Genomic DNA, 230,686 nt, shown 5'->3' with positions numbered 1-230,686 from the left:
CATTGATCGGTGTTGGAGGTTAGTTTTATATTGAAGTTTGTAAGGTTGCTTTTTTCCATTTGAAAGGCCATGGGGTCTATGGATTGATAGAAATCCCGCATATGGAAGTCATTGACCACACCCACAATGGGAAGCTTTTCGTCTTTCTGGCCAATGAATTTTCCCAAAGCCTCTTGGGTCGAGGCAAAACCAAATGCCTTTACCGCCGTCTCGTTGATCACATATTCTGTTGGGGTATCGGACTCATGGAGATTTCTTCCCGCCAACACTTTCAAGTTGTAAAGATTTACATACGAAGTATCCACCCATTTTTTGAAAACCTGTCTAGAGATGGCCGGCTTTCCCTCTTCACTATATTCGTATGCGCTTGATGCATATCCTTCCGATAGGGGGGCTGCACCTAGGGAGGCATTTTGGATGCCGGATATCGTTTTGAGCTCTTCCAACAAGGGAAATTGTTTGCCATCATATTTATCTTCAAAAACATATTTATAGGGAACTTGTACCAAAACAACGGCGTCTTTGTTAAAACCCATATCCGATTTGATGGAGTATTGCAATTGTTTACCAATGATGAGAGCGGATGTAATGAATACCAAAGCAATCACAAACTGAAATATGATCAGTGCTTTTTGCAGGTTAAATCCTTTACTGCCCTTGGTCTGTAGTGAAGTACTCCTGAAAACACTGATGACATTGACCCTTGTTATCAACCAACCGGGGTACAAACCGGCCAGAATGGCCACCAAAACACTCAATACAAAAAGGAAACCGAGATACTCAAGGATATTTGCGAACGGTGTTATCCCCTCGGGAATGATATCTTTCAAGAACCAAAAAACCAATTTGGTCAATGCAAGGGATAAGATTCCAGCCAAAACAGTGGTCACCAGGGTTTCCAATAAAAATTGGCCTATCAACTGCTTTTTATTGCTGCCCAAGGTCTTGCGAACCCCAATTTCCTTGGTGCGCTGAGGAATGCCCGCAACGCTCATATTAATATAATTGATGCAAGCCAAAAGCAAAAGGAACAGGGCAATGCCCATCAATCCATAAAGAACAGGTTTACTCGCTTTTCTAAGATTGCTCTCCCTAATATGGGTTGCGAAATGCGATTCACCCAAAGGCAGTAATTCTATCCAGCGTTTAAAATTGAAGGTGTTTTCCGATTGATCTCTCCATTCCTTGGTTTTTTGTTGAATAATATCGTCGATTTGTTCAGCAATGATTGCAGGGTTGGAAGCTTTGTCAAGCTGAAGATAAAGTCTGTCCGAACCATTTGTGTTTGTCCATATGTTCAAGTCATATGCGATATAGGGCAGAGGAACAAATTCATGTGAGTTGAACTCCGTGGGTTGGGGCAAATTGGCTACTACGCCGGCCACCGTTCGGGTAATGGTGTCCCTATAACTATAATAGGTTATGGTCCTATCCAGAATTTCATTTGGCACCTGGTCTGGGAAATACTGTTTGGCCCTATCTTCGGTAAGCACAACACTATTGGGATTATCCAAAAAAGAAGATTTGGTTCCCGAGAGCCAGCGATACTCCAAAAAATTAAAGTAAGCAGAATCAATCGCGGCCACTCCTTTTTGGTCATCGAATCTTAATGGACTCCCAAACGAATTGTCTACCTCCACACTCCTAAATGAATTTTCAAATATGGGGACGACATGCTCGAGTCCATCTATTTGCTCACGAATACCCTGATATAAGGGTTTTGAAGCCCCTCCATTATAGTCTTCTTTTTCATCAAAAACAAAGCCCGAGACAACACGATAGATATTTTCCTTTTGAACCAGTTCTTTGTCATAACTATACTCGTATGAAACAATACGATAGATGACCCAACAAATACTGATACCAATGGCGAGGCCAAAAATGTTCAATGTGGTGAACAATCGTTTTCGCTGTAAATGGCGAAAGGTAGTTATCAGATATTTTTTGATCATGGCGGTTGGTGTTATTCGGTTCTTAAACTTTTTACAGGGTTGGCCGATGCGGCCTTCACCGTTCTGGTCCCTACAGTGACAAAGGCAATAAAAGTGGCCAACAATCCTGCACCTATAAAGAACAGGGGACTTAAACTTACATGGGAGGCATAGTTCTGCAGCCACTCATTTAAAAAGTACCAGGCAATAGGTGTAGCAATTACAAAGGCGATGCCGACCAGTTTCAAGAAATCCTTGGTAAGAAGCAGAGCCACTGAAGATACACTGGCCCCTACCACTTTACGCACACCAATTTCCTTGGTGCGCTGTGCAACCACCAACATGGAAATGGCAAATAGCCCGATACAGCTCAACAAAATCCCAAGGATACTTCCGCTGGTTATGATGGTCGCCATGGTTTTTTCCCGCTTAAAGGTACGGTCCACATTCTCATCCAAAAAAGAGCCTAAAAACTCTGCCTGTGGCTCTACTTTTTCCCAAGCATCCTTGATTGCATCAAAGGATTTTGCAATATTTTTAGGGGCTACTTTCACATAGGCATAATAAAGGTCCCAATCTTTGTTCATGAACAGGGTAAGCGGTTGTATCTTCCTACTAATATCTTGAAAATTATAGTCTTTCACCACTCCGATTACAGAATAGGTAACATTGTCGTCCATGGGAATGGTTATGGAAAGTGGGTCTTCTTCCCCAAGTTGTTTGGCCATGGATTCGTTGATGACCAAACTAAGGCTATCGGTGGCAAAATCCCTATTGAACATGCGTCCGGCAACCAATTGAAGGTCCAAAGTCTTCGCATAATCGAAGTCTACGGTCAAAGCATTGGTAACCACTCCTCGGCCCTTATAGTCAAAACCCATCATGCTACTGGAAAGGCTACCGTCGCGCCCCTTTCCCAAATTATTGTCGGCCCCGGAAACGCTGAGGACATCCGGGTTGTTCTTAAGTTCATCGCGAAGTAGTTCAACCACGCTGTAACCGTTCTTTTTTCCATTTAAAGGAATGGAAATTACCTGTTCTTTATTGTACCCCAGGTCCTTGTTCCTCATGAATTCAATCTGGCCATGCAGCACAAGGGTTCCCGTGATCAAAAGTATGGCAATGGCAAATTGGAGCACGATAAGACTGTTTCGTAAACGGTTCTTGCCTACTTCCATTTTTCCCTTTAGGGCCCTAAGAGTGCCCAATTTACTCATCAACAAGGCGGGATACCCTCCGGCAATGAGCGTGACAATGAAGATGGCAAGGCCAAAAAGAATCACTACGCCTGGTTGTATTACATCGGCAAAGGAGGCTTTGGTATTAAAAAGGGTCTTGAACGGATTAAGGAGTAGATTACTTATTACCATCCCCATCAGCAAAGACAAGGCAAAAACGAATAGACTTTCCAACCAGAATTGGAAGAACAGCTGCTTTTTGATGGCCCCCAAAGTCTTGCGCATCCCAATTTCTTTTAATCGTTTTTCGCCAAGGGCGATGTTCATGTTGATAAAATTGGCACTCACAATGAAAATGATCACGAAAGCTATTCCTAAGATCATTAAAGGAAAAACACGGTCTACTTTGGCGGCCCCTGTCGTGTACGAGGCAAAATGTCTATCGGTGATGGGCATCAAATGAAATTGCTTGTATCTCCCATCAGCGTCGGGAACAGCGCCATCACGGATGTCACTTTCTATGCCGCCTTTGTAGTGAAGGGCCGTAAAGGGAATCGTGTTTTTTTCGAACTGTGCCACGGTTACTTCTTTTTCCAGTTGAAGATATATGGGATGGAACTGAGAGTCCCAACGGTCTTTGCTGGATAGATATTCAGGATGGGTCTCGAATGGTACCACAATTTCAAAATCAACACTACTGTTGCTTGGCGCATCCTTTAGTACGGAAGCAATGGTAAAGGGCTGTTCTTCCCGGCCTATCTTTAGGGAAACGGTCTTCCCGATTACGTTATCGGTGGTTCCGAATATTTTTTTTGCGCCTTTCTCCGTAATCCCTACCGAATTATTGTTGGGCAAGGGATTTTTAGAGTTCCCCATAAGGGTCGGATAGGTAAAAATGTCAAAAAAGGAGGGGTCCACATATTCGGCATCCAAACTCAATTCCTTGGAGTTATAGGTAATCAAGACATCTTCGCTTACCGAACGTGCAATGTGCTTAATACCGGCAACCTCTTCCTTAAGGGCAGGGGCCAAGGGAACAGGGTTTGATACACTGATCTCCGGACCTCTTGGCGTTTGGTTGGAAAGGTAAAGCTGATAGGCAGAGTCCTTGTTCTCATGGAATTGATCATAGGAAAGTTCAAAAAGGGCCGTCATGGTCAAAAGGATGGCCACGGCAAAGGCGCATGTAAGTCCCACAATGTTTGCCAAGGTGAAGATTTTGTTCTTCAATAAGTTTCTCCAAGCGATTTTCAAATAGTTCTTTAACATGATTTCCGTTTTTTACTTTATCTATTTTTGAACAATTTACTGTGTTTTCAATGAGTCCGATGGATTGGCCACAGCGGCCCTGATGGACTGAAAGCTGATGGTGGACAACGCTATGAGAATGACCAATATAGAGGCAATGGCGAACACCTGCCAGCCCAACTGGATCCGATAAGGGTAGTTTTCCAGCCATTTATTTGCGATGGTCCATGCGACAGGTATGGATATTAAAAGGGCTACCAACACTAATTTTATAAAATCCTTGGAAAGGATGGCTACCACATTGTTTATGGAAGCACCCAAAACTTTTCGGATCCCGATTTCCCTGGTCCGTTTTTCGGCAGAGAGCACAGATAGACCGAACAGGCCAATGCACGAAATAAAGATGGTGAGAATTGCGCTGAACAGCATAATTTGCTTCCACTTGGCCTCGGCCTCGTAGCTTTGATAGTTCTGGTCTTCTAAAAAATGATAGCTGTACGGATCAAAAGGGAACATTTCCTTGAACACTTTTTCAATGTCCGCTATGGCTGATGTGGCACTCCTAGGGGCTATTTTTATGTACAGCATCCCCAGTTCATTGGTTGGTTTCATGGTAAAGAGCTGTGGCCGTATAGTCTGGCCGAGAGAGTCGTAGTGATAGTCTTTTACCACTCCGATCACAGTGTATTTTTCTCCATTGTACCAGAAATCCACCGTTTGTCCAACGGCATCGCTCCAACCGGCTTCCTTTACAAAGGCCTCGTTCACCAAAACGGATTGGGTGGCATCCGAAGGATGTTCATCGGAAAAGTTCCTGCCTGCCTTCAATTGTATGCCCAAAATGGGGATGTAGGACTGGTTTACGGTTTCATAGGCAAACTGCACTTGCTTGTCACCTTCCACTTTGGCAATGGTACTCCAGCCGCCACCGTTTTTGCCCGCCACGTCCAAGATATTTCCGTAGGAAGCAAGGCGGCCTTTGAAGGTATCAAGTTCGTCTGGGGTCAAACGATTTTTCTGTAACAGTACCAGGTCCGTGTCATCATAACCCAGTTCTTGGGTGGTCAAAAAATTGAACTGTTCATAAATCACAAAAGTGCATATGATTAACAACGAGGCCAAGGTAAACTGAAGCACCACCAAGGATTTTTGAAGATAATTCTTTCCTGAGAGGATAAAACGGCTGTACAAGGTATCCACAGGACTATACCTTGAAAGGATAAGGGCGGGGTAGAACCCGGCCAATAGCCCCGTGATCACGAACAATGTTATATACCCCAACGCCAACTTGGCGTCCAACACAAAGGAGATTGACAATTGCTTGTTGGCCAGACCATTAAAAATGGGCAGAGCGAGTTGTACCAAAAGTATGGCCATAGCAAAGGCAAAAAAACACAACATAAAAGATTCGCCCAAGAACTGGAACACGAGTTGTCTTCTTTTCCCTCCGACCACTTTTCGAATACCGATTTCTTGTGACCGTCTTACGGAACGGGCCACGGTGAGATTCACAAAATTGATGCAGGCAATCAATAGAATGAACAGTGCAATGCCCGATAAAATATAGGAAAAGGTAGGATTGCTGGCATCCGTCAACCCATTTTGGGCAGGGAGCTCCTTGTTGAGGTGCATGTCCGTAAAAGGTTGAAGGAAATATTTTGGTGGGAGCCCATCGTCCCCATATTGCTCTTTGATGATTTTTGCTGCATCGGAAGATTGAGCCAGATAAAGGTCCTGCATCTTGTCATTGACTACGTCCACATTGGCTCCTGGTTTCAGGGAAACAAAGGTGTTCAGGAAAAAGTTGAACCAGTTGAAATTGTTGGCAAGATCTTCCTTTGGAATTTCCAAGGGCAGGAGCATGTCAAATTTTATGGAGGAGTTTTGCGGACTTTTTTGGGATACGGCCGTCACGGTGTAGGGAACAAATTCCCCATTGTTTCGGAACATCATGGTTTTGCCAACTGCATTGGTAGTGCCAAACTGCCTAAGCGCAAGCTCTTCCGATATGACCACGGAAAAGGGCTCGGACAAACAGGTCTTGGGGTTACCTGAGATTACGGGGAAGGTAAACATGGAAAAGAAATTGGGATCAACATAGTGCAGATCCCGGGAAACCACCTCGCCCCCGATTTTTACATCTTCCCTGCCGCTTTGTATCCTCACGTATTCCTTGATTTCAGGAATGTCCTCTGTAAACCTTGGTCCTTGCAGAAAGCCGGTACTGGAGTTTTTGCCTTCGGGGACGCCACTTTCGTTATAGTTTTGGCTTACGATTCGGTAAATATGCTCACCGTCTTCATGGAATCTGTCATAACTCACCTCATCCTTGACATAAAGAATAATCAACATCGCACAGGCCAGCCCTAAACTGAGCCCAGAAATATTAATGAAGGAATAAACCCTGTTCTTGATAAGGTTCCGCCATGCAATCTTAAAATAGTTCTTAATCATGGTGTTTTTTTATGATGAATTTTAATTTATTCCTGCCTCAGGGCATCCACTGGATTTTGGCTGGCTGTACGGGTATAGTTTATGCTCGCAATGAGTGCCACCATTAGTAAGATGAACAAACTGCATATGGCAAAGATTCCCCAGTGCAGAGTCACTTTATAGGCAAAGTTTTGCATCCATTTGTCGACGGTGAACCATGCAGCCGTCAATCCAAGAAGAACAGCCGGAATGGCCACATATTCCAAATCGGAAATGAATGTCTTCAAGATATCGGAAAGGGTAGCCCCATTTATTCTTCTGATGGCCAGCTCTTTTCTACGTCGTTCGGATTCGTTGAACGTATAACCGAGCAATCCGATAATGGTGACCAATAGGATGATTATATTTCCGACGAGCATGGCATTGCGGAATCCTTTTTGGCCCTTATAGGCATTCAATTGTTCGGCCTCAAGACTTTTGATCTCTGCATCATCATGTGGGAAGCCCAAGTTAAAGACTTCGGAAATTTTGTTCATAAGCCCTTCATGAACTCCTTCATGGGCCTTGACCAAGATATTGAACGACATGGATGGATCTTCAATTTTGAGTTGTTCAAATTTTTCTTCCGGCAGATAAAAAAACACCGAAGGCCTTACATCGGGTTCAGATATCGACCGAACCACAAAGTCAGGGAATACCCCACGGATGGTCGTGTTTTCATGTCCGGAAAGAGTAATCTGTTTTCCTACCACCCCATCAGCCCACCCATTGTTCAGTTTCAACAATTCGGCACCTTTTTTACTGATGAGCAAATCATTTGCAACGGCTTCTTTACTGGTAAAATCTTCCCCTTCGTCTACTTTGATGCCCAGTATGGAGAGATAGTTACCATCCACCTCATAAAAATCGGCGACATTGAACAAGTCTCGTTTTTCATCAGGTGAAAGCACATTGTTTCCGGATGCACCACTGATGGGCACATCGTAACCCAAACCAACCGTTTCAATCTCGGGCATGGCCCTTAGTTCATTTAACACCGTTGATATTTTGTTGCCCTCCATGCCTTCGGTAGAGCCATAGTAGACACCTTCGGCAATATAACCATGGTCGGCATTTTTCATACTGTTGTACTGCAATGTTACAATGACCAAAACGGTTAGGATAAATGTGGCCCCTACAAATTGGAAAGACAACAGGACCAGTTTCCATTTGCCCCGCTTTTGTTGGTAGTCCCTGAAAGCTGTGGCCACGGGGATACGTGAAAAAAATCGCCCTGGAAAATAACTGGTAATGAAAACAAGAAACACCAAAAGCAAAGCCAATGGCACAATAACATATGGGTTTAACACTGAGGAAAGGCTGTGTCCCCATTGTGCTTCTGCCATGGGCTTAAGTGCCCATATCATAAGTAGGGCGCCTACAATGGAAACAAGAAAAAGGACAGCGGTTTCGGAAAAAATCATTTGCTGTAAATTCTTTGTCTCGGCCCCACAAGTTTTGTGTATGGCAGAACTCTTGGCCCGTGTAACCAATGTTCCCATGGTCAAAAGGATATAGTTCATTAAAGAAACAAACAATACGGCCAGGGCAATAGTGGAGAGGATAACAATCAAATCCTTCACATTGTCCACGTGTATTTCCTTGATGGGCTTGAAGGAATATTGCAGTACAATGCCCTGTTGCTGTTCTTCCAACCTTTCAATGTCCTGATGCTTTACTTGCATGGAACGAACAGCGTGGGCCAAATCTTTAGGATTTGTTCCAGGACTCAGCTTTACACAGGCATAATATCGATCATTTCCCATCCAATTGTTTGTACCGTCCCACGTGAACTGCTCGGTGGAGACCATAGAAACCAAGATGTCATAGGTATAGTTTGTGTTCTCAGGCAAGGTTTCGAAGACACCACCAATGGTGAGTTTTTTGTCAGGATATTTCTTTATGCGGATAACTTTCCCAACAACGTTGCCTCCCATATTATCGGCGATTTCTTGGGAGACCATACAGGTCATGGGACTTTTAAGTATTTCTTCGGGGTTTCCACTTATCATAGGAAGGGGTAACACATCGAACAAATGTTCATCGGCCAATGAGATGTTCGCATCATAGCTATTCAAGTCATCGGTATAGACAACGTGATCGCCGATGGAATTGAGACGGGTGGCTGCTTCTATGCCCGGCACTTCGGCCTTCAGGCCCGGGGCTATGGCTCCACTCACCCTAGGATAACTTTCCAATTTGTCCGAGGATTTATCTGTCTTAAAATTTTCGTGCACCACATAAATGCGGTCAGCATCCGGGTAAAAACTATCATAACTATAATAGTACAGCACTTCGGAAAGGAGCAATATCCCGAATGCCAGCCCTGCGGTCAAAGATATGATCCTGGTAAAGGCATGTTCCCCTTTTCGGAACAACCTGCGGAATGCCAATTTTAAATAGTTCATCGTTTTTTCATTTCATTTTTACCTAAAAATCATTCTTGCTTTAATGCTTCTACGGGGTTTGCCGATGCCGCGCGCCAACTTTGCCAACTTACCGTGAACAAAGCCACAAGCATGGTCAGTACTCCAGCAAACAGGAATACCCACCAGTTCATATTTGTTTTATAGGCAAAACCTTCGAGCCATTTATGCATGGTGTACCAAGAAAGGGGTACGGCGATCAGGAATGCCAATGCCACCCATTTCACGAAATCTTTGTTCAAAAGCATCATTACACCACCAATGGTGGCACCGTTCACTTTTCTCACGCCAATTTCTTTTTTCCGTTGCTGCATATAGAAAGTGGCCATGGCCAAGATGCCCATGGAGGAGATGATGACCGCCAAAAAAGTAAAGTAGCTGATGATTTTTCCCGTACGTTCTTCCTTTTTGTACCATTGATCTATGGTCTCGTCCACAAATTGGATATCAAATTCCACGTCGCCGACAATCCCTGCATAAGTGGACTTCACTTGGTTGATGATGTTTACAATTCCTTGCCCGTCCACTTTTAAAAAAATATTGTCCGCAAAAAAATCGGGTGTTTGTTGACGTATCATAAGAGGCCCAATATTGTCCCGTAATTGTTTAAAATTGAAGTCTTTTACGACTCCCAAGATGGGTACCTCATGATCTTCCATTTTGAAGGAAACAGGATTGTCCGTGATGCCCAACGTCTTTAGGGCAGCCTCATTCAGGACAACCCCATTGGGAGAATAGGCCACTTCTGTTGGCATAACCTTGATGTCAAACACATCATAAAATGCGGAGTCCACTGCAAATTCTTGAAAACTGATCGGTTTCCCCTCGTAATTGAAAGTCTGGTTACTGCCTCCGCTCAAAGGGCTTTGCCAGGTTATGGAAGCGTCTTTTACACCGGGAATTTTTAGAAGTTCGTCTTTAATGGCCTTTTTTTGGTTGGTACCTCCTAAATATTGCAAATGGACAATATTGTCCTTGTTGAATCCCAAATCTTTGTTTCTGAGGTAATTGGTCTGCTTTACAATAATCCAACTACAGGCCAATAATGAAATGGCCACGGTATATTGGAACGTGATGAAGGCCTTGGCATAAACGCTTTTTGCCTTTGTGCGCAATTCTCCCTTCACTACTTCAATGGGTTTGAAACCTGAAATCTTCAAAGCGGGGACAATACCCGAGATAAAGCCGATCAAGAGCAGCATGCCAAGTGCCACCACAATATTGGTTGGGGTAAAGGCTTGGTTGAGGTTTAAATTGGTTTCCAAGAGGGAATTCAAGGTAGGCTCCAGCAATTTGGCAAACAGAAAGGCGATTACGACGGCAGCAAAACACAGCACAAAGGATTCGGTTACCAATTGCCGGATCAATTGTTTCTTGGATCCACCCAATAATTTCTTCACCGCCACTTCTTTGCCCCTAAAGGTGGCCTGTGCAATGGTTAGGTTGATATAGTTTCCAACGGCCAGCAAAAGGATAATGAAAACGATTGCAGAAAGCACCATGACCATGGTTTTGCTGTTGCTCTTGGTTCCGCTTCCCACTTTATTGCTAAAATACAGTTCCTTCAATGGAGTGAACACCACTGTTTTTGCTATACCATCTTTATATAGCCAGAAGCTCTTTTTGAAATTTTCCAAAATTTGAGGAGCTTTCGCGGGAAGGTCAGTATGGGGTTTGGCCATCAGATAAATACTTATGGAACACCAGCCGTATTCCTCCATAATCCCCTCAAAGCCAAAGATTTTTTTAAAGGCACCTAGATTGACCAGGGCATCTTGCTTGGTAAAATGGGTGTTTTCCGGAAAGTCGTCCATAATACCTGTAACCGTAAACTTATGGTCTGTATTGATGAAAACAGACTTTCCGACGGCATCGGAGGAGCCAAATAACCGCAGTGCCATGGATTTGGAGAGCACAATGCCATCCTCGGTCTGGAGCACATCTTCAGATTCGCCATGAAGTAGGGGGAAAGAAAACATGTTGAAAAAACCAGGATCCACACCCAAATAATCGAATTTTAATTTTTGGCTTCCGGATCGGGATATTCTACCGGAAACATTCAACACACGAGTGAAATTCTCTATTTCTGCATATTCCTGTTTTAGGTCGGTCGCAATTGGGGGTGAAAAATCAACGGATTCGTTTTCAAGACGATATATCCTATCCTTGTTTTTGTGGAAATCATCAACGGACAGCTCGTTTTGGATATATACCCCAAGGAGCAGTATAAAGGTGAGCGACATGGCGAACCCCAAAACGGTCACCGTCGAGTACATTTTGTTCCTGGAAAGATGTCTCAGGTATGAGTTTAATCCTAACATGTCACATTTTCATTTAATTGTTCTTTTGATTGGAGTCATTCATTTCGTAAGCTTTCAACTGGATTGATCATGGCCGCTTTAATACTCTGCCAACTTACGGTAAGGAGCGCAATCATCAAGGCCAATATTCCCGCCAACGCGAAGACCCACCAACTCAAAGGGGTTTTATAGGCAAAAACACTGAGCCATTTGTCCATGGCGTACCACGCAATGGGAACGGCAATGACAAAGGCAAGGCCGATCCACTTCACAAAATCCTTGTTCAAGAGAGAAAGGATCTGGGTAATGGTCGCTCCGTTGACCTTTCTGATCCCAATTTCCTTTGTACGTTGCAGGCAGGTATAGGATGTTAGCCCGAACAATCCCAAGGAAGCGATCAAAATGGCGAGCACGGTAAAAAGCTGGAAAGCCTTGGCAAACTTCTGTTCATCTTTAAAGAGCGCTTCATATTTCTGGTCCAAAAAGGTGTAATTGTAGGTGCTTACCGGAAAGATCTGGTGCCATGTCCTACTGATGTCATCCAAGGCCTTTTTGGTATTTCCCATGGTCATGGCCTTCGGGTCCAATTTCACCAAAACGTTCTGGGCATTTCTTCTATGTCTTATGACCATTGGCACCACAGGCGACTTCATTCCAGAATGGTTGTAATCTTTGATTACCCCGGCCACAGTCCAATCTGCCCCCCAATAGTTAATGGTTTTTCCAACAATACTTTCCACATCAGTGACCTCCATGAAATGCGCCATCTTTTCATTGATCACAACATTGTTGCTCGATTTTTGACTGGTTTGTACGAATGGGCCCCCGGCAACAAATTCCATCCCCATTACATCAAAATATTCTGCCCCGGCACTATAATTGTACCAGATATGCTTCTCATCAAACTTCCCATTAGGGAACGTAATCCCCATATTGGAATTTAAATTGTCAAAAGAATCTCCTGGGTAGGTTCCTGCTCCTGTGACCTCGGCTATATATGGGTTTTTCCTGAGCTCATCCTCAAAGGCATCAAAACTCATATTGAACAATGAGTCGGATGTTTTGTTGAGCACCTGCCCCTTTAAGGCAATCACTGGATCTAGAGTGGCCCCAATGGGACGGTTTTTGAGAAAATGGATCTGCTTATTGGCCACAAAGGTGCCGATCAACAAGGCGATAGTGGCCACAAATTGGCACACGACCAAAGCTTTGATGAAGAATGCTCCCCCAGAAGAGGTCTGTGCTTTTCCCTTAAGGGCCTTTGTGGGTTTAAATCGGGTGAGTACAAATGCGGGATAAAAGGCAGCCAATGAAGCGCCAATCAACATAATGGCCAAATAGGGCAAAAGGGAGATCAATTGTGCTTTGTCCAACCCTAAATCTTGCTCCACCAGTGCATTAAAACTTGGGAGCAGTAAATAAACACATAACACGGCAAGAATAATGGCGATGATATTCAAAAGGGCCGACTCCAAAAGAAACTGAAGGGCTAGTTGAGGTTTTTTGGCCCCAACAACTTTTCTGATACCGACTTCCTTGGCCCTTTCCAACGATTTGCTGCTGGAGAGGTTCATGTAATTCATCCAACAGAGTAGTAAGGTAATAAAGGCGATAATGGCCAAAAACCGAACATTGTTGCCATTGCCATTGGTTTCTGCCTCATAAGGTTTGTTAGAGTACAGGTGTATATCCTCAATGGGTTCAATATGGTGTCTTTCGTTTTTCAGCCCCTCTGGGGCATAGTCCATGATTTTTTGTCCCAACTGGGCAATATCAGCATTTTTGTCAACCTTTATATAGGTGAAATACGCATTTTGGTTCCAAGTATAATCCCAGTCCTGTTTAAATTTTTCCCAGGTGTAAAAGGTTTTGAAGGAAACCAGAAAATCGTTTTTTAAATGGGTATTGTACCCTTTGTTGTTCATTGTCCCCGTTACGGTGAACAACAAGTCGCCCGATCCTGCAATTTTCAAGGTCTTTCCCAAGGGGTTTGCATCACCAAAGATTTTTTTTGCCAAAGTGGTGCTCAATACAATGGAATAGGGCTCATTCAAGGCATTGGTCACATCCCCTTTTTCCAAAGAGCGATCAAAGACATCAAAATATGTAGGGTCCGCTAAAGAAGCGGTATTATGGTCAAAAATCTCGTCATCGTGCAACAGTACCACTTCACCTATTCGCCTCAGCCTTGCAAATTCCTCAATCTCGGGAAACTGTTCTTTGAGCGTTGGGCCACTTACAATGTAGGCATTGGCATCACCGGGGACATATTTTCCACCTTCAAGATAGTCCATGTATACGCGATACACTCGGTCGGAGCCTTCAAATTTGTCATAGCTGTGCTCGTGGTTCACATACAGCATGATGAGCATAAAGGAAGCAATCCCAGCAGTCAACCCAAAGATGTTGATGAAAGAATATAATTTGTTCTTGAAGAGGTATCGACTTGCTATTTTTAGATAGAGTTTATACATGTTTTAAGTTTTGTTTGTTCGTGAAGGGCAGCATAAAATCATTCCATCCTCAAGCTTTCTACAGGGTTTATGTTCGCCGTTCTATAGGTTCTTGTTCCGATGACCACCAAGGCCACAAACACCATTCCAATGCCGCTACACAAAAACACCCACCAACTTAAGGTGGTCTTGTAGGCAAAACCTTGGATCCATTCTTGGATCAGGTACCAAGCAATTGGAACGGAAATAACAAAGGCGATACCTACCAAAATCAGGAATTCCTTGCACAAAAGAAGGTTCAGTTGGGCCAAATTGGCTCCCAAGACTTTGCGTACTCCAATTTCCTTTATCCGTCTTTCCGTGGTATAGACCACAAGACCCAATAGACCCATACAACTAATCAATATGGCCAATCCTGTGGCCCATTTCAACAATTGTACGGTGCTCTTCTCCTTTCGGTAAAACCCTTTTACCAATTCATCCATAAACTTCACCTCCACCTCTTCATCTGGATAAATGGAAGCCCAGGCATTCTCCACTTGTTCGATGGATTCTGACCATTGTTGGGAATTGGTTCCCAAATCAAAGTGAATGGAATTGATCATGGAATAACCATTGTTTCTCCAATTGCCGGTCAGGGCAAGTGGCCGAATGTTCGATTTTAGAGATCGTTGGTTGAAATCCTTCATCAACCCGACTACTGGGATGTTCATGGTGTCCAATTTTAGCATGGTCCCCACTACCTCCGATGGCTCTTGGAACCCCAATGCCTTGGCAAACGCCTCGTTCACCACATATTCCTTGATACTATCGTTCAATCGCTCTCTACCGGAGAGTATGGGAATGTTATAGGTTTTTAAATAGTTGATGTCGCCCCACAGAATTTCGGTTTCTTGGTGCATTTCTGCTCCATCCTTAAAATAAGTTAACATGGTGGACGACATGCTATTAGAAGCTGGTGGATTGTTGGCCCAGCTTACGTTGGAAAGCCCCTTGATCTCTTTGATTCTTTCCAGCAAACGCTCTTTCTTTAGCTCGGTGTTGTTGTTCCACGGTAGGTTCACATAGGCAATGGCTTCTGTTTTAATACCCATGTCCTTGTTCATGACATAGTACAACTGCTTGCCCACTAACATGGTGGCAATTACAAATACTTGGGCCACTACAAATTGGAAAACGGTCAAGGTCTTTCTTAAGCGAACCCCTTTATCACCTTTTGCCAACTGGCCCTTAAGCACAGATACAGGTTTAAACCTGGATAGGACAAAAGCAGGGTAGAATCCAGAAAGAATGCTCACCACAACAATCAGTAGAACAATTCCTAAAATGCCTTGTGGGCTAAAAAGAACCCCAAGACTGATTCCAGAAGGAAGAAAATCTTTGAACTGCCGTAAAAGCACCGGGGCCAATAACGAGGAAACGATTGCGGCCAAGGAGGTCAAGATCAACGTTTCACCCAAAAACTGACGGACCACTTGCTTTTTGGAGCTACCCAAGGTTTTACGTATCCCTATTTCCTTTGCCCTGGTCAACGCTTGGGCAGAATTTAGGTTGATAAAGTTGGCACAGCCCAAGAGCAATAGGAAAAGCGCAACAAAAGCTAGGCTTTTAAGCACCGATATACTGGCAACATGCTCTGAATTGTTAAAGGGAAAATCCCCGTATTTACCCCCAAAATGAATTTCTGATAGCGGTTGTAAAACGAACAAGCGATTATCATCAACGGCCCAAGGCTCCATGTTTTTGTGTTCCAAGGCCAAGGCATCCAAACGCGCTTGAATGTCTTTCAATCTAGCCAGATCTGCTACCTTGATGAACAGTTGGTCCCCTGAACTGGTGCTGTTCCATTGATCACTGGTGGTGATATCCTGTTCATTGAACATTTTTGCCGAAGCCAAAGACATGAATTCGGTAAAGGTCAAATCGCTCTTCTCCTTAAAATCGGCCACAACACCTGTTACCTTAACGGGAATGGAATCATTGTAGACCAACGTTCTTCCCACCACATTGGCCATTTGGGTATGGGGGAAATAGATTTCGGCCTTTTTTTGTGAGAGCACTACTTGACCAGGCCCAGAAAGTGCCGTAGCCTTATCACCGGCCAGCCATTCATATTGGAACAATTCAAAGTATGCATCATCGGCAAGGATGGAGTTTTCAACATCCTTGAAATCAAGATTGGCCTCCTTGTTCTGTACCTTGTAAAAATTGGCGTTCATAAAGGGAGCCGTTACTTCCACTCCCGCAACACCTTCCTGAAAAGTCCGCATTAAAGGAATGGCTACACCTCGGTTGGAGAATTCACCTTCCTTGGATTTAAAAACGGTGACTATACGGTAGATTCGGTCCCCGTCTTTATGGAACTTATCGAACGAAAAATCATAGTATACAATGGCCCCGATAACCATAGCGGCACAAAGCCCAATGGAAAGTCCGATCACATTGATGAAAGAAAAGAGCTTGTTCTTTAAGATGCTCCTCCAGGCTATTTTTAAGTTGTTCAATATCATGGGTAAAGAGTTGGTTAAGTATTATTCTGACCTCAGACTTTTTACGGGATTTACGATAGCGGCCTTAATACTTTGGTAGCTTACGGTTAAGAGTGCAACACCAACGGCCATTAAAGCCGAGAGGGCAAAGATCCACCAAGGGATATTGATGTGGTATGAGAAATCCTGTAGCCAGCGGTCCATGGCATACCAACCCAAGGGAAGGGCAATGACGACGGAAAGCCCAACAAGTTTTAGGAAATCCATGGAAAGACGATATACAATTTGACCGACCCCGGCGCCCAAAACTTTGCGCACCCCTATTTCCTTCACTCGTTTTTGTGCATTGAAGGCTGCCAACCCAAGCAGACCCAAACAGGCAATCATGATGGAAAGCACGGTAAAGATCATGAAGATTTGGCCCAAACGCTGTTCTGCTTCGTAACTAGTGTTGAAGGAATCGTCCATGAAGTAATGTTCAAAGGGCTGTGATGGGGCAAGGTCCCTCCAAATGGTTTCGATTTCCGAGAGGGTTCGGGAAACATCGCCCCCGTGGAGTTTTATGGCCATGTTACTAGAATAGTCCGTACCGTAAAATAACCCAAGAGCGGACACTTCATCCCGAAGGGATTCAAAATGAAAATCCTTTACCACCCCTATAACGGTTATGATGGATCCATCATCAAAATCATTGACGAATTGGGAACCTATCACCTCTTCAGGAGTTTTGCCCAAAATGGAAACGGCCTTTTCGTTCAAGATTATGGCAGAGGAATCACTGGCAAAGTGGTCCGTATCGAAATTTCTTCCTGCCACCATGGAAAGACCTATGGTAGAGAGATAATCTTCATCCACTTGCCATTGTTGCATGTTCAGCGCTTTCTCCATGCTCTGGTCCTCAGCACGCATAAAGGTACCACTGCTTCTGGCGGAAGGCGTTGGGAGATAACTGCTCAACGTTGCCGTATTCACTTGGCTCAAACGTAAAACCCCATCTTTAAATGCGGTCTTTTTACCCTCCAATGCATTGACCCCCTGAATTACCAAAACCTCATCTTTGGCATACCCAAGGTCCTTTCCTTGTATATAGCTTAATTGTTGGAAAACGGTCAGTGTTCCCATGATCAAAAAGACGGATATGGAAAACTGAAGTATGACAAGGGCGTTGCGGACACGTCCTCCACCTATAGCATTGTCACCTTGTCCTTTGAGCACTTTGGCGGCCACAAAACGGGACATAAAAAGTGCGGGATAACTTCCTGAAAGAACCCCAAGGGCCAAAGTGGCCAGAAGAAGGACCAACCAAAAGAATGGACTGGCAAAAGGTATGGATAGGTCCTTGCCGCTAAGGTCGTTATAAAAAGGCATGACTGCCGCCGCAATAATAACGGCAAATACCAAAGAGCCCATGGCTATCAATCCGGATTCCGTTAAAAACTGTCCGATCAAACTGCTTCGCTGGGACCCCAGAGTTTTTCGAATACCTACTTCCTTGGCCCTTTTTAGGGAGTGTGCCGTGGAAAGGTTCATAAAGTTGACGCTGGCCAACACCAACAAGATCAACGCGATGGCCCCAAGGATATACACGTTTTTAATATCACTTACGGCACTGAACTCAGGACTTCTCTTGGAATATAAATGAATGTCGGTCAACGGAATGGTTGAATAGTACATATAGTTCCCCGAATCGATGAACTGTTGTTCCGTAATGCCTGGGAAGAATTTTTGCGCATAGGGAATCAGGTATTTGCCCACCATGTTTTGCAGCCCATCCTGAATATTTTCTACTTTGGTGCCGGGCAATAGCTTGATCAAGGTGTAATAATTATGGTTCCCCCACTCAGCCAATTGGGAATCCTCATAGCCCGACATGGACAGGAACAGCCCCCGATCCTTTAAAAATGAATTTTTGGGAAGATCTTCTATGACACCTGTCACGGTGTACACCTCTTGGTCATTTAAGACCACTGTTTTTCCTATGGCCTGATCAATGGGGAAGTGTTTTTCCGCGGCCGTTTTGGTCATGACCAAGGTGTTGGGTTCCGTTAGGGCAGTTCTGGCATCCCCATAAAGTAAATGAATACCCAGCATCTTGAAAACTGTGGAATCGGCATAGGTGACAGAGGCTTCCCTAACATTGCTTCGGGCATCTTGGGGCCTAATGAAGACACTGCCGATTCCCCGGAACCTTGTAACAAGTTCCACATCCGGGATATCGTTCAATATGGCTTGGGCCATGGGAGCGGAAACTTCGGCGAGCCTTTCTTCCTTGCCCCCAAATTTCATGTCTGCATTGAGCCTGTAGATACGGTCTGCGTCGGCAAACATGGTGTCGTGGCTGAGTTCGTCATAAATGTAAAGTCCCAGCAAAAGCCCACCAGCCATTCCTATAGCTAATCCAAATGTATTCAGGAAGGTGAAGAACGGCTGTTTTTTTAGGCTTCTCCAAGCGATTTTTAGGTTGTTTTTGAACATGATCTTTTTAGTTTGTCGTTTTTTGATGTGTTATTCTATGCGCAAGCTTTTCACGGGGTTGGCAATGGCCGCTTTAATAGCTTGGTAACTGATGGTGAGCAAGGTTATGGCCATGATGATGACCACTGCCAACACAAATATCCACCAGTTTAAGGGCGTTCTATACTCGAAATTTTCGAGCCATTGGTTCATAAAGTACCAGGCAATTGGCGTGGCGATGGCACCTGCGATGAGGATAAGTTTGAGGAAATCCTGCATGACCAATCCCACAAGACTGGAGAGGCCTGCGCCCAACACTTTTCTAATTCCGATTTCCTTTGTTTTTTGCACCACAAAGAAGAGGATGAGTCCATAGATGCCCAGACATCCGATGAAAATGGCCAGTCCTGAAAAAATCCCGATGAGCGAAAGGAACCGTTGTTCTGTTTGATAGAGTTCCGCCACACGGTCGTCCAAAAAATCGTATTCGAAAACGTAATCCGGAAAGGCAGCAGACCATTCATTTTCAATATGTTGTAAAGCATTTTTTGCAGAAGCCATATTGATTTTTATAGCTAACTCTGTATAAAGTCGTGGCTCTGGGGCTATGAAAACGGGATTGATCTTTTCATGGAAATCTCCATCGTGAAAATCTGCTACCACTCCAACAATAGTACCCTTGGCAAGACCATCATTGATGTTAATTTGGCTGCCTAAGATTTCTTGTGGATCAGAAACCCCAACCTTTTGAACAAAGTCTTCATTAACCAAGATTTCATCTACAGAATCCTTGACATAAAAGTTTCGCCCTGCCACAAGGTCTATGTCAAATGCCTTTAAATAATCAATGTCGCCAGCTTTTACCTGCATGCTGAATTCCTCTGATTCAGGTCGGTTGTTGAATTTTACACTGGTTCCCCAGGAATTATTTCCGGCACCTGGTGAAGCAAAACAGGCCGTGAGGTTCTCCACGCCAGAATTTTGTAAAATCCGCTCTTTAAGACCGAGCAACTGTGTAGTTTCAATTTCTTCAGGAATTTCAACCATTACAATACCATCCTTGGCAAACCCTAGGTCTGATTTGATGGCATACTTTAATTGTTTGCCCACCACGATGGAACCGATAATGAGCACAATGGAGATTACAAACTGGGTGACCACAAGTGTCTTGCGGGTTAAATAACCACCTGTATCATTATGGGAAAGTTTTCTTTTCAGCGCAAGTACAGGTGCAATCCTCGCCAATAGTACGCCGGGGTAGCTCCCGGCCAGCAAGGTGACCAACCCCAATAACAGCACTATAAAACCTAAAAACTTCATATTCAACAATTCCTTAAAGGATAGTTCCAACCCAAAAACGGTGTTGAAAGAGGGTAGCGCAAGCAAGCAAAGTGAAACGCCTAAACTCAGGGCCAATACACTGACAATGAGGGTTTCTGCCATAAATTGCCAAAACAGCTCCCGCTTATAGCTACCCAATACTTTGCGTACGCCAACCTCTTTTGATCGGTTAACGGACTGTGCCGTGGAGATGTTGATGAAATTGATGCTGGCCACCACTAAGATGAAAAGGCCTATCAAGGAAAATATCCATAGTGATTTCGCATTGATGCCACCACTGTATCGGTCGTCAAAATGGATGTCTTTTAGGGCCTGAAGTTTGTAGTGGTGCACATTTTTGGAATCGGGCCTGAACTTTTTCACATACCCTTGTAATTGGTCCTCGATTTGGGCAATATTCTGGTTTGGCCGCATGAGAGCGTAACAGTGAAGGGAAGAATTGATGCCCCCCCAGCTTTCGGAGGACATAAACTCATCATAACTCTTTAAGGTATCGAAAGAGAGGAAAACCTGTGCCTGCGTCAGTGTTGTTTTAGGAAGATCCTTTAGCACACCGGTCACCTTTATAGTCTGGTTATTTTCCAGCACAAAGGTCTTGTTGATGGGGTCTTCATCCCCGAACATCTTTTGGGCCATTTGCTCTGTGATCAATGCCGTATTGGGCTCTGATATGGGTGCTGTATTGGAACCATCCACCAAAGGGTAGTTGAAGATTTTGAAAAACCCGGCCTCTGTGAAGGCAACATTGGCTTTCAACTGCTTTTTAGTGGCATTCTTCTCAATGGTAATGAGCCAATTATCACGATCTGCACTTTTGGCCACGATTTCGGCATAGTCATAATCCTGTTTAAAAGCATTGGCAAAACCCGGTGGCACGGCGGCCTCGTAATCGATAAGGTCACGGTGTTCCTCCGTGTTGAACCGATAGATGCGGTCGGCATTTTGATGGAAATCATCGAACTGCAAATGATATTGAACGAAAAGGAATATCAGAATACTGCAACCAAACCCCATGGAAAGGCCTAGAATGTTGATAAATGAGAACCCCTTTCTTTTTACAAGGTTTCGCCAAGCTATTTTTAGGTTGTTCTTAAACATGATGGTTCGTTTTTTTGGTTTCTATTCGGTTCTTAAACTCTTTACTGGATTGGCTGTTGCCGTTTTAATGGATTGAAAACTTATGGTGAACAAAGCAATAAGCAGGGTGCCTATAGCGGCTATGACGAACATCCACCAACTTATGGATATCCGATATGCAAAGTTTTGTAGCCATTGGTTCATGAACCAATATGCCGCGGGGGTAGCAATTATAATAGCGACTATCACAAGCTTCAGAAAATCTATGGATAAAAGTGCGGTCACACTCTTTACGGAAGCCCCCAAAACCTTACGGATTCCGATTTCCTTTCTTCGCTGTATGGCAACAAAAGTGGCTAGGCCGAAAAGGCCCATTACCGCAATCAATATGGCAAGACCCGTGAAGGCACTGAAAATCATTGCCAGACGATCCTCTGCCTTGTACTGTGCGTCAAAAGTCTCATTTAAGAAATGGTATTCAAAAGGTTTTTCGGCATCGTATTTTTCATAAACTGCCTTCATTTGCTGTAAGATAGAGGGGATGTTGGATTTAGGTGCGATTTTGGCATAGACGACCCCACCATACTCTGCCCATGGAGAAGATTCATTATCGCCCTTGCTTACCAATAAGCACAGTGCATTAATTTTATGATGGAGAGAGGTATAGACAAAATCTTTTAAAACCCCATTAATCTCATATTGTCCGTTTATTTTTTGGTTGATCGGATTTCCCTCAAGATTTAATTTTTCAATGGCCATTTTATTAATGATGGCAACAGTTTTTCGGCCATTTAATAAAAGAGAATCGATAGGGGGAGTTTCCCATTTCAGATTCAACATCGAAATAAAATTTTCATCAACAGTGAGTGTTGGCAAAAAGATCATTTCATCATCAGTGTTACTTTTGACTCCCATCATATTATGTCCCTTGTACAATGGAAGAATTGCGATACTGGATTGCAAGACTTCGGGAATAGTTTGTATTTCCTGTTTAAAAGGTTCAACATGCTTTCCAGCAGCAGCGGAAAAAGGCAACATCACAATGTTTTCCCTGTCAACACCAGTGTCTACATGCCTGAAGAAATACATTTGCCGATCGATTACGATGGCACAAATGATCAGTATAATAGAAATGCCAAATTGAAAAACGGTAAAGAACTTCCTAATGCTCGCACCGCTGTTCTGCGCATTTAATTTTCCGTGTAAAACAACCATTGGTCTATAAGCGGACAATAGTATTGCGGGATAGATGGCCGCAAGCAAAATGGTCAAGATGAGCAATACCACAAGGGACACAAGCATCTGTGGGGCATATAAAAACGAATTGTCCATTTGAATGTCCAAAAGGCCAAAAAAGAATGGTTGTGCCGTTAAACAGAGAAAATATCCCAACACAAATGAAATGACCGTATACAATGCCGATTCAAAAAAGAATTGTAGAGCAATGGCCTTTCTGTGGGCACCCAACACTTTTCTGACACCAACCTCTTTGGATCGAGTTGTGGATCGTGCCGTGGAGAGACTCGCGTAATTTACAAGGGCAAGAAGTAAAATTAGGATGGCCACCAACGGAAATATTTTTATATACCTACTATTGGCAAAGTCTCTCCCAAAATGTAAACTTGTAAGTGGTCTGAGAAGATATTTTTTGTTTACATCACTAGGTGCATCTTCTTTTTGACCACTGATATTGAGCAGCGCCCCCTCCACAAGGGCAGGGTCTGCTGATTTGTCCAAAGAGAAATAAGTGGTGAAATCGGAATAATCGTTATTTAAGGATTCTTTGTACTCCTCCATAGATGCCATGCTGGAAATGGATGCCACAAAATCAAAATCAATGCTAGAATTGGAGGGAGCATTTTGTGCAATCCCGGTTACCGTAAAAAGATATTGGTCGTTATATAAAAATGTCTTTCCAATTGGATTTTGCCTGCCAAAGTATCTTTCTGCAATATTTTGTGAAATAACGGCGGAAAAAGGAGCTTTTAATACGTTGCTCTTGTTGCCCTGAACCAATGGAAAAGTAAAAAATTCAAAAAAATTGGGGTCGGCAAACAAGAAATTATCCTCGGAATATTTTAATTCAGGAGATTTAGGATTCTGGATGGTAACATTCTCAAAATTCTTTTTATACCGAAGGTAATCTTCTATAGAAGGAATTTCCTGTTTGCTTTCCGAACCTTTAGAATAGGCCATACGGGACATGTAAATGGGATCCTTACCAAATGTTATTTCAGTTTCGCCCAGATAAATATTATCTGCATTTTCATGAAACTTGTCATAACTATATTCATGACCTATGTATAAAACTATCAGCATGCATGCAGCAAGTCCCAACGATAGACCAACAATGTTTATGGATGAATACACCTTGTTCCTCACCAAATTCCTCCATGCTATTTTCAGATAGTTCTTTATCATGACCAGTATTTATTCGGTTCTTAAACTTTTAGTTGGATTGGACCGTGCGGCCTTGATGGCCTGGAAGCTTACCGTGATAACCGTGACCAACATGGCCCCGAGCATGGCAAGGCCGAAAATCCACCATTTAAGTATCACACGATACGGATATTCCTGTAGCCAACCGTTCATCACGTAATAAGCGATGGGTACAGCTATAAAACAGGAGATGACCACCAATTTCAAGAAATCCTTGGAGAGCATGTTCCAAACATTGAAAACCGATGCCCCCAACACTTTCCTGACCCCAATTTCCTTGGTGCGCTGCTCGGCCACAAAAGAGGTTAGGCCAAAAAGCCCCAAACAACTGATCAAAATGGCCAAGGCCGTAAAGATTCCGGACAATGTGCCGATGCGTACTTCAGAGGCGAATTTTTCGGCATATTCCTCGTCCACAAAATCATATTGGAAAGGAATATTGGGGAAATGTTCCTTGAACACCCGCTCAATAATGGCCAAGTTTTGACTGGCACTTTGCTTGGGGTTCAACCTCAAATTGTAATAAGAGCCATTGCCATATTTATCGAACACATACATGCCCTGTTTTACGGGCTCATAAGGAGATTGGGCAATCATATCCTGTACCACACCGATGATTTTCAGGGGCGGATTGGGGTCTTCCTCGTCATCATCTTTGATGAATTGGCCTATCGGGTTTTTAAGCCCCATATATTTAACAGCGGTCTCGTTGATGAGCACTGCATTGGAATCGGATGGGAATTCCCGTGAAAAGTCCCTTCCCTCCACAATCTTCAAATTGAGGCTCTTGGCATATTCTGGGGAAACCTCGGTCCATGCGAGATCTTCCTGAAAACCTTCTGGCTTGCCCTCCCAATTAAAACCACTTCGATTGGACCAAATATTGGTGGTAGGGGCACTGGAGGTGGACATTTCCATGACGGCGCCCGACTTGATGAACTCATCGCGCATCAATTCGAATTTGCCTGTAAAATCCTGGCTCATGGTCGGTATTTGTACCAATCCTTCCTTGTCATAACCAATGGGCCTGTTCTTGGCATAGTTGATCTGTTGCATTACGATTACGGTGCCAATGATGAAGGCCACGGACACAGTGAACTGAACCACTACCAAGACCTTTCTTGGCAATCCGGAGTGTTTGCCCGCCTTGAAGGTTCCCTTCAAAACATCTACAGGTCTGAAAGAGGACAGATATAGAGCGGGGTAGCTTCCGGCCAAGAGTGCAGTGAACAGAATGAAAGCCAAAGAGGCCCCCCAAAATCCTGCTGAACTCCAAGGGAACGACATTTCTTTCTTGGCAAGCTCATTGAAACCGTTCAGGGAAAGTACAACGATCAACACGGCAATCACAAAAGCAAAAAGGACCACCAAAAAGGATTCTCCCAAGAATTGGTTGATCAATTGGTTGCGCTGAGATCCTATGGATTTTCTAATGCCTACTTCCTTGGCCCTTTTTTCGGACCGGGCGGTGCTCAGGTTCATGAAGTTGATACATGCCAAAAGGAGCACAAAGGCCCCGATAATGGCAAACAGCCAAACATATTTGATTCTTCCGCCTACTTGTTTTCCATTTTCAAAATTGCCACGTAGATGCCAATCCTTCATGGGAAAAAGAAACAATTGAGGGTTGAATTCCTCCGTGTTCTTGTTCAGGGTTTTCTTAACATCCTTGATGGTTGAGGTCACCCTTTCCATGGTGGTATTGTCCGCAATCTGCACAAACATTTGGAAGGAGTTGTTTCCCCATTGGTCTTCTGCGTTTTTTATCCATTCGTTCACGGAAACATATTTGTCCCATGGCATGATGAACTCCGTATCGTTGAAGGAGGCATTAAAGGGAATGTCCTCATACACGGCCGTTACCATCATGTCGTATTGGCTGTTGACCTCAATGGTCTTTCCAATAGGGTCCTCATCACCAAAAAGGGCCTTGGCAGTGGATTCGTTCAACATGATGGAATTGATTTCCCTAACCCCGTCTTTTTCCCCTTTCAGGATTTTAAGATCCAACATTTCGGGAGCCTCGCGCTGCATAAAATTGCCATCACGTGAGATGCTGGTTTCTCCATATTTTAAATATTGGGAGTTGTTCCAAGAGGACATCACCAAGTGCTTGAAGTTATCCATGTAACCATCCCTGAAGGCCTTTTCCAAAGGTCTAGGAATAGCCGGGCCCGTACCTGTCTGGCCATTGAAGGTCTGCGACTGGTAAATCTGGGCAATCTGGTTTTTGTTGGTGAAATAGTCGTTATGGCTCAGTTCATCCTTCACCCATAGTCCAATGATCAGGGTAACGGCCATGCCCAACGCAAGCCCACCTACATTGATGATGGTATAACCCTTATGTTTGGTAAGGTTCCTCCAGGCAATTTTTAAATAATTCTTTAACATGATGGTTCGTTTTTGATTGATGATTTATTCTGACCTCAGGCTTTTGGCCGGATTCACCAGGCCCGCCCGTATGGATTGATAACTGACCGTGAGCAATGCAATGCCCAGGGAAATGGCCCCGGCCAAGGCAAATACCCACCATTGAATGTCTATTCTATATGCAAAGTCTTCCAACCACCTACTCATCAAATACCATCCAATAGGAGTGGCAATGATTATGGCTATGAAGATCAATTTCATGAAATCCATGGTCAGCAGTTGGTAAATGCTTTTGAACGGAGCTCCCAAGACCAACCGGATACTGATTTCCTTTTTTCGCTGTTCCACCAAAAAGGCGGATAGGGCAAAAAGACCTAAACAGGCAACGAGAATGGCAAACAACGCGAAACTGTTGAATATTTTTCCCATGCGCTGCACGTCGTCGTGCATGTGTGCAAATTCTTGGTCCAGAAAGGTGTACTCAAAAGCCTGTTGAGGCACATATTCTTGCCAAATGGATGCTACATCGCTGATGGCCTGAGCGGTTTCTCCCTTGTTCAATTTTACGGACATGATACTTGGGCTATTGCCGATCACAAGGGATAGTGAGACTATATCTTCCTTCAGGTTTTTAAAATGAAAATCTTCCACCACCCCGATAATGGTCCAGTCCTGTCCGTTGTTGATGCGTTTTCCGATTGGATCTTGAAAACCAAGTTCCTTGGCCATGGTAGTATTGATCACAATAGCCGTGGAATCGCTAGCAAAATCTTTCGAAAACGCTCTTCCTTTTTGGATATGAAGGCCAAGCGTGTTCACGTAATCATAATCTACACGCCAAATTTGTGCGGGCACTGAAATTTCTTGGTTGCCTTCATTGATTCTTCCGAAAGTGTTTCCATTTCGTTTGGATCCTTCCACAGGGAGATAATCACTTATGGTCACGGATTTTACATCAGACAACCCCAATAATCTTTCCTTAAAGGATTCCGTGTTGTCTTTTAACAAGTTGGTACCTTTGATCACCAGTACCTGTTCCTTATTGAACCCCAGTTTTTTATCCATGATGTAGTTCATCTGTTTATAGATGATAAGGGTCCCAATGATCAATACCACCGATGTGGTAAATTGAAATACCACCAATCCACTTCTCAACTTACCACTTTTACTGCCTGTACTCAACGAACCCTTTAGCACGTTCACGGGTTTGAATGCGGATAGGTAGAAGGCGGGATATAGGCCTGCCAAAATTCCGACCAGCAAAGCGGCCATGATGATCACGGGTAAGAACCACCAATCTGACCAGGGCATTACAATGTGTTTGGCAGCTATGGAATTAAAGGTGGGGAGTAAAACCCAGGCCAGCAACAGACCGATGACAAAGGATAAAAAGCTATAGATCACCGATTCGGTCAAAAACTGGCTTACCAAATTGCCACGGAAGGCCCCGACGGTTTTTTTGAGTCCCACTTCCTTGGCGCGATTGGCTGATTTGGCGGTGGACAGATTGATGAAGTTGATGACAGCCAACAGCAGCACAAAAATGGCAATGGCGGCAAAGAGCCAAACAAAACGGATATCGCCATGCCTAAGCCCATCGCCCATTTTTATGTCCGATTTCAGGTGTATATCCGTAACAGGCTGCAGCTTGTATTCCAACGTTTTCAAGACCTCCATGAAGTCCGTGCTCCTCATCCTTTCCTTGTATGCCGGGATAACATAGTTATCTAAGATGGATACCATTTTCTTCTCTAAAGCGGGAATGTCGGCATTGTCATCAACAAGCAGATAAGTAAAATAATTGGTATTTGACCAACTCATGTTGGTATCCTCAATGGCCAATAGAAAATTGAAATCGAGATGGGTTTTTTCAGAAGGGTTCTCTTTGATGACACCGGTGACGGTATAGGGCCTGTTGGAATTGTCATCAAGAAAAATGGTCTTGCCCACGGCATTGCCTTCTGGAAAATATTTGGCTGCCTTGGAAGCGGTCAGTACCACACTTTGTGGACTGGTAAGTACTTGCTTGGGATCGCCCTCCGACAATTCAAACTCCAAAATATCAAAAGCTCCTTGATTGGCGAAGATAAAACCGTCCTCAAAGTTGTTTTGCATGGTACCCACAGGGCGAAAAGGTCTTCTACCAGCGCCAAAAAGCTCGCTTGTGTTTATTTTGCCAGCCTCCAAAATTTCAGGGAAGGTAGATTGCAGGGTTTCGGCAAAGGGGAGTTGAAAATGAACGCTCTTCAATTGTTCCCCGTCCATTACTCCTTGCATGACCACACGGTAAATGTGATCCTTGTTCTTGTAATGAACATCATAGCTCAATTCATTTTTGATGAAAAGGGCTATTAAAAGACAAGCAGCTATTCCAACGGCAAAACCACCAATTTTAATGGTGGTAAAGAGCTTGTCCTTTTTGATGTTTCGCCAGGCAATCCGTAAATGGTTTTTAAACATGATGTTTTTCTTTGATTGATGATGACAGTGTTATTTCATTCCGTGCGTAAACTTTTAATAGGGTTGGCACTAGCCGCTTTAATGGCTTGAAAACTTACGGTTGCCAGTGCAATGAGAATGGTCAATATGCCGGCAATCACGAATACGGCCCATCCAATGTTTGTTCTATAGGCAAACTGTTGGAGCCAGCCACTCATAAGATACCATGCAATGGGAGATGCGATCAATATGGCAATTAAGACAAGTTTTAGAAAATCCAGAAAAAGTAATTGCAGTATTGCATAGGTGGAGGAACCCAAAACCTTTCGCACACCAATCTCTTTGATCCGCATTTCATTGTTGAAAGCTGCCAATCCGAACAAGCCAAGGCACGAAATGAAAACGGCAAGAATGGCAAAGTACTTGGAAAGCGATAAGATTCGTTGTTCTGAGGAATATTGAGCATTGAGCATTTGATCCTGAAAGGTGAAGTTAAAATTGTAACCAGGATTGTAATCTGTATACAATCGTTTTAGGTTTTCAATGGTCTTCATTTCCGATCCAGAATGGATCCGCACCATTGCCAAGGCCAGATTGTTAGGGGAATATTTAAAAACCACAGGTGAAATGGGTTGCATGACCGAGGCAGTATGAAAATCCTTCATGACCCCAAGAATGGTCTTGTCCTCTCCCCAAAGGTTTATCTTTTTTCCAACAGGATTCTCCAACCCCATTATCCGTATGGCCTCCTCATTAAACAATACATAAGACTCAGGAGAACCAAGTTTTTCGTTAAAAGATTCCCCCTCCACCATTTCTATGTTAAGGGTCTGTGTCAGGTTTTCATCCACATTACGAACAATAAAATCTACCTCAAGATCCGCTGGCTTACCGGCCCAGTCAATGCCGTAGGTGGAAGACCCGCCGTCTTCCCGGACAATACTTTGGCTAAGTCCACCAACACGTTCCACACCTTCAATTTTTTCAATCTCATCAAAGAAAAATGGGATGTTGTCATAGGCCTTGCCCTCAAGGTCTATTTGGACTATGTTATCTTTTTGGTAGCCAATGGGTTTTGTGAGCGCAAAGTTGAGTTGGTTGTTTATGATCAATACCGATATGATTAGGACGAGGGATGCCATAAACTGAAAGACCACCAGGCCTTTTCGTGTAAAAAGTTCCCCACCATGGCTCTTAAAGGTGCCTTTTAATGTTGCCAAGGGACTGAATCCGGACAAATAAAAGGCAGGATAACTTCCGGAGATCAATCCGGTGAGCAATGTGGCCAAGATCAATACAGGGGCATTTTGGAAAATAAGGTCAAGATCGAGTTCCTTGCCCGAAACATAATTGAACACAGGAATCAACAAAAAGACCAATAACAGGGCCAATATCAAGGAAAGGCATGTTAGGAAAACCGACTCGGTCAAAAATTGGACCACCAATGTTTTTTTGGTACTCCCTACCGTTTTCTTGATGCCGATTTCCTTAAACCTTCTGCTAACGCGGGCCGTGGAAAGGTTCATGAAATTGATACAGGCAATGAGCAGGACCAAAATGGCAATGAAAGAAAAGAGCCTAACGTAGGTAATTCTTCCACCGCTTTGAATACCATCCACATAATTGCCCTTCAGGTAAGCATCTGAATATTTTCTTGTGAAAAGACTGAACATGTTGCCGTCAAGATACTTGTCTACGAACCGGTCTATTTTTTTATTAAAGGCCGCCTGGTCCGTGTTGGGTTTGAGGACAAGGTATGTTTGTGGGCCGGTATTGTACCATTCTTTTCCGTTTGTCCAAATGTCTTCAAGCAATTTCTTTTTGGTCCCTACGAAACTGAACTTCATGGTTGAGTTTGAAGGAACATCTTCAAAAACACCTGTAATCTTTCCGGTCTGTTCTTTGCCAAAGAAGCTATATTTTATTTGGTGGTTTAGGGCTTTGTCAACAGAACCGAACAGTTTTAAGGCAAAGTTTTCGGAGATAACAATGGCATCCTTATCTTGAAGCACCTGATCTATGGAGCCTCGTATCAGGGGAAAGGAAAACACATTGAAAAAGTTTTTACTGGCAAAGAGCCCTTCTGTTTTAAAAGTATTCTCCTCATTGGAGAAAGTGATTGCCATTCCCTCTCTCTCAAGGTTCATAACACTAACCGCGTCTTCAACCTCGGGCAGATCTTTTTCCAAAGCTTCGGAAAGGGGCCCCTGTGTGCCTTCATGAATTTTGATCACTCCATTTTCCTCGCTCCTCATCAGGATCTGATAAAGGTGAGGGTCATTTTCATGAAACGTATCGACCATCATTTCATCAGTAACCCAAAAAAATATGAGAAAAGCACTGGCCAGTCCTGTGGAAAGCCCTAATATGTTTATCAGTGAAAACAAAGGATTTCTCCTAAGGTTTCGCCAGGCTATTTTAAGATGTGTCTTGATCATGATGGTTTGTTTTTATGATGATGTTTTTTATGTCATTCGGCGCGTAAACTTTTAGTGGGATTGGTCAGGGCGGCCCTGATGGATTGGAAACTTACCGTTAATAGTGCAATGCCCAGTGCAACGGTGCCGGCAAGAGCAAAAACCCACCATTGCAAATCAATTCTATAGGCGAATCCCTGTAGCCAGTTTTCCATGGAAAGGTAGGCCACCGGAAAACCGATGAGCAAGGCGATAAGGACCAGCTTGGCAAAATCCATGGAAAGCATTTGGCTGATCTTGCCTACGGAAGCCCCCAATACTTTTCGAATGCCGATTTCCTTTCTGCGCTGTTCCGCTGTATAAGCTGCCAAACCAAAAAGGCCCAAAGCCGCCACAAAAATGGCCAATATGCAGAATACAATGCTGATCTGTCCCGCGCGCTTTTCACGAGCATACATTCGTGCAATATTTTGATCTAAGAAGGAATAGTTGAAATCTAGATTGGGAACAATTCTGGTGAACGTACTTTTAAGGTCGGCGACCGTATTGGCCAAATTCCCGGACTTGAAACGCACCAACATGAACGACTTTCCTTCACTGGTGCTATTATGGAACGCATAGGCTCCAATGGGTTGGTGCAACGATTCGTAGTTGAAATCATCCACCACCCCAACAATGGTATTGGGAACCCCGATATACACTTCCTTGCCGATGGCCTCTTCTGGGGAAAAGCCAAGGTAATCAACGGCCTTTTTGTTCAATACGACTTCCACCAATGTATCCTTTTCACTTTTGAACTTGGGTAAGCTACTGCCCGCCAAAAGATGTAGCTTAAGGGCGTCCACGATACCGGCATCGGTCACATTGGTCTGAATGTTCAGACCTTGTTCTTCCGAGTCTTTTCTCCGAAGCGTCCGTCCACTTACATCCATCCCCGGATACCCTTGTGCCATGGATACGGCGGTTACTTCCGAGAGGTTTTTGAACTCCTGCTCCAAGGCATTACGATTTTCCTCACCACGCAATCCACCTATGGAAATGGCCATTACATTATCCGCAGCAAAACCAAGATTTTTGTTTTGGATGTATTGGGTTTGTTGGTAGATGACCATTACCCCAACAATCAATGCGGTAGAGGCGGCAAATTGCATTACTACTAAACCCTTACGGATGGCCACATTCCCTTTTCCCCTTTTTAAGGAAGGCGATAGGATTTCTTTCGGTAGAAATCCTGACAGGTACATGGAAGGGTACAATCCAGAGAACAAAGTCGTTACAAGCCACACGCCCAACGCGGCCATTACAAAGGTTGGGTTAAGCAACAGGTCCATGGTCAGTTGCTGATCGGTCAAACTGTTAAAGCTGGGCAGCAATAGCATCGTTAATACAACTCCCAAAACAATGGAAATGGCCGTGATCAATCCTGTTTCCACATAAAACCGACCCACCAAAGACTGCGAAGAGGCCCCCAAGGTCTTACTGATGCCCACTTCCTTGGAACGCTTTTGGGAACGTGCCGTGGTAAGGTTCATATAGTTGACACAGGCAATCAAAAGGATCAAAATGGCCAAATAGGTCAGGTTGCGGACTTCATTGATGTCTCCAATCCGTGATGCATAGGAATTTCCGTAAGAAGCGGAATACAGGTGTACCTTGCTCAATGGTTGTAAACCGAAGGAGTACCATTGGTTTTCTTTGGCGAGGTTTGCATCTAGCATTTGGTCTATCTGCGTTTGGGTGGCATCCACAGAAACATTGTCCTTCAACAAACAATAGGTTTCAAAACTGGCATTTGACCAAGAATCACTTTTGTAGAACCAATATCCATTGCTCGAGGCCATGATTTCTGCATCAAGCGTGCTGTTTTCAGGAAAATCCTTGTATACTCCGGTAACCTCAAGTTCACGATTGTTGTCTACCAGGATAGTTTGACCAATTGGATTTTCCTGGTTGAAATAGGTCTGGGCAGCCGTTTCGGAAAGAATGACCGTGCCCGGTCTGTCCAAAGCTGTGGTTGCATCCCCCTTTACCAGTTCAATATCGAAAATGGTCAACAACTCCTTGTCCACCCAATAAAAAAGGTCTTCGGTGAAGTTTTGGTTGTTTATACGTAAGGATGCGGGTCTGCCAAAATTATGTTTTAACAACCTTGCCGCACTTTCCACATTGGTCACTTCTTCCTTCATGGCCAAAGCGGTTACCGGGGGTACCGTGGCCCATGTTTCAAAACCAAAATCACCGTTGGTTTTTAAGAGAACCCGTTGGATTCGGTCTTTTTTGGGAAACATGGAGTCGAAACTCCTCTCATGGGAAATGAACAGAAAAAGGAGCATGACGATGGTCAGTCCCATGGAAAGCCCAATGATGTTGATCCCTGAAAACAATTTGTTCGATTTCAGGTTTCTCCAGGCGACTTTTAGGTTGTTCTTGAACATAATGATTTTTTTGATTGATAAATAAACCCCTACACCATGGCTCCCATGGGCTTGTTCTGGCTTTCGGTCACAATTTGACCATCGAACAAGTTGATGACCCTATGGGCATAGTGAGAATCACGGTCCGAGTGCGTTACCATTACAATGGTGGTGCCTTCTTGATTGAGCTCCGTAAGCAGGTTCATCACCTCGATACCGTTCTTGGAATCCAGGTTACCCGTAGGCTCATCCGCCAAGATTAGTTTGGGGTTGGTCACAACGGCACGGGCTATGGCCACCCTTTGTTGTTGACCTCCGGAAAGCTGTTGCGGAAAGTGTTTTTCCCTGTGGGCGATTTTCATGCGCTCCAACACCTTTTGCACTTTTTCCTTTCTTTCCGCCTTACTCATTTTAAGGTAGATCAAAGGAAGCTCCACATTTTCAAAAACGGTAAGCTCGTCAATAAGGTTAAAGCTCTGGAAAACGAACCCAAGGTTCCCCTTTCTTAACTGTGTACGTTGGCTTTCCTTTAGTCCGCCCACCTCATGTCCGGCAAAATTGTAACTGCCACTGGTAGGGTTGTCCAACATACCAATAATGTTCAACAAGGTTGATTTTCCACATCCGGATGGACCCATGATGGCCACAAACTCACCTTTTGCCACTTTTAGGTTTACGCCGTTAAGTGCTAAGGTTTCCACTTCTTCCGTTCGGAAGCTTTTCTTTAGATTTTGGATTTGTATCATTTCTTTGATGGTTGTTTTTTTGTAGTTTACTTAAAGACTTTGTTCAATTGATGGATGTTACACTTATCGGATTATTTTAAAACAATCCGTTCCGCATCACCAAAACTGTCATAATTACTGGTAATGACCTGATCTCCTGGCTCAAGTCCTTCAAGGACCTCATAATATCTTGAATTCTGTTTGCCCAACCTCACATTGCGTTTTACGGCCTCGTTGCCATTCGGCTCTACAACAAATACCCATTGCCCACCAGTACTTTGGAAGAATCCGCCTTTTGGCAATAGTAGGGCATCATTGGATTCGCCCAGCTGCAGTCTGATATTATAGCTTTGTCCGGCCCTAATGGTTTCCGGTTTTTCACCAGTGAACACAAGGTCCACCTTAAACCTGCCATTTCGTACTTCTGGATAAACCTTGCGTAAACGAAGTCCATACTCGTTACCATTGCGCTCCAAGGTTGCGGATAGGTCACGTTTTACCCTATCTATATAGTGTTCGTCAATGTCCGCTTCAATTTTAAAATCGGTCAATACGTTGATCTGCCCAATGCGTTGTCCTTGGGCAATATTCTGCCCGATTTCCGCATCCAAGAACCCCAACTGACCATCTGCGGGAGCGCGAACATTGAGGTGGTCCAAACGTTCATAAACCATGGAGAGCGTCTTGCGCATGCGCTCAAGATCGGTGTCCAGGCCTTTAAGGGAGGTTTCCCTCAACTGATCGTCCTGCTCGGTCTGTAATTTTACAATTTCGTATTGTTTTTTCGCCAGTTCGTAATCTTCCTTGGCTTTTAGATAGACTTCTTTGGAGATAAGTTCGCCATCGTACAACTCTTGGTTCTGCTCATAGCTTCGCTTTGAGCGTTGTAGGTCATATTGGGCCGTGGCCAAGGATTTTTTGCCTTCCACCTGTCTGGAATCAAAGGTGAGCTTGGTAGAGCGCAGATCGTTTTGCTTTAAGGCCAAGTTACTTTCACTGGCCAAGATTTGCTCGTACAGGTTCATGTTCTCCAGTTTCAGGATGATATCCCCTTTCTTCACCATGGAACCTTCTTCAATAAGCTTTTCGGCAACCCTGCCGCCTTCATACGCATCCATATAAATGGTGGCAATTGGGGCCACATTACCATTAATGGTAATATAATCGTCAAACTTGCCAGCAGTCACCGAAGCTATGGATAGTCGCTCCTTTTCGGTCCTAAAGGTGGACATGGAACTGGCGAATATCAATTTCCAGCCCACAAACAGTAACAATACACCAAGAGCGATGTAGCCATAGTGCTTGGGTTTAAGTCCTTTCTTTTTTTCTAATTGTATATCCATGGTTGTTTTTAGTTGATGTTAAATATGGGTAGTCCGCTATAAAAGCCGATGGTACTTTGGTTGACCTTTAGTTTTAGTCCTACCTGTAGGTTTTCGTTTTGGGCAACGCCGTAAAGGTTCTTGGCCTGAAATAGCTCCAACGCATTGATGAGTCCTTTTTCATATCTCTTTTGGGCAATTTCAAAAGCCAATTGTTGTGCTTTCACTTTTTGGTTGCTCTGTTCGTATTCGGCAATAAAGGATTGATTGTCCTGCACCAGTTGCTGTAATAATTTGAACAATTCCTGTTCTTGTATCTCCAGATTGTTCTTGGCCTGTAAATAGGCGATTTTTTGTTGTTTCACCCTGGAATGGGCAGACCAACCGTTGCTTATGGGAATGTTCAACTGCGCGGCAACATATTTGGAGGCGTTGTCATTGAACTGGGTTTTGAACGGGATGATTTTTCCAGTATCGTCATCAACTTGGGTTTCAAAATATCCAGTGGAATATCCTGCAGACAAGGATAGGGACGGCAATAGGTTTCCTCGGGTGGCCTGCAATTGTTTTTTAGCAGCTTTCACCCTAAATTCTTGGGACTTTACTAACGGCACAAACCCCCTTGCGGTTTCGTAGAGCGAATCCAGAGCAATACTTTCTTCCGTTGCCGAAGAGGCTTCTTCCAAGGTTTCCTGTAAAACAATATCGGTTTGTTCGTTGAGGTTCATTTCCTGGAGTAGGATTAACTTGGCATTCCCCAAAAGGTTTTTGTTCTGGGTAACCAAAAGTTTATCGCCCAATAGATTGGATTCGGCTTCATAAAGATCGGCGCCGGCCATCATGCCAAGCTCCACCTGTTTTTTTACCAAATCGTAATTGGATTGCGAAATTTTCTGTTGCTCCAAAGAATTGACGACCAAACCTTCGTAAAATTTGATGTCATAATAAGCGCTCATCACCCTAAATGCCAAAAGGAATTTTTGTTGGAGCACGTCCTCTTGTGTAGCTTTATAAATGAATTTGGATGCACGGATGCTGTTCAGTTTTTGAAACCCGTTGAAGATATCCAAACTCGCACCCAACGAGTAATTGTTGCTGAAGAATTCCGTGTTTACGTAGTCGTTGGTATTGGGGTCAGCGGTTCTACCATAGTTAATGGTATAAGCAGTAGACCCATTTACCGAAGGTAAAAGGTTCCTAATGGATTGTCGGTACGTTTCTTTACTGGAATCGTTGTTGTAGTTGGTGTTCTTCACCTGCAAGTTGTGTTCTATGGCATAGGCCACACACTCATCCAATGTCCAGGATTCCTGACTGAATCCCAACGCGGCGGTTAGGAAGAATAAACTTGAAATGTATGTTTTAAGGTTCATATGCAATTTGCTGTGCCAACCTATAGTCCAATCTTGTGCCAAAAACATAAACAACTAATAATCAATAATATATATAATATAAGATATAAACACACCGTACAGCTGTAAAAAATATTTACAGCACAATGTCAAATATTTGTACAGAATGAAACGGATAAAAGTTAAAAGCCCAAGTTTTTTCTGGTCTAAACAAAAAAAGATACGCGATAGGAATCAATTCCTTATCTGCGGTTTCCGGAGTCTTATTTTTGCAATGTTGGTTTGGTATTTTTCCAATTGACCCATGGTAAAAATTACCTTTTGTTCTTCCTCTTTTCTTTTTCCTGGACTTTTCTTTTCTGAAAAGAAAGATTCAAGGTTTTCTTCCATCAACTCCTTGGCATTGGCATCATATTTTTGGAAATCTCCCCAAGGCAGGCCTTCGTATCCTCATCCAAATCAAGGGATTCTAAAAGTTTCTTTGCCATTTTGGCAAGACCGGTCGGATTGCCTACATGACCCCCTATCCCCGGTATGGACAAAACCATTAAGGCCTAAAACCAATGTGAAAACCAAAATGAATTTCTCTTGACCCAAATTATTTAACATAGGGGCTACAATCTGATCAGGGGTTATGATTGTGTGATGGACCAAGGCCATCATTCCAAATCCGAGTGCTTTATTTTTGGGTGGGATACCACCTGTATTTTGGGATTTCAAAAAACACTATCTTGGTTTTTTGAATATATGGATTGATTTTTGTTGCCGATTTGGGGCAATTCAAAATGGGTGGAAATGGTCAACGGAAAAATCTTATTGGTCGATGACAACAAAAGTATCTTGAGTGCGCTCGAGATCTTGCTACAGTTCGAATACAAGGAGGTCACCTCCATTTCCAATCCGAACCAAATCTCGTCTTACCCCGACCTGCAAAGTTTTGACATTGTACTGCTGGATATGAACTTCTCTGCCGGAGTGAACACCGGAAACGAAGGATTGTTTTGGCTAAGGGAAATCCTGAAAAAGGCACCTCACACCTCGGTGATCATGATGACGGCCTATGGTGCGGTGGATTTGGCAGTAAGGGCACTTAAGGAAGGAGCCGCGGATTTCATCCTAAAACCTTGGAACAATGAACGATTGATGGCAACCGTCAGAACCGCTTATGAGCTTAGGAAGTCCAAAAAAGAAATACATAACCTTAAGCAAAAGGAGAGCAACCTGAAACAGGTTATAAATGCCGATAAGAATTTGATGGTTGGGCAGTCCAAAGCCCTCACCAATGTTCTGAACCTTGTGGCCAAGGTGGCCAAAACGGACGTAAACGTATTGATTACTGGGGAAAACGGCACAGGTAAAGAACTCATTGCCCGTGAACTGCACAGATTGTCTTCCCGAAAGGATGAGGTATTTATCAATGTGGACATGGGCTCCATCGCCGAAAATCTTTTTGAAAGTGAGCTTTTTGGGCACACCAAAGGATCTTTTACTGATGCCAAGGAAGATCGGGCAGGTAAGTTTGAAGCAGCCCATCAAGGCACCCTTTTCTTGGATGAAATAGGGAACTTGTCCCTACAAATGCAGGCCAAACTCCTGTCCAGTATCCAGAATAAATCAGTGGTACGGGTGGGTTCCAACAAACCGATCAATGTGGATATTCGGTTGATCTGTGCCACCAACTGCAATTTGGAAAAAATGGTGTCCGATGGACTTTTCAGGGAAGATTTACTTTATCGCATCAATACCATCCATATAGAAGTACCGCCTTTACGCGAACGGGATGATGATATTCTCATACTGGCTGATTTTTTTCTGAAGAAGTTTGCACAGAAATATGACAAACCGGGATTAAAGATCAACAATTTGGCCCAGGAAAAATTGATGGAATATCCATGGCCCGGAAACATTCGCGAACTGCAACACACAATGGAGCGCGCGGTGATCCTTTCCGACGGAAATGTATTGAAACCATCTGATTTTCTGTTGAATACCAAATCAAACTTATTGTTGGACCACCAACCATTGACACTGAATGAGATGGAACAACAGATGATTTTTAAGGCGTTGGAGCAGCACGATGGCAATTATAGCGCCGCCGCCGAGCAATTGGGTATTTCCAGGCAGACACTTTATAACAAGTTGAAGAAAAAAGGGGACTGATGGCCAGTAGAAACTTTTATATACAACTGATCATTAGGGTTTTAGTACTGACCTTGACCGCCATCTTATTGGCGTTCTCCTTATCGGAACGCTGGTATTTTTCCTTTGGAATATGTTTGATATTGCTGGTGATTCAAGTTTATTCCCTGATTTCTTTCATTAATAGTACCAACAGGAAGATTGCCTATTTTTTTGATGCCATTCGAAACGAAGACTTTACACTTCGGTTCCCGGAAAGGGTGACCATAAAATCCTTCAAGGAACTCAACCAAAGCCTGAACCGTGTAAATGGGCTTATACAAGAAGTGTATCTGCAGCTTCAAATCAGGGAGCAATATTATCAGGAAATCTTAAAGCAGGCGAGCATAGGTATCATGACCTATAACGAGAAAGGTCATATTATGTTCACCAATCCGACCTTGGAGAAATTGTTGGATTATACCCCTTTGAACCATATCAAACAGTTGATGCAGGTTGACGAGAACCTATACCATATCTTTAAATCCTTTCAACCCTTTGAACGGAAGCTTTTCCAACTGGCGAATGAACGGGAACAGACTCAGTTGGCCCTAAAATCAACGCCCCTTACCTTGGATGGAAAATCCTTGTTATTGGTAGTGGTGCAGGACATCCATAAAGAGTTGGACGAAAAAGAAACCGAATCATGGGTGCGCCTTATCAGGGTATTGACACACGAGATTATGAACACCATAACCCCGATTGCTTCCATTTCGGACTCCATCATCAAATATTATAGACACAATGGTAAGATCACGCCCTTGGAAGAATTGGGGGAAAGCCAGATCAAGAACACGTTAAAAGGTCTGGAAGTGATTAAGGAACAAGGGGGTAACCTCATGGATTTTGTGCAATCGTACCGAAGTCTATTGCACGTTCCCGAACCTAACAGGACCATTGTAAAAGGAAAAGATCTTTTGGAAAAGATAGATGTGCTCATGTCTGCAAGACTCCAAGATGGTGGGAGCGATTTTAAAGTGGCTTGTAATCCCGATGACCTTGAATTTTTTATTGATGAAAAACAAATTGTCCAAGTGCTTATCAATCTTGCCAAGAATGCACTTCAATCCGTTGGAGAAATTGAGAACGGAAAGGTTAAGATGGTTGCTGGAATGGACAGCAATGGCAAAAAGTATATTGATGTACTGGACAATGGCCCGGGAATTCCTCCAGAGGTGATGGATGAAATCTTTGTGCCTTTTTTTACCACCAAAAGTGAGGGAACGGGAATCGGGCTTAGTCTGTCCAAACGTGTGATGCAATTGCACGGAGGAGGCATACAAGTGCGATCTTTTCCTTATAAGGAAACCCATTTCCGACTTACCTTTGCCTAAAATTTATTTTGATGAAGCGAGAGCTTTTGAAATTTTGTTGGGACTACGTGAACGAACGTGCCCGTCGTCTCAAACAAAGTAATGACGACCTACAGGAATCTTTGGATTCCGAAACCAAGAACTCCACCGGCGACAAGCATGAAACCGGAAGGGCTATGGTACAATTGGAACAGGAAAAACTGGCGCAACAAGTGCAGGAACTTGATAACACCCGGGATGCCCTCAAAAAAGTGAATATTGATAGGAGATCGGAAACCATAGCTGCTGGGAGTTGGGTAAAAACAAGTTTTGCCGACTACTTTATAGCTATTTCCGCAGGGGCCTTCAAGCATGAAAAAAGTGTGGTTTATTGTATTTCCATCAATGCGCCCATTGCACAATTGTTGGTGGACAAGAAGAAGGGCGACAGCTTTGTGTTCAATGGGAACACCCATACCATTTTGGAGGTAGTGTGATCGCTTGTTAATTTTAATTAAGAAACAATTCAATTTCTAGCTAAAGGTAACTGCTAGAATTATTTAAGTTAACTCTCTGTTAAGTTAGAGGTGCTAATAAAGGCAAAACTTCTAAAAATTATGTTAAGTTTCAGATAAACAGTGCATTTCATCGAAAAAACAATCGATGAAACGTCCAACAAAAAGATTCGTCCGTAGATTCGCAATCAGTAAATTGCCGTTTAACGTTGAATATTGCAGTTAAACGATTTTTTTTGATAAGACAAATTTAAGTCTAAACCCAATTCTCAAAAAAAATACCCTATGGATTTCTTAACCCTAAAGAGAACAATGCTTGCGATTATTCCTTTTTGCTTTCTTGTTTTTATGTCCTGTAATAAGGATAATGATTTATTTCTAGAAGCTGTAATTGATGAAGAAACAACCGTTGAAAACGGCACAGATACAGACGGAGGAACAACTAATAATCCAAATGTAAACGGTAATAATGGTTTTTACCAGGTTATGTTCACCAGCAATCAGGTTGATTTAATGGTTTCAAGAGTTGCAAGTGGTTTTTCAAGACCCGGAACTAATGGTGAAGACATTACAAGGATGATCAATCAAGCACAAGATTTTCTTTCCAATCCTGATATTGGTCGCTTGGATTGGATGCCTTCAAGTGGTATAAGGGCGTGTGGTTTGGGTTGTGATCCAGTGCCTACCAATGTAACTAATGGCTCGCACTATGTTTCCGACAATATTTTTTATGCAGGTTTATACGCTTTTATTTTGGCTAATCGAAATGAAACCGGTGATTTGGCCTATGCCGAACAATTATCAAAAGCTATTGCAGATCAAATATTAAAAAGAGCAAAAGACCCCAACCTTGATTTTTCCAATAGGAGTGCTTGGTTGGACGGGACAGAAACCAATCCATTTTTTTTGACTGCAGCCTGGTTGGAAAAAACATTAAATAATTGGTCCTTGATAAAGGCGATGGGCCTAGATACTGGCCTAACTAGTCAAGAAGAACAAACAATAGTTGATTGGTTTAAAAAGGGTAGGGATTGGATGTTCGACAAATTAACCAATCATTATATCTATGGTTTTGGTTCTAGTTGGAAAACTTCTGCCAGCGATACGGGATATAACATGAAATATTCCGGCACCAATAATGCCGTAATTGCGGTGAATGGAGCAGAGCAGACAGATTATACGGTAAACCATGCCGCTGTTTTACCACACTGGAACGTTCCTTCCAAATATGCCAGCTATTTACATTATTATGGGTTGATATACCAAGATCAGGCCGCTCTGGAACTTACGGAAACTTGGTATCAAAATGTGTTCAAGTTAAGCGTGTTCCCTGATGGAACAACTACTGAATTAAAGAGGGCAACTTCTAGTAATCCCGATCTGGGATTAGTATACTGGGGCATTACCATGTCAACTTTGTCGAGTATGGCTCATAGCCATGCGGTAGCAGTTTTACAAGGAAATCCGATTGTAAAAGGGTATAGCTATTCCTATTTTTATGATTACACCACAAGTGAAGGATTAAGCGATTATCTTAAGTCGCATGCTGCCAGCGACACTAAAGGAGGCACCAAAGGTTTGGAAAGTTATTTGCTGGCATTCACAAAATATTTGGGACAGTCCACAGGAATAAATGCTTGGGGAGATGTTAGACAAGTTAATATTTCGGGTTATCCCACTCATCAGATGCCAAATAAGTTTCACTATATGGTGCCAATTGCTCAAGCCAATGCCTACTATAATAATGCCTCTTTACAAAACGCATATGGCGGGACAGGAGGATTTCAAAGGCCTTTGACAAAGGCTGAAGGAGGAGGATGGATTGGAGCTTGGCCTGAATCCTATATGGGAGGATTCGGCAAGTTTTTGATTGCATTCCCTTATCTGGAGACAGAAGGCAAAACATATTAAATCTCGAAAACCATAGAAAAAATAAAATCGAATTTGAGATTGTTTCAATTCAATCCAAATTTGGCTTTCTTCGGGAAGCTTTCCGTTCTGCAGACATTTTTTTCAACTTGAGCCTTTTTTCAACAGCTGATTTGGTCGGTTTGGTGGGCATGCGTTTCTTGGGGACTTCCAAGCCTTTTTTCAAAATATCGAAAAAGCGTTTTACCACCAATTCTTTGTTTTTGTGCTGGCTCCGGGCCTCATCACACTGAAGGATCAACACCCCTTCATTGGTCAACCTTGATGATAATTTGGATTGAAGTCGCTCCTTTTCCTTTTCGGTCAACCCTTCAGATTCAAGGAGATTAAAGGACAATTCCACTTTGGACGAAACCTTGTTCACATGCTGGCCACCGGCACCGCTACTCCTAACGGCCTTGAAGGTAAGTTCCCTATGTACTTGCTGTTTGTCCAATGCGAAGACGTTTGTTGATGGTCTTCAAAGATACATTAAGGAAAATGGTCTTGCCAAGAATCTGTTTTTTATCCGAATTGAAGAAGAGCGTGGTTCCGTCTTCGGTTTTTCCTTCGTTCAAATAATGGCTGCCCTTAAAAAAGGATCGTTGAGTCTCAACCCTTAGTCCCGAAGATTTCGAAATTTGGAATTCATGGGGATAGATCAAGATGGACCTATCTATTTCGGCATAGGATTTAAGCAGTTTTATGGGCACTTGGTTCACTTCCCCGAACAAGGAAGCCGTGTAATAATTGGGTGGGGTATTATAAAGTTTTTTGGTCTTTTGGTCTGCAATGATGCGTCCTTTTTCTAAAATCAAAGTCCGTTTGGCAAAGGGCAGCACATCGTTGGGGTCGTGACTGGCCGTGAGAACTGTGATATTCTTTTCCTTGAGATAGAGGAACAGGTTTCTGCGCAGGGAGTTCCGTTTAAAGTTGTCAATATGTCCAAAAGGTTCATCGAGCAAAAGGACTTCCGGTTCCTGCGCCAGAACCCTCGCCAAAGCGACCCGCTGTTGCTGCCCTCCACTGAGGAACTGTACCTTGGTCTTGGCATGGTCCTCCATTTCGATCAATTTCAAAAGCTCATCAATGCGTTGTTGATGGGTCTCGCGTTCAAAAACAGAAAGAAATTGACCAATATTCTCTTCAACGGTGATAAAGGGCATTAGATCAAAATCTTGGGCGAGGTATTTCATGTACGGTTCACCAGGCACCAAGTTGAAGTTGGGCCCCAAAGCTTCTGTTTCACCCCAAAAAATGGAACCGTTTTCCACATGCAGTAGTCCGTAGATAATTTTCAACAAGGTACTTTTTCCGGAACCACTTTCGCCCATCAAGGCCAAATGTTCGCCTTTGGCGACTGTAAATGAAATGTCTTCCAGAATATTCTGGTCCTTATATCCAAAGGAATCAATGTGGACTTTTAGCATTATCTCTATTTCTGTGAGATTTTATCTGTCAGGCTGAGCGCAGTCGAAGCCTAGGCCATCATAAAATTAATCATGAGATTCTCGACTACGCTCAAACTGACAAGAAGTTATATTGACTTCTTAATCTTTAAACTCTTTCAGCACGGCTTGGTTGGGGAGTTCATCATACCCCATATTGTAAAAGGTGAATCCAAACATATCGGCATATTGCTCTATGGTCTTGCTCACAGGGGTTCCTGCACCATGGCCTGCATTGGTCTCGATGCGGATCAAGGTTGGGGCAGGTCCCGCTTGCTTTTCCTGTAATTCTGCCGCAAATTTAAAGCTGTGCGCCGGTACTACACGGTCATCATGGTCACCAGTGGTAACCAAAGTGGCGGGATAGGTAACACCTTCCTTCACGTTATGGACAGGGGAATATCCTTTAATGTACTTGAACATTTCCTCGCTATCCTCCGAAGTTCCATAGTCATAGGCCCAACCGGCACCTGCGGTAAAGGTGTGGTAGCGCAACATGTCCATGACCCCAACAGCGGGCAAGGCAACCTGCATCAAATCTGGCCGCTGGGTCATGGTGGCACCTACAAGCAAACCGCCGTTGGATCCCCCACGAATGGCCAGATATTCTTTTGATGTATAGTTTTCAGCTATCAAATATTCCGCTGCGGCGATAAAGTCATCAAACACATTTTGCTTTTGGAGCTTGGTCCCGGCGTCGTGCCATTTTTTACCATATTCCCCACCACCTCTAAGGTTGGGCACGGCATAAACACCACCTTGCTCCATCCAAACGGCATTCACGATGCTGAAGGAAGGGGTCAAGCTGATGTTGAACCCGCCATAACCATACAGAATGGTCGGATTTTTACCGTTGAGTTCCAATCCTTTTTTATAGGTGATGATCATAGGGACTTTAGTGCCGTCCTTGGAGGTATAGAAAACCTGTTTGGACTCATAATCGTCTGGATTGAAATCGATTTGCGGCTTCCAATACTGCTCGTACTCCCCGGTTTCCACATGGTACTTGTACAAGGATCCAGGAGTGTTGTAATTGGTAAAGGAGAAATAAAAATCTTTGTCCTCTTTTTTGCCACCAAAGCCTCCAGCACTTCCTACACCTGGCAATTTGATCTCTCGCACCAATTTTCCATCGTAATCATACTGCAGCACTTTTGAAATGGCATCCACCATATATTCCGTGAAGAAATAACCTCCTCCAGTGCCAGCGGTCAGTACGTTTTCAGTTTCAGGAATCAAGTCTTCCCAATGGTCCGGAGTTGGGTTGGAAGCATCCACCACGACCACTTTTTTATTGGGGGCATTCCGATCGGTGACCAAATAAAGCTTGGAGCCTTCATTATCGATGACATAGGTATCGGAATCGGTATCATCCAAAATGGTGACTAATTTTGGGTCTGCCTCTGAAAGGTCCATCAGGTATAGCTTGTTGCCCGAAGTGGATATGGAAGCCGATATGAACAAATATTTTTGGTCTTCGGAAACATAGCCACCCACATATCGATGTTTTTCCTCGGGAGTTCCACCAAAAATAATTTTATCGTCTGATTGGGGCGTTCCCAATTTATGATAGTAGAGTTTGTGCTGGTCGGTCTTGGCCGAGAGCTCGCTTCCTTTGGGTTTGTCGTAGCTGGAATAGAAGAAACCATCGTTTCCTTTCCAAGAAATGCCACTGAATTTGATATCTACCAACGTATCCTCTACCACTTCTTTGGTCTCGGCATCGATGACGATTCCTTTTCGCCAGTCACTACCGCCTTCGGAGATCAGATAGGCGGCTTTGGAGCCATCCTTGGTAAAGTTGAGACCCATCAAAGACGTGGTGCCATCCTCGGAAAAGGTATTGGGATCTAGGAAGACTTCCTCTTTGCCATCGCCTTTTTTCCGATAGACCACATATTGGTTTTGAAGCCCATTGTTTTTGTAGTAGTAGGTATAGTCGCCCTCTTTGAACGGGGAACCTACTTTTTCATAGTTCCACAGTTTTTCCAATCGTTTTTTCAGGTCTTCCCGAAATGGAATTTTTTCCAAATACCCAAAAGTGGCTGCATTTTGCTCTTTGACCCAGGCCTCGGTTTCGGCACTGCGGTCATCTTCCAGCCAACGGTAGGGGTCTTGGACCTCGGTTCCGAAATAGGTGTCGACCGTGTCGACCTTTTTAGTAGTGGGATAGTTCACGGTAATAGGTTCTCTTTTAGTGGTTTCTTGACAGGCCGTCAATAAAACGATAACAGCCAATAGACTTGCGTTTTTCATTTTTATCTAGATTGATTCTGATAAAAATACCATAAAACAAACAATTCTATCGGCTGCTTGAAAAGCTTTAACGAATTTTATGAAATGGCTTCCGAAGTATTGGAAACCAGATTGTTTTCTACCAAATACTCCGCAATCTGAACGGCATTGGTAGCGGCCCCTTTTCTCAGGTTGTCGGCCACGATCCACATGTTCAGGGTGTTGGGTTGGGTCTCGTCCCTTCGGATTCGTCCCACGAAAACCTCGTCCTTTCCATTGGCGAACATTGGCATGGGGTAGGTATTGGTTGCCGTGTTATCCTGAACGACCACTCCGGGCATTTCACTCAATATTTTCCGAACTTCGGCAAGGTCAAAATCGTTGTGGAACTCCACGTTCACCGATTCGGAGTGCCCTCCGGCCGTAGGGATACGAACAGCCGTTGCCGTAACGGAAAAGGTGCGGTCGTCCAATATTTTTTGAGGTTCACGGGCCAATTTCATCTCTTCCTTGGTGTAGCCGTTTTCGAGGAACACATCGCAATGTGGCAATGCGTTTCGGTTGATGGGGTACGGATAGGCCATTTCCCCCTCGATGCCAGCAGCCTCGTTTTCCATTTGCTGAACGGCCTTTACACCGGTTCCGGAAACGGATTGATAGGTGGAGACCACCACGCGTTTCATGTGGTATTTTTTGTGCAAGGGATCCAAGACCATCACTAGTTGGATGGTGGAACAGTTTGGATTTGCAATGATCTTGTCCTCGGGAGTCAACGTATCGGCATTGATTTCTGGCACCACCAATTTTTTGGTAGGGTCCATCCTCCAGGCCGATGAATTGTCGATTACCGTAGTACCGACCTCTGCAAATTTTGGTGCCCATTCCAATGAAGTGTCCCCACCTGCGGAAAAAATGGCGATATCAGGTTGCGCGGCAACGGCGTCGGCCAAACCGATCACCGTGTACTCTTCATTTTTATAGGACAGTTTTTTGCCCACCGAACGCTCCGAGGCAACCAATAATAATTCGGTTATGGGGAAGTTGCGTTCTTCCAACACTTTCAACATGACTTCGCCTACCATTCCGGTGGCTCCAACAACAGCTACTTTCATCGTAATCTAATTTCTTGATGCAAAGGTAACCCAGCCAACGGTTTAAACAAGCTTTTTCATTTTGAATAATTAAAAAATAACAAAATGTTATAAATAAAACAACCATCAATATGCTTGCGAAACACATTGATGGTTTTTATGATTATTGTGGTATAGCGGTCGTACCGATTATATCGATACGTACGATTCTTATTTCTTCAACAAATCGCGGATCTCTGCCAACAACTCCTCTTGGGTAGGCCCTTTTGGAGCTTCTGGTGCAGGTTCTTCTTTTTTCTTCATCTTGTTCACACCCTTTACGATCATGAACATAACGAAAGCAACGATCAAGAAGTCGATCACATTGGTTAGGAACTCACCGTACATCACCGCGATTTCCCCCACGGTTTCCCCAGCATCATTCACAGTTCCTTCGGTTATTACGTATTTAAGGTCGTTGAAATCGGATTTGAACAGCAAACCGATCAATGGTGAAACAATGCCACCGGTAAAAGAGGAAACCACTTTATTGAAAGCGGCACCCATAACGAAACCTACGGCGATATCCACCAGGTTTCCTTTCATTGCAAAGTCTTTAAACTCTTTTAGAAATCCCATTTTATAGTCAAGTATTGGTTAACAGGAAACAAATTAAGTAAAAAAGGGATTATTTCTTAAAAAAAGTTTAAAATCAATCATTTAAAACTACTCTTTTCACACGTTGGGAAATGGCGGTCAAAATTTCATAGGAAATGGTTCCTGCTCCCAAAGCAAAGCTTTCTGCCGAATTTTGGGGACCAAATACGGTGACCTCATCCCCTTCTGCACAATCAATTTCGGTAACATCGACCATGATCATGTCCATGCAAACGTTGCCGATCAACGGAGCCATTTTGCCATGGATTTGAACGGCGGCCCTTCCCTTGCCATATTGTCTGTTGATGCCATCGGCGTGTCCAATGGGTAGTGTGGCCGTACGTTTCCTTGACCCGGATTTGAAGGCTCGGTTGTACCCCACGGATTCATTGGGACCTATTTCGTGGATTTGCGAAATGATGGTCTTTAACGTGGCTACAGGTTTTAACTCGGCATCCACGGCAGCTTCGTTGCCATATCCGTACAAACCGATGCCACTACGGACCATTTCAAATTGTGCCTCAGGGTAATTGATGATCCCGGATGTGTTCAGCATATGTCGCATGGGCGTATAGCCCAATTGTTCTATCAAAGCGTCACTTGCTTTTTTAAAGGATTCGATTTGTCCCAAACTAAAAGCGCGCTCGTTTGGATCTTCCGAGGCGGCCAAGTGGGAAAAAAGCGATTTTACTTTTATGGTCTCGTTATTGGTTACCTGTTGTGCTATCCAACTCGTATCATTTTCACCAAAGCCCAGGCGGTTCAACCCGGTGTTGAATTTGATATGGACGGGATAGTCTTGTTGCTTATTGGCAGTCGCCACTTCCAAGAATTGCGTCAGTAAGTTTCTGGAGTACAGGTTGGGTTCCAGACAGCGGTCGATCAAATCATCAAAATTGGAAGCCAGGGGGTGCAATACCAAAATGGGTGTTTTTATGCCTGCATCCCTGAGCAGTACCCCTTCCCCCACATAGGCCACGGCAAAGTAATCCACTCCGAGTTTTTCCAGTTTCTTGGAAATTGCCACCATATCACTGCCATAGGCAAAGGCCTTAACCACGGCCATGAATTTGGTTTCGGGCTCAATTTTGGACCGCAGATAGTGGTAGTTGTGTTCCAGGGCGGCAAGGTCGAGGAACAATGTGGTCTCGCCAACCTTAGCCATTCGAACCTTTCTTTTTGGGAACAACTTCCTCTGAAGCCACATCCATTTGGCTGATTTTTTCTCGCAACATCGCCTTATAAAAAGCAGCACGGCTCAAGGGTTCATATTCTTCGGTTTCTCCAAGGAGCACCAATTTTTCGTTGTGTGATTTCCGAAAACTATAGTTGGCCAAGTTTCCGGTACGGGTGCAGACCGCATGCACCTTGGTCACATATTCGGCTGTTGCCATTAGGGCTGGCATGGGTCCGAAGGGATTTCCTTTAAAGTCCATATCGAGCCCGGCAATCACCACCCGTACCCCACGGTTGGCCAAATCGTTGCAGACTGTCACGATTTCATCATCAAAAAATTGGGCCTCATCAATGCCCACCACATCACAATCATCAGCCAAAAGACGGATGTTGGCCGCGGCCGGCACCGGGGTGGAACGGATTTCATTGGCATCGTGTGACACCACCATTTCCTCATGGTAACGGGTGTCCACAATCGGTTTGAAAATTTCCACTTTCTGTTTGGCGAACTGGGCCCGCTTGAGCCTGCGGATGAGCTCTTCGGTTTTTCCGGAAAACATGGAGCCGCAAATGACCTCAATCCATCCAAACTGTTCTTTATGATTGACCGTGTTTTCGAGAAACATACCTTATTTTTGAAAGAAATTGTGTGTTTTCCCGTTTAATATTGGGACAAGCACAAAGCTACTAAAAAAATGTACCCCTGTATTTGGTTTGAAATTTAACCTTTCATTCATAAGGGGATTGGCAAATAGGTTATATTTTTATAAGAAATACTACGGCTATGATCAGGAAATTGCGGGAAGAATTGATAAAACTATCAACAGAGATCATCACGGCTCGGGAAGATTCCGACCTAACACAACTTTACGATACGGCAAAGGCAATCTATGAGAAATTGGCCGTGCTCAAATTTATAGACGAAAAATTGGCCGATGTACAGGTGGATGTTTCCAAAAATGTGATTGCCACCCGTTTTGAAAAAGTGGCCAATGCGGTCTTGAGTGGAAACCTTTCCGTGCCTGAAAGCAACCCGCACGAAGAGGATATCATGACTCCTGGTATGGATACCATTAAACATATGGTTTCCGAAATGCCCTCCGAAGCAGCTTTGGAACAGGTTTTTGCGGAATTTGTGGCCAAGCCTGATTACATGAAAAATGAAAAGGACATCCTTGCTCCCAAAGAGAACGCCATAAAAACGCAGTCCCTGAACGATAAACTCAACAAAGACCTTCAAGTGGGTCTCAATGATCGGTTGGCCTTTGTGAAGCATTTGTTCAACAACAACATGGAGGACTATACCCGGGTATTGTCCCAGCTCAACACGATTGATACCGAGGAGCGCTCCATTGCCTTCATCAACAACATGGTGAAACCGGAATACAACAACTGGGAAGGTAAGGAGGAATACGAAGCCCGCTTCCTTTCCCTGATTGAGCGCAGATTCGCCTAATTCCTATTTTATAACCATATTTTTCGGGAAGACCGTACCTTTGGATTATGGGAAAACTATACCTGGTACCGACACCCATTGGAAATCTCGAAGATATGACCCTTCGGGCCATTAAGGTATTGAAGGAAGTGGATGTTGTTTTGGCCGAAGATACCCGAACCAGTGGCAAACTCCTGAAACATTTTGAAATTGACACCCCCTTACAGAGTCACCACATGCACAATGAGCATAAGCAAGTGGAGCATTTGGTGGAAAAATTGAAGGGAGGAGCTGTTTACGCGTTGATTTCCGATGCCGGTACCCCCGCCATTTCCGACCCTGGGTTTTTATTGACCCGGGCCTGTGTCGAAAATGGCGTTGAAGTAGAATGCTTGCCCGGCGCCACGGCTTTTGTACCCGCTTTGGTGAACAGCGGTTTGCCCAACGACCGGTTTGTTTTTGAAGGGTTTTTACCCGTGAAAAAGGGACGCCAGACCCGATTGCAACAATTGGCGGAGGAAACCCGCACCATGGTGTTCTATGAATCGCCCCATAAGCTCGTAAAAACACTGACCCATTTTGCTGAATATTTTGGGCCGGACAGACCCGTTTCGGTATCCCGGGAACTTACCAAACTCTATGAGGAAACCGTTCGTGGCACTTTGGAGGAGGTGCTACAACATTTCATTCAAAAACCTCCAAAAGGCGAATTTGTAATCGTGGTGGGTGGGAAGAAATAAAGACTATATTTATTTCAAATACCAACACCATGAAAACCAAGCTCTTTTCTTGTTTCATATTTGCATGCTCGTTGCTTTTTGGACAAAAGACAACCCATCCCATTGTGGAACAATTGGACCTGTCCCAGTATGAAAAAGGCCAGATCCATAACCTTTGGTTGAAACTGGGCGAAGATACTGTTGGGGAACCCATCAAAATACCGGTCATTGTGGCCCGAGGGACTCAAGACGGGGAGGTATTGGGCCTTACCGCGGCCATTCATGGCAACGAATTAAATGGGATAGCCATTATTCAACGGGCAATGTCCGCTCTTGATATGGCGACTATGAAGGGCACCATCATTGCCATTCCAGGGTTAAACCCTTTGGCGATTGCCAATAACCAACGTGAGTTTATCGATCTACAGGATTTGAACCGTTTGTTCCCAGGAAAACTAAATGGCAACCGCTCCCAACAAATGGCGTATCAAATCGCCCAAAAAATCATTCCACTTTTTGATTATCATGTGGACTTGCACACGGCAAGTTTTGGTCGTGTAAATACCCTGTATGGCCGTGGGGATATGCAAAACGACACCTTGTCCACCATGCTGAGGCTTTTGGAACCGGACATCATCGTTTCCAACAAAGGAACGGCCAGTTTTGGCGAAGCCAGCGGGCTAACCATGCGGGCCTATGCCATTTCCAAGGGTGTACAGAGCATTACCTTGGAGTACGGCAACCCACAGGTTTATCAAGAAGAAATGATTGAACGGGGAACTAAGGGCCTTCAAAATTTGATGAAATGGCTGGGTCTTCAACCGGGAGAAGCAACTGTTCCTCCAGCCAGAAATGTGTGTTCCAAATCGTATTGGTTGTTTACCCAAAAAGGAGGGTATTTGGAGCTTTATGTGGAATTGAACGAAAAACTGACCAAAGGTCAGCCCATTGGAACCATGCGAAATGCGTTTGGTGAAATCATCGAGGAGTATGTGGCACCAGAGGCCGGTATCGTTATCGGAAAAAGCACGAATCCCGTGAATATTTCGGGCGGACGCATCATTCATCTGGGCATTTTACAGTAGTAACATGGAGTGGTTGCCATGGAGCATAACGGTATTCACAGTGGTCTGTGTCTATTTTTTGGACCGTTGGGAACATAAATGGGTCAAATCACTGTTCGATTGGGTGCCTGCCATACTCCTTTCCTACGTTATTCCGGCCATCATTTGCCATGTGTTCGGTTTCGATTTATCACAAGCCAATATCCACAACCTGAGCCGGGACTTTTTTATTCCGTTGACCATTGTTGCCGTAATGGCCAGTTTGTCTCTGGGTCAGTTGAAGTCTATAGGTTACAAACCCATCGTGGTGTTTGTGGCGGGCTCTTTATTTATCGCTTTGTTTCCAGTGCTGTTCATTTGGGGTTTTGCCGACTCCGAACTTGTATCCACTACCTTGGCGGCGAAAGGGTTTTGGAAAGGTGTCCCGCCAATAGTGGGGAGTTGGATCGGGGGTAGCACCAGTCAGTTGGTGCTCAAGGAACTGGTGGAATGTCCTGAGAATATTTTTCTTTCCGTATTGGTGATGGACAATATTTTGGTGAATGTCTGGACCATCATTATGTTCCAGACCATCAAAAAGAGTGATGGATTGAACAGGGCGCTCCGCATTTCTGACCAAGAAATCCCCGAGCGTATTGTTGATCACAAAGAACTTCTGCTTTCTCCATGGTGGTGTATGGGCATTTTGCTATTCGTGGTTTTGGTTAGCCATTTAATTCTCGACGTTTTTGTGGCAAAAGTGGTTGTACTTTCCCTCATCGGATTGCTTTTGGGCAATGTTGTGCCCAAATGGAATTTTCGCTTAACGCTTAAAATCGGGGGCATTCTGATACTTTTGGTGATGTCGATCCTAGGCTTGAAACTGCAATTTGCCTTGTTCGGTTTTGATATGTCCTTTTTTGGATTTTTAGTGGTCTGGCTTATTGGGCACTTTGTGTTTATGGTGTTGGTGGCCAAACTGTTGAATATGAACATGGCTTGGGTGCCCATTGCCAGCATGGCCAATGTGGGCGGCATCGCCACGGCCCCAGCGGTTACGGCGGCCTATCGCCCCAATTGGATGCCGCATGCCATCATTCTGGCGATTTTAAGCATGGCCACCGGTACGTTTTGGGGAATGCTCACCATTTATCTATTGCAACTCATTCTTTAGAATGGGATGTACCTTCTGGTGCATCTTGATAGCTAAGACACTCCAAAACGACCAAGTATAAAAACACTTGGGAAGATGGTCCAACTGTTCAATCCAGAACTGAATAAGGTGTATTTCATCAATCAGTACACATTGCTGCACATCCTTTCGGGATCGGGCGGTATTCAGGTCGATTTTAAAAACTACTTTGACTGGGAAGACAAGGTCATCTATCTGGAAAAAGGCCAATACATCAAGTTCTTATCGGATGATTTTAAGGCGCAGAAAATGGAGTTTCCCAGTAAAACGATTTTTGAGAACAGGGAGGTACGTGTCTTGTTCAAGCATCTGATTTCTTTGGGTTACATTGATGCCCTGCAAGGATCGCCTTTGGAAAAATACCTTTCTGGAAAAGCATCCCAACCCGATTCGAGGGAAATTATCGACCATTCTTTGGTACAATGGTTCCAACAAAACCCTTTCAATGCCAGTAAATCGGAATACCAATCCATTTTTGATGTTAAGGAATCCATCGACCAGTTGTTTTCGACACAGGTTGCCCTTTTGGAGCTAAGGGATCTGGCCTGCGGGGAAGGAATGGATGCTTCCCGCCTCATAAAGGAAAAACTTGGGATAACCGTGCGTTCCATGTTGGAGGAGAAGCGATTGGTGGAAAGCAAGAAAAAAGTGGTTTTTACCGATTGTAGCGTTCAGGAAGTCTGCTTTGATGTTGGTTTTAAAGATCCGGCCTATTTTAATCGGGTCTTCAAAAAAAGAACAGGCTATACACCGATTGAATTCAGGGACAATTTTGATTACGAGCGACAAGACCGCTTTGTGGAAAATTTGATGGAGCTTATCCGTCTGCACCATAAAAATGAACACCAAATGGAGTTTTATGCGGATAAAATGAACCTTTCCGTAAAGGCCCTCGCCAAAAAGACCAAGGACAAAATGCACGATACCTTGGGAAGCCTCATCCGAAACGAATTAATTGGCACTTCGAAAAAAATGCTCCGGCAAGAAATGTCCATTAAAGAAATCTCCCTTCAATTGGGTTTCGAGGAGCCCAATCATTTCTCAGCGTTCTTCAAGCATAGTACCGGAGAGACCCCGTCCCAGTACAAAAACAAAAAAGTACAAGGGATTGCTCCTTTTTTGTAGGTCTTACCTGCCCATCCTACAAGACATTTGCCCTGTAATTACAACACAAATTGTTTAATCAGTAAAACATAGCAAATGGATATTAAAAATCTAGCTACAGACATGGATAGCATTGTTGCACAAGGTGCGATCGTTGCTGCTGTCGAGAAGTATTTTGCCGAGGACGCGAATACTTCGGACTACAACCAGGTGACCACGACCGGAAAGGAACAAATGGTGGAAAAAATGACCGGATTTGCAAGTGCCATTGCACAGGTGAACGGTATACAATTGCACCGTACCATTGTGGACGGAAACGTGTCGGCCTCCGAGTTTACCTTCGATTTTTTGATGAAGGACAACAGCAGGGTGTATTGGCACGAAATCATTCGCCGAATCTGGAACGATGAGGGCAAAGTGGTCCACGAGGAATACTTTAATGCTTGATCTTCGCCCATGAACTTAAGGTTTATAACGCCCACGCTGCATGGCGTGGCCGATTACACAGCGGGTTTGGGGCTATTGGTCGCTCCCTTTTTATTGGGTTTGGGTGAATCCTCGGCTATGGCGGTTTGGTTTTCGGTGGCCACAGGGTTGGCCGTATTTGCGGCAAGCCTGCTCACCGATTACAAACTGAGCATTTTTAAGGTGATTCCCTTTGAAGGGCATTTGGCCATCGACCTTTTGGTAGCGGTGACCTTTATGATCGCTCCCTTTGCCTTCGGGTTCGAAGGAATCGACGCCATTTACTACTGGTTCAACGCAACCGTAGTGTTCTTGGTGGTGGCCCTGAGTGCCAGTGACAATTAAAAACAAAAACAATTAAAAATTTTACAAACAATGAAAGCAATTAAAAACATTTCAATTTTAGCGGTAATGGCCCTTAGCATCAATTTGGCTGTTGCCCAGGACAAAAAAGCGTACAACATCGATAACAGCAACATCGCCTTGGAAGGCTATAGCCCGGTTTCCTACTTGGATCTAGGTATTGCACAAAAAGGATTGAAGCAATTCAAGTCGGAGCATGAAAAGGTGGTTTATTATTTCACCGACGCCGAACAAAAGAAGAAATTCGATAAAAACCCAAGCAAGTATTTGCCCCAATATGGTGGTTACTGTGCTTTTGGGGTATATGCAGGCGCAAAGTTTAGACCGGACCCGAACAAGTTTATCGTAAAGGATGGCAAATATTTTCTGTACCTGTACAACATTGAGCTGGATGCCCAACAATTGTGGTTGGCAGAGAACAACCATGCGAAGTTGGTGGGAAAGGCCAACGAAAACTGGAGCAAGTTGAAAGGCACCTATAATTAATCATTTTGGTGATAGGGTGTGAAAGCGTCCCGACTGAAAGGTTGGGGCGTTTTTATAATTTTATACCACAGGAATCACAATAAAATGAACGAGTTACTCCAACAGATTCGAAATTGTACACTTTGCCAAGAACACCTTCCGTTGGGTCCACGGCCCATTGTGGCCGCCAACCCCAAAGCACGGATTCTGATCATCGGCCATGCCCCGGGCACCAAAGTTCATGAAACCGGGATGCCATGGGACGACCCCAGTGGGAAACAACTCCGCAACTGGATGGGTGTTACCGATACGGAATTTTATGATGAAACCAAAATTGCCCAAATGCCCATGGGATTTTGTTATCCCGGGAAGGGAAAATCCGGCGACTTGCCCCCTCGGCCCGAATGTGCCCCACAATGGCACCAAAAAGTATTGAAGGGCATGCCCCATTTAAAATTAACCCTGCTGATCGGCCAATATGCACAGAAACATTACCTCGGTGATCTAATGGAAAAAAACCTCACGGAAACCGTTAGGAACTACAAAGCCTATCTGCCCCAATACTTTGTATTGCCCCATCCATCGCCCCGAAACCGGTTTTGGTTGAGCAAGAATCCTTGGTTTGAAAATGAGGTATTGCCTGTGCTTAGGCAAAAGGTAATGGACCAATTAAAGTCTGCTATCCAGAAGTCTAATATCTAGAACCATCATGCTTTCCCTTTTCCCAACCGTGTTTGCCCAAATACTGTTCGGCACTTTCCACGGCACCGTCTTCAATGGAAGTGCCCATGGAGTCGTTCCAACGGTTGAGGTAGCCAAAAAGGGATATCACCCCCAACATTTCCACAATCTCCCCTTCGTTCCAATGTTGGTACAGTCGGTCTTTGATGTCCTTGGAAACCGCATTGGGTACTTGCGAAGCCGCCAGTGAAAAATCCAAAGCGGCACGCTCTGCTTCCGAAAAAGCGGGATGGGTGCGGTACTCCCAAATATGGTCCAGTTGTTCCTGTTCGGCGCCATACCGTTCAGCTGCCCGTATGGCATGGGCTTGGCAATACCGGCATCCGGTGGCATTGCTGCTTACCCAGGCAATCATGCGTTTTAATGCCGAAGTTACCCGGCCCTCGTTGGCCATTACCGCCTTGTTGAGGTTGATGAAGGCTTTGGAAATAGCCGGTCTGTGCTGCATGGTCAATACCGAATTGGGACAAAAGCCTAGGGTCTCGTTAAAGAATGTTGCCAATTGTTTGGTTTCGGGGTCATGATTGGGGTCTAAGGGTTGAACTAAGGCCATGGATGCGATTTTAAATTGTATTTTTGAACAACAAGAAACGAAAAATTGACTTCATGACAAATCATATAACAACCACCTGGTTGGGTGGAATGGCATTTGAAAGCAATAATCCTTCCGGACATACCCTAAAAATTGATGCAGGGCCCGAAAGTGGCGGCGATGGATCCGGTTTGCGGCCAAAGGCCTTGATGCTATCCTCGTTGGCCGGTTGTTCTGGTTTGGATGTTGCTTCCTTGATCCAGAAAATGAAACTGGAAGTGGATGAATTTAAAATAGATACCATTGCCAACCTTACCGAAGAACATCCCAAATATTACGATTCGGTGGTGATCGAATATCATTTCACAGGCTCAAACCTTAAGGAGGATAAACTGAAAAAGGCGGTCGATCTTTCTGTGGAACGGTATTGTGGGGTCATGGAAATGTTTCGGAAATTTGCCAAATTGGATATTAAGATTCTGTACCATCACAAATAGGAAATTCGTGTAAGGACAGTAACCCCCGGTTCCTTTTATTGTTGAATGTCATAAAATTAAATTGGAATGTGGCGAATTAAAAATTGGGCTTATGGGGCATTGGCACTATCCGTTGTACTTGCCATTTTGGGGGTAACCACCTCCCAATTCATTTTCAAATCCGGAACGGCGGGAATGGGGATTCTGATCGGATTGGGGTTCCTGTACCGTAAAAAAGGAAATAAGGACCTTTGGATGTTGGTGGGCGCATTTGTGTGTTCCATTATTGGCGATTGGTTTTTATCGCGCATGAACGGCGATGTTTCCTTGTTCGTAAAGGGGATTGCCCTATTTTTCTTGGCCCATGTCGGATATTTGGTGTATGCATTGCTCAACGGAAAGATGGATTGGAAAGCAACCGCAATAGTACTGATCGGGTTTCTTGCCTTTTTCTTCTTGGTGCTGTACCCAAAAATTACCGATACGGCCTTAATGGCGGCATCGTTGATCTATTTGCTCATCTCTTGTTTTTCGTTGGGCGCTTCCATGGGCATGACGGTTGGCCCTACGGAAAAATGGAGTTATGTCATCGGAATTGGACTTATCCTATTTTCGGACACCATTATCGCCTTCAAGGAATTTGTAGGCTATCATACTTTTGATTTTTTGATCACACCGACCTATTACCTTGCCCATATTTGCATCACCTATTCGGTGATCAAACGATTTGAAACAGCAGCAATCCATACCCCAAATGTTACCCAATAAGAACCTATTTGAACAGAATTATGCGTTGGACCCTAAAACCCGTACCTACCCAAGAAACCATCGACCAACTCGCCAAGGAGTTAAAGGTCGAGAACATTGTTGCACAACTCCTTATCCAAAGGGGAATCACCAATTATGACGAAGCAAAGGCCTTTTTTCGGCCCGAACTTTCCCATTTGCACGATCCCTATTTAATGAAGGACATGGACAAGGCCGTTGTGCGCATTGAGCAGGCCATGCAGGAGGAGGAAAATATTTTGATTTATGGGGATTATGATGTGGATGGCACTACTTCGGTAGCGTTGGTATCGTCCTTTTTATTGGAATTTTACCCCAATGTGGCCACTTACATTCCCGATCGCTACTCCGAAGGGTATGGCATTTCCTTTCAGGGAATCGATTTTGCCGAGGATAACGACATTTCCCTGATCATAGCCTTGGATTGCGGAGTAAAGGCGGTGGAAAAAGTGCAATATGCCAAGGAAAAGGGAATCGATGTCATCATTTGCGATCACCATAGACCAGGGGATGTTTTGCCCGATGCCGTGGCCATTTTGGATCCCAAACAGGAAGTATGCCCATATCCCTACAAAGAGCTTTGCGGTTGCGGGGTTGGGTTTAAATTGATACAAGCCTTGGGCGCATCCAAGGGAATCACCACCGAACAACTGGTGCCATATCTGGATTTGGTAGCCACGGCAATTGCTGCGGACATTGTTCCCATTACTGGCGAAAACCGCGTGTTGGCGTATTTTGGGTTGCAGGTGATCAATGAGTCGCCAAGAATCGGCTTTAAAGCGATCTTGGACCAAGTGAACAAAAAGGAACTGACCATTACCGATGTGGTTTTTATCATAGCCCCTAGAATCAATGCCGCCGGAAGGATGAAACACGGACAGCATGCCGTAGCCTTGTTGAAAGAGACCAATCTGGCCACCGCCCAAAAATATGCCCAAGAAATTGAGGCGTTCAATGTGGAGCGCAAAAGTTTGGATAGGGAAATTACCGAAGAGGCCTTATTGCAGATTCAGAACAATCAGGAAGAAGGTCGATTTACTTCTGTAGTCTACAACGAAAACTGGCATAAAGGCGTCATCGGTATTGTGGCATCCCGACTCACCGAAACCTATTACCGACCTACTTTGGTCTTTACCAAAAGTGGGGATAAACTGGCAGCCTCGGCACGATCCGTAAAAGGGTTCGATATTTACAACGCCTTGGAAGAGTGCTCCGATTGTTTGGAGCAGTTCGGGGGACATATGTATGCGGCCGGATTGACCTTGTTGGAAGAACAATATGAAAACTTCAAGCAGCAGTTCGAAAAAGTGGTGGCAGACTCCATCGATCCACAATTGTTGCAACCGGAGATCAGTATCGATGCCAAGATAGAGATGGATCAAATTTCTCCCAAATTGATGCGTATCCTAAAACAGTTCGCGCCATTCGGTCCTGGGAACATGACTCCGATTTTTATGGCCGAGGGACTTAAGGATACCGGCTATGCCCGAGGGGTGGGGGAAGATGAAAAACATTTAAAATGTGCCCTCTATCAGAATGGGTCAACACCTATTGGTGCCATTGGTTTCAACCTTGGAAATAAAATGGGTCTAGTGAAGAGTGTAAAACCTTTCGATGGCGTATTTTCGCTTGATGAAAATGAATGGAACGGAACGGTGAGCCTTCAACTTAAACTAAGAGACATTCGCTAGACATTTATGGATCCATATGCCGCACTCCGATATAGGGAGTTCAATATTTTTTTATTGGTTCGTTTTGCCATGGTTTTTGCTTGGTCCATGCAGTTCATTGTAATCGAGTGGCAGGTATATTCCTTGACGAAGGATCCCCTTTCCTTGGGTATTATCGGACTGATGGAGGTGATTCCCGCTGTGGGCATGGCCTTGTTTGCAGGCCACATCGTGGATCAACGGGAAAAGCGCAACCTTTTGGTGACTTGTATCGCAGGGTTTTCCGTGATCAGTCTGGGGTTGTTTGTATTGAGTTGGCCAGGATTACAGGAATCTTGGGCACCGAAAAAAATCCTGTATTCCATTTATGCCTTGGTATTTTTGGGCGGGTTGGTCCGTTCGTTTTTAGGTCCCACTATTTTCTCCTTGATTGCTTTGATCGTTCCCAAAAAAATATATCCCAACGCGGCAACGTGGAGTAGTTCCACTTGGCAGTTGGCTTCTGTTTTGGGTCCTGCATTGGCGGGTTTTTCTATCAGCTGGATTGGGGTACATTGGAGCATGTGTGTCATTTTCGGATTTTCTTTGATGGCTCTCCTTTTCCTGTTTCAGATTCCAAAAAAGCCCATTTTGAACCCCAAGATTGGGGAGCCTGTGTTCCAAAGTTTGAAGGATGGTCTCAAATTCGTGTTTGGCAGCAAGGCCATTTTTGGCGCGCTGACCTTGGATATGATTGCGGTACTTTTTGGTGGAGCCGTGGCGCTATTGCCTGTTTATGCCCAAGATATTTTACACGTAGGTTCCGAAGGATTTGGCATTTTAAGGGCCGCTCCGGCCATTGGGGCCTCGCTTACCATGTTAGGGTCCACGCGTTTTCCTTTACATAGAAATGCCGGTAAGAAACTTTTGCTGGCCGTATTCGCCTTTGGAATCTGTATTATCGTCTTTGGTATCTCCGAACTATTTTGGCTTTCGGTAGCGGCCTTGTTCCTTAGTGGTGCAGTGGATGGGGTATCCATGATCATACGCCAGACCATTCTACAATTAAAAACACCTGACAATATGAGAGGAAGGGTAGCCTCCGTAAATTCCATGTTCGTGGGATCCTCCAATGAGCTGGGTGCCTTTGAAAGTGGATTGGCGGCCAAATTGTTCGGTACCGTTACAGCGGTAGTCTTTGGAGGCTGCATGACCATATTAACCGTGGGTACCACTGCCATCATTTCACCAACTTTTAGAAAATTGGACCTTCAAAAAGATATTGACGAGCACGAAAAGGATTAAGCTTCCAATTTCTGCAAAGTCAATTTTTCTCCATCAAAAACGGCATAGGTAAAATAGGAAATCCAATCCCCTAAGTTGGTATAAGTGGATTTTTCATTGAGTTGGATCTCCAACGGAAGGTGCCTATGTCCGAAGATGAAGTGATCGTAATGTTGCTGTTCCAGTTTTCGTTTGGCATAGAGGATAAGCCATTCTTTGTCCTCGCCCAAAAAAGTGGCATCGGCCTCCCCGGAAATGATCTTGTTGTTCACGGATAGATGTTGCCCCAAACGAACCCCCCAATCAGGGTGCAACCACCTGAAAAACCATTTGGCCACTGGATTGGTGAACACTTTTTTCATCCTTTTGAACCCTTTGTCATGTGGGCCTAGTCCATCTCCATGCCCAATGAAGAAGGAAGTATTGTTGATCAAAAACTGTTGGGGTTTGTGGTATACGGGAATGTTGAACTCTTCCTCAAAATAGCCGTTCATCCAAAGATCATGATTGCCCACAAAATAGGTGATTTGGATGCCCATATCCGAAAGCTCCGCCAATTTGCCCAAGGTACGACTGAACCCTTTGGGGACAACGGTCTTGTATTCGAACCAAAAGTCGAAGAGGTCGCCCATCAAGAAAATGGCATGTGCATCGTGCTTGATGGAATCCAGCCAGGCCACAAACTTTTTTTCCCGCGGCAGACTGTCCTTTCGGGTGGGTGCCCCAAGGTGGTTATCACTTGCGAAATAGACCTTTTTGCCTTCCGGCAAGGTAATATCCTTCATCTATCTTTTGAACTTTCTGTTGTTGCGTATTTTATTGACAACATAGACCACAACAAGGACCACGACCAATAGGGGGAAGATACTTCTCATTTTTCTACATTTATTTTTTAAACTTTTCCAATGCTTTTTTAGTGTTTGGTGACAGCGCCAATTTTCCGGAAGCCTCGGCGCGCTCCAGAAGGAGTTTGTCCCAATGTTCGGTACCTTCCCAGAGCACCTTTTTCATTTGTGATAGGGCTTCGGGATTATATGTGGCCAATTTTTGAAGGTGGATGTCCAACTCCTTGTCCATTTCTGAAATGGAGTCATAAACCTTGGAAAACAATCCTTTTTCCTTGGCCCAATACGCATTTTTCCACTCCGTGGGATATAAGGAGAGCTCGGCCAACGCCGCCTTGCCCATTTTTCGTTCCACTGCCGGGGCAATTACGAAAGGACCTATGCCAATGGAAATCTCCGATAATTTGATGGCGGCTTCCACAGAGGCATGTACATAATCGCAGGCCGCTGCCAAACCGACCCCTCCGCCAACGGTCTTGCCCTGTATCCGCCCTATGATGGGCTTAGGACAGTTACGCATGGCATTGATGACATTGGCAAATCCACTAAAAAATTGTTTGCCTTCTTCAAGATTGGAAATGGCGACCAGTTCATCAAAGGAAGCCCCAGCACAAAAGGCACGATTACCTTCGGATTTAAGGACAATAATGGATACCTCGCTATTAAAGGCAAGTTTGCCAAACTCTTTGGTCAATCGGTCCAACAATTCAGAAACAAAGGAATTACTGGCAGGATGGCCAAACTCCACGGTGGCGATTCCGTTTTCTATTTTGGTGTATAAGCTTCCGTTGACTCTATCTGTGGACATGTTTCAATGAACAATTTACAATGAGCAATAAACAATTATCAGTTGTCTTGAATCTGATGTCTGACCTTTGACATTGCTAAATTACGGGTTTTGGACCAAGGGCCTGAATTTTCTATCAAATTTCCAGAGTAGGGCAAATCCACGGATCAACATCCAAATGACAAAGGCCACCCAAATGGCATAAAAACCCCATCCCAAAAATTTGCCTATGTAGAGGCAAGGGACAAATCCCAAAAATGTTGCGGTGAGCAGCACATTCCGTAAATATTTCATTTCGCCCAATCCCTTGAACAATCCATCAAAAACAAAAGCCAAAGTATTCATAGGCAATCCCAAAATCACAATATAGAATATGCCGTAAAAAGTATCAAGCACCAAGGTGTCGTTGGAAAAAAGCTGTCCGATCGGATGGTAAAATAGGAAGCCGAACAACATCAAAATGAGACTGACCACCATGCCATACAACACAATTTTTTTTGCCAATTTCCAAAGCCCATTGTAATCGCCAGCCCCCAAAAGTTTTCCACCCATGCTGTTGCCAGCAGCTGCAAAACCATCAATAAAAAAGGCCGCGAACAACCATAGGTTGATGGCAATGGTATGGGCCCCGATGAAACGATCACCCAGAGCAGTGGCTTCACGGACGGCCAGGATCAAGGCCACATTAAGGGCAATGGCTCGGACAAAAAGATTGAGGCTCATAAAAATGACCCGTTTCAGTTCTTTGTTGAGCGGAAAGACCAACTTCATACTGATTTCGGTTTTTTTCATCAATAGGACAAAGGCCAAAAGGGCCATAATGGCTTGGGATATCAAACTGGCCCATGCAGCACCTTCCAGATACAGGGCCGGTATCCATCCTTCCACCCCATAGACCAAAAGAAAGTCGAGCCCAATGTTCAACACCGCCCCGATAATGGCAATGACCATGGGATAAAAGGTATTTTGCAAACCTCGAAAAATGCCAAAAATGGCAAATGTGAAAAGCGTCAACGGAAATCCCCAAACCCGAATGGAATAATAAGAAACACAGTAATGCAATATTTTTCCGGTAGCATTGAACAGTGTAAAGATCTCCTCGATAACAAAAACGGTTGATACCAATACGACCACACTCAACAAAATATTGAAAAAAATGGCCTGGGCAGGAAGTTGCTTGACTTCTTCCAGCCTGCCCGCTCCCAAGTATTGCGAAATAATGGCTGATATGGAACTACGTGTCTGCCCCAATACCCATATGAGCATGGACAAAAAGGAACCCACAATGCCCGCCGCGGCCAAAGACTCCAAACTGTCCGCTGGAATGTTGCCCACTATGGCCGTATCCGTAATGGAAAGCAAGGGCTCCGCTATCCCTGAAATGGTTGCAGGGATTGCCAATTGGTTGATGGTCCTGAAATTTACCTGTGTGCTCAAATCGGCTGCAAGTTACAGCACCAATTCGTAACAATGAAAGGGATGTTCGCTTTGTTTGGGGAAGAAGATATCGCCCAATTTTTGATAGCCCCTTTGCTCATAGAATCGCTGGTTGCGATGATTCTGCGAAAACGTATCTAAACGCACGGAGACGAAATGATGTTTTTTGGAATACGCTTCGGCAAAATCCATGAGTTGTTGCGCCAGGCCTTTGCCCTGATGCTCGGGATGAACAGAAAGGCGATGGATGTAGGTGCTGTTGCCATTTGGAGTGAGCCATTGGATAGGCTTGTATTCCTCGTCCATATAGGTGGAAATCACAATGGTACCCAAAATGGAATCTGTTTCCTCTAGGACATACAGTTCCTCTCGTTCCACATCTTTTAGGAAAGCCGCTTGGGAAGGATAGTGTTCGTTCCACTGATAAATGCCGTTTTGTTCCATTTTTAGGGCGCATAATCGGGTAATGGATAAGATATCGGGTATTTCAGATATCTTTGCACGTCGTATCATTGCTTCATTTCAATTTAATTGTAAATTTAAGGTTTAATCATAATCACCAAACCATGAACAACATTCTCGTTCCTATCGGGACTTCCCCGGATTCCTCAAAAACATTGCAATATGCTGTTGATTTTGCCGCCACTTTTGGTGCCAAGATCTTTGTGATGGATGTAATCTCGGTCGCCACGGCCATGGGTAGTTTGGCCAATGTGGAAGAGAAGGTGGCCAAAAGTAACAAGGAACATTTGAAGGAGGTGATCGATGCGGTGGATACCAAGAACATTGAAATAAAGATCGCGACCTACACTGGTGATATCATTGATGGTTTGAACGACATCAACAAAGAATTGGGCATTGATTTGATTATTATTGCCCCAAAAAGTAATGATATACAAGAGGAACTGTATTTGGGGAATACCTCGGGAAGGATCATTAAACAGACCGATATCCCAACCTTGATCGTGCCCAAGGGCACTACTTTTAAACCGATAAAAAAGATAATGACAGCCTTTGGATCGGGCATATTGAAAAGGAGTAGCATCCTAACCCCGTTGGCAACCATTAAGAACAAGTTTAAATCGGAAGTAAGCTTGTTGTTGGTAAAAAGACCAGGATATTCCGAAGACGATCTAAAAGTGAATACGGCACTTTTGGACTTAAGCAAAAAGCTGACCATTACCGAGAATGCCACTACCTATTTGGGAGTAACCGAATTTTATCATGAAGAGCATCCGGATATGTTGTGCGTGTTCAGGAGAAAAAGAGGCTTCTTTAAAAAACTGTGGGAGAAGAACACCATTTTAAAATCGGAGTTTTATGTGCCGGTACCCGTATTGGTGCTGAGCGTTAAAAAAGATTAAGGAAAGGGCGTAAATTTTGATACTTTCGGAAAAAAGTATTTCCTTTGCGCTCTCTTTGGGGGATTAGCTCAGTTGGCTAGAGCGCTTGCATGGCATGCAAGAGGCCACCGGTTCGAATCCGGTATTCTCCACCAGAATTTAAAGCACCGTTTTAGGTGCTTTTTTTGTAGGATAGAGTTGCGGTTTTAACGTTGAATTTCACATGATGCTTCTTGGATTGGCACTAAACTTCAGATGATGTATTTACCTGCCGACACTACTTTAGTTCCAATTTCGCTATTTGGTTGCCAATTGAAAATTCTTTCATTTCAGCCTCCAAATCAGCAAAATCTTTACGGTCCACTTTCTTAAGAATCCTGCCGCTCTTCATCAAAAATATTTCGTCACAAGTTTCTGCCAAAGTAGAGAAGATATGTGATGAAATAATTGCGGTCTTGCCTAGTTCCCTAAGTTTTTTTATTATTTCGGTTATGAGCAGGTTACTCTGTATATCCACACCGTTAAAGGGCTCGTCAAGTACAAAAACCTTATTTTCCTGTAATAAAATGGCTGTCAATGCCAATTTTTTCTTCATTCCCGTAGAATAGGTTGATATGTATTGATTCAGAGGTAAATCAAATATGTTTTTGTCCTCAATGTTGGTTAGTTTTACCTGTCTTGCATTAACAAGAAACCGAATATATTCTTTTCCTGTAATTTTTGAAAAGAAGAATGGTTCGGTCGCTAAAAAGCCCAAAGTGTCCTTAAGGTTGTCAACATCGGAAGATATGTTTCCTTCGTAGGTTTCCAACCCAGAAATGCATCTAAAAAGAGTGGTTTTACCAACTCCGTTTTCACCCACTATACCGTAGACCTTTCCGTTGTTGAATTCGATATCAATGCAGTCGAGTACTTTCTTTTGACCAAATGATTTTGACAAATTCTCAATTCGAATCATGTAAAATCGGGTTTAGGTTTTTAACTGATTTAGAATAAAAAAACGGGATTACCCCAATCAAAATAGGCGGGAACATCAGACACATTGCAAGTAAAATTGCCTGGGGAAGGTTCATTTCATCTGGATATGCCGAGTATTTTGCCAAAACAATTGCGGTTAAATAGGCATAACACATAAAAGCAAATCCAATCAGGATATTTACGTTCTCAATAAAAAATATTGACAAAGCAATTACTATTGGTAGGCCCAATAAGGTGAAATTCGTCAAGCAAGTTGTTATTTTCCCAAACAAAAAGGTTTTTGATGAGGTACTGAAGTTCCAGACATAATATACATTTTCAGGTTTGGAATAATAGGAAAAACAGACCAAAACCACCAAAATCAAGGAAAAACCCCCGAGGTTAAAATTATGGACCATTATGGAGATGAAAGTCAACAAATAGGCAATGGCGAAAGCAAGAAATGTTTTTCTAAAGCCTACTGTGAATTCAAACGGTTTTTTCCCAAACGGTGTAGGTATGGTAAAATTGGTTTTTGTATCCATGTTAAAACGAGCCATCAAGATAGCCAGTAGCAGCAACACCATTGCAATGATGAGTAATCGTTGGTATATGAGAAACGCCAAAAAGGGGATGCAGCAGATTAAATTTTCGACCAGTCTTAACTTAAAATAATCTTGTCTGCTGAAAACAGTTTTGAGAAAATCGTTTCGTTTTGGCTCACTCATTCTCAAAATTGGACCTAAAGCAATGATGGGATACACATAACCGGCAAATTCGGTTTTAGCGAAAAGAAAGTTGGAAAACCAAACAAAGAGAATGGGCAATAGGGTATAGGCCACCAAAAGGGGCAAGCCGAAATCAATGAATTTACGATTGAGTATTTTACTTTGAAGCCTAAAATATTCTTTCATTGGAATTTTGCCCTTAGGATATGCAACTATCCATTGCTGGAAATATTGACACCCGCATATCTTAAAAGATAAATGTATCGCTTTTTACGGGAAATTATTTCACTAAAGTTTTACCCGTCCGGCACATACTTGAAGCCTTCATATATTAAACGTTCTTAGGACCGCCCAACGATGCCAACAAACATTAACCATCCTTTAGGATGGTTTTTTTGTTTTTGCCCTTCTCTTTTTTGAACTTTACTACAAAATAATTGATCATGAGTTTACTTGGAAAAGTGGCCTACATCACCGGGGGCACCAAAGGAATAGGATATGGAATAGCGGAAAGCCTTTTAAATCAAGGTATGAAGGTCGCCATTAGTGGAAGGAGTCCCAAAAGCGTGGAGGAAGCCTTAAAAAGTTTCAATAATGATGCTGTTTTAGGTTTGGTTTCCGATGTAGCCAAGTTGGAGGATGAGGAGAAGGCCGTGGAAGCCATTTTAAAAAAATGGGGCCGATTGGATGTGGTCATGGCCAATGCAGGGGTTGGGCATTTTGCCCCAATAGATGAAATGACCGAAGGGGATTGGCATCAAATGATTGACACCAACCTAAATGGGGTCTTCCATACCTTGAAAGCTTCAGTAGGGGCGCTCAAAGAGTCTGAAGGGTATTATATGACCTTGGCCAGTTTGGCAGGGACCAACTTTTTTGCTACCGCAGCTGGGTACAATGCCACCAAGTTTGGAGTAGTGGGCTTTACCCAGGCCGCCATGTTAGATCTTAGAAAGTACAACATCAAGGTTACCACCATTATGCCAGGTTCCGTGGCCACCCATTTTAATGATCATGTGCCTTCGGATCAAGATGCTTGGAAAATACAACCAGAGGATATTGGCCAATTGGTTGTGGATTTGTTGAAGATGCATCCACGAACATTACCTAGTAAAATTGAAGTGCGCCCCACTCGTCCGGATTTAAAATAATCAATCCGTTTTTTCGGTTAGGGGAATTTCTACAGAACAGATTTCATGGATAAGTCGATACAAATAGCTTTCAAAAGAGGAAAGGGTCTGCCTATTGATCATGTCATTTTTCTCCTCGGTAAAGGAGAACAATCCCTTGCTCAAGTTTTTGAAGGAATAAATTCCGGCCTTCATCTGATGGACCGGATGTTTTTTGGCATAGAGATAAGCATAGCAGAGTAGTTGGAAGGCCTTGCTCTTGTCATAATCCGTTATCAAATCTACCCAATCCGTTACCTTCACGTTTTTGGGCTCCACTTTACCCGTTTTGTAATCGATGATGCGTAGGGTTCCGTCAACTTCATCCACACGGTCCAGAGTACCTTTCAGGGTAACGGGAAAATCCAAGGAAGGAATGTTAAGCTCTTCCACATATTTCTGCTCCAAGGCCAACAACTTTATTTGATACTTTTTCACCTCTTCCAGTTCCAAATCGATAAAGTTGGTGAGATATTTCACGATAACATTGTACACCAATAGGTACTTCCCTTTTTTGATGTCCACTCCCGTTAGGTTTTTTCGGAAATGTTCTTCAACAACAAGCGGAACCTTTGGTTTCAAAGCTAAAACGGAATCTTTTGTCAAGAAATTGCCGATCAATGGGGTGTATAATTCTTCCAAACTGTCATGCACTATGGTGCCGAAGGTATTAGCGGCAATGTTCTCTTCCACTTCTTCCAAGTCATTGATTTTTAAAATATTCCGGGTGTAAAAATCAATTGGGTTTTTGATGTAATTGGTTAGTGATGTAGGTGAAAAGCCATTTTGTGCAAACGATTTGATGTCTTTCAGCAAAGCACCTTTCTTGATCAATTCCATCGGTGGTTTGGAATCAATTTTCACCATTGGCGACACAATGTTGTGGGAGATATAAGGCTTCAGGTTTTCATCGGTGAGCAATTGTGAAATGAGCCTACTTTTTTCGCCACCTTCCAATACATCAGGTTCGGTATTATAGATGATATGTACATTTTTAGCCCGTTGCAAGAGTCGGTAAAAATGATAGGTATAAATAGCGTCCTTTTCTTTGTAAGTGGGGAGTCCGTAGTCCCGTTTTACATCAAAAGGGATAAAGGAATTGTTAGACTTACCCGATGGAAGGATACCTTCGTTCACCGAGGTGATGATAATGGTTTCAAAATCCAGGTTCCGGCTTTCCAACATTCCCATGATCTGTAGTCCGGACAAAGGTTCTCCAATGAAATCCAAGGTTTCCATGGAGGACAATTGTTTGAAGAGATTTTTGATGGATTTCAATTCCGACATAAACTCCACACCGTCCAAATATTGATCCAATTGATTGAAAAGGGAATAAAATCGGTATAGGTATTCCAGTTCAAGGGCGTTTTGTTGGGACTGAAAGATATCCTTCAATTGCTGAATAAGTTCAAGACAATTTTGGATCCATTCCTTGGCATTTACTTTTTCTGATGGGAATATTACGGTTAGGGATTCCTGGGCTTCCGTATATTTTGAAAGTATGCCTTCCGTTACATATAACCAATTCCCCTCTTTGATGTCCTCGGTCAGTAGTGGGGCAAAATCAACATTTTCGTTGGATGAAATGGTAAGCAAGTATGGATTGGCCAAAAATTCCAGTACATGTTTATAGAACCAGCCCCGTTCTGAAACCCCGATGTTCAATTCCAAAAAAGATAGAAAGAAAGAGTGGAGGACTGTTTTGTCAAGGGGCAGACCCATGGTGATGTTTACGTGATCTATTTCCGCAGGAACCGCTTTCAACATGGGATCTAGCAGCGTTTCGTCGGCTAGGACTACCGCAGTATTTTGAAAATCAACACCTTTTTCCTGAGCTATTTGCTGCAGCAGTTGGCCCACAAATTTGGTCTGGGAAATGCTTTTTGGAACACCGGTTATCTGTATCTGTTTTGGATTGAGAAAGCTGTTTTGAGGTACAATTTTAGCTTGATGGATGTAATAGGGCCACTCCTGTTGATAACTGCGGATGAACAACCCGGCATCATGCAAAGGGTCATTTAGGAAATAATTATCTATATCCCAATAGATGTAGGTGTTGCCATGCTCCAAATAATGTTGAATAATCGTGGCTTCTGCATTGTTTAGGGCGTTAAACCCCACAAAAACAATTGGGTTTTCAGCAGGGGCCACATGGTTTTTGTTCAGTTTTTCAACGGCCACCCGTTGCACCAAGCCTTGGTAGCCGCGTTTCTGCTCCAATAACGTTGAAGTGAACGTCAGGTACATGCGTTCTAGGTTTCCCCATAGCTGTAAATAGTTTTCAATGATTTCGGTCTTTTCCTTTTTTAGAGACCAGTGGTTGAGTTCCTTGATGGCCGAAAGGTAATTGAGTATGTCCTTTGCGGGAATCAAATACCCGTCAATGTCGTTAAAATCCATCAATAGGGTTTGACCCCATTTGATGAAGGCCGAGAAATCATCATGTTGCTTGATCCCGGAATCCTTGTAAACCTCAAAAAGGGTCAGAAGTAGATCTACACTTGCGGCTTGTTGCAATCCTGAAATGTTCCCGATAAAATCTTGGATGGACAAGATGGGAGGACAGAAAATAGTGCGCTCCAATCTTTCGGAGATGTGTCTTTTTAAAAAAGTTCCCGACCGTTTACTTGGCAGCACAAAGGTGCAGGAGGCAATGGGCAATTGCTTTTTTTCCAGGTCGTCCAGTACATATTCTAGGAAAGTGTTGTGCATGCATTAAAAATAAAAAAGGCCCTGCAACTGCAGGGCCTTTTCTAAGGAAAACTTTCGTTTCCTAATTATTTTACCAAGTTGATTTCAACTCGTCTGTTTTGTTTTCTACCAGCAGCAGTATTGTTGGTAGCGATTGGCTTAGACTCACCGTAACCGATGGCAGTCAATCTGCTAGCAGAGATACCTTTGTCAATCAAGAAGTCTCTTACGGAGTTAGCTCTTGATTCAGATAGTTTTTGGTTGGTAGCATCACTACCTACACTGTCAGTGTGACCTTCAACAGTGAACTTAGCGTTAGGATACTCGTTCAAGATTTGGATGATATCAACCATTACAGAAGTAGATTCTGCTTTGATAGAAGATTTACCAGTATCGAACAAGATAGTTCTAGCGTAATCGTTCAATTGTTTTTGAACTTCTTCAGTTACTTCAGGACAACCGTTGTTAGCAACAGTACCAGCTACATCTGGACACTGATCGTCTTTGTCAAGAACACCGTCACCGTCAGAATCAGGCCATGGGCAACCTTTGTTGGCAGCAGGACCAGCTTCGTTTGGACAAGCGTCATCTTTATCGGCAACACCGTCACCATCAGCATCAGGACAACCTGCTAGGGAAGCAAGACCTGGAGTGCTTGGACAAGCGTCATCTTTATCGGCAACACCATCACCGTCAGAATCAGGACAACCGTTCAATTCTTTAGGACCAGCAGCGTTAGGGCAGCTATCTTTAGAATCTTCTATACCGTCACCGTCAGAATCAGGACAACCGTTGAAAGCAGCCAAACCAGCAACTTCTGGACAGGCATCGTCTTTGTCATAGATTCCATCACCATCGGTGTCAGTACCACCAAACTTGATGCTGATACCAGCCAAATGTTGGAAATGCTTGATCAGGTAATCTTCGAAAGCGTGCTTGTATTGTGTCTGAACAGTCAAACCTACGTTATCAGAGAACCAGAAGTTGATACCAACTCCACCGTTCACGGTTCCAGCACCGATTTCATCTACCCAAGTATAACCACCACCAATTTCTACAAAAGGATCAACGGTGGTATGTTTAAGGATGTTGTATTTAATGGTACCATCGATAGCATAGTGCGAAAGATCATCCACAGCCATATCTCCGATTTTTTCTATTCTGTTCAAAGAACCTCTAGCTCCAATAGAAAAACCATCACCGACATACTTTGAAACGGCAACATAAGAAACTGAAGGCAAGATATTCCAGTGGTCAGAAACGTTGAAATACTCATCGAACAATGCATTGCTTGAGAAAGGGTTGTTTGCATCATTGGTTGGATATGCGTCAATAGCATTCACTCCAATGCTAACCTGCCATGGATTATTCTCGTCTTGCGCTTGTATGCTGTTGATCCCTACGAATACAAGGGCAACAACCAATAATTTGCTAAGATGTTTCATGCTCAAAATTTTAAGTTTAAGTGTTTATCAGCAGCAAATGTAAGTTGTTAAGACTTATTAACAAAATCTAAATTTCTTTTTTTTTGCCTCATTTGTCCGCAGTTTTACTGCATTTCAACGATTTTAGACGATTTTTAACGACTTTCCTACCTTGATGAATGCATTTATTGCATGGTCCAAATGTTCCTTTTCATGTGCTGCGGACAACTGAACCCGGATACGTGCTTTATCCTTGGGTACAACGGGATAGAAGAAACCGATTACATAAATACCCTCTTCCAATAGCATATCGGCCATTTTTTGGGCCAGTTTGGCATCATATAACATAACAGGAACAATGGCAGAATCACCATCAATAATGTCAAAACCGGCAGCTTTCATTCCTTTTTTGAAGTATTCGGTATTGCTTTGGAGCTTGTCCCGAAGCGTGGTGTCCTTGTCCAACATTTCAAAAACCTTAATCGATGCACCCACAATGGCCGGTGCCAATGAATTGGAGAACAGATAGGGGCGCGAGCGTTGACGTAGGATTTCTATGATTTCCTTTTTCCCTGTGGTGTAACCTCCCATGGCCCCACCTAAAGCTTTGCCCAGTGTTCCGGTAATAATATCGATGCGGCCCATCACACCCTTTTCCTCCAAAGTACCGCGGCCTGTCTCTCCAATAAATCCTGCTGCGTGGCATTCATCGATCATGACCATGGCATCGTACTTATCGGCCAAATCACATATTTTGTCCAATGGGGCCACGAGTCCATCCATGGAGAACACCCCATCCGTAACAATGATCTTGAAACGGGCTCCGTCCTTTTCACTTTGTTTGAGTTGGGCCTCCAAATCGGCCATATCGCTATTGGCATAACGGTAGCGTTTTGCCTTGCAGAGCCGAACCCCATCAATGATAGAGGCATGGTTCAGGGAATCCGAGATGATGGCATCCTCATCGTTCAACAACGGTTCAAATACACCACCGTTGGCATCGAAAGCAGCAGCATATAATATGGTATCCTCGGTTCCGTAAAAATCGGCGATCTTTTGCTCCAATTCCTTATGGATGTCCTGGGTGCCACAGATAAAGCGGACTGAAGACATCCCAAAACCATGGGTGTCCATAATGTCCTTTGCCGCTTGGATCACCTCTGGATGGGAGGAAAGCCCCAAATAATTGTTTGCGCAAAAATTGATGACTTCTTGCCCCGTGGAGATTTTGATCACGGCTCCTTGGGGAGAAGTGATGATGCGTTCTTTTTTATAAAGGCCGGCTTCTTTTATGGCTTCCAGCTCATTGGCCAAGTGTTCTTTTATTTTTCCGTACATGGTGGTATGAGTTAAACAAAAACAGGTTCTATTTTTTGGTCAATATAAACAATAATGACATGTTTGATTTCATAATCCATTTCTTTTAGCACATCGGCGTATTGCATGACCTGCTCCTTGTGTGATGGAGATGGTTTTCCGGTCTTGTAATCCAAGATGGTAGCTTGTTTTTCTGAAATCATGATCCTATCCGGCCGTAACGAAATTCCCGTAGAGGTAAGGATTTCCTGCTCGTTCAGCACTTGTTGGTTTTCTTTGAAAAAGTCCTTCAATTGCGGATGGTGGACCACTTCCAAAAGTTTTTCCTCCATATCCTTTGCAGCGTCTTTGGAGAAATATCCATCTAGCTGAAGATTTTCAATTACTTGGGGAACGTCATCCGTGTATTTGATCTGGCTTAAGGCAAAATGGATAACGTTCCCCATTTCAATGGCTTCAATGCGTTCATCGTCCCACAATCTACCCGATTTGGTAGAAATGGTAAACCCAGTATCCCCTTTGGGTCGGGTAATATAGGTGATGTGATTTTCATCGGCTTCAGGTTGAAGTTGACTATCCAAGTTTTTGGGAAATGAACCAAAGCTGTAGGTATGCCGTTCTTCCTGATAGAGCCCTTTACTTTTTAGGTATTCTTGAAACAGGTCGGAATAGGTTTGAGCTTCTTCAATCCTAATGGCATCTTTCCCTTTTTCGGTAAATATGAAAAGCCCAATAACCGGTCTGGTGAGTGCCACATAAAGCACGTTCATGGCATCCAACACCGATTTCTGTTCTTCATCCGAATAAATCGCGGCGGCAATAGGGTTGTATTCGAGCATGTTCTTTTTGGTGTTGACCAAAAATGCATCGAGGCCCAAGTCTTTTTCTTTTTCGGTAGCAGGCACCCAAAGCTTGGAACTAGGTTTTTTCAAAGACGAGGTGGCAAAGGGAAAAATCACAAAAGGGAATTCCAACCCTTTTGCCTTATGTACCGTCATGATCCTAACGGCATTCACATCATCGGGTGCCGCTATGGAAAGGGTCGATTTTTTAATTTCCCAATAGTTAAGGAAAGCATGTACACTTGGCCCTTCCCGTTTTTCAACATCCAACACTTCATCCATCAAAAAGGTGATGTGAGCAATGGAACCTTCGGTCAGGTTGAATTGGGCAATGGCTTTTTCCAACAAGGTAAAAACCGATTGCCCTTTCCATTTGGAAATAGCGAATCCGTATTCAAGTGCCAGGAACCGCTCCATTTGGTCCATATGTTCAGAAATGAAACCGTGAATGTCCTTTTCGCCCTTCGACAGATACATCAAAATCTGAAAAGCGGCTTCGCGATCATTCGTGTTTTCGCATATTCTAAGGATGGCGATCAAAAACGCGACCTTGTCATTGTGGGCCAGCAAAAGGGCATCCGAAGAAATAATGGGAATGTTGTTTTTAGCAAGGAAATTGGCCAACAGCATGCCATTTTTATTATCGCGGACCAAGATACAGATATCGGCATACACATACTTTTCATAAAGTATTTGTTGAATGGTTTCCAATACCAAATCACAATGCACCTGCTCCTTTTCCTCGGAATCCTTGTCTAAAAAAGTCAATTGCACAAAGCCCCCAGGATTGTTATTGGTCTTTTGGTGGGAATCCTTTAAAAATAGTTTTTTGTAATCTTCATTTTCGAGCACTGGAGATACCGTTGTGAAAAAGGCATTGTTGAAGCCCACAATCTCGTCTCGACTACGCCAGTTGATGCCCAAAGAATGGATATTGGGTTCCACCACAAAAGGATGCGATTTGCCGTTCATCAAATCCAGAAACTGTTCTGCCTTGCCGCCCCGCCACCGGTAAATGGCCTGCTTCACATCGCCCACCAAAAACAGGGAACCTTGCTCATTCCGTTCATTTTCGCTCTCTAGGGCATTGCCGATCAAGGGAACCAAATTGTCCCATTGCATTTTAGAGGTATCCTGAAACTCATCAATAAAATAGTGGCGGTATTTTTCGCCCATCCGCTCATAAATAAATGGAACAGGTTGGTCCTTGATTTCTTTGGAGAGTATGGCGTTCAGAGATGAAATGGGGATAATATCCTTATCGAGTTCAATGTTCTTGATCTCTTTGGCGATTTCGTTCAGTACCGTCATGGGAACAATGTTGCCATAAACGTTCTTTAAATAGGCGTGTTGATAAACCAATTCCTTGATTTTCAAATACAAGTGAAGCAATGTGCCGGCCAATGAGGATACGTCCCGTTTGTCGCTGGCTTTTAAAATATTGCTTTCAGTAAGGTTCTGTTCCAGCTTGTTGGCATACAATTTATCGGGTTGTACTTCTCCTTCTTTTAGTTTGATGAAATGGTTCGGAAGCGTTTGTCGTGGAAAATCGGCAAAATCAAAACCTTGACTTTCTATCTCAAGGAGGGCTTTCTCGGCATCCATTTTGATGGATGAACCGATTTTCTGCATCTGTAATGACATGTTCTTTTGGATATCCTGAAAATCACCGATGGATTTCGATTTTAAAGGCTCCACGTGTTCGGCATGGTTTTCCTGAAAAAGCAATTTTCCCATTTCGATGAGATCTCGGGTAATGTCCCAACTTTTGTCATCATCAATTTTTTCCAGGGAAAAAGTGATCAACACTTCCGTTAGTTCCTCATCGTTCCCTGCACGTTCCAAAAGTCTGCCCACAGCTTCTTCCAAAAGGAGGTCAAGGTCCAGTTCCACTTCAAAATTTTGCGAAAGATGCAGGTCTCGGGCAAATGTCTTGATGATTTTGTGGTTGAATTTGTCTATGGTGGATATTTCAAAAAAGGAATAATTGTGAAGTATCCTTTTAAGGATAAGTTTGGACCGGGTTTGCAATTGTTCCGCACTCAAGGTCAGTTCTTGACAAAGTTCATGGAAAAGGGATTCCTGTTTTTTGGGCACCGGGTCCGCTCCAAATCCTTGGAGATTGTCCAGAATTCTTGTTTTCATCTCATTCACGGCCTTATTGGTGAAGGTAATGGCCAAAATCTGCCTGAACTTTAAGGGAAAATCGTGGGCCAACAACAGTTTTAGATATTCCTTGGTAAGGGCATAGGTCTTGCCCGAACCCGCAGAAGCACTGTATATTTTAAAGTTGGAACCTTTCAAAGCCATTTTTCCCGCAAAATAAGGATTAGCGACCTCAAGTTAACATGGTTTTAGTGGAATATGTTTGTTAAAACCCGTATTTTTACCATAATTAGTAATAACACAAAAAACAGAATTATTATGGCTTTTGAATTACCTAAATTACCGTATGCATACGATGCATTGGAACCGAATATAGATGCTAGGACCATGGAAATCCACCACACCAAGCACCACAACGGCTACACCATCAATTTGAACAATGCCATTAAGGATACCGCTTTGGAAGGTAAATCCATCGAGGACATTCTTACGAACTTGGATATGACCAACATGGCAGTTAGGAACAACGGTGGAGGGTTTTACAACCACTCCCTGTTCTGGGAGATCATGTCCCCAAACGGTGGAGGTGCCCCTACAGGAGAATTGGCCACCGCCATTGATGCGGCATTTGGTTCCTTTGATGCATTCAAAGAAAAATTTTCAGCCGCTGCCGCTACCCGATTTGGTTCGGGATGGGCTTGGTTGTGTGTTCACCCGGGAGGTAAACTGGACATCTGCTCCACTCCCAACCAAGATAACCCCATTATGCCCGGTGTAGGCTGCGGCGGACAACCCATTTTGGGCTTGGACGTTTGGGAACATGCTTACTATTTGAACTATCAGAACAGGAGACCCGACTATATTTCCTCTTTTTACAATGTGATCAATTGGGATAAAGTGGCCGAGAATTACAAGGCTGCCAAATAAGGGGTATTTCTTAAAAATGAAGAGCCGTGCACTTGGTGTACGGCTTTTTTTATTGCCCAAAGTTTCTAAAATAGAAAAGGGCGAGGAAGCCCCCGCCCTTTTCGTCCCAAATCTTACCATAAACTTAACCTACTTATGCTATGGCGAGACTAAAATACTGGTATTGTGTAAAATAACAAAGGTTTTGGGATAAATTTTTGAATTTCCGGGGAAAATTAAAACGTGCAGTTCGTCGATAAAACGGATAAATCGTTGGTAGTCAAACATAAAGAAGGCGGAGTGTTCTCCGCCTTCTTTCCCCAAATCTTACCATGAACTTAACCTACTTATGCTATGGTCTTCCAAATGTACGGCAAGAGGCATTTTGCCCCACAAGCTTTTAGATGAAACTCCCTTTATTTGGTTGAAGTGTTCATTTGGGGTGGTTTATTGATAAATATCAAGAAAGGGGAGCGTTTTTTGTGGATTATATCCGACAAACCCTAACGGCTATGGCTAATGAAAAATTAAATCTTACATGCTATGAAACCATATACTCGATATTGCCACAGAGCAGCCACTTGCCATCAACCTTTTTGGCCAAAATCAAAAATCCGTTCCCTCCAATAATCCTGATGATCATTGCTTTGGATCTATCCTCATTTAAATAGGGTTTTGATAATTCCACCCTTGGAGGTCTGGGCAAATCTGTTGATTCAACCAAATCAGGACGGTCTGAGGCATAGATCAGATTCGGATTCTTTATTTGTTTCCTGTCCCATTTTGTTTTAATGGTATCAGAGTTTATCTTTTTGGAAATGAACTCAATATCATAGTAATCCAAAATCCATTCTAGATCCTTACTTGCCATAGGTATTATCTTCCCTGTCAGATGTTTGTTGTACCAACCTTTATAAACCCCTACAATAGTAAAATCTAGGTTGTAATTATAAATTTCATCATAGAGCATGAATTGTTCTGAATCTACTTTTTTAAGTACCAAGTTCACAATTTTATACTCATCGGATAAATCTTTTGCTTTTTGGACTTTGCAACCCAAAAAAACAACTGAAACCAATAATACTAAATACTTCATACTATAAATTATTTGCACGCCTGTTTTCCTTGTGGAACCGCATTACCAAAGCCCAATTGGTTGTATCGTTCTGCATTAAAATATTTAAGATTTAGTTAGTAATGACAGCTTGACCGGCCTTGTTACAGGTCAATTAATTGGCCTCTTAATCTTTGGCGTTGTCGGCAGTTTCTTTGTGCATAGTCGTCATCTTGGCTCCGTTCTCATTGACAAAAGAATCCTCGCTTGGGGGTTATGTTATTTTAATACGCACTAAAATTTAATTCACATGTAACTCTCCAAGTATTGTTTTTTTTATTGAGGTAATAAATGTACTCTCCTTCGTTACGGTAATCCATTAGAATTAAGGCTTTAGTATATCTCTTATTAAAAATGGGGTTAGAGAGTTTTACCCTTTGGTCTTCTCTTTTAATACTTCTAGAGGCTTTGTTTGTAACCTTAGTAAATTTCATTTTTTTAATGTCCCATGTACCTATTTGGGAGGTGCTTTTTAAATTTTCGAAGTTAAAATCATAATAAATCGAATCTGCACATTTAGGAATATTCAAATTGGCGTTTTTTGTAACTTGAAAATTCTCAATAGTTCTTTTGAAATCATCCTTTTTAAACTTATGAGGTTCAGTGTAAATTACAATTGAATCTAAAAAATACGATGCATTGGAAATAAGATTCCTACTCTCGTACAAATAAATCAATGAAGTATTTGCCACACTATAAGACTCCTCAGTAAATATTTTTATTCTTTGCGAAGCTTTACAAGCTATCAAAAGCAAACAACAACTAATTGCAAGGCTCGCCTTGCGGATTTGCATTGTATTCATAAGGGAAAGATTCTGAGTTAATAATTTGTAAAGCACTTATATAGGATAAAGTTCCTGGGGGATAAAGTTCTTTAAATGCATCTCTGTCGGTTAATCCATTCCATGCAATTAAGCCAAAATATTCTCGCATTCCATCAAAATTATGGGAGTCAACTGTGTCGAAAACATCAAAATTATCAGGATTATAATCGTTTTTAAGAGCCCAATTGTATAATGAATCAGCAATAATACTAACCAAATTTTGCATGTATTGATGCTGTATTTCTGGAGAACCAATTCCCCCATTAGGTACCCAATAGGTTACAAAATCTTCAACCAGTTGAGCATAGGATTCATTATTGGATTGAAACGAACCTGCTTGTAAAAAGTAAAAAAGTAATGCATGAACACTCTCATGAATGGTTATACAGGCAATATCAATATCTGTTGAAACATCAAGCCGTTGGGTATTCATTGTAATAAAGTAATGCAATGGGTTTCCGTTTTGTGCATGTGTGTTTCCGCCTTCCAAAATACCATTGAGGTTATTGGCTTGGATAGTGATCGTTGGTTTGACATTACTATTAAAAATATCCCTTACCAAGTCTGTAACAGGGGAGTTAGCCGCAAGGGCTTCCTGTATTATATTCTTTTGACATGGATAGCCTTCGAGAAGATAAATAATCTCTTCCTCAAAATCCACTTCTCCGTTATCCATCCAGGCGCTTATGCTCTCCTTCCCGAATGCTCTTGCCTTTGCGGAGTTGGACTGATCTTGCAGGTACTGCTTCAGGTCTTCGACCTCACCGGAGTCCCTGTGCTGGAAATACCATACGAACTTTTGGGGCGTTAGGGAGAGGTCGTGTCCCAGGGAAAGGTGGTTCTTGGCCTTGAACATGGCCAGGTTGGAAATCCCGTTGTCGATCAGGTATCCGTCCACGATGTTCTTGATGTTGGGGTCGGAATTGTAATATCCCCTTTCTGCCTGGGACAGCTTTCCACTGGCAAATTCCTTGAGCTGAAATTCGTAGAGGGCGACATTCGTGGGCGCGGTGATGATATAGGGGTCCTCGAACCCGGCCCCGCCACCGTTGCCGCCCTCCCCATTTCCCGGGTCCGGTCCTTCGGGAATGCCGCTACCTGAGCCCCAACTCAAACAGATCATGGATTCCTTGTAGAAGAGCCGGTCGTCGCCCGTGAGCTGTGCCTCCAAAATGCACATCTCCCCTGCGGGGTGATCGTTTCCCCCGAAGTGGCACCATAGTTCCACCACGTCATAACAGGTGTCGTTCTTTTCAACAAGGCCAACATCCAGTCTTTCCAGGTCCAAGGAGAACAGTTCCCTTCTCCCCTCAAAGGAAAAGGAGCCGTGTTCGGCAAGGGCACGGATACCATCCTTTAAGTGGTACCTGACCAGAAAAGCCTGCAGGTTGCCCGATGGATTCCGCTGTAGCACCAGGTTCTCAAAGAAACTGCCATCGTTGTGGTCCCTTTTTATCGGAAAAGTATAGGATTTCACATCATCGTGTGTTATGACCTTTACCATGGAAGTGTCCACGGTAAAATCATAAAGATTGGAACCCATATTTTTGGAAGTCGTTGTCCCGCCCATTGATGACAAGTGGGAGATCGCCGTACGAACGGGTTCGTCATTCAGGTCTTGTAGTGCCATCTGTTCCAACGAGATGCCCAATGGAATGGAGCCCTGTTCTTTTGGGTTGTCCTCTTGGGACGGTGTCTCCTCTTGGCTACATGCGTTCAACAGAAGAAGGAACATCAGCAGCCCGATAGGGTACAAGCATAGTCTTTTCATGCCTTATCAGGTTAAGTTGTCAAATAGTAAGGTAGTTGTGGGGTGCAACATACAAGCCTGGCCCGAAAATCAATCAGGGAACAGGGAAATTAAAAAATTGGTGTATGGGGTATATTGCTGCGGGAAGCGAGGACAATATAGCTTTTTTTGAATAAAAACCAAACAAACCTCAAAAATAGACCTTAAGTAAATCGTACGGAAAGTCTGGATATAAATAAGAAGAAGTCGCTATGACGGTATCCAAATAAAGCAATTTGTCTGGACAAGATGATCAGTTATGTTGATAGTTTGAACAACTACAAAATAAAAAAGGTGGAAGTTATTCCACCTTTTTTGCCCCAAATCTTACCATGAACTTAACCTACTTATGCTATGGCAATACTAAAGTAGGATGGTGCTGTAGCCAGCGTATAAAAACCCGCCAATCTACTAGTTTCATCGACGAAATGCACGTAATGGCATCCCAATTGAATTTTTTTTAATAGGCCCGTTCGTTCTTCCCTTCATAGAAGTTGATGAACGCCCTGTTCACTACACGGTTACCTCCTGGTGTGGGATAATCTCCGGTAAAATACCAATCTCCAAGGTTCTTGGGACAGGCCTCATGTAGGCTCTCCACGGTTTGGTAAATGATGTCCACTTCCGCGTTGATACCTTCCGGGCTCAAGATTTCTGCAATTTTCTTGGAAACCTGTTCGAGGGTGAACGGAGCATAAAATTCCTTCACGTAGTTGACCACATCTTTGTCCTTGGAGGTAGTCTGTGCCAAACACTTCTCATAAATCTCTTTGATGATATGTGTGGTGCCGTGTTCCTCATGAAGTGCTTGGGCGGCTTTGAAGGCCACAAAGTCTTCCAGTTTGGCCATATCAATGCCATAACAATCCGGATAACGGATCTGTGGGGCAGAAGAGACTACAATGATTTTTTTGGGTGATAACCTATCCAGAATTTTCAGGATGCTTCTTTTCAATGTGGTACCCCGAACAATACTGTCGTCAATGATGACAAGGTTATCGTTTTCCTTTACAGAGCCATACGAGATGTCATAAACGTGGGCAACCAAATCATCCCTGCTGCTATCCTGTGTAATAAACGTTCTTAGTTTGGCATCTTTGATGGCCACTTTTTCGATCCGTGGTCGAACAGAAAGAATTTTATGCAGGTTTTCCCTTGAGATATCTGAACCAAGTGCCAAGATCTGTTCCTCTTTTTTTAGGTTGAGGTAATTCTGGGCTTCCTTAACCATACCAAAAAATGAGGTCTCGGCGGTGTTGGGAATATAGGAAAAAACGGTATTCTTCAAATCGTGCCCAATGGATTCCAAGATTTGGGGAAAGACGAGTTTGCCCAGCTTTTTTCGTTCCTGATAAATCTCTTTATCGCTTCCACGGGAAAAGTAAATACGCTCAAACGAGCAAGCTTTGCGCTCTGTGGGTTCCAAGATTTCTTTTAAGGAAACCGACCCATTTTTTTTGACAATGACCGCATGGCCGGGATCCAATTCCTTTACCTCTTCAAATTTTACATTGAAAACGGTTTGTATCACGGGTCGTTCCGAAGCCACCACGACCACTTCATCATCCTTGTAATAATAAGCAGGTCTGATTCCAGCAGGATCACGCATCACAAAGGCATCGCCATGGCCCAACAAACCGCCCATGGTATAGCCACCGTCCCAGTTCTTAGAAGCTTTTTTCAAGATCTTGGCCACGTTCAACCGTTCCGCGATCAGAGGGGAAGCTTCCCTTTTGTTGTAGCCTTCCTTTTTGATCTGTTTGTAGAGCTTGGCTACGGCATCATCAAGAAAATGACCTATTTTTTCCATTACGGTCACCGTATCGGCCATTTCCTTGGGGTGCTGCCCCAAGGCCACCAAATTACCGAAAAGCTCGTCCACATTGGTCATGTTGAAGTTTCCGGCAACGATCAGGTTACGGTGCATCCAGTTATTTTGGCGTAGAAAAGGGTGTACACTTTCAATGCTGTTTTTTCCAAAAGTGCCATATCGAACGTGTCCCATCAGCAACTCACCGATATAGGGAATGTTCTTCTTTTGCCAGGCCACGTCCTTATCACGTCCGGGGTTTTCGGAAAGGGTAGTATTGATGCGCTGATTGATTTGGGCAAAAATATCCTGAATGGGCTGCTGCTGGGCAGATCTCACCCGACTCATATACCGCTCCCCGGGTTTCATGTCCAATTTGATGCTTGCAAAACCAGCACCGTCCTGTCCGCGGTTATGCTGCTTTTCCATCATCAGGTACATTTTGTTCACCCCATAAAAGGCTGTACCGTATTTTTCCTGGTAGTATTCCAGGGGTTTAAGCAATCGGATCAATGATATTCCGCATTCGTGCTTAATGGCATCACTCATAATAAACCAAATAAAAATGCCCCGAATTTTCAGGGCAGGTATTTATGTTAACTCTATATTGAACTGTGTCAAATCCCTAAACTGCATCAACCGACTGTCCACTTCATGTTTTTGCAGGTTCACCATCCGATCGGTACCGAACCGTTCCACACAAAAGGAGGCGAGGTTAGACCCATGGATGATGGCATTCTTCATACTTTCAAATGAAATGTTCCCCGACTCGGTCAAATACCCCGCAAATCCGCCTGCAAAAGTATCTCCAGCTCCCGTAGGGTCAAAAACTTCTTCCAAAGGAAGGGCTGGGGCAAAGAAAATATTCTCTTTATGGAACAACAGGGCGCCGTGCTCCCCTTTTTTGATCACCACATATTTGGGTCCCATTTCCTGTATTTTGGCAGCTGCCTTCACCAAGGAATATTCACCGGTCATTTGACGGGCTTCTTCATCGTTGATGGTAATCACGTCAATCTTTTTGATGACGGCCATTAAATCGTCCCAAGTACTGTTCATCCAGAAGTTCATCGTATCCAGTATGATCAACTTTGGTCGTTTTTCCATCTGATTAATTACACTCATTTGGATATTGGGATGTAGGTTGCCCAACATGACCACATCTGCATTGGTAAAATCAGCGGGAACGATCGGGTTGAAATCGGCCAAGGTGTTCAGCTCGGTGACCAAGGTGTCTCGGGAATTCAGGTCGTTATGATATTTTCCTTCCCAGAAAAACGTTTTTCCGCCTTTCACCACTTCCACACCGGTAAGGTCAATGTTCTTGTTTTTTAGGATATCCATGTAGGACTGGGGAAAGTCATCTCCCACTACGGAGACGATGGCGGCATCCAGTTTGAATTGTGAGGCGGCAAGACCAATAAAGGTTCCGGCACCGCCCAAGATTCTGCCCGTCTTTCCAAAGGGGGTCTCAATGGCATCAAAGGCCATAGATCCCACGATCAGCAATTTGCCCATTCCCTGAATTTTGGTGCAAATATAAGGTATAGAAGTTCCATATGCACTATGTAGGGAGCATTTGCAAAAAATTGGTGAAATAGGGTAATTGGCCGACTATTTTCTCCCGAAATCTGCTGGAATTTCGCCCCATGCCTTGGTTTCCCACTTTACGATCGGGGTGGTGTACCGGTTCTTTTTTAACCAATCTTCCGCCCGTTCGATAAGTTCAAAAAGCTTGGCATTTTTGGCGGTTTTGTTCAGCTTGGTGCCACACTTTCCCTTCCGCACCCAGCCTATGGCGATCCTGGAATCGGAATATAGGATACGGTCGCTCTTCTTGTTTTTTAGGAACGCCAACCCATGGACCAGGGCCAAGAATTCGCCCACGTTACTGGTGCCCTGTTCAAAGGGCCCTTGGTGGAACAGTACCTTTTTGGTCTTGGTGTCCACACCGCGGTATTCCATTTTGCCCGGATTGCCACTGGAGGCCGCGTCCACGGCTATGGAGTTGTAATTGGGGTCGCCAATTTTCAAAAGTTCTTGTTGTGAAAGTTCCGATTTGCCTTTTGAGGCACCCTTATAATCGGAATAGTTGCCATTATAGGCTTTTTTGGCCTCGGTAAAAGTGGAAAAAGATTTGTATTCCGCGCCCTTATACCCTTCAATTTGGGCCTTGCAATCTGCCCATGATTCGAAAATTCCGGGGTGTTTGCCTTTCCAGACCACGTAAAACTTTGCTTTTTTCGCCATTAGCTCAAAAGTTTTTCAATGACCTTAGGGAAATGTTCATATTCCAATTGGTGTACCTTTTCGGCTATGCTATCAGCATCATCCGAAGGATTTACTGTGGTCTTGGCCTGAAAGATGATGGCACCTTCGTCATAATGTTCGTTTACATAATGAATGGTGATGCCGGTTTCCGTCTCTCCATTTTCCTTCACTGCTTGATGGACCCGTTCACCATACATTCCCTTTCCACCGTATTTGGGAAGCAATGCTGGGTGAATGTTTATGATTTTGTTCGGAAATGCGGATATGATGTTTTCAGGAATTTTCCAAAGGAACCCGGCCAGAACGATCAAATCGGTAGACAATCCCTGTAAAAACTTGACCACGGTATCTGAATCCCTAAAAGAGGTATGGTTGAAATAAAATGCAGGTATTTGAAGTCTGTCGCATCGTTCTAAAACCTTTGCCTCCTTTTTATTGGTAAGTACTGCGGCCACTTGAATCTCGGGGTGTTCTTGAAAATGTGTGATGATGTTTTCTGCGTTGGAGCCACTGCCGGATGCCAAGATGACAATTTGTTTCATCTGTTAGGATTTGATATGATTTTGGACTAACTTCAGGCGGCTAAAGTAAGATACTGAGCCTTAAGAAGTTTAATTTGGAACACATTTTATCGACAAATGATGTATTTAATCCAATATTTTATATTTTTGCCATCGATAAAATTTTTAAAACCACAATAATTATGTCAGACATTGCATCAAGAGTAAAGGCTATCATTGTTGATAAACTAGGTGTTGATGAAAATGAAGTTGTAGCAGAAGCTAGCTTTACCAACGATTTAGGGGCGGATTCCTTGGACACTGTTGAACTTATCATGGAGTTTGAGAAAGAATTTGATATCCAAATACCTGATGACCAAGCAGAAAATATCGCTACTGTTGGTCAGGCCATTAGCTATATAGAAGAAGCGAAGTAATTATATGATATATTGCTAAAGATTTTAAATTATCCATGTGGTGATGATCGCATGGATAATTTTTTTTATAACTTAGGTCTAAAGGGTAAAAAAATAGTTCAATGCAGTTAAAGCGAGTTGTAGTTACCGGAATGGGGGCGCTTACCCCAATTGGCAACAATCTGAAAGCTTATTGGGAAGGACTACGGACCGGCAAGAGCGGTTCTGCGCCCATTACATATTTTGACACTGAAAAGTTCAAAACAAAATTTGCTTGCGAGTTAAAAGGGTTTGACCCCAATGACTACTTTGATAGAAAAGAAGTCCGTAAACTTGACAGGTTCGCACAATATGCACTGGTATCTTCCGATGAAGCGATCGCAGATTCGGGTATCGATTTGGACAATGTGGACAAATTTAGGGTCGGCGTTGTTTGGGGTGCAGGAATCGGAGGATTGGAAACCTTCCAAAACGAGGTGATCGGCTACGCCCAAGGCGATGGCACCCCCCGTTTCAATCCATTCTTCATCCCAAAAATGATTGCCGATATAGCTCCTGGGAACATTTCCATAAAACATGGGTTCATGGGTCCAAACTATACTACGGTTTCAGCTTGTGCCTCTTCGGCCAATGCCATGATCGATGCACTCAACTATATCCGTTTGGGCCATTGCGATGTCATCGTTACCGGAGGTAGCGAAGCAGCCGTGACCATGGCCGGTATGGGAGGATTTAACGCCATGCATGCCTTGTCCACCAGAAACGAAAGCCCTGAAACGGCTTCCAGACCCTTTGATGCAACAAGGGATGGCTTTGTGCTTGGTGAAGGTGCCGGGGCATTGATATTGGAAGAATATGAACACGCCATGGCAAGAGGAGCCAAGATCTATGCAGAAGTACTTGGTGGTGGACTTTCCAGCGATGCCTACCACATGACCGCACCGCATCCAGAAGGAATAGGGGTGGTAAAAGTGATGGAAAACTGTTTGGAGAATGCTGGTCTAAAACCAGAGGACGTGGATGCCATCAATACACACGGAACATCGACTCCTTTGGGAGACGTTGCCGAATTGAAGGCCATTTCCAAAGTATTTGGAGACCATGCGCCCAAGATCAACATTAACTCGACCAAGTCCATGACGGGCCATTTATTGGGAGCTGCCGGGGCCATTGAGGCCATTGCCTCCATTTTGGCCATGGAACACAGCTTGGTGCCGCCTACCATTAACCATAGTGTGGTGGACGAGGAAATCGATCCTTCCTTGAACCTGACCTTGAACAAGGCACAACCAAGGGAAGTGAAGGTAGCCATGAGCAACACTTTTGGCTTCGGAGGCCACAATGCTTGTGTTTTGTTCAAAAAAATAGGGTAGTTTTATAACATGAAACTCACCTCCAAAATATTCAATTCCCATCCAAATTCGGATGGGGATTTTTTTTTGGGAATGAAGAAGATTCTTGGCTTTAAGCCGAAGAATATCAGCATCTACAAGAAAGCCTTTTTACATCGCTCCATGAATCAAAAGGACTCCAATGGAAACCCGATGAACTATGAGCGTTTGGAATTTTTGGGTGATTCCATGCTGGGGACCATCATCTCCAGGCATCTGTACAATGAGGTTCCGGAAGGTGACGAGGGCTATCTTACCAAAATGCGTTCCAAAGTAGTGAGCCGCAAACATTTGAACGAACTTGGAAAAGACCTGGGATTGCTCAAATATGTGGAGAGCAGGATTCCAAAGTCCCATTTCGGGGAAAATATCCATGGCAATGTATTTGAAGCGTTGATCGGGGCCATCTACCTTGATCGGGGATATAAATACTGCGAAAAATTTATCCATGACCGTGTTATAGAACCGTATGTGGACATTGAACAGTTGGAAGGCAAGGTCATTAGTTATAAGAGTTTGGTGATCGAATGGTGCCAAAAACAGAAAAAGCCTTTCAACTACCATGTTTATGAGGACACCGGCAATGATGAGCTCAAGCATTTTGCCGTAAAACTGACCATTGGTGACCGCATTTTGGCCAAGGCCAGGGCAACCTCAAAAAAGAAGGCGGAGGAAAAGGCATCCAAGCGGGCCTATTTTGCGCTGCAGAACAAAATGGAGAATTCCTAACCTTAAAGTAATTCAAATTCAATCGTTTTCGTTGGTTTTACAAGTGTATTGTTTTGTAATAACTAGGCATTGAATCGGATTAAGAGTATATTTACAGCTAGTGTTAAGGCATGTTGACAACACACAAGATATCGGCCGACTTTTTCGATGATAGCTTTCAGCTTATCGCCATACACAGTAACTTGGAAGATTATGCCATTACTTATGCCATAAATTCCAATTGTGGATTGTATCTGAAAAGAATGAAGAACGACCTCCATCTGGAACAGAATCAATCCTATTCGGTGTTTGATTGGGATGACGAGCTCAACCATATGTATTGGACCCTGATCTCGAACAAATGTGAGGTGGAAGAAATCATTCCTTCAGACGGATTGTTCGGGAACAACGTTTCAACAAGAACGGATCACCTGATCAAGGAACGTAAGGAGGTAGACTATTTTTTAAAGGTGGATGCCGCTGAAGAAAACGTATTGGCACAAAAAATCAAAGCCATCAACAAGATATCGAAGGTCATAACAGCATATGCTTTGGACACGGAGACCTTAAAATCAAAAAGAAATTTAATCTTTTAACAATGCCAACTAGAAAGAAGACCAAAATTGTAGCAACATTGGGACCAGCCACCAGCAAGAAAGAAACCTTGAAGGCGATGATCGAGGCCGGAGTCGATGTTTTCAGGATCAACTTTTCCCATGCCGCTTACGAAGATGTTGCCGAACGCATAAAAATGATACGGGAACTAAATGAGGAGTTGGATGTAAACACGGCGATCCTTGCCGACCTGCAGGGCCCTAAACTCAGAGTTGGGGTCATGGGTGGGGAAGCTATTGTGGAACCCGGTGATGAAGTGACCTTTGTAACAGGAGAGCCTTTTGAAGGTACTGCCCAACGTGTTTATATGAACTATCAGAACTTTCCCAAGGATGTAAAACCGGGGGAACGCATCCTTTTGGATGACGGTAAACTGATATTTGAGGTGAAGTCTACCAACGGTGAGGACGAAGTAAAGACCACTGTGATCCAAGGAGGACCGTTAAAATCGAAAAAAGGGGTTAACCTACCCAATACCAATATTTCCCTTCCGGCATTGACCAAGAAGGATATCAAGGATGCCATCTTTGCCATCGGTCAAAAAGTGGATTGGATGGCCCTTTCCTTTGTGCGCCATAGTCAGGACCTTATCGACCTTCAGGAATTGATCAAGGAACATTCAGACCACAAAATTCCTATTGTGGCCAAGATTGAAAAGCCAGAGGCGGTTGAGAATATTGATCAAATCGTAACCTATTGTGATGGTTTGATGGTGGCCCGCGGAGATTTGGGTGTTGAGGTGCCCGCACATGAGGTGCCCTTGATCCAAAAGAAACTTGTTCTACGTGCCAAAAAAGCGAGGATTCCCGTAATCATCGCTACCCAAATGATGGAGACCATGATCACCAGTTTGACCCCTACCCGAGCCGAAGTGAACGACGTGGCCAATTCCGTAATGGATGGTGCAGATGCCGTAATGCTTTCCGGTGAAACATCCGTGGGGAACTATCCCGTTCAGGTCATTGAAAAAATGGCAAGCATCTGTATGAACGTGGAAGGATCCAGCTTGATCAAGGTGCCACAGACCCCTCCCAACATCAGAACAAAAAGGTACATCACCAAATCGGTGTGTTACCATGCCGCTTTGTTGGCCAACGATATTGAGGCCAAGGCCATTTCTACCCTGACCAATAGTGGGTATACGGCATTCCAAATTTCTGCCTGGAGACCAAGTGCCCATATTTTGGTGTTTACCTCTAACCGAAGGATATTGACCCAATTGAACCTATTGTGGGGCGTAAAGGCTTTCTATTATGACAAGTTTGTGTCTACCGACCAAACCATAGAGGATGTAAACAAAATTGCTTGCCAACAAGGATTTTTGGACGTAGGTGATATGCTGGTCAGTCTTGCTGCCATGCCCATTAAGGAAAAAGGGATGGTAAACACCTTACGTGTCACTGAAATAGAGAACTGCAACTTCTAAATATTCTCTTGGGATATGAAATCGACCCCTTGTTATCTAATGTAACAAGGGGTTTGTTTTTTGGGGACAGAAGTAAAAAATGTAAGCTTTTGTGATGTAGAATGACCTATATTATGTAGGCCCGTAGCTACACAGAAATCAACCTGAAAATCATGATACACGAATACAACGATACTAGATTGGGAGCCCTATTAGGTCTAACAAGTGACTTCAAAAATGATGAATATCGATTTTCTGACATCACCAAAACAATCAAGTTTTTGTGGAACCGTAACCTTGATCCGGTGATAGTATTGGTGGATGGAATGAAGGTAGAACTGTTACCCAATCAGTTGATGACCGTTACCAATTTACAGCACGTTTCCTTTGAAACAACCGAACTCCCATTAGCAGCCATTCTTTTCAATAGGGAGTTTTATTGTGTTTTTGATCATGATAGTGAGGTATCCTGCAACGGGATTTTATTTTTCGGCACACAAGACCTTCCCATAGTTACCATTTCCAAAGAACAATTGAACAAGTACAATTTATTGTACGACATGTTCGTGGAAGAGTTTTCCACCCCGGACAACATCCAAGGGGATATGCTACAAATGCTGCTAAAACGGATGATCATCCTAAGCACTCGGTTGGCAAAGGAACAATTGATCGTAAAAACGCTCGATAATGACCAAATCGATGTCATCAGAAAGTTCAATTATCTCGTAGACCTGCATTTCAAAACCAAGAGAAGGGTAAGCGATTATGCCGAAATGCTGTTCAAATCCCCCAAAACACTCTCCAACCTATTTTCCCTTTATAACCATAGATCGCCCCAACAGATCATACTAGACCGGATTGCCTTGGAAGCCAAGCGTCTCATGAATTATACTGACAAGCAAAATCAGGAAATAGCCTTTGACCTAGGGTTCAATGATGCCGCCCATTTCAGCAGGTTTTTCAAGAAAATGACCCAAATGACCCCTTCCGAATATAGGGAAAGCCTTGTTTTTGCTGCCTAAGGGAAAGTTGAACAAGTCAACGGGAAATCCCTCCTAACCCTTACCTCCTTTATCGCCGCATCTTTGCCCTGTAATTTAAAAACAGGTAAAAGATGAAAGCACTCGATAAATCCATTTTCAATCTTATCGAAATTTTTAGAAGCTCTCCCAAACAGCAACGGCCCTTGGTCGTTGTGGAGCATTGTGATCAAAAGTTCCATCATGATTTTTATTGTGATGCCGAGAAACCCTTCATTCAGAATTATTAATCATTATAACATTAAATAAATTAAATCATGAGCACATTCAATGTACCTAAAAGAGAAGAAGTAAGCGCTGCCAATCAGGCCATTTTTGACAACTTGGAAAAAGCCTTGGGCTTTGTTCCCAACCTGTATGCCACCTTTGCCTATTCCCAAAATGCACTAGGCAACTATCTGACCTTTGCCAACGCCAAGACCTCTTTGAAAGCCAAGGAAAAAGAAGTGGTGAACTTGGCCGTGAGCCAAGTGAACAATTGTGACTATTGTTTGGCCGCCCATACCGCCATTGGTAAAATGAATGGTTATACCGAAAGCCAGATTTTGGAGTTGAGGGCTGGTAAGGCATCTTTTGACACTAAATTGGATGCCTTGGCAAAATTGGCCAAGAACATTACCGAAAACCAAGGAAAGGCAGACGCCAGCATTTTGGAAAACTTCTTTAATGCAGGGTGGACCAAGGAAAATTTGATCGATACCATTGTTTTGGTGGGCGATAAGACCATTTCCAACTACATCAACAATACGGTGGGCACACCTATTGACTTTCCAGAAGTTCAACCTTTGGAAACAGTTGAAGCTTAAAAGTTAAACAACTTCTGATAAGATAAACCCTTTCATTGCCATGGAAGGGTTTTTTATTCCAATTCCAGTTCGGCAAAGAAAGTGGGTGCAATACTTTTGGCCATGTAGATGGGCCAATCGTTCTTGAACAAATGACTTTCGGTCACGGCACTTTCGTAGAGTAGGTAGAGCCCTCCCGACATTTTTTCCGTTTGGGCCTTGGACAGGTTGGAAATATTTTGACCTACAACTTCGCCCAGATACAGGAGCAGTTCTTTTTTCTGTTTTTGGATGACCTCCAAAATCTTTTTCTGGTTGGGGGAAAGCTCGCCCAAGGTTTTAAGTGCCCAACATCCTTGAAAATTTTCCTCACGGTACATGTCCTGTAAAAGGTCAAAAATGGCCAACAACCGGTTTTTTCCAGTTTTGCTACGCGCCACATACATTTTTACGGAATCCATAAAGGCATGGTGACGTTGTTCCAGATAAGCGACGCAAATGTCCTCTTTAGACTTAAAATGTCCATAAAGTGTGGCCTTGGCAATGTCACATTTATCTATAATTTCGTTGATACCCGTAGAGTTGTACCCTTGGGCATAGAAAAGATTACCTGCGGTGGTTATGATATGTTGGTGCAATTCAGGACGTTGCATATATGCAAAGAAAATAAGAAAATACGGGTCGGGCAACTAAACCTAAGCCCAAACATGCAAGTGGTGATTGGAACCACGGAAAATCAAAATGGCTCCATTTTTATTTTCCTTCCTAAGTGGTTAATATAGTGATAATTGTAAACATTTTCTTATATTGTCAAGAGCAATTTATCAATCAAATAATTAAAAATAGTCAAATGAAAAAACTACTCTCGGCCCTGATATTGGGCCTTCTTTGCCTTTCTATGAACTATGGACAAGGGTTTCAATTTTCTGCGGATGATATCGATATCCAGTACAAGAAGTACACATTGAAGAACGGACTTACCTTGTTGGTCTATGAAGATCACAAGGCACCCATTGCCGCCGTGAATGTATGGTACCATGTGGGATCTAAAAACGAAAAGCCCGGCAAAAGCGGCTTTGCCCATTTGTTCGAGCATTTGATGTTCAACGGAAGTGAAAACTACAACACCGATTACTTCCAGGCTTTGGAAAGTATTGGGGGAACCGATTTGAACGGAACCACCAATAGCGACCGCACCAACTATTTTCAAAATGTCCCGGTCTCTGCATTGGACCAAGTACTGTTCTTGGAATCGGATCGTATGGGGCATTTGTTGGGCGCCATTGACCAGGCCAGATTGGATGAGCAGCGCGGAGTGGTACAAAATGAAAAAAGACAAGGGGAAAACCAACCGTATGGCAAGCAATGGGATTATTTGACCAAGGCCATGTACCCCAAAGGCCATCCATATTCTTGGACCGTTATCGGGGAAATGGAAGATTTGAATGCCGCTTCCTTGGAAGACGTGCAAGATTGGTTCAAAACGTATTACGGACCTGCCAATGCCGTGGTTGCCGTAGCGGGTGATGTTGATGCGGAGGAAATTCTTCGGAAGGTGACCGCTTATTTTGGCGACATTCCTTCTGGTCCCACCTTGGAAAGGCAAGAGGTGAACATTCCCAATAAAGTGTACGATTCGCGCCAGGTATATGAGGACAGGGTTCCCGAGACAAGGATTCTCTTTGCTTGGAACTCACCCGAATTTGGATCCAAAGAGGATCTTTATTTTGATTTGATTTCTTCTATTCTGACCAGTGGTAAGAATTCAAGATTGTACCAAAAGTTCATATACAAAGATCAATCGGCCAGTGCCGCAGTTTCCTTTCAATCTTCCAGTGAAATTGCCAGTGAGTTCATTGCTTGGTTGAACGTAAAACCAGGTCAGGATGCCGAAAAATTGGAAAAAGAACTTTGGGACGAGATCGATAAGTTTATCAAGGAAGGCCCAACCGAGGAAGAATTGAAGAGGGTGAAGGCCAGTTACTTTGCCAACTTCATCAAAGGACTGGAGCGGATAGGAGGCTTCGGTGGTGTTTCCGATATCCTGGCATCCAATGAAACTTACCATGGAGATGCCTCATATTACAAAACCCAATTGAAATTTGTTGAGAATGCCACTGCCGAAGACCTTAAGAAAACGGCAGCCAAGTGGTTGACCAAGGGCAAACATGTGTTGATCTGTAATCCATTCCCAGAATATGCGGTGGAACCTTCTACCATTGATAGAAGCAAATTACCGGCCCTTGCCGAACAGAAAAGCTCCAAATTCCCGGATTTGCAGCGCACCCAATTGTCCAACGGACTCAATGTGGTCTTGGCCCAACGCAAAGGAGTTCCCACGGTGGTCATCAACTTGGTGACCGATGCGGGTTACAAAACCGATTATTTGTCCACACCCGGTACTGCAAAATTGGCGATGAACTTAATGGACGAAGGCACCAAGGATAAAAGTTCCTTGGAAATCAATGCGCAACTCCAATTGTTGGGCGCATCCTTGAGTACATTTTCAAGTCAAGATGAGTCAAATGTTTATATGACCACGTTAAAACCAAGTCTGGATGCCAGTTTGGACCTGTTCTTGGATGTGGTGCTAAACCCAGTTTTCCCTGAAAAAGAATTTGAACGTTTGCAGAGCGAACAGATCAACGACATTAAGAAGGAAAAGTCGCAACCGGTCACCATGGCCTTGCGCGCCATGAACAAATTTATGTACGGAGAAGATCATCCTTACAGTAGCCCATATACGGGTACCGGTTATGAGGATGGAGTAAGCAAACTCACTCGTGCCGATATGGTGGAATTCTACAATACTTGGTTTAAGCCCAATAACTCTACCATTATTATAACTGGAGATGTTGAAATGAGCGAATTGAAATCCAAATTGGAAAAAACCTTGGGCAAATGGAAGAAAGGTGATGTGCCCAAGATCGTGTTCAACCAGCCCCAGACCAACACCAAGAATACACTGTATCTGATGAACAGGCCTGAATCCCAACAATCCGTAATCTTGGCCGGGCATTTGACCGAAAAGTATGGAGACGTTTCCGAGGTAGCTTTGGAACAAATGGTAAACATTCTTGGAGGCGATTTCACTTCCCGCATCAATATGAATTTGAGAGAAGATAAACACTGGTCCTATGGTGCAAGTGGCTTTGTTATGGGTTCCAAGGAAGTACGTCCGTTCATCGTGTACGCTCCGGTTCAAACTGATAAAACTGCTGAATCAGTTACCGAAATACGCAAGGAAATCTCTGAGTTCACCTCAACCCGACCAGCTACCAAAGAAGAGTTGGAAAAAGTTAAGACCAACCAGGTGTTGAAACTTCCAGGGCAATGGGAAACCAACAGTTCCGTGAACAGTTCGGTAAGGAATTTGATCAGATACAATCTGCCAGACGACTACTATCAAAAATATGATCAGAACGTACGCACACTTTCTGTGGATGACATCCGAAAAGTGAGCAACCAAGTGGTGAAACCGGAAAAAATGAACTGGTTTATGGTAGGCGATAGGGCCGAGATCATTTCAAAACTGGATGAACTTGGTTTTGACAACATCATAGAAATAGATGCCGATGGCAATATGCTGAAACCTACGGTAGAGCCGATAAAATCGGATATCAAAAACTAATGGATAAGCCTCCCTCTGGGAGGTTTTTCTTTTTTAGGGGATTAGAAATCGAACTTCAACTGCACCAACACCGATTCTTTTTTGGGAGGTTCGTCATCCTTTTCGGTGTTGAGGTTCGCCAATGAAATACCCAACAACCGAACCGATTCTTCCAGTGGGGATTGGTACAACAGTTCCTTGGCCGTTTCCAAGATGAGGTCCTTGCTCGAAATATAATAGGGCAGCGTTTTGCTTCGCGTCTGCAAGGTAAAATCGCTGAACTTGATTTTTAGGGTGATGGTCTTGCCAGCAATTTTGGATTTCTTCAACCGCCGTTCCAGTTCCTCGGCAATGTGCCTCAATTTTTCCAGCATAAAGATCTCGCTACTCAGATTCTCAAAAAAGGTACGTTCGGCCCCAACCGATTTTGGAATACGATGCGGTTTCACGGCACTCAAATGGATGCCACGAACCACATGGTAATAATACTTGCCACTCTTGCCAAAATGTTCGTCCAAGAATTCCAGGGATTTCTGTTTTAGATCTTTGCCAGTAAAAATGCCCAACCGGTACATTTTGTCCGCGGTTACTTTTCCCACCCCATAAAATTTCCGGATGTCCAGATCCTCCAAAAATTGGATGACTTCTTCGGGGTTTACCGTTTTTTGTCCGTTGGGTTTGTTGTAATCACTGGCCACTTTGGCAATGAACTTGTTGATGGAAATACCTGCAGAAGCCGTCAATCCCGTCTTGTCCAAGATTTTCTGGCGGATTTCCTTGGCAATCAAGGTGGCAGATGGGTTGCCCTTTTTGTTCTCCGTTACGTCCAAATAGGCCTCATCCAAAGACAGGGGTTCCACCAGATCGGTGTACTCATAAAATATGCTGCGAATTTGGAGGGAGATTTCTTTATATCGATCAAAACGGGGTTTCACAAAGATGAGTTGGGGACAATTCCGCTGGGCCTGCATCCCGGACATGGCACTGCGCACCCCAAATTTTCGGGCCTCGTAACTGGCGGCGGAAACCACCCCACGTTTAGATCCACCACCCACCGCTATGGGCTTCCCCTTTAGTTCGGGATTGTCGTGTTGCTCCACGGAGGCGTAAAAGGCATCCATGTCCACGTGAATGATTTTTCTTAAGGGAAAATCGAAGTCCATACTCAAATTTAGGGTATATTTAGTTTGATGGAACATTTGGAAATAGAACGAAAATTCTTGGTTACTTCGGATGCTTATCGGCAGGGGGCCACTTCCCAAACCCGAATTGCACAAGGCTATTTGAACACCGACCCTGACCGCACGGTTCGGGTACGCATTATGGGAGATAAAGGGTTTTTGACCATAAAAGGAGGCCCCAACGATTCCGGCACTACCCGTTTTGAATGGGAAATTGAGATCGGTACTGCAGAAGCCACCAATTTGATCGACCTCTGTAACACGGGGATTTTGGAAAAACATCGGTATGAAGTTCCCTATGGCAACCACTTTTTCGAAGTGGATGAATTTTTAGGAGAAAACAAAGGGTTGGTGATAGCGGAAGTGGAACTCAACCACGAAGACGAAAAATTTGAAAAGCCCGAATGGCTGGGTGAGGAGGTCACAGGGCAGAAGCAATATTACAACTCCCAATTGAGCAAAAATCCTTTTACCAAATGGTAGCCCAAACCGATACAAAAAGAGGGACTTTCAATATTTTAATATTGGTGTCCGCATGCTTGGCCATTTACTTTGGGCTGTATGAGGACAAGACCCTTTTTATGTTCCTCAAGCCGTTGACGACGATCTTGGTGATTGCGTTGTTGTTATTCGCCCCAAGAAAGCGCAATGTTCGATTGGGTAATATGGTCACCATTGCCTTGGTGTTCTGTTTGCTGGGGGATGTCCTCTTGCTTTTTGAATCCTACTTTTTGTTTGGACTTGTGGCATTCTTGATTACCCATATTTTGTTCTCCGTGGCCTTTATCCAATACAAGGGATTTTACAAAAACTGGATTTCCTTTTTGATCTTGTTTGGCATTGCAGGGGTATTGTTTTTTTGGTTGAAACCCGGTTTGGGCGATTTGCTTTTGCCTGTTGCCATTTATGTGATGATCATCACGTTTATGGCGTGGCAAGGGGTGGGCCTGTACCTACGAGAAAGGAACAATGCCCACGCTTTAATGGCCGTGGGTGTATTGTGCTTTATGTTGTCGGACACATTGTTGGCGATAGCTAAATTCAAGACCCCGTTTTACCTCTCTGGCCCTTTAATCTTGGCTACGTATTGGATGAGTATTTCACTTATTGCCAATGCGACGTATAGCATCGCAAAAGGGGGTAAAGAGACAGTTTAAAATATTTTTGTCAACAGGACTATAAAAAAGCACGTCAAGACAAAAATTAGAGATAATACTAGGCCTACTCTGGAATAATAGGCATAGAGCCCAATTTCTTTTCTTTTTTTGTTAAAGGCATCTGGAAGAGTTACAAACATTAAATAGAGACAAATCATTAAAATAAACAATGCTGATAAAATCGGATATGCATTCATAAAATCAAAACAAAGAGCAAAAAAATCCCTTAATAGTTTTTTCATGCTTTTTGTTTCATAAATGATGGACAATCAATGCGATGAACTTCTTCATCATCTTAACAAATCACTCCTCCCTCAAAGAAATCAACTCCCCTTCGCTGCTGATAAAGATTCGTAACTCTTCATCTTTTTCAAGTTCAATGTTATAGCCAGTACTGCTATCGGCATTTTCCACATATTCAATTTCATCAATGCGGTAATCCTTGAATTTATCATTCAATAGGTTCCAAACTTTTTCCGGCAGGTCTTTTTCCTCGATTTCATGTTCCGTTCTCACCCAGGTACCATCCTCCGTAAAAACAGCGGCATATTCTTCCCCGTTCATCTCAAATTCGGCCTCCCATTCGTTGGCGGATTCTTTCATCCAACCAGCACTGGCCGTATCAGGGAATTTTTCGGCAAATCCATTTCTGGCACCTTCAGGCGCATTGGTATAGATATAATAAATATAAACAGCCACTCCAATGATGATGATGGCGGCGGCTCCGATGAAATACTTTTTCGTGTTCATTTCTGATGATTTTTATTTAGTGGTCTAATTTTTAATCCAGTTTTTTGTCCAGGGCCAAAACAGTGTTCAAAAGTACGTTGGCGCCGTTGGCCATATCCTCCGCAGAAGTGAATTCTTTCGGGGAATGACTGATGCCCCCCTTGCTGGGCACAAAGATCATCCCAACAGGTGCGAATCTGGAAACATCCTGCGAATCATGCCCCGCCCCACTAGGCATATATTGAAAGGTCAACCCAAGAGCCTTGGCAGAGCTTTCTATTTCTTTTTGAATGGAAGGGTCCGTCAATGCAGGTTCCGATGTGGTATCCAAAGGCAAAAATTCCACGGTAATATGGGAAGCTTGCGCAATTTCTTCTGTTTTTGTCTTGATGGCCTGATACACTTTTTCAATTACTTCTGAAGATAGATCGCGAATTTCCAAACTGGCCACTACCTTTCCGGGAATCACATTGGGCGCTCCTGGCTCGGCCTTAATTCGTCCTACAGTGCCCACTTGGGTACCTTCAAAACTATTGGTGATTTCGTTCACGGCCACAATGAATTTGGCGGCGGCCAATAGTGCATCTTGCCTTGCATTCATAGGTGTGGTACCGGCATGGTTGGCAAAGCCCGTAAAGACCACATCCCACCATTTAAGACCCACAATGCCTTCCACAACACCGATGTCCAGATCAGCTTTTTCAAGTTTCCCGCCCTGCTCAATATGGAGTTCCAAAAAGGCGGCCAAGCTGCCAGTTTCACGGATAGCATCTTTTATTTTTGTGGTATCGCCACCGATTCTCATAATGCCCTCACCCATGGAATACCCAGTGGCATTGACCACAGGAAAAGCGGCTTTGGTCAAATTTCCGGCCATGGCACGACTGCCCATAACCCCACCTTCTTCATTGGGGAAAATGATGACTTCCAAAGGATGTTTGGTCTTGATGTTGTTTTCTATCAAGGTCTCGATAACCTCTAAAGCGGCCATGGAGCCCACACAGCCATCATAATTACCCCCATGGGGCACCCGGTCAATGTGTGATCCAAAAGCTATGGGTTTTTTAGAGGCGTCCTTTCCCGGTTTTTTTCCAATGATGTTGCCCGCGGCATCTATGGTTACGGTCATGCCAAAACCCTTAAGGGTTTTTACCACCCAGTTCCGGGCTTCAATATCTGCATCGCTAAAAGCCACGCGTTCCGTTTCGCCGTTTTCTTGAAGTCCGAATTTGGCCAAATCGAAGATGCGTTTTTCCAATCGGGCCTGATCCACTTTCGGGTTCTTTTTTTGTGCCGATAGCATTCCGATAGTAAAAAAAGAGAGCAGGAGGATGAAGCGAACAGACATGATTACCTATATTTTTAGAAAGGTAACAATTTACAGGGAACTTACCTTGATCAAACGTTCTCGGTAGCAGGGGATTTCAGTTTAAACCCCAAGCCTTTCAATCCTGACCATTTTTTGTTCAATCCACTGAATAAGGGAATGGCAAATCCGACAGCTAAGAACAAAACCGAAATCAAGAAGATGTTGTAGCTATGTACAAAGAAAGAACCGCTGTTCAAAACACCCAAAATTAGTATGGTTGACAACGGGAATGAAAGTGCCAAAATGGCCACCCCATAGTCACTGCTGAAGGTCTTTTTCTTGTCCTTTAAATCCATTTCCATGCCATCCACTGCCGCAATATGGGCATAGGGCCAAAAGCTACAGGCACTCAATCCGAAGGCCAGGATAAGCAAAATTTCATTCTGGGCCTCAATTCCGGCCACGGAAACAAAAATTCCTGAGATCAACAACACCAATCCTGCCCGGGTACATAGGAGCGAAAATATCTGAAAGAACTGCTTTCTCTTGATCTTCACTGCCAATCCAATGAAGAGCAGCACCAACGGGGTCATGATCATGCTCAATTTTTCGAGAGTTTCACTCAAAAAGAAGGGTAAGGAATGCATGGTAAAACCAAAGCCCAAAAGCAAAAGGGCTACTGCGATAAAAATATTGACCGGCTCCGAAACCATGGCCTTCATAAGGGGCTTAAGCTTGGTTCCTTCATTTTTGGGTTGGTCGGACTGTAGTCCATAATGCCAGTTCATGGCAACGAGGTACAGAAAAAACAGTACAAACACTTTGTTTCCTAAATCGGACATCGCCGCCTTTGCTAAGTAATCGTCCCCTAAAAACTCCAGGATAAAAGGAAAGGAAGACAATCCTGGTGCCAATGAGGGAATCAACAATTTGGCTGTACGGAACTCGGATGTTCCCTTGCCGATACCCACAAGAGGCAAAATAAGGGGCACGGTCAGGAACAAAAGTAGGTTAAGCCCAAGGGCCAACACAGGCAATATTAAAAGATGTAATTCCACCTTAATGCCCAACAACGCAATAAAAATGGTTGCGGGCAAAGCAAGGTTCAGAATTATTTTTTTGATTCCCGTAATCTCTTCCTTGTTCTTGAATTTCGCTTTGAGCAAGATTCCAATGAAGATGAAAAACAGGAATACAATGGTCTTTTGAAATCCAGTATCCACTATACCAGTACTTTATTGATGGCAGCGGTAAACATTTTCATTTCTTCCATGGTTCCCATACTTACCCTACACCAATTTTTACCCATAAACTGGAAGGCACGAACACCCACATTCAATTCGGTCATTTTATTCAAGAATTCTTTTCCTTCCATCTCAATGGGGAAAATCATGAAACTGGTGTGGGAAGGAACATATTCGAATCCTTTTTCTTCCAAGCTCTTGGCTACGTAATCCCTACACTCGGCATTCAACATCCTTGATTTTTCAATGAATTTGGCATCATCCATGGCAGCCATGGCAGCATGTACGGAAGGAAGGGTAATTCCCATACCACCTCTGGTAATGCTTTGCAAACGGTTTAAGGTAGCTTCAAGGGCTACGATATATCCAACCCTTAGGCCAGCCATACCGTGGATTTTGGAGAACGTTCTGGCGATGATCACATCCTTACCTTCGTTTATCAAGGAAACCATACTCTTTTTGGCTCCTTCATCCAAGAACCACAAATAGGCCTCATCTACAAACACAGGTACTTTTTCAGAAACCCTGGAGCAGAAATCCACCAATTCTTGATGGTCGGTCATGGTTCCCGTTGGGTTGTTCGGGTTACAGATGTACACCAATTTCGTCTCATCATCAATAGCCTGTTCCATGGCCTTAAGATCGTGTGACCAATCCGCTTTTAGTGGAACCGGTTTCCATTTGGCGCCAACAGATTCAGCAACCTGGATAAGGGACATATAGGCGGGATCGGCAGAAACTACGTTTCCTCCGTTCATGAAAAATACCATGGCGGTTTTTTCCAAAAGGTCGGAAGACCCTGGGCCCATCATGATGTTTTTGCTTTCTACGCCTTCAAACTTGGCAATCTTGTCCACCAATTGGAACAACTCTTTCCAAGCATATCTGTTACCACCTGCGGCAGTGTTTTTAAAGGCTTCCACAGCCATGGGCGATGGACCATAAGGGTTTTCGTTGGCATTCAGTTTGGCGGTAATGGGTGCCAATGGCACTGGAATGTCGGGTAAAAATTCCTTGAAAAATTGACTATATACTGCATTTCCTTTGGCATCCAATGTTAGTGGGGCCATAGGGGTTTCAGCGATTCCAAAATATGGAAGGGCCATTGCTCCACCTGCGGTGAGCATACTTTTTCTGATCCAGTCTCTGCGGTTGATGTTGGTTGTTCCCATTGATTTTTGAGTTTTTAGCAAGAAATTAAAGTTAGGCGATCAAAACGCCAATTGCAATGATAAAAACATAAAAATCAACACTTTGAAATGGAATTATAGTAAAATAATCTTGGTGAAATTTCGAAATTGGCATCGTTTCAGCCAAAATGATGATTATTTTTCCAAGGGCGATGTAGAAAGATACTCCAGTGTAAGAATCCCCCTTAGGTTATTGATGATGATATGTTCCAATAATTCTTGGATGCTATATTCTTCAAAAAGAGTGGGACTGGAGTATACCATATCTTCCATTCTGCCCAAAAAAAGCCTGCAGACCAGCTCTATTTTGACTTCATTTCGCACCTGCCCCAAGTTTTGTGCCTTTTTTAAAAGAGGGCAGACCAAATCCCAAACGATGTCCTTCTTAAAATTGGAATATCGTTTAAAAGCATCGGGATAATATTTGGAAAGGCCGAACAAAAAGGAAGGGTTGATTTCCTGTAAAGTCATCAACCCTTGTTTGTAAATAAATATTATGGTGGTTAGAGGCTCATTTTCGTTAGGATTTTGTGCCATATATGCATCCACCTTGGTCCTCAGTTGGTTTAAAAGAAAGCCAAGACTTTCGCATACCAATTCTTCCTTGCTCCCAAAATAACGGTACAATGTTTTTTTGGAAATGCCTAGATTTTGGGCCAATTCATCCATAGAGAATCTTTTACTGCCAAACTTGGTGAAGTTACCAATGGCAAAGGCCAATATGTGCTTTTTGTCCTCGAGCATCCAGATATTATTTCCATCCACCACCAAGGGCCCGGTAGAGTTCCACAATGGCGCTCAACTGCCCATATTGGGAATCCACATAGCTCAGTTCCGAATTCAACGCGTTTTGTCTTGCGGTGAGTACCTCCAAATAATTGGCAAGGCCATTGTTCAACAGTTCTTCGGAATAGTCCTCGGCTGTAGAGTAGGCTTCGAGTTCCTTGGAGCGGGCCGTCAATTTTTCAGACTCCGCATTATACGTGTATAGTGCATCCGAAACTTCTCGCCCGGCCGTCAACAAAGTTTTTTTGTATGAAAGCAAAGCTTGTTCCTGTTGTGCCTTGGCCACTTCCATTTGCGTACGTAGCCTTCTCCCGTTAAAAATAGGTTCCGTCAAGGAGCCGATCAATTGGGAAAACAAGGAACTGGCGTCCAACCAATTTTCAAATTCCAGACTTTGGAAACCGCCATTGGCAGTTAATTTTAAGGAGGGGTACATACTGCTCTTGGCCACATTGGTAAGCTCAAAGGCATTGATGAGGCCATACTCTGCCCGCATGACATCAGGGCGATTGGCCAACAGGAGGTAGGGAACCCCGGTTTTTAGATCGGAATCAATGGATTGGTCATCCAACCTCCCCCTTTGTACTTCGTGGGCCGGTTCCCCTAACAGAATACAGAATGCATTTTCCAGGAGCTTGATATTGTTTTTCAAATTGATCAAGATGATTTCCGTGGTGTGTACTTGAGCCTCGGTCTGTTTAACCGCCACTTCGGTCACCTGTCCTGCATCTTTTAGCGCCTGTGTGGTCTCAAGACTGCTCTTTCTGGCCTCGAGGGCCTGTTCGGCAATTTCCCTTTGCTTGTCCAGTGCCATCAATTGGTAATAGGTACTGGCAATGCCGGAAACTAAATTGGTCTTTACCGCTTGGTGGGCCGCTACACTTTGCAGATAAGAGGCACCATATGCCCTTTTGTTGCTCCGTATCTTTCCCCAAACATCGGCCTCCCATGAGAGGGACCCCGAAAGTTCATATTGCTCCAAAGGCCGTGTAAAGAAACTACCGAACTGGCTGTTACCCGAGTTTTTGGTGCGGGTAAAGCTGGCCGTTCCGGAAAGGGTGGGATAATACCCGGCCTTTCCTTGTTTTAGATAGGATTCGGCAGCCACCACGTTTTGAAGCGCTATGCGGATGTCGAGATTGTTTTCCAATCCCTGGGCAATGTAGGACTTCAACTGTTCATCATTGAATAGGTCTTTCCAAGACACATTGGCCATAGAAATACTGTCTTGCGGCAATTGGTCGGTTCTATACAAGCTTTCCGTCTCCAGTTCCGGCCGCGAATAATTCTTGGCCACAAAGCAAGACTGCAATAACAGAGAAGCCGTTAGCAACACGATCAGTTTATATGTGGATTGTATTTTCATGATTCTTTAACGTTGTTGTTAGGCAATGGTTTCTTCGGTTGGTTCAGGTTTTCCAGAAATGCGTTCTTGAAGTGCCTGGAACACCACAAAAAGGACGGGCACCACAAAAACTCCCAAAATGGTTCCCACGAGCATACCTCCAACGGCACTCAGACCGATGGATCGGTTTCCGATGGCCCCGATTCCGGATGAAAGTGCCAGTGGCAGCAAACCAAAGATGAAAGCAAAGGAAGTCATCAAAATAGGTCGCAACCTAGCCCTTGCCCCATCTGCTGCCGCTTCGAATAGGGATAGTCCTGCCCGTCGCCGTTGAAGGGCAAATTCCACGATCAAGATGGCGTTTTTCGCCAACAGACCTATCAACATGATGATCGCAATCTGGAAATAGATGTTGTTCTGCAAACCACCCAGGTTGATGAAGAGAATGGCCCCGGCAATACCCACAGGTAGTGAAAGCAAAATGGAAAAAGGCAAAATATAACTCTCGTATTGTGCGCTCAACAAGAAGTACACGAACACCAAACTCAGAATAAAGATGAGGATGGTCTGGGATCCTGCATTGCTCTCCTCACGGGTCAGTCCAGAATAGTCATAGGTATAGGAGGTAGGCAGTACTTGGGCGGCCACTTCCTCAATCGCATTAATGGCATCACCGGTACTGTACCCGGCATTCGGAACCCCTGAAACTTTTACCGAACTCAACAAGTTGAAACGTTCCACTACCTCAGGGCCATAGATTTTTTTAAGGGTCACAAATTGGCTTACCGCTACAGATTCTCCTTTGGCGTTTCTAACAAAAATGTGGTTTAGGGAATTTTCATTGGCACGATCTTCAGGTTTTGCCTGTATCATGACACGGTACTGTTTTCCAAACCTGTTAAAATCGGTTGCGTAGATGCCTCCATAATATCCCTGAAGGGCATTGAATATGTCCGTTGCGGAAAACCCTGCCATTTTCACCTTTTCCATATCGATATCAAGGTTGTATTGTGGGAACCCAGGATCGAATTGGGAAATGGCGTATTGGATTTCGGGACGCGCGTTTAGGGCACCCAAAAATTGATTTTTAACATCGTTGATGGCCAACCAATCCTCACCTCCCTTGCTCTGCAATTGTACCTCAAAACCAGAGTTGGTTCCAAAACCTTGGATACTGGGCGGGGTAAAGTATATAATTTGGGCATCTTTGAAGTTTGCAGAAAGGGCATTTAATTTCTGCATGGTGGCATTTACGGATAGTGAATCCGCTTTCCGCTCACTCCAGTCTTTTAATTTCATGATGGAAAAGGCATAGGATCCAGCACTTACCCTATTCAACAAACTGAAACCTGCCACGCTCATTCGGGCATCGATCACATCCATGGATTCATAAATGGAATCCAGTTTCATGATGGTTTCCTCGGTCTTTTCAATAGTGGTTCCCGGAGGCATGCTAACATTGGCAAAGATAAGCCCCCTGTCCTCGTCAGGTACAAATCCTGATGGGGTGGTTTTGAAGAGATAAATGGCAAGTCCTGTGAAGGCCAACAATAACACTGCAGTGATCCATTTTCGCTTCACTAAACGCCCAACGGTGTTGGTGTATTTATTGGTGATCGCGGTAAATCCAATATTGAAAGACTTAAAGAAACGGGTCATAAAGTTGGATTTATGCCCCTTTTCAGGGTCATGGGGCTTTAGGAACAAAGCAGCCAAGGCCGGACTCAATGTTAAGGCGTTAACAGCCGAGATCAAGATGGCAACTGCCAAAGTGATACCAAACTGCTGATAGAACACCCCTGATGAACCTTGTATAAAGGATACGGGAATAAATACCGCGGACATTACCAGGGTAATGGAGATAATGGCACCAGAAATTTCACCCATGGCTTTTTTGGTGGCACTTTTGGCCGACTTGCCACCTTCTTCCAACTTGGCATGGACCGCCTCCACCACTACGATGGCATCGTCCACCACAATACCAATGGCCAAAATCATGGCGAAAAGCGTCAACATATTGATGGAATACCCAAATATTTGAAGGAAGAAAAAAGTTCCGATAATGGCAACGGGCACGGCAATGGCCGGAATCAGGGTAGACCTGAAATCTTGCAGGAACAGGAATACCACGATGAACACCAAGATAAATGCTTCGATCAGCGTTTGCACCACATGGTCGATGGACGCATCCAAGAAATCCTTTGAATTGAATGGGATTACGTAATCAAATCCTTTTGGAAACTCTCCTTTGGCTTCCGTTAAAATGGTTTCAATTTGATCGATGATTTCCTTGGAATTGGAACCTGCGGTCTGGTATACGCCCACGGCCACGCCAGGATTGCCCATACCGGTGTTTTTCCTGACATAGCTAAAGGCACCTAGTTCAATATCGGCCACATCCTTCAGGCGAAGAAAGCCACCATCATCCGTAGTTTTTAGGATGATGTTCTCGTATTCCTCCACTTCGGAGAGTCTACCTTTGTATTTCATCACATATTCGAAAATACCATCGGCATTTTCACCAATTTTTCCGGTGGCAGCTTCACGGTTTTGCTCTCTCAATGCCGTTTGGATATCGGAAGGCACCAAATTGTAGGCGGCCATTTTATCAGGGGATATCCATATACGCATGGAATAATCCTTGGCACCAAAAACGTTGACGTTACCAACACCCTTAATCCTTTGGAGTTTGGGCACCAGGTTGATCTTGGCATAGTTTTCCACAAAAGTGGCATCATAGTCCTTGTTCTTGGAAAAAATGGAGAAGAACAACAAAGCACTGTTTTGGGCCTTTTGGGTAGTTACACCTGTGTTGATTACTTCCTGTGGCAATAAGCTATTGGCACGGGCCACGCGGTTTTGAACGTTAACCGCGGCAATGTCGGGATCTACACCCAATGCAAAAAATACGCTGATGTTGGCGGCTCCATCGTTACTGGCAGATGAGGTCATGTACGTCATCCCCTCTACACCATTGATTTGTTCCTCTAAAGGAACAACCACACTTTTTAGTACAGTTTCAGCATTGGCACCGGTATAGTTGGCCGTTACCTGAACCGTTGGGGGAGCAATTTCCGGATATTGTTCTACAGGGAGAACACTGAGCCCCAAAATACCCAAGATCAAAATGATCACGGATATTACTGTGGACAGTACGGGACGATCTATAAACTTTTGGAACATATTTTATTGTTCTAATGAGATTGTTGGAATAGTTAGTTGACTGGGTTGATGGCCTGTCCGTCCTTTAGTTTGGAAACCCCTTCGGTAACAAGGGTGGTGCCATCCTCAAAACCTTCGGATACGATGAACTGGGTATCCGTTTGGGCCACTATGGAAAGCGGTTTGCTATTTACCGTATTGTCACTGTTCAACACATACACCATTTTGGTTCCCTGACGGTCTACCGTAACAAATTGGGGAATTACCCATACGCCCTTAAATTGTGAGGGAATCTTGATTGTGCCGGTACTTCCGGAACTTAACAACAGATCTGGGTTGTCAAAATCGGCCCTTAGGGTCACACTTCCCGTGGTTGAATTGATAAGGTTATTGATCATGGCAATTTCCCCTTTTTGTGGGTAGGTTTCACCATTAATCATGACCAGTTCCACTTCCGGGGAAGAATCCGCTAAAATTCCAGTACCAGTAGAGGCCATTTGTTTTTTTATCTGAAGCAACTCCCTTTCGTTCATGGAAAAATAGGCACGCACACCACTAATGTCGGATACCACGGTCAAAGGTTCCCCCATATTGCTGCTGACCAAGGACCCCACTTTGTAGGGAAGCTCACCAATATAGCCGTTAACAGGGCTTACAATAGTGGAGTAGCCGATGTTGGCGGTTATACTGTTATAGCTGCTCTTGGCCTGCTCGAGTTTTGCCTTGGCCGTTTCAAGCTGTACCTGGCTGATGATGCCTTTTTCTACCAAAGGGACCAATTTGTCCACTTCAACTTGGGCCACGTTTACAGAAGCTTGGGCGGCCTTTGCATCTTGTGAAAGGGTCTGTGTTTCCAGTTTGAACAACAACTGCCCCTTTTTTACTTGTTGCCCTTCTTCTACATAAATGTGCTGTACAAATCCAGAGACCTTCGGCCAAATCTCTACATTTTGTTGTCCCTGAATGGATGTTGAATACGTGTTGAATATGGTGAAGTCTTCTTTTTTCAGCTGCATCACTTTCAACGAGGGTGTTGGTGCAGTGACTTGTTGTTGGGTCTTGCTACCACAGGACATCAGTGCTGCGATGGCTGTTAATACGACGATTGACTTGATTGTTTTCATGTATGGTCTAACGTTGTTAGGGTTTTTGTTGGGTTTTATCGTTGGGTCATCAATTTTCTTTTTGTGCTATGGCCTCAAATTTTAAGATGGCATCTTGAAGGAGTTTTTCGCTTCCGGTCATGTAATCTAGATAGATGCTCATTCTTTCCTTACCTTCCTCAAATTTCTTGGGCGAATATTTTTTATGATAGTCCATGACCAAGGTGATAACAGATTTTTCGGACTCCAGGCGTTTTAGATATTCCTGAAGCTTGGTTAGGAAAAAGGTCTTCTTTTTGGCCAGTGTGAAATATCGTCTACGGTCACCTGGCTTGGTAAAATAGGTGATGATACCCATCTTGAGCAATAGGTTCAATGACGTGGAAGTAGAACTTTTACTGGCCCCCCTTCTTTCAAGGCAATCTTCAAAAGTGAGTCCATCTTCATTGGTCAATACCAAAATGGCATAGATCCGGGCTGCCAACGGAGGCAAGTTTTGTTCTTCCTCCAAATGAAGGCCTAGGGTCTCGATAATTTCTTCCTTCGTTTTTTCCATAGATGGATTTTTGAAGAGACAAAATTAACGTTGGTTCGGAACAAACAAAACCAAGCGAACTTAAAATTGTGTTGAAAATTTTAAGCCTTGTTTTAACCAATAAAAAGGGGGATTAAAGTGCGCTCTTGAACTGTTCCAAAAAACGGACATCATTTTCGCTGAGCAAACGGATATCCGAAATTTGATGAAGGAGCAGGGCAATTCGGTCGATGCCCATTCCAAAAGCGAATCCGGAATACACCTCGGGGTCAATACCGCAATTTCTGAGCACATTGGGATCTATCATTCCACAACCCATGATCTCCAACCACCCGGTTCCCTTGGTCATGCGGTAATCGGTTTCGGTCTCAAGGCCCCAATACACGTCTACTTCGGCACTGGGTTCGGTAAAGGGGAAATAAGAAGGTCGCAGCCTGATCTTCGATTTTCCGAACATTTCAGATGTGAAGTATTGCAAAGTCTGTTTCAAATCGGCGAAAGAAACATTTTTGTCCACATACAGGCCCTCCACCTGATGGAAGAAACAATGCGAGCGAGCCGAGATGGCCTCATTTCTATATACCCTTCCTGGGGAAATGGTTCGGATAGGAGGTTGATGGCTTTCCATATACCGCACCTGTACCGATGAGGTATGGGTACGCAAGAGGATATCGGGATTGGTCTGAATAAAAAAAGTATCCTGCATGTCCCTGGCAGGGTGGTATTCCGGTAGGTTCAAGGCTGTGAAATTATGCCAGTCGTCCTCGATCTCCGGCCCCTCGGAAACATTGAAGCCTATTCTTGAAAAAATATCGATGATGCGGTTCTTGACGATGGATATAGGATGTCTCGCCCCAATTTCCATTGGTTCTCCTGGACGGGTAAGGTCGCCGTATTTACCTACTTCGGTCTGGCTCTCCAAGGCCTCTTTTAGGGCATTGACCTTTTCGGTGGCCGCACTCTTCAACTCATTGATGACTTGGCCAAATTCTTTCTTTTGGTCAATGGGGACATTCTTGAACTCGGCAAAAAAGGTGTTCAAAAGTCCTTTTTTTCCTAAATACTTGATTCGGAAAGTCTCTATTTCTTCCTTTGAGGTTGAAGCGAACTTTTCTACTTCTACAAGGTGTTCCTTAATGGTCTGGATCATGTTCAACGGCACTATTGGCCGACAAATTTAGCAAATTGTCCTTGAATATATAGGCCATTAGGAAATGTACCGCGATTCCACCAAAAAAATGCCAGAGCCAATGGGTACCCATAGGAAGCGAGCTCTGCGATTTATCCATGATACGGAAGGTTAGGGCAAGGGCAAAAATCCCGAACGCCAATAGTACCAGAGGGAGGTTTTTTCCATGGGTTTGGAACAGGTACCACACCATTGGCAATAGGACGGTAACGGCACTGATTACATAGCCAAGGGAGATTCGGAGTCCAGCCGGAATGGGAAGAATCCGCATCAAAAAGGAAATACCCATAAAAAGTAAGATTAACAAAGCCCTTTTCCACCAAGGTTTGACGAGCTTTAAAATAAAATGGACCACTAGGGCCAAGCATAGGAACATAATGGGCATCCAGTCCAAACGCAACCAAAATTCATGGCTCCGTGTGGCATGGTATATGGTGCCGCCTATGTAACTTATCCCGATGATCGGAATCATCCATGCAAGAAACAATTGTTGCCTTGGATTTTTGTATACTTTGATCCCCCAGTAAATGATAAGGGCCAAGAAAACCAGATTGCTGAAGGTATTGTATGGCTCCACGGGAAAGCGCCCTTGCACCGTTTCCAGATAAATGGGACCTGAGTCATTCGGAAATTTAAGGGTCATGATGGGCTGATCATTCTATGTGAAAATCTTTCAAGGGAATACCCTAAATTAAACGATTATAGAAAGGTTACTTTTCCATCCGAGAGATCGTACATGGCTCCCACAATGGCAATTTCCCCTTTTTGTTCCATTTCTTTAAGGATGACACTTTGGTTACGGATGTTTTCCAAAGCCATTTCCACATTCTTGACGGCAACTGCATCCACGAAATCAGAATTTTTGGAATTTCGCAATTCTTCATCTTTAGGTTCTTTGGTGGCATAAACTGCCGGTTCAATCTTATTGATCAAAGAGGTAAGGTTGCCCAACCTTGCATGGTCACAGGCACCTTTCACCGCCCCGCAGCTTGTATGTCCGAGAACTACAATCAATTTGGTACCTGCCAATTTACAGGCAAATTCCATGCTGCCCAAGATATCCTGGTTCACAAAATTGCCTGCGATCCTAATACTAAAAATGTCTCCCAAACCTTGGTCAAAAACCAATTCTGCAGATACCCGGGAATCAATGCAACTTAGAATGGTGGCAAAAGGGAATTGTCCATCCTTGGTTTCATTCACCTGCTGCAAAAGATTTCGGTTGGCTTTAAGGTTGTTCTGAAAACGCTCGTTCCCTTCTTTCAAAAATTGAAGTGCCTTTTGCGGCGACATGGTCGATTGCGTTTCTTTGGTATGTGCTTTCATTTGTTGCTAAGCTGATTTTTTGGTTTCTTAAAAAATTCGATATAATCATCGGGATTGTCCACAACTCCTCTTTCCGAGATCAATTTAATATGAATATTCCGGTTTTTGGCCTTGCTGCCAAAATCTTGTAAAATTTCAATTATGTCATTGTCCAAATATTTGGTGTTGACCACATCCAACTCGAGGTAGGAATTTTGGGGAATCTGATCCAATTCCTTAAGGATGGCTCCCTTGTTAAAAAAGGTAACCTCCTCTGCCAACGTCATTTTAATGCGATGTCCGTTATCCCCTTTATCTTGAATATGAAGAAAATGCGAGTTTTGGTAGCTTTTTATCAAAATAACAACAATGCCAACTCCCAAACCAAGGGTAATGCCTACCAAAAGATCCGCAAACACGATTCCTACCACCGTAACAATAAAGGGAACAAATTGTTTCCATCCAGCTTTGAACATGGTCTTGAATAAACTGGGTTTTGCCAATTTATAACCAACAATAAAAAGAATGGCGGCTAAAACGGAGAGCGGGATCATGTTAAGCAAACTTGGAATGATCAACACAGAAGCAAGAAGCAAAAAGCCATGTAGAATGGCAGAGAGCTTTGTTCTGCCCCCAGATTGGATATTGGCAGAACTTCGCACAATTACCTGTGTAATGGGCAAACCACCTATCAATCCCGAAATACTGTTCCCAATACCTTGGGCCAAAAGTTCCCGATTGGCGGGAGTTACCCTTTTTAAGGGATCTAACTTATCTGTAGCTTCTACACAAAGTAATGTTTCCAGACTGGCCACCAATGCCATGGTAAAGGCGGTTATCCATATTTCAGTATTGGTGATAGCTGAAAAGTTGGGGAAACTGAACAACCCAATAAATGAATCGAATCCATCTGGCACAGGTACTTTTACCAAATGTTCCTCGGATATGCCCCATACGGCCTCACCTTTGGTGAATGAATAGTAGACAATGCCCAACACCACAGCGACCAGAGGCCCTTGAACCAGTTCGAAGACCTTTGATTTTTTGCTCAGAACCTGGTTCCATAAAATCAATATGACGAGGGCAACAACGGCAATAAGCGATGCTCCTGGGCTAATGGAATTGACCGTGTTGGCAATTTCACTGAAAGTGTTTTCACCATCCACCTGAAAAAAGGCCCAGTCCCCTTCGGGGTCGGCATCGTACCCGAAAAAATGGGGAATCTGTTTTAAAATGATGATGATCCCAATACCTGTAAGCATTCCTTTGATAACCGAAGACGGAAAATAATAAGCAATGACCCCGGCACGTAAAACCCCGAACAGGATCTGGATAAGACCGCCTAAAACTACGGCGACCAAAAAGTTTTGATAGCCACCCAAGGTTCCAATGGCTGTGAGAACAATGGCGGCCAAACCGGCGGCCGGACCACTTACACCAATTTGGGAGCCACTCAAGGCCCCTACAACGACTCCGCCTATAATTCCGGCAATTAGCCCAGAGAATAAAGGCGCCCCACTGGCAAGGGCAATACCCAAACAGAGGGGTAGGGCCACAAAGAAGACCACTATACTGGCAGGCAGGTCGTTTTTAATATACTTGAACATGGATAAATTAGTTAGGTTTCCATAGGAAATACCCAATGGAATTAGTTAGAAATTGAATTGAAAAAGGCAGGGACTTAGCTCAATTTCTTGGGAGGGGGATCCAAAATTTCCAAGTTATATTCCGCAGCAGGGAATATATAGTCAGTGATACAGACATCGAATTTTTGGGTAGCTTGATAAAGGGACAGTTCGAAAAAATTTTTCAAGTAAAGGTCCAGTTCATCAAAGTTTTTTTCAGCTTCTTCTTTTTTACTGCTTTTTTCTTCTTCGGCTGATCCCGGTACCATCGTTTTCCGCAACTCCTTGTCCAAAAATGGAACAATGGGAGATACCAATAGGCAACCTATCAGCATTAGGGGTAAAACAGAAAAAAGCAATTTTTTTAGCACAGGACCTTTTTTGTAAAAATAGCGAAATATGCGCACCAAGGAACAGTTTTGGCTAAAAGTCCTTGATTTTCTTGATGGTATTGCTCAAAAGCCAACCTGTTTGTCCATCTGCAATCCAGATTTTTTGCCACCCATCCAATTCTTCAAGGACATTCACTTTGGTGCCTTCATGCAGGGTAAAGACCACATCGCTGTTTTGGTTGGGCTCGGAGGAAACCTTTACTTCCTTATTGAACACAATTGCGGGATCATTCTTTTTTTCTTGCTGTTGCTGTAGATATGCCAGCAAAATGCACATGACACCAAGTGAAATGGAAAAGATACTTGTAATAAAGGAAATCCGTTTTTTATTGGCCGAGGACAGGAAAAAGTAGGTCAGGTACAATATAATGGACAATAATACAAATGCCACGGCAAGATATGCCCATTGGTCAATACCAAAAAGATTGACAGTGCTATCGTAAATTTTGGCAATTTCCGTTTTGGGCATGGCCTCAATGGCATCCAATCGCATGTTTTGGGCGTATGCCAGATTATTTAGGATTTCGCCGTCGTTTGGATCTAGCAAAAGGGCTTTTTCGTAATAATAGATACTGGGACCAATGCTGTTCAGCTTGTAATAGCAATTACCCAAGTTAAAGTACAAGGATGCCGAATGTTGCCCGCTTTCCAAAATGGACATATAGTTGTCAATGGCCTTGTTATACTCCCCATTGTTGTAATATTCCGTGGCTTTGGAGAACAAAGTCTCATTTTGGCCGAAGCCAATGGACAAGGAGAAAAGGGAAATTGATATGAAAAATGTCTTTATGCTCATAATTGCTTGTCCAAATTAGAGATTACTTCACTTGCTTTTTCATAATCGTTCTGCATCTGCACATTGGAAAATGGACTATATCGCGCCATTTCGCAACTGGTAAGCAATCCAATGAACCCCTTAATGTCTTCTTGTGCAACCTGCTTGCCTGTTAAAATATTGGTGATTTTTTCCTTGCTGAATTCGGTTGTTTCAATATTCAGTTTGGCTTTCAGGTAGTTATGTAGGCCCTTTTCCAAAGCCACATAGAAGGCTTCCTTGTTGCCCAGATCCCTTTTTGCGGTAGAAAGGTATTTTTTCGCCAATCGGTTGGCCTGTTTGATTTTGTTCCCGACCACATCACCAGCAATGGCTTCTCTTTTCTTGGAGGTGAAAATGGCAATAGGAATCAATAACAGAGGCAGGAAAAGCCACATAAAAAATGATTTGGAACCAAAGAAACAGGATGCTTTGGTTGGGCCAAGATTGGGGTCCAATTTTAGAAAATGGAACTGTTTTCCTGTGGGTACTACCGACTGTTTGTTGACTGCAGATCCAGCAATGGCATTTTCTGATGAGGCCACAGGCCCTTCCATCACCTCAATGTTGATCTCATCGGATTGAAGGGTCACGTACTTGCCAGTTGCAGGATTGAAATAGCTGAACGGGATACTTGGTATAGGGTATTTGCCTCTGAATGATGGTACAATGGTATAATTGTCCGTCACTTTTCCTTCCATCCCAGTACTGCTGGTATTGATGTCCTCTTCATGTTCCGGGTCGTAAACTTCCAGTGAACTGGGAAGTTCCGGTTTGGGCAATTGGAACAATTTCAAGTTTCCTTTTCCGGAAATCTCAACCTTGGCCTGTAAGGATTCAGAGGCATTCAATTGTTCTTTGCTTGTGGTCACGCTGAATTGAAAATCACCTACTGCACCATTAAAATCTGCTGGTTTCCCTTCTTCGGGCAAAGGTTTTACATTGATGGTCCTGTTGCCTGCCGATACCGTTTTGCTGGTTTGGGTATAGATTCTTCCTCCAAAGAAGTCCCTTCGGTTGGTGGGGACATCCACAAAAATTTCCAACGAAAGGGGCTCAATGTCCAGTTGACCTGACTTTTGCGGATATAGCACTACACGTTTCAACACTACATAACGGAAGGGCTTGCCTTCATAGGTTCCATTTTGGGCCGTGTGCTTGGTAACGGGAATATCTTGGCTCCAGAAATTGTTATAGGTAGGATTATCCAACGGGCGATAGTTGGTCACGCTGATATCGGGACTAACATACAATTTGTATACAACAGTGACTGCTTCATTTAGGTATGGGTTTTCCTTGGATACCTCAGCCACTAGGTGAAGGCTTTCATCAGCAACATCATCTGCCGTTTTTTCTCCATTGGGTCTATCCACGGCCGCGGTGACCTCAACCGTTTTGGGTATTGTTTTATAGGTTTCGCCTGCAATTTCTATAGTGGCCTGTTGGATCGTAAAATTTCCTCTTGCCGTTGGAAGAAGAATGTAGGTGTAGGTTTTGGAAAAAGTGCGTTTGCCATTGATCCAAGATGAACTTATGGATTGTGAAGGACCCATGACCACCTTGAAATTTTCAAAAGCCGGTGGAGTAAAATTATCACCATCCTTGTTCATGGTAAAATCCACACGTAGGCGTTCGTTGACCCCGAGCTTTTCCTTGCTGAGGTTCATGGTGAAGGTAACTTCTTCGTCCTGGGCATGGGACATGGTAACCGATAGGAACACCATCGCCAAAAATAGTAGTATGTTGCCCCGTTGTACTTTCATTACCAGTCTTTCTCGTTTTTAACTTTTTGTCCGCGCACCTTTCTGGCTTCCATCTTTTCTTGCACTTTTTTCTCCTCGTTCTGCATGGCCTCTAAGAGGTTTTGGATTTGCTGTTTGGACAATTGGTTGGGTCTGGGTTGTTGCTGTTGTTGTTGATCCTGTGGTTGATCTCCTTCATTGGGTTTTTTCTCTTGTTCCTTCTTTTCATCACCATCCCCTTTTTGGTTCTCTTCAGGTTTGTCCTGCCCATTTTCACCTTGATCGCCCTTATCCTTGTTCTCGTCCTCGTTCTGTTTGCCCTCGTCTTGCTTATCGTTGTCCCCGCCTTCGTTTTTCTGGTCCTTGTTTTGATCTTGTTCTTGATCTTTCTGGTCCTGCTTATCCTTTTTCTGGTCTTGGTCGTTCTTTTGCTCGTCCTGTTGTTTTTCCAACATTTTCTTGGCAAGTGCAAGGTTGTATCTGGTTTCCTCGTCGGTTGGATTGTTTCGCAATGCTTCTTTATAGGCTTCCACGGCCTTTTCGTATTCCTTGTTCTTCATGAACACGTTGCCCATGTTATGGAATGCCTTGTGTTTTTCGGCTTTGTCCTCAGCAGCATCGCCAGCCTGCTTGTAGCGGCCAAACGCTTCTCCGTAACTTTCCCTGTTGTAGTAGGCATTGCCCAGGTTAAATGGGGCAGCTACGTTTTTATCACTTTTGGAAATGGCTCTTCTGTATTCCGCTTCGGCACCCACAAAATCATTGGAAGTAAGCTCTTTGTTAGCTTCGTACGTGAGATTTGTGGAAGCCCTTAAGGCCTTTTCGGCTTCCTTTTGTACCTCCAATGTGGTATCGTCCTGTGCTTGGACCCATCCAAAGCAAAGCAATAGTCCAAACACCAATCTTATCTTAGTCATCACCGTGCTCATTAAAAAGATTTAGTTTTTTCAACCATTGGGTTTTTCTGTCCAGAACGAAGATGTCCAAAAATAAAAATAAAAACCCAGCAGCAAGGAACCATTGGAATTGATCCTTGTACTCCGCGAACTGCTTGGCCTCAAATTCGGTTTTGTCCATCCGGTCCAGTTGTTCTTTGATATATTCCACTGCATCTTCGGTGTTGGAACCATCAATATATTCTCCATTGCCCCGATCTGCAATATCGGCAAGTATGGCCTCGTTCAATTTGGTGATCACCACTTCTCCTTGACTGTCTTTCTTCAGACTTTCTACAATGCCATTCCTTTTGATGGGAATGGGTGCGCCCTTTTCTTTTCCCACCCCAATGGTAAAGATACGGATGCCGTTTTGGGTGGCATTTTCAACTGCCGCTGTTGTGGAACTTTCAGAGTGGTCCTCCCCATCGGAAACAATGAAAAGTACCCTATTGGTCTGTTGGGAATCATCATAATAGGTACTGGCCAGATCAATGGCGGCATCAATGGCCGTACCTTGGGAGGAAAGCATATCGGTATTCATGCTCTGCAAGAACATTTTGGCCGCCCCATAATCTGTGGTGATCGGTAGTTGCGGGTATGCTTGGCCGGCATAGGCGATGATTCCAATTCGGTCGCTTGCCAGTTGGTTGATGATCTCAGAAACGATGCGTTTTGCTTTTTCCAACCGGTTGGGGGCTATATCCTCCGCCAACATACTTTTGGACACATCGATTGCAAAAACAATATCCACCCCTTCCCGTTTTACGGTCTCCAATTTGGTTCCGATCTTGGGGTTTACCAGTCCTAGGATCAAAAAGGAAAGTCCTGCCAGCAAAAAGGCCAACTTGACCGCCGATTTAAAACTGGAACGATCGGGTGCCAAACGCCGGAGCAATTTGGATTTGGCAAAGCGTCTTTGGGTTCTTTTTTTCCAGATTTGAAGAAAAAAGAAGGCCAGGACCATTACTGGGATAATGGCCAAAAGGTAGAAATATATTTTTTCGTCAAACTGAATCATTCCCTAAATAAAACTTTTAAATATGGAATTGCGCAATCCCCATTCCAACAATAGAAAAATGCCCGCCAAAAAAATCAAAGGGCGGAATTTTTCCTCGTACTTGTAATATTTGAATTCCTCTATTTCCGTTTTTTCCAATTTGTTGATCTCGTCATAAATCTCTTCCAAGGATTCGTTGTCCGTGGCGCGGAAATATTTCCCTCCGGTCACACTGGCAATTTCCTTAAGCAGCTCTTCATCAATCTGTACTTCCCTCATGCCATATCGGTAGGTGCCATCGCGGTTATAGCTGATGGGGGAGAGTGCATTTCCGTTGGTGCCCAAGCCAATGGTGTAGGTTTTGATCCCAAATTCCACAGCAAGATCGGCGGCAGTCCTCGGTTCAATGAAACCAGAGTTGTTTACCCCATCAGTCAATAGGATGATCACTTTGCTTACTGCTTTGCTTTCCTTCAAACGGTTTACCGCTGTTGCCAATCCCATACCTATTGCCGTACCATCTTCCAGTTCACCATAGGTGACATCGTTAAGGGCATTCAGCACAATGGTCTTGTCGCTTGTGATCGGGGTCTTGGTATAACTTTCCCCGGCATAGCCAACAATGCCTATACGATCGTTGGGGCGTTCCTTTATAAAGTTGGCGGCTACTTCCTTCAATGCAGAAAGCCTATTGGGTTTTAGGTCGCGGGCCAACATACTGGATGAGACGTCGATGGCCATGACAATATCGATGCCCTTGGTTGTTTTGGTACGGGTGGAAATGTCCTCGGTCTGAGGGCGGGCCAATGCCGTAACAATGGCTGCCAACGCCAATAATCGCATGATGAAAAGTACCGGCTTGGCCTTGGAGGCCCAATTGCTCACTGTAAATCCTTTGATGCTTGAAATGCGAAGGGATGCCATTTCATTCTTCCGCTTGAAAAAATACCATAGCAAAGCCAGTGGCAGCAACAAAAGCAGCCAAAAGAACTCAGGATTTGCAAATTCTATATTTTCAAACATCTATGCCTGTGTTTTTACGTCTAAACTGTTCAATATCCGCTCTACGATTTGTTCCGCATATTCATCCCCATCTTCCCAAGTGATCACCACTTGTTGCATAAAACCTTTTCCACCAAAGGACAAAATATTGTACTTGGCCTTTTTGCCTTTTTGCGCCGGGGTCTCCAAATTTCCGGTTCCGAAGGTTTTGATGCCCTTTACCCCGGACTGGGTGGTAAATTCCTCTTGTTTGGTGATGATGTTCTTGAGTCCCAACTGTTCAAAATTGGAAAGGATGGCGCCAATGGCGGTATCAAAATCGGGTTCCGATTCTGCCTTGTAAGTCACTGAGCTGGTACTCACAGAAAAGATGCCTACATAACTGCCATATGAAAAAGCCTGAAGCTGTTTGATGAGCTCTTCTGTTTCTTTGGGGAGTTTAACCTCCTGACGGACCAAAACATCCGGTGTCTCCAATTGAATCGGGGGGAATCCGTACGAGCTGGAAACCCATTCCCCTTCCAATAGTTCTTTGGTAGGGTAACCAAAAACGGTATCCTTCACTTGTTTGAACCCAAAATAGGCCACTGAGAAGGCACCCCCAAAAAAGACGATTCCTGCAAAAATGGCCGCAGCCCAATAAATGCGCTTGCGTTGTTTTTTCTTGCCTAGTTCCGCCAGATATTCCTCATTCAGCATTAAGTCTTCTTCCGTGGGCTCCGGAAGTGCTTCGTGCGTTTTCACCACAATTTCTTCTACCAATTTTCGATCCTGTTCGGCCACGGAGGTGGCAGGTTTGGACTTGGCAAACTTTACCAAATCTGCGGTCTGCAATATTTTTTGGAACTGGTGGATCGTATCGTCCCCCAATTTCAACTCGCCGGAATCCTTGAGCATTTCCAACTTAGTGATAAGTTCAGAAGTGGTACTTTCCATGGCAGAGAGATGAACATCTTCCTCAAGGTACATCCGAACAATATTGGTCAGCTCGGAATAGTATTGTTTGTATTCGTCTTGGATCAGGTATTTGGAGTTTTCCAATTTTTTGAGTTCCAAAAGTGCCCGATCGTAAGGGGGCAGCAATGCCACTTTTTCCGCTTCGGTCAACGGTTTTTTTCTAATGAAGAACCAATAGACCAATCCGCCGATGACAAGCAGTGCCAATAGGATGATCAGGGCGGTTATCCACATATCGGCTGTACTTCTTTCAACCTCAATCAAGGGTTTAATGTCGTACATCTTCTGTTTGGTGGTATCCACAGCAACATCGGCCACCTTAACGCGAAAGGAATCCGTGAAGATCTGCCTTTCGTTGATGGTGACAATCTGTGGCGGAATGGTATAGGCACCGCTATCAAACTGGGTTAGTGCGTAGATTCTTTGTAGGGTAACTCGATCCTTGTTCCTAATAGTGTCGGCTATGATGGCATCCACGGTCTCCAAAGGAGAAAAGGTCTGCCCCTCCGGAAAATTTACCACGGCTGTGGAATCGGCATCCACGGTAATCGTATAATGGATTTGTTCCCCAATTTTGATGGCAAGGGTGTCTACCTCTGCCTCAACCTTGGGTTCTATTTGCGATACCCCCAGAAAAGGTAGCAGCAAAAGAGCGCCCAAGATGGCCTTTGCAACGCGGCCTTGGATATTTTTCTTATTGCTATGTAAAAATTCACTCCGCATTATCCCCTTCGTTTAAAGTACCCCAATAGTTTTCGCACATAACTTTCATCGGTACGGCAATTGATCACCCCACAACCTGACTTGGTGAAAGAATCGGTGTAATAGGCTACTTTATCTTTATAATACTGTCCGTAAGCGTACCGAACCCGTTTGGATTGGGTGTTCACCAATTGGTATTCCCCGGTTTCCGCATCCTGCATCTGTACCATGCCCAGATTGGGAATGGACTCCTCTCTTTCATCAAATACCCGAATACCCGTTACATCGTGCTTGTTGCCTACAATGCGCAGTGTGTTCTGGTAATCGTCCGCAATAAAATCGGACAGTACAAATACAATGGCCTTTTTTTTCATCACATTGGTCAGGAACTTTAGTGCCTCCGCAATGTTCGTCTTGCTACTTTTTGGGGTGAATTCCAACAACTCCCTAATGATACGAAGCACATGGCTCTTTCCTTTTTTAGGAGGGATATAAAGTTCCACCACATCCGAAAAGAGGATCAATCCCACTTTGTCATTGTTCTGCAAGGCAGAGAATGCCAATGTTGCGGAAATCTCCGTAACGATTTCCTTTTTGAACTGGTTAGACGTTCCGAACAATTCGGATCCACTGACATCGACCATCAGCATCATGGTCAATTCGCGTTCCTCCTCAAAAACCTTAACGAAAGGTTCATTGTATCGGGCGGTCACGTTCCAATCAATGCTCCTTACGTCGTCCCCGAACTGGTATTGCCTAACCTCGCTAAAGGTCATACCCCTACCTTTGAACGTAGAATGATACTCCCCACCAAAAATATGGTCGGACAGACGCCTGGTCTTTATTTCAATCTTACGTACTTTTTTTAGTAGTTCCTTTGTATCCATCTGGTTCAAGAAATAGGTTTTCGGGTTGGTTTAAAGTATAGCTACTTACACCGAGAAACATTGAACCGTTAAGGCACTTCTACCTCGTTTACGATCTTGTTGATGATTTCTTCGGAAGTGATGTTTTCCGCCTCCGCTTCATAGGTAATGCCAATCCTGTGTCTCAGTACATCGTGCACAACGGCCCTGACATCCTCAGGGACCACATAGCCCCTACGTTTGATGAAGGCGTAACACTTGGAAGCATTGGCCAGGTTGATACTACCCCTTGGGGAAGCACCAAAACTGATAAGGGGCTTCAAGTTTTCCAGATTGTATTTTTCAGGGTAACGTGTGGCGAAGATCAGATCGAGAATATACTTTTCAATTTTCTCGTCCATGTACACCTCACGTACGGTATTTTGCGCTCTTAAGATCTGTTCAACGGAAACAACCGCCTTAATGGGCTCCGTATCGCCTTTGAGGTTTTGCCTAATGATGAGCTGCTCCTCATTAAGCTTGGGATAGTCAATAACGGTCTTGAGCATAAAACGGTCTACCTGCGCTTCTGGCAGCGGATAGGTTCCTTCCTGTTCCACTGGGTTTTGGGTGGCCATGACCAAAAAGGGTGCGTCCAGCTTAAAGGTTTCGTCCCCAATGGTCACCTGCTTTTCCTGCATGGCCTCCAAAAGGGCCGATTGCACTTTCGCAGGTGCTCTGTTGATCTCATCCGCCAACACGAAATTGGCAAAAATGGGTCCTTTTTTGATGGAGAAATCATTTTCCTTGATGTTGTAGATCAACGTACCGATCACATCGGCCGGCAAAAGATCGGGGGTAAACTGGATCCGGCTAAAACTACCTTTAACGGCTTTGGCCAACGTATTGATGGCCAATGTCTTTGCTAGTCCGGGAACACCTTCCAAAAGAATATGTCCCTTTCCCAAGAGACCGATCAACAATCGTTCCACCATGTGGTTTTGGCCAACGATGGCCTTGTTCATTTCAGTGGTAAGAAGATCGATAAAGGCACTTTCTTGGGCAATTTTCTCATTCACAGCACTAATATCGATAGTAGTGTTTTCTTCCATTATAAATTCCAGTTGTTTGGTATTACTGTCAGTGATTTTGCTAGGGTGTGCAAAATGAAAATTTATTTAGAACCTACCTGTTAATTAATGGTTAAAAAAAACGCTAAACCCCTAGTTTTATGAAGGATTTAAGGGTTTAATTTTATACTTTCATCCGATATGCAAAAGAACAAGAATTTTTCCAGAATCATCTCTGGAACCATGACGTGGGGAAGTTGGGGAAAGAAACTTTCCAAAAAGGAAATGATTGAACTGATGCACCATTGCATCGAAAATGGATTGACTACCTTTGACCATGCCGATATTTATGGTAGTTATTCCACCGAGGCGGATTTTGGCAAGGCCTATGCCGAAAGTGGGATAAAAAGGGAGGATATTCAATTGATTTCCAAATGTGGGATTCAGTTGACCCGGGGTAGGGACAACAAGATCAACCATTATCAATATGATAAGGAGTACATCATCTGGTCGGCCGAGCAAAGCTTGAGAAAGTTGAACACTGAGTACTTGGACCTGCTCCTGATGCACCGGCCAAGCCCTTTGATGGAACCTTTTGAAATGGCCGAAGCCCTCCAGTACCTCCTCGATAGTGGAAAAGTTAAACAGATTGGGGTGTCCAATTTTACCCCAACCCAAGTGGCCATGTTGGAAAAGGCCATTCCCGTTTCGGGCAACCAGGTGGAATTTTCACTTACCCATGACCAACCCATGTACGATGGAACTTTTGATGATTGCATCGCCAATAATAGACTGGCCATGGCTTGGAGTCCACTGGGCAGCTATTTTAGGGACAGTGACAAGCAGACGAAAAGAATCAAAAAGGCAATGGAACCTTTGGAGGAAAAATATTCCGCCAATGCAAGCCAGTTGTTGTTGGCCTGGATATTGAAACACCCTGCCAAAATTTATCCGGTCATCGGCACAACGGATAAGAAAAGAATTAAACAATCCGCCAAAGCTGCGGAGATAGATTTGGAGCTTCAAGATTGGTTTTCCCTTTTGGTGGCAAGCCAAGGTCATGATGTGCCATAAGAAGAAGAAAGAAAATGAGTAAAACAGCTTTGATTACAGGTGCCACTAGTGGCATCGGAAAGGCCACGGCAGAACTTTTTGCCAAAGAGGGATTCAAATTGATTCTTTGTGGACGTAGACAGGAACGATTGGATGAACTTAAAGAAGCACTTGGAGAGGAAACGGAAATCTTCACGCTAAACTTTGATGTACGGGATCGTGAAGCCGTTTTTTTGGCCATTGAAAAGCTACCGGATGATTTTTCAAGAATCGATATTTTGATCAATAACGCGGGCAATGCCCATGGTCTCGATCCTATCGATAAAGGCAATCCCGATGATTGGGAGGCCATGTTGGACATCAATGTAAAGGGATTGTTGTATATGTCCAAAGCGGTACTGCCCCAAATGGTGGAACGCATGTCCGGGCACATCATCAACATTGGGTCCACAGCAGGGAAGGAAGTATATCCGAACGGAAATGTGTATTGTGCCAGCAAACATGCCGTGGATGCGATCAACCAAGGGATGCGCATGGACCTGAATGCCTATGGCATCCGCGTTGGGGCGGTAAACCCGGGATTAGTGGAAACGGAATTCAGCGATGTCAGGTTCAAAGGAGATAAAGAAAGGGCGTCCAATGTTTACAAAGGGTTTCAGCCCCTGAAGCCAGAGGATATTGCGGACATCATTCATTTTGTGGTCACAAGGCCCTATCATATCAATATTGCGGACCTAATCGTTATGCCCACGGCCCAGGCCAGTAGCACCATCGTCAAGAAAAATCTATGATCAACAAACGCCTACTCGTAAAAAACTTACTGGCACACAACGATGAGAACAGTTTTTACGACAAAAAGCGTTTTATATCCATAGGAGAAAGGGAGGGCAAGGCAAAATTCTTAAAGCATGTCTGTGCCCTGGCCAACAGTAACCCCAATAATAATTCATTTATCGTCATTGGCGTGGAAGATGCCGATAACGAAATTGTTGGAGTGGATTTCTTTGACGACAGCAAGATCCAAAATTTGGTTAATGCCTATTTGGATAATCCCCCTATTATTTCCTATGAAAACATCCCATTTCCCCATTTGCCGGAAGGAAAGGTAGTGGGCCTGGTCACCATCCGATCTAATGGAAAGGTTTGTGCCCTTCGCAAGAACATTTGGAAATATTATGGGGGATCCGTTTTCTTTAGGGAAGGCAGTATAAGCCTGCCTAAGGCCTTTGGTGTGGAGTTGAAGGACATCAATTCTGAAAAGGTGGCCACCATAGAACAGCATGCCCGCAACAATATTGAACTCACCTTGGATGCGGTGATCAATTTCATCAATACCCGACATCCGGACCTTACCAGCGATTACAAGGTGTTCAAGGAGCAGTTTGTGGTCTGTTGGGCAGGAAACAAAAAGAAGGTGAAGAACAAGACCTACTATTCCCGTGTGGATATAGAACTTATCAACGAACAGGTAAAATTGTTCTATTCCGCTCTGGACGAGATCACGATCGAATACAACGAGGATACCTTCAGTACGGTGGAATATGTGCAACTGGGTTTGGGAACGCAACAAAAATATTATCCGTTGGAAGAAATGACGATCACCTTTTCCGAAAATGGCAAATACACCATTAACAGCAAGTTGATATTTGAGCCGCCCCAGTTCGATAAAAAGACCCTGTACCATGTCTACAATACCAACAATTCCCTGTTGAAAAAACTGGAAAGCAATATCCCCCTCACGGCTTCGGAACATGTAGATGTAACTCACATGCCGGCCACCTACCTGATCTGTTACTTCAACGGTTTTGAGGAGGCCAAGGAGCAAATGGACCGATCACGCGAAATTTTGAAAGAATACGATAGAAATGTGTATCTCTCCCTAAAGGAATCGCAGCGCATCCTGAGAAAAGTGAAGTACAGTTAATTAATCCCTTTTCAACCAGATCAACTGATAGGGAGCTATTTCCAGAAGACCACTTTTCATGACCAATTTGCGGTCAGATACTAAATCCAAGGGGTCGCCTTTGGTGAAATAGCCCAATCTTTTGATCCAACCCGTTTCGATTACCTGAGCGTTTTCGTCAAAATTGCAAAGAACCAGTAGACCTTCACGAACGTTGCCCCTTTTTTCGAATACTAGGATATGGTCATTGCCCGTATGGCAAAGAGAAAGGCTGTTGTTATCCGCAAAAACAGGATTACTTTTTCTTATGTTGATCAATTTTTGAAGCGTATGATAGATCTTGGATTGGGGCAGATTCCTGTTGTCCAGTTTTGATATCGTATCCCAATCTTGCATGGGTCGGTTTACCCATCGGCTATCATCCTTTTTGGAATTGTCATTTCGGAAGGAATAATCGTTGAGCGTACCTATTTCGTCCCCAGCATAGATCAAGGGAATACCACCAAATGCAAGGATAATGCCATGCAACATAACAATTTTGTTGATGGATTCCGTAATCAACACGTCATCCTTCAGTTCCAGTGCTTTTTCCAGCCCTAACAATGAGGCCGAACTACCAGTAATGCGACCATCCCCGGTTTTGGGATTGTACATGAACATGAGGCCTTTGGACGGCGACCAATCCAAATGTTGGCAATAATAATCGAGCAGAAACTTGCGGTGCATATCAGGGTTCCAGCCCAATTCCTGGATCAATTGGTTTTCGTAACCAAGGCCAATGTCATCATGGCAACGGATGTAGTTGATCCAGGTACAATCTACGGGTTTTGGTGGCACATGGTCCAAACTTTTGTAAAGCAAAGAGGTTCTTTTGGTGGCGATGGAATTCCAGAGCAGGGCCATAAGCGAGGCGTTATAGGCCACCTCACATTCATTGCCTCTTTTTTGGTCTTCCCCAAAATATTTGATGATATCGGTTGGGGCTACAATGGCCTCTGCCAAAAGAATCACCCCTGGTGCCACAACCTGAAGACACATCCTGAACAGGGCAACCAGATCATGCGCCTCTGGAAGATTTTGCGAGATGGTCCCCATTTTTTTCCAAAGAAAAGCCAATGCATCAAAACGGACCACATCGACACCAAGATCGGTCAACTTTACGAGGTTGGTGAGCATTTCCAAAAACACTTCGGGGTTGGTATAGTTGAGGTCCCATTGGTAACTGTTGAAAACGGTCATGACCCACCGATTCATCTCGGGGACATAGGTAAAACTACCAGGTGAGGTTTCGGGGAACACCTCGGGAAGGTTCTTTTCGAATTCCGAAGGAATAGTGTAATCCTCAAAAGTGTAATAGTACCCTTGGTATTTTTTATCGCCTTTCATGGCCTTTTTTGCCCATGAAAATTCGTTGGAAGTATGGTTCACCACAAAATCCAGCATGAGGTACATCCCCTCTTTTCGAAACTCGAAAGTAAGGGCCAAAAGATCTTCCTTGGTTCCATACCTTTTGTCGACCTGAAGATAGCTGTTCACGGCATATCCACCATCACTTTCACCTTTGGGGCGAGTGGTGATGGGCATCAAATGCAAAAAATTCACTCCCAAATCCTTAAAGTAGGGGAGCTTTTCCTTTAGGCCATTGAGGTTTTTGTTGAAGTGCTCCACATAGAGTTGCATACCCATGATTTTTTCGGACTGGTACCAATTGCCCGAATTCAATCTTTCAAGATCCTGTTTTTTCAATTCCGATGGTCTCGAAGCATACAATCTGGAGAGCAGGTCCATCAACTTTTGAAAATGAGCTTTGTGGTGTTCATCAGGATAGAGGGAGGAAAACAAGTTTTGGATCAAGGGCAGGTTGGCCGCCAACCGAAGGTCGAAAAGCGCATCGGCATCCTTTTGTTTGAGCTGCGTGGCAACTAATCTATGTATGTTGGCCTGGTTCATTTATACTTCGAGCTGGTCTTTGGTGGGCAAAGCCACAATGGCCCCAAAATTGGTGGTGGTAATGGCCCCTGCCTTGTTGGCCTTTGCGACCATTTTTTCGAGCAAGGCAAAGTCTTCAAAAACAGGGTCAAAGTTCCCAAGATTCGAAATCTGGTTCAATAGGCATCCGATGAAAGCATCACCGGCCCCAGTAGTATCCACAGGCCTTACCTCAATACTAGGGATGATTTTCTTCATTCCCTGGGCACTCAAAAGAGTTCCTTCGCCGCCCAAGGTTACGGTTATGATCCGTGTCCCCACTTCATGAAGGACATCGCAGGCTTCGTGGATATCCGATTTTCCGGAAAGCAATTGGGCCTCTTCCTTACTGAACTTGCACAAATGGGATTTTTCTATGAAAGGCATGCATTTTTTGATGAAGACTTCCTGTTCATCTTTCCAAAGGTCTTCCCGATAATTGGGATCAAAACTGATGAACATTTCCTTGGTGAGTCCATCGAACAGATATTTGCCATATGCCTTTTCCAAGGAGCCTCCCAAAAGGGCCGTAGCGGCACCCAAATGTAGAATGTTTCCTTTTAAAGTTTTTCTAAGGTCATGGTCATATTCCAGTTCTTTATCGGCTCCTCGACTAAAGACAAAATCCCGCTCCCCGTCCTCTGCCAAAGAAACGAATGCCAAGGTGGTAAAGGTTTTGGACAATTGGACGAGGGAAATATCTACCCCTTCATGTTTGAGCACATCGAGCAGGAATTTTCCAAAAGGATCGTTCCCAACACATCCTATAAATATTCCCTTTCCCCCAAGTTTGGAAATGGCACAGGCCACATTGGCGGGGGCTCCCCCTGCTTTTTTGGTGAATTGCACAGCTTTGGAAAGATCACTTCCCTGTTTTTCGGCAACAAAGTCGATCAATGCTTCACCAATACAGAATACCTTCTTCATTTTTTATGGAATTATCCTAAGGTACATAGAATTTTGTACCGCGACCAAAAATAGGCATCGCTTTTTAAATGACCTGTAATAATCCGTTGATAAACTTTGCCCTATTTATTTAGCATGCCGGGCATTTGTGTGTAATATTGCCAAAAACTTCTCTATGCGAACACTGGTTGTGGGCGACATACATTCTGGGCTAAGGGCTTTGGAGCAAGTCATGGACAAAGCCAAGGTAACACCAAAAGACCATATTATTTTTTTGGGGGATTATGTGGATGCCTGGAGCACCGCTGTGGAAACGGTGGATTTTTTAATCCAGTTGAAGGACACTTTAAATTGCACCTTTATTCGAGGCAACCATGACGAGCTCTGCAGGGATTGGCTGTTGACGCAAAAGGATAACCCGCAATGGTTGGCACACGGAGGCACTGCTACCCGACAATCCTACTTGGATGCCGATCGGAACAAGTGGGAAACGCACCTTCAATTTTACGCAGATCTTGAAAATTACTATCTCGCAGACGACAATAGACTCTATCTGCATGCCGGGTACACCAATCTAAAAGGGATTGATTACGAATATTTTGTGCAATCCTACTATTGGGACAGGACCTTGTGGGAACTGGCCACCGCACTTAATCCTCAATTGGAGCCTACTGACCCCAAATTCCCCAAAAGACTCACCCATTACAAAGAGGTTTTTATTGGTCATACCCCTTTGTCCAAGACCCAAGTGGTAAAACCCCAAAAAGCGGCCAATGTATGGAATGTGGATACCGGAGCGGCATTCAAGGGAGGGCTCACCATTCTGGATGTGGAAACCAAGGAATTTTGGCAAAGTGACCCGGTGCATACTTTTTATCCAGGGGAACGGGGCAGAAATTAGGATAAATCCATCCCAAAATAAATTTTAATCGAGACCTTTGTAAAAAACAAGTTTATGTCGATTAAAAATGTGCGTTTGGAGGTGATGCAGGCCATTGAACCCCAAGTAAAGGGTTTTATGGATGAGTTTCTTATACCAACCGAGAAAATTTGGCAACCCACTGATTTTTTACCCGATTCCCAATCCGATAACTTTTTTGATGAAGTGGTGCAGATTAGGGAAGAGGCCAAAGAACTCGGTTACGATTTTTGGGTGACCCTTGTGGCGGATACCATTACGGAAGAGGCATTGCCCACTTATGAATCGTGGTTGATGGATGTAGAGGGAATTGACCAGCACAACGGCAAGGAAAATGGTTGGAGTAAATGGGTAAGGGCCTGGACTGCCGAAGAGAACAGACATGGCGATGTTTTGAACAAGTACCTCTATCTTTCCGGTAGAGTGAATATGCGTGAAGTGGAAATCACTACCCAACACCTGATATCGGACGGATTTGATATTGGCACGGATAGAGATCCCTACAAGAATTTTGTATATACCTCCTTCCAAGAGTTGGCCACCAACATCTCGCACAAAAGGGTAGGTAAAATGGCCAGACAAAAGAGCAACGGTCTGCTGGCAAAAATGTGCACTATCATCGCTGGGGATGAAATGAGGCACCACTTGGCCTATCGTGAATTTGTGAAGACCATTATGGGTCAGGACCCCGATGGAATGGTGCAGGCGTTTGCCGATATGATGAAAAGGAAAATCGTGATGCCGGCCCATTTTTTACGGGAATCTGGTGGAAGTATTGGAGCAGCGTTTGAACACTTTTCCAACTGTGCGCAGAAGTTGGGTGTGTATACCGCCCAAGACTATGTGGATATCTTGAAGAAATTGAACAGCTATTGGGAAATCGGCAATCTACGTTCCCTTACTGAACAGGGAGAAAAGGCCAGGGACTATTTGATGAAGCTTCCTGAACGATTGGAACGTATAGCGGAGCGGATGAAATTCCCCCAGACCCAACAGACTTTCAAATGGGTAGAGGCCAACGGTTCATTATAGTTTAGGCTCAGAATTTTCCGGCACGATGTTTTTCTTGCCATTCCGCTAATTGTTTCCAATGGCCTTCATACGCCATTTTGGCCTGCATGGGCCATGAGGCGGGGTCGTGGATACGGTATCTCTTGCCTCCAGAATCCAATACTTCCTGACATTTGTCTGCCGAGGTCTCCGATAGTTGTTTCCACGTTTTGATGTTGAAATTGTGGAACAGGCCTTCAATCTTTGGGCCAATGCCCTCCACGATTTTAAGATCGTTCTCTTTGACTTTTGTGCCGAATGCCTGTTTGGCTTCCTCGGTGTTGAATACTGGTTGATATTTTGGTGTAATTGAAGATGATAAATTGTCGGAAACCTTTGGTTGTTTGGTTGAGGACAGTCTTTTTTTACAAGTATCCAGGTCGGCCTTCAGTTTGGCATTTTCAATTTCCAATATATTCAGTTGTTCCGAAAAGTCCGGAGCAGAAGGAGCATCCGATTTACCAAAAAAATAGCCCAAAACGGCCGCGATGATACCCACCATGGCGAGTATGATCCAGTACCAAATGTTAGCGCCTTCCAAATCCATGGTGTGAGAGGTTTAAATGCAGGACAACTGCCTATCCAAAATATTAAAAAAATCTTAAATTTTTGAAATTAAGTATAGGAATTTGAGCAGTTTACACCGAATTTTAAGGAAAGAGTACTATTTCTTCAACAGAAAATGGAACAAAAGGTGCCAATCATACAAAATTTGCGACCACTTGTAAGATACTTCCTTAATTCCCGAACAATAATGATGAAATTGCAGGCATAAAAGACAAACAACCCTATTTCTCCCGACAAAGTTCGGCATTGGAGTAGGGTTTAAGTTAAGTTTGAGTTAGTTAAGTTGGTTTAAAGACTGCCCATCTAGTGTTCATCCTAGTTGGGCGGCTTTTTTATAGGTCAAACTTAATGCCCTGTGCCAAAGGTAGTTCCGTAGTGTAATTGATGGTGTTGGTCTGTCTGCGCATGTATACTTTCCAAGCATCGGAACCGCTTTCTCGTCCGCCCCCGGTTTCTTTTTCACCACCAAAGGCACCGCCTATTTCGGCACCCGAAGTACCGATGTTCACATTGGCAATACCGCAATCACTTCCGGCAGCAGAAAGAAAACGCTCCGCCTCCCTTAGGTTGTTCGTCATAATGGCAGAAGAAAGTCCTTGGACCACACCATTCTGTTGCTCGATGGCATTCTCGACCCCACCGGAATACTTCAAAAGATATAGGATGGGGGCAAAGGTTTCTTCCTGTACGATCCTGAAGGAATTATCAGCCTCTACAATGGCAGGTTTTACGTAGCAACCGGTTTCGTAACCTTCGCCTTGCAAAACACCACCTTCAACCAAAATGTTTCCACCTTCTTTTTTGGCCTCTTCCAAGGCTTTTAGGTACATGTTCACGGCATCGGTATCGATCAAAGGCCCTACGTGGTTAGACTGATCCAACGGATTTCCAATCTTGATTTGTTCATAGGCAGAAGTAATGGCATCTTTTACCTTATCATAAATGGATTCGTGTATGATCAATCTTCTGGTTGAGGTACACCGTTGTCCAGCGGTGCCTACGGCCCCAAATACGGCCCCGATTACCGTCATTTTAATATCCGCATCCGGGGTTACGATGATGGCATTGTTGCCACCCAGTTCCAAAAGGGATTTGCCCAATCGGGATGCTACGGCCTGCGCTACGATCTTACCCATTCGGATAGACCCTGTAGCAGAAATTAAAGGGACTCTTTTATCGTTGGTCATCAATTCACCGACCTTATAATCGCCATTGATAAGGCACGAAATCCCTTCGGGAAGGTTATTTTTTTTCAACACCTCGGCAATGATGTTTTGGCAGGCAACCCCACAAAGCGGAACTTTTTCGGAAGGTTTCCAGATACAGACATCACCACATACCCAGGCCAAAGCCGTATTCCAGGCCCAAACGGCCACAGGAAAGTTGAAGGCCGATATAATGCCGACCACTCCCAGCGGATGATATTGTTCGTACATCCGGTGCCCCGGTCTTTCGGAGTGCATGGTCAATCCGTGCAATTGTCGGGAAAGGCCAACAGCAAAATCGCAGATGTCGATCATTTCCTGGACCTCTCCCAGCCCTTCTTGGTACGATTTGCCCATTTCGTAGGAAACCAACTTTCCTAGGGGTTCTTTAAGCTCGCGCAACCTTTCGCCGAACTGCCTAACAATCTCCCCTCTTTGCGGAGCAGGAACCAATCGCCATTGTTTGAAGGTAGCCGTTGCCGTTTGCATTACTTTTTCATAGTCTTCGGGCGAGGTGGTCTTCACCTTGCCGATAAGGGTACCATCAACAGGTGATATGGATGAAATGATCTCACCCGACCCAAAGTTTTCCGAACCGGTGGATGTTCCATTGTTTATCTCTTGAAGCCCAAGTTGTTTTAGGGCTTTATCCATTCCAAAATCTGCGGCAACTATCGACATTTATAACTTTTTAAAAGTGAATTGTTATATTTTCACAAAAATACAAATAATACTTCACAGGAAAAATGAAGATTTTTTAAAGCATTTGATGTGCTAGGAACAAGGCTATCCCCAAGAGGGCTGGCAATGCCTGAACGGTAAAGATTTTCTTTGACGCGGTCAGTGACCCGTAAATTCCTGCAACGGCCACACAGCCCAAAAAGAAAAGGGCCACATATACTTGCCACGTGGGGTCTTCGATTAGTAAAGACCAAATCAATCCAGCAGAAAGAAACCCATTGTACAGTCCTTGGTTGGCGGCCAAGGTCTTGGTAGGTTCAAACAAATCTTCAGGAAACTGGCGGAACACTTTTTTTGCCTTGGTCGTCCATGCGAACATCTCCAACCATAAAAAATACAGATGGAGTAAAGCCACAATGGCCACGATAATTTTGGCGAGCAACAGTATCATTCTTCTTTTGCCACAAAACGTTCATCCACAGGCATCACAGTGCCGCAATTGTCGCAGGTGCGGAGTTCTTCCGACCCGTAAAAATGTTTAAAATGGCCCAAAAAGTCCTTTTCGATATCGTTCAGGGGAAAATAGACCTCGTAGAGTTTGTGGTTGCAGTTATCACAGAACCAGAGCAGGCCATCTTTGGCATCAAGCGCTACCCTTTTCCGTTCCACCACTAGTCCGATGGAACCTTCTTGGCGTGCCGGGGAATGGGGTACTTTGGCGGGATGTAGGTACATATCCCCAGGCCCCAGTTTCATGGTTTTCTTTTGCCCGTCTTCCTGAATATGCACTTCAATATGGCCTTCCAGTTGATAAAAGAGTTCCTCGGTTTCATTATAGTGGTAGTCCTTTCGGGCATTGGGTCCGGCAACGATCATCACAATATAGTCATCCGATTCTTTGTAAAGGTTCCTGTTGCCCACGGGGGGTTTAAGGGTATCGCGGTTTTCCTCTATCCATTTGTTCAGGTTGAATGGAGCCTGTATAGCCATAATTCAAGATTTTACGAAAGGTAAAAAAAACCTAGGTGGCAACATAGCATACAACAAAAAAAGGCCTGCAATCCTGCAGGCCTCTTTTCACAAATATTTTGGTTTGATTATTCCACTTTCATGAAAATCTGGGTAAAGTAAGGCCTCCCTTCCTTGTCCAACTCAACGCTGAGGGTGGTATGCGTAAAATCCCCTTCCATGGCTGCTTTGTGTGATGAACTATTGAGCCAACCCTCCAAGGTTTTTTCGGCCGTGGTGTAGTAACGGGCCACATTTTCTGAAATGCTCACCGCATTGGTCACCTCTGCAATTTTGGTTGCCCTATTTTCAAAGTTATCGTGGCTCAAAGAGTTTTTGGAAATCATATAGTCGTTGTGCTCTTCAGCATATTTATAGGAAACGGTACTGTTCTCCAATGCATTCAATCCGATATCTGAGCGATGTTGGTTCACCAAAGCCAACAAATCTGTTTCCATGGCCACGGGATCAATGGTTACTTTATCGTTGCCCAAGGTAGCCTCGGTATACTGTTCTTCTTCTTGGGTGGATGTTGTGCTGCATTCGCTTAAAGTAAACAAGAGCACTATGACCAATACTATGCCATATACTTTTTTCATTTTCGGGGTGTTTTCGGGGGTGTTCTAAATCCCCTAGTGTTCTGGCCACTAATCTAATGGACTGTGCGGGCATTACCATAAAATATCCACAGAAAGGCAATTTCTTACGTTGAATTGCACCAACTGAAATCTACCATAGCAGATAGTCGAAAAATCTTGCTTTTTGTCTTATGGCATTGAATGTTATATGACTTGTTGGTTTACCTCAATTTCTTCCTCTGGTTCGGTTTCATCATCGTCATCCAAAACCAATGAGAAAACAAAGGCACCTATATCCCGAACAGGTTGGTAAAACGCGGAGTTCTCTCTGGTTTCTTCCTTGATCATGTTCATGGGACCGGAAAGTTTTTCCAGAAAAATAAGTAGCGCACCTATAATAACAGCCACTTTCAACATACCGAAAAGTCCACCGGCAATCTTGTTCAATAGCCCTAGCATGGCAAAATCAGCAATTTTGGTCAAGAACTTTCCGGCAAGGTTCACCACAATGATGATGGCAAAAAAGGTGATGAGAAAAGCGGCCAGTTTCAGGTACTGCTCACTCCAATCGAACCGTTGGGCCAAATATTCCCCAGTGATGTGTGAAAAGTGGATGGCCCCGTAAATCCCTACAATAAGGGCCACCAAGGAAGCCACTTCCACAAAAAGTCCGTTCTTAAGACCTTTGTACAGGCCCCAGACCAACAATATTCCGATGACGATATCAAAAAAGCTCATAGGCAGGTTTTAACAAATATAGAATATTGATTTGTACCTTTGGATTTCTTACAAAAACTTATGTCCAGAGACGAAAAACTAAGGGAACGATGGGATGATTTAGTGGTAAAACTGTCCGCACAGTTTTCGGATGGGGACCCCTTGGAGTTGGACGGCATCATCTATCTAGTGGGTGTGCAGGAACTGGGAAGCTACCATCGCAGTTTCAAAAAAGATGAAAAGGTAAACCTGATGCACATTGCCATTTGTAGGTTGTTGGAGCCCTATGGGTATTACGATTTCGATTTTTTTGATGAGGAAGGCTGGCCCCATTACAAAGTAAAGGAACAATTACCGCCCTTAAAGGCCGGGGAGCAGGCAATTCTGATGAAGGAGGCCTTGGTCAATTATTTTCTTGAAAAACAATACATCCTATAAATGGAACTGCAAAAACCCTATTACGCCGTTATTTTTACTAGCTTACGAACCGAGGGAGACCAAGGATATGCCCAAATGGCTGCCGAAATGGAAGAACTGGCCCGTCAACAACCTGGCTTTTTGGATGTTGAAAGTGCCCGTGACGGACTTGGGATCACCGTAAGCTATTGGGAAAGCTTGGAAGCCATTGCCCATTGGAAGGCGAACATGGACCACAGGCAGGCCCAAAAAAATGGAATCAAAACATGGTATTCCTGGTACAAGGTGAGGATTTGCCGTGTGGAAAGGGAATACGAATTCAACAAATAATCTATGAGCCAGGACATTGCTTTTTCCAACATTGGCCGAAAAGAAAAACTTCAGAAAATAGCCGCCGACACCTACGATTTGATTGTGGTAGGAGGTGGGATTACCGGTGCGGGAATAGCGTTGGACGCTTCTTCACGAGGGTTGAAAGTCTTACTGTTGGAAAAGAACGATTTTGCATCGGGTACCAGTAGCAAGTCTACCAAGTTGATCCACGGAGGACTTCGGTATTTGAAGCAGTTCGACTTTTGGTTGGTGAAGGAAGTAGGTTCCGAAAGGGCGATTGTGCACAAACTAGCTCCTCATTTGGTGATTCCTGAAAAAATGTTGTTGCCTTTGATCGAAGGGGGTTCCTATGGCAAATGGCTTACCTCCATCGGGTTGAAGGTGTACGACATTTTAGCACAAGTTACTGGGGACGATAAAAGACAGATGTTGGAAAAAAAGGAGGCCATGAAATTGGAACCCCTTTTGCCCAAAAAGATATTGAACGGAGCCGGCTACTATGCCGAATACCGAACCGATGATGCCAGGCTAACGTTGGAGAACGTCAAGACAAGTCTTCAATTTGGCACCCAGGCCCTTAACTATACCAAGGTCACTGATTTTGTGTATAAAGATGAGCAGGTGGCCGGCGTTACTTTCAAGGATGAGGTTTTTGGGGAAGAATACAGTGTTTCTTCAACTTATGTCATCAATGCTGCCGGGCCTTGGGTAGATGAACTCCGAAGCGTGAACCAGTCCAAAAAGGGAAAACGCCTGCACTTGACCAAAGGGGTGCATTTGGTGTTTCCAAAGGAAAAACTACCGGTGCAGCAATCGGTGTATTTTGATATTCCCGATGGCCGGATGATGTTCGCCATTCCCCGTGGCAAGGTCACCTATATCGGCACTACGGATACCAATTACAATGCTGATAAGGACCATGTGACCACCGATATTGCAGATGCCATTTATTTGATTACTGCCGTGAACCATATGTTCCCCGACATCCATTTGGAGCTGGACGATATTGTGTCCTCATGGGCTGGATTGCGTCCCTTGATCCATGAAGAGGGCAAATCCGCTTCTGAACTTTCGAGAAAGGATGAAATTTTCACTTCGGATACCGGTTTGATCAGCATTGCCGGAGGGAAGTTGACAGGCTACCGGAAAATGGCAGAACGTGCGGTAAACCGCATCGCCAAACATATGGAAGAGGACCATGAACGAAAATTGGAACCCTGCACCACGGACAAAATCCCACTTTGTGGAAGCGATTTTAAAAAGTACAAGCACGTAAAAAAATACATTGCCACGGTTTTTGACCGATTGCATGACAATGGCTTTACGGAATACGATGCTTGGTACTTGGTGACCACCTATGGCAAACAGACCGAGACCATTCTGGAATTGTACGCCCAAATCAAGGCAGAAAATCTACAGGAAAGAATGATCCGTGCCGAAGCCCAGTTTACCATAGCCCATGAGATGGCCTTGAACCCGATGGATTTCTTTATCCGAAGAACGGGTAGACTCTATTTTGATATAGACAGTGTCCGCAAATTTATAGAACCCGTTTTTGAGGAATTCCAAACGGCGTATGGTTACTCTTCGGAAGAAATGGACGCGTTCAGGGCCGAAATGGAACGCGAATTGAAGGGACATTCCAATTTTTCGCTGGATAGGGAATAGATACATCTTAACTATATTTTATATTTTAGGAACGTTAATATTCACAGTAAGGCCTTTACTGACCTCATAAAGGACTTTTGCAATTTTTGTAAATGGACTATAGAGGAAATGGAAATGGCACTGAATGCCCACAAGAACAACCCCATAGGATTTTAATAGTAGACGATCACCCGCTTAGCTGTAAAGGGTATGAGTTAATCATTCAAATGGGCATCCAAAAAGGAATTCTGCCCTATTTTGATATTGAAATTATCCACTCCCTTGAAGCTGCCTATAGGTTGTTTATAGAGGAATCCTTCACATGTGATATGGTCCTCCTTGATATCTGTATGAAGCCATTCCCAGAACAAAACCTTTTTTCTGGTGATGATCTAGGGAGATGGGTTATAGAAAAATATCCCAAGATTAAAATATTGGTGATGACTAGCCTATTGGAAAGGCATCGGCTAGGCAATATCCTAAAAACACTTAACCCTCTTGGTTTTTTGATTAAGTCAGAAGTAGATGAACTTAATTTGGTACAGGCTGTTCGGAGTGTTTTAAGAGGAATACCCTTTTATTCAGCGACCATTATGGAAGTAATGAGGAACCGGTTTGTTTCCGATATACAACTGGATTTGGAGGAGAAGACATTTATATGGCTTCTTTCCCAAGGGACACCCACCAAAGAAATACCCGAACAGTTGCATTGGTCCTTGTCCAAAGTAGAAAAAAGAAAGCGGGCTCTTCGTAAGAAATTGGGAGTAGAAAATAATACTACAATGGCCTTGGTAAAAAAGGCCAAAGAACTGGGAATCATATGATGGAAAATATGCGGGAAACCGCAAAAGATATGCGGTTTTTTCGCTCCTAATATTCAACGTAACAAGATAGTTTTATCCCAATCTTAATATTTAATGAAAATCCAAATTATGCAATTGTCTAAAACAAAATCTATAATAACTCCTAACATCTTTTTTCAAATTGGGGCATTTGTTTTGATGGTACAATTGGGCTCATGTGATAATGCTGAAGAACAAAACTTGCCACTGAAACAAACCCAATCCATTTCTTTACTCATAGACAAAGCAGATATTGAAAAGGCGGAATTAAAGGAAAAATTGGCCTACAAGAACTTCCACCTTACTTTTCTAATGGAGGAAGTGCTTAGACTAAATCCAGATTTTAACGAAATATCAGTTAAGAAATTAAGTAAGAAAGGGTATTCGGAAGCTATTTATTTTGATGATTTACTCAGCGAACAGTTTATAGGGGAAGGGCAAAGATCAAAAATTGATAGTATTCAAGAATCCTTAGAAGCGTTCAATGATTTGGAGAGGGAATCTTGGCATCCATATGTGCTTATGATTAAAGAAGGAGAAGGAAATGAGTATTTGTTTCTGATTAATAGTTATGACCCATATACAAAGAAAGAAATTGTTCAGGGATACAAACTGAGCCCTACGGTTCAATTGAGATTGAGATATGTCGATTTGTCTAAAGAAGACATTTTTGGGTCTAACCCTATTCAGGAAACAATAGGTAATACAATTTATGTTCTTGGAATATTACCTGAGAATCAAGAAAATATGCTGGAGGTCCCTCTAACGGAAGAAGAGTTTGAAGGGGGAGAGGGGGCCTCTAGTGGCGGAGGCTCGGGAAGCAGTGATAATTATGTAAAAACACAATATGTCAAGATCAAAGACAAAAAAGAATCTTGGGTGGAAAAAGCAGATGTAAAATTTGAAGTGGTTACTGCCACTCCTTCCTCTCTAGCACCTGGGGATTTTCGTACACATTGCGGTGTGAATGCTGGATTGGGATGTTATTGGAATGGAAGTTTTTTGGTCCACTGTAACAATAGTGAAGTAGGAGACAAAAGACTCATAAATAGAAATATGGGCATTCTTCAGACAGGGACATTTGCTGAAATTGCTGTCTATGTAATTTTCGAGTATGATGCTTGGCCTGCTCCAACACATGTTTATGAAAAAACGTTGAACGGAGAATCCTTAAAAGTCGGTTATAGGTCTTACCAGTCACCATATGATGAACAAGTGGTGAACTTTAATAGCCAAAACCCATATAACCTTACAAATGGGAAAAACTTATCGCGAAACAACAGTGATATTGAATATAACTTTAAATAAGATTTAATGAGGGCAGCAAAATTATTTGGACTGGCAATTGTTCCTTTCTTTTTACATGCACAAGAAACTGCCAGTGATGCTAAAAATTCCATAATGTTTCTTTTAGGAACGGAATATAGGATAACACCCATTTATGGTTCCGTCAACTTTTCTGAAAACGCCAGTTTTACAAATATTGATATTCAAAACTCAGGAATTGCCCTGAATCTAGGTTTGGAGTATGGGATTACCAAAAATTTGGCTATTGGTTTTGCTAATAGTTTCAGGTATGATTTGGTAATTGCTCAGAAACCGGAAGGTAACAACGAGATAAATATTGGAAAAGTAGACTACAATCTCATTGTTGACTACCATCTATACCTTAATTATTATTTTAAAACATATACAAAAGGCGGCTTTTTTGTTAGTGCCGGAATGTCCTTGCTTAATACCAATACAGATTTTTCCATAAAACAAATTGATGAATACGGAGAAGGTTTTTATGTTTCAGATTTTGGTTTCTTCGCCAATAGAGTATCAATAGGTTTTCAATTGTCAAAAAGTAGAATTTATTTGGGTATGAATATGTCAAGAACGACTGACTATTTTGATGAAACAACTTCCTTTATAATACCACATATTGGATTTAGCTATAACCTTGCGAGGTTGTAACTAATCATTTATGAAGTTAAATCGCAAATTGGAAAATTATGATTTGTAGATGGGAGTAAAAATCAATCCAACTTCTCCGTAAGCTTCTCAAATACCTTTTTGGGATCCTTGTTTTTGTACAGGATTTGGTACACCGCATTGATGATGGGCGTCTTGGATTTTTTCTCCAACTTTTCCATCAACAAATGGGCGCTTTTGGTTGCGTAATACCCTTCGGCCACCATGTTCATCTCCATCATGGCGCTTTTTACGGTATAGCCCTTGCCAATCATATTCCCGAACATTCGGTTTCTACTAAAAATGGAATAGCCCGTCACCAAAAGGTCTCCCAAATAGGCCGAGGCATTGATGTTGCGTTTCATTTTGTACACCCGATCAATGAACCGTTTCATTTCCCGAATGGCGTTGCTCATGAGTACACTTTGAAAATTGTCGCCATAACCTAAACCGTGGGCAATCCCTGCAGCAATGGCATAAATGTTCTTCAGCATGGCGGCATACTCGGTTCCGATGATGTCGTCGGAAATTTTGGTACGGATGTATTCGCTCTTTAAATGTTGCGCCACTATTTTGGCCTTTTCCCCATCGGCACAGGCAATGGTAAGGTAGGATAGCCGCTCGAGGGCTACTTCCTCGGCATGGCAAGGTCCGGTAAGTACCCCGATGTTCTCAAAGGGGATGTTGTATTTTTCATGAAAATGCTCCCCCACGATCAAACCACTTTCGGGAACAATCCCCTTTATGGCTGAAAATATGACTTTATCCTTCAAAGAAGCCGTCAATTTTTGAAGTTCGCCCTCCAAAAAGGCGGAAGGGATGGCAAAGATCAGCACATCACTGGCTTCCACAATTTCATTGATGTCAGGACTCAAGTGAAGTTGTTCCACCTCAAATTCCACCGAACTCAAATAGTTAGGGTTGTGCCCTTCCTTAACAATATGTCGAATGGCCGAATCACTCCGCATATACCACCCAACACGGTCCCCGTTTTCTGTCAACATTTTTACAATGGCCGTTCCCCAGCTCCCTCCACCAAAAACACCGAATCGTAGTTTGTCTTGCATGCAACCAAATTAGGCTGTAAAGCTAAAAAATAAATTCATGGCTTCATTATCAATTGATTATCAAATAGTTAAAAATTTTGGCACGGTGATTGGTCTATACGTGGTGAACTTTAAAGCCTCGATTATGAAAAATGGAAAACTACTCTTTGGAATTTTAATGATAGGCCTTTTGGCCAGTTCTTGTTACACAGAGGTCATCGTGGACGATGGATTTATTGAAGAATCGCCCATCAACACCGCCTTGGTTTTGGAATCCTATGATCTGTGGTATGTCGATATCAATGCAACAAAAGGAAATGGCGAAGTGCCATTTCTACAACGCGCATTTACCATTTCCTTTGATAGGGGAGTTGTGTATGCCAACAACAATTTGGTGGGAATCGGTAAAACCGGAAACGGTTTGGGGATTGATGTGGGAACCTATGGAACTTTTGTTGGACAAGTGGAGGTGGATCATGATGTGGACGGGCTTTGGCTTCTCGATGTGTATGCCGTGAACAACAACACCTTGGAATTGTACGATGCAAGAAGCAAAACTTCCTATATTCTCCGTGGGTTCCAGAGAAGCACTTTTGATTACGATCAAGTGTTCTACGATAACATCCATTACTTTTTGCAGGAATACCAGGTTTGGGAGAAAACGTACACCAGTGAAGTTGGCGCAATCAACGAGTTTGACGAGGAAAATTACCTTCAGTTCTTCTCAGATGGCGGTGGATATTTCAGGTCCTCCATTGATGGACAGGGCATCCCGATTTCCAACATTCAATGGGACTATGAAGGGGATTACGAAGTGTACGATGTGGCCAACAATGCCACCCTGAAAACTTTAACACTGGATTATGACTTCCTGGGCAATGATTATTTTGAGTTGTACGTTATTAATGACAGTACAATAGAGTTGTACCATGTGTCCAGCGGAACGGTTTATGAGTTTACAGGAAGAGGATACATGCAGTTTTTGAAATCAGGAGACACGGGTAAAAAACGTTCTAAGATCATTAACCCGACCATGAACGTGACCCGACAACGAGATTTGTAAGGAAGAACAGTAATGTTCGACTATACTAATAGTTTTTTTGGTTGGTTATTTAGTTAAGTGCCGCCCCAAGTAGCAATACTTGGGGCGGTTCTTTTTAGGACTGTTTCCTTTTGTAGGTTGATGGGTTTTCACCGCTGATTTTTTTAAAGGTCCTATTAAAATAGGAAAGGCTCTCAAAACCACATTCGTAACAGGTTTCGGTGATGTTTCTTCCAGCCAATAAAAGGCGCTTGGCCTGGGTGATGCGGTATTGGTTTAAAAATTGGGTAAAGGTGCTGCCCGTGTTCTGCTTAAAATATCTACAAAAAGCCTCCTTGCCCAAGTTTACTTGTTGGGCCATATCGTCCAGTTCAATTTTTTGGGAATAATGCTCATCAATATAGGAATACACCTGTTGCAACCGTTGTTGCTGTTTGTTTGCCTTATCGTTGATGATAGGATTGGCATGTAACAGTTCAAACTCATTGCTCTTTGCCAAAATTTTGAGCAATTTCAAGATTTCCAAAAATTGCCCGAACCGGGTCATGGGCTGTAATTGCTTCATGATCTGCCCTACGGATTTTTTCGTTTCCCCATAAAAGGCAATGCCGTGTTGCGATTTTTCCAAAAGCTCATAAACATCTTCCAGTTCCTCAATCTCACTGAACACTTTTTCTTTAAAGGAAGCACTGATGTGCAATACCTCCTTGTGGTACTCTGTCCGTATGCCATGATCAAAATTCAAATGGGGAATGTTGGAGCCGATCAGTACCAGGTCACTTCCGGTAAAGTTGGACAAATGATGCCCCACATGCCGTTTCCCGTTGGCCCCTTCAATATAGACCAGTTCAAACTCCGGATGGAAGTGCCAAAAGAATAGATCGTTCAACTTCGGATTGTGCAATAAATGGAAGGAGCTCTTGTCGTTCGGTTGTATGTTTTCGAGCTGAATTTTCAATTTATTGTCTTTTAACTTTTCAATTTAGGAAATAAAAGTCAATAAAGTTCAAAAATTGGTCAATGTCACGGTGGAAACCCATAAACCATCCCCCTAGTTTTGAATACATCAATGTTGAACCTAAAAAAACAGAAACGATATGATGCAACAACAAATGAAGGTGGAAATGGCGAACAAGGCCCACGAAAATATTCCGGGCAACCCTTCTACCGCTACCAGCAGCAAGATCAGATTGAACGACCGATCCAACGGAAAACCCTTAAGGGTTTTATCCGAAGAAGATTGGGCGTTTTGGATAGAGAACGGATACATTGTGATCAAGAACGCGGTCCCTAAGGAGCAGGCCCAGGCAACAGCAGATTTTATTTGGGAGTTTGATGAAAAGGACCCCAACGACCCAGAAACTTGGTACGCCCCTGCCCGTGCCGAAATGAAGATGAAGGAATTGACGGGAACCGGAATGGTGGAAGTCTATAACCATCAACATTTGTGGAACAACCGACAGATGCAAAAGGTGTACGATGCCTTTGCGGACATTTGGGGCACCGAAAAATTATGGGTCACCATCGATCGGGCCAATTTGAACATTCCACAGCGACCCGGGGAAAATAGAAAAGGGTTCATCCATTGGGATTACGATCCAGAGACCCGACCCCAAAACGTTCAGGGGGTTTTGGCCTTGGCCGACCAAACGGATGAAAACATGGGAGGTTTTCAATGTATTCCATGGTTGTACCGAAATTATGATACCTGGAAACTGACCCAACCCGAAGACCGTGATCACTTTCAACCAGACGTCACCGGACTGGAAGATAAAATCGTGAAAGTGAAATTGGAAGCGGGTGACCTGTTGATTTTCAACAGTACCCAACCCCATGGCATCCGTCCCAATAAATCGGGGGACAAGGTGCGCATCGCCCAATACATTTCCATGATGCCAGCCGAGGAGGACAACAACGAGATGAGGGAATGGCGCATCAATTCATGGAAGAACCGAATTGCCCCAGAGGGCTACGCTTTTCCCGGAGATCCCAGAAAATGGGAGCAAACGAGGTACGATACCGCAAAATTAAGTGCGCTTGGCGAAAAGTTATTGGGTTTGACTAACTGGTAGATTGTCAAATCCTTAAAAATGGGGAGGCCATTAGGGTCTTCCCTTTAATAACCCTATTTTTGCCGGCTTCAAGAAAGAAGCCATGAAAAAGTACCTCAACCTTTTTGATTTTTCCCAAAAGGTAAACTACCGAACAGAGATCTTATCGGGCCTTACCGTGGCCTTGGCACTCGTGCCGGAAGCCATTGCCTTTGCGTTCATTGCAGGCCTTTCCCCATTAACGGGATTGTATGCCGCCTTTGTGATGGGATTGGTCACCTCCATCTTGGGTGGTAGACCAGGGATGATCTCCGGGGCCACAGGTGCCGTTGCAGTGGTGATCGTAAGTTTGGCCCAGCAATACGGTGTGGAATATGTGTTTGCCACCGTGGTACTGGCAGGAATTTTGCAGCTTTTGGCCGGATTCCTTCGGTTAGGCAAGTTGATGCGCTTGGTACCCCATCCGGTAATTTTCGGATTTGTGAACGGACTTGCCATCATCATTTTTATGTCGCAGTTGGCTCAGTTCAAAACCCCGGAAGGAGATTGGTTGACAGGCAGCACATTATTCATTTTCTTGGGATTGGTATTGTTGACGATGGTGATCATTTGGGGATTGCCCAAATTAACGAAAGTGGTTCCTGCATCCTTGGCCGCTATTTTGGTGGTGTTCGGCATTGTCTTTTTCTTGGGATTGGACACCCGCACCATTGGTGATATCGCCTCCATTCAAGGAACTTTTCCTCCTTTTCATATTCCCGATCTTCCTTTTACTTGGGAGACCTTGAAAATCATTTTTCCCTTTTCTGCGATTGTGGCCGGAGTGGGATTGATCGAGAGTTTGTTGACGCTTAACATTGTGGATGAGATCACTGAAACCCGTGGTAGAGGTAACAAGGAAGCTGTGGCCCAAGGAACGGCCAATATTTTATCCGGATTTTTCTCGGGGATGGGTGGTTGTGCCATGATCGGGCAAAGTTTGATCAATACCTCCAATGGGGCAAGGGCCAGACTCTCAGGAATTTTTGCAGCCTTAATGCTCTTGGTATTCATCATGTTCGGTTCCAGCTTGATTGAAAAAGTACCGATGGCAGCCCTCACCGGTTTGATGATCATGGTGGCATTGGGCACCTTTGAATGGGCCAGTTTAAAAACCTTCCGCCGTATGCCCAAATCGGATGTGTTGGTGATGGTACTCGTTACCTTGGTGACGGTGTTCCTTCACAATTTGGCCTTGGCCGTTTTGGTAGGGGTGATCATTTCTGCCTTGGTGTTCGCTTGGGACAATGCAAAGCGGATCAGGGCCAGAAAATACACCGATGCACAAGGAATCAAACATTACGAGATCTATGGTCCGCTCTTCTTTGGAAGCACCACGCTTTTTGCCGAAAAGTTTGATGTGCTCAATGACCCCGATGAGGTAATCATTGATTTTGCGGAAAGCCGTTTGGTGGACATGTCCGCCATTGAAGCCGTGAACAAGATTACGGAACGTTACCGTAAAGTGGGCAAAAAACTCCACCTGAAACATTTGAGTAAGGACTGCCAACGCCTTTTGGCCAATGCCGATGATATTATAGAGGTAAATGTTTTGGAAGACCCAACATATAAGGTTGTGGTCGATAAAATTGACTGATTATCATTACCTCTTAATCAAGGAAAAGCGCATAAAAAAGGAAACCCAGAAAAACCAAAATCAGAAGGGCAATAAAGTAGTTTTGAATTTCGAGCCATCGATCCCTTTTGGCCTGTTGAATGATCTTGTCACGGATTTTCTTTTGCTCAAAAGGGGTTAGCTCCTTGAACTTTAGTTCGGAGTCACTTACATAGCCTTCGTAAGCTTCTCGAATTTCTTTGAAACTACGTCGCTTATGCAACAAAGCCCGATTGGCCTTGACTACCTTTACTGCATGACTCGCGAAACCCATCGACCAGAACCTTTGATTATTGGTAATGGATTTTCAAGAAATGTTACAAAGAGGAGGGCTTAATCGCCTTTGGTCTGTCCCAAAAACGGGTTTACATTGGGATTTTGTGGGTTGCCGCTGGCCCTTCGCATCAACGTAATCTGCCCGGTGTGGTAGATGCAATCGGAGATCATGCCGTTGATGAGGTTCCAAAAGGCAAATTCCGATTCTTGCTCCCCTCTTTTAAAAATCACCTTGAATTTTTCTAGGTCCTCGGCGCTTTTACCCGATACCTTGCCGCTGGCCGCCTGTAGGTTTTGCAAGGTTTTGGCCCTGAGTTCTTCATATGGAAGGTTGGTGGGGAACAACGCTTTTTCAAAAGGTTGGGCATCCGGGGCCAGCAAAATGTTGTTGGACATGGTATAGATATGCTCCAAGGTTTCCAACACAGTCCTGCCATCCTCTGAGGGTTTGTAAGCGAGATCTTTTTCCGTTAATCCTTCCGTGGCCCAATAAAACCGATAGCCAAGGCCGTCTATCATTCTGGCCACCAAATTACCGGGTTCATATGTTGTGGGTTGGGCAGGGATTTCTTTATAAGGAAGTTCCATGTTTTGTGCTTTACTAGATGTGATGGTTAGCAAGAGAAAAATAAGGCTAATGGTATTGAAGTAGGGATTTTTCATAGAATGCATTATCGTCTGTCTGTGTTTGCAATAGTATTTTTTGATTATCAGAGTAGGTTGTCCAAGTCCTGTCTTCCGACGATGGCCATAATTTCCACAACTTCACCGCTTATTTTGTAAAATATGCTGTCCGATCCACAAACACAACGGCGATACCCTTTTTTAAGATGGTCCATTGATTCAAAGGAATACGGACGTTGTGCAATGAGATCGAAATATTCAAAAAAGGTTTCAAAATAGTTGTCCGCTTGAGCCATTCCAAATTTGACAATTCCGTATTGGTGAATGCGAATCAAATCGTTTTTGGCTTCGTTGCTCAACTTGTAGTTAGTCATTAAAAAGCGCTTTGGACTGACTTAAAATTTCATCCTTTCCGTCCTTTGTAAATCCACTTTTTTCAGCTTTTTCCAGTTTTGTCCTGATCCAGTCCACTTGGGCCTGTTGTTTTCTGGCCTGCCTCACAAGGTCGTTCACCAATTCACTTTTACTGGAATACTCTTGATTGTCCACCTGGGATTTCAACCATTCATCGTTGGGTTCTGTGAAGGAAATACTTTGTCTGGCCATAAATCATCTATTTGGTGCAAAAATACACCAAAAACGAATCAATTCCAAATTTTTGAGGTTGTGATAGCGGATGATTACAGACTGATAATTGTATTTTTAATTTCTCAGCGGTATGGTGATTCCAACGGCAAGGGCTCCAGCAAACTGCTGAACGGATGGTTGAAAGTAGTAAGTAAGTCCTAAATCAACATTGTTGTTTCTCCCCAATTCCAATCCAAATGCAAAAGGGATATGATGAATGATGCCACTCTTATCGATATCATCAAAATAGGTAAAGGTTTCAAATTTCCCTATAGAGGTTCCTATTCCAATTTCCACATAAGGTGCCACCCATGGTATGGGTGCTTGTACCCTAGTTTTGCCGCCAAGTAAAAAGGCTTTTGTTTCTGCTTTTTCATCCGTTGGATTGCCATTGATATCTTTTCCATTGGAACTGGTCAGGATAAAACCGGCATAAGGTCTAAATTCAACCCAAGATGCGGCTTTTAGCACTAATTCCCCTTGTGCAAAAAAACCGTCATCGGCAATATCATAAAAGCTGTTATATGGAGCTGTTAATCCATATCCAATTTGGACATTTATGGCTTTTTCCTTTATAAACTGGGCTTTGGCAAGGCTTGAAGTCAAAGCAATTACTAGTAATATCAGGTTGTTTTTCATAATTTTTTTAAGGTCTTGGCTATGGATGGTTATTTAGAAATTACTTAAAGCCATTGTTGTGTGCTGCTTTTATATGCTATCGTACCAGTTAATATTTACATTAACTTTTTCTACAAACTCAACTTGAATTCCCATTTTTAATTCTTTGAGTTTTTCTGCAAGAGAATCTCCATCAATCAAATCAATTGGTAAAGCCCCATCACGTTGAGCTTCTTTTCTTGCTTCTCTAGTAAATCGACCTGTTGTTATCACCAATCCTTTATCTACATTGGCACTCATTGAACCACGAAAATCTCTAATTACACTTGGGCTCACAGTTTCTTTATATCTTTTGGCTTGAAAAACAACGTGAAAAGATAAAATTCCACCAAGTCTTAATATTCCTTTTCCGTCAATGCCTCCATCATTCGGTTTCCCTGTTACTTCTACATTTTGAAACCCTAATTCTCGTAAAAATCTTTGACAAAGTCTTTCAAAACCCGCTGGAGAAATATCTTTGATTTTGTTTAGAAGCTCTTCTTTCCAAGTAATTTCATTTTCTTCGGTCTCATCTGAAGATTCATTTATAATATCAATCGATTCCGATTGTTTTGCTTTTCGCTTCTTTTTGTTTAATTCTCTTACTTTTCTACCAACTACTTTTGGGTCAACCTCATCAGTTTTAAGTCCTTTTGGTGTTAATGCCCAAACGCCTCTTTCGGAATTTTCTAAAAGACCATAATTTTTAAGATAATTTCTTGCCCATCTCAATCTATAATTCAGTTTTGTTGTTGTACCTCTATGTATGTCACCAATTTCCTCTTCTGTCAAGTTGAGTAACTCAACAACAAAGTCCTCAATTTCTGAGACAGAAGCTGAACCACCCAAACTATGTAAAGCTTTTAGTGTTGGATTAAAAAGGTCGTTAAATTTGTATTTAAATCTTTCAGTCATTTATTTTTTGCGATTCGTTTAAAGTTGCACACAATGGTCTTGGATATCAGTACTTTTATGGTTTAAAGGTTAATGAAGTAAGTACAAAATAAATTGAAAATTTGCGCGGATTTTCAGAAGCAAGCGAGAACAAGCAATTACTTATAGCCATTGTTGTGCATAGTTTTTATTTTCTTCTATTTTATTTTTAATTTCCCTTGCGTCAAAATTCTTAGTTCCCATTCCTATTTTTCTTTCCTTTCCGTTGTATTCAAAGCCGAGAACCTCCTTTTGAGGAGCATATAGCCTCCAAAACATATTTAATCTGATGGATGGGTCACTCTTGACATTGTGAAGAATATTGAGATTAGTGATTTCCGATATTTTGTAATTCTTTTTTAAGTTATAAAGTCCAAATCTTTTTCTGGTGCATATTTTTTTTAGATCAATTGTTATCTCATACTTTCCAAATAAGAACCAAAGCAACTCGTTAATGATAAGAACTAAAAAACAAGTAAGAATTCCATATTTGAGTATTTGTGGCAAGTCCAGATTTTTTATTGCAACTAAAATTTCGGACTTATCAATAAATAGCCAGTAAACTAGAATTATTCCCAAGAGAAGCCAACTCCAAAAGAAGTACCAAATCCATCTCGATTTATATTCAAATATTTGTTTCAGGATATGATTTTTAAATTATGCACAACGGTCTCGTATAACCGTCAGTTACGGTTTTATATGCGTTTATTTTCGGTTTGGCACAGACTTTAGCAATTCCGAGTGGATTCGGACGCAGTCGAATCCGCCGTAATTGCGGTTATACATTGTTGGCAACTGGCTTTTTATTCTATGTTATACCTTTGATATTCCGTTCCAAAATATTATTCCACCACCGTGAGTTTCAGTCACACTAATATAAATTCCATTTCCAATTAGTTTGAAATTTTGAGACTCGTTTGGTCCGAGTAAATCTTCAGTTTCCTATTCAACTAATACATTTTCAAAGGTTTATACTCTCGGAATGGTTTCGAATATTCTCATTATTTTCGAAACTATCTTTAAAAAGAATACCAAACAAACAACATTAGAATTCAGTGTGTTATTCAATTGAACCATTATCAAACTAAACAGGATTTTAATTTTTTCGGTGTTATCAGAAATCGATTTCTGTTTTACTATCTTTTTTGTTTACTTCAGAAAATCCTACAATGGCAGCCTTGTAATTAACTTTTCGAAAAAACCGCAATTCCATTTTGATTTGCAAAAAACTAATCATTCTCGTCCAAAATTGGTCTGATGGTGTCACCCCAATCTGATAACAGGCCCAAAATAGGCGATAATTTTTCACCTGCTTCACTCAAACTGTATTCTACTCTGGGAGGTATTGTTTTAAAGTCTTTTCTAATTATCAAGCCATCTTCTTCAAGTTCTTTTAGACGCTGGGTAAGCATCTTTTCTGAAATACCAGCTATTTCTCTCTTCATCGAACCATATCGGTTGACCCCAATTTTAAGCATCCATAAAATATTAATCTTCCAACGCCCGGTTAAGAGCGTCATTGCATATGTAACTCCGCAATGTTCGGCCAGAGCCTTTTCATTTAAAAAATTAGTCGAATTTGATTTTCGCATAGTATCTATTTAATTGACTTGGCAATAATACGAACCAAATTGTATGTACCCAACTTTTTGTGCGCTATAAAATCTAGGTATAGTTTTGTCTTCTTTAAAACCTAAAATTATAAAAATGGGAAAACTAAATAACAAGGTAGCGCTTATTACAGGTGGTAATAGTGGTATTGGTTTAGCAACCGCTGAACTTTTTGCAGGTGAAGGCGCAAAGGTGGCCATTACAGGTAGGGATGAAAATACGTTGAAAGATGCTGCCAATCAAATCGGAAATGAAACTTTAGCTATAAAAGCGGATGTCCTCAATCTAGATTCTTTAGATGATGCGTTTCAGGAGGTTGAGTCAAAAATGGGTAAGATTGATGTCCTAATTGTAAATGCTGGTATATTTAAAGGAGCTCCTCTTACAGACTTTTCGGAAGCGCTTTTTGATGAAATCGTCGATATCAATTTTAAAGGGACTTTCTTCACTGTTCAAAAAGCTTTGCCCTATTTGAATGACGGTGCTTCAATAGTAATTACCGGTTCTGCTGCCGCAGAAGTGGGTGTTGAGAATGCATCTGTTTATTCGGCAAGTAAAGCAGCGGTTCGCGCCTTAGCCCGCAACTTTTCTGCAGACCTATTGAGTCGAAAAATTAGGGTTAATGTATTCTCTCCTGGTCACGTAGAAACTCCAATTCACGGAAGATTAGGGTTGTCTCCAGAGCAAGTAAAAGGGCTACGCGAGGAATTAGCGAGCGGGGTACCTATAAAACGTGTTGGTACTGCGGAAGAGATGGCGAAGGGCTATTTATTTTTGGCCAGTGATGAATCTTCATTCATGTTAGGAGCAGAGATAGTTGTAGATGGTGGATGGTCACAACTTTGATTGAACGTTTCCAGTAAGGGGCATAATAAAAACAAATAATTTAAAAAATCAATTATAAGCTTGTAATCATATTGTTATGATGACAATTAGTTGAGAAATAGTCAGTCCATTTAAAATTTTTGAGTTTGCTATTGCAACCCAACTAAAGTAAAAATCATGACTTTGATTGCAAGCTTAACCGATTATTCAATTTGAAATTCGAATAAACTATTATGAATTCACCAAAAAACAACTATCAGGAAAACTTAAAAGGCTTGCGAGATGATTTAGCGAATATGCTTCCCAAAGAAGCACTTGAAATTTTTGATGCCGATGCTGAAAGTCTTCAGGAAAACCACTCGTCCATTATAAAACTCCAAGTTGGCGACAAAGCACCAGACTTTTCACTTAGTAATGCTACCGGTAAAACACTACTTTTAACCGAATTACTGCAAAATAGTAAGGTTGTCCTCACATTTTACAGAGGGTCCTGGTGTCCCTATTGCAATCTACAGTTGGCTCATTACCAACAATCCTTAGATAAGATTCATGCATTAGGTGCGGAATTAGTTGCAATCTCTCCACAAACACCTGATGAGTCTTTAAATATAAAGGAGAAAAATGAACTCAATTTTGAGGTCTTGAGTGACGAAGGAAATCATGTTGCGCGAAAATACACCACTGTATTCAAAAATGCGGAGGCACCACTAAATACGATGAAAAATCTCGGATTAGATTTTGACGCTCACTATTCTGACGATTCAAAAGAGCTACCAGTTCCTGCAGTTTTTATCATCGAAAAGGACTCAACAGTTTCTTTTGCAAAATCTCTGGGTGGCGACTACAGAAACCGCGTAGAAGTTTCAGAAATCATCAACCATTTAAAAAATAAATAGAGTTGAATGTAATTGTTAGGATAAGGATTTTCAGCTTGCTCCAACGTTTCGTATATGAAAATTAGCAGATTTGTAGGCGCTTATTTTCGATTCAAAAAAATGCAGAAAAGGAACAAATCAATGATTAGCTCTTTTCTGCTATTTTTTTATATACATTATTAGCTGTTCGCTCTCTTTATTACCAATCAATTTCCTCTGTTTCAGGATTTGTTTCTTCACTAAAGAATTTGCCTGTTGGTCCGTCCTGGCCAATTGTTGCATATTTTACAACTCTTCTAGCTGCAGTTTCCACTTCTCCGCCATTTCCAAACGTGAAATCGGTAGCCGTTAATCCTGGACAAACTGCATTTACTTTAAAGTTTGTATCCCGAAGTTCGTAAGCTAAATGGATGGTGTACATATTTAAAGCGGCTTTAGAAGCTGCATAAACGGCATATTTCGCATACTTGTAAGCTGGCCAGTTTGGGTCACTTTGTAAACTTAGGGACCCCACACTGGTACTTAAATTTACGATTCTGGGTTCTTCCGAATTTTTAAGCAAATCAATAAATGCTTTAGTAACTCTTGATGTCCCAATTACGTTGACATCAAATGCTGCTTTAAATTCTTCTGGTTGAGCTTCTAAAGCTGTATAAGGATCACTTCCTCCATTTATGCCTGCATTGTTAATCAAAATATCCAAAACACCAGTTGCTTTACCTATTTTTTCGCGAGCAGTTTTGACTGAATTGTCATCTGTTACGTCGATTTCAATACACGCGACTTTGGTTAAACCTTCAGCTTTCAATTTATCAACAGCCGATGACCCTTTTTGATTACTTCTGCTACCAAGATAAACATAATAGCCTTTTTGTAATAATAATTTAGCTGTGTCAAAGCCAATACCTTTATTGGCTCCTGTAACTAATACTTTTTTCATTTCAATTCACTTTTAATGTTGACACAAAGTTCTATCGATTAAAATTGAATGGATTTACCAAATGGTAAAAAGCGTTTTTAGCTTATATTTTTCCGAATTCGGCTTAGCGACTGTGGAGTTACACCTAGGTAAGAAGATATAGATGCCAAAGGAATACGATTAACCAGTGCGGGGTGATTTTCGATAAACTCCAAATAGCGTGTGGTAGCATCTTGAGAAATTACTGGATTTTTTCTGGATTTTTGGTACATACAAATCTGAACCATCTTACTTTTAATAGCGTCCCAGCTCACCATAATTTGTGAAAGTTCTTCCCAGGTTTGCCGTGAAAAAACAATCAGCTTACTATCGGTACACGACTGTAAGTATTCGGAAGAAACAGCATTCGCTTCAAAATTCACATAATCGCACATAATGCTATTTTCCTGAATAAAACAGCGAGTTATTTCTTCGCCTTTATTGTTATAGTAACAACCTCTAAAAACACCTTCCACCACAAATGCAACTTGATTCGGTATTTTACCTGCTTCTGAAAAATAGGCGTCTTTTCTAAGTTCTACTTGAGTTACTTTATTTTTAATCAGATTAATCTGTTGCGAATTCAGATTTCCAAATTGGAAAATATATTCTAATAATTCTTTCATTATCGCAAGTTGAGGAAATTTCAATTTTCTTAAATTATCCAGTGGTAAAAAGTTTGGTTTTCATTGTTGCTAACGGTCTTTGTTACCACAAGTTGCTGGAGTAGGAACGCGTATTTTTCTTGTTCATCGTATTCATAAATAATGTTTAAAATGGACATTTACCCGACTCCCCGTTGTTAGCAGTGAACCGTTGTTGGCGGTAGCGCATACTTTCAGTTGTTATCTCTATTTGCCAATTATCTTTCTTCTATGGGTCATACCCCATTCGGCCATTGTACTGGTCAAATTCTTGAGGGTTGAGCCGTATTCCGTTATTTCATATTCCACAGTTACGGGTTGAGTGTCTAAAACCGTTCTTGTGATTAGATGATTGATCTCTAATTCTTTCAGTTCTCGACTCAACATTCTACCAGAAATTCCCTTGACTTCTCGTAATAGTTCAGAATAACGCATTTTTTGATAACAAAGGCAGGCAATAATTGACACTTTCCACTTGCCGCTTAACAGATCCATTACATCGTGAATAGCCAAGATGGCTTGGCTACATTCTTTTATTGGTTCTATTTCTTTCTCCATTTCCATTATAATATGCCTAGTTACTCAGATGTAACTATTACATTTTGACGCTAAGTTACAAAAAGTAACAATGATGCGATATTTTTGCTCGATAATTTAAAAATGTATTATACATGAAACTAATTGAAGATTTAAAATGGCGGTACGCTACAAAAAAATTTAGTAACAAGAAAGTAGCAGCTGAAGATTTAGAGAAAATAATAGAAGCAATAAATCTATCTGCATCATCAGTTGGAATTCAACCTTATCGCCTTATAGTTGTGGATAATCCAAGCTTAAAAAAAGAGTTGGGCGAAGGTTCATTCAATTCTCAAATAGCTGAAGCTTCCCATCTATTGGTATTTGCTGCATTTGCGTCTATAAGAAAGGAAGATATAGATGCTTATATTGAATTAATAAGTAAAGAAAGAGGTACACCTATCGAAGATCTAGCCGAATTTAAAAATTCTATAAGTAACTATCTTCTATCACAAAATGATAATGACAATTTTATTTGGGCGGCTAAACAAGCGTATATTGGATTAGGAACTGGGCTAATTGCTGCAGCAACTTTAAAAATTGATGCTACTCCAATGGAAGGCTTCGATGCTAATAAATTTGATGAATTGTTAGATTTAAAGCAGAGGAATCTTAAAAGTGTTGTTATCCTGTCCATAGGATATCATGATGAGGAAAATGATTATTTAGCCAATCTGAAAAAAGTTAGATTGCCAATAGAAGAGTTTTCCAGTATGATTAGTTAGTTTTAAATAAATAATAAACATAAAGCTACTTTATCGCCACAAATTTATTATTTAAGATTTGTTGCGTTAAGTTATTGAATTCAGGGTTTCGTTTTCGTGCTTGTTGCCAACTTGTTTTTAGAAACGTAAAATACATCTCTATACACCCAATATAGTATACAATCAATGTATTTGATCTTTTTCTAACCTACAATACAATTCAATCAAGGTTCACATTCCGTTTTGGACAACGGCATGGAAGAGCTAAAACTCAGCGCGCTTTTGTCCTTAAAGGCCGTGCCTGTTTCGTCCAGCTCGCCATATCCCTCGATCAATTGGCCATCCTTAAACAAAAAGGCCACCTCGCGGGTATTGCCTTGGGTCCCTTCGGACATAAAGGTGTATTTGCCAATAAGCACACTGTCCAACAACTCACCGGCAAAGGTCCCCGCATTGGCATCTTTTTCCGAAAGGGCATAACTGAGGTTGCCCAGCACTGTTTCATTGATGTGGGTAATTTCCAGAACCACTTTGTTGCCGTTCGCTTCATAGGTATAACAACCAACTTCCAAGGCAGGAACCGGTTGGGGAGGGGCCACAGCTTCCGGTTCTTCACTGTCCACTTCTTTAGTCTCCTTGGTCTTGCAAGCAAACACAAGAAGCAGGATTAGGGATGTAACAACTATTTTTTTCATGATTAGTCTATTTTTTTGAAGGTGAGCAGATGTTCCTCGGAACCATTGGAAAGGTATAGTCTGTTGTTCTCCACCTTGTATTGGGTACTGGCTTGCAGGGCGGTCAAAAATTCAGATTCCTTTTCCATATTGGGGCAGGCCATTCGGGTTGAGGCCACTTGGGAAAAACGCAGCAGGTCCTTTTCATAAAAAAGGCTGCCGGTCATGCGGTTGCATCCAGAAAATCCAGAAAAGCGGTTATTGTTGATGTTAATTTCCATGTTGGGCACCTCCTGTCCATTGAAATCGGCTTTGGACACCTTGGCCCCCTTCATTGCTTCCAACACCCAAATATCGTGCAGCCTATAATCGGTAACATAGGTGCCGCAGCCTTCCAATGCCTGACTCTCATCCGACCCTGTAGATTTATAGGAGATGGTCACCGTGTAGGGAGACACTTCGCCAGACATGGCATTGGTGCATTCCTTGTGGGCTATGATGATGTCCATATGAGTGGCCTCGGTCTGGATCCGGAACATTTTAATGTTGGCATCCTGCGCCAAGATGGGAGGGGATGGTGGCGTAACGATGGTGTCCACCATGGTTTTGAGTTCCACCTTGTTGTCATAGATCTTTAGGCCCCAAAAAGGCTCGGTGCCCGTGGCCTTAAAATAACTGCCATCGATGTCCATGGCTGTGGGTTCCATTTTTCGCACTGTTGCGGAATCTAACGTTTCTTCTGCGGCAGGTTCCATTTTAGGTGCTTCTTTTTTCTTTTCCACACAATGGGAGAAGCAAACCAATGCTAAAATGGCAAAAAGGATCTTTTTCATGACTTCACTTTTTTGAATCGCATCATGGGAATGTCACCCAATAAAAGTTGGAGCTTGCCATCCTCAAACGAAAACCCATCTATTTTTTGCATCATTTGAAGGAACTGTCGCTCGCTGCCTCCACAGAACATCATGGTGGTAGGGCCGGGTTCCCCAAAGGAAATAGCGTTTTCTTCAATCACATAATCAGCGGAATAGCCATTACAACTATCGGTGCCGGAAACTTTTTGGGTTTCCTGATCAAAGGTAATCTGAGGTTTTTTTTCAGGGAACAGGCCTTCAAAGGCAATGCGGGGCCCCGAAATGTATTCCAGTTCCCAAGTGGTGCCATAAAGCTTATCGGCACTCGATACAGACCTATTGCAGGAGTCTGCCAGTACCATGGCCATAAAGGCAATGATAATTGAGGTTTTCATTGTACGGAAATTAATGGTTAATGTTTCAGAAAAGTACTAAAAAATTGATTTTTAACCCGTAAATCCCCCTGTTAATAAATGGACAAACTCGTGATCAAGGATTTCTAAGGCTCCACACTTCATAAATGGTATCGCCTTTGCTGCTCAGTCCGGAATGATGCCAATCCCCATCTTGTAGCTCATAATCAAACTGTAAACTTGCCCCTACCCGCGAATCGTCCCTAGAGAAAAAACCAATGTTTTCCGTGTATTTTCCATCTAGGGTCGTGTAGGTACCGCCCCCGGTGCCCATGAATTGTTTGGTCTCGGTATTGTAGGCAATCCATTGAAAGCGGGTGCCGGATAGGATTTTCATGGTTTTTCTCGGACCGGAAGTATCGCGTTTCACGATTTCTCCATCCCGTTTTCTGCCGGAAATGAGCCAAGCGCCATGTAAATCCCCTGGGGTGCCATCGTCCAATCGTTTCCAAGTCCATTCGCCCAGTTCAAGTGCTTCACCGTTTATTTTGAAGGCAACAGAATCAGTCGTTCCGACGGATTCTGGATCAGTCGTGGAGTATTCGTAATGGAGGTCCAGTGCATCGTCGTTGGATTTGAAGCCCCCTCCTTTGGTGCCTAAAAATTTTCCCGTGTATTTCTCAAAGATGCCTTCGGAAAAATAATCCCCTGCAAAAATGAGAACGTGTTCTATTTCAATTCCATTGCTATCGGATTGAGTGGTGGTCCAAGCTCCCTGTATGCTTTGGGCATGGATCGCGGGTAAACATAGCAAACCCAAAAGGGTAAAAAGTACTTTTTTCATGGCTTTTGTATTTACCCTAAAATAAAAAAATGCTGTCGCTTAAGCAATTAAACAACAGCATTCCAATAATATAGGTCGGTTACTAGAACGTTCTCAAGTATTCGGCAACGTCCCTTGCTTCATCCTCGGTAAGGTTTTGGTTGAGCATGATCGCATTGTTGTATTCTTTCAGCAAAGCCTTGGCAATAGGATCTTCCTTCAACATACCATCAGGATTCAAGATCATGTTCATGACCCATTCAGGGCTTCTTCTGTCATATACACCTTTAAGTGCTGGACCGATCATGCGTTGATCGATCATATGGCAAGCCACACAGATGGACTCGAATTTTCCTTTTCCCCTGTCGGCCATGGCTTGGTCTATTTCATCACCAAATTCTACGCTCTTGATGGGGCCAACTCCCTTATTGCTCAAGTCTACAGGTACTTCCTGACTTGTTTCAGCCTTTTTATCTTCCGTTTTGGTCCTGCTTACTTCAAAACCATCTTTCTTTTCTTCCTTTTTTCCGCCGCAACTTGCAATCATGGCTCCCAAGGCCAAGAATAGAACTACTTTTTTCATTATTTGCTCAATTGATGTTTGTTTGTGTAAAATGTAGCTACTAAGATAGGCAATTAAGGACTAATATTTGGGCAGTTTTTTGTTTAGAATAACACAGGAAGTGTATTTCAGATGGACTCAAAGAAATCCAAGGCCCGTTTTTCGGAATAGGTAATGTTGTTTTTCCCCCAGAAACCCACATGTCCCCCATAAGTAGGTGTTTCCAAATAGAGATTGGGATTGTTTTCCACTTCTTTAAAAGGATAACATTCCAGGCCTAGGAAGGAATCATCCTTGGCGTTGATGATCAAACTTGGTACAGCGATGTCCGGTAAAAATTGAAGCGAACTGCATTGTTCATAATAGTCCAAGGCATCCTTAAAATGATGGGCCCGACTGGTATAGATATCATCAAAATCCTTTAGGGTCTTTATTCTTTTGATGTCGGCATTGGTGATGTGCTCCGGAAACAATTGTTGTTTTTGCCTAAGCTTGTCCAACAGGTTTTTTTTGAAACGTTGGGCATACAGCACATTTTTGGCACTGAGCAATTGTTTGCAGGAATTGTGCAGGCTACAGGGGACGGATACCGCTACGGCTCCCTTCATTTCCTTGGGCACGTGGTTGCCTTCTCCCAAATATTTCAGTAATAAGTTTCCGCCCAAACTGAAACCTTTTAAATAGATTTCGCTGTAGTTTCTTGTATTGAGAATGTGATCGATCACTTCGATTAAATCCTCCGTTGCCCCGGAATGGTAGGATCGGTACATTTTATTGGGCTCGCCACTACAGCCTCGATAATTGACTGCACAGGTGTCGTATCCATTTTGGTTGAGGATTTTGGCGCTGCCTGTAATGTAGGGTCGTTGTCCGTCACCTTCCAATCCGTGTAGCAGGATGGCCAGTTTTTGGGTCGATTGCGTGGCTTCGCTCCAGTCCAGATCCAAAAAATCCCCATCGGAAAGGATCAACCGCTCCCTTTTTTGCACGACACCATTTACGGATCGGATGATTCCCGAATAAATGGTGGCCAAATGACCATTTCGGAAAAACAAGGGCGGTTTATAATTGGAAGCGACTTGCGGCATTTTAATCCTTAATCTTTTGCGTAGGTTTCAAGAAGTTTGGTCTGTTCTTCTATGGCGGATTTGAACTCACCCTTCAATTTTTCTACAAGTTTGGCAACGGGAAGCACATCATCAATGGCCGTGGCCCCCTGTCCAGCGGACCAAATGGTTTTCCAGGCCTTGGCCTCGGTGTTGAGTTCCTTGCCAAAGTCGATTTTGGTGTCCTTTTTCAAATCCGCTTCGGTTATGCCTGCCGCTTTAAGGCTGGCGGCCAAAAAGTTGGCATGCACCCCAGAAATGGCAGCCGTATAGACAATGTCACTGGCCCCGGCATCCATGATCATTTTTCGATATTCCTCCGTAGCCTGACTTTCTTCTGTATTAATAAAACGGGTGCCCATGTAGGCCAGGTCAGCACCCATTTGCATGGCAGAGGCAATGTCCCGTCCTGTGCTGATGCACCCCGAAAGTAAAATGGTCTTGTGGAAGAATTTTTTAACCTCGGTGATCAAACTCATGGGATTGATGGTCCCGCCGTGCCCACCGGCACCTGCCGATACGAGGATCAGACCATCCACTCCGGCTTCGGCCGCTTTTTCGGCATGTCTTTTTTTGATGATGTCATGAAACACCAAACCGCCATAACTGTGAATGGCATCGACCACCATGCTTACGGCACCCAAGGAGGTAATGACCAAGGGTACTTTGTGCTTCATGCAGAGTCTTACATCGGCCTCCAAGCGTGGATTGGTAGGATGCACCACCAAGTTCACCCCAAAGGGAGCCGCTTTTTTACCGGTTTCCTCCTCAAATTTTTGGAGTTCCGATTTGATTTCGATGAGCCATTCCTCAAAACCTTCGCTGGTGCGTTGGTTCAAGGCCGGAAAGGTACCGACGATACCATTCTTGCAGCATTCGATGACCAATTTAGGCCCAGAGATCAAAAACATGGGGGCGGCAACAACGGGTAAGGAAAGGTTTTGGATGAATTCGGCTTTTTGGCTCATGGCGTGATGTTAAACTATGTTTAAAAATAGGAACTATTCTGCTACTCGATGGAAACAGTATTCAAAACTATGGTATTTTTACAATTATTATGCATGCATAACAAAATAACCCGCTATGTTTTTTAAAGAGTTCGAGATTCGTTGGAGCGATTTGGATGCCAACCGCCATATGGCCAATTCGGCCTACATCAATTTTATGAGCCATACCCGGATGGCGTATTTGGGCCAGTTGGGCTTCAACCAGGTGAGCATGGCCATCCACAATATCGGCCCCGTGGTTTTCTATGAACACGTCTATTATTTTAAGGAGGCCTTCCCTGGTAGACCGGTAAAAGTTTCCTTGGAGTTTGTTGGAATGAGCGAGGATGGAATGTTCTTTGAGTTCCGGCACAACTTTTACGATTTCAAAGGCAAAAATTTTGCCCGTTGTGAGATGATGGGTGCTTGGATCGATTTAAAGGAGCGAAAGTTGACAGGTCTTCCCGTAGAATTTTTGGAGGCGTTCCAGGCCATGGAACAATCCAAGGATTTTAAGGTGTTGACCAAGGAGGATACCCGAAAGTTTGTACAAGTTCCTCAGGATCTATAGCAATCTAGAAGAAAACTCTATAACTACCCTAGATTAGGTTTTGGCTTTTTGCTTGCCAAATATACCCCTACGAAAACCAGTGTCGTTGCGGCCACCTTTATTAAGGTAAGGTGGTCCTTTCCTGACATAAGGGCATATATGATGCCAACCAATGGCTGCAGATAAACAAAGGCTCCAACGGTGGAGGCCTTGAGTTGGGTCAGGGCAAAAACATTGAACAAATAAGTGGTAAAAGTGGTGCCAATAACTACAAACGCAATGGAACCATAGGCCCACAATGGCATGTTGGCCCAATCCATTTGCAGTACATCGGGGAGGGTAATGGGTAGATTAATGATAATTGCAATGGTGAACAACCACTTCATCAAAGTGAAGGGGTGGTATTTTTCAATCAGTTTTTTTACCACGATCAGGTACGCGCCATATGCTGTGGCATTTACCACAAACAAAAAGTTGCCCAATGGAATGTTGGGAGCATCATGGCGAATTTCTGCCCCAAAAAAGATAAGTCCCAGGGCTCCCAAAAAACCTAGGAGCACGCCAAGTCCCTTGTTCAAGGTAATCCGCTCGCTCAAAAACAAAGCGGACAAAATCACTACAATAATTGGAGTAATGGTGACCAAGACCGCACTATTGATTGGGGTGGAAAGTTGTAGGCCCTTAAAAAAAGAGAGCATGTTCACTACCATACCCAAAGAGGCACAGGCCAATATTCGGCCCCAATCCTTTCGTTCAATTTTTTCCTTGGGCCCAAAAATGGAGATGAGCCAAAATAGGATGGCCGCTCCGGTGACCCTCAGCAATATAAACCCAAAGGGTTTTACATACATGGGCATGACTCCCTTGGCCACGGTATGGTTAATGCCATAGATGGTTGTGGCCCCAATGGCAGCCAATATGGCGAGAGTTCTTTTGCTCATGGATGCAATGCTTCCTTGGCCGCTTGGACCGTTTTCTTGGAATTGCCCACAAAAATTTTTCCGTCAATTAGAATGACTGGTCTTTTCAAAAAGGTGTAATGCTCCAAAATCAATTCCTTATAGTCTTTTTCGGAAAGTTCTTTTTCATGGAGTCCTTTTTGACGGAACAACATGGCCTTTTTGCTGAAGAGGGATTCGTAACTTCCGGAAAGTACTTTCATCTCATCTACCTGCGCTGCCGTCATGGGCTCCGATTTAATTTCTTGAAGTTGAACCCCATCCAAAGGTTCCAATTCCTTAAGAATGCGTTGACAGGTTGAGCAACTGCCCAAGTGGTATATTTTTTTCATGATCAATGGGTGATGAATTGCCAAAGGAAATCAAAATTACACCAAAACAGATGAAGAAAAGGTAAATTCAACAGGTTTTGGGCAAGGTGTTTTATTTCTTCGCATTGTTAATTTTTGTGTATTTGTCATAGGTGTTTTCCAAATTTTAAAACTAGTTTTATCGAACCAAATGCAACCTGAATATGGAAAAATTGTTCGACATCTTACTGAAAAACAGAAAGATACTTCATGATTATCTGCATAAAACCCCACAACAGGACCTGTTCAGGATTCCTGAGGGATTCAACAATAACATTTGGTGGAACATTGCCCATGTGGTGGTTACCCCACAATTGTTGTTATACGGGTTGAGCGGGCGTGACTTTACCATAGAGAAGGATTTGATAGATAAGTACCGCAAGGGAACTTTTCCCGATGGAGAACCCTCCAAAGCGGAAATGGAAAAAATTGATGCGTATCTGTTCAGTACAATAAAACATATTCAACTGGACTATGAACACGGAAGGTTCAAAAACTTTCAGGAATACATGACCTCCCCGAAAATAGGGTTGAGCAGTGCAGAGGACGCCCTGGCCTTCAACGTTTTCCATGAAGGGCTTCACCTAGGTGCCATAATGGCTTTAAAGCATGCTTTGCAAAGGGACCGTTAGGATTTAACGGTCTTAAATTTCAAGTACTTGTTGATGTCTTCAAAAGAAAGGGTCAATACAATGGGTCCTTCGGCATAGGAGGCCACCTCATATTGGTTGTACACCATTTGGAGTCCGTTTTGGGTATAGCCCATATTTTGGGCCAAATGGAACGCATCCCCTTCGAACATAAACCCAGTGGCGTTGATGTTCCTGTCCTGAGGAATTTTTTCCTGCTCCCGGAACTGGGCTTCGGCAAATTGGGAAAATCCTTCATAGTCTTCAAACAGATCGTAGTTTTCCAATTCGGTCCCCTGTGCTTTGTCAAAATTCAAAAAAGAGGTTGAGGCATAGCCGTGGGCACCGCCAGTGAAGGAATAGGAATTCAATTTGATGGTCACAATGTTGGTATCTTCATAAACCACTTCCCCATTGATTTGGGCTTCCCAGGCCACTTCCTCCGGAAATTTTTCCTTGAGCTCTTTGTAACTGTCGGTAAAAGATGCAATGGCTTTGTCCACGCTGTCAATGGTTTGGTCCTCGCTGAAAGATAATAACGAAATAATCTCCTCCCTTAAAGACCTGTTGATGGCGGTGGCCACGGATGATTCATCCATGGCAGTGGGGATGTTGATTTCTATTGTAGGACAATCGGTGCAGTTTTCTCCTACCAATTGAAGGGTATCGAAGGTAAGTTTGCTTTCAGTTTCACAACCTACAACAAAAGCAAGTATCAAGAATACACCAAGGCATTTTTTCATGTTATGGAATTTTAGGGTCATCAAAAATAACACATCGTTGAATACGCCGAAAGATAGCGATACATTTGTAGCTAGAATTGACCCGTATGAGCAAAAAAGAGTTAAAATTCAATAGTAAGACCATACACGGTGGGCAACAGCCAGACAAGGCCTACGGTGCCGTAATGCCCCCGATATATCAAACCTCCACCTATGCCCAATCCACCCCTGGAGGACATTTGGGATATGAGTATTCCAGAAGTGCCAATCCCACCCGGACGGCTTTGGAAAATGCCTTGGCCAGTATTGAAAATGGGGAATATGGGATGGCATTCGCGAGTGGTCTCGCCGCCATTGATGCTGTTATGAAATTGTTGGAACCTGGTGATGAGGTCATTTCAACCAGTGACTTATATGGGGGTAGTTACCGACTTTTTAAGCGGGTCTATGAAAAATTCGGGATTACTTTTCGGTTTGTGGACATGGGCCATGTGAACCATATTAAGGAACAGATCAATGCCAAGACCAAGTTGGTTTGGATAGAAACACCCACCAACCCCATGATGAACATTATCGACATTAAGGCTGTGTCCGAAATCACCAAAAACCATGGTTTGTTGCTGGCCGTGGACAATACCTTTGCTACGCCGTATCTACAACGGCCATTGGACCTTGGTGCCGATATTGTGATGCATTCCGCCACCAAATATTTGGGCGGGCACAGTGATGTGGTCGTGGGAGCTTTGGTGGTAAGCGACAAGGAATTGGCGGACCGATTGTATTTTATCCAGAATGCCAGCGGTGCCGTTTGTGGCCCCATGGATAGTTTTTTAACCCTCCGGGGTATCAAAACGCTGCACGTTCGTATGCAGCGGCATTGTGAGAACGGGGAGGCCATTGCCCACTTTCTCAATAATCATCCAAAAATAGAAAAGGTGTACTGGCCAGGTTTTGAGGACCATCCCAACCACAAAGTAGCCAAGGATCAAATGAGCGGATTTGGAGGGATGATTTCCTTCGTACCCAAAGGCGGGAGCTATGAAGATGCTATAAAAATTGTGGAGAAACTGAAAATATTTACCCTTGCCGAGTCGTTAGGGGGTGTGGAAAGTTTGGCAGGCCATCCGGCCAGTATGACCCATGCGAGTATTCCCAAAGCCGAACGTGAAAAAAGCGGGGTGGTGGATGCCCTGATCCGGTTGAGTGTGGGCATTGAGGATGTGGAGGATTTGATGGACGATCTGGAACAGGCCCTAGCCTAAACATTTTGAAAAATTTATAAAAAATAAATGTTCAAATTATGGAAATAATATAATTTTGCCGTCAAATTCATAATTCACTAAAAATCACCCCAGAGCCAGCGCGAGGGGACAACTAATTTTAATCCGAATATGGAAGAAAAAATCAAAGCATTTATGGATGAGGTTAAGGCCAGAAACGGTCATGAACCAGAATTCATTCAAGCCGTGCAGGAAGTAGCGGAAACTGTGATCCCGTACATTGTTCAGCACGACATTTATCATGGGAAGAATATCCTATTGCGTATGGTGGAGCCCGAGCGATTGATTTCGTTCCGAGTGGCGTGGGTAGATGATGCAGGCGAGATTCACGTAAACCGTGGGTACCGTATCCAAATGAACTCTGCTATCGGTCCATATAAAGGTGGACTTCGTTTTCACCCGACCGTGAATGCCAGTGTATTGAAGTTCTTGGCTTTTGAACAAGTCTTCAAAAATAGTTTGACTACCCTGCCAATGGGTGGAGGTAAGGGAGGTTCCGATTTTGATCCCAAAGGAAAATCGGACGATGAGATCATGCGTTTTTGCCATGCCTTCATGACCGAGCTTTGCCGTCATATAGGCCCTAATACCGACGTTCCTGCAGGGGATATTGGGGTAGGTGCACGTGAGATCGGGTTCCTTTTCGGGATGTACAAGAAAATCCGCAATGAGTTTACAGGCGTTTTGACCGGTAAAGGTCTTTCTTGGGGTGGATCTTTGATCCGTCCGGAAGCTACTGGTTACGGAACCGTATATTTTGCCGATAGTATGCTCAAGACCAAGGGAGAATCCTTTAATGGCAAAAAGGTAGTTATTTCCGGATCAGGAAATGTGGCCCAGTATGCAGCCGAAAAAGTGCTTCAAATGGGAGGTAAGGTGTTGACGCTATCCGATTCCAGCGGTTATATTTACGATAAGGATGGTATCGATTCGGATAAGTTGGCCTTCGTTATGGACTTGAAGAACAACAAACGTGGCCGTATCTCCGAATATGCAGATAAATATGCTTCTGCTTCGTTCCATAAAGGGGAAACCCCATGGAAGGTAAGTTGTGATATTGCCCTTCCGTGTGCTACCCAAAACGAGTTGAACGGTGACGATGCTGCCATTTTGATCAAAAATGGTTGTATTGCCGTAGCCGAAGAAGCCAATATGCCTTCTACCCCAGAAGCCGTACATGCATTCCATGATGCCAAGATCTTGTTTGCGCCCGGTAAGGCCTCCAACGCCGGTGGTGTGGCCACTTCAGGTTTGGAAATGTCCCAAAACTCGCTTCGTATCAGTTGGACCCGTGAAGAGGTGGATGAACGTTTAAAGGGAATCATGGCCGGAATCCACGATGCCTGTATCCAGTACGGACAGGAAGAGGATGGATACTGCAACTATGTAAAAGGAGCCAATATTGCTGGTTTCGTAAAGGTTGCAGACGCCATGCTGGCGCAAGGCGTCATATAGTACTGACCATCTCGAATGGTTTTTGATTGGCAGTTGCCAGAAGTTGTGATTACTTTTACACTTCCGGTAACTGCTTCTTTTTTTAGCCCATGCAAGTAACGACCAAAGCCATTGTTCTATCTTCCCTAAAATATGGGGACACTAGTTTGATCGTTCGGGCCTTTACCGAATCGGATGGGTTAAAGTCCTATTTGTTGAAAGGGATCTTGGCGTCCAAAAAGGGAAAGTTGAAGCCCGCCTATTTCCTTCCTTTGATGCAATTGGAAATCGAGGCCTACCATAAGAACAAGGGCACTTTGGAAAGCATTCGGGAAGTTAAGGTGGCCGTTCCCTACATAACCCTCCATACTGATATTGTAAAAAACAGCGTAGTGCTTTTTTTGGCCGAAATGTTGGGGAATAGCATCCATGAACAAGAGAAGGACCAAAGTCTGTTCAATTATTTGGAATATAGCTTGCAATGGCTGGATGCACATGCCTTGCCGCCCGATTTTCATATTCTGTTTTTGATGAACCTGAGCAAGTTTTTGGGATTTTACCCGGACACCTCCCTGCAAGATTTGCCTTTTTTTGATCTTCAGGAAGGGGAATTTTATCCATCCCCATCTCTTAACCCATTGATTCATAGTGAAATATTGTTAGATTTTAAGAAATTTTTGGGCACGAATTTTGATGCATTAAGAACTATACAACTAACTAAGTCTAACAGGCGGGAACTCTTAAAAATGGTGATACTGTACTACCGATTGCACGTGCACGGGTTCAGGGAACCGAAGTCCCTCGCCGTATTAAATGCAGTGTTCAATTAAAATGCTCAACCTAAAACCAACCCTAACCTTCATCCTTTTTCTTTTTTCCATTGCCCTTTTTGCCCAAGAAGTAACCGTTTTGGACGCAGACACTGGTATTCCCATTGACAATATTGCCGTTTTCAACAAAGACCAATCCAAGACCGCGGTGACCGATGCCAAGGGAAAAATTGACCTGGAATTTTTTTCAGATGACGAAAAGATCACGTTCAGGCATATCAGTTATGAAACCTATGTCACCACCAAGGTACAGATTGGCAGACGCGGCAACCGGGTATACCTCCATCTAAAAACCGAGGAACTCCAAGAAGTAGTCATGTCCGTTTCCAAATGGGAGCAACAAAAAAAGCAGATTCCCCAAAAAGTAGAGACCTTGGATGATCGAAGCATAGCTTTTACCTCCCCACAGACCTCGGCCGATCTGTTGCAGAACAGTGGAAAGGTGTTTGTGCAGAAAAGTCAATTGGGGGGTGGTAGCCCCATGATCAGGGGATTTTCCACCAATCGTTTACTTCTTTCGGTAGATGGTGTTCGGATGAACAATGCCATTTTTAGGGGAGGGAACCTTCAAAACGTGATTTCCATAGATCCCTTCACCGTAAAGAAAACGGAGATCACTTTCGGCCCCGGCTCCGTAATCTACGGGAGCGATGCCATTGGTGGTGTAATGAGCTTCTACACCCAGCAGCCTCATTTTTCCTATACCGATAGTTTGGCTTTTTCAGGCAATGCCAATTACAGGCATGCCACGGCGAACAGTGAAAATACGGCACATGTCGATCTTAATTTCGGGCAGAAAAAATGGGCCTCCTATACCAGCTTTACCTATAACAATTTTGACGACCTGAAGATGGGGAAGCACGGCCCGGACTCCTATTTACGGAACAATTATGTGGTCACCGAGAATGGTGCCGATGTGCTTGTGGCGAACGATGATCCAAGAAAACAGGTTACCACGGGGTACGACCAACTCAATTTTCTTCAAAAGTTTGCTTATAGACCCAATAGCACCTGGAAGTACGATTTGGGTCTCTACTATTCCGAAACCTCAGATTATTCCAGATACGACCGTTTGATCAGGCCCAGCAAGGATGGCGAAGGACTCCGTTCCGCGGAATGGTACTATGGTCCACAGAAATGGTTCATGGGAAATTTTCAGATCATACAAAAAGGAAAGAACAAATTCTATGATGGGGTGAAACTCACCACGGCCTATCAATTTTTTGAGGAAAGTAGACACGATAGGGGCTTTCAGGATGTGGAGTTGTATTCTACCAAGGAAAAGGTGGATGCGGTTTCCGTCAACCTTGATTTTGAAAACAAAAAAATGGGCAACTTCCGTTTGTACTATGGTGCCGAATATGTGTTCAACAAAGTACATTCCGAAGGTAGCGTAAAGGATATCGAGACCGACGAAGTGGAGCGCACCGCCTCCCGTTATCCTGATGGGGCCACTTGGCAGACCTTGGCAGGATACGTGAACAGCGAGTATCAGATAAAACCCAATTTTAGTTTGTTGTCCGGAATCCGATATAGTCAGGTTTGGGTAGATGCAGAGTTTGAAAAGACCTTTTACCCCTTCCCTTTTGATGAGGCAGATATCGTAACTGGTGCCTTAACGGGCAGTTTGGGTTTCAGTTGGTTTCCATGGTCCGATTTTCAGGTGACATTGAACGGCTCCACGGGCTTTAGGGCACCCAATATTGATGACATTGGCAAAATATTCGATTCGGAGCCCGGTTCCGTGGTGGTTCCCAACCCTGATCTGGAACCCGAATATGCTTACAACGGTGAATTGGGCTTAAGAAAAAACTTCAATGATGTTTTGGTATTAAAAGGGGCGGCGTACTACACCTATTTGGTAGATGCCTTGGTGAGAAGGGATTTTAACTTCAATGGGCAAAGTGAAATTGAATACAACGGCGAGTTGAGCAATGTACAGGCCATCCAAAATGCGGCCAAGGCCTATGTATACGGGTTTGAATTGGGCCTCGAAACGTATTTTAACAAGAACCTGTCCTTAACTTCCAACCTCACCATTACCGAAGGTACTGAGGAAGATGATGATGGAGCCGACAGTCCGGCAAGGCATGCCCCGCCACTTTTTGGGGATGCCCATTTGGTTTGGCAAGATCAAAAACTAAAGGCGGATGTTTTCTTAAATTTTAATGGGGAAGTCAGCAATGCGGATTTGGCACTGTCCGAACAGAGCAAGGATTACATTTACGCCAGTGATGCCAATGGCAATCCCTATTCACCCTCATGGTATACCTTGAACTTTAGGTCGCAATACCAGATTACCAATGCGCTAAAGGCCAGTGTTGGGGTGGAGAACATTACCAACCAGCGGTATCGGATGTATTCCTCGGGCATTGTGGCCCCAGGCACCAATTTAATTTTGGGAGTGGAATACGTATTCTAAAAAACAAAGGCCCGGAATTTCCGGGCCTTTTACTTTTATTCCTTTCTGGGGTTAAATTTTAATACTGTCAATGGCCTTTTTGGCTTCTTCTTTCACCTCTTTGCCTGCCTTTTTAAGGCTGTCTATGGCCTGTTCTCCCAATTCCTTTGCTTCTTCACCCGCTTCTTTCAGCGCGTCGGCTGCATCATTGGCGGCTTCTTTTAGGTCTTTGCCAGTTTCTTCCAAAGCTTCGCTCGCTTCTTCAGATGCTTCTTTTGCCTTGTCCGAGGCCTCCTTGCAAGAGGTCAATACGGAAAAGGACATCGTAAGGGCCAGAACCCCGATTACTACTTTTTTCATCATAAAATGGTTTAGTGTTTAGGAGGATGAAGGTACAGAATTATAGGCTATTTCACTCAGGAAAGGGTATCATATTTAGGTTAAGGCTGTTAAGTGGATTCTTAGGCAATTGCGTAGCCCATAATTCCATCTAAATTTATAATTTTGCAAACTTGAAATTGAGAAGGAATAGCAGGTTATGAAGTTTGCGGAATATAAAGGATTGGATTTGCCTAAAGTATCGGAAGAAGTTCTGGACTTTTGGAAGGACAAACAAATATTTGAAAAGAGTGTTTCCACCAGGGAGGGCATGGAAAGTTATGTGTTTTATGAAGGCCCCCCTTCCGCAAATGGCATGCCCGGTATTCACCACGTAATGGCCCGTACCATAAAAGATATCTTTCCACGGTACAAGACCATGAAAGGTTTTCAAGTAAAAAGGAAGGCGGGTTGGGATACCCACGGACTTCCTATCGAAATTGGTGTGGAGAAAGAACTCGGCATCACCAAAGAGGATATCGGCAAAAAGATTTCTGTTGAAGAATATAATGCCGCCTGTAAAAAAGCGGTCATGCGCTATACCGATGTCTGGAACGACATGACAGAGAAAATTGGGTACTGGGTAGATATGGATGATCCGTATATCACCTACAAGCCCAAGTACATGGAGTCGGTTTGGTGGTTGTTGAAGCAGATTTACGACAAAGGACTTTTATACAAGGGATACACCATTCAGCCGTATTCGCCAAAAGCGGGTACCGGATTGAGCTCGCACGAGCTTAACCAACCCGGCACCTACCAAGATGTAACGGATACCACGGTTACCGCGCAGTTCAAAGCTAAAAAGGATTCACTTCCCGATTTCTTGAAGCATGTGGAGGGTGATATTTACTTCTTGGCATGGACGACCACCCCTTGGACCCTTCCATCCAACACTGCTTTAACGGTTGGGCCTAAAATCGAATACGTTCTGGTAAAGACCTTTAACCAATATACTTTCGAACCCATCAGCGTTGTCTTGGCCAAACCTTTGGTAGGTAAACAGTTCAGCGGTAAATTTTCTGCTGTTGAAACGGAGGCGGAACTGGCCGACTTCAATGAAGGAGATAAAAAAATCCCATACTGGGTTAGCCATAGTTTTTTGGGCAAGGATTTGGTGGGAATCCGCTACGAGCAATTGTTGCCTTACGCCCAACCTTATCAAAACCCTGAAAATGCCTTTAGGGTCATTGCTGGGGATTTTGTGACCACGGAAGATGGTACAGGAATCGTGCACACGGCTCCCACCTTTGGTGCGGACGATGCCTTGGCAGCCAAACAGGCCGAACCTGAAGTACCGCCAATGTTGGTCTTGGATGAGAATGGCAACCCAGTTCCATTGGTGGACCTTCAAGGAAAGTTTAGACCAGAATTGGGAGAGTTTGCTGGCAAATATGTAAAGAACGAATATTATGAAGATGGTGAGGCCCCTGAGAAATCGGTGGATGTCGAGATTGCCATCAAACTTAAGGAAGAGAACAAGGCCTTCAAGGTGGAAAAATATGTTCACAGCTACCCTAACTGCTGGCGAACCGATAAACCCATTTTGTACTATCCGTTGAACTCATGGTTCATCAAGGTAACTGATGTAAAGGATCGCATGTTCGAACTCAATCAGACCATCAACTGGAAGCCTAAGGCAACGGGTGAAGGCCGTTTTGGCAACTGGTTGGCCAATGCCAATGACTGGAACCTTTCCCGATCAAGGTATTGGGGTATTCCATTGCCTATCTGGAGAACGGAGGATGGCAAGGAAGAAATGATCATCGGTTCTGTGGAAGAGTTGAAGGCAGAAATGGCCAAAGCCGTTGAAGCTGGAGTTTTGGACAAGGATGTGTTCGCCGATTTTACGGTGGGCGATATGAGCGAGGACAATTACGACAAAATTGACCTGCACAAAAATATAGTGGATGGCATCACCTTGGTTTCGCCAAGTGGTCAACCCATGAAAAGGGAAACCGATTTGATCGATGTTTGGTTCGATAGTGGCTCCATGCCCTATGCACAATGGCATTACCCTTTTGAAAACAAAGAGTTGATCGATGATGGCATTGCCTTTCCGGCCAATTTTATTGCCGAAGGGGTAGACCAAACGCGTGGATGGTTCTATACCCTACATGCCATTGCCACCATGGTGTTTGATAGCATTGCCTACCAAAATGTGGTCTCCAATGGATTGGTACTTGATAAGGAAGGCAAGAAAATGTCCAAACGATTGGGGAATGCCGTAGATCCCTTTGAGGTATTGCCGGAACATGGAGCGGATGCCACCCGTTGGTACATGATTTCCAACGCTAACCCATGGGACAACCTAAAATTTGATATTGATGGAATTGTTGAAGTAAAGCGTAAGTTCTTCGGAACCCTTTACAATACATACTCCTTTATGGCCCTGTATGCCAATATAGATGAGTTCAGTTATGCCGAGGCGGATATTCCTTTGGTGGATAGGCCGGAGATAGATCAATGGATCTTGTCCGAGCTCCACACCTTGATCAAAAATGTGGATGAAGCTTATGCCGATTATGAAGCCACTAGGGCGGCTCGAATGATTTCTGATTTTGTTCAGGAAAATTTGAGTAACTGGTATGTGCGTTTGAGCAGGAGACGTTTCTGGAAGGGAGATTACCAACAGGATAAGATTTCCGCCTACCAAACACTCTACACCTGCCTCATTACTGTCGCTAAACTGTCGGCACCTGTTGCCCCGTTCTTTATGGATCGGTTGTACAAGGATTTGGATGCCGTGACAGGCAAGGAAGGCTTTGAAAGCGTGCACTTGGCAGAGTTTCCAGTGTATGACCCTAACATGGTCAACCAAAAATTGGAACGGAAGATGCAGTTGGCACAAAAGATTTCTTCTTTGGTGCTTTCCATCCGTCAAAAGGAAAAGATCAAGGTACGCCAGCCGTTGCAAAAAATTATGATCCCAGTGTTGGATTCCCAACAGAAGTTGGACATTGAAGCGGTTTCCAATTTGATCAGATCCGAGGTGAACGTGAAGGAAATTCAGTTGTTGGACGATGCCTCTGGAATATTGGTGAAGCAAATAAAACCTAATTTTAAGGTCTTGGGCCCGAAATTTGGTAAGGATATGAAAGCCATTGCCGCCATGGTAGCGCAAATGGGTCAGGAGGATATCCAAAAAATGGAACGTAACGGAGAATTAACACTCCAATTGGAAAATAAAACCGTTAATTTACAGTTAGGCGATGTAGAGATCAGCTCCCAGGATATTGAAGGATGGTTGGTGGCAAGCTCGGGCCCGTTAACGGTTGCCTTGGATGTGACCATTGACGAAACCTTGAAAAATGAAGGAATTGCAAGGGAGCTTGTGAACAGGATCCAGAACCTTCGCAAGGAATCCGGATTTGAGGTGACCGATAAGATTGACATCAAAATATTGAAGGACGGCTTTGTGGAAAGTGCTATATACAGCAACGAGGAGTATATCAAGACCGAGACCTTGACCGCAGAGCTCAACATTGAAGAAAAATTAGAGGAAGGCGTAGCAATAGCCTTTGATGAAGTGAATACAAAATTGTTTATTCAAAAGCATTAACCATGGAAGAAGAACTAAAAGTAAGATACTCAGACAAAGAGTTGGATGAATTCAGGACCTTGATCGAGGAAAAAATGGAGAAGGCAAAAAGTCATTTGGAACTTTTGAAGAGCTCTTATATGAACGATGGAAACAATGGAACCGATGATACTTCCCCAACCTTTAAAGCTTTCGAGGAAGGTTCGGAGACCATGAGCAAGGAAGCCAATACCCAGTTGGCCATACGTCAGGAAAAATTCATCAGGGACCTTAAAAATGCTTTGATGCGAATAGAGAATAAAACCTATGGCATTTGCCGTGTGACCGGTAAGCTCATCAACAAGGAGCGTTTGAAATTGGTTCCACATGCGACCTTGAGCATAGAGGCGAAAAACATGCAGAAATAATAAAAACGCCTTAGGGCGTTTTTTGCTTATGAAGGGATCGGTAACCATATTGTTAATGTTCGCCATGCTGTCCATGAACGGACAAAAATTGGTAAAAAAAGCATTTATGGATTCTAGGATAGACTTCATCCAGATAGATTCGGAATATTGTTACCATATCGATCTAAAGACTTCACGGACCGATGAGGTAAAGGTGTCGGCCAGTATGGAAGGGGAGTATGCCAAGGATTTGTTGATCGCCATTGAGGAAACAGGTACCACTGCCTTGATCAGTGCCGGTTTTCAACCCCTGTTCATTGATCCTAACGATAAGCTCAGTGCCCACAAAGTGGTTTCCATATCCTTGGAAATCAGTGTGCCGGAATTTAAGAGTGTTGCCGTTTATGGAACCAATTGTGATGTAAGGGTGTCGGGCAACTATGAAAATCTGAATGTTACACTTTCGGACGGTAGATGCACCTTGGAGAATGTTACGGAAACCGTTGAGGTGGTCACTCAAAAAGGGGACATTTGGCTTACGGCTCCCAGTGGGGACATTTTGGCCGAAAGCTCCTATGGGCAAGTGGAACAGGAAACCATACCCTTTGGGAACGATCAATTTGTGTTAAAGACCGTTGAGGGCAATATCCATCTTAGGAAAACAAAATAATATCTATATTTTTGCAACCGCTTTACTAACAAGATGAGTTTAAAAAAATCCCTTTTCATCATCGTTTTGCTTCTTTTGGTAGATCAATTGAGCAAGATTTACATCAAAACCCATTTTATTTTGGGAGAATCCCATGATGTGTTCGGATGGTTCAAGATCCTGTTCATTGAAAATGAAGGAGCGGCATGGGGGACCAAGTTGAGCGATCTTTTGCCCATCTCAGAACCTGCGGGGAAGTTGATCTTGACGATTTTCAGGATTTTTGCCGTTTTCGGTATTGGGTATTGGTTGTGGGATATCATCAAAAAACAGTCTACCCGGACCTTGATCTTGGCAGTTTCACTCATTTTTGCCGGAGCTATGGGCAATATCATCGATTCTGTATTTTATGGATTGATCTTTGATCATAGCAATGGGCAAGTGGCCACTTTGTTCTCTAGTGATCCTTATGGCAGTTTGTTTCACGGCAAGGTGGTGGACATGCTCTATTTTCCTTTGATCGATACCACCTGGCCCGATTGGGTTCCCTCCTTGGGTGGGAATAGGTTCCGTTTCTTTGAGCCCGTATTCAACATTGCGGATACGGCGATCAGCACAGGGGTGGGTATTTTGATCGTTTTCAATAAAAAAGCATTTCCAAAGAACACTGAAGAAAAGGGGAAAGAAGAGGAAGTGGTCGATCAGAATGCGTAGACCTTGTTCGGGGTAACGCAGTAATCCAGTTTTATATCGTTTTCATGTACATCCGTGATCAGGTCCTCTTCGGCCTGAAAAAAGGAAAGTCCAATTTTAAGGGTCTGCTTGGGGCATTTCTGCAAAAAATTGTCATAGAACCCTTTACCATACCCTACACGGTTTCCTTGTATATCAAAAGCCAATAAAGGCACAAACACTACATCAATTTTATCTTCGGGTACTAGGAAGCCATCAACAGGTTCTGGAATGCCCCAACTATTTATTTTCAGGGATGTACTATCGGTAAGGAGATAATGCTCCATAGTGGTGTTGCCGGAAATTTTAGGGACAATAACATGTTTGTCCTTTCCTTGGAGTAAGGTTATCAGAGGAAGTGTATCCACTTCATTTTTCTCCTCGATGCTTAAAAAGGTATGGAAATAAAAAAAATCCCAGATTGGGATTTGGAGTACATGATTGGCTAAAATCAAACTTAAATCCGAGGCTTTAGGAGGAGTAATTTCAGCTCTCAGATCTTTATATTTTTTTCTTAGGTCATGTTTCAACATTAAATGTTGAAGATTTAGGGGTTGTTTGGGGAAACAGTTATTTATTCTCCTTTTGTTGCCACGGAGAAAAAGATTTTGAAGAACAGCATCAAAATCAAGTACATTCCCAAAACGATTACATAGTTTTCCATAGGATTGTAATTATAGTTTTAAATGTATGTAAAACAATTTAAAAATCCACCATGAAATGCAGATTTTATCGATGAAATACATCATTTTTTGCAACAGTTTAACATTTTAGGCCGTGTATCGGTCCTTTGACTGGGGGTTTTCCATAGTTTTTCTGGGGGGAAACCATAATTCGGTATCATTTCAGGGAATCGTATAAAAATCTGGTACAGTGCACATTCCAAATTACTTTTACCCAAACTTGATTCATATCAATACAAACTGGCAATAGATCAAGTTTAACAAGAAACACTAGTTTTAAACCATAACTTTGTGTAAAATCGAATCGGACCATTTTCAAAAGGCTATATGTCCAACCCTACAACCATTGCCGTACAGCTCAGTGCCCTTCCCGATAACCCTGGGGTTTACCAATTTTATGACAAGGAAGGAAAGATTCTTTATGTGGGAAAAGCCAAAAACCTTAAAAAAAGGGTTTCTTCCTATTTCAATAAAACCCAGGAGTACGGTAAAACAAGGGTCCTGGTCAAAAAAATCCAGACCATCAACCATATTGTAGTACCTACCGAGTCGGATGCCCTGCTCTTGGAAAACAACCTGATCAAAAAACTGCAACCGCGGTACAATGTGATGTTGAAGGACGACAAATCCTATCCATGGATCTGCATTAAAAAAGAAAGGTTCCCAAGGGTATTCCCTACACGAAAGTTGATCAAGGACGGTTCGGAGTATTTTGGCCCTTATACCAGTATGAAAACGGTCAGGACGCTTTTGGAACTTGTTAAAAGCCTCTACCCCTTGCGTACCTGCAACTATGACCTTTCCGAAGAAAAAATTGAAGGGGGCAAATACAAAGTCTGTCTGGAATATCATTTGGGAAATTGTTTGGGCCCGTGTGAAGGATTTCAAACGGAACAGGAGTATCATGCCCAGATCGAGGACATCCGACAGATCATTAAGGGAAACTTGAGGGATTCTTTACAATCCTTCAGACAGCAAATGAAAGATCTTGCCGATAAAATGGAGTTTGAAAAGGCACAGCGTGTAAAGGATAAGATCGATATTTTGGAAAATTACCAGGCTAAGTCAACCGTGGTGAATCCCAAGATTAACAATGTGGATGTGTTCACCATCATTTCGGACGAGACCCATGCATATGTAAACTTTCTGCAACTTTCCCATGGCTCCATTGTAAGGTCCCATACGTTGGAAATAAAAAAGAAATTGGAAGAAACGGACGAAGACCTGTTGCAATTGGCCATTACGGAGATCAGACAACGATTCCATTCCAAATCCAAGGAAATCTATTTGCAGATGCCAGTGGCCGTGGAGGACAATATAAAGGTCACCTTGCCCAAATTGGGGGACAAGCACAAAATTTTGGAACTCTCCGAAAGAAATGCAAGGTTCTATCGGCAGGATAAATTGAAACAGATCAAGATCACCGATCCCAATCGGCATACTAATCGCATTATGTCGCAAATGAAAGCGGATCTTAGACTTTCAGTGGAACCCAGGCATATTGAATGTTTTGACAACTCCAATATTCAAGGAAGCAATCCTGTTTCGGCATGTGTGGTTTTTAAGGATGGCAAACCTTCAAAAAAAGATTATAGGCATTTTAACATTAAGACCGTGGAAGGGCCTGATGACTTTGCCAGTATGGAGGAGGTAGTCCACAGAAGATACAAGCGTTTGTTGGCAGAGGACGAACCTCTACCGCAATTGATTGTAATCGATGGCGGAAAGGGACAATTGTCCTCCGCGCTTAAAAGTTTGGATGTTTTGGGTCTTCGGGGCAAAATTGCCATTATCGGGATTGCCAAAAGATTGGAGGAGATTTATTTCCCGGAAGATCCAGTCCCACTTTATTTGGATAAAAGATCGGAAACCTTAAAGATCATACAACAGTTAAGGAACGAGGCCCACCGTTTTGGGATTACCCACCACAGGAACAAGAGGAGTAAGGGAGCTATAAATACCGAATTGGAGGGTATTGAAGGCGTTGGGGAAAAAACCGCGGAGCAATTGTTGAAAAACTTTAAATCCGTTAAACGAATAAAAGAAGCTTCGTTGGAAAGTCTCGCTGAATCTGTGGGCATGGCGAAAGCGAAGAAAATCTATAAATCATTTCATTAGTCACTATGTGTAACAGGAAAACCGTTAGTATGATCATATGCTCTTTAATAGGAGTGTTTGGAATGGCCCAGTCCACAACTCAGGAAGCCCCGCCCAAGGTAGGATTGGTGCTCAGTGGTGGTGGTGCCAAAGGGTTGGCACATATTGGCGCATTAAAGGTGATCGAGGAGGCGGGGATCAAGGTGGATTACATCGGGGGCACCAGCATGGGGGCCATAGTAGGGGCCCTATATGCCTCGGGATATTCCGCCAAGGAATTGGATTCTATTTTCAGGAAGACCAACTTTAGCGATCTCATTCAGGACAATGTACCGCGTAGTGCCAAGAATTTTTATGAGAAAGAGGATTCCGAACGCTATGCCCTTACCTTGCCCTTTACGGATTTTAAAGTGAGTTTTCCCCAAGCCATTTCAGGAGGCCAAAACATCTACAATATGTTGGTGCAATTACTTTTCCATGTAAAGGATGTTCAGGATTTTGCCAAATTGCCCATACCCTTTTTATGTGTGGCCACCAATGTGGAGACAGGGGAACAGGTGCTGTTGGATCATGGATATTTACCCGAGGCCATTGTGGCCAGTGGAACTTTTCCGTCCCTTTTTGAACCATCGGAAATTGACGGGGATATACTGATCGATGGTGGGGTAGTAAACAATTATCCGATAGACCAAGTAAGGGCCATGGGGGCAGATATTGTCATTGGGGTGGATGTGCAGCACGATCTTTCCACAAGGGAGTCCCTGTCCTCGGCCACGGAAATTTTGTTGCAGATCAACAATTATCGCACCGTTAACGACATGAAAAAGAAGTCTGCCCAAACGGATGTCTACATTCGGCCTGATATAGACCAGTTTTCGGTAATCGATTTTGATCGGGGCAAGGCCATTGTGGAAAGCGGGGAAAAGGCAACTAGGACCAAATTGGGAGAATTGGAAAAAATAGCTGCTACCCAACACTATGTACCAAAGGCAAAAAAACGTATTCCGGTAATGGATAGTTTGACCATCAACCGTATGCTCATTGAGGGAAACGATCGCTATACGAGGGGATATATCAAAGGAAAATTAAGGTTCAATCTAGCGGAAAAAATTGCCTTTGAGGACCTAAAACAGGGCATAAACAACCTATCGGCCACCGGAAACTTCAAGGCAATCCGATATGACTTGGTTTCCAATGGATTGGGAACGGACCTAATCTTAAAAATTAAGGAAAATCCGAACAAAATGTTCGTAAAAGTGTCCGCGCATTATGATGATCTCTATAAAAGTGCAGCCTTGTTCAACCTTACCAAGAAGAACTTCTTGATGAAGGATGATGTGGCCTCTTTTGATTTTATTTTGGGCGACCATATTCGATACAATATGCAATACTATCTGGATAAAGGATATTATTGGAGCTTTGGGATCAATTCCAAGTTCACCGATTTTAACTCTGAGGTTGATTTTTCATTGATTCGGGGAAATTTCAATGTACCGGACGACCCCAATATCAGAAGGATAAATATGGACGTTACGGACCTGACCAACCAGATTTATCTCCAAACGGTGTTACAGGAAGAATTTGCCTTTACCATTGGAGCGGAGCATAAATTTTTACGGTATTCTACCAGGACCTTGGGTCAGGGGACCGATGCGGGGGCAACGTTGACCGATGATGATGGGAGGACCACTTTTGAGAGATCTAACTATTTCAACGCATTTTCCAAAATAACGTTGGATACCTATGATGACAAATATTTTCCGACCAAAGGGCTTTTATTTGACAGTGATTTTCATGTTTACCTTTTCTCCTCGGACTATAACCAGAATTTTAGGGAATTTTCAATAGCCAAGGCCAAACTTGGGACGACCATCCCCATTTTGCACAATCTTAGCTTTAACTTGGAAGCTGAGGGAGGTGTTAAGTTGGGAACTTCGGATGTAACTTCGTTCGATTTTGTACTTGGGGGATTTGGGAACGATTTTGTGAACAATTTTGTACCCTTCTTCGGATATGATTTTCTCAGCATTCCAGGGAACAGCTTTGTAAAGGCATATGGTCGTATCGATTACCGTGTAGCACCCAAACACCACTTCATGTTCACTACCAACTTTGCCAACGTGGCGGATGATCTTTTCCGTACGGGAGATTGGTTCGCCGAGCCAACTTTTTCGGGTTATGGAGTGGGTTACGGATTTGAATCTTTTATCGGCCCGATACAGATTTACTATTCTTGGTCGCCCGAGATAAAAAATGACAGTATTTTCTTTAGTGTGGGCTTCTGGTTTTGATCACGGTAGATGTACCAAATCCCTTGGATTTCTTAATAATTTGCCAAAAAAACATTCAAAAAGGATCAATTTATAGGGGGTTAAGTTAAAGTCCGTTAAAAACTGAATTTCCTACAAAAGCGTGGCGTATATTTGTCTCAGATAAGGGGTGGTTCCCTTATAACTTTAAGTATTGGTTTTTCATAATTTAAAGTTTGGTTGGTTATTTAGGAAAAGCCCAGTTTTAAGACTGGGCTTTTTTTATTTATACTATTTTGGAATAAGATTTGTTTAAGTATATGTAAACCAGATGGCCCCAACATCGTTTTTGCTAATTTTATACGCATAAAATTGACTATGAAAAGACTGCTGCCCTTATTGTTTGTGCTTTCGGTGTTTTCCCTTATGGGGCAAAAATCCACACCTGCTTTTAAGAATGGGGAATGGCTCAAGTTCAGGATACATTACGGGATCCTGAATGCCAGCTATGCTACTATGCACCTTACTTCCGAGACGTTGGACAGTGTCCCCGTGTACCATGTTGTGGGCAAGGGTAAGACCACGGGTTTCGCCAGTATCTTTTTTAAGGTGGATGATACTTACGAGAGCTATTTTGGTCGCCGAAATGGAAGGCCTTACAAATTTATTCGAAAGATTGATGAAGGAGGCTATACCAAAGATATGCAGATCGATTTTGATTATGAAACCCGCAATGCCGTGCTTAAAGATCATAAAAATGGCACGCAACAAGAATTTCCGATCCATAATGGGGTACAAGACCTTATTTCGGCCTCTTATTTTTTAAGAAGCAACTACAATCTGGAAGAATTTGTGGAAGGCCAGTCCATTGATCTGGACATGCTTTTTGATGATGATGGGATGTTCAAATTCCAGTTGAAATATTTAGGAAAAGAAATCTTAAAGACCAAGTTTGGCAAAGTGGAATGTCTTAAATTTAGACCGTTGGTTCAATCGGGCCGCGTTTTTAAGGAAAAGGAGAGTTTGACCCTATGGGTGTCCAACGATTTGAACAAAATTCCCATTCGCATAAAGGCAGATTTGGCAGTGGGATCTTTAAAAGCCGACCTTGAAGCCTACAATGGATTAAGGAACCAATTCAAAATTATCATGAACTAGCGCAGATCGGCATTGATGAAGCAGGATCCCAAAATTCAGTCCCAAATCAACAAACTTGAAGAAAAGTACAAAAACTCGGGTCAAGACCTGAGCTCTTATCTTGATGGTCTGCTTTACCAACGCTATCTCACTTATTGGGATTACATCCATCTGGACACCCTTCTGAGCCTTCAGGTGCCCAGGACCCATTTTCCGGATGAGGAAATCTTTATCATGTACCATCAGATCACCGAGCTTTATTTTAAGCTGATCCTGCACGAACAAAAGCAGATAGTGGAAGATCGCTCACAGGACCTTACTTTCTTCATTGAAAAGGTGAGAAGGATCAATAGTTATTTTAAGGCACTGATCTCCTCCTTCAGTATTATGATCAAAGGGATGGAGAGGGAACAATTTCTTCGGTACCGGATGGCCCTTTTGCCAGCTAGTGGGTTCCAGTCGGCCCAATACAGAATGATCGAAATCTATGCCACCCCATTGGAAAATATGTTGCATTTTACCGAGCGGAGCAACTTTTCCGGAGTGGACACGATTGAAGATCTTTTTGAACACGTATATTGGAAGAAAGGGGCTACCGATCTTAAAACCGGTGAAAAGACCTTGACCTTGAAACAGTTCGAGACAAGGTATACCCCACGGTTGTTGAGAATAGCCAACCAGGTGAAGAACAGTACAATATACCAAAAATACTTGCAACTTCCGGACGAGTCCAAAAACAATGAAGAGCTGATCGATTCATTAAAGCAATTGGATATGAATGCCAATGTAAATTGGCCTTTGATGCATATGGGATCTGCCTATAGGTATTTGGCAAAGGAAGGTAAGGATGTGGAGGCAACAGGGGGCACAAATTGGAAACAGTATTTGCCGCCCAGTTTTCAGAAAATAATATTTTTCCCAACTTTGTATTCAGAATATGAACTGGATACATGGGGAAAAGAGTGGGTAGATCATATTTTTAATCCAGAGAACAAGGAATACAAGGAATAAAAAATGCAAAAATTTATTGGGGCAATCTTGACACTGGTCGTCATATTGGTGTCATGCAATCAAACTAAGGAACCTGTTGAAGAAGTAGCAAAAGTGGAGGCCATTGAAAAACCTCCTGTTCTTCATTATGGGTTCAATCTGGATGAATTCAATGTGGTACACGACACCGTAAGGAATGGGGACAGTTTTGGCGAGCTTATGCTCAGAAATAAAGTGGATTACCCCAAAATTGCCGCCATTTCGGAAAATTACAGGGACACCTTTGATGTAAGAAAGATAAAGGTGGGCAAGCCCTACATTATTTTAAAGTCAAAGGATACTTCGGATGTGGCCAAAGTGTTCATCTACCAAAACGATAAGATCAACTACACCGTGGTCGATTTACGTGACAGTGCGGTGGCCTATAAGAGCAGAAAAAAAGTAAGATTGGTCGAGCGGGAGATAGGTGGAATTATAGATCATAGTTTATCCCTTTCCATTGATACTTTGGGAGTAGACTATAACCTAACCTTTGCGCTTTCCGATATTTATGCATGGACCATTGATTTTCTGCGGTTGGAAAAAGGGGACAAGTTCAAGGTGGTTTTCGATGAACGGTATATTAATGACAGCATTTATGCCGGCCTTGGTGCTGTAAAGGCAGCATATTTTGAACATAAGGGAAAAACCATATATGCTTTTCCATATATAGCGGATTCAACCAACCAAATCTTGGAATATTTTGATCAAGATGCCAATAATTTGAGAAGTACTTTTTTACGGGCGCCCGTAAAATTGCAATATCGATTGTCCTCTCGCTATAACCTCAAAAGAAAAATTGCCTATTATGGTTATAAGGTAAGACCCCACAAGGGAACAGATTTTGCCGCACCAATTGGAACGCCCATTGTGGCCACTGCAGATGGGACTGTTGAGGAGTCTACCCGAAGAGGCGGCAATGGAAAATATGTAAAGATCAAACACAATGGCACATACAGCACCCAGTATCTACACATGAAAGCCCAAAATGTTAAGAAGGGAGATTTTGTGCGCCAAGGAGATGTGATCGGTTGGATCGGAATGACGGGAAATACCGGAGGCCCACACGTTTGTTACCGTTTTTGGAAAAATGGCAGGCAGGTAGATCCATTTAAGGAAGAACTTCCCGCCGCGAAACCTATTGCCGATTCACTGCGAACGGATTACATGGCCCATATTGAACCGCTTAAATGGCAATTGGACTGTATTGAGTTGGTGGACCCGAACCCCGAACCTGAAGAAACGTTAATCACTTATAACCAGTAATGGCACTACCCACAATCAACCCTACTGACACAATTGCCTGGAATAAACTTCAGGCTCACTATCAAGAAACAAAGGACAAACACTTAAGGGAACTCTTCGAAACTGACACAAATCGGGGTGAGAAGTTCTCATTGGTTTGGAACGATTTTTTGGTAGATTATTCAAAGAACAGAATTACTGATAAAACCATTTCCCTTTTGTTGGATTTGGCCAGGGAAGTGGGACTGGAAAGTGCCATAAAAAACTATTTTGATGGGGAAGCCATCAACCAGACCGAAGGTAGGGCCGTTTTGCATACCGCTTTGAGGGCCGCTAAAGATGAAAAAATCTTTGTGGATGGAGAAAATATCGTGGATGAAGTGTATGCCGTTAGGGAAAAGATCAAAACCTTTTCGCAGGCCATAATTTCTGGGGAAAGGAAAGGATTCACTGGAAAGCCTTTCACCGATGTGGTTAATATTGGTATAGGGGGATCCGATTTGGGACCTGTGATGGTAACCGAAGCCTTAAAGTTTTACAAAAATCACCTGAAGACCCATTTTGTTAGCAATGTGGATGGGGACCATGTGCATGAAGTTTTGAAGGAACTGGACCCTGAGACCACACTTTTTGTGATCGTTTCCAAGACCTTCACTACCCAAGAAACGTTGAGCAATGCGCTTACCATTAAAAAATGGTTTTTAAAGAGTGCTTCGGAAAAAGACATTGCCCATCATTTTGCCGCGGTATCCACAAACCTTGAAAAAATAAGTGAATTTGGCATTGCCGATGAAAATGTATTCCCCATGTGGGATTGGGTAGGTGGTCGTTTTTCACTTTGGAGTGCCGTTGGCTTGACCATAGCCATTGCGGTAGGCCATGAACGTTTTGAAGAATTATTGGCTGGTGCCCATGAAATGGATGTGCATTTCAAGGAAACTCCATTTGATAAGAACATTCCTGTGATCTTGGCCTTGATCAGTGTTTGGTACAACAATTTTCATGGTGCCGAAACAGAGGCCATTATTCCCTACACTCAATATTTGAGCCGTTTTTCTGCCTATTTGCAACAAGGTATCATGGAAAGTAATGGTAAAAGTGTGGACAGGGCCGGTAACCGTGTGGGCCATCAAACCGGGACCATTATTTGGGGAGAACCGGGGACCAATTCCCAACATGCCTTTTTTCAGCTGATCCACCAAGGGACCAAACTTATACCAACGGACTTTATCGGTTATAAGGAATCCCTTCATGGGGATGTGGACCATCACAATAAATTAATGGCCAATTTCTTTGCCCAGACCGAAGCCTTGATGAACGGTAAAACTCCAGTTGAGGTCAAACAGGAATTGGAGGGACAAAAGCTTTCAGCTTCTGAATTGGAGGCCTTGCTACCTTTTAAGGTGTTTGAAGGAAACAAACCTACCAACACCTTATTGATACAAAAACTCACCCCAAAGAGTCTGGGTGCCCTTATAGCCCTATATGAGCACAAAATTTTTGTGCAGGGTATTGTTTGGAACATCTTCAGTTATGATCAATGGGGGGTTGAATTAGGGAAGCAATTGGCAAAAAATATTCTTCTCGATATTGAAAATTCAGAAATCGGCAAACACGACACTTCAACGTTGCAGCTATTGCAAAATTTTAAAAGGTAATTTGATGGGTTTTTATTAATGTTCAAAAACCCTAAACAATTGTTTGTCAGCTAACATTGTTTGTTAATTTTGTGTTAAGTATCTTAGCCTTATTTAACTTTGGCTTAATCGCAGTGTGTCAAAAATGGATCACATTTGCAGCGCTAATTAAACACTTAAACACTGAATTAAATGAAAAGAATCTACTTGGCTTTTGCGGCTATTTTTATGTCCGCAATGGCATTTTCACAAGGAACCATTTCTGGTACCGTCGTGGACGGCGATTTAGGCGGCCCGCTACCAGGAGCAACTGTAATGGTTAAGGGAACCAGCACAGGTACATCTACAGATTTTGATGGAAATTTTACTTTGGAGGTTGGCCAGAGCTCAGGAACTTTGGTTATTTCTTACATTGGGTTTGTATCTAAAAGTATTCCATTCACAACTACAGGTAGCTTAGGAGAAATTTCTTTGATGCCCGATGCAGAAGAATTAGGTGAGGTTGTAGTTGTAGGTACAGGTATCATTGACTTAGCTACAGATAGAAAGACACCTATAGCCGTTTCATCGGTTCCAGTAAAGATTATTCAGGAAAAAATAGGCACCCAGGATGTTACCATGACCTTGGTGAACACACCTTCTGTATATGTTTCAGGTCAAGCAGGCGGTTTTGGTGATACCAACATGAGGGTAAGGGGTTTCGAGCAGGATAACACGGCGTTCCTTTTGAACGGTCAGCCAATCAACGGAATGGAAGATGGGTTGATGTACTGGTCAAATTGGTCCGGTATCAATGATATCGCTTCTGGTATCCAGATTCAAAGGGGTCTAGGTTCTTCCAAATTGGCTATTTCCTCAGTGGGTGGTACCGTTAACTTTGTGACCAAGGCCACTGAAATGAACGAAGGCGGTTTTGGATACGCAACGGTTGCCAACAACAACTATATCAAGACATCTGCCGGGTACAATACTGGTATCTCCGATAAAGGTTGGGGTATGAGTGTTATGCTTTCCCACTGGCAAGGTGATGGTTACAACGAAGGTAACTTTGGTGAGGGACAGACCTATTTTATCTCTGTAGGTTACCGACCAAATGATAATCATGGTTTCAACTTTTTGATCACTGGTGCGCCACAGTTCCATGATCAAAACTTTACCAAATCCATTTCTTCATATTTGGAATATGGAAGAAGGTACAACAACAACTGGGGTACCTATCAAGGTCAATATATGACTGAAAGAAGGAATTTTTATCACAAGCCAGTTGCCAATTTAAACTGGGACTGGAACATTAATGAAACTACAAACCTTTCTACTGTACTTTATGCCTCTTGGGGTAACGGTGGTGGAACAGGAAACTTGGGTAACAGAATCAGAACATCTGAAGGACGTATCGATTATGATGCCATTTATGCCCAGAATGCCGCAGTAACGGATGGTGATGCCGTAAACTTTGGTTCTGAGCCTTCTTATATTACCCGTTCTTCCATGAACCTTCATAACTGGTACGGGTTGATTTCTAACCTTGAGAAGCAACTTGGAGATAATTTAACTTGGAATGTTGGTTTCGATTTAAGGACCTATTATGGTAAACACTTTAGGGTAGTTTCTGATTTCCATGGTTTGAATTCTTGGACGGATAATATTCGATTAAGAGATCAAAACAATAACCATCAAACCTATGGAACATTTGGAACCTATAAGTTTGTTACGGCTACTGAAACTTTTAAGCCTTCTGCATGGGAAGCGGCCTTCAACTCTTATCCTGAGGATCAAAAAATTGGATATAGCAATGACGAGCGTATTTCTTATGGTGGTTTGTTCACTCAATTGGAGTATGCTACGGATACGTTCTCCACGTTCTTCCAAGGATCGGTAAGCAATCAGTATCACCAAAGATTCGATCATTACCAATATGCGGATCAATCTTTGATAGATGGAACCTCTCCTCAGTGGACGGGTGTACCATTGCCAGCAGGTATTGAGCCCGGCGTTGATTCTGAAAAAGTGAACAATTTTGGTTATAATGCTAAAGGTGGTTTCAGTTATAACCCAACGTCACAGCATAGTTTTTATGGAAATGTAGGTTATTACAACCGTCAACCATACCATGATAATATTTACTTGAACTTTACTAACCAAGTGAACCCATTGACCGAAAACGAAAAGATTTTCGGATTGGAAGCCGGTTACGGGTTCTCAAGCACCATGTTCTCCGCAAATGTTAACTTGTACAGAACCTCATGGAAAGATAGGGTGGCTTCAAGTTCCACTGTACAGAACGATGTGATTACTTACACCTCTAACTTCGGTACTGAGCAATTGCACACTGGTGTGGAACTAGATTTTAAATTTAGACCTGTTAGCGGATTGTCCATCAATGGTTTTGCTTCTATCGGAGACTGGGTGTATAAAGGGAATGCGGTTACTCAAATTACCGATGAGAACAGAAACGTGATTAGCACTGAAACCATTGATTATGATGGCGGAAAAGTAGGTGGTGCTGCTCAGACCTCTGGTGGTTTGGGACTTGCCTATAGAATCAACAAAAACTTCGCTGTGGATTCTGATTGGAGATATTACACTGATCTTTATTCTGATGTTGGGGCTATCAAGGAAAACTTGGAATTACCCTCTTTCAGCTTGTTGGATGCAGGTGCCACGTTTACTGTGCCCTTGGGTATGAACAAAACTAAGCAGTTGAAGATAAGAGCCAACGTGAACAACGTTTTGAACCACATTTATATCTCTGAACTTACCACTGCAAACTTTGTTGAGGCAGGGGATGAGACTTACAAAGGAATCAATGTTTCCAACCAAGGTTATTTTGGATTGGGCAGGACATGGAACGTGACCTTGCGTTACGATTTCTAATCCAAGCCTGAACAAATAATGAAAACCCTGCCCACCGGCAGGGTTTTTTTATGCTTAAAATCCGTACTTTTAAAACCACAAACTATACCACATGGAAATTATAAAGAACCTACACTCCTATTTAGCCTATGTTGTTTTGGCCGTCTTGATCGTGGCCGTAATCAATGCTCTTTTGGGCTGGTTGGGCAAAAAAGACTTCACCATGCACAAAGATCTTCGCATTAGCCTTTTTGCATTGATTTTGAGCCATATTCAGTTATTGGTGGGGTTGGTCCTCTATTTTATCTCTGCCAACGGTTTAAAGGCCATTCAGGCATTGGGAATGAGTGGTTTAAATGCCCCTGCCCGACTTTTGGCCGTGGAGCACCCCTTTATCAATATCATCGCATTGGCCTTGATTACGATTGGTTGGTCCAGACACAAAAAGTTTATGGAGAGCGATAAAAAGTTCAAGACCATTTCCATTTTCTACGGTCTTGGCCTTTTGTTGATTTTGAGCCGTATCCCTTGGGGACAATGGTTTGCCTGAAGTAGCCCATGACCAAGCTTTTTTTGCCACTGTTTTTGATAGTTTTGGTTTATGGTTGCAGTGATGAAGAAAATCCTGTGGAACCCGAGGCCATTGAACCAAAAAAGATGTCCATTGCCATAGATATGAGTGGTGACTTTGAGGTATACGATACTCAGCTTTCTATTTTTTCATTTGGTGAAGAGAGAGTTTCTGTCAATGGAGGGGCTTTCTCAGATTCTATTATACAGTATGAACTTGGAAGTGAGGTACATCATGTCTTCGAATTTGAGGATGACCTGGTATCCTTAGGTCTTCGAATTGCTTTGGGACAGGTCAAAGGTGATATAACTGTAGCGGATTCAGCAGTGATTAAAATATCTGCATTTGTTAATGAGAAATTGTTTGACGAGCAAACTTTCATAACCAAACCCGAATCTGAAAGAGATACAATTGGCTTAATATACAATGCCCTCGGAAAGCAATTTGTTGAGTTTGATACCAGAAACTAAACTCACCCTATTTCTTTGGAGGGAATCTCATTCAACCTCCTTGATTAAAAACACATAAGCAGGAAAATGGTCGCTATACCCTGCCGTGTAGGTGCCTCCGGAATATGTCCGTAACGGATAACCTTTGTACCTCCCTTTTTCTGTTTTGAGGAAAGAAGCCGAAAAAATCCCTGCTTTCCAAAAGGATAATGTTTCTCGGTTTTCTGTGGCCAAGTTGGGAGTCATGAAAATCTGGTCAAAAAGGTTCCATTTGTCACCATAGGCCAAAGAACCAATACCTTTGCGGAACAAACTTTCCATCGGATTGAACAGACTTACACTGTCCAGTTGATTTGCTTTGGCCTTGGTTTTCAATACTTTTTTAAGACTATCATCAATGGGGTCATCGTTCAGGTCGCCCATGGCAATAATTTTTGCATCAGGATTCAATGTTCGTACCGAGTCTATGATACGTTTGTTCAACAAGGCGGCCCGCACCCGGAAGGGCTGACTTTTAGCTGGCCCACCTCTTCGGGATGGCCAATGGTTTACAATAAAGTAGAGTTCTTCGTTATCCATGATCCCACCCACCACCAATTGGTCTCGGGTATATTCCCTCTCTCCCATATCATCAAAAAGTAAAAGACGATGGCTTTTAAAGGAAGTGGGTAAAAACGATGAGGTTTTGTACAACAGTGCCACATCAATGCCCCGCTCGTCCGGCGAATCAAAATGGATGATTTCATAGCCCTTCTCCAAAAGATTGGGATGATGCACCAAATCTTCAACCACCTTTCGGTTTTCCACTTCACTTAGACCGATAATGTCCGGAGAGGTTTTGGAAGTCTCTTCACCTATTTGTGCCAAAACCTTCGAGAGGTTTTCCACCTTTTTTAGATACCGTTCCTGGGTCCAATGGTAACTGCCGTCCGGGGTACGGTCGTCATCAAAGGTGAGCGAATCGTTCTCCGTGTCGAACAGATTTTCACAATTGTAGAACGCAATGGTTCTAAGGGTAAAAGTTTTGGACTCCTGTCCATGTAATGAGGTCGATATTAATACAAGTAGGCATATTAATAATCGCATTCTATTTTGAATTTCCTACAAAAATAAGTAAGATTGTTCGCTTTTCGCAGTTTGTACAGCAATTACAACCCCTTTTTATTTAATTAACCTACTTAATTTATGAGAACAGCTATGCTCTTGGCTGTGCTTTGTTTTGGCCCCAATCTTTTCGGTCAGCAAGGTACAGTGATCAAGGGAAATGTTCTGGAACGGGGTATAAACGTGCCTATTCCCAACATTTCCTTGGCCTTTGAAGGCACTTCAAAAACATTTACAACTGATTCCGAAGGAAAATTTGAGATGGAAACCTTGGTTTCTGGTGAACAGATCTTGGTGTTTACTGCCCAAGATTTTGTTCCCAAACGGTTTTCTGTATTTCTGGATGGGAATCCGATTGATTTAGGTTCCGTGTATTTGGATAGGGACATTGTTCTGGAAAAAACGGACAACCTTATCACCCTTACCGATGTGGAACTTACCGATGAGGATACTTCTATCTCCGGAGTGTCAGGATTATTACAGTCAACAAGGGATATTTATTTGAGCAGGGCCGCCTTCGATTTTGGACAAGCTTTTTTTAAGGTTCGGGGATACGATTCACAAAATGGGGTGGTGTTAATTAATGGTATTCCCATGAACAAGTTTATTGATGGTCGACCCCAATGGAACAACTGGGGAGGACTCAACGATGTGATTCGCAATCAGGAATATACCAATGCGCTCGAAAGGAATCCTTATACATTTGGAGGTATTTTGGGAAACACCAATATTGATACCCGACCGTCGAGAATGCGACCTGGTGTGCGTGTTTCTTCCTCCATGTCCAACCGAACTTATCGAGGACGGGTCATGGCAACATACAATTCGGGATTGCAAAAAAGTGGTTTGGCCTATTCGGTGTCCGCTTCGAGAAGATGGGCCAACGAAGGATATGTTGAGGGTACCTTGTACGATGCCTATTCCTTTTTTGGAGCCTTTGAATATCAACCCAATCAGCAGAACAGTATTTCGTTTTCCGCAATTTTGGCCCGAAACCGGAGAGGTCGCTCTGCAGCGTTGACGGAAGAGGTTTTTGAGTTGATGGGCAACCAATACAACCCATACTGGGGAGAACAGGATGGCAAAATCAGGAATTCGCGTGAACGCGATATTTTTGAGCCCCTTTTACTTCTAAACTATACCCTGGAAACTGGAAAACTGAACTGGACGGTTGGAGTGTCCTATCAAACAGGAAAGTATTCCAGGAGTAGATTGGGGTATTACAATGCCCCAAATCCAGACCCCACCTACTACCGATATCTACCCAGTTACCATATCAACAGTTCATTGGGTGCCGATTTTGTGAACGCCGACTTGGCACGAGAAGCATTTTTGGAACATCCGCAATGGAAGTGGAGCCAATTGTATGATGCCAATGCCAATAACAATGGAAACGCAGCCTACCTTCTTTATGATGATGTGGTGGAAGATAAAACCATTACTGCTGCCACCAGTTTTGACTATCACCTTGGTGAACGTTTTCAGTTTGGTGGGGGAGTAAATTATCGAAAGCTAACCTCGAAAAACTATGCCGAGATTACCGATATGTTGGGTTCGGAATTTTATGAGGATATGGACACCTTCTCCAATACCTTGAATGATGTGGATGGAAATCTTCAGAAGGTTAAAGGAGAGACCATCAACTATAACTACGATGTAAATGCTTCACAGTTAGAATGTTTTGGGCAAATCGCCTATGTTGCCAATAAATGGAATGGTTTTGCATCGGCTTCCATGACTAGTTTCAATGTGCAGCGAAACGGACTTTTCACCAACGAACGGTATTTGGAAAATTCTTTTGGCCCAAGTGAAAAGGTTGCCTTTTCAGGTATTGGGATAAAAGGAGGATTTTCCTATTTCATCACCGGCAGACATTGGATCACGGCAAGTGCAGCCAAATTGGAACGGCCCCCGGTGGTCCAGAACATTTTTATCAATCCAAGGGAACATAACGAGGTGGTCCCCGATATACTGAAGGAAACCATTACCACGGTTGATCTCGGTTATTTTGTTCGCTTGCCCACTTTAACTGGCCGTGTGACCGCTTTTTACACTCGGTTTATGAATACCACAGACATCAATTTCTTTTTTGTGGATTCTGGGCTGGGCTCCGATTTTGTGCAAGAGGTGATCTCAGGATTGGACAAGCTCCACAAGGGAATAGAGTTTGGATTTCAATACGAGGCATCATCCAGTGTGAAGGTGAATCTTGCTGGGAATTTGGGGAGTTATGTGTATGCAAGCGACCCTTCGGTTCAGATTAATTTTGATACTTCTGGAGCAGAGGACGAATTGATAGCCACCGAAGGAACGGTAGATTTGGGAATTGCCAAATTGAAGGATCTACGATTGGCGCAAGGTCCACAAACGGCTTTGGCCGTAGGGGTGGAGTACCGCTCTCCCAAATATTGGTGGTTGGGAGCGACAGCCAATTACCTCACCGAAAATTATATCAGCCTTTCCACCATTGCCCGTACCCAAAGCTTTTTGTTGGACCCTGAAACTGGCGAGCAATTTCCTGATGCCACTGACAAAAATGTGGCCAAACTGCTCCAACAGAAAAAGATGGAGGATATCTATCTGTTGAATCTGGTAGGTGGAAAATCTTGGCTTTGGGGTAAAAAATATATCAGTGCCTTTGTAAGTGTTAGCAATCTCTTTGATTCGGTTTTTAGGACGGGAGGCTATGAACAAAGTCGAAATGGAAACTTTGGTCAGATGCAAAAGGATAACCTGAGTGGGGTTTCTTCCTTCGGACCCAAATATTGGTACAGCTACGGGCGCACCTATTTTTTAAACTTGGCGATAAGCTTTTAAATCTTGAAATCATGAAAAATTTATTTTTTGCCATATTGATTAGTGCATTGTTACTGTTGATGTTTTCCTGTGTGGAAAGCTCGGATTTTGATACTCCAAAGGAAAATTGCAATACCGATTTGAAGGCCAACATCAGTTTTGTGGAATTGGATTCCCTTTCAACAGAGGAGGTCACACAGATCAAGGACAGCTTGATTTTGGAGGGTTATGTGATTTCTTCGGATAAGGCTGGAAATTTTTTCAGCACACTTTTCATTCAAGATAAACCATCCAAACCTACTTACGGTCTGCAACTGGAAGTGGATATACGGCAGTCCCATCTCCTATATCCCGAAGGAGGCAAGGTTTTTCTCAAACTGAAAGATCTCTATATGGTCAACAAGGAAGGGAACATCAGATTGGGAAGTGCTTTTTCTTCGTTTGGGAACCTGTCCATCGGCAGATTACCCAACCAAAAAGTATTCGAACATGTTTTTGCAGCTTGTGATGATCACGAAATTGTAGAACCTCTTTTGACCACAATTTCAGCTTTGGACACCCTTCCACTAAATATTTTGGTTCAGTTGGATGGTTTGGAGGTTGTGGATGATGAATTGGGAGAACCCTTTGCTATGGCAACAGAGGAAACCGAACGACATCTTCATGATTGCGAAGAAAACGAACTGGTGTTGCTCAACAGTGGATATGCTGATTTTCAAGCTGAAATCCTTCCGGAGGGTAATGGTTCCATAACTGGAATTTTGGTGAAGGATGGTAAAAATCCCCAACTGATTATTCGAAGTTTGGAGGATATTGATTTTACAAACGAACGCTGCCCAGAGATTATCACTGAATTCACTTCCACCCAAATTTTTATCACGGAACTGGCCGACCCTGACAACAATTCCGGTGCACGGTTTGTGGAACTGTACAACTCCGCTACAGAACCTTTGGATCTGAACAAATGGACCCTTCGCCGCTATACCAATGATGGAACCGAAGTAAGTTCAACAATCGATTTGTCAGGATTGATCATCGGCGCGGAGAGCACTTTGGTGATTTCGCCCAATGCTGAGGAATTTCAATTGGTGTATGGGTTTGCACCCGATCTGGGAGTTTCTACCAACAGTCCGGCCGATTCCAATGGGGATGACAATTTGGAACTTGTGGATCCTTTTGGTACCGTCATCGATGTGTTTGGAATTGTCGGCGAAGACGGTTCCAATACCAACCACGAGTTTGAGGACGGGCGTGCAGTTCGAAACACAAACATTATAGAAGGCAATCCTATTTACTCCTTTTCTGAGTGGACCCTATTTAACGATACCGGGGATGCAGGCACCATAAAACTGCCCCAAAATGCCCCACAAGATTTTACCCCAGGTGTAAAGTATTAGCTTACAATTAAAATAAGAATTTTCATGTATCAATTAAAAACGTGCATCCACCAAATCAAAAGGGATTATCCGTCAATAAGGCCTCGATTTGCACATTGTAAGTCATTACCTTATCTAAGATTCGGCAGCATACCCCAAGAACATTTAAAATCTTTTTAATATGAAACAAAGAAAAATGTATTGGGCTATGGCAAAAATAGCAATTGTGGCCTGTGTCATCTTCTCCTGTGAAAAGGAGGAACCGCAAATCAATCATTCTCCCCCTCCATTGGCCATGGAAGAACCTGACATTTTAAAGCAAATCAAGCTTGGCAAAAAGCTAGAGAATCCATATTCGGTGGTGAATATGAGGAGGGCCTACGCCAATCTCATTAAGAAGTTGGAAAAGGGTCAAAAGGGTTATGATTCCCAAATCCTCAAGGACTCTTCTGAGATTACCACTACGGATTATTATATGAAGTTTTGGGTGGAAAATGACGAACAAAAACAATTGCTGTTAGCAGATTCACTCAATTTATCAGAGATTCCATTGGATGTTGAAATTGAACAGGAAGGTGATTATTATATGGATGGGGATACCCAGATCCAGGAAGGTCAATGGCTTTATGTCTCTGTGGTCAAAGATTACGAATTTCCAAAAGATATAACTTTTGAGAAAGTCGAGGATTTGTTTTTGATCGAGCCTTCAAACGTTGAAGGAGAGGAGACGGAAAATGGTTCCAAGACCACGACCATTGCAGGCAGGACGGGAATCTCCAAACAATTTTTGTTCGATTTGGAGGACGAGGCACTCCGGCTGACCGGAAATTATGAAGAACCGGCCGCATCTATGGTGGAGAAGAGCAAAAAAAACGCCCGAGGGATATGTAAAGGTGCACAATACGGTAACAAACAAACTTGATCCTGTGATCGGTGTGAAAGTAAAAACTAGACGTTGGTTCAAATGGGCCAAGGGGTGGACAAACTCTGCAGGCCACTACAAAGTAAATCGGGGTTACCGAAGGGATGTTCATTATACAGTGGTATTCAAAAACACCAGGGGATTTATTGTTTGGCCTTCGTTAGTAAGTATTTCATCGGCAAGGTACAGGGCGGGTAAAAAAAGTAGATATGGCCATAACTTTGATTTTTACACCAATTCGGTGGGCTGGCGGTGGGCCACGGTGAACAATGCCACGGTAAAGTACTTTAATTATTGTTCCCAAATGGGTATTGGACAGCCGCACAACAATCTAAGGATAGTAGCGCTAGGAGGCACGGGTTATTCATCGGCGCCCATGCTAAGACGGGTATGGGGGTATGCCGGATTTACCAGCCGTTCAAAGGTCTCTGATTTTTTTTTCAAGGCAAATAGCATAACAGTAGCGGCAAATTTAATATGGATAATGTACAAGTACATACTCCCGGACATTCTCATTAGAGCAGGTAGCAGTAAGGGTACCGATGGGGTCTTCTCCACCACCTTCCACGAATTGGGCCATGCCTCCCATTTTAAAAAGGTAGGCAGCGGGTATTGGATCAAGTATATCAATTACATTATAACCTATGGAGCCTATGGGGATGGACATGGAATAAATTCAGGAAATTGTGGCATAGGCGAAATGTGGGGGAATTATTTCAGTGCTGTTTTGACCGACAAAGAATTTCCAAGTAGCAACAATTATTTTAATAAGGATGAAGATTGGTACAATCCTGGGTTTTTACAAGATGTGGACAATCTGCCGGATGTTTCGACCAAAGAGATATTTGAGTGCTTAAAATCCACCACGGATACTTTTACCGATTTAATCGCCGAATTAAAAACTAAAACAACATACGATGAAAAAGTTGACAATGCATTTTATAGCTATCCTGATTGGCCTTAGTATGCTGAGCTGCGACCCTGAAGAATCCTTTTATATTGATCTCTATCAAAGAGTATTTGAAAACGCCACCAATGTTGATGTAACTATTGTTTACCATAGCTTGGATTCGACAGATGAAAAATCAGATACACTTAGATTAAAAGCAAACTCCAAAATGGCTGCCAACTTTACATCTTCCGTTTCTTCTGATGGCGTAAAAGATGGCAATTCCAAATTGATAATTGAAAGAAATGTGGGCATCTATTATGACCATATTAATAATTATGGCAAGTTTGAACTGTTTGTGGGGGATGAACTGAAAAAAGAATGGATAGGACCTCCCAGCTATTTGGGAAATGAATTGAACAGCCCTTATAATTATGACTCTTGGAGTATTTTAAAATATGATAAACCCATAAGGGATGGTGATTATTTCATGTATGGAGAAATCGTGTTTACTGTTTCAAATGAAGACATTGGCAATTGATTCAGTTTGTAGTTTATGGCTGCCAGCCCCTTTTAGGGGCTGGGCTTTCGAACAATTTTAAAATTATAGTATGAAAAATATGGTCTATATAATTTTGGGCATAATATATACAATACAAATCACCGCCCAAAACTTTTCCGCAAAGCAACAACAAAGGTTGAATGGTTGGGAGCTTGATTACGAATATCTTATTAAACAAAGTGAAGCCAATGGGCAAAAACTATTGGAAATTTTGGATATGGATCGCAAGAGAAAGAACAATCTTATAATGGGGTCAAGTTTTGCAGGGTTGGGTCTGTTATTTTTAACTACTGGAAGTTTAATTCTTGGACAAGATGCCGATTGCAACGATACGAGAATTTGTGAAAATACAGGTCAATTTATCGTTGGAGGAGGACTGATGGTAATAGGTACATTTGAGGTCGGAGTATCCTTGCCGCTGTTTTTTTCTGCTGTCAAGAGAAAGAATAAACGAAACAGAATAATCAAGGAATTACAATTACAATACCCCATCATGTCACAACAGTAATAAAGAAAGCCCCAAAGTTAGGGGCTTTCTTCTTAAAACGCCTTATACCCAAATTTCTGACCGCCTACTGAGGCATCGGCCATCAGCCCGGCTTTGGGCAATGCAAACACGGCCACGCCGTCCTTATACTTGGCATTAAAGGCAATTCCGGATTTTAGGGCCACGGCAGAGGTTTCTGCTGCAAACTCGAACTTCCCTTCGGTAAACCGTTGTAGATCGGTATCGGTCTCAAAAAAGATGACCTCTATAATGGCCTGTCCACCAGCTTGTAGGCCAATGTTCAATTTTTTAAGATTGGCCATCCCAATGGCATCCCCATTTTCGTAGACCACCCCGTTTCCGGATGCACCACCGATAATAAAGCCACCTTTGCCCACATTGGGGAAGATCACATATCCGGCAGATTTGTCAAAAAAATGCTCCAATCCAGAATCGGCTTCCAAAAGCTTTGTCTTGGCCTTTACGGCATCGTCCATTATTTTTCGGTCCTTTTTATTCTGTGCAAAGCCAATGGTCCCCATTAACAAGAGAGCAGTTAGCGCAACGGCTTTTATCATTTTCATGGTATCTTATTTTTAGTGTTTGCCCAAAGGTAGAAAATGGTTGACCCTTATTATGGAAAGGCTTTGCCAATTAATGTTAACGAATCCCCAAACATTGAAAATTCAAATGGACAGTGATTCAAATCATAGAGAACACTTATGTTTTAATAGTATTTTAATATGAATTATCTATGCCTTTGGCGGCCAATTTTGTATTTTTAGATTGAGAAAAAATCTATAAACAACATACTATCATGAGTAAAGAAATGGCAAACGGGGCAGATGCAAGTCAATGCCCATTTTTGAGCGAAGTTGCCGGAGGAGGTACACAAAATGCAGATTGGTGGCCAAACCGATTGAAGTTGGAACTTTTGAGTCAACACTCTGAAAAATCTAATCCGCTAGGAGAGCAATTCAACTACGCCGAAGAATTTAAAAAGCTGGATTACGCAGCCTTGAAAAAAGACCTTTTGGATGTCATGACCGATTCTCAGGATTGGTGGCCTGCCGATTTTGGCAGCTATGCCGGTTTGTTCATCCGTATGGCATGGCACAGTGCCGGTACCTATCGTGTTCAAGATGGCCGTGGTGGCGGTGGACGTGGTCAACAACGTTTTGCCCCCCTTAACTCATGGCCAGACAACGTAAGCTTGGATAAAGCCCGTCGTTTGTTATGGCCCATCAAACAAAAATATGGTCAGAAAATATCTTGGGCAGACCTTATGATTTTGGCCGGTAACGTAGCTTTGGAATCAGCAGGTTTCAAAACCTTCGGTTTTGCGGGAGGTCGTGAAGATGTATGGGAACCAGACCAAGATGTATATTGGGGTAACGAAACCGAATGGTTGGCTACGAGCGATACACCGAATAGCCGATACTCTCATAATAAGGAAGAGCGCGATCTTGAGAATCCATTGGCAGCAGTGCAAATGGGATTGATCTATGTGAATCCAGAAGGACCGGACGGTAACCCCGATCCCGTAGCCGCCGCACATGACATCCGTGAAACTTTTGAGCGCATGGCCATGAACGATGAAGAAACCGTAGCATTGATTGCTGGGGGCCACACCATCGGAAAAACACACGGTAATGGAGATGGCAATAAAGTAATGATGGATGCAGATCCCGAAGCAGCAGATTTGGCAACACAAGGCTTTGGATGGGAGAATAAAAATGGCTCAGGAAAAGGCCCAGATGCCTTTACTTCTGGATTGGAAGTGATCTGGACATCCACACCGGTAAAATGGAGCAACGATTTCTTTAAGTTCTTGTTTGAGTACGAATGGGAATTGACCAAATCTCCAGCAGGAGCACACCAATGGGTAGCTTCTAATGCCGAGGCTATTATCCCTGATCCATTTGGAGGACCTAATAGGAAGCCAACCATGTTGACGACCGACTTGTCCTTGCGTTTTGACCCTGCCTATGAGAAAATTTCACGTAAATTCTATGAAGACCCTGCAGCTTTTGCAGATGCTTATGCACGTGCATGGTTTAAATTGACCCACCGTGATATGGGACCTCTTTCCCGTTACTTGGGTCCAGAAGTACCAAAAGAAGAATTGATCTGGCAAGATCCTATTCCAGCAGTGGATTACACTTTGGTGGATGCCGCCGATATAAAAGCATTGAAAGCCAAAGTTTTGGAATCCGGTCTTTCAGTTTCTGATTTGGTATACACTGCTTGGTCATCTGCCGCAACTTTCCGTGGTGGTGACAAACGTGGAGGTGCCAACGGTGCCCGTATCAACTTGGAGCCCATGAAGAGTTGGGAAGTGAACAAAGGAACCGATAAAACCATCAAGGTTCTTGAAGGCATCAAAGATGAATTCAACAGTAAAGCAAGTGGAGGCAAAAAAATCTCCTTGGCCGATATGATTGTTTTGGCCGGTAGCGCTGCTGTAGAAAAAGCTGCCAAAGATGCTGGTGTTGCTACAGAAGTACCCTTTACTCCTGGGCGTAACGATGCAAGTCAAGAGCAAACCGAGATTGAATCCGTGAACTATTTGAATACGCCATATGACGGATTCAGAAATTATGTAGTTGAAGGCGTAAAAGTGCCTGCTGAACATTTGTTGGTGGATAAAGCCCAATTGTTGACCCTTACCGCGCCTGAGATGACTGCTTTGGTAGGTGGTTTACGTGTATTGGGAGCCAACTTTGGTGGTTCTAGACACGGAGTACTTACCGATAATATCGGGGTATTGAGCAACGATTTCTTTGTGAACTTGCTCGATATGTCTACCGAGTGGAAGGCAGCGAATGCTGAAAAATCGCTTTATGAAGGTCGTGATCGGAAAACAGGCGATTTTAAATGGACCGGTACCCGAGTGGATTTGGTATTTGGTTCCAACTCCATCTTGCGAGCCTTGGCCGAGGTGTATGCCTCAGAAGATGGCAAAGCGAAGTTTGTGAAGGATTTCGTTGCCGCTTGGACCAAAGTGATGAACTTGGATCGCTTCGATTTGGCTTAGTCAGGTCAGTTCAAAGTAGAACAATAGTATTTTAATGAAATATGGCTGCCATGACCCTTAGGGTTATGGCAGTTTTTTTATAACTTTCAATATCGATATGGACACCGCAGAAGACTTCTTCAATTACATACGAAGTGGCAATCTAAAAGCCTTGAAAATGCTTTTGGATGAAAAACCCAAACTTTTGGAATCCAAGGACCAACGTGGATCCACCCCACTTTTGTTGGCAGCGTATTATGGACATTTGGATATGGTGACTCTTTTGCTGGAAAAAGGGGCACAGGTAGATGCTAAGGATGGGTCGGGCAATACAGCTTTGATGGGTGTCTGCTTTAAAGGGTACGTGGAAATTGCAGCACAATTGATCCAGGCCGGTGCCGATGTGAACCACAAAAATGCCATGGGAGCCACTTGTTTGATTTATGCCATAACCTTCAATAGGGAAGATATGGCCGCCTTACTTTTGGAGCATGGTGCCGATGTGACCATCAAGGATGCCAAGGGAAAATCCGCTTTGGACCATGCCAAGGAACAAGACAACAGCCCCTTGATTCAACTTTTAGAAAATCATAAATGAAGGAAACCCTCAACATAGCTTTGATCCAATCCCCTTTGCATTGGGAAAATCCAAAGGAGAACTTGCTCATGTTCGAGGAAAAGTTGGATGCCATTTCCAAAGATGTGGATGTCATCATGCTACCGGAAATGTTCACTTCGGGCTTTACCATGAGCCCTCAGAATCTTGATAGACGGGAAGGTGATAAAGCAATAAAGTGGATGCAGTCCATGGCCAAAAAAAAGAACAGTGCCATAGTAGGCAGTATTGTTTATTGGGAAGAAGAAAATTATCACAACCGTTTGTTCTTTGTGTACCCCAATGGAGAAACCAAGACTTACAACAAAAAACACACCTTTACCTTGGCCGGTGAGGACAAAGTGTATAAGGCCGGTGCGGAAAAATTGGTTTTGGATTATAAAGGATTCAAGATTTGCCCTTTGATTTGTTATGATCTTCGGTTTCCGGTTTGGGCCAGAAATATTGAGGATTATGATGTATTGATCTATGTGGCGAACTGGCCAAAGCCCAGGATTGAGGCTTGGGATACCCTATTAAAAGCCCGTGCCATTGAAAATATGGCCTATTGCATTGGTGTAAACCGTATCGGCCAGGATGGTTTGGGGTATGACTACCCCGGACATAGTGCCGTTTACGATGTGTTAGGGAAGCAACAAACTTTTTCCAAAGGGGAAGAAGTACTGTACGCCACTTTAAACAAGGAGCATATTATTTCTACCAGACAAAAGCTGAAGTTTTTAGAGGATCGGGATGATTTTAGTTGGAAAGGATAAAGTTTTCCTCTTTTTCCCAATTCGCCCGTATTTCAATCAAACCAGGGTAGTAACTGATTCTTTCGGGTTGGGTCTTTTTAAGATAATTCCCAGTGTCCCATATTCCGTTCCCGTTTTCGTCAAAAATAACGCGTGCCACATAATTGCCTGGTTCAAGGCTATTGAACTCAAAAACTTGCGACTCTGTTGCTATGATCTCACGTTGAATTTCACCTTTTTCGTTGGTCAATTGTAAGATTACGGGATAGGTTACATCCCCACCGAGCCGTATCCTCAAAATCCCGTAATCGGCCAAACTGGTAGTGGATAGTTTGTAATCCAACGAATCGTTCTGCATTCCGAAGAAATCAGTGATGGCACCCGGTAACAACGAAAACGTATATTTTTGGTTGGGCTCCTTTTCAAAATCAAAATCGATTTTATTTTCCAAAGAATCCAGACTAAAGGTAAAGATAGCTGGAATGGAATCGCTGATCTTGAGGGCAATCTTACTGGTATCAAGTTGCTGTATAGGCGTACTGGCCAAAATACTAAAAGTATCCTCTGGGTTGAACTTGCCCCGAGCACTCGAAGCAACCCTTAAGGAATCCATGGGCAAATCCCGGAGTTTTACGGTAAAGGTGTCAATGGCCTTCAATTTTTCATTGGAAACCGTGAATATAATCGAGTCCAGATCGGTCGGGGTCATCCAAAAATTCAAGGTGTCCTTGTCTCTTTCTTTCATGACCAAGCTTTTTATCGAATCTGGTAATGTGGTCAATGTTTCGATCTTCATATCCCGATAATCCCCTTGATAGCCAAAAATGATTTTGTTCTTGGCCACAAAACTGGGAACGGAAGCTTTGTAATTGGATATTTCCTTAAAAAGGGTAAGCAGATAAATGGAGTCCGTAGGAATCGCTACGGTATCCTGCAAAAAGCCAATTTTGTCCTGGCCTTGGTTGTACATGTTATTTTTGTTGGCATCCTTTAGAGCGAAGAGGGCATATTTACCCGCTTTAAGGTTTTTCAGCTCAAAAAAGGGAAGGCTGTCCCCTGTGTTGGTAATATAAAGTGGAGGACTTTTATAAATGGTGGAATCGTTGTAGGTGCTGTCCATTTCATACAGCATTACACTGATAAATTCGTCCGCCTTGCGGTTGTACGCATCCTTTACGGCACCTGAAACCGATAGCGAATCGATATAATCCCCAGTGGAGAACACGTAGGTTAGGAAACTGTTGGGGTTGCCCTCGTTGTTGTCCTGAATGCTCTGCCCAAAATTAATGGTATAGGTGGTGTTTTCCCGGAGGGTATCCTTGATGACCAACTCAATGAATTTGCTGGGTGTGCCTTGTGGGGTAATTTCCGCCGCATGCTTAAAGGGAGGTGAAACCACCAATTGGTTCTGTACATCCTGTAGTTTGATCAACTCATCAAAATACAACCGAATTTTGTTTTCCTTGAAATTAATGGTGAAATTTTCAGGCTCGGAGCGAATCAGTTTAGGTGGGGTCACATCTTTGGGTCCTCCGGTTGGCGATCCCCTTTTGGCACATTGCCAAAGGGCCAGTACCATAAAGGAGATAAAAAGAAGTCCCAACATTTTTTTTATGTACACCATGCCCAAAAATCAATGTGGGACAAAGAAACAACTAATTTGAAAAATGGAACAAACCATTAATAAAATTTAACCCTAGGGGACCATGGCCATGCTCAGCACAGAAACCTCAATCTCTGGATGTTCCAAAAGGGCCTTTGCACAGATTTCAATGGTGGCTCCGGTTGTGATCACATCATCGACAAGGAGTACATACCTAAAATTGATCTCTGCATCTGGATTGAGCACAAACGCTTCCTTGGAACTTTCCCATCGCAACTGGCGGTCCTTTTTTGTTTGGGTCTTGGTGTTGATTACTTTCAGCAAAACATCATCCCGATATTCAGCATTGATATGTCCTGAAATTTTTTGGGCAAAAAGAGCCACTTGGTTGTAGCCTCGTTTTTTTAGTTTTTTGGGATGCAGGGGAACAGGGATTACCACATCTATTTTTTTCAGTCCATGGTCATCCTTCAAATGTGCTCCACACCAATCTCCTAAAAAGCCTCCGATTTGCTCCTGATTTTTGTATTTTAACCAATGCAAAAGGTTCTTTATCAGTCCGTTTTTTGAAAAAATAGTGAAGGATGCAGCCTTTTTTATGGGAATTCTGCCGTAAAATATACGGTCTACCGCATTTTCTTCGAGGTAGTTATGATCGGTGAGTGGCACATCATGTCGACAAACGGCACACAAGGTGCTTTCTCCCCTAAATAATTGGGCATTACATCCAAAACATACCCTTGGCAATAGTATGTTGTTAATCTCGTTTATTATCTTAGCCAACCTTTTTGGTATCAAATCTTATACGCGTTAAGAGTAGTCAGTCAACCCATGAACCCCCAAGATAACACCTTCAACTACAAGATTATCTTTGCTGCGCTGGTCGCAGTGATAGTGGGTATTCTCATTGCTTTCTACTATAGTTATGCCCAATCCAAGAACCAAATGGTATTTTTGGAGCAGGAAAAATCTCTTTTGGTCAAAGACCTAACCTTGATGAGGGCGGAGGTAGATCGACTCTCCGGACTCAACGAAGTCAATGAAATTGAGCTGCAGACCTCGAGGTTTAAGGTTCAGCAATTGTTGGATTCTGTAGGGAGGTTGAACTTCAATATTACAAAATTGAAGGAGACGCGCAAAGAACTTCGAAAATTGGAACTACGTTTTGACAGCCTCAAGCTCAAGAACAACTTCCTCAGGTACAATAATAGCCTGTTGGCCAGTAAGTATAATGAAACCGTTAAACAGATTGAAGAACTTCGTGGTAGGACCAAAAGCATGGAACAAACGGAGTCATTACTTCGGGAAACCACTCAGGAACTTGCCCGAGAGCTTCGCATTAAAAGTTATCTGAAACTTCAGGATGCAGAAGGTAGCGGTTTCCGATTAAAGGCAGGTAGGCCCATCAAGACCAATAAGGCATCCACCATTGAAAAATTGCGTGGTTGTGTCACCGTGTTGAGCGAACCCAACTCCAAAGGAGACATCAAGGTTCTGTACCTACAGTTCTTAGATCCCAACATGGCAGTGATCGAAGATAATGCCAATACCATTTCCGTTAGCGGGAACATCTACAGCAAAAAAGTGGAGATCGTATATACTGGAAAGGAAATCAGTATTTGTGATGCCATTACCGTTCCCGAGGGATCTTTGGTGGAGGGAATCTACACGCTCAATGTTTTTGAGGACGAAAGATTGCTGGCCACCTCGGAATTTCAGTTGAAATAGCGCATTTCTTTTTGGGTAAAATTCTATTTTTGCCCAATGGCAAATCAGGAAGACATTTTTAAGAAGGTTATCTCCCACGCAAAGGAATACGGGTACGTGTTCCAATCCAGTGAGATATATGACGGACTCAGTGCAGTTTATGATTACGGTCAGAACGGTGCCGAGTTGAAGAAGAACATACGGGAATATTGGTGGAAGGCCATGGTGCAGCTCAATGAGAACATCGTGGGCATTGATGCCGCCATTTTTATGCATCCCACCACTTGGAAGGCCTCTGGCCACGTGGATGCCTTCAACGATCCGTTGATCGATAACAAGGATTCCAAAAAAAGATACCGAGCCGACGTTTTGATCGAGGACCATGTGGCCAAGATCGAAGCGAAGATCGAAAAAGAAGTAGCCAAGGCCGAAAAACGTTTTGGCGATAGTTTTGATAAAGAACAATTTTTGACTACCAACCCTAGGGTCATGGAATATCAGGCTCAGGCCGATGGTATCCTGAAACGCATGGCAAGGTCCTTGGAAAAAGAAGATTTGGCCGATGTGAAAGCTTTGATTGAGGAGTTGGAAATTGTTTGTCCTATTTCGGGATCCAAAAACTGGACGGATGTTAAGCAGTTTAACCTGATGTTCGGTACCAAATTAGGGGCTTCTGCCGAAAATGCCATGGATCTTTACCTGAGGCCTGAAACCGCCCAAGGTATCTTTGTCAACTTTTTGAACGTTCAAAAATCCGGAAGGATGAAGATTCCTTTCGGAATCGCACAAACCGGGAAAGCTTTCCGTAACGAGATCGTTGCCCGCCAGTTCATTTTCCGTATGCGGGAGTTCGAGCAGATGGAAATGCAGTTCTTCATTAAACCCGGTACCCAAAAGGAGTGGTACGAGGCATGGAAGGAAAAACGGATGAAATGGCACCTTTCCTTGGGTATGGGAGCGGACAACTACCGTTTCCACGATCATGAAAAGTTGGCGCACTACGCCGATGCCGCTGCCGATATCGAATTCAAGTTTCCATTCGGGTTTAAGGAGTTGGAAGGAATCCACTCCCGTACCGATTTCGATTTGGGCAACCACGAAAAATATTCCGGAAAAAAATTACAGTACTTCGACCCAGAGTTGAACGAAAGTTACGTGCCCTACGTGTTGGAAACCTCCATTGGTTTGGACCGTATGTTCTTGGCCGTGTTCTCCAACTCGTTACAGGAAGAGGAACTTGAGAACGGCACTACCCGGACCGTATTGAAAATCCCTGCGGTTTTGGCACCGAACAAAGTCGCTGTTCTGCCGTTGCTCAAACGTGATGGACTGCCGGAAGTGGCCCAAAAATTGGTGGATGAACTGAAATGGGACTTCAATGTGGATTATGACGAAAAGGATGCCGTCGGTCGCCGTTACCGTCGACAAGATGCTGCTGGGACCCCGTTCTGTGTCACTGTGGACCACCAAACTTTGGAAGACGATACGGTGACCATTCGCCATAGGGACACCATGGACCAACAACGTGTGAAACTTTCCGAGGTGAAGGATATCATCGCCAAGGAAGTGGATATGCGCTACTGGCTACAGAAAATCTAATTTTTAGAAGAGACCTGTAATTTCACCGTCATCGCTAATGTCGATACCTTCCGAAGAGGGATGTGCCGGCAAACCTGGCATTCGCATGATGTCCCCCGTGATGGGAATGAGGAATCCGGCCCCTACGGCAATTTCAATCTCGCGTACCGTGATGATAAAATCTTTGGGTCTTCCCAATAAATTGGGATTATCTGATAATGATTTTTGAGTTTTGGCAATGCAGACAGGTAGAGCGTCCAGTCCCAAATCGGTAATTTTTCTTAGGTCGGCCTTTGCTTTTGCAGTATAATCCACATATTCTGCACCGTAGATTTCCGTGGCAATGGTGGCAATTTTTTCCTGTACACCCATCTCCCAATCATAAAGCGGTTTAAAATTTGATTTTTGGGATTCCACCACATCAATAATATGTTGGGCCAATTCCAATGCTCCTGCACCGCCCTTGGCCCAAACTTCGGCCACTGCGATCCGAATGCCTTTGGAATAGGCAAGTTCTTTCACTACTTGGATTTCCTCATCCGTATCCGATACAAACCGGTTGATGGCGATAACGGGAACCATTCCGAACTTGGCAATGTTCTCCAAGTGCTTTTCCAGGTTGGGCAATCCTTTTTTCAAGGCTTCCACATTGGGTTCGGTCAAGGATTTTAAGTCTGCTCCCCCATGATATTTTAGGGCACGGATGGTTGCGGTAAGCACTACGGCCTTCGGTTTCAGTCCGGCACTTTGGCATTTAATGTCGAAAAACTTCTCGGCCCCCAAATCAAAACCGAAACCCGCTTCGGTCACCGTATAATTGGAATGGGTCATGCCCATCAACGTGGCGATCACGGAATTGGTCCCTTGGGCAATATTGGCAAAAGGACCCCCGTGGATGATGGCCGGGTTACCTTCAATGGTTTGCACCAAGTTGGGTTTTATGGCATCTTTCAGCAAAGCGGCCATGGCGCCTTCGGCCTTAAGATCTTTGGCATAAATGGGTTTTTTGTCATACGTGTAGCCTACAAAAATGTTCCCGAGTCGTTCCTTGAGGTCTGTCAGGTTTTTGGCCAAACATAGAATGGCCATGATTTCGGAGGCTGCAGTAATGTCAAAACCGGTTTCACGGGGCACCCCGGATGAGGTTCCGCCCAACCCCACGATGACATGGCGAAGGGAACGATCGTTCATATCCATCACCCGTTTCCAACCAATGGTCCTTGGATCCAAAAGCAAAGAATTGGTCTTGCTTTGTATGTTGTTATCAATAATGGCGGCCAAAAGGTTATGTGCTTTTTCAATGGCGGCAAAATCTCCTGTAAAATGCAGGTTGATGTCCTCCATGGGCAACACCTGCGAATACCCACCACCGGTAGCACCTCCTTTTATTCCGAATACGGGACCAAGGGAGGGTTCCCGAAGCACCACTGTGGTTTTTTTGCCAAGCCGGTTCAATCCTTCCGATAGGCCAATGGACATGGTGGTCTTACCCTCGCCCGCTGGGGTTGGTGAAATGGCAGATACCAAAATGAGATTGCTTTTTTCCGCCTTGGTTCTATCTATGGCCTTCAAGGGAAGTTTTGCCTTATATTTCCCGTACATTTCTATTTCCTGTGGGTCTATTCCAAATTTTTCGGCAATGGAGGAGATATGTTTCAAAGAAACATCCTTGGCAATCTGCTGATCCGTCATAGTGAAGTTTTTATGTGCTGGGAGCAATAAAAATGCTCCAAAAATTATCTTACAAGATACTCAAATCAGGGGAGTAATCCCATGATAAATGTTCTTGGTTACCTTACTCTACCCTTCTGCCTTGGGTGGTAAAGGATAGGCCTTGTTGCCCGGAAGTAGAAATCATCACTCCTTCAAAATAGGGTTCGTGGGAAGTGGGTTTAGTGGCCCATTGAAATAAAAAGTTGGCACCTGTTCCCCCGGATCGGTCTTTTTCATCAATCACGATTTCAACCGTTTCCATGGGTTTAATGTAGATGGGGAAATCAAAATAAGTACGGATGGACGTGCCATGGGTATTAAAATATTCGGCCTTGTTGATGTAAATGGTGTCCTTTAGGTTAGTGTTACGCATGCTGATGGTGCTGGTGAGGTGATGCGTGCGATGCTCTGTTTCACTATAAATTTCCGAATACACCGAAAGGTAAGAAGTGCCCATCACCAACGAATCGACCTTAGAAAAATCCGCTTTGCGGTTGTTCCAATTGACAGGGTCCACGGAACTCACTTCTTTTGGCGCTCTTTCTTCGCAAGCGGTGAGCAATGCTATCAGGATAAATGGGATGGTCAGCCTCATTAGGTTTCGGTACGATGCGGTAACTAAGATACGAATTACGCGGGAAACGTGGTTCTAGGTCAGCCACATTTTCAACTCTTCAAAAAGTTCTTCATTGGCAGAGTAGATACCATTGAACTCGGAGATGAGGTACAAGGGGTTTTCATGGGCAAAGGTGAACCGTATGGGCGCCCAGGTAGTGCCGGAACCCCGTGTTTGGAAAGTACTGAAGGTTTCATCATAACCGTGGTACAACTGTTGAATCTCGTTTTTGGGGATGTTGAACTGCACTTCGGTATCATGAAAAATATCGAACCCTACAAAACTGATGCCGTTGGCATCAAAAGTTACGGAACCTTTGAACCGAAAGGGTGGAGGTGCATACATGATGTGGGACTGTATCCAGTCTAACCATGTGCGGTGTTTGAAATCTTTTTTAAAGATCAAAAAACTGTTCTTTACGATCATGGCCCTCATTTTAGGGATTACTAGCTTAAAATTAGGGCAATAAAGTGGCTTTTAAGCTGCTTTTTGTTCTTTTCGATATAATAAATAGGAATACACCACTGGGATCAGTGCAATGATGATGGTGATACCCATAAACACCTTAAAGTTCACATCATTTGCCAGTACAAGGCTACAGATGATGATCAAAAGTCCACCAACGAACCATACCTTGCCCCCTAGTTTGTGGGTTTCTTTCCAGATAGATTCGTTTTCCAAGGTCCATGGCGTGCGGATGCCAATAAAATAATTGGCCTTGATCGTCTTGAAATAATTGCCCAAAACCACAAACAGAACACCGCAGATCATGAAAATGATGTTCGGGTTGCCCATGCTGCCATTTTTGGTGGAATAGATGATGAACAATGCCAAGCCCGACATGAATGCGGTAAGAATCAGTTTTAAGTTGTCGTATTTGCTCCCCATTTTTTGGATCTGCTTTTTTGGGTCGATGTAGGGCACGGCCAAAAAGATGACATAGATCAAGAGCGGTAACAAAATAGGAATCATGATCAGTTCCGATTTGTCGCCATAGCGGTCCACTTCGCCTTTTAGGTTGTAATGCAGTGGAACCTGCTCGGGAAGCTGGTCCCATACGTAAGCCAAATACAGAAAAGGAAGCAATACAATGCCGATCAACGGGAGTTCTTTTTTTAGCTTCATGGTTTATTTTTTAAGGTGAGTATCCAATTGAATAGATCTTCCAAAATGGTGGTGTTGAGGGAGTATTCCACAAACTGTCCTTTTTTTTCACTGGTGACCAGGTCCGCTTGGCGCAGAATGTCCAGATGATGCGAAATACTGGGTTTTGAAATGTTGAAACGTTCAGCAATCTCCCCTGCGTTCATGTCCTTTTCCTTGAGCAGTTCCACAATCTGCCTGCGGGTTTCATCATTAAGGGCCTTGAACAGCGAATTCATTTTGATTAGTTATTTAGATAAATATCTAAATATTAATTGAAATTTCAAAATAGGTTGGGTAAAAGGTTGTGGGTGAAGGGTTTGTGGGGTAAAAGGGTTAAGGATGAAAGGTGTAAAGGTCATGCTGTCCCGATAACTATTGGGATTGTTTCAGCATCTCATCTTTTGGTTATGGGGATGGGACCCTGAACTAAATTCAGGGTGACAAAATCCTAAAAAGTAATAGTAGCAATTGATTTGTTTCCTCAGTAACAATTAGGATGTTTAATAGTAAAGCAAACGTCATGCTGAACTGGTTTCAGCATCCCATCTTTTGGTTATGAAGATGTGACCCTGAACTGAATTCAGGGTGACGAATTTTTTAGAACAGGGAACTTTAGAGTAAGAAGAATTGCAAGATGAGGTGACGGTGTTAAGAAGAATAAAACGATTATTGGTTTGTAACTAATTGTTGTTGCGTTGCACTGACACTGTAGCGGTATTGTAGCTTGAAATGTCCTTGATTTTTTCAACGGTTTTGACTCCCTGCGCAGTTATGGTAGTTTTTATATAGTTGCCGTTGGCATCCTTTTCAATAATTTCTTTCACACCATTCCTAAAGGTGGTTTCTTGTCTTTTAAGTGTGTAGTCATCATTAAATGAGGCTTTACTTGAAATTGGAAATCCATCCCTGAACTTCAAGAACTCTTCAATACTTTTGAAGTTCAACCGATTTTCCGGACTGACGGTGTCTGTGAAAACCCAGCTATCTCCCAAAGCCGCTGTCAATTGAAGTGCAGCTTGGGTTTGCTTGGTGTTGTATTCCTTATTTTCGGTTTTGGCAAAAATATTGGAAAGCTGTTCGTTGGTCAATTGGTGTTTCGTTTGGTCATAGATCAATTTTAGGCTATCATTTTTGGCCAATAGATCAAGTATAAATGCAGTAGGTTTATATGCAGCATTTGAATCTTCTTGTTGGGCAAAGGAACTGATCGCAAACCCCATGGACAGCAAGGCCAAAACAAACAATTTTTTCATTGACTTGTATTTCAATTTGATTGTGATTCAAATATAACAAACGAAATCCGAAATTGTAAGGGGAATCTTAATATTGAAATAAACCTAGATTTAATTTCTATTATTTCATCCCATACAACGCCTTCCCAGCCTCTTCATATTTGTCGCCTGCATTCCAAAACAATTTGTCAGGGGTATTGGCAATCAATCGCCCGGAGAGGACATACCCTTGGTAAAATTTGAGCAAATACCCGTAATCCAAGGAGTCAGCTTCGTCACTGGCTTGATGGTAGTATTTAAAGATTTCGTCGTTAAAACTGCTGAACCCAGTGGAATAGGTAGGGGCGGGAATCCCTTTTTTGGCAAAACTTACGTTGTCACTTCGGTCAAACAATCCCTGTTCGGGTGCGGGATCACCAATGGCCTTTAGGCCAAACGTGGAGGCGCCTTTTTCAATCAAGGATTGGGCAGAAGTGCGTTCCAGTCCAATAATAGTAGCCAAAGAAGTATCGTTATAACCACCGCCATCGGTATTGAAGCAGTACGATACTTGCTCCAAGGGAATCATGGGATGCTCCGCATAGTATTCGCTTCCTAACAAGCCCTTTTCCTCTCCAGTGAACAAAATGAACAAGGCAGAACGTTTGGTAGGGTACTTGCTCAAATTTTCCGCCATGGAAAGCACAGCGGTTACGCCAATGGCATTGTCGCGGGCTCCGTTGTAAATGGAATCCCCTTCGGCATTCGGTTGGCCAATGCCCACATGATCATAATGGGCGGAGTAGATCACATATTCGTTTTTGAGTTGTGGATCGGACCCTTCCATGATGGCCACCACATTTTGGGTATGCAAGGTGGTCTTGGTCTGCCCATCCGATTTTAAACTATAGGATAGCTTTTTACCTTTTTCAAAACCAGGGTCGCTGGTTTTTGTGTTCACCCAAACATGGGGAATTTCAACACTTTCAGAAGTATCATTGGGATCTTTCACTTCGGTGCGACTGCCCATATAATGTTGTATACGGGTCCAAAGACCTTCCTCAAACTGAACCAATTCCAACAGCCCCTTGGCATCCATGGTTTTGGCTCTTTCTATCTTTTCCCTGCTGCTTCGGAACATTTGACCTGGATCTTGTCCAGCAGCGCTCCCCCCAAGGACCACTACCATTTTGCCTTTCAGATCTTTTCCATTGAAATCTGCTTCGGTGCCATAGCCCAAAAACACCGCCTCCCCTGATTGCTCTGTGGTGGGCATGGTAAAGGAGGCAAGCAACGGATAGGCTACACCGTTCAGGGTCAGCTCCAAAAAGTTTGGGGCACCCGTCTGTACCAAATTAAATTTTTGGTAATAGGAATCGGTTCCTGGAATGGGAACGGCCCCATTTCTGCGCAGTTCGTTGGACAAGTAACTGGCGGCAATCTTATTGCCCCGTGTTCCTGCTTCGCGACCTTCCAAAAGATCGTCCGCCAAAAAATAAATGTGGCTTTTTATGGTGTTCACGTTTACGGTGGAAGCCGCTTTTTCTTCATCGGTCTGCGCCGAAAGGATTCCGGCCAGCAGAAAAGCAAAACAAAGGGTAAGGGAGTTTTTCATCAGTATTTGAGTTCGTTTGGTGTGATTAGGTTTTAAATATAACGAAAAACCTTATTGGCCCGAAGGGACAGTACCCTGTTCATTCAGGATGCCCGCCATTTTTAAGTGGGTGATTACGGGTTGTTTGGCCATCCGCACCAAGGTCACGTGATCAAAAGCCATGGAGTCTTGAGGATTTTGGCTTCCTCCCGTAGTACCCAGCATGGTGTAACTGTGCCCTTTTCGAATACGGTTGGAAAACGAATGGAAATGCCCATTGATAACCGTATAGTCACGGTCTGCCAACACATCTTCCAACGGTCCAAGGCCCTTTTCGTCTTCCCGCATCCACAAAGGCTTGTGCATCAGCACGAACGTCCATTTTACATCGGGATATTTTTTCAAAACTTCGGTAAAATAACCCAACTGGGCATTGCTCATGCCGCCAATACTACGTTCGGGCATGCTGTAGTATTCTGATTCCTCATATTTTCCCTCAATTTCCCCCGAGATGATCTTTAGTGCCTTGGCACGGGCCTCATAGATTTCCATCATCCGTTTTTCCTCGTAATCTTCGGAATCCATCATCAGAAAAAGCACATCATCATACACAAAATGATAATAACGGGGACCAAAACGATTTTCCCAGAACTCCCTCATTTTCGGGTTGGTCAAATCATGGTTGCCTCCCAAATGGAAAAAGGGCATGTTCAGTTTGGCCGTGCGTTCATCAAAGGAGTCCCATTCCTTGGTCAATATGGAATCCACTTCGGTACCACCATCAATAAGGTCCCCAACACTAAGCACAAAGGTGGGGTCCAGCTGGTTCAGTTGTTGAACGGCCGTGGCATACACTCCCTCGCGCTCCCCGCCATTGAGGTCAGAGATGATAGCAAAGGTGAAGTCTTCCTCTGTTGGCTCAAAGACTTCATTGGTCCAAGGTTTTGGCCCTTTGGTTATGTCGTGTTCAAATATGGGGGTAACCGGTTCGGGTTGTTGCTTGCAACCCATCAAACAAAAAAGGGCAACAAGAAGTACGGAATGGCTTTTCATGAGGTTTAATTTTTTCGGTAATCCAAAGCAGGCTCCCTATCACCCAATAGGGCTTCGTATTTAAAATCGGCACCTCTACGCTCATTGAATTCGGTTTTGACCTGCTCCAAAAGTTTTGGATTTTTGATAAGGTCCATAGCGGTGAGCGCCATGGTTTTGGCGGCGACCATCATCCCTTTGTAACCGATATCGGTGCCACCGGCGGCAACGGCCTGCCAGCTATGTGCAGGGGTTCCGGGCACCCAAGTGGCAGCAGTAACGGCTCCTGTGGGGGTGTTCCAGCTTACATCGCCGGTGTCTGCGGATGCCTTACCATGGGTAAATTCCATAGGTTGCACCTGTCCTGCACTTTCAATAGGCCCTGGGGTTCCCAATGTTTTTTGGATTTCCTTGGCGAAAGCAATGTCCTCCGGGGTATAGTCTACCCCGCCCACTAGGGTCATATTGGCATGCAGCAAGGTTTCCAACGCTTCGTTGGGCAATCTTTCATAAGTACCTCCGATGATTTCATAGGTCATTTCGGTTTCCGTACCGATGGCCGCACCTTGAGCGGCTTTTACCACTCGGTCCCAAACGGCCTTCACTTCAAGACGGTTGGAGTGGCGAACCACGTAATACACCTCGGCTTCTTTGGGAACAATGTTTGGGGCGTCGCCACCTTTGGTGATTACATAATGGATTCGGGTTGGCTCGGTGGTATGTTCACGAAGCATGTTCACCAAATCGTTCATGCCTTCCACTCCATCCAATGCGGAGCGACCCAGTTCTGGGGCCATGGCGGCATGGGAGGATTTACCCGTAAATCTGAACTTACCTGAAATGGTGGCGAGATTGGTACTGGGATTGGCCGTGTTCTTATCCCCGGCATGCCAAGAAACAATGGCATCCACATCATTGAAAAGTCCGGCGCGGACCATATACACTTTTCCAGAGCCCCCTTCTTCGGCGGGAGTACCATAAAAACGGATGGTGCCCGATTTCCCGGATGCTATTAAGTAATCCTTGGCAGCGATGGCAGCGGCCAGGGAGCCGGTACCGAACAAATGGTGGCCGCAGGCTTGTCCGGGAGCATCGACTACCCTTGCTTTTCTAAAGGGTACAGCATCCTGGGACATTCCGGGCAGGGCATCAAATTCTCCCAATACCCCAATAACAGGAGTTCCTGAGCCGTACGTAGCCGTAAATGCGGTTGGGATTCCTGCAACACCGGCCTCAATGGTAAAACCTTCTTTTTTAAGTTCTTCTTGCAAGAGTGCCGAACTTTTTTCTTCCAAATAACCCAGCTCTGGATTTTCCCAAAGCAATTTGGCAATGGAGGTATAATGATCTTTTTTGGCATCGAGGTCGGCAATCATTTTTTTCTTGTCCTTTTGCGCCATGGAAATGGAAGAGATCAGCACAAATGCGGAAGCGAGTAAAAGTTGGTTTTTCATTGTAAAAGAGTTAGTAGTTGGGTTTTGGTTATAAAGTTGGTTGGGCGATGCAAAATCGCGCTTCTTCCAAAGATAATATTAAAAACCAGTGGATGGAAGTCCATTTCCTTTGGAAATGGACAGGAAAGAAGAGAAAAAAATTTATTGAAACATTGCCCGATTCAGTTAAATGGTTGATGCTTATTTGGCTTTGGAAGCATTTTCCTGTACCCTAAAAACTACAATTCTTTTGATGAGATCAAAAGGAATAGGCTGGTCCAATGGAAACTGAACAGAACCTTTTCCCTGTTTGTACTTTGACAATTCTTCGGCAAATTTTTCATGCCCCGAAGGGGTGGCGTAAAGTCCGATATGGTTCTTATAGCCTGCAAAATAAACCAAAGGTTTACCATGGGTTTTGTAGCCCGGCATGCCATAAGCCATTTGTTCCACGGCATCCGGGGAGGCATCTTTAACAATGATTCGAATCTTTTGCATGATTTCTTGTGCCTCTTCTGGAAACTTGGAAATGTATGCATCAATTTCGTTCATACGTACTGATATTGAGGTGATTGTATAAATGTAGAAAATTTAACTCATCAAAATATATAGGACAAGCGTGCCCCACCATAAAAATTACGTCCGTTACCAGGATAAAAGTAGCGGGGTTGAGCACCTCCAAAACCTACCGCATTGATAAGGACGGATTGCGCATAGTTTTCGTCAAAAATATTGTTGATGCCCGTGTGCAAACCCAGAGTCATATGGTTGGACAATTGTGTGCGATACCCCAGTTTGGCATTGAAAACATTATAGGAGTCCGAACTTGCCGTATTGGCATCGGTAAGGGGAATGTTGTCCACATATTGGTGGGTCAGGTTCCATTGTAGCCCATTGGTATGTTGAAGGTCCAGGCCAGAACTCAAGCGATGTTTGGGAACGCCCGTCAATGGGTTGCCAGAATAGTCATTGTCGCCATCCACAAAGTCCACAAAACTATGGTCGCTTAACGTGTAGCTGAGATAAGGTGATGCGGTAAGCCTGCCGGACAGTTTGGCCCGGTATCGCACATCCAGTTCCAACCCTTGGTGACGGGTTTGACCAGCATTTCGGCCAATATATTGATCTTCCCCAACGCGTTGGGCCACCAAAAGGTTTTTGATGTCCATCCGGTAAAGGGTAACGTTTGCAGTGAATCGATTTTGAAACAGAAGCCATTGGCTGCCCAATTCATAATTGGTTCCAGTTTCCTGTGCAATGTCGGGATTGATGACCCCATCGGGGGTTAAGGTTTCTTCCAGACTTGGGTTGGAAAATCCACGGCTGATATTGGCATACAATTGTCCCAAATTGAACGAATACCTAAGGCCGAAACTGGGCATCAAAACGGGATCAAAATTTCTTTCTGCAGAAGTATTGGCACTCCCTTCATTGAATAGGTCATTAAACGTGTAATGGGTTTTGTTGAGGTTGAGTCCCAATTGCGCCGAAAATGCTTCCGAAAATGGATAAGTAATCGACCCAAAAAGATTGAACTGTCTCCTAAACTCGGTATTCTTGCTCAAGCGATCGCCCTGCAGACTTCCTTGGCCATTATTGTCCGCATAAAGGTTTTCAAAAGTTCCCCAATGGTACTCGTCCTTGTACAGTTCACCTCCCACTACATATGGGGCCTTGGCCAGATGTCCTTCAAAAACACTTCGGAAACCAAATCCGTTGGTAAACTCATCCAATATATCGAATGGTCTGGGTTCGTAATGGTCCAAATAAGTGTAAAATAGGCTAGTGGTATTTTTCAGTTTTTCAGAAAATTGATAGGAATGGGACAACCCGGTCAAAACATACTTGTTGGCTTCATACCCTTGTGCGGCCAACCAGTTGGATGCCGCCCTGGTGGGATTTTCCTCAAAGTCGGTCTGGTTGATGGAACTGGCAATATGGGCCGTGTAGTCAATATAGTTGGTCAAAAAGGAAAGCCTGCTTTTTTGGCTGATTTTAAAATCAGTGTTCAATAATAAACCATCACGTATGAACTGACTGTTCTGTCTATATCCCTCCGTTTCTAAATGGTTATAGGCAAAGGTAAGGGCAAATTTTTCTTCGGAATGCACAAAGGCAAGGTTGTCCTTTAGCAGAGCATAGGATCCAAATGTTGTGGTGTTGGTCAACCGTGTTTCTTCAATCTGAGGGGTTTTGGTCTGTAATAAAATGGCTCCTCCTAAATTGGAGCCATAGGCCGTTCCTTTGGGACCTTTGATGACCTCTATGGACCCCAGATTTTCAAAATCATACGCTTCAATGGCGGAAAATCCAGTACCGTTGGTCACTGGAACCCCATTGAAATACAAGCGGAGTTTATCCGTGCCGTAGGGGGTTCTGGCCCCAACACCACGAATGGTAATCCGGTTGGTGTTCAAAGCCCCGGAGAGCATATAAACCCCGGAAATTTGATTGATGGCAGACGGAAAATCGATAGGATTGAACCGTTCAAAAGTTTGGGTGCCAATGGTGGAGGAAGCCGTTATGCCCGTGGCTTTTTTAGGTACGGCATCGTCCATTAATATAATTTCATCCAATTGGGTTATGGAATCTTTTTGGGCATTTTGGGCAAACAAGGTACCAGAAGCTAAAACAAGAAAAAATACAAAATAAGTTTTTGCTCTGCTAAAAGAACTTGGGAACAAGGGCAATTATTTTTTTAAGGTTATGGTCTTTCCTTTTTGGGCACTTTCTTTGGCTGCTTCCAATATTTCAACAACCGTCATATTGTTTTCTAAAGCGGTAAGATCGCTGGGGTCCAACGAGATTTTTCCCTTAACAACGGCAGCCAGCAATGAAAAGGGATCATTATAGGGATTAGATCGTTCGTCCAAAACCATCTTTTCTTCGTGAAAACCATCGTAACCTTCCGCCATGCGAACCCGAAGCGTATTTCGGTTATCGGCAAAAATGGCACCGGTAAGCCCGTAAATTTCCATGTCCTTTCTACCGATGGGCCAGTTCCATGAAGGCTCCAAAATGGCCATAGAATCGTCATAGGTGAGCACAATGGTGGCATCGTCATCCACTTTTGGATTGTTTTCGGATTGAAGTTGTTGGGTAACGGCCGTCACCGAAATGGGCTTTTGGCCCTTTTTCAACCAGGTCATCAAATTGGCTCCATAGCAACCGAAATCAGTTATGGCCCCTCCGCCATTGAGCACCGGATCTTGCAACCAGTCCAAGAATTCTTTGTTGACCCCAATTTTGACAGGACCTCTATGCCCATCACGTACGATCACTTTTCGAAGTTCACCGATCTTGCCATTATCCAACAGTTGTTTGGCTTCATGGTTGGTCGGGTACCAAGTGGTTTCATAATTGGTCAATAGATGAATACGGTGCTTTACTGCAAGAGCCTTCATTTTTTTGGCATGATCCACACTAACGGCCAAGGGCTTTTCCACCATTACATGAATACCTTTGGGAGCACAGGTCTCCACCACTTGTAAATGTTCGTATATGGAGCCGAAGGCTGTCACTGCCTCGGGCTGGGTGGCCGTGATCATTTCTTCGAGACTATCATAGACCAAATCCATTGAAAAACCATGCTGGTCGGCATAGCGTTGGGCCAATTCACGATTGGGTTCAGCGATGCCCACTATTTTGACATCACCTAGGTCTTCCCTACCCAAAATCCAATGTACGTGGGAATGTGTTAGACCAGCGACCCCAATTTTTAAGGGTTCGGTTTGCGAAAAAAGCTTTGTAACGGGCATGAGGGCAAAGGTCAGACAGACCAAAATGAAACGTACCATCGGTTGATTGATTTATATGCCTTATAAAAATAGGAACTAATTGTCAAGTTCCGTCAAGAAAGTTACAGTATCCTGTATTTGGGCAAATTCATCCTTAAGATTGGCCAGTTCCGTTTGATGGATCACTTCAGCGCTATATCTTATCCCATCATATCCAATTTTGTCGAAAGCGGCGGTGGCATCGGAAATCAAGGTGACATGAAACCCTAAATTGGCAGCCATACGCACCGATGTGGATATACAATGCTCGATGGTAAGTCCAACAATGACCAAATGGGTAATGTTCCTTGAAATCATAGCTATTTCAAGATTGGTTCCGATAAAGGCACTGTTCACCGTTTTTTGGAAAATAGGTTCCTCGTCTATAGGTTGCACCAAAGGATGGAAGGCATTTCCCTTTTTACCTGGATATAGCGGAGATGCAGGATTGGTAGAATTGTGCATCACATGAAAAACGGGAAGGTCTTTATTGCGAAACACTTCCAGGATTTTGTGACAGTTCTCTTCCGCTTGTGGATTGCTCCGCTCCGTGCCATAATAAACCGTTTCCTGTAAACCACTTTGAATGTCGATCAAGAGAAGTGCTGTCATACCAGAGAAGATTTGTCCATAAAAGTAAACCAAAACCCAATATCATCCAGCATTCTTTAAGTTAATGGGCCCATTGAAAAATTCAATTTTCGAGACCCATCCACAATGGCTATTTTAGACGAAATTTTAAAGATGAAGATTGTTTCCTATAACGTAAACGGAATCCGGGCGGCATTCAACAAGGGATTTGTGGATTGGTTAAAAGCCGTAGATCCAGATGTGGTCTGCCTGCAGGAAACCAAGGCGATGAAAGAGCAGGTGGACACTTCGGCTTTGGAAGAGGCGGGATACCCTTACCATTATTGGTACAGCGCGCAAAAAAAGGGTTATAGTGGCGTGGCTTTACTTTGTAAAGAAGAGCCCGATCATGTGGAATATGGCACAGGTATAGGCTATATGGATTTTGAGGGAAGAAACATCCGTGCCGATTATGGAGACCTTTCCGTGATGAGCATGTACCTGCCCTCAGGCACCAATCTGGACCGATTGGACCACAAACTGATGTACATGGCAGATTTTCAGGATTACGCCAATGACCTTCGGAAAGAGAGACCCAACTTGATCGTTTGTGGGGATTACAATATTTGCCACGAGGCCATAGACATCCATGATCCAGTCCGGAACAAAAAAGTATCCGGCTTTTTGCCCGTGGAAAGGGAATGGATCAGTAACTTCATCAAAAGTGGGTTTATTGACAGTTTCCGTCACTTCAACAAAAATCCACACCAATATACTTGGTGGACCTACCGCGCCAATGCTCGGGCCAATAACAAAGGTTGGCGTTTGGATTATGGTATGGTGGCCGAACCATTAAAAGATAGATTGAAACGCTCCGTGATTCTTTCTGAAGCCAAGCATAGTGACCATTGCCCTATATTGTTGGAGGTGGAAAGATAACCTTCGCATAAACTGGAAACTGTAGGATTATTTAACTTTAACCGTCCTAAACTTAAGAACGATGAAATACACCCGAATTCCGCATACCGATATCAGGATCAGCAAAATTTGCTTGGGTACCATGACCTGGGGGCGACAAAACACCGAGGACGAGGCCCATGAACAAATGGATTATGCCTTGGATCAAGGAGTGAATTTTTTCGATACCGCAGAATTATATCCCATACCACCCAAAAAAGAATTGTACGCCGTAACGGAAGAATTCATTGGGAACTGGTTCAAAAAGACAGGAAACAGGGATAAAGTGGTCTTGGCCTCTAAGATTGCCGGACCGGGACATGGGGGAAAACACATCCGAAGTACCGGATTTAGCAAGGAATCCATCGTAGGAGCTGTGGACGGAAGCTTGCAACGTCTTCAAACGGATTATATTGATCTATACCAATTACACTGGCCCGAGAGGAACACCAACTTTTTTGGACAGCGAGGGTACAATGCCCATGCCATTGATGTTTGGGAAGATAACATCCACCAAGTTTTGGAAACCCTTCGCGATCTGATTGCCGAAGGAAAGATCAGGCATGTGGGGATTTCCAACGAAACCCCTTGGGGAACCATGCGCTATTTGGAAGAAAGCAAAGTACACCAGTCGCTCCCAAGAATGTTGACGATCCAAAATCCTTATAGCTTATTGAACCGTTTGTTCGAGGTGGGACTTTCCGAAATTTCCTTGCGGGAAAAAATAGGGTTGTTGGCGTATTCACCGATGGCGTTTGGAGTGCTCAGTGGAAAATATCTCACGGAAATCCCACCCAGAAAGGCAAGGATAACCCTTTTTCCCAATTATAGCAGGTACAGCAGTGAAACTGCTACCCAAGCTACCGGGCAATATGCCCAATTGGCCAAGGAACACGGATTGAGCATGGCACAGATGGCCTTGGCTTTTGTGAACACCCGACCTTTTTTAACGAGCAATATCATCGGGGCTACCACTATGGAGCAGCTCAAGGAAAACATTGAAAGTATCGATGTAGACCTTTCGGATGAAGTTTTGGAAGGTATTGAAGCCATCCATAATGCCATTCCAAACCCGGCTCCATAAGCTTATTCCAAAGCGTAGGCACGGTATTCATCCCCTGAGGCCGTTCCCATTTTGCCTCCACCACAGGAGATTACGATGTACTGTTTGCCATCCACTTGGTAGGTGATGGGAGTGGCATAACCACCAGCAGGCAATTGATCTTCCCACATTTTTTCTCCAGTCTTCATGTTAAAGGCCCGGATTTTTTCATCTTTGGTAGCAGCAATGAACAGTACCCCACCTTTGGTGATCACGGGGCCACCGTAATTTTCAAGTCCAGATACAGGGACATTGGGGTCGTTTAGGCTTTCCTCATGTCCCAAAGGGATTTTCCAAACATATTCCCCAGTGTTCAGGTCAATAGCATTCAAGGTGCCCCATGGCGGTTTTACCACGGGATAACCCCTGTCATCCTTGAACCGTGCAAAACTAGCCACGGAATACGGCACATCTATTTTGATTTTTTCCACCCGATGGTCCTTGGCCCCTTCCATACCCGTCAGAAATTCTGTCAATGCATCAACTTCATCTTCAGAAAGATTGGGCATTCCGGGCATGGCGCCCCTTCCTTTTTGTATGATGGTCTTGATGGAATCGGGCTGCAACCGCAATTTCACATTTTGAAGCTCTGGGATACCCGCAAGACCTTCCAACTCGCCGCCATGGCAACGGGTGCAATGGATCTGTGCCAAGGATTGCCCCATGCTTGAATCGTTACCCCCTCCAACGGCTTTCATTTTAATGATCCAGGCCATTTCATTACCGTTCACATACATGATCCCGTCCCGCGGGTCCACAGCCGCGCCTCCCCATTCGGCACCTCCATCGGCACCGGGAAAGAGGATTACGCCTGTGGTATCCATCGGTATAAATTGCCCGTTGGATGTGATGGATTTGAATTTTTCCAAAACAGTTGGGGCATCATCACTTTTGTTGCCCTTCACCAAATCATCCACAAAAGCTTTTTCGTTTGGGGCATATAGGTCGTTCTCGGTCAAAACTTGACGTGCAAAGGGTTCCGGTTTTAAAGGAAGGGGTTGTGTGGCATAGGTTTTTTCGCCTATCAGTTTGGAACTGGGATAGGCTTTTTCCTCAATGGGAAACAAGGGCTCGCCCATTTCCCGGTTGAATACAAAAACGTGTCCACTTTTGGTCACTTGCGCCACGGCAGGAATGATTTTCCCATCTCTTTTGATTTCCAATAAATTGGGTGGAGCAGGAGGGTCGCGGTCCCAAATATCGTGGTGCACCAGCTGAAAATGCCAAATGCGTTCCCCGGTTTTGGCATTCAACGCCAAAAGGGAATTGGCAAAAAGATCGACACCTTCCCGATCTCCTCCATACCAATCAAAAGCGGCCGATCCCGTAGGGATGTAAACGATTCCACGCTCAAGGTCCATGGCCATACCGGGCCAACTGTTGGCACCACCGACAGTTTTGTAAGCATCGGTAGGCCAGGTGTCGTAACCAAACTCGCCAGGTTGTGGAATGGTATGGAAGGTCCAGACAATTTTCCCGGTCAGTACATCATAAGCGCGAATATGACCTGGGGAGGCACCAGGTCCTTCCCCAACACGGGTGCCCTGGATCAATATGTTTTCAAAAATGGCCCCAGGGGTATTGGACACCACGGACTGCTTTTTAGGATCTCGACCTAGCCCCTCTCTTAGATCGATACTTCCATTATTTCCAAAGGAAGTAATGGGTTGGCCTGTTGCAATGTCAATGGCAAAAAGCTGTGGTCCCGAAGTAAAAAAGATACGGCTGGGTTCTTCCCCATTGGATTTCCAATAATTTAGACCTCGGTTCACACCCAATCCTGATTCATCTTTGGAAACAGGTTTGAATTTCCAGATTTCCTTACCATTAGTGGCATCAATAGCGAAGAGTTCAATAGCGGCATTTACGCCATAAAGAACCCCGTCGACAACCAATGGGCTGGTCTGTATCTGGGTAGTCCTTCCTTCTTGAAGCCCCCCACTTTTATAGCTCCAGGCCAATTTTAGGTTGGTAACATTGGCCGTATCGATTTGATCGAGATTGGAGTAATGGGTACGCTCCGGATCGCCCAAATAATGCTCCCAGGTGGTAAAATAGTCTTTGTTGGAGGATGCGGTTTTTTCATCTGAACAGGATGCCAATAAGGCAACCAACAGGAAAAGCGGAATTCGTTTCATGTGCATTGGAAGGTTTCTTAAATATAGAAATAAACCTTTTAAAATGAAGGATCAACCGAACAGATGGCTAACCACATCCTCAATTTTGGAAACTTTTCGGACTTGTATCCCCATGTTCTTTAAGCCGATTTTATTGTTTTTGGAAACAAAAATGGTGGAGAAGCCTAGTTTTTCTGCCTCCAGAATGCGTTGGTCCACGCGCTGTACCGGACGGATTTCCCCAGCAAGGCCCACTTCCGCGGCAAAGCAGATGCCCTTTTCGATGGGGATGTCGGCATTGCTGGACAATATAGCGGCCATAACGGCAAGGTCAATGGCGGGATCGTCCACCGATATGCCCCCGGTGATGTTCAAAAAGACATCCTTTGCTGCCAATTTAAATCCCGCCCGCTTTTCCAGAACGGCCAAAAGCATGTTCAAGCGTTTGGCGTTGAACCCCGTAGCGGAACGTTGCGGAGTTCCATACACCGCAGTACTTACCAACGCCTGGATTTCTATCAATAAGGGACGCATGCCTTCCACAGTTGCCGCAATGGCGGTTCCACTTAAATCTTCCTCATTTTTGGAAATCAATACTTCGGAGGGGTTGTTCACTTCCCGTAGTCCACTTCCTTGCATTTCATAAATGCCCAGCTCTGCGGTGGAACCGAAACGGTTTTTAAGCGAACGAAGAATTCTGTAGACGTAGTTACGGTCACCTTCAAATTGCAGCACCGTATCCACCATATGTTCCAAAATCTTTGGTCCGGCAATGGTGCCGTCTTTGGTGATGTGTCCCACCAGAATCACCGGGGTGTGACTTTCCTTGGCGAATTTGATGAGTTCGGCGGCACATTCACGGATTTGCGAAATGCTGCCTGCAGCGGATTCAATATAATCGGTATGCAAGGTTTGTATGGAGTCGATGACCACGAGATCGGGCTCCAAGGCCGCAATCTGTTGAAAGATGTTCTGGGTCTTGGTTTCGGTAAGGATGTAGCAATTTTCACTGTTAGGTTGAATGCGGTCGGCACGCATCTTGATCTGCCGTTGGCTTTCCTCACCCGAAACATAAAGGGTTTTATATGGGAGTTTTAAGGCAATCTGAAGCAACAAGGTGCTTTTTCCGATTCCTGGCTCTCCTCCTAACAATGTCAAGGAACCAGGGACCAATCCACCGCCCAAAACCCTGTTGAACTCTTGGTCCAACGTATCCAAGCGAAGTTCTTTTTCTTGGGTGATCTCGGAAACACGAAGGGGTTTACTGGCCTGTTTTACAGAGGAAGTATCGGTCTTCCAACTCCTTTTTTCTTCTTTTTGGACCACTTCTTCCACAATGGTGTTCCATTCCCTGCACGAAGAACACTGGCCCACCCATTTGGCATATTGGGTGCCACAGTTTTGGCAAAAAAAAGCTGTTTTGGTCTTGGCCATTCCTCAAATTTGGTGAAGGCCTAAAGATATGGATTTAGATGGATGATTTGACTATAGGAATTTTGGACAACTGGCTTTTTGGATTAATTTTTCTAACTATCTAATTATCCAAGATTCTAATGATCAATACCCAAAATCTGCTTTAAGGGCATCAATTTTTTCAAGGGCCATATCCTTGGTCAAGAAATCGATTTCTTGCATTTGGAAGGCTTTTTCAAAGGTCTTGAAAGCTTTCTTGGGCTCTCCGATAAATTCGTAATATTCGGCTTCAAAATAAAAACCCATCATGGTATCCGGATATTGTTTCTTGCAAAGTTCCGCCAACGGTTTTAAGGATTCGTAATCCTCTTTTTTTCTGCAAGCGGCATAGATGGCCATAATGTCATTCAATTCCACAGGTTTTGCAAAACCGAAGAGATTTTCGATCATGGTATATCGGTCCTCCAAATATTTAAAAGCAGGTTCACTGGACGTTAGGATATCTGTCTTGTATTCTTTGGGGCTGATAGGTCTGAAGATTTTGAAAACATTATCAAAAGCTTTGCTAATCCCATATGCTGCAATAGACTCGTGGTCTGTATGATCATATTCATCAAAGAAATAATGCAACGATTCTTTGGTGATAGAATTGATGCTATGGTTCATTTGCAGGATTCGTTGTCTATCGTCAGAAGGTTCTTTTTCCACAATCACATTATAAAAAATAACCTGATCCAAAGCGGATAATCGCTCCGGAACCCTATTTTCCATTTCTGGTGCCAAAACGGGGGAAATGCTTACGTAGGAATTGAAGAAGGACTTGTCCTTAAACAAAAAATAATTCCCAAAATTGGCCGTGATATCATATCCGAACAACATTTTAAAGGGAGCTACTTTGTAGGTTGTTGCCAGGTAGGGAACAAGTTCCGTTCCCAAAAATTCATAGAACATTTTTCCTTTGTCGGAAGGGAGTCCCGTTTGTTCGTCAAAAGCACAGTCCTCTAGTCGAATGTCATTTTCTGCTTGCCCCACGCCCACAATGATGGCCTCAGGCATGCGGTCCAATTTACTTTGGAATTTGGCGTTGGCAACTACGAGGTCGAACAGGTATTCGGCATCCAAGACCACCAAAAGGGGGTATATTTTGTCTTCGGAATAATCTTCGGGAAAATAATAGGAAACATTCCTTCTTTCCTGTAGTTTGAAGGATTCGAAAATCTCCTTTTTGACTTGGGCACCAAGGTTCAGGCCCAACAAGCCCATTAAAACAACTAACAGCCGTTTTTTCATTGGTTAAGATTTAGGTGGTCGGGGTCTACCGATTTCTATTCAATAACGGCAATACTATGAAGGATATTGTGCCAAAGATGACCACCATCAAGGTCTGTGCGATCCACATGATCCAACCGAATGCATCGCCCGAAACGGAAGAGATTCCATAAATACCCAATGCCGCACTTACCGCAATGGGATACAGGCCGATACCCCCATTGGTGGTAGACATGGCGAAGGCTCCAAAAACGAACCCGACCAAGAGTTCGCTTAAGGAAAGTGGGATGGTTTCGGTTACGGTATATTTGATGACCCAAAACATACCAAAATAGGCGGCCCAAATGAAGAGGGTATGAAAAATGAAGGGCCATTTTTTCTTCATTTTGAAAACGCTGAGTACACCGTCCAGCAAGCCGTTCAAGAAAGATTTTAACTTGTTGGCAAAAGGTGATTTAGACCTTCGGATAATGTATGTTCCCATAAATAATCCAACAATGCCAACAATCAAAATGCCCGCGGCACCTATCAAGTTTACCCCTTTTTCTTCCAAAAAGGAAAGGATGATATCCGTTTGTAATATTAAGGTAACCAGAATGACCATCAATAACATCAACAGGTCAATGACCCGTTCCGTAACGATGGTGCCAAAACCCTTTTCGAAAGGAACACCCTCATAGGTGGTCAAAGCTGTGGCCCTTAAAAATTCACCTGATCTGGGAATACCCAAATTGGCAAAGTATGAAATCAATACAATGAATATGTTATTGATGATCTTGGGTTTATAACCCATGGGTTCCAGAAGATAGTTCCAGCGGATGGCCCTGGACACATGGCTCAAAATCCCAATAATTACAGAAATGCTTACCCAAAAAGGACTCGCATTGGAGATATAATGTAAAATTTCCTTGCGTTCTTCAGGAGTGGTTGAATTATAGGAATACCATACCAAAAAAAGCCCAAAAGCGATTGGGATAAAAATCTTCAGGAATTTTTTCAGGGATTGGCCCAAGACTAGTTCAATAAATTGGTGGCTTCGTTCGGGAAGACCAATGCTGGATTAAAGACTTTCGCCTCCTCAATGTCCATCCAAGCATATGTGATCAGGATCAACACGTCGCCAACGGCCACTTTTCTGGCGGCGGCCCCGTTCAGGGTAAGTTCCCCTGAGCCCCTTGGCCCGGGAATGGCATAGGTTTCCAATCGTTCACCGTTATTGTTGTTCACGATCTGCACCTTCTCGCCCCTAATAATGTTGGCCGCATCCATCAGGTCTTCGTCAATGGTAATGCTTCCAATATAATTAAGGTCCGCGCCGGTTACCTTTACCCTGTGAATTTTAGATTTTACAACTTCTACTTGCATGGTGCAAAATTATCAATTCAATCTTAGATTATCAATTAAGCGAACTCCATCTGCATAAACGGCAATGAACGCCCGGTATTTTTGGTTGTCCTGTTTTTTTAACATGGGGGTCAAGGTGGCCTCATCGGTTATCTCGAAATACTCCAGGTTGAACACAGGATTCTTTTTAAACTCGGATTTTACCCAATCCGCAATGGTTGTTGCACTTTCCGTGCCAAACTTTGATTTGGCAGTTTGCAAGGTATCATGGATAAACCCGGCCTGTTCCCTAGTCGTTTTGGACAGCCTTTCATTACGGGAACTCATGGCCAATCCGTGTGGTTCCCGCTCTATGGGGCAACCAATTATGGTATAGGGTAGTTTTTTGATTTCGGCCATTTTCCTGATGATCTGCAGTTGCTGAAAATCCTTTTCGCCAAAATAAGCCTTGTTTGGGGCCACGGTACGGAGCAAAAGTTCTACAATGGTACCGACCCCATCAAAATGCCCGGCCCTGAATTCCCCCTCCATGACCTTGTCCAATCCATCAAACTCATAGGATTCCGATTTCACCTGATCGCCATAGATTTCATCCACGGTGGGGGCAAAGACAACGATTTTTTTGGAGACGGTTTTCAACAGATCAATATCCCTTTCCAAACTTCTGGGATATTTATCCAGATCATCTTTTTTATCAAATTGGGTGGGGTTCACAAAAATGCTCACCACCACCAGATCATTTTCCGAAAGCGCTTTTTTGACCAAGGAGAGATGCCCCGTGTGCAAGGCCCCCATAGTGGGTACAAGGCCTAAGGTCCGGTTTTTTTTTCGTTCCCCTTCCAGATAGGAAACTAGCTCCATTTTACGGTCAAATAAATGCATTTCAAGCTTTAAAGGCGGGCAAAAATACTATAAATACTGGTAATCAGCATAATTTTTGTACTTTTGCGGCTACGTTTTTCAGATAAACAAAAGAAAGTGTTTATGAATGGTAAAAAGGTATTGTTTGTATCTTCTGAATTAGTCCCATACCTCCCAGAGAATCCAGTTTCCTTAATGTCGTACGAGGCACCTCGAATGGTGAACAGTAGTGGGGGGCAAATACGGATTTTCATGCCAAGGTACGGTAATATCAATGAAAGAAGGCATCAATTACATGAGGTAATACGTTTATCGGGGATGAACTTGGTGATCAATGACATGGATATGCCGTTGATCATTAAAGTGGCTTCCATTCCTAGGGAAAGGATCCAGGTCTACTTTATCGACAAC

At 43.5% G+C, this 230,686-nt stretch carries 202 protein-coding genes and 1 tRNA gene (2 of these 203 running past the window's edge); 82 read left to right on the top strand and 121 right to left on the bottom strand.

Features of this window, described 5'->3' with window-relative positions; translation table 11 throughout:
• The 17 genes from GTK07_RS01735 to GTK07_RS01655 all read right to left on the bottom strand — a co-directional run.
• Positions 1–1,952 carry the 5' portion of an FtsX-like permease family protein gene (locus tag GTK07_RS01735; protein ID WP_163632416.1) on the bottom strand. Its footprint begins 499 nt before the window's first position, so 1,952 of the gene's 2,451 nt are visible here — the first part of the coding sequence; the start codon lies at positions 1,950–1,952; the stop codon falls past the left edge of the window.
• 11 nt (positions 1,953–1,963) lie between these two features.
• Positions 1,964–4,378, bottom strand: a complete 2,415-nt coding sequence (locus GTK07_RS01730; protein ID WP_163632414.1) for an ABC transporter permease — start codon at positions 4,376–4,378, stop codon at positions 1,964–1,966.
• 36 nt (positions 4,379–4,414) lie between these two features.
• Positions 4,415–6,811 (bottom strand): ABC transporter permease, encoded by a 2,397-nt coding sequence (locus GTK07_RS01725; RefSeq protein ID WP_163632412.1) that lies wholly within the window; start codon positions 6,809–6,811, stop codon positions 4,415–4,417.
• Positions 6,812–6,837: 26 nt separating this feature from the next.
• Positions 6,838–9,237: an ABC transporter permease gene (locus GTK07_RS01720; protein ID WP_163632410.1), complete on the bottom strand. Its 2,400-nt coding sequence runs from the start codon at positions 9,235–9,237 to the stop codon at positions 6,838–6,840.
• Between the two features lie 29 nt (positions 9,238–9,266).
• On the bottom strand, positions 9,267–11,576 hold the full coding sequence (locus tag GTK07_RS01715; RefSeq protein ID WP_163632408.1) for an FtsX-like permease family protein: 2,310 nt from the start codon (positions 11,574–11,576) through the stop codon (positions 9,267–9,269).
• A 35-nt stretch (positions 11,577–11,611) separates the two neighbouring features.
• Positions 11,612–14,029: an ABC transporter permease gene (locus tag GTK07_RS01710; RefSeq protein WP_163632407.1), complete on the bottom strand. Its 2,418-nt coding sequence runs from the start codon at positions 14,027–14,029 to the stop codon at positions 11,612–11,614.
• A gap of 38 nt (positions 14,030–14,067) precedes the next feature.
• Positions 14,068–16,518, bottom strand: a complete 2,451-nt coding sequence (locus GTK07_RS01705) for an FtsX-like permease family protein (protein WP_163632405.1) — start codon at positions 16,516–16,518, stop codon at positions 14,068–14,070.
• Between the two features lie 21 nt (positions 16,519–16,539).
• Positions 16,540–18,972 (bottom strand): ABC transporter permease, encoded by a 2,433-nt coding sequence (locus tag GTK07_RS01700; protein WP_163632403.1) that lies wholly within the window; start codon positions 18,970–18,972, stop codon positions 16,540–16,542.
• Positions 18,973–19,002: 30 nt separating this feature from the next.
• Positions 19,003–21,390 (bottom strand): ABC transporter permease, encoded by a 2,388-nt coding sequence (locus GTK07_RS01695; protein WP_163632401.1) that lies wholly within the window; start codon positions 21,388–21,390, stop codon positions 19,003–19,005.
• Positions 21,391–21,411: 21 nt separating this feature from the next.
• Complete coding sequence (locus GTK07_RS01690) at positions 21,412–23,790, bottom strand: ABC transporter permease (protein ID WP_163632399.1); 2,379 nt, start codon at positions 23,788–23,790, stop codon at positions 21,412–21,414.
• A gap of 9 nt (positions 23,791–23,799) precedes the next feature.
• Positions 23,800–26,199, bottom strand: a complete 2,400-nt coding sequence (locus GTK07_RS01685) for an ABC transporter permease (RefSeq protein ID WP_163632397.1) — start codon at positions 26,197–26,199, stop codon at positions 23,800–23,802.
• 24 nt (positions 26,200–26,223) lie between these two features.
• On the bottom strand, positions 26,224–28,638 hold the full coding sequence (locus GTK07_RS01680) for an ABC transporter permease (protein ID WP_163632394.1): 2,415 nt from the start codon (positions 28,636–28,638) through the stop codon (positions 26,224–26,226).
• Between the two features lie 35 nt (positions 28,639–28,673).
• Positions 28,674–31,055 (bottom strand): ABC transporter permease, encoded by a 2,382-nt coding sequence (locus GTK07_RS01675; protein WP_163632392.1) that lies wholly within the window; start codon positions 31,053–31,055, stop codon positions 28,674–28,676.
• Positions 31,056–31,087: 32 nt separating this feature from the next.
• Positions 31,088–33,469 (bottom strand): ABC transporter permease, encoded by a 2,382-nt coding sequence (locus GTK07_RS01670; protein ID WP_163632390.1) that lies wholly within the window; start codon positions 33,467–33,469, stop codon positions 31,088–31,090.
• A 29-nt stretch (positions 33,470–33,498) separates the two neighbouring features.
• On the bottom strand, positions 33,499–34,194 hold the full coding sequence (locus GTK07_RS01665; RefSeq protein ID WP_163632388.1) for an ABC transporter ATP-binding protein: 696 nt from the start codon (positions 34,192–34,194) through the stop codon (positions 33,499–33,501).
• Positions 34,195–34,265: 71 nt separating this feature from the next.
• Positions 34,266–35,516 (bottom strand): efflux RND transporter periplasmic adaptor subunit, encoded by a 1,251-nt coding sequence (locus tag GTK07_RS01660; protein ID WP_163632386.1) that lies wholly within the window; start codon positions 35,514–35,516, stop codon positions 34,266–34,268.
• Between the two features lie 8 nt (positions 35,517–35,524).
• Positions 35,525–36,868, bottom strand: a complete 1,344-nt coding sequence (locus GTK07_RS01655; RefSeq protein ID WP_163632384.1) for a TolC family protein — start codon at positions 36,866–36,868, stop codon at positions 35,525–35,527.
• Positions 36,869–37,642: 774 nt separating this feature from the next.
• On the opposite strand from GTK07_RS01655, the gene GTK07_RS01650 reads away from it, so the two are divergent.
• The 4 genes from GTK07_RS01650 (at position 37,643) to GTK07_RS01635 (ending at position 42,743) form a co-directional block, all read left to right on the top strand.
• Positions 37,643–39,007, top strand: a complete 1,365-nt coding sequence (locus GTK07_RS01650; protein WP_163632382.1) for a sigma-54-dependent transcriptional regulator — start codon at positions 37,643–37,645, stop codon at positions 39,005–39,007.
• Positions 39,007–40,359, top strand: a complete 1,353-nt coding sequence (locus tag GTK07_RS01645; protein WP_163632379.1) for a sensor histidine kinase — start codon at positions 39,007–39,009, stop codon at positions 40,357–40,359. The genes GTK07_RS01650 and GTK07_RS01645 overlap by 1 nt, the downstream gene beginning before the upstream one ends.
• 11 nt (positions 40,360–40,370) lie before the next feature.
• On the top strand, positions 40,371–40,814 hold the full coding sequence (locus GTK07_RS01640; RefSeq protein ID WP_163632377.1) for a GreA/GreB family elongation factor: 444 nt from the start codon (positions 40,371–40,373) through the stop codon (positions 40,812–40,814).
• A gap of 303 nt (positions 40,815–41,117) precedes the next feature.
• The gene (locus GTK07_RS01635; RefSeq protein WP_163632375.1) at positions 41,118–42,743 is read left to right on the top strand and encodes a hypothetical protein; all 1,626 of its coding nucleotides are present in this window, start codon (positions 41,118–41,120) and stop codon (positions 42,741–42,743) included.
• Positions 42,744–42,792: 49 nt separating this feature from the next.
• On the opposite strand, the gene arfB is transcribed toward GTK07_RS01635, so the two are convergent.
• The 7 genes from arfB to GTK07_RS01600 all read right to left on the bottom strand — a co-directional run bounded on the left by arfB (position 42,793) and on the right by GTK07_RS01600 (position 49,952).
• A complete protein-coding gene (gene arfB, locus GTK07_RS01630; RefSeq protein ID WP_163632373.1) occupies positions 42,793–43,197 on the bottom strand; it encodes an alternative ribosome rescue aminoacyl-tRNA hydrolase ArfB in 405 nt (134 codons plus the stop codon).
• Positions 43,175–44,170 carry a sulfate/molybdate ABC transporter ATP-binding protein gene (locus GTK07_RS01625; protein WP_163632371.1) on the bottom strand — a complete coding sequence of 332 codons (996 nt, stop codon included), beginning with the start codon at positions 44,168–44,170 and terminating at the stop codon, positions 43,175–43,177. The genes arfB and GTK07_RS01625 overlap by 23 nt, the downstream gene beginning before the upstream one ends.
• Before the next feature lie 120 nt (positions 44,171–44,290).
• On the bottom strand, positions 44,291–46,444 hold the full coding sequence (locus tag GTK07_RS01620; RefSeq protein WP_163632368.1) for a prolyl oligopeptidase family serine peptidase: 2,154 nt from the start codon (positions 46,442–46,444) through the stop codon (positions 44,291–44,293).
• A 77-nt stretch (positions 46,445–46,521) separates the two neighbouring features.
• The gene (locus tag GTK07_RS01615; RefSeq protein ID WP_163632365.1) at positions 46,522–47,535 is read right to left on the bottom strand and encodes an aspartate-semialdehyde dehydrogenase; all 1,014 of its coding nucleotides are present in this window, start codon (positions 47,533–47,535) and stop codon (positions 46,522–46,524) included.
• A 189-nt stretch (positions 47,536–47,724) separates the two neighbouring features.
• Positions 47,725–48,132 (bottom strand): large-conductance mechanosensitive channel protein MscL, encoded by a 408-nt coding sequence (gene mscL, locus GTK07_RS01610; protein ID WP_163632362.1) that lies wholly within the window; start codon positions 48,130–48,132, stop codon positions 47,725–47,727.
• 73 nt (positions 48,133–48,205) lie between these two features.
• Positions 48,206–49,315: an alanine racemase gene (gene alr, locus GTK07_RS01605; protein WP_163632359.1), complete on the bottom strand. Its 1,110-nt coding sequence runs from the start codon at positions 49,313–49,315 to the stop codon at positions 48,206–48,208.
• Entirely contained in the window at positions 49,308–49,952 is a 645-nt protein-coding gene (locus GTK07_RS01600; RefSeq protein WP_163632355.1) for a thymidine kinase, read from the bottom strand. The genes alr and GTK07_RS01600 overlap by 8 nt, the downstream gene beginning before the upstream one ends.
• 158 nt (positions 49,953–50,110) lie before the next feature.
• On the opposite strand from GTK07_RS01600, the gene GTK07_RS01595 reads away from it, so the two are divergent.
• From GTK07_RS01595 to GTK07_RS01555, 9 genes are all read left to right on the top strand, one after another.
• Positions 50,111–50,782: a hypothetical protein gene (locus tag GTK07_RS01595; RefSeq protein WP_163632352.1), complete on the top strand. Its 672-nt coding sequence runs from the start codon at positions 50,111–50,113 to the stop codon at positions 50,780–50,782.
• A 47-nt stretch (positions 50,783–50,829) separates the two neighbouring features.
• Positions 50,830–51,501: a 16S rRNA (cytidine(1402)-2'-O)-methyltransferase gene (rsmI, locus tag GTK07_RS01590; RefSeq protein ID WP_163632349.1), complete on the top strand. Its 672-nt coding sequence runs from the start codon at positions 50,830–50,832 to the stop codon at positions 51,499–51,501.
• A 29-nt stretch (positions 51,502–51,530) separates the two neighbouring features.
• Positions 51,531–52,565, top strand: a complete 1,035-nt coding sequence (locus GTK07_RS01585) for a succinylglutamate desuccinylase/aspartoacylase family protein (RefSeq protein ID WP_163632346.1) — start codon at positions 51,531–51,533, stop codon at positions 52,563–52,565.
• 4 nt (positions 52,566–52,569) lie between these two features.
• Positions 52,570–53,697: a DUF819 family protein gene (locus tag GTK07_RS01580; RefSeq protein ID WP_163632343.1), complete on the top strand. Its 1,128-nt coding sequence runs from the start codon at positions 52,570–52,572 to the stop codon at positions 53,695–53,697.
• Between the two features lie 75 nt (positions 53,698–53,772).
• The gene (locus tag GTK07_RS01575; RefSeq protein WP_163632340.1) at positions 53,773–54,840 is read left to right on the top strand and encodes a helix-turn-helix domain-containing protein; all 1,068 of its coding nucleotides are present in this window, start codon (positions 53,773–53,775) and stop codon (positions 54,838–54,840) included.
• 75 nt (positions 54,841–54,915) lie between these two features.
• Positions 54,916–55,266 carry a nuclear transport factor 2-like protein gene (locus tag GTK07_RS01570; protein WP_163632337.1) on the top strand — a complete coding sequence of 117 codons (351 nt, stop codon included), beginning with the start codon at positions 54,916–54,918 and terminating at the stop codon, positions 55,264–55,266.
• 9 nt (positions 55,267–55,275) lie between these two features.
• Positions 55,276–55,629 carry an SPW repeat domain-containing protein gene (locus tag GTK07_RS01565; protein ID WP_163632334.1) on the top strand — a complete coding sequence of 118 codons (354 nt, stop codon included), beginning with the start codon at positions 55,276–55,278 and terminating at the stop codon, positions 55,627–55,629.
• Positions 55,630–55,659: 30 nt separating this feature from the next.
• Complete coding sequence (locus GTK07_RS01560) at positions 55,660–56,133, top strand: YHS domain-containing (seleno)protein (protein ID WP_163632331.1); 474 nt, start codon at positions 55,660–55,662, stop codon at positions 56,131–56,133.
• 84 nt (positions 56,134–56,217) lie between these two features.
• Positions 56,218–56,814, top strand: a complete 597-nt coding sequence (locus GTK07_RS01555) for a uracil-DNA glycosylase family protein (RefSeq protein WP_163632328.1) — start codon at positions 56,218–56,220, stop codon at positions 56,812–56,814.
• Here the strand turns inward: GTK07_RS01555 and GTK07_RS01550 are convergent.
• Positions 56,804–57,406, bottom strand: a complete 603-nt coding sequence (locus tag GTK07_RS01550; protein WP_163632325.1) for a carboxymuconolactone decarboxylase family protein — start codon at positions 57,404–57,406, stop codon at positions 56,804–56,806. The genes GTK07_RS01555 and GTK07_RS01550 overlap by 11 nt on opposite strands.
• A 53-nt stretch (positions 57,407–57,459) precedes the next feature.
• On the opposite strand from GTK07_RS01550, the gene GTK07_RS01545 reads away from it, so the two are divergent.
• The 4 genes from GTK07_RS01545 (at position 57,460) to GTK07_RS01530 (ending at position 61,601) form a co-directional block, all read left to right on the top strand.
• Positions 57,460–57,882 carry an OsmC family protein gene (locus tag GTK07_RS01545; protein ID WP_163632322.1) on the top strand — a complete coding sequence of 141 codons (423 nt, stop codon included), beginning with the start codon at positions 57,460–57,462 and terminating at the stop codon, positions 57,880–57,882.
• Between the two features lie 66 nt (positions 57,883–57,948).
• Positions 57,949–58,629 carry a lysoplasmalogenase gene (locus GTK07_RS01540; RefSeq protein WP_163632319.1) on the top strand — a complete coding sequence of 227 codons (681 nt, stop codon included), beginning with the start codon at positions 57,949–57,951 and terminating at the stop codon, positions 58,627–58,629.
• Positions 58,630–58,649: 20 nt separating this feature from the next.
• The gene (gene recJ / locus GTK07_RS01535) at positions 58,650–60,338 is read left to right on the top strand and encodes a single-stranded-DNA-specific exonuclease RecJ (RefSeq protein WP_163633449.1); all 1,689 of its coding nucleotides are present in this window, start codon (positions 58,650–58,652) and stop codon (positions 60,336–60,338) included.
• Between the two features lie 6 nt (positions 60,339–60,344).
• Positions 60,345–61,601 carry an MFS transporter gene (locus tag GTK07_RS01530; RefSeq protein WP_163632316.1) on the top strand — a complete coding sequence of 419 codons (1,257 nt, stop codon included), beginning with the start codon at positions 60,345–60,347 and terminating at the stop codon, positions 61,599–61,601.
• On the opposite strand, the gene GTK07_RS01525 is transcribed toward GTK07_RS01530, so the two are convergent.
• From GTK07_RS01525 to GTK07_RS01510, 4 genes are all read right to left on the bottom strand, one after another.
• On the bottom strand, positions 61,598–62,365 hold the full coding sequence (locus GTK07_RS01525; protein ID WP_163632313.1) for a UDP-2,3-diacylglucosamine diphosphatase: 768 nt from the start codon (positions 62,363–62,365) through the stop codon (positions 61,598–61,600). The genes GTK07_RS01530 and GTK07_RS01525 overlap by 4 nt on opposite strands.
• A gap of 100 nt (positions 62,366–62,465) precedes the next feature.
• Positions 62,466–63,233, bottom strand: a complete 768-nt coding sequence (locus tag GTK07_RS01520) for an enoyl-CoA hydratase/isomerase family protein (RefSeq protein WP_163632310.1) — start codon at positions 63,231–63,233, stop codon at positions 62,466–62,468.
• Between the two features lie 81 nt (positions 63,234–63,314).
• The gene (locus GTK07_RS01515) at positions 63,315–64,649 is read right to left on the bottom strand and encodes an MATE family efflux transporter (protein WP_163632306.1); all 1,335 of its coding nucleotides are present in this window, start codon (positions 64,647–64,649) and stop codon (positions 63,315–63,317) included.
• 12 nt (positions 64,650–64,661) lie between these two features.
• Positions 64,662–65,162: a GNAT family N-acetyltransferase gene (locus tag GTK07_RS01510; RefSeq protein WP_163632303.1), complete on the bottom strand. Its 501-nt coding sequence runs from the start codon at positions 65,160–65,162 to the stop codon at positions 64,662–64,664.
• Positions 65,163–65,215: 53 nt separating this feature from the next.
• On the opposite strand from GTK07_RS01510, the gene GTK07_RS01505 reads away from it, so the two are divergent.
• Both GTK07_RS01505 and GTK07_RS01500 read left to right on the top strand, forming a co-directional pair.
• Complete coding sequence (locus GTK07_RS01505) at positions 65,216–66,013, top strand: universal stress protein (protein ID WP_163632300.1); 798 nt, start codon at positions 65,216–65,218, stop codon at positions 66,011–66,013.
• 57 nt (positions 66,014–66,070) lie between these two features.
• Positions 66,071–66,147, top strand: a tRNA-Ala gene (locus GTK07_RS01500).
• Positions 66,148–66,269: 122 nt separating this feature from the next.
• Here the strand turns inward: GTK07_RS01500 and GTK07_RS01495 are convergent.
• Both GTK07_RS01495 and GTK07_RS01490 read right to left on the bottom strand, forming a co-directional pair.
• Positions 66,270–66,950, bottom strand: a complete 681-nt coding sequence (locus GTK07_RS01495; protein ID WP_163632297.1) for an ABC transporter ATP-binding protein — start codon at positions 66,948–66,950, stop codon at positions 66,270–66,272.
• Positions 66,937–67,713: an ABC transporter permease gene (locus tag GTK07_RS01490; RefSeq protein ID WP_313790658.1), complete on the bottom strand. Its 777-nt coding sequence runs from the start codon at positions 67,711–67,713 to the stop codon at positions 66,937–66,939. The genes GTK07_RS01495 and GTK07_RS01490 overlap by 14 nt, the downstream gene beginning before the upstream one ends.
• Positions 67,714–68,120: 407 nt before the next feature.
• On the opposite strand from GTK07_RS01490, the gene GTK07_RS01485 reads away from it, so the two are divergent.
• Positions 68,121–68,828, top strand: a complete 708-nt coding sequence (locus tag GTK07_RS01485; RefSeq protein WP_163632277.1) for an SDR family oxidoreductase — start codon at positions 68,121–68,123, stop codon at positions 68,826–68,828.
• Here GTK07_RS01485 and GTK07_RS01480 read toward each other — a convergent pair whose 3' ends face one another.
• The 4 genes from GTK07_RS01480 to GTK07_RS01465 all read right to left on the bottom strand — a co-directional run bounded on the left by GTK07_RS01480 (position 68,829) and on the right by GTK07_RS01465 (position 77,430).
• Positions 68,829–71,558: a PD-(D/E)XK nuclease family protein gene (locus GTK07_RS01480; RefSeq protein ID WP_163632274.1), complete on the bottom strand. Its 2,730-nt coding sequence runs from the start codon at positions 71,556–71,558 to the stop codon at positions 68,829–68,831.
• A gap of 65 nt (positions 71,559–71,623) precedes the next feature.
• Positions 71,624–72,982: an OmpA family protein gene (locus GTK07_RS01475; protein WP_163632271.1), complete on the bottom strand. Its 1,359-nt coding sequence runs from the start codon at positions 72,980–72,982 to the stop codon at positions 71,624–71,626.
• A 123-nt stretch (positions 72,983–73,105) separates the two neighbouring features.
• On the bottom strand, positions 73,106–74,299 hold the full coding sequence (gene kbl, locus GTK07_RS01470; protein WP_163632268.1) for a glycine C-acetyltransferase: 1,194 nt from the start codon (positions 74,297–74,299) through the stop codon (positions 73,106–73,108).
• 11 nt (positions 74,300–74,310) lie between these two features.
• Entirely contained in the window at positions 74,311–77,430 is a 3,120-nt protein-coding gene (locus tag GTK07_RS01465) for a UvrD-helicase domain-containing protein (RefSeq protein WP_163632265.1), read from the bottom strand.
• 114 nt (positions 77,431–77,544) lie between these two features.
• On the opposite strand from GTK07_RS01465, the gene GTK07_RS01460 reads away from it, so the two are divergent.
• Entirely contained in the window at positions 77,545–78,153 is a 609-nt protein-coding gene (locus tag GTK07_RS01460; protein ID WP_163632262.1) for a superoxide dismutase, read from the top strand.
• 520 nt (positions 78,154–78,673) lie between these two features.
• On the opposite strand, the gene GTK07_RS01455 is transcribed toward GTK07_RS01460, so the two are convergent.
• The 6 genes from GTK07_RS01455 to purN form a co-directional block, all read right to left on the bottom strand.
• A complete protein-coding gene (locus GTK07_RS01455; RefSeq protein WP_163632259.1) occupies positions 78,674–79,228 on the bottom strand; it encodes a hypothetical protein in 555 nt (184 codons plus the stop codon).
• 780 nt (positions 79,229–80,008) lie between these two features.
• The gene (locus tag GTK07_RS01450) at positions 80,009–81,841 is read right to left on the bottom strand and encodes a hypothetical protein (RefSeq protein ID WP_163632257.1); all 1,833 of its coding nucleotides are present in this window, start codon (positions 81,839–81,841) and stop codon (positions 80,009–80,011) included.
• A gap of 478 nt (positions 81,842–82,319) precedes the next feature.
• Positions 82,320–84,218: an amidophosphoribosyltransferase gene (locus GTK07_RS01445; RefSeq protein WP_163632255.1), complete on the bottom strand. Its 1,899-nt coding sequence runs from the start codon at positions 84,216–84,218 to the stop codon at positions 82,320–82,322.
• A 42-nt stretch (positions 84,219–84,260) separates the two neighbouring features.
• Positions 84,261–85,187, bottom strand: a complete 927-nt coding sequence (locus GTK07_RS01440; protein WP_163632252.1) for a PfkB family carbohydrate kinase — start codon at positions 85,185–85,187, stop codon at positions 84,261–84,263.
• 96 nt (positions 85,188–85,283) lie between these two features.
• The gene (locus tag GTK07_RS01435; protein WP_163632249.1) at positions 85,284–85,919 is read right to left on the bottom strand and encodes a ribonuclease H1 domain-containing protein; all 636 of its coding nucleotides are present in this window, start codon (positions 85,917–85,919) and stop codon (positions 85,284–85,286) included.
• Positions 85,919–86,482, bottom strand: coding sequence for a phosphoribosylglycinamide formyltransferase (gene purN / locus GTK07_RS01430; RefSeq protein ID WP_163632246.1), 564 nt, complete (start codon positions 86,480–86,482; stop codon positions 85,919–85,921). The genes GTK07_RS01435 and purN overlap by 1 nt, the downstream gene beginning before the upstream one ends.
• A 161-nt stretch (positions 86,483–86,643) precedes the next feature.
• Here purN and GTK07_RS01425 point away from each other — a divergent pair, with 161 nt between their 5' ends.
• The 8 genes from GTK07_RS01425 to GTK07_RS01390 all read left to right on the top strand — a co-directional run bounded on the left by GTK07_RS01425 (position 86,644) and on the right by GTK07_RS01390 (position 92,821).
• Complete coding sequence (locus GTK07_RS01425; protein WP_009778413.1) at positions 86,644–86,877, top strand: acyl carrier protein; 234 nt, start codon at positions 86,644–86,646, stop codon at positions 86,875–86,877.
• A gap of 101 nt (positions 86,878–86,978) precedes the next feature.
• Positions 86,979–88,229, top strand: a complete 1,251-nt coding sequence (fabF, locus tag GTK07_RS01420) for a beta-ketoacyl-ACP synthase II (protein WP_163632243.1) — start codon at positions 86,979–86,981, stop codon at positions 88,227–88,229.
• Positions 88,230–88,238: 9 nt separating this feature from the next.
• Positions 88,239–88,976, top strand: coding sequence for a ribonuclease III (gene rnc, locus GTK07_RS01415; RefSeq protein ID WP_163632240.1), 738 nt, complete (start codon positions 88,239–88,241; stop codon positions 88,974–88,976).
• Positions 88,977–89,086: 110 nt separating this feature from the next.
• Entirely contained in the window at positions 89,087–89,551 is a 465-nt protein-coding gene (locus tag GTK07_RS01410; protein WP_163632237.1) for an IPExxxVDY family protein, read from the top strand.
• A 2-nt stretch (positions 89,552–89,553) separates the two neighbouring features.
• Entirely contained in the window at positions 89,554–90,996 is a 1,443-nt protein-coding gene (pyk, locus tag GTK07_RS01405) for a pyruvate kinase (protein ID WP_163632234.1), read from the top strand.
• Between the two features lie 152 nt (positions 90,997–91,148).
• Positions 91,149–91,997 (top strand): helix-turn-helix domain-containing protein, encoded by an 849-nt coding sequence (locus GTK07_RS01400; RefSeq protein WP_163632231.1) that lies wholly within the window; start codon positions 91,149–91,151, stop codon positions 91,995–91,997.
• A gap of 92 nt (positions 91,998–92,089) precedes the next feature.
• Positions 92,090–92,245, top strand: a complete 156-nt coding sequence (locus tag GTK07_RS01395) for a hypothetical protein (protein ID WP_163632227.1) — start codon at positions 92,090–92,092, stop codon at positions 92,243–92,245.
• A gap of 27 nt (positions 92,246–92,272) precedes the next feature.
• A complete protein-coding gene (locus GTK07_RS01390) occupies positions 92,273–92,821 on the top strand; it encodes a carboxymuconolactone decarboxylase family protein (protein WP_163632224.1) in 549 nt (182 codons plus the stop codon).
• 53 nt (positions 92,822–92,874) lie between these two features.
• Here GTK07_RS01390 and GTK07_RS01385 read toward each other — a convergent pair whose 3' ends face one another.
• Positions 92,875–93,453 carry a TetR/AcrR family transcriptional regulator gene (locus tag GTK07_RS01385; RefSeq protein WP_163632221.1) on the bottom strand — a complete coding sequence of 193 codons (579 nt, stop codon included), beginning with the start codon at positions 93,451–93,453 and terminating at the stop codon, positions 92,875–92,877.
• 197 nt (positions 93,454–93,650) lie between these two features.
• Between GTK07_RS01385 and GTK07_RS01380 the strand changes: the two genes are divergently transcribed.
• Complete coding sequence (locus GTK07_RS01380; RefSeq protein WP_163632218.1) at positions 93,651–96,431, top strand: M16 family metallopeptidase; 2,781 nt, start codon at positions 93,651–93,653, stop codon at positions 96,429–96,431.
• Positions 96,432–96,472: 41 nt separating this feature from the next.
• Here the strand turns inward: GTK07_RS01380 and dinB are convergent, their stop codons facing one another.
• A complete protein-coding gene (dinB, locus tag GTK07_RS01375; RefSeq protein WP_163632215.1) occupies positions 96,473–97,573 on the bottom strand; it encodes a DNA polymerase IV in 1,101 nt (366 codons plus the stop codon).
• A 27-nt stretch (positions 97,574–97,600) separates the two neighbouring features.
• Here dinB and GTK07_RS01370 point away from each other — a divergent pair, with 27 nt between their 5' ends.
• Together GTK07_RS01370 and GTK07_RS01365 are read left to right on the top strand one after the other, a co-directional pair.
• Entirely contained in the window at positions 97,601–98,074 is a 474-nt protein-coding gene (locus GTK07_RS01370; RefSeq protein ID WP_163632212.1) for a CYTH domain-containing protein, read from the top strand.
• Positions 98,068–98,748 (top strand): lysoplasmalogenase, encoded by a 681-nt coding sequence (locus tag GTK07_RS01365; RefSeq protein ID WP_163632209.1) that lies wholly within the window; start codon positions 98,068–98,070, stop codon positions 98,746–98,748. The genes GTK07_RS01370 and GTK07_RS01365 overlap by 7 nt, the downstream gene beginning before the upstream one ends.
• Before the next feature lie 303 nt (positions 98,749–99,051).
• Here GTK07_RS01365 and GTK07_RS01360 read toward each other — a convergent pair whose 3' ends face one another.
• The 22 genes from GTK07_RS01360 to GTK07_RS01255 form a co-directional block, all read right to left on the bottom strand.
• Positions 99,052–99,498: a PepSY-like domain-containing protein gene (locus GTK07_RS01360; RefSeq protein ID WP_163632204.1), complete on the bottom strand. Its 447-nt coding sequence runs from the start codon at positions 99,496–99,498 to the stop codon at positions 99,052–99,054.
• Positions 99,499–99,529: 31 nt separating this feature from the next.
• Positions 99,530–100,825 (bottom strand): Zn-dependent hydrolase, encoded by a 1,296-nt coding sequence (locus GTK07_RS01355; protein WP_163632201.1) that lies wholly within the window; start codon positions 100,823–100,825, stop codon positions 99,530–99,532.
• Between the two features lie 50 nt (positions 100,826–100,875).
• Positions 100,876–102,009: an AEC family transporter gene (locus GTK07_RS01350; RefSeq protein ID WP_163632199.1), complete on the bottom strand. Its 1,134-nt coding sequence runs from the start codon at positions 102,007–102,009 to the stop codon at positions 100,876–100,878.
• Positions 102,009–103,202 (bottom strand): pyridoxal phosphate-dependent aminotransferase, encoded by a 1,194-nt coding sequence (locus GTK07_RS01345; protein WP_163632196.1) that lies wholly within the window; start codon positions 103,200–103,202, stop codon positions 102,009–102,011. Before GTK07_RS01345 ends, GTK07_RS01350 begins: the two co-directional genes overlap by 1 nt.
• 153 nt (positions 103,203–103,355) lie before the next feature.
• Positions 103,356–103,964: a TetR/AcrR family transcriptional regulator gene (locus GTK07_RS01340; RefSeq protein WP_163632193.1), complete on the bottom strand. Its 609-nt coding sequence runs from the start codon at positions 103,962–103,964 to the stop codon at positions 103,356–103,358.
• Positions 103,965–103,971: 7 nt separating this feature from the next.
• Positions 103,972–105,372, bottom strand: a complete 1,401-nt coding sequence (locus GTK07_RS01335; protein ID WP_163632190.1) for an efflux transporter outer membrane subunit — start codon at positions 105,370–105,372, stop codon at positions 103,972–103,974.
• An 18-nt stretch (positions 105,373–105,390) separates the two neighbouring features.
• On the bottom strand, positions 105,391–108,534 hold the full coding sequence (locus GTK07_RS01330) for an efflux RND transporter permease subunit (protein WP_163632187.1): 3,144 nt from the start codon (positions 108,532–108,534) through the stop codon (positions 105,391–105,393).
• A gap of 32 nt (positions 108,535–108,566) precedes the next feature.
• Positions 108,567–109,637: an efflux RND transporter periplasmic adaptor subunit gene (locus tag GTK07_RS01325; RefSeq protein WP_163632184.1), complete on the bottom strand. Its 1,071-nt coding sequence runs from the start codon at positions 109,635–109,637 to the stop codon at positions 108,567–108,569.
• Positions 109,638–109,686: 49 nt separating this feature from the next.
• Complete coding sequence (locus GTK07_RS01320; protein WP_163632181.1) at positions 109,687–110,172, bottom strand: GbsR/MarR family transcriptional regulator; 486 nt, start codon at positions 110,170–110,172, stop codon at positions 109,687–109,689.
• 112 nt (positions 110,173–110,284) lie between these two features.
• Positions 110,285–111,301 (bottom strand): phenylalanine--tRNA ligase subunit alpha, encoded by a 1,017-nt coding sequence (gene pheS, locus GTK07_RS01315; protein ID WP_163632177.1) that lies wholly within the window; start codon positions 111,299–111,301, stop codon positions 110,285–110,287.
• A complete protein-coding gene (locus tag GTK07_RS01310) occupies positions 111,285–111,983 on the bottom strand; it encodes a hypothetical protein (protein WP_203583697.1) in 699 nt (232 codons plus the stop codon). The genes pheS and GTK07_RS01310 overlap by 17 nt, the downstream gene beginning before the upstream one ends.
• A 56-nt stretch (positions 111,984–112,039) precedes the next feature.
• On the bottom strand, positions 112,040–112,666 hold the full coding sequence (locus GTK07_RS01305) for a carbonic anhydrase family protein (RefSeq protein WP_163632174.1): 627 nt from the start codon (positions 112,664–112,666) through the stop codon (positions 112,040–112,042).
• Positions 112,663–114,252 carry a SulP family inorganic anion transporter gene (locus GTK07_RS01300; protein WP_163632171.1) on the bottom strand — a complete coding sequence of 530 codons (1,590 nt, stop codon included), beginning with the start codon at positions 114,250–114,252 and terminating at the stop codon, positions 112,663–112,665. The genes GTK07_RS01305 and GTK07_RS01300 overlap by 4 nt, the downstream gene beginning before the upstream one ends.
• 74 nt (positions 114,253–114,326) lie before the next feature.
• The gene (locus tag GTK07_RS01295; protein WP_163632168.1) at positions 114,327–114,641 is read right to left on the bottom strand and encodes a hypothetical protein; all 315 of its coding nucleotides are present in this window, start codon (positions 114,639–114,641) and stop codon (positions 114,327–114,329) included.
• Between the two features lie 52 nt (positions 114,642–114,693).
• Positions 114,694–115,458 carry a tetratricopeptide repeat protein gene (locus tag GTK07_RS01290; RefSeq protein ID WP_163632165.1) on the bottom strand — a complete coding sequence of 255 codons (765 nt, stop codon included), beginning with the start codon at positions 115,456–115,458 and terminating at the stop codon, positions 114,694–114,696.
• Positions 115,455–117,239: a BatD family protein gene (locus GTK07_RS01285; RefSeq protein ID WP_163632162.1), complete on the bottom strand. Its 1,785-nt coding sequence runs from the start codon at positions 117,237–117,239 to the stop codon at positions 115,455–115,457. Before GTK07_RS01285 ends, GTK07_RS01290 begins: the two co-directional genes overlap by 4 nt.
• A complete protein-coding gene (locus GTK07_RS01280; protein WP_163632159.1) occupies positions 117,239–118,135 on the bottom strand; it encodes a tetratricopeptide repeat protein in 897 nt (298 codons plus the stop codon). The genes GTK07_RS01285 and GTK07_RS01280 overlap by 1 nt, the downstream gene beginning before the upstream one ends.
• Complete coding sequence (locus GTK07_RS01275) at positions 118,128–119,174, bottom strand: VWA domain-containing protein (protein ID WP_163632155.1); 1,047 nt, start codon at positions 119,172–119,174, stop codon at positions 118,128–118,130. Before GTK07_RS01275 ends, GTK07_RS01280 begins: the two co-directional genes overlap by 8 nt.
• Before the next feature lie 3 nt (positions 119,175–119,177).
• Positions 119,178–120,176: a vWA domain-containing protein gene (locus GTK07_RS01270; RefSeq protein ID WP_163632152.1), complete on the bottom strand. Its 999-nt coding sequence runs from the start codon at positions 120,174–120,176 to the stop codon at positions 119,178–119,180.
• Complete coding sequence (locus GTK07_RS01265) at positions 120,177–121,835, bottom strand: BatD family protein (protein WP_163632149.1); 1,659 nt, start codon at positions 121,833–121,835, stop codon at positions 120,177–120,179.
• The gene (locus tag GTK07_RS01260) at positions 121,835–122,701 is read right to left on the bottom strand and encodes a DUF58 domain-containing protein (RefSeq protein WP_163632146.1); all 867 of its coding nucleotides are present in this window, start codon (positions 122,699–122,701) and stop codon (positions 121,835–121,837) included. Before GTK07_RS01260 ends, GTK07_RS01265 begins: the two co-directional genes overlap by 1 nt.
• Before the next feature lie 68 nt (positions 122,702–122,769).
• Entirely contained in the window at positions 122,770–123,771 is a 1,002-nt protein-coding gene (locus GTK07_RS01255; RefSeq protein ID WP_163632143.1) for an AAA family ATPase, read from the bottom strand.
• A gap of 159 nt (positions 123,772–123,930) precedes the next feature.
• On the opposite strand from GTK07_RS01255, the gene GTK07_RS01250 reads away from it, so the two are divergent.
• From GTK07_RS01250 to GTK07_RS01240, 3 genes are read left to right on the top strand one after another with little or no spacing between them, the layout of a single operon-like run.
• Entirely contained in the window at positions 123,931–124,803 is an 873-nt protein-coding gene (locus tag GTK07_RS01250; protein WP_163632141.1) for an aldo/keto reductase, read from the top strand.
• Between the two features lie 14 nt (positions 124,804–124,817).
• Positions 124,818–125,573: an SDR family NAD(P)-dependent oxidoreductase gene (locus GTK07_RS01245; protein ID WP_163632138.1), complete on the top strand. Its 756-nt coding sequence runs from the start codon at positions 124,818–124,820 to the stop codon at positions 125,571–125,573.
• Positions 125,570–126,706: an ATP-binding protein gene (locus GTK07_RS01240; protein ID WP_163632135.1), complete on the top strand. Its 1,137-nt coding sequence runs from the start codon at positions 125,570–125,572 to the stop codon at positions 126,704–126,706. The genes GTK07_RS01245 and GTK07_RS01240 overlap by 4 nt, the downstream gene beginning before the upstream one ends.
• On the opposite strand, the gene GTK07_RS01235 is transcribed toward GTK07_RS01240, so the two are convergent.
• Positions 126,707–128,635: an alpha-amylase family protein gene (locus GTK07_RS01235; RefSeq protein ID WP_163632132.1), complete on the bottom strand. Its 1,929-nt coding sequence runs from the start codon at positions 128,633–128,635 to the stop codon at positions 126,707–126,709. It abuts the gene before it with no gap.
• Positions 128,636–129,580: a carbohydrate kinase family protein gene (locus GTK07_RS01230; protein ID WP_163632129.1), complete on the bottom strand. Its 945-nt coding sequence runs from the start codon at positions 129,578–129,580 to the stop codon at positions 128,636–128,638. It abuts the gene before it with no gap.
• Between the two features lie 154 nt (positions 129,581–129,734).
• Between GTK07_RS01230 and GTK07_RS01225 the strand changes: the two genes are divergently transcribed.
• Positions 129,735–130,460 carry a metallophosphoesterase gene (locus GTK07_RS01225; protein ID WP_163632127.1) on the top strand — a complete coding sequence of 242 codons (726 nt, stop codon included), beginning with the start codon at positions 129,735–129,737 and terminating at the stop codon, positions 130,458–130,460.
• 54 nt (positions 130,461–130,514) lie between these two features.
• Positions 130,515–131,510, top strand: a complete 996-nt coding sequence (locus tag GTK07_RS01220) for an acyl-ACP desaturase (RefSeq protein ID WP_163632124.1) — start codon at positions 130,515–130,517, stop codon at positions 131,508–131,510.
• A gap of 7 nt (positions 131,511–131,517) precedes the next feature.
• On the opposite strand, the gene GTK07_RS01215 is transcribed toward GTK07_RS01220, so the two are convergent.
• The 6 genes from GTK07_RS01215 to GTK07_RS01190 form a co-directional block, all read right to left on the bottom strand.
• Positions 131,518–132,075: a hypothetical protein gene (locus GTK07_RS01215; protein WP_203583696.1), complete on the bottom strand. Its 558-nt coding sequence runs from the start codon at positions 132,073–132,075 to the stop codon at positions 131,518–131,520.
• 352 nt (positions 132,076–132,427) lie between these two features.
• On the bottom strand, positions 132,428–133,981 hold the full coding sequence (amaB, locus tag GTK07_RS01210; RefSeq protein WP_163632121.1) for an L-piperidine-6-carboxylate dehydrogenase: 1,554 nt from the start codon (positions 133,979–133,981) through the stop codon (positions 132,428–132,430).
• Between the two features lie 76 nt (positions 133,982–134,057).
• Complete coding sequence (locus GTK07_RS01205; protein ID WP_203583695.1) at positions 134,058–134,432, bottom strand: DUF1304 domain-containing protein; 375 nt, start codon at positions 134,430–134,432, stop codon at positions 134,058–134,060.
• Positions 134,429–134,971: a 3-hydroxyanthranilate 3,4-dioxygenase gene (locus GTK07_RS01200; RefSeq protein WP_119640587.1), complete on the bottom strand. Its 543-nt coding sequence runs from the start codon at positions 134,969–134,971 to the stop codon at positions 134,429–134,431. The genes GTK07_RS01205 and GTK07_RS01200 overlap by 4 nt, the downstream gene beginning before the upstream one ends.
• A 107-nt stretch (positions 134,972–135,078) precedes the next feature.
• On the bottom strand, positions 135,079–135,588 hold the full coding sequence (locus GTK07_RS01195; RefSeq protein WP_163632118.1) for a CAP domain-containing protein: 510 nt from the start codon (positions 135,586–135,588) through the stop codon (positions 135,079–135,081).
• Positions 135,589–135,771: 183 nt separating this feature from the next.
• Positions 135,772–136,305, bottom strand: coding sequence for a CvpA family protein (locus tag GTK07_RS01190; protein WP_163632115.1), 534 nt, complete (start codon positions 136,303–136,305; stop codon positions 135,772–135,774).
• Positions 136,306–136,365: 60 nt separating this feature from the next.
• On the opposite strand from GTK07_RS01190, the gene GTK07_RS01185 reads away from it, so the two are divergent.
• The 6 genes from GTK07_RS01185 to GTK07_RS01160 all read left to right on the top strand — a co-directional run bounded on the left by GTK07_RS01185 (position 136,366) and on the right by GTK07_RS01160 (position 141,482).
• The gene (locus GTK07_RS01185; RefSeq protein ID WP_163632112.1) at positions 136,366–136,722 is read left to right on the top strand and encodes a hypothetical protein; all 357 of its coding nucleotides are present in this window, start codon (positions 136,366–136,368) and stop codon (positions 136,720–136,722) included.
• Positions 136,723–137,031 carry an antibiotic biosynthesis monooxygenase family protein gene (locus tag GTK07_RS01180; protein WP_163632109.1) on the top strand — a complete coding sequence of 103 codons (309 nt, stop codon included), beginning with the start codon at positions 136,723–136,725 and terminating at the stop codon, positions 137,029–137,031.
• 3 nt (positions 137,032–137,034) lie between these two features.
• Positions 137,035–138,702 (top strand): glycerol-3-phosphate dehydrogenase/oxidase, encoded by a 1,668-nt coding sequence (locus GTK07_RS01175; RefSeq protein WP_163632107.1) that lies wholly within the window; start codon positions 137,035–137,037, stop codon positions 138,700–138,702.
• Between the two features lie 92 nt (positions 138,703–138,794).
• Complete coding sequence (locus GTK07_RS01170) at positions 138,795–139,505, top strand: DNA-binding response regulator (RefSeq protein ID WP_163632104.1); 711 nt, start codon at positions 138,795–138,797, stop codon at positions 139,503–139,505.
• Positions 139,506–139,598: 93 nt separating this feature from the next.
• Complete coding sequence (locus GTK07_RS01165) at positions 139,599–140,831, top strand: hypothetical protein (protein WP_163632101.1); 1,233 nt, start codon at positions 139,599–139,601, stop codon at positions 140,829–140,831.
• 6 nt (positions 140,832–140,837) lie between these two features.
• Positions 140,838–141,482, top strand: coding sequence for a hypothetical protein (locus GTK07_RS01160; protein ID WP_163632098.1), 645 nt, complete (start codon positions 140,838–140,840; stop codon positions 141,480–141,482).
• Positions 141,483–141,544: 62 nt separating this feature from the next.
• On the opposite strand, the gene GTK07_RS01155 is transcribed toward GTK07_RS01160, so the two are convergent.
• Entirely contained in the window at positions 141,545–142,546 is a 1,002-nt protein-coding gene (locus tag GTK07_RS01155; RefSeq protein ID WP_163632096.1) for an NAD(P)H-dependent glycerol-3-phosphate dehydrogenase, read from the bottom strand.
• A 124-nt stretch (positions 142,547–142,670) separates the two neighbouring features.
• Between GTK07_RS01155 and GTK07_RS01150 the strand changes: the two genes are divergently transcribed.
• A complete protein-coding gene (locus tag GTK07_RS01150) occupies positions 142,671–143,588 on the top strand; it encodes a nicotinic acid mononucleotide adenyltransferase (RefSeq protein WP_163633441.1) in 918 nt (305 codons plus the stop codon).
• A 94-nt stretch (positions 143,589–143,682) separates the two neighbouring features.
• Here GTK07_RS01150 and GTK07_RS01145 read toward each other — a convergent pair whose 3' ends face one another.
• Complete coding sequence (locus GTK07_RS01145) at positions 143,683–144,525, bottom strand: helix-turn-helix domain-containing protein (RefSeq protein WP_163632093.1); 843 nt, start codon at positions 144,523–144,525, stop codon at positions 143,683–143,685.
• A 142-nt stretch (positions 144,526–144,667) separates the two neighbouring features.
• On the opposite strand from GTK07_RS01145, the gene GTK07_RS01140 reads away from it, so the two are divergent.
• Positions 144,668–145,639, top strand: coding sequence for a phytanoyl-CoA dioxygenase family protein (locus GTK07_RS01140; protein ID WP_163633439.1), 972 nt, complete (start codon positions 144,668–144,670; stop codon positions 145,637–145,639).
• Positions 145,640–145,721: 82 nt separating this feature from the next.
• Complete coding sequence (locus tag GTK07_RS01135; RefSeq protein ID WP_163632090.1) at positions 145,722–147,254, top strand: SulP family inorganic anion transporter; 1,533 nt, start codon at positions 145,722–145,724, stop codon at positions 147,252–147,254.
• A 13-nt stretch (positions 147,255–147,267) separates the two neighbouring features.
• On the opposite strand, the gene GTK07_RS01130 is transcribed toward GTK07_RS01135, so the two are convergent.
• The 8 genes from GTK07_RS01130 to GTK07_RS01095 all read right to left on the bottom strand — a co-directional run bounded on the left by GTK07_RS01130 (position 147,268) and on the right by GTK07_RS01095 (position 151,981).
• The gene (locus tag GTK07_RS01130) at positions 147,268–147,546 is read right to left on the bottom strand and encodes a hypothetical protein (RefSeq protein WP_163632087.1); all 279 of its coding nucleotides are present in this window, start codon (positions 147,544–147,546) and stop codon (positions 147,268–147,270) included.
• 59 nt (positions 147,547–147,605) lie between these two features.
• Entirely contained in the window at positions 147,606–148,136 is a 531-nt protein-coding gene (locus GTK07_RS01125; protein WP_203583694.1) for a DinB family protein, read from the bottom strand.
• Positions 148,137–148,258: 122 nt separating this feature from the next.
• Complete coding sequence (locus GTK07_RS01120; RefSeq protein WP_163632081.1) at positions 148,259–148,546, bottom strand: type II toxin-antitoxin system RelE/ParE family toxin; 288 nt, start codon at positions 148,544–148,546, stop codon at positions 148,259–148,261.
• Positions 148,539–148,778, bottom strand: a complete 240-nt coding sequence (locus tag GTK07_RS01115) for a ribbon-helix-helix domain-containing protein (protein ID WP_163632078.1) — start codon at positions 148,776–148,778, stop codon at positions 148,539–148,541. The genes GTK07_RS01120 and GTK07_RS01115 overlap by 8 nt, the downstream gene beginning before the upstream one ends.
• Before the next feature lie 96 nt (positions 148,779–148,874).
• Positions 148,875–149,438, bottom strand: a complete 564-nt coding sequence (locus GTK07_RS01110) for a porin family protein (protein WP_163632075.1) — start codon at positions 149,436–149,438, stop codon at positions 148,875–148,877.
• Positions 149,439–149,507: 69 nt separating this feature from the next.
• Positions 149,508–150,371: a restriction endonuclease gene (locus tag GTK07_RS01105; protein WP_163632072.1), complete on the bottom strand. Its 864-nt coding sequence runs from the start codon at positions 150,369–150,371 to the stop codon at positions 149,508–149,510.
• Positions 150,372–150,512: 141 nt separating this feature from the next.
• Positions 150,513–150,968, bottom strand: coding sequence for a hypothetical protein (locus GTK07_RS01100; protein WP_163632070.1), 456 nt, complete (start codon positions 150,966–150,968; stop codon positions 150,513–150,515).
• A gap of 650 nt (positions 150,969–151,618) precedes the next feature.
• Positions 151,619–151,981 carry a winged helix-turn-helix transcriptional regulator gene (locus GTK07_RS01095; protein ID WP_163632066.1) on the bottom strand — a complete coding sequence of 121 codons (363 nt, stop codon included), beginning with the start codon at positions 151,979–151,981 and terminating at the stop codon, positions 151,619–151,621.
• A 115-nt stretch (positions 151,982–152,096) separates the two neighbouring features.
• Here GTK07_RS01095 and GTK07_RS01090 point away from each other — a divergent pair, with 115 nt between their 5' ends.
• Complete coding sequence (locus tag GTK07_RS01090) at positions 152,097–152,846, top strand: SDR family oxidoreductase (protein WP_163632063.1); 750 nt, start codon at positions 152,097–152,099, stop codon at positions 152,844–152,846.
• Positions 152,847–153,058: 212 nt separating this feature from the next.
• On the top strand, positions 153,059–153,721 hold the full coding sequence (locus tag GTK07_RS01085; RefSeq protein ID WP_163632059.1) for a peroxiredoxin-like family protein: 663 nt from the start codon (positions 153,059–153,061) through the stop codon (positions 153,719–153,721).
• A 178-nt stretch (positions 153,722–153,899) separates the two neighbouring features.
• On the opposite strand, the gene GTK07_RS01080 is transcribed toward GTK07_RS01085, so the two are convergent.
• The 3 genes from GTK07_RS01080 to GTK07_RS01070 all read right to left on the bottom strand — a co-directional run bounded on the left by GTK07_RS01080 (position 153,900) and on the right by GTK07_RS01070 (position 155,860).
• Positions 153,900–154,640 carry an SDR family NAD(P)-dependent oxidoreductase gene (locus GTK07_RS01080; RefSeq protein WP_163632056.1) on the bottom strand — a complete coding sequence of 247 codons (741 nt, stop codon included), beginning with the start codon at positions 154,638–154,640 and terminating at the stop codon, positions 153,900–153,902.
• A gap of 77 nt (positions 154,641–154,717) precedes the next feature.
• Positions 154,718–155,284 (bottom strand): Crp/Fnr family transcriptional regulator, encoded by a 567-nt coding sequence (locus tag GTK07_RS01075; protein ID WP_163632053.1) that lies wholly within the window; start codon positions 155,282–155,284, stop codon positions 154,718–154,720.
• 225 nt (positions 155,285–155,509) lie between these two features.
• Positions 155,510–155,860: a winged helix-turn-helix transcriptional regulator gene (locus GTK07_RS01070; protein WP_163632050.1), complete on the bottom strand. Its 351-nt coding sequence runs from the start codon at positions 155,858–155,860 to the stop codon at positions 155,510–155,512.
• Between the two features lie 113 nt (positions 155,861–155,973).
• On the opposite strand from GTK07_RS01070, the gene GTK07_RS01065 reads away from it, so the two are divergent.
• Positions 155,974–156,603 carry a nitroreductase family protein gene (locus GTK07_RS01065; RefSeq protein ID WP_163632047.1) on the top strand — a complete coding sequence of 210 codons (630 nt, stop codon included), beginning with the start codon at positions 155,974–155,976 and terminating at the stop codon, positions 156,601–156,603.
• Positions 156,604–156,806: 203 nt separating this feature from the next.
• On the opposite strand, the gene GTK07_RS01060 is transcribed toward GTK07_RS01065, so the two are convergent.
• The 7 genes from GTK07_RS01060 to GTK07_RS01030 form a co-directional block, all read right to left on the bottom strand.
• Positions 156,807–157,277 carry a hypothetical protein gene (locus GTK07_RS01060; protein ID WP_163632044.1) on the bottom strand — a complete coding sequence of 157 codons (471 nt, stop codon included), beginning with the start codon at positions 157,275–157,277 and terminating at the stop codon, positions 156,807–156,809.
• Positions 157,278–157,279: 2 nt separating this feature from the next.
• Positions 157,280–158,089, bottom strand: a complete 810-nt coding sequence (locus GTK07_RS01055) for an META domain-containing protein (protein WP_163632041.1) — start codon at positions 158,087–158,089, stop codon at positions 157,280–157,282.
• On the bottom strand, positions 158,086–158,505 hold the full coding sequence (locus GTK07_RS01050; RefSeq protein WP_163632038.1) for an META domain-containing protein: 420 nt from the start codon (positions 158,503–158,505) through the stop codon (positions 158,086–158,088). Before GTK07_RS01050 ends, GTK07_RS01055 begins: the two co-directional genes overlap by 4 nt.
• 94 nt (positions 158,506–158,599) lie before the next feature.
• Positions 158,600–159,307 (bottom strand): membrane or secreted protein, encoded by a 708-nt coding sequence (locus GTK07_RS01045; protein WP_163632035.1) that lies wholly within the window; start codon positions 159,305–159,307, stop codon positions 158,600–158,602.
• 82 nt (positions 159,308–159,389) lie between these two features.
• Complete coding sequence (locus tag GTK07_RS01040; protein ID WP_163632032.1) at positions 159,390–159,869, bottom strand: c-type cytochrome; 480 nt, start codon at positions 159,867–159,869, stop codon at positions 159,390–159,392.
• Between the two features lie 107 nt (positions 159,870–159,976).
• Positions 159,977–160,936 (bottom strand): YheT family hydrolase, encoded by a 960-nt coding sequence (locus GTK07_RS01035; protein ID WP_163632030.1) that lies wholly within the window; start codon positions 160,934–160,936, stop codon positions 159,977–159,979.
• A gap of 8 nt (positions 160,937–160,944) precedes the next feature.
• Entirely contained in the window at positions 160,945–161,922 is a 978-nt protein-coding gene (locus GTK07_RS01030; RefSeq protein WP_163632028.1) for an NAD(P)H-dependent flavin oxidoreductase, read from the bottom strand.
• 115 nt (positions 161,923–162,037) lie between these two features.
• On the opposite strand from GTK07_RS01030, the gene GTK07_RS01025 reads away from it, so the two are divergent.
• A complete protein-coding gene (locus GTK07_RS01025; protein ID WP_163632025.1) occupies positions 162,038–162,511 on the top strand; it encodes an acyl-CoA thioesterase in 474 nt (157 codons plus the stop codon).
• A 23-nt stretch (positions 162,512–162,534) separates the two neighbouring features.
• On the opposite strand, the gene GTK07_RS01020 is transcribed toward GTK07_RS01025, so the two are convergent.
• Entirely contained in the window at positions 162,535–163,431 is an 897-nt protein-coding gene (locus tag GTK07_RS01020) for a DMT family transporter (RefSeq protein WP_163632022.1), read from the bottom strand.
• Positions 163,428–163,781, bottom strand: a complete 354-nt coding sequence (locus GTK07_RS01015; RefSeq protein ID WP_163632020.1) for an arsenate reductase family protein — start codon at positions 163,779–163,781, stop codon at positions 163,428–163,430. The genes GTK07_RS01020 and GTK07_RS01015 overlap by 4 nt, the downstream gene beginning before the upstream one ends.
• A 182-nt stretch (positions 163,782–163,963) precedes the next feature.
• On the opposite strand from GTK07_RS01015, the gene GTK07_RS01010 reads away from it, so the two are divergent.
• Positions 163,964–164,431, top strand: coding sequence for a DinB family protein (locus tag GTK07_RS01010; RefSeq protein WP_163632017.1), 468 nt, complete (start codon positions 163,964–163,966; stop codon positions 164,429–164,431).
• On the opposite strand, the gene GTK07_RS01005 is transcribed toward GTK07_RS01010, so the two are convergent.
• Positions 164,428–165,171 carry a DUF3298 and DUF4163 domain-containing protein gene (locus tag GTK07_RS01005; RefSeq protein ID WP_163632014.1) on the bottom strand — a complete coding sequence of 248 codons (744 nt, stop codon included), beginning with the start codon at positions 165,169–165,171 and terminating at the stop codon, positions 164,428–164,430. The two genes, GTK07_RS01010 and GTK07_RS01005, sit on opposite strands and share 4 nt — an antisense overlap.
• 86 nt (positions 165,172–165,257) lie before the next feature.
• Here GTK07_RS01005 and GTK07_RS01000 point away from each other — a divergent pair, with 86 nt between their 5' ends.
• The 4 genes from GTK07_RS01000 to GTK07_RS00985 all read left to right on the top strand — a co-directional run bounded on the left by GTK07_RS01000 (position 165,258) and on the right by GTK07_RS00985 (position 171,116).
• Positions 165,258–166,412 (top strand): cystathionine gamma-synthase, encoded by a 1,155-nt coding sequence (locus tag GTK07_RS01000; RefSeq protein WP_163632011.1) that lies wholly within the window; start codon positions 165,258–165,260, stop codon positions 166,410–166,412.
• Positions 166,413–166,541: 129 nt separating this feature from the next.
• Positions 166,542–167,885: an NADP-specific glutamate dehydrogenase gene (gene gdhA, locus GTK07_RS00995; RefSeq protein ID WP_163632009.1), complete on the top strand. Its 1,344-nt coding sequence runs from the start codon at positions 166,542–166,544 to the stop codon at positions 167,883–167,885.
• Between the two features lie 89 nt (positions 167,886–167,974).
• Positions 167,975–168,694 (top strand): DNA repair protein RecO, encoded by a 720-nt coding sequence (recO, locus tag GTK07_RS00990; RefSeq protein WP_163632006.1) that lies wholly within the window; start codon positions 167,975–167,977, stop codon positions 168,692–168,694.
• Position 168,695: 1 nt separating this feature from the next.
• A complete protein-coding gene (locus GTK07_RS00985) occupies positions 168,696–171,116 on the top strand; it encodes a TonB-dependent receptor (protein ID WP_163632003.1) in 2,421 nt (806 codons plus the stop codon).
• 51 nt (positions 171,117–171,167) lie between these two features.
• Here the strand turns inward: GTK07_RS00985 and GTK07_RS00980 are convergent, their stop codons facing one another.
• A complete protein-coding gene (locus GTK07_RS00980) occupies positions 171,168–171,458 on the bottom strand; it encodes a hypothetical protein (RefSeq protein ID WP_163632000.1) in 291 nt (96 codons plus the stop codon).
• 175 nt (positions 171,459–171,633) lie between these two features.
• Here GTK07_RS00980 and ileS point away from each other — a divergent pair, with 175 nt between their 5' ends.
• Genes ileS through GTK07_RS00960 form a run of 4 tightly spaced genes read left to right on the top strand, consistent with a single transcriptional unit; the run spans position 171,634 to position 176,763 of the window.
• Positions 171,634–175,035, top strand: a complete 3,402-nt coding sequence (ileS, locus tag GTK07_RS00975; protein ID WP_163631997.1) for an isoleucine--tRNA ligase — start codon at positions 171,634–171,636, stop codon at positions 175,033–175,035.
• Between the two features lie 2 nt (positions 175,036–175,037).
• Positions 175,038–175,421, top strand: coding sequence for a TraR/DksA family transcriptional regulator (locus GTK07_RS00970; protein WP_163631994.1), 384 nt, complete (start codon positions 175,038–175,040; stop codon positions 175,419–175,421).
• Between the two features lie 28 nt (positions 175,422–175,449).
• Entirely contained in the window at positions 175,450–176,070 is a 621-nt protein-coding gene (locus GTK07_RS00965; protein WP_163631991.1) for a DUF4097 family beta strand repeat-containing protein, read from the top strand.
• 33 nt (positions 176,071–176,103) lie between these two features.
• A complete protein-coding gene (locus GTK07_RS00960) occupies positions 176,104–176,763 on the top strand; it encodes a lipoprotein signal peptidase (RefSeq protein ID WP_163631988.1) in 660 nt (219 codons plus the stop codon).
• On the opposite strand, the gene GTK07_RS00955 is transcribed toward GTK07_RS00960, so the two are convergent.
• Positions 176,751–177,314 (bottom strand): 5-formyltetrahydrofolate cyclo-ligase, encoded by a 564-nt coding sequence (locus tag GTK07_RS00955; RefSeq protein WP_163631985.1) that lies wholly within the window; start codon positions 177,312–177,314, stop codon positions 176,751–176,753. The genes GTK07_RS00960 and GTK07_RS00955 overlap by 13 nt on opposite strands.
• A 477-nt stretch (positions 177,315–177,791) precedes the next feature.
• Here GTK07_RS00955 and uvrC point away from each other — a divergent pair, with 477 nt between their 5' ends.
• The 9 genes from uvrC to GTK07_RS00910 all read left to right on the top strand — a co-directional run bounded on the left by uvrC (position 177,792) and on the right by GTK07_RS00910 (position 190,752).
• Positions 177,792–179,582 (top strand): excinuclease ABC subunit UvrC, encoded by a 1,791-nt coding sequence (gene uvrC, locus GTK07_RS00950; protein ID WP_163631982.1) that lies wholly within the window; start codon positions 177,792–177,794, stop codon positions 179,580–179,582.
• A gap of 29 nt (positions 179,583–179,611) precedes the next feature.
• Positions 179,612–181,852: a patatin-like phospholipase family protein gene (locus tag GTK07_RS00945; RefSeq protein WP_235932403.1), complete on the top strand. Its 2,241-nt coding sequence runs from the start codon at positions 179,612–179,614 to the stop codon at positions 181,850–181,852.
• A 336-nt stretch (positions 181,853–182,188) separates the two neighbouring features.
• Positions 182,189–182,968, top strand: a complete 780-nt coding sequence (locus tag GTK07_RS00940) for a DUF3108 domain-containing protein (protein ID WP_163631977.1) — start codon at positions 182,189–182,191, stop codon at positions 182,966–182,968.
• 15 nt (positions 182,969–182,983) lie between these two features.
• On the top strand, positions 182,984–183,958 hold the full coding sequence (locus GTK07_RS00935) for a tryptophan 2,3-dioxygenase family protein (protein ID WP_163631974.1): 975 nt from the start codon (positions 182,984–182,986) through the stop codon (positions 183,956–183,958).
• Between the two features lie 3 nt (positions 183,959–183,961).
• Positions 183,962–185,242 carry a M23 family metallopeptidase gene (locus tag GTK07_RS00930; RefSeq protein WP_163631971.1) on the top strand — a complete coding sequence of 427 codons (1,281 nt, stop codon included), beginning with the start codon at positions 183,962–183,964 and terminating at the stop codon, positions 185,240–185,242.
• The gene (pgi, locus tag GTK07_RS00925) at positions 185,242–186,879 is read left to right on the top strand and encodes a glucose-6-phosphate isomerase (protein WP_163631968.1); all 1,638 of its coding nucleotides are present in this window, start codon (positions 185,242–185,244) and stop codon (positions 186,877–186,879) included. The genes GTK07_RS00930 and pgi overlap by 1 nt, the downstream gene beginning before the upstream one ends.
• A gap of 171 nt (positions 186,880–187,050) precedes the next feature.
• Entirely contained in the window at positions 187,051–189,732 is a 2,682-nt protein-coding gene (locus GTK07_RS00920; RefSeq protein ID WP_163631965.1) for a TonB-dependent receptor, read from the top strand.
• 91 nt (positions 189,733–189,823) lie between these two features.
• Positions 189,824–190,261, top strand: coding sequence for a hypothetical protein (locus GTK07_RS00915; protein ID WP_163631962.1), 438 nt, complete (start codon positions 189,824–189,826; stop codon positions 190,259–190,261).
• An 8-nt stretch (positions 190,262–190,269) separates the two neighbouring features.
• The gene (locus tag GTK07_RS00910; protein ID WP_163631959.1) at positions 190,270–190,752 is read left to right on the top strand and encodes a hypothetical protein; all 483 of its coding nucleotides are present in this window, start codon (positions 190,270–190,272) and stop codon (positions 190,750–190,752) included.
• Between the two features lie 27 nt (positions 190,753–190,779).
• Here the strand turns inward: GTK07_RS00910 and GTK07_RS00905 are convergent, their stop codons facing one another.
• Positions 190,780–191,817: an endonuclease/exonuclease/phosphatase family protein gene (locus tag GTK07_RS00905; RefSeq protein ID WP_163631956.1), complete on the bottom strand. Its 1,038-nt coding sequence runs from the start codon at positions 191,815–191,817 to the stop codon at positions 190,780–190,782.
• 99 nt (positions 191,818–191,916) lie between these two features.
• Between GTK07_RS00905 and GTK07_RS00900 the strand changes: the two genes are divergently transcribed.
• The 6 genes from GTK07_RS00900 (at position 191,917) to GTK07_RS00875 (ending at position 198,888) form a co-directional block, all read left to right on the top strand.
• Entirely contained in the window at positions 191,917–194,652 is a 2,736-nt protein-coding gene (locus tag GTK07_RS00900; protein ID WP_163631953.1) for a peptidase associated domain and porin domain-containing protein, read from the top strand.
• An 11-nt stretch (positions 194,653–194,663) separates the two neighbouring features.
• Positions 194,664–196,028 carry a DUF5689 domain-containing protein gene (locus GTK07_RS00895; protein ID WP_163631951.1) on the top strand — a complete coding sequence of 455 codons (1,365 nt, stop codon included), beginning with the start codon at positions 194,664–194,666 and terminating at the stop codon, positions 196,026–196,028.
• Between the two features lie 160 nt (positions 196,029–196,188).
• The gene (locus tag GTK07_RS00890) at positions 196,189–196,929 is read left to right on the top strand and encodes a hypothetical protein (protein ID WP_163631948.1); all 741 of its coding nucleotides are present in this window, start codon (positions 196,189–196,191) and stop codon (positions 196,927–196,929) included.
• Positions 196,838–197,893, top strand: coding sequence for a hypothetical protein (locus GTK07_RS00885; RefSeq protein ID WP_163631945.1), 1,056 nt, complete (start codon positions 196,838–196,840; stop codon positions 197,891–197,893). Before GTK07_RS00890 ends, GTK07_RS00885 begins: the two co-directional genes overlap by 92 nt.
• Entirely contained in the window at positions 197,847–198,359 is a 513-nt protein-coding gene (locus tag GTK07_RS00880) for a hypothetical protein (RefSeq protein ID WP_163631942.1), read from the top strand. The genes GTK07_RS00885 and GTK07_RS00880 overlap by 47 nt, the downstream gene beginning before the upstream one ends.
• A 70-nt stretch (positions 198,360–198,429) precedes the next feature.
• Positions 198,430–198,888, top strand: a complete 459-nt coding sequence (locus tag GTK07_RS00875) for a hypothetical protein (protein WP_163631939.1) — start codon at positions 198,430–198,432, stop codon at positions 198,886–198,888.
• Positions 198,889–198,920: 32 nt separating this feature from the next.
• Here the strand turns inward: GTK07_RS00875 and GTK07_RS00870 are convergent, their stop codons facing one another.
• Positions 198,921–199,451: a lipid-binding SYLF domain-containing protein gene (locus GTK07_RS00870; RefSeq protein WP_163631936.1), complete on the bottom strand. Its 531-nt coding sequence runs from the start codon at positions 199,449–199,451 to the stop codon at positions 198,921–198,923.
• Positions 199,452–199,684: 233 nt separating this feature from the next.
• On the opposite strand from GTK07_RS00870, the gene katG reads away from it, so the two are divergent.
• From katG to GTK07_RS00855, 3 genes are all read left to right on the top strand, one after another.
• Positions 199,685–201,904, top strand: a complete 2,220-nt coding sequence (gene katG, locus GTK07_RS00865; protein ID WP_417938941.1) for a catalase/peroxidase HPI — start codon at positions 199,685–199,687, stop codon at positions 201,902–201,904.
• A gap of 97 nt (positions 201,905–202,001) precedes the next feature.
• The gene (locus tag GTK07_RS00860; RefSeq protein ID WP_163631933.1) at positions 202,002–202,481 is read left to right on the top strand and encodes an ankyrin repeat domain-containing protein; all 480 of its coding nucleotides are present in this window, start codon (positions 202,002–202,004) and stop codon (positions 202,479–202,481) included.
• Positions 202,478–203,254 carry a nitrilase family protein gene (locus GTK07_RS00855; RefSeq protein WP_163631930.1) on the top strand — a complete coding sequence of 259 codons (777 nt, stop codon included), beginning with the start codon at positions 202,478–202,480 and terminating at the stop codon, positions 203,252–203,254. Before GTK07_RS00860 ends, GTK07_RS00855 begins: the two co-directional genes overlap by 4 nt.
• On the opposite strand, the gene GTK07_RS00850 is transcribed toward GTK07_RS00855, so the two are convergent.
• Together GTK07_RS00850 and GTK07_RS00845 are read right to left on the bottom strand one after the other, a co-directional pair.
• Positions 203,238–204,839, bottom strand: coding sequence for an Ig-like domain-containing domain (locus GTK07_RS00850; protein ID WP_235932402.1), 1,602 nt, complete (start codon positions 204,837–204,839; stop codon positions 203,238–203,240). The two genes, GTK07_RS00855 and GTK07_RS00850, sit on opposite strands and share 17 nt — an antisense overlap.
• Before the next feature lie 90 nt (positions 204,840–204,929).
• The gene (locus tag GTK07_RS00845; protein WP_235932401.1) at positions 204,930–205,619 is read right to left on the bottom strand and encodes a ComF family protein; all 690 of its coding nucleotides are present in this window, start codon (positions 205,617–205,619) and stop codon (positions 204,930–204,932) included.
• 48 nt (positions 205,620–205,667) lie between these two features.
• On the opposite strand from GTK07_RS00845, the gene GTK07_RS00840 reads away from it, so the two are divergent.
• On the top strand, positions 205,668–206,564 hold the full coding sequence (locus GTK07_RS00840) for a hypothetical protein (protein ID WP_163631919.1): 897 nt from the start codon (positions 205,668–205,670) through the stop codon (positions 206,562–206,564).
• Between the two features lie 36 nt (positions 206,565–206,600).
• Complete coding sequence (locus GTK07_RS00835; protein ID WP_163631916.1) at positions 206,601–208,142, top strand: glycine--tRNA ligase; 1,542 nt, start codon at positions 206,601–206,603, stop codon at positions 208,140–208,142.
• A gap of 3 nt (positions 208,143–208,145) precedes the next feature.
• Here GTK07_RS00835 and GTK07_RS00830 read toward each other — a convergent pair whose 3' ends face one another.
• The 13 genes from GTK07_RS00830 to GTK07_RS00770 form a co-directional block, all read right to left on the bottom strand.
• Positions 208,146–209,813, bottom strand: coding sequence for a formate--tetrahydrofolate ligase (locus GTK07_RS00830; RefSeq protein WP_163631913.1), 1,668 nt, complete (start codon positions 209,811–209,813; stop codon positions 208,146–208,148).
• A 103-nt stretch (positions 209,814–209,916) separates the two neighbouring features.
• Positions 209,917–210,429, bottom strand: coding sequence for a DUF3124 domain-containing protein (locus tag GTK07_RS00825; RefSeq protein WP_163631908.1), 513 nt, complete (start codon positions 210,427–210,429; stop codon positions 209,917–209,919).
• Between the two features lie 54 nt (positions 210,430–210,483).
• Positions 210,484–210,876: a hypothetical protein gene (locus tag GTK07_RS00820; RefSeq protein ID WP_163631905.1), complete on the bottom strand. Its 393-nt coding sequence runs from the start codon at positions 210,874–210,876 to the stop codon at positions 210,484–210,486.
• 51 nt (positions 210,877–210,927) lie between these two features.
• Positions 210,928–211,575, bottom strand: a complete 648-nt coding sequence (locus GTK07_RS00815) for an SdpI family protein (protein WP_163631902.1) — start codon at positions 211,573–211,575, stop codon at positions 210,928–210,930.
• Complete coding sequence (locus tag GTK07_RS00810) at positions 211,572–211,832, bottom strand: autorepressor SdpR family transcription factor (protein ID WP_163631899.1); 261 nt, start codon at positions 211,830–211,832, stop codon at positions 211,572–211,574. Before GTK07_RS00810 ends, GTK07_RS00815 begins: the two co-directional genes overlap by 4 nt.
• Positions 211,833–212,276: 444 nt before the next feature.
• On the bottom strand, positions 212,277–212,849 hold the full coding sequence (locus GTK07_RS00805) for a hypothetical protein (RefSeq protein WP_163631896.1): 573 nt from the start codon (positions 212,847–212,849) through the stop codon (positions 212,277–212,279).
• A 100-nt stretch (positions 212,850–212,949) separates the two neighbouring features.
• Complete coding sequence (locus tag GTK07_RS00800) at positions 212,950–214,422, bottom strand: M28 family peptidase (protein WP_163631893.1); 1,473 nt, start codon at positions 214,420–214,422, stop codon at positions 212,950–212,952.
• A gap of 51 nt (positions 214,423–214,473) precedes the next feature.
• Positions 214,474–215,454 carry a metallophosphoesterase family protein gene (locus tag GTK07_RS00795; RefSeq protein ID WP_163631890.1) on the bottom strand — a complete coding sequence of 327 codons (981 nt, stop codon included), beginning with the start codon at positions 215,452–215,454 and terminating at the stop codon, positions 214,474–214,476.
• Between the two features lie 5 nt (positions 215,455–215,459).
• Positions 215,460–216,887, bottom strand: a complete 1,428-nt coding sequence (locus GTK07_RS00790) for an amidohydrolase (RefSeq protein WP_163631887.1) — start codon at positions 216,885–216,887, stop codon at positions 215,460–215,462.
• Positions 216,888–217,067: 180 nt separating this feature from the next.
• On the bottom strand, positions 217,068–217,418 hold the full coding sequence (locus GTK07_RS00785; RefSeq protein ID WP_163631884.1) for an iron chaperone: 351 nt from the start codon (positions 217,416–217,418) through the stop codon (positions 217,068–217,070).
• Positions 217,419–217,465: 47 nt separating this feature from the next.
• Positions 217,466–219,481, bottom strand: coding sequence for a TonB-dependent receptor family protein (locus tag GTK07_RS00780; RefSeq protein WP_235932400.1), 2,016 nt, complete (start codon positions 219,479–219,481; stop codon positions 217,466–217,468).
• A gap of 75 nt (positions 219,482–219,556) precedes the next feature.
• Positions 219,557–220,663 carry a Gfo/Idh/MocA family protein gene (locus GTK07_RS00775; protein ID WP_163631881.1) on the bottom strand — a complete coding sequence of 369 codons (1,107 nt, stop codon included), beginning with the start codon at positions 220,661–220,663 and terminating at the stop codon, positions 219,557–219,559.
• A 36-nt stretch (positions 220,664–220,699) separates the two neighbouring features.
• Complete coding sequence (locus tag GTK07_RS00770) at positions 220,700–221,254, bottom strand: cysteine hydrolase family protein (RefSeq protein ID WP_163631878.1); 555 nt, start codon at positions 221,252–221,254, stop codon at positions 220,700–220,702.
• Between the two features lie 132 nt (positions 221,255–221,386).
• Here GTK07_RS00770 and GTK07_RS00765 point away from each other — a divergent pair, with 132 nt between their 5' ends.
• Positions 221,387–222,151 (top strand): exodeoxyribonuclease III, encoded by a 765-nt coding sequence (locus GTK07_RS00765; RefSeq protein ID WP_163631875.1) that lies wholly within the window; start codon positions 221,387–221,389, stop codon positions 222,149–222,151.
• Positions 222,152–222,212: 61 nt separating this feature from the next.
• Positions 222,213–223,253, top strand: coding sequence for an NADP(H)-dependent aldo-keto reductase (locus GTK07_RS00760; protein ID WP_163631872.1), 1,041 nt, complete (start codon positions 222,213–222,215; stop codon positions 223,251–223,253).
• Between the two features lie 2 nt (positions 223,254–223,255).
• Here GTK07_RS00760 and GTK07_RS00755 read toward each other — a convergent pair whose 3' ends face one another.
• From GTK07_RS00755 to panC, 6 genes are all read right to left on the bottom strand, one after another.
• Complete coding sequence (locus GTK07_RS00755) at positions 223,256–225,409, bottom strand: outer membrane protein assembly factor BamB family protein (RefSeq protein WP_163631869.1); 2,154 nt, start codon at positions 225,407–225,409, stop codon at positions 223,256–223,258.
• 51 nt (positions 225,410–225,460) lie between these two features.
• Entirely contained in the window at positions 225,461–226,822 is a 1,362-nt protein-coding gene (gene radA / locus GTK07_RS00750) for a DNA repair protein RadA (RefSeq protein WP_163631866.1), read from the bottom strand.
• Positions 226,823–226,945: 123 nt separating this feature from the next.
• Positions 226,946–228,091, bottom strand: a complete 1,146-nt coding sequence (locus tag GTK07_RS00745; protein WP_163631863.1) for an alpha/beta hydrolase — start codon at positions 228,089–228,091, stop codon at positions 226,946–226,948.
• Between the two features lie 25 nt (positions 228,092–228,116).
• Positions 228,117–229,082: a lysylphosphatidylglycerol synthase transmembrane domain-containing protein gene (locus GTK07_RS00740; RefSeq protein ID WP_163631860.1), complete on the bottom strand. Its 966-nt coding sequence runs from the start codon at positions 229,080–229,082 to the stop codon at positions 228,117–228,119.
• A 2-nt stretch (positions 229,083–229,084) separates the two neighbouring features.
• Positions 229,085–229,435 carry an aspartate 1-decarboxylase gene (gene panD, locus GTK07_RS00735; protein WP_119640500.1) on the bottom strand — a complete coding sequence of 117 codons (351 nt, stop codon included), beginning with the start codon at positions 229,433–229,435 and terminating at the stop codon, positions 229,085–229,087.
• 12 nt (positions 229,436–229,447) lie between these two features.
• Positions 229,448–230,296 (bottom strand): pantoate--beta-alanine ligase, encoded by an 849-nt coding sequence (gene panC / locus GTK07_RS00730; protein WP_163631857.1) that lies wholly within the window; start codon positions 230,294–230,296, stop codon positions 229,448–229,450.
• A 102-nt stretch (positions 230,297–230,398) separates the two neighbouring features.
• Between panC and GTK07_RS00725 the strand changes: the two genes are divergently transcribed.
• A protein-coding gene (locus GTK07_RS00725) for a glycogen/starch synthase (protein WP_163631854.1) crosses the window boundary here: on the top strand, positions 230,399–230,686 show its beginning. It continues 522 nt past the right edge of the window; only the first 288 of its 810 coding nucleotides appear in the window; it begins with the start codon at positions 230,399–230,401; the stop codon falls past the right edge of the window.

Origin of the sequence: Flagellimonas sediminis, from assembly GCF_010500845.1 — a bacterium.
Taxonomy (GTDB): Bacteria; Bacteroidota; Bacteroidia; order Flavobacteriales; family Flavobacteriaceae; genus Flagellimonas; species Flagellimonas sediminis.
Note: the sequence above shows the minus strand (reverse complement) of the source record. Positions and strands in the feature narration are given on the sequence as shown.

Bases quoted from the DNA above. Each gene is read 5' to 3' on its own strand.
- GTK07_RS01730 (WP_163632414.1), bottom strand. From the start codon at position 4,378: ATGTTAAAGAACTATTTGAAAATCGCTTGGAGAAACTTATTGAAGAAC.
- GTK07_RS01725 (WP_163632412.1), bottom strand. From the start codon at position 6,811: ATGATTAAGAACTATTTTAAGATTGCATGGCGGAACCTTATCAAGAAC.
- GTK07_RS01720 (WP_163632410.1), bottom strand. From the start codon at position 9,237: ATGAACTATTTAAAATTGGCATTCCGCAGGTTGTTCCGAAAAGGGGAA.
- GTK07_RS01715 (WP_163632408.1), bottom strand. From the start codon at position 11,576: ATGTTAGGATTAAACTCATACCTGAGACATCTTTCCAGGAACAAAATG.
- GTK07_RS01710 (WP_163632407.1), bottom strand. From the start codon at position 14,029: ATGTATAAACTCTATCTAAAAATAGCAAGTCGATACCTCTTCAAGAAC.
- GTK07_RS01705 (WP_163632405.1), bottom strand. From the start codon at position 16,518: ATGATATTGAACAACTTAAAAATAGCCTGGAGGAGCATCTTAAAGAAC.
- GTK07_RS01700 (WP_163632403.1), bottom strand. From the start codon at position 18,972: ATGTTCAAAAACAACCTAAAAATCGCTTGGAGAAGCCTAAAAAAACAG.
- GTK07_RS01695 (WP_163632401.1), bottom strand. From the start codon at position 21,390: ATGTTTAAGAACAACCTAAAAATAGCTTGGCGAAACCTTGTAAAAAGA.
- GTK07_RS01690 (WP_163632399.1), bottom strand. From the start codon at position 23,790: ATGATAAAGAACTATCTGAAAATAGCATGGAGGAATTTGGTGAGGAAC.
- GTK07_RS01685 (WP_163632397.1), bottom strand. From the start codon at position 26,199: ATGTTAAAGAATTATTTAAAAATTGCCTGGAGGAACCTTACCAAACAT.
- GTK07_RS01680 (WP_163632394.1), bottom strand. From the start codon at position 28,638: ATGTTTAAAAACCATTTACGGATTGCCTGGCGAAACATCAAAAAGGAC.
- GTK07_RS01675 (WP_163632392.1), bottom strand. From the start codon at position 31,055: ATGATCAAGACACATCTTAAAATAGCCTGGCGAAACCTTAGGAGAAAT.
- GTK07_RS01670 (WP_163632390.1), bottom strand. From the start codon at position 33,469: ATGTTCAAGAACAACCTAAAAGTCGCCTGGAGAAACCTGAAATCGAAC.
- GTK07_RS01665 (WP_163632388.1), bottom strand. From the start codon at position 34,194: ATGATACAAATCCAAAATCTAAAGAAAAGCTTCCGAACGGAAGAAGTG.
- GTK07_RS01660 (WP_163632386.1), bottom strand. From the start codon at position 35,516: ATGGATATACAATTAGAAAAAAAGAAAGGACTTAAACCCAAGCACTAT.
- GTK07_RS01655 (WP_163632384.1), bottom strand. From the start codon at position 36,868: ATGAACCTTAAAACATACATTTCAAGTTTATTCTTCCTAACCGCCGCG.
- GTK07_RS01650 (WP_163632382.1), top strand. From the start codon at position 37,643: ATGGTCAACGGAAAAATCTTATTGGTCGATGACAACAAAAGTATCTTG.
- GTK07_RS01645 (WP_163632379.1), top strand. From the start codon at position 39,007: ATGGCCAGTAGAAACTTTTATATACAACTGATCATTAGGGTTTTAGTA.
- GTK07_RS01640 (WP_163632377.1), top strand. From the start codon at position 40,371: ATGAAGCGAGAGCTTTTGAAATTTTGTTGGGACTACGTGAACGAACGT.
- GTK07_RS01635 (WP_163632375.1), top strand. From the start codon at position 41,118: ATGGATTTCTTAACCCTAAAGAGAACAATGCTTGCGATTATTCCTTTT.
- GTK07_RS01625 (WP_163632371.1), bottom strand. From the start codon at position 44,170: ATGCTAAAAGTCCACATTGATTCCTTTGGATATAAGGACCAGAATATT.
- GTK07_RS01620 (WP_163632368.1), bottom strand. From the start codon at position 46,444: ATGAAAAACGCAAGTCTATTGGCTGTTATCGTTTTATTGACGGCCTGT.
- GTK07_RS01615 (WP_163632365.1), bottom strand. From the start codon at position 47,535: ATGAAAGTAGCTGTTGTTGGAGCCACCGGAATGGTAGGCGAAGTCATG.
- mscL (WP_163632362.1), bottom strand. From the start codon at position 48,132: ATGGGATTTCTAAAAGAGTTTAAAGACTTTGCAATGAAAGGAAACCTG.
- alr (WP_163632359.1), bottom strand. From the start codon at position 49,315: ATGGCTAAGGTTGGCGAGACCACATTGTTCCTCGACCTTGCCGCCCTG.
- GTK07_RS01600 (WP_163632355.1), bottom strand. From the start codon at position 49,952: ATGTTTCTCGAAAACACGGTCAATCATAAAGAACAGTTTGGATGGATT.
- GTK07_RS01595 (WP_163632352.1), top strand. From the start codon at position 50,111: ATGATCAGGAAATTGCGGGAAGAATTGATAAAACTATCAACAGAGATC.
- rsmI (WP_163632349.1), top strand. From the start codon at position 50,830: ATGGGAAAACTATACCTGGTACCGACACCCATTGGAAATCTCGAAGAT.
- GTK07_RS01585 (WP_163632346.1), top strand. From the start codon at position 51,531: ATGAAAACCAAGCTCTTTTCTTGTTTCATATTTGCATGCTCGTTGCTT.
- GTK07_RS01580 (WP_163632343.1), top strand. From the start codon at position 52,570: ATGGAGTGGTTGCCATGGAGCATAACGGTATTCACAGTGGTCTGTGTC.
- GTK07_RS01575 (WP_163632340.1), top strand. From the start codon at position 53,773: ATGGTCCAACTGTTCAATCCAGAACTGAATAAGGTGTATTTCATCAAT.
- GTK07_RS01570 (WP_163632337.1), top strand. From the start codon at position 54,916: ATGGATATTAAAAATCTAGCTACAGACATGGATAGCATTGTTGCACAA.
- GTK07_RS01565 (WP_163632334.1), top strand. From the start codon at position 55,276: ATGAACTTAAGGTTTATAACGCCCACGCTGCATGGCGTGGCCGATTAC.
- GTK07_RS01560 (WP_163632331.1), top strand. From the start codon at position 55,660: ATGAAAGCAATTAAAAACATTTCAATTTTAGCGGTAATGGCCCTTAGC.
- GTK07_RS01555 (WP_163632328.1), top strand. From the start codon at position 56,218: ATGAACGAGTTACTCCAACAGATTCGAAATTGTACACTTTGCCAAGAA.
- GTK07_RS01550 (WP_163632325.1), bottom strand. From the start codon at position 57,406: ATGGCCTTAGTTCAACCCTTAGACCCCAATCATGACCCCGAAACCAAA.
- GTK07_RS01545 (WP_163632322.1), top strand. From the start codon at position 57,460: ATGACAAATCATATAACAACCACCTGGTTGGGTGGAATGGCATTTGAA.
- GTK07_RS01540 (WP_163632319.1), top strand. From the start codon at position 57,949: ATGTGGCGAATTAAAAATTGGGCTTATGGGGCATTGGCACTATCCGTT.
- recJ (WP_163633449.1), top strand. From the start codon at position 58,650: ATGCGTTGGACCCTAAAACCCGTACCTACCCAAGAAACCATCGACCAA.
- GTK07_RS01530 (WP_163632316.1), top strand. From the start codon at position 60,345: ATGGATCCATATGCCGCACTCCGATATAGGGAGTTCAATATTTTTTTA.
- GTK07_RS01525 (WP_163632313.1), bottom strand. From the start codon at position 62,365: ATGAAGGATATTACCTTGCCGGAAGGCAAAAAGGTCTATTTCGCAAGT.
- GTK07_RS01520 (WP_163632310.1), bottom strand. From the start codon at position 63,233: ATGTCCACAGATAGAGTCAACGGAAGCTTATACACCAAAATAGAAAAC.
- GTK07_RS01510 (WP_163632303.1), bottom strand. From the start codon at position 65,162: ATGATACGACGTGCAAAGATATCTGAAATACCCGATATCTTATCCATT.
- GTK07_RS01505 (WP_163632300.1), top strand. From the start codon at position 65,216: ATGAACAACATTCTCGTTCCTATCGGGACTTCCCCGGATTCCTCAAAA.
- GTK07_RS01495 (WP_163632297.1), bottom strand. From the start codon at position 66,950: ATGATTCGAATTGAGAATTTGTCAAAATCATTTGGTCAAAAGAAAGTA.
- GTK07_RS01485 (WP_163632277.1), top strand. From the start codon at position 68,121: ATGAGTTTACTTGGAAAAGTGGCCTACATCACCGGGGGCACCAAAGGA.
- GTK07_RS01480 (WP_163632274.1), bottom strand. From the start codon at position 71,558: ATGCACAACACTTTCCTAGAATATGTACTGGACGACCTGGAAAAAAAG.
- GTK07_RS01475 (WP_163632271.1), bottom strand. From the start codon at position 72,982: ATGAAACATCTTAGCAAATTATTGGTTGTTGCCCTTGTATTCGTAGGG.
- kbl (WP_163632268.1), bottom strand. From the start codon at position 74,299: ATGTACGGAAAAATAAAAGAACACTTGGCCAATGAGCTGGAAGCCATA.
- GTK07_RS01465 (WP_163632265.1), bottom strand. From the start codon at position 77,430: ATGGCTTTGAAAGGTTCCAACTTTAAAATATACAGTGCTTCTGCGGGT.
- GTK07_RS01460 (WP_163632262.1), top strand. From the start codon at position 77,545: ATGGCTTTTGAATTACCTAAATTACCGTATGCATACGATGCATTGGAA.
- GTK07_RS01455 (WP_163632259.1), bottom strand. From the start codon at position 79,228: ATGAAGTATTTAGTATTATTGGTTTCAGTTGTTTTTTTGGGTTGCAAA.
- GTK07_RS01450 (WP_163632257.1), bottom strand. From the start codon at position 81,841: ATGAAAAGACTATGCTTGTACCCTATCGGGCTGCTGATGTTCCTTCTT.
- GTK07_RS01445 (WP_163632255.1), bottom strand. From the start codon at position 84,218: ATGAGTGATGCCATTAAGCACGAATGCGGAATATCATTGATCCGATTG.
- GTK07_RS01440 (WP_163632252.1), bottom strand. From the start codon at position 85,187: ATGGGCAAATTGCTGATCGTGGGATCTATGGCCTTTGATGCCATTGAG.
- GTK07_RS01435 (WP_163632249.1), bottom strand. From the start codon at position 85,919: ATGGCGAAAAAAGCAAAGTTTTACGTGGTCTGGAAAGGCAAACACCCC.
- purN (WP_163632246.1), bottom strand. From the start codon at position 86,482: ATGAAACAAATTGTCATCTTGGCATCCGGCAGTGGCTCCAACGCAGAA.
- GTK07_RS01425 (WP_009778413.1), top strand. From the start codon at position 86,644: ATGTCAGACATTGCATCAAGAGTAAAGGCTATCATTGTTGATAAACTA.
- fabF (WP_163632243.1), top strand. From the start codon at position 86,979: ATGCAGTTAAAGCGAGTTGTAGTTACCGGAATGGGGGCGCTTACCCCA.
- rnc (WP_163632240.1), top strand. From the start codon at position 88,239: ATGAAACTCACCTCCAAAATATTCAATTCCCATCCAAATTCGGATGGG.
- GTK07_RS01410 (WP_163632237.1), top strand. From the start codon at position 89,087: ATGTTGACAACACACAAGATATCGGCCGACTTTTTCGATGATAGCTTT.
- pyk (WP_163632234.1), top strand. From the start codon at position 89,554: ATGCCAACTAGAAAGAAGACCAAAATTGTAGCAACATTGGGACCAGCC.
- GTK07_RS01400 (WP_163632231.1), top strand. From the start codon at position 91,149: ATGATACACGAATACAACGATACTAGATTGGGAGCCCTATTAGGTCTA.
- GTK07_RS01395 (WP_163632227.1), top strand. From the start codon at position 92,090: ATGAAAGCACTCGATAAATCCATTTTCAATCTTATCGAAATTTTTAGA.
- GTK07_RS01390 (WP_163632224.1), top strand. From the start codon at position 92,273: ATGAGCACATTCAATGTACCTAAAAGAGAAGAAGTAAGCGCTGCCAAT.
- GTK07_RS01385 (WP_163632221.1), bottom strand. From the start codon at position 93,453: ATGCAACGTCCTGAATTGCACCAACATATCATAACCACCGCAGGTAAT.
- GTK07_RS01380 (WP_163632218.1), top strand. From the start codon at position 93,651: ATGAAAAAACTACTCTCGGCCCTGATATTGGGCCTTCTTTGCCTTTCT.
- dinB (WP_163632215.1), bottom strand. From the start codon at position 97,573: ATGGACTTCGATTTTCCCTTAAGAAAAATCATTCACGTGGACATGGAT.
- GTK07_RS01370 (WP_163632212.1), top strand. From the start codon at position 97,601: ATGGAACATTTGGAAATAGAACGAAAATTCTTGGTTACTTCGGATGCT.
- GTK07_RS01365 (WP_163632209.1), top strand. From the start codon at position 98,068: ATGGTAGCCCAAACCGATACAAAAAGAGGGACTTTCAATATTTTAATA.
- GTK07_RS01360 (WP_163632204.1), bottom strand. From the start codon at position 99,498: ATGAACACGAAAAAGTATTTCATCGGAGCCGCCGCCATCATCATCATT.
- GTK07_RS01355 (WP_163632201.1), bottom strand. From the start codon at position 100,825: ATGTCTGTTCGCTTCATCCTCCTGCTCTCTTTTTTTACTATCGGAATG.
- GTK07_RS01345 (WP_163632196.1), bottom strand. From the start codon at position 103,202: ATGGGAACAACCAACATCAACCGCAGAGACTGGATCAGAAAAAGTATG.
- GTK07_RS01340 (WP_163632193.1), bottom strand. From the start codon at position 103,964: ATGCTCGAGGACAAAAAGCACATATTGGCCTTTGCCATTGGTAACTTC.
- GTK07_RS01335 (WP_163632190.1), bottom strand. From the start codon at position 105,372: ATGAAAATACAATCCACATATAAACTGATCGTGTTGCTAACGGCTTCT.
- GTK07_RS01330 (WP_163632187.1), bottom strand. From the start codon at position 108,534: ATGTTCCAAAAGTTTATAGATCGTCCCGTACTGTCCACAGTAATATCC.
- GTK07_RS01325 (WP_163632184.1), bottom strand. From the start codon at position 109,637: ATGAAAACAATCAAGTCAATCGTCGTATTAACAGCCATCGCAGCACTG.
- GTK07_RS01320 (WP_163632181.1), bottom strand. From the start codon at position 110,172: ATGGAAAAAACGAAGGAAGAAATTATCGAGACCCTAGGCCTTCATTTG.
- pheS (WP_163632177.1), bottom strand. From the start codon at position 111,301: ATGATCCAGACCATTAAGGAACACCTTGTAGAAGTAGAAAAGTTCGCT.
- GTK07_RS01310 (WP_203583697.1), bottom strand. From the start codon at position 111,983: ATGACCCTTAAATTTCCGAATGACTCAGGTCCCATTTATCTGGAAACG.
- GTK07_RS01305 (WP_163632174.1), bottom strand. From the start codon at position 112,666: ATGAAAGCACATACCAAAGAAACGCAATCGACCATGTCGCCGCAAAAG.
- GTK07_RS01300 (WP_163632171.1), bottom strand. From the start codon at position 114,252: ATGTTCAAGTATATTAAAAACGACCTGCCTGCCAGTATAGTGGTCTTC.
- GTK07_RS01290 (WP_163632165.1), bottom strand. From the start codon at position 115,458: ATGAGCATAAAGACATTTTTCATATCAATTTCCCTTTTCTCCTTGTCC.
- GTK07_RS01285 (WP_163632162.1), bottom strand. From the start codon at position 117,239: ATGAAAGTACAACGGGGCAACATACTACTATTTTTGGCGATGGTGTTC.
- GTK07_RS01280 (WP_163632159.1), bottom strand. From the start codon at position 118,135: ATGACTAAGATAAGATTGGTGTTTGGACTATTGCTTTGCTTTGGATGG.
- GTK07_RS01275 (WP_163632155.1), bottom strand. From the start codon at position 119,174: ATGATTCAGTTTGACGAAAAAATATATTTCTACCTTTTGGCCATTATC.
- GTK07_RS01270 (WP_163632152.1), bottom strand. From the start codon at position 120,176: ATGTTTGAAAATATAGAATTTGCAAATCCTGAGTTCTTTTGGCTGCTT.
- GTK07_RS01265 (WP_163632149.1), bottom strand. From the start codon at position 121,835: ATGCGGAGTGAATTTTTACATAGCAATAAGAAAAATATCCAAGGCCGC.
- GTK07_RS01260 (WP_163632146.1), bottom strand. From the start codon at position 122,701: ATGGATACAAAGGAACTACTAAAAAAAGTACGTAAGATTGAAATAAAG.
- GTK07_RS01255 (WP_163632143.1), bottom strand. From the start codon at position 123,771: ATGGAAGAAAACACTACTATCGATATTAGTGCTGTGAATGAGAAAATT.
- GTK07_RS01250 (WP_163632141.1), top strand. From the start codon at position 123,931: ATGCAAAAGAACAAGAATTTTTCCAGAATCATCTCTGGAACCATGACG.
- GTK07_RS01245 (WP_163632138.1), top strand. From the start codon at position 124,818: ATGAGTAAAACAGCTTTGATTACAGGTGCCACTAGTGGCATCGGAAAG.
- GTK07_RS01240 (WP_163632135.1), top strand. From the start codon at position 125,570: ATGATCAACAAACGCCTACTCGTAAAAAACTTACTGGCACACAACGAT.
- GTK07_RS01235 (WP_163632132.1), bottom strand. From the start codon at position 128,635: ATGAACCAGGCCAACATACATAGATTAGTTGCCACGCAGCTCAAACAA.
- GTK07_RS01230 (WP_163632129.1), bottom strand. From the start codon at position 129,580: ATGAAGAAGGTATTCTGTATTGGTGAAGCATTGATCGACTTTGTTGCC.
- GTK07_RS01225 (WP_163632127.1), top strand. From the start codon at position 129,735: ATGCGAACACTGGTTGTGGGCGACATACATTCTGGGCTAAGGGCTTTG.
- GTK07_RS01220 (WP_163632124.1), top strand. From the start codon at position 130,515: ATGTCGATTAAAAATGTGCGTTTGGAGGTGATGCAGGCCATTGAACCC.
- GTK07_RS01215 (WP_203583696.1), bottom strand. From the start codon at position 132,075: ATGGATTTGGAAGGCGCTAACATTTGGTACTGGATCATACTCGCCATG.
- amaB (WP_163632121.1), bottom strand. From the start codon at position 133,981: ATGTCGATAGTTGCCGCAGATTTTGGAATGGATAAAGCCCTAAAACAA.
- GTK07_RS01205 (WP_203583695.1), bottom strand. From the start codon at position 134,432: ATGATACTGTTGCTCGCCAAAATTATCGTGGCCATTGTGGCTTTACTC.
- GTK07_RS01200 (WP_119640587.1), bottom strand. From the start codon at position 134,971: ATGGCTATACAGGCTCCATTCAACCTGAACAAATGGATAGAGGAAAAC.
- GTK07_RS01195 (WP_163632118.1), bottom strand. From the start codon at position 135,588: ATGAAAAAAGTATATGGCATAGTATTGGTCATAGTGCTCTTGTTTACT.
- GTK07_RS01190 (WP_163632115.1), bottom strand. From the start codon at position 136,305: ATGAGCTTTTTTGATATCGTCATCGGAATATTGTTGGTCTGGGGCCTG.
- GTK07_RS01185 (WP_163632112.1), top strand. From the start codon at position 136,366: ATGTCCAGAGACGAAAAACTAAGGGAACGATGGGATGATTTAGTGGTA.
- GTK07_RS01180 (WP_163632109.1), top strand. From the start codon at position 136,723: ATGGAACTGCAAAAACCCTATTACGCCGTTATTTTTACTAGCTTACGA.
- GTK07_RS01175 (WP_163632107.1), top strand. From the start codon at position 137,035: ATGAGCCAGGACATTGCTTTTTCCAACATTGGCCGAAAAGAAAAACTT.
- GTK07_RS01170 (WP_163632104.1), top strand. From the start codon at position 138,795: ATGGACTATAGAGGAAATGGAAATGGCACTGAATGCCCACAAGAACAA.
- GTK07_RS01165 (WP_163632101.1), top strand. From the start codon at position 139,599: ATGAAAATCCAAATTATGCAATTGTCTAAAACAAAATCTATAATAACT.
- GTK07_RS01160 (WP_163632098.1), top strand. From the start codon at position 140,838: ATGAGGGCAGCAAAATTATTTGGACTGGCAATTGTTCCTTTCTTTTTA.
- GTK07_RS01155 (WP_163632096.1), bottom strand. From the start codon at position 142,546: ATGCAAGACAAACTACGATTCGGTGTTTTTGGTGGAGGGAGCTGGGGA.
- GTK07_RS01150 (WP_163633441.1), top strand. From the start codon at position 142,671: ATGAAAAATGGAAAACTACTCTTTGGAATTTTAATGATAGGCCTTTTG.
- GTK07_RS01140 (WP_163633439.1), top strand. From the start codon at position 144,668: ATGCAACAACAAATGAAGGTGGAAATGGCGAACAAGGCCCACGAAAAT.
- GTK07_RS01135 (WP_163632090.1), top strand. From the start codon at position 145,722: ATGAAAAAGTACCTCAACCTTTTTGATTTTTCCCAAAAGGTAAACTAC.
- GTK07_RS01130 (WP_163632087.1), bottom strand. From the start codon at position 147,546: ATGGGTTTCGCGAGTCATGCAGTAAAGGTAGTCAAGGCCAATCGGGCT.
- GTK07_RS01125 (WP_203583694.1), bottom strand. From the start codon at position 148,136: ATGGAACTTCCTTATAAAGAAATCCCTGCCCAACCCACAACATATGAA.
- GTK07_RS01120 (WP_163632081.1), bottom strand. From the start codon at position 148,546: ATGACTAACTACAAGTTGAGCAACGAAGCCAAAAACGATTTGATTCGC.
- GTK07_RS01115 (WP_163632078.1), bottom strand. From the start codon at position 148,778: ATGGCCAGACAAAGTATTTCCTTCACAGAACCCAACGATGAATGGTTG.
- GTK07_RS01110 (WP_163632075.1), bottom strand. From the start codon at position 149,438: ATGAAAAACAACCTGATATTACTAGTAATTGCTTTGACTTCAAGCCTT.
- GTK07_RS01105 (WP_163632072.1), bottom strand. From the start codon at position 150,371: ATGACTGAAAGATTTAAATACAAATTTAACGACCTTTTTAATCCAACA.
- GTK07_RS01095 (WP_163632066.1), bottom strand. From the start codon at position 151,981: ATGCGAAAATCAAATTCGACTAATTTTTTAAATGAAAAGGCTCTGGCC.
- GTK07_RS01090 (WP_163632063.1), top strand. From the start codon at position 152,097: ATGGGAAAACTAAATAACAAGGTAGCGCTTATTACAGGTGGTAATAGT.
- GTK07_RS01085 (WP_163632059.1), top strand. From the start codon at position 153,059: ATGAATTCACCAAAAAACAACTATCAGGAAAACTTAAAAGGCTTGCGA.
- GTK07_RS01080 (WP_163632056.1), bottom strand. From the start codon at position 154,640: ATGAAAAAAGTATTAGTTACAGGAGCCAATAAAGGTATTGGCTTTGAC.
- GTK07_RS01075 (WP_163632053.1), bottom strand. From the start codon at position 155,284: ATGAAAGAATTATTAGAATATATTTTCCAATTTGGAAATCTGAATTCG.
- GTK07_RS01070 (WP_163632050.1), bottom strand. From the start codon at position 155,860: ATGGAGAAAGAAATAGAACCAATAAAAGAATGTAGCCAAGCCATCTTG.
- GTK07_RS01065 (WP_163632047.1), top strand. From the start codon at position 155,974: ATGAAACTAATTGAAGATTTAAAATGGCGGTACGCTACAAAAAAATTT.
- GTK07_RS01060 (WP_163632044.1), bottom strand. From the start codon at position 157,277: ATGAAAAAAATAGTTGTTACATCCCTAATCCTGCTTCTTGTGTTTGCT.
- GTK07_RS01055 (WP_163632041.1), bottom strand. From the start codon at position 158,089: ATGAAAAAGATCCTTTTTGCCATTTTAGCATTGGTTTGCTTCTCCCAT.
- GTK07_RS01050 (WP_163632038.1), bottom strand. From the start codon at position 158,505: ATGAAAACCTCAATTATCATTGCCTTTATGGCCATGGTACTGGCAGAC.
- GTK07_RS01045 (WP_163632035.1), bottom strand. From the start codon at position 159,307: ATGAAAAAAGTACTTTTTACCCTTTTGGGTTTGCTATGTTTACCCGCG.
- GTK07_RS01040 (WP_163632032.1), bottom strand. From the start codon at position 159,869: ATGAAAAAAGTAGTTCTATTCTTGGCCTTGGGAGCCATGATTGCAAGT.
- GTK07_RS01035 (WP_163632030.1), bottom strand. From the start codon at position 160,936: ATGCCGCAAGTCGCTTCCAATTATAAACCGCCCTTGTTTTTCCGAAAT.
- GTK07_RS01030 (WP_163632028.1), bottom strand. From the start codon at position 161,922: ATGAGCCAAAAAGCCGAATTCATCCAAAACCTTTCCTTACCCGTTGTT.
- GTK07_RS01025 (WP_163632025.1), top strand. From the start codon at position 162,038: ATGTTTTTTAAAGAGTTCGAGATTCGTTGGAGCGATTTGGATGCCAAC.
- GTK07_RS01020 (WP_163632022.1), bottom strand. From the start codon at position 163,431: ATGAGCAAAAGAACTCTCGCCATATTGGCTGCCATTGGGGCCACAACC.
- GTK07_RS01015 (WP_163632020.1), bottom strand. From the start codon at position 163,781: ATGAAAAAAATATACCACTTGGGCAGTTGCTCAACCTGTCAACGCATT.
- GTK07_RS01010 (WP_163632017.1), top strand. From the start codon at position 163,964: ATGGAAAAATTGTTCGACATCTTACTGAAAAACAGAAAGATACTTCAT.
- GTK07_RS01005 (WP_163632014.1), bottom strand. From the start codon at position 165,171: ATGAAAAAATGCCTTGGTGTATTCTTGATACTTGCTTTTGTTGTAGGT.
- GTK07_RS01000 (WP_163632011.1), top strand. From the start codon at position 165,258: ATGAGCAAAAAAGAGTTAAAATTCAATAGTAAGACCATACACGGTGGG.
- gdhA (WP_163632009.1), top strand. From the start codon at position 166,542: ATGGAAGAAAAAATCAAAGCATTTATGGATGAGGTTAAGGCCAGAAAC.
- recO (WP_163632006.1), top strand. From the start codon at position 167,975: ATGCAAGTAACGACCAAAGCCATTGTTCTATCTTCCCTAAAATATGGG.
- GTK07_RS00985 (WP_163632003.1), top strand. From the start codon at position 168,696: ATGCTCAACCTAAAACCAACCCTAACCTTCATCCTTTTTCTTTTTTCC.
- GTK07_RS00980 (WP_163632000.1), bottom strand. From the start codon at position 171,458: ATGATGAAAAAAGTAGTAATCGGGGTTCTGGCCCTTACGATGTCCTTT.
- ileS (WP_163631997.1), top strand. From the start codon at position 171,634: ATGAAGTTTGCGGAATATAAAGGATTGGATTTGCCTAAAGTATCGGAA.
- GTK07_RS00970 (WP_163631994.1), top strand. From the start codon at position 175,038: ATGGAAGAAGAACTAAAAGTAAGATACTCAGACAAAGAGTTGGATGAA.
- GTK07_RS00965 (WP_163631991.1), top strand. From the start codon at position 175,450: ATGAAGGGATCGGTAACCATATTGTTAATGTTCGCCATGCTGTCCATG.
- GTK07_RS00960 (WP_163631988.1), top strand. From the start codon at position 176,104: ATGAGTTTAAAAAAATCCCTTTTCATCATCGTTTTGCTTCTTTTGGTA.
- GTK07_RS00955 (WP_163631985.1), bottom strand. From the start codon at position 177,314: ATGTTGAAACATGACCTAAGAAAAAAATATAAAGATCTGAGAGCTGAA.
- uvrC (WP_163631982.1), top strand. From the start codon at position 177,792: ATGTCCAACCCTACAACCATTGCCGTACAGCTCAGTGCCCTTCCCGAT.
- GTK07_RS00945 (WP_235932403.1), top strand. From the start codon at position 179,612: ATGATCATATGCTCTTTAATAGGAGTGTTTGGAATGGCCCAGTCCACA.
- GTK07_RS00940 (WP_163631977.1), top strand. From the start codon at position 182,189: ATGAAAAGACTGCTGCCCTTATTGTTTGTGCTTTCGGTGTTTTCCCTT.
- GTK07_RS00935 (WP_163631974.1), top strand. From the start codon at position 182,984: ATGAAGCAGGATCCCAAAATTCAGTCCCAAATCAACAAACTTGAAGAA.
- GTK07_RS00930 (WP_163631971.1), top strand. From the start codon at position 183,962: ATGCAAAAATTTATTGGGGCAATCTTGACACTGGTCGTCATATTGGTG.
- pgi (WP_163631968.1), top strand. From the start codon at position 185,242: ATGGCACTACCCACAATCAACCCTACTGACACAATTGCCTGGAATAAA.
- GTK07_RS00920 (WP_163631965.1), top strand. From the start codon at position 187,051: ATGAAAAGAATCTACTTGGCTTTTGCGGCTATTTTTATGTCCGCAATG.
- GTK07_RS00915 (WP_163631962.1), top strand. From the start codon at position 189,824: ATGGAAATTATAAAGAACCTACACTCCTATTTAGCCTATGTTGTTTTG.
- GTK07_RS00910 (WP_163631959.1), top strand. From the start codon at position 190,270: ATGACCAAGCTTTTTTTGCCACTGTTTTTGATAGTTTTGGTTTATGGT.
- GTK07_RS00905 (WP_163631956.1), bottom strand. From the start codon at position 191,817: ATGCGATTATTAATATGCCTACTTGTATTAATATCGACCTCATTACAT.
- GTK07_RS00900 (WP_163631953.1), top strand. From the start codon at position 191,917: ATGAGAACAGCTATGCTCTTGGCTGTGCTTTGTTTTGGCCCCAATCTT.
- GTK07_RS00895 (WP_163631951.1), top strand. From the start codon at position 194,664: ATGAAAAATTTATTTTTTGCCATATTGATTAGTGCATTGTTACTGTTG.
- GTK07_RS00890 (WP_163631948.1), top strand. From the start codon at position 196,189: ATGAAACAAAGAAAAATGTATTGGGCTATGGCAAAAATAGCAATTGTG.
- GTK07_RS00885 (WP_163631945.1), top strand. From the start codon at position 196,838: ATGAAGAACCGGCCGCATCTATGGTGGAGAAGAGCAAAAAAAACGCCC.
- GTK07_RS00880 (WP_163631942.1), top strand. From the start codon at position 197,847: ATGAAAAAGTTGACAATGCATTTTATAGCTATCCTGATTGGCCTTAGT.
- GTK07_RS00875 (WP_163631939.1), top strand. From the start codon at position 198,430: ATGAAAAATATGGTCTATATAATTTTGGGCATAATATATACAATACAA.
- GTK07_RS00870 (WP_163631936.1), bottom strand. From the start codon at position 199,451: ATGAAAATGATAAAAGCCGTTGCGCTAACTGCTCTCTTGTTAATGGGG.
- katG (WP_417938941.1), top strand. From the start codon at position 199,685: ATGAGTAAAGAAATGGCAAACGGGGCAGATGCAAGTCAATGCCCATTT.
- GTK07_RS00860 (WP_163631933.1), top strand. From the start codon at position 202,002: ATGGACACCGCAGAAGACTTCTTCAATTACATACGAAGTGGCAATCTA.
- GTK07_RS00855 (WP_163631930.1), top strand. From the start codon at position 202,478: ATGAAGGAAACCCTCAACATAGCTTTGATCCAATCCCCTTTGCATTGG.
- GTK07_RS00850 (WP_235932402.1), bottom strand. From the start codon at position 204,839: ATGTTGGGACTTCTTTTTATCTCCTTTATGGTACTGGCCCTTTGGCAA.
- GTK07_RS00840 (WP_163631919.1), top strand. From the start codon at position 205,668: ATGAACCCCCAAGATAACACCTTCAACTACAAGATTATCTTTGCTGCG.
- GTK07_RS00835 (WP_163631916.1), top strand. From the start codon at position 206,601: ATGGCAAATCAGGAAGACATTTTTAAGAAGGTTATCTCCCACGCAAAG.
- GTK07_RS00830 (WP_163631913.1), bottom strand. From the start codon at position 209,813: ATGACGGATCAGCAGATTGCCAAGGATGTTTCTTTGAAACATATCTCC.
- GTK07_RS00825 (WP_163631908.1), bottom strand. From the start codon at position 210,429: ATGAGGCTGACCATCCCATTTATCCTGATAGCATTGCTCACCGCTTGC.
- GTK07_RS00820 (WP_163631905.1), bottom strand. From the start codon at position 210,876: ATGATCGTAAAGAACAGTTTTTTGATCTTTAAAAAAGATTTCAAACAC.
- GTK07_RS00815 (WP_163631902.1), bottom strand. From the start codon at position 211,575: ATGAAGCTAAAAAAAGAACTCCCGTTGATCGGCATTGTATTGCTTCCT.
- GTK07_RS00810 (WP_163631899.1), bottom strand. From the start codon at position 211,832: ATGAATTCGCTGTTCAAGGCCCTTAATGATGAAACCCGCAGGCAGATT.
- GTK07_RS00805 (WP_163631896.1), bottom strand. From the start codon at position 212,849: ATGAAAAAATTGTTTGTTTTGGCCTTGCTGTCCATGGGGTTTGCGATC.
- GTK07_RS00800 (WP_163631893.1), bottom strand. From the start codon at position 214,422: ATGAAAAACTCCCTTACCCTTTGTTTTGCTTTTCTGCTGGCCGGAATC.
- GTK07_RS00795 (WP_163631890.1), bottom strand. From the start codon at position 215,454: ATGAAAAGCCATTCCGTACTTCTTGTTGCCCTTTTTTGTTTGATGGGT.
- GTK07_RS00790 (WP_163631887.1), bottom strand. From the start codon at position 216,887: ATGAAAAACCAACTTTTACTCGCTTCCGCATTTGTGCTGATCTCTTCC.
- GTK07_RS00785 (WP_163631884.1), bottom strand. From the start codon at position 217,418: ATGAACGAAATTGATGCATACATTTCCAAGTTTCCAGAAGAGGCACAA.
- GTK07_RS00775 (WP_163631881.1), bottom strand. From the start codon at position 220,663: ATGGTACGTTTCATTTTGGTCTGTCTGACCTTTGCCCTCATGCCCGTT.
- GTK07_RS00770 (WP_163631878.1), bottom strand. From the start codon at position 221,254: ATGACAGCACTTCTCTTGATCGACATTCAAAGTGGTTTACAGGAAACG.
- GTK07_RS00765 (WP_163631875.1), top strand. From the start codon at position 221,387: ATGAAGATTGTTTCCTATAACGTAAACGGAATCCGGGCGGCATTCAAC.
- GTK07_RS00760 (WP_163631872.1), top strand. From the start codon at position 222,213: ATGAAATACACCCGAATTCCGCATACCGATATCAGGATCAGCAAAATT.
- GTK07_RS00755 (WP_163631869.1), bottom strand. From the start codon at position 225,409: ATGAAACGAATTCCGCTTTTCCTGTTGGTTGCCTTATTGGCATCCTGT.
- radA (WP_163631866.1), bottom strand. From the start codon at position 226,822: ATGGCCAAGACCAAAACAGCTTTTTTTTGCCAAAACTGTGGCACCCAA.
- GTK07_RS00745 (WP_163631863.1), bottom strand. From the start codon at position 228,091: ATGAAAAAACGGCTGTTAGTTGTTTTAATGGGCTTGTTGGGCCTGAAC.
- panD (WP_119640500.1), bottom strand. From the start codon at position 229,435: ATGCAAGTAGAAGTTGTAAAATCTAAAATTCACAGGGTAAAGGTAACC.
- panC (WP_163631857.1), bottom strand. From the start codon at position 230,296: ATGCATTTATTTGACCGTAAAATGGAGCTAGTTTCCTATCTGGAAGGG.